This is a genomic window from Paenibacillus sp. FSL H8-0260 (assembly GCF_045040625.1).
Lineage (GTDB): Bacteria > Bacillota > Bacilli > Paenibacillales > Paenibacillaceae > Paenibacillus_AQ > Paenibacillus_AQ odorifer.
The window spans coordinates 5074330-5305015 of sequence record NZ_CP150298.1 but is presented as its reverse complement, the minus strand read 5'-3'; the positions used below and the strand labels follow the sequence as shown (position 1 = coordinate 5305015).

Here is a 230686-nt window from a genome sequence, read left to right as displayed (position 1 = left end):
CCGCGCGGAGGGCCAAGAGGTGCTGGCCGCCGCTGCCGAGCAGGAGGCGGCGCATGCCGCTGCGGCCGCAGCTGCCGCGCAGGCCGCGCTTGCGGCGGAAGAGCCGGCCCTCCGGCAGGGGGCCGACACCTACCGCCGCGCGCTCGAGCTCGAGTCCGAGCTCGGCGCCCTGCGGCGCGAACTCGCGGCTCTGCACGAGCGCCGCGAAGAGGCCTCCCGCAAGCTGACGCAGCTGCGGGAGGGCATGGCCCGGGAGCGTGAGCTTTTGGCCAAGGGCCAAAAGCGCCAGCAAGAGCTGCAGCAGAGCTTGCAGCCGCTCGGTGTCCGCTCCCAGGAGCGGCAGTCTCTGCAAGAAGCGATGCAGAGACTGCAAGGGCTGCACTCCGCCGAATCCCAGTGGGATTCGGCGGAGAAGGAGCGCCGCGAGCGTGCCACTACACTCGCGGCTGCGCAGGCGCGCCTCGCGGAGGCCGAGGGCCGTCGCGGGCAGCAGGAAGCTTCTCGCGGGCAGCTGATCCGCGAGGCGGCGCTGCATCAAGAGAAGCTGCTGGCGACAGAAGAAGCTGCGTGCACCGCAGCAGAAAGTCTGGAGCAACATATCAGTTCTTTGGAAGCAGCCCTCAAGGGGCATGAGTTGCACAGACTCTCGCTTGGATTGGCTAAAGAATTGGAAGCAGGACAACCTTGCCCTGTATGTGGCAGCGAAAACCACCCGGCCCCTGCTGTATTGCAGGATAACGTAGAGCAACAGGAACTGGAGTTAAAACTTCAACAGGCGCGTGTGTTGTCCAGACGTGCTTTGGAAGCACGCCATATGTTCCGTGGTCTGCGGGAGCAGGACCTGGTTTGGCTGGAGCAGGTGTTTGGTGATGGAGCTTTTGATACGGTAAATCATCCTGCAGCGGCAGGCTCAGAAGTCAGCACTACTGAGGTTTCCTCTACCGATATGTCCATTCCAGATGAAAAGGCTTTGGCAGAACTTGATGCTGCATTTTTAGCATTAAAAAGCCAGTCTGGAGAACTGCGCCGTTCAGCGATACAGTGGCAGCAATCGATGCAGGAAGTTCAGCAGCTATGCCTCAAAGAAGCAGCGGGTGCCGAAGGTGAGCGAAGCTGGGTAGAAGGCCTAACCGCCAAAGCCGAGGAACTGAGTGGCCAACTAACCGCTTTGCGGCAGAACTGGGTACAGCAGTTCCCTGATTTGGCACCGGAAGAGGTAGAAAAAGCTTATCGTGAGCTGTTAGCCAAGGATGCTCAAGCTGAGGAAATTAGATCCCGACTGGAAATCAGTGTCAAGTTTCTGGATGAGAAAAGCGCTTCGGTGCAGAATCTTCAGGAGACCATCACCGGACTCGATAAAGAGCTTACTCAGTGGAATACACAGATGGAAGGCAAAGAAGAATTGCAGCGTGAAAAAGAACGGCGTCTTTTAGAGTGGACTAATGGCCGCGCTGCTGCCCCTCTTCTAGCAGAGTGTGAGCGTCGTCTGCAGGAATTGTTAGCAGCTGTGGAGACCAGCCAACGATTACATCTCACGGCAGCGGAAAAAGCGCAGCATGAGATCAAGGAGGCAGCGATTACCCGCCAGGCTGCAGAATCTGCTCGAGAGCATTATGTGACTTCAAGCCATCTGTGGGAGCAAAGCTTAACCTCTTCACCTTTTAGTTCCGCCGCTGAGGTTGAAGGAGCAGCTCTCGCACCTGAAGAGCGGGAAATTTCTTCTTCTCGGGTACATGCCCATCGTGCGGAAGAAGCTGAAGTCTCATTGCAGCTGCGCAATATTGAAGAGAAGCTTGACGGAGCCAGCTTAAGTGATGAGGAGTGGCAAGTTAGCCAGGAGAGCTTAAGCGTGTGTAAGTCAGAGGATGAAATGTCGCTGCAAGCAAGAGCGCGCGCAGAGCGAGATCTGGAGGATCTGCGGCATCGGCATATTCGCTGGATGGAGCTCGAAGCCCAGCGGCTAGAACATGCTTCTCTACAGGATCATTTGTCCAAATTGCAGACGGTTTTACGTGGAAATGCTTTTGTTGAGTATATTGCGGAGGAACAATTGATGCAGGTATGCCAGTCTGCTTCCCAGCGGCTTCGTTTCCTGAGCAAACAGCGTTATGCGCTGGAGGTTGATTCGGGTGGTGGCTTTGTAATCCGTGATGATGGAAACGGTGGTGTAAGAAGACCGGTCTCCACGCTTTCCGGCGGAGAGACGTTCTTAACTTCCTTGTCACTTGCACTTGCACTTTCGGCACAGATTCAGCTGCGGGGACAGTATCCATTGCAATTTTTCTTTTTGGACGAAGGCTTTGGTACGCTGGATCCGGAATTGCTCGATACGGTAATTACCTCACTGGAAAGACTGCATAACGACCAACTGTCTGTCGGCATTATCAGCCATGTTCCAGAGCTTCGGGCACGACTGCCACGCAAGCTGGTAGTAGTACCTGCTGAACAGGGTGGAGGGGGATCTCGGATCCTTTTGGAAAAAATGTGAAGATCTATAATGTGTGTGATTCTTATCACAGATACAGTATCAACGCGCTGTTATAATACAGCTAAGCCGACATTACTTTAGAAACACCTCGGCGGACGTATGGCAGGGAATGAACTCCTTTTCATACGTCCGCCGCCGAATCAGCTTTATAAGCTGTGAAGGGTGTTTCTCTTTTTTTTGTCTTTTTTAGGCCTAACGGTGTTGATATATTTATTTAATGGTTCATTCTGTAACAGATACAGTTTAGGGCAGATTATGCTGAGTTTGCTTGCTGCTTTCGTATTTGATGATTATCCTGTATGATTATCTTATGATGAAGTGGAATTTCACCAATTTTTAGGAGGCAAGCACTCTATGGAGACCGTGTTTAGCAAAATTATTGAGGGTACTATTCCTTCCAAAAAAGTATTTGAGAATGAACGTATTCTTGCATTTTACGACATCGAGCCGGCTGCACCGGTACATGTGTTGATCATTCCCAAGAAGTTCATTGCTTCAATGAATGATGTTACACCTGAGGATCTTCCGCTAATTGCTGAAATCCACAGTGTAGCCCAACAGATCGCCAAAGACCTTGAAATTGCTGAGTCTGGTTATCGTTTAATCAATAATTGCGGACCTGATAGTGGACAAGCTGTGCCTCATCTTCATTATCACCTGCTGGGTGGAGCCAAGCTGGGTGCGCTCACTGGAAACTCAGCTTCGCACGCATAGCATAATCATTTAATGTTGAAGAACTTGCCAGAAAAAAGAATAGCACGAAGGTTGACACGTTATTTCCGTTTGACCTATAATGGAGTTTGATAAACCGTGTTATGCTCTTGGACGGTATGGTCGGAGGGAGGGGAAACCTGTGTCTGAAACGAAAGTTCGCAAAAACGAGACAATTGATGCTGCACTTCGTCGCTTTAAACGTTCCATCGCAAAAGATGGTGTCTTGGCTGAGGTGAAGAAACGCAAACATTACGAAAAGCCGAGCGTTAAGAAAAAGCTGAAGTCTGAGGCTGCTCGTAAGAGAAAGTTTTAGGAGGATTACCCACGCATGAATCTTAGCGAGAGATTGAACGAAGATATGAAGCAAGCGATGAAGAGTAAGGACAAGTTCACGCTCTCCACGATTCGAATGGTTCGTTCTACAATAAAGTATCTTGAAATAGATCTGAAGAGAACATTGGACGACAACGAAGTGCTTGATATCCTTAGTCGTGAAATCAAACAGCGCAAAGATGCCCTCCAAGAATTTGAATCAGCGGGTCGCGACGAGCTTGCCGCGAGTACAAAAGCAGAAATCGAGATTATTATTAAATATCTTCCCGAGCAACTTTCCGAAGAAGAAATTAAAGTAATTGTACAGCAGACCATCCAGGAAACCGGTGCTTCTTCGAAGAGCGAAATGGGGAAGGTCATGAGCGCACTGATGCCTAAGGTCAAAGGTCGCGCTGATGGTAAACTCGTGAACCAGGCGGTTCTGCAATTTCTGCAATAATATAGCACTAGCACCCCTTGCAAAAGGGGTGCTTTTCTATGTTATGAAACGTAAATCCAATTTCAGCGTATTAAGGGTTATGAGTTCTGGGTCAAGCTAAAGAAGGGAGGTAAAATCATTGAGAAGATTACGGAAAATACTGTTAGCTAGCATTCCTGTGGTCCTGCTGTTACTCCTCCTGACACCCTTTGCAACGAATGTAAGCGCTGACGGGGCAGCCCCGAAAACACCGGGGGTTACGAACAGTGAGCTGAAAAAAGGTCCCGTGTTTATTATTCCGGTAGATCAAAAGATTGAACGGGGTTTGCAAAGCTTTTTGGAAAGAGGATTTGAAGAAGCCGCTAATTATGGAGCAGTCCTTATTCTACTAGAGGTCGATACACCTGGAGGGCTGGTGAAATCGGCAGAAGAGATTGGGACGATGGTAAGAGAGAGTGAAATACCAACAGCTGCCTATATTAAAGGTGATGCCGCTTCTGCAGGCAGTTACATAGCACTTAATGCAGGTGCAATAATCATGAAGCCGGGCAGTATGATCGGCTCCGCTTCCTTGGTAGACATGAATGGTCAAAAAGTCGATGATGCCAAAATGATATCCTACTGGAGATCTAAAATGATCGGCGCTGCTGCTCTGAATGATCGTGATCCAGACATTGCTGCTGGAATGGTGGATAGTAATTTGGTCGTGGATAAGCCAGAGCTTGGAGTGACTAAGACACAGGGAGAAATCATTGCCTTGTCTAGTGAAGAAGCTTTAAAAGCTGGTTACGCTGATCAAATTACAGATACCCCTGAAGAAGCAATTCAGTGGCTTGGATATACTACAGACGACATCTTTCGCGTAGAGCATACCGGTGCGGAAAAAATGTCGCAATTTCTGACCAATCCGATTATTATGACGATTCTGCTGTTCATTGGGATTACAGGCGTTGTCATTGAACTGATTGTTCCAGGCTTTGGTGCGCCAGGAATTATCGGGACGTTGGCTTTTGTGTTATATTTCTTCGGCAACTATGTTGCAGGATTCGCCGGAGCGGAAACTTGGCTCTTGTTTATCATTGGGCTTGTCATGCTTGTGCTGGAGCTCTTTGTGCCTAGCTTCGGAATATTGGGGCTCCTAGGCTCTGTCAGCCTTGTAGCGGGTGTTGTACGAGCTGCTTACAGCTATAAGCATGCACTGCTCAGTCTAGGTATCTCTTTCGTAGCTGCGACTATAGTTGTAGTAATTGTTGCGGTCATTTTTAAAGAACGAGGGATATGGAACAGATTTATTTTGAAGGAAAGCCTTACTAAAGATCAGGGATTTGTGCCTGTAGAAGAGAAGCTTAGCTTATTAGGCACTACAGGAACCAGTATTACTCCACTTCGTCCCTCAGGAACGGCTATGATAGGCGGCGAACGTGTGGATGTTGTTACAGAAGGTAGTTTTATTAGTGCTAATGCACCTGTCTCTGTTATTAAAGTAGAGGGCGGACGGATTGTTGTGAAAGAAATCAAGGAATAAGGTAAACACTGGAACCAATAATAGTTCTACAACAAATTTACGGAGGTTATATAGTATGGGTGAAGCATCTTTGATTCCTATTCTGTTCATCGCGGTAGTGGTGATTATTGTATTGAGCGTGTTTTTAAGTTTCTTCCCGGTTATGCTCTGGATTTCAGCATTAGCATCGGGCGTTAGAATCAGTATTATTACGCTGGTGGCGATGAGACTGCGTCGTGTAACCCCAAGTCGTATCGTTAACCCAATGATTAAAGCGACTAAGGCAGGTCTTGGACTGAACATTAATCAACTGGAGAGTCACTATCTCGCAGGTGGTAACGTAGACCGTGTTGTTAATGCGCTTATTGCAGCACAACGTGCAGATATTCCTTTGGAATTTACTCGCGCAGCAGCCATTGATCTTGCAGGACGTGATGTGCTGCAGGCTGTGCAAATGAGCGTTAACCCTCGTGTAATTGAGACACCGGTTGTTGCGGCTGTTGCTAAGAACGGGATTGAAGTTAAGGTAAAAGCGCGCGTAACTGTTCGCGCCAATATCGACCGCCTCGTGGGTGGTGCGGGTGAAGAAACGATTATTGCCCGTGTTGGTGAAGGGATTGTAACGACAGTAGGTTCGAGTGATTCCCATAAAGATGTCCTTGAGAACCCGGATTTGATTTCGCGGACGGTATTGTCCAAAGGGCTTGACTCAGGTACTGCTTTTGAGATCCTCTCCATTGATATTGCGGATATCGATGTAGGCAAGAACATCGGTGCTTATCTACAAACCGAGCAAGCAGAAGCAGATAAACGCATTGCCCAAGCCAAAGCGGAAGAACGCAGAGCGATGGCTGTCGCTCACGAGCAAGAGATGAAGGCGCGCGTAGTAGAGATGAAGGCGCTTGTTGTGGAAGCTGAATCTCAGGTGCCTATGGCAATGGCTGAGGCGCTCAGAAATGGCCAAATCGGCGTGATGGATTATATGAATATCAAAAACATCGAGGCAGATACCCAAATGCGGGGCTCTCTCGGCAAAATGAATGATCAGGACGACAATAACCGTCCTAACAATAATAAATAAAAGGGGATGTGAATCTCCATGAGCTGGATCTATATTATTGCGGTTATTATATTCGCGATCGTGTCCAATGTGAATAAAGCAACTAAAAACAAGCCCAAAGGAGCTCCTCGCGGGGGAATGCCCACTTTTGGGGGCGGAGAGGATTCTCCGCTCCGCCGGGTAAAACGCCCGGATATCGATGGAGGGCGCCAAGCGGAGTCTGGCAGTGGATTTCCTGCTCCTGTTAGCACCTCTTCCCGGCAGTCGAGGTCAGAGGATAACCGGGAGTATGATGCCTCTCCTGCCTTTCCGGAACCCGCGTATATACCAACTCCAGATTATTCTACTGGAGAAGGAATGTCTTTGGAGCATGCCGATGACGGAGTTGAATTACGCACACAAAGAATGCAAGAAGAGGTGCGGCGCCTTCAATCTGCTTTTGACGGGATAGCGGGTGCAGATACCAAAAGATCAAATAAGACTAAAAACACAAACTCACCCTCTGCGGCAGACCAGACACATGGAACAGGGAGTCGTGACGACCTGCGCAATGGTGTAGTCTGGGCAGAGATTCTGGGACCACCGCGTTCTCGTCAGCCGCATTCCACCCGAAGATAATATTTACGGATCATAGTAACAATAAAGCCTCGGTTTCCTATCTTTACGATAGGTTGCCGGGGCTTTTTTTTTGCTTTTTTCACACTGGAAGGGTCCTCCTTTGTTACTTCTTCTCATAAAAAAAAGCGTTGCCGCATAAGGTGTACAGAAGGCAGGAAGGGGGAACGTCTACTTATGACCCGTATTGGCCGCAGGCTGCGGGGATGGACAAACGGGGTACTGGATCTACCACAGGACTTATTACAGGAAATGCCCCGGATCACCCTGATCGGCAATAAGGAACTGCATATTGAGAATCATCGCGGCGTGCTGCATTTTTCCTCTGGTCAGCTTAAGCTCGCGTTAGCTAAAGGATCGCTTGAAATCACGGGCGAGGGACTTGTCATCCGAAATATTCTAGGCCAGGAATTGGCTGTAGAAGGCGTTATCGGGGAGATCAGATATAACGAAAGCGAGGAGAGATCATGAAGGAGCCACCTCTGTCATCACTGCGGGGGTTCGTTACACTGCATGTGACGGGACCTCAGGTGGAGCGATTTATTAATTTCATTTCTGAAGCAGGAATCATGATTTGGGATGTGAGGCCCGCTGAGGGCGGCGCTTCCCTTAAGCTGCTTCTGGATGATTTTTATGTCCTCCGGCCGATTTTAAAAAAGACAGGCTGTCGTATGCACGTTACCGGTAGAAGCGGACTTCCATTTCTTATGGCGCGGCTGTGGAAAAGGAAATTTTTTGGCATAGGTATTTTGATGTTTGGAATTACACTTTTTATGTTATCTACGATGGTATGGAGTATTAGAGTCGAAGGGAATGAAAAAATTGCTTCTGAGGATATATTGGCTGCCGCTCGCCAGGAGGGTGTGTATCCTTTTCAGTGGATATGGCGTCTGGAGGAGCCGGACAAGCTCTCTAAGGGGCTGCTGGCCCATTTACCGGGTGTTTCTTGGATAGGGCTGCAACGGACGGGGACGAGCATCAAAATTCAGGTTGTAGAGGCTAAACAGCCCGATATCAAACCTTTGCTTAGCCAACGGCATTTAATTAGCCGAACAGATGCGGTGGTAACAGAAATATATGCGGAGCAGGGCAGACCGGTAGTAGCGCGTAATTCGCGTGTGAAAAAAGGGGATATCCTGATTTCCGGTGCTCTTGGAGACGAAGAAAATGTAGAGTATGTGGTAGCCAAGGGTGAGGTTAAGGGGTTGGTTTGGCATGAGTACAATATCGAGGTTCCGCTTGAAACAACCAATAGCACCTACACTGGGGAGCGTAAGGATCGCACCTATCTCGTGTTGGGGAAATGGGCTATTCAGCTGTGGGGTTATGGCAAATCCTCCTTTGAGAATTCAAAGACGCTCACAGAGCATGATCCGCTGTCTTGGCGCTCTATTGAGCTGCCGCTGGGCCTGATGACTGAGAAAGAAATGGAGATCAATGAAACAAAGGATACGATAACTCCAGAAGCTGGAGTAGCGAGGGGAATTGAGCGGGCGAAGAATGATATTTTAGCTCGATATGGTGTTGATAGCGTCATCAAAAGTCAAAAAGTTTTGCATGAGAAGAAAGAGAATGGTAAAGTTTATATGAAAGTGATCTTTGAAGTAGAAGAAAAAATTTCCGAAGAACTGCCAATAGTAAACAATTGAGGAGAATGAGGCTACTTGTCAGAACAGACTGCAAGCATTCGTATATCTTTGCAAAATGCGGGAGAAGCGCAATCGCTGTTTGGCCCGCAGGATGGATTCTTAAAAATCATCGAGAGTGAAATTCCCGCCATTATTGATTCGCGTGAAGCAGAGCTAACGATTCGTGGAGCTGAGCGGGAAGTAGACATGCTGGGGCAATTGTTTAATGTGCTACTGTCCCTCATTCGGAGCGGTTACATACTTACTGAACGTGATGTGCAGTACGCTGTGGAACTGGCGAAAGATTTTCGTGCTGATCAATTGCTCGATTTGTTCAAAGGAGAAATTACTACAACTTTTCGCGGAAAGCCTATCCGTGTCAAAACGGTCGGCCAGAAGCATTATGTGACAACGATCAAGAAGCGTGATATTGTATTCGGAATCGGTCCTGCAGGAACGGGGAAGACCTACTTGGCAGTGGTGCTTGCAGTTACGGCACTGAAAGAAGGTTCGGTTAAGCGTATTCTTCTTACGCGTCCCGCAGTAGAAGCAGGAGAGAGTCTAGGATTCCTTCCAGGGGATTTGCAAGAAAAGGTAGATCCATATCTGCGTCCGCTTTATGATGCATTATACGACGTTATGGGGCCCGATCAGGTGGCTAAGGCACTTGAACGGGGATTGATTGAGATTGCTCCGCTGGCTTATATGCGCGGACGTACATTGGATGATTCATTTATCATCTTGGATGAAGCGCAGAATACAACACCTGAGCAAATGAAAATGTTCCTGACTCGACTCGGCTTCGGGTCCAAAATGGTGATTACAGGTGACGTTACCCAGATTGACCTGCCCCGCGGCAAGAAATCCGGTTTGATTGAAGCCAAAGCGATTTTATCCGGCATAGAAGAACTTGGCTTTGTCTACTTCGCGGAACAGGATGTAGTACGGCATTCCCTGGTGCAGAAAATTATCGTTGCCTATGACCGCTCTGCCGAAAACCTCCAATAAAGGGGATTGTCTTCATGGCTTCAAAGCAACCATCTAAATTAAGCGGATTTGTATATACGAACAACGGATGGAAGTATAGCGCAGTGACACGCTATGCTCTTTTCCTGTTACTCGGACTAGTGTTCTACTTCAGCTTGTCGCCAGAATTGCTACCTAAGAAATATGATATTAAAGAGAATACTTACAGTGCAAAGGAAATAACGGCACCGAAACAAATTAAGGACACCAAAGCTACGTTAAAAGCGGCTGAGGAAGCAGCCGAAAGCGTATCTCCCAAGTACAAAATTATCCCGATGAGGGCAGACAACCTAGTGACCTCGCTGCTGGACCGGATAGATCGCCTCAATCAGGATGATCTGATCTCGCAAAGCGATAAGACGGGGATTTATCGTGATGAAATCCCGCAGAGAGCCAGCGATTTCATCTTGAATTTCGTAGCTTCCAATCGGGGCAGCGCTACATATTCAGATCACCTCTTGGATGAAATGCAATCTGTCATCAAAGAGCAGACCTATGTCATTCCGGAAGAGACTTACATTAAGATTCCGCGCCTGACCTCTCAGGACATTATCGAGATGAAGCCTGTCGCCCGAGATATTGTAACTAGGCTGATGAATGATCAGATTACGGATGCGCAGACCGCTCGCGCCAAGGTAGCGGAACAGGTCAGTATTAGTTCTCTAAGCCAGCGTACAGCGCGTGAGGTTGTTCAGGAGCTTGTGCGTCTTGTGATCACAAGTAACAAGTTCTACGATGAGGATGCTACCAAGGAAGCGAAGGTACAAGCCCGGGAGAACACACCTGATGTATTCATCGAGCAAGGGGACACGCTTGTTGCTAAGGGGCAGCTAATTACTCCAGAGCTCTACACTCTTTTGGATGAGAATGGACTACTAAGCAATGAGGTGAATTACTGGCCACAGTTAGGCCTATTGATTCTCTCTGCGATGCTCTCCGTCGGTTTGCTTGCGTTCATTCGTTATTCAGGCGGCACCTCAGGCTTTAAGTACAACAATTCTCAGCTATTGATGCTGGTGCTTGTATTTGTTATAACTATTATCTCTATGCGGCTGGCCGCTGTTTTGCAGACCGATGTCCGATCTTATATCGGATTCCTGGCACCGGTGGCGATTGGCGCAATGTTAATTGCAATGCTTCTGGACATGCCTTTGGCCTATTTCTGCTCCATTCTATTCAGTGTACTGGCGAGTGTTATTTTGAATGTGCAGCAGAACTCAATCTTTGATTTTAACTTTGGTTTCTTTGCTATCGTGGTTTCGTACGTGGCTATCTTTGCGACTCACCGTGCGGGTCAACGCTCCACGCTCCTTAAAGGCGGGATTATGGTATCGCTTTTTGGCTGTCTGACAGTCTTTATGCAGATACTGTTAGGTGGAGGAGCATGGAAAGAGGTAGGTACCTTGTATTCGGTTGGTTTTGCTTTTGCAGGGGGACTATTAACGGCTGTACTTGTGATTGGGCTAATGCCTTTTTTCGAGGCAACCTTTGGTATTCTATCGGCATTGAAGCTGGTAGAATTGTCTAATCCAAACCACCCGCTGCTGCGCAAACTGCTTACCGAAACGCCGGGAACCTATCACCATAGTGTAATGGTAGGTAACCTGTCAGAAGCTGCCGCGGAAGCGATTGGAGCAGATGGCTTATTATGCCGGGTTGGATCGTATTATCATGATATTGGTAAAACAAAACGTCCGTTTTATTTTATCGAGAATCAAAATAATATGGAAAATCCACATGACTCTATTGAACCGAAGCTTAGTAAATCTATCATCGTTGCCCACGCCCGTGACGGGGTGGAAATGCAACGAGAATATAAGCTGCCAAAACCAATCCGTGACATTGCGGAGCAGCATCATGGAACAACGTTCCTGCATTATTTTTACCATAAGGCACTGAAGCTGGCGGAAGAAAAAGGTGTCGATCCTGATTTTACCGAGGAAGATTTCCGTTACCCTGGACCGAAAGCCCAGTCGAAGGAAGCGGCTGTAGTGGGAATTGCAGACAGTGTCGAGGCTGCAGTGAGATCATTGCGTAAGCCAACTGTTCTGCAGGTGGAAACGATGATTGAGAAGATTATTAAAAGTCGACTGGATGATCATCAGTTTGACGAATGTGATCTGACGATTAAAGAATTGGATATTATTGCACGGACTCTGAAGGAGACGGTTATGGGAATTTTCCATTCACGGATCGAATATCCAGAAGATGTGCGTAAGCCGAAAAAAGAGGAAGGGGCACCTAACCCATGAGTTTGGAGATCGTTTGGGATAACGAGCAGGAAGAATACGAGATAAAGGACGATCTCATTACGCTGCTGGAGAGTATTTTGCAAAAAGCAGGTGAAGCGGAAGGGATCGATCGTGGCGAGGTAGCTCTTACTTTTGTCGATAATGTTCGTATACATGAGTTGAATTTGGAATACCGGGGAATTGACCGTCCGACGGATGTGCTTTCTTTTGCCATGAATGAAAGCGGAGAGGACGAGCTGGACATTATATACGAGGTAGAGGAAGGCGAGGCGCTGGAAGAAGTTCCAGACGTACTTGGGGATATAATCATTTCCGTAACTCGTGCGCAGGAGCAGGCGCTGGAATATGGCCATTCACTGGAACGAGAGCTTGGTTTTCTTTTCGTTCACGGATTTCTGCATTTGTTAGGATATGATCATCAGGATGAAGCTTCAGAAGCAGAGATGATGTCCAAGCAAGAAAAAGTACTATCTCAGGTTGGGTTGACGCGCTAATGGTGAAGAACACGGCGGTAGGGCACAAGAAGTTCTGGCACTCTTTTCGGTTTGCATCGCAAGGCTTAGTGTCGGCATTCAAATCCGAGCTTAACATGAAGGTGCATTGCTGTTTAGCGGTGGTTGTGCTAATAGCCGCTGCCGTGTTCAGACTTCCGCTGGCCAGTTGGATGTTGCTGCTGTTCTCGATCACGCTTGTCCTAACTGCCGAATTGCTCAATACGGCGATTGAAGCGACGGTTGATCTGATCTCGCCAGAGATTCATCCACTGGCTAAGAGAGCAAAAGATACCGCCGCAGGAGCTGTGCTTCTTACGGCGGTGTTTGCTGTCTTAGTCGGGATCTATGTTTTTTATCACCCTGTGATGGACTGGATTAGCGGACTTATGTCATAATCAGAATATAAAATCAATTCAGGGGAGAGGCGGACCCGCGTATTGCGATTCCGCCTCTTTCGTTACTGAATAATTTGAAGTGAGTTATGTACCCGAATATATCTCATGAAGTACACTGATAAAATTTAGCGCACGCTGAGAAAATAACGATAAACGAAACTAATTAGATGTTTACGAAATGAGTTTTGTGCGAAGTAAAATCAATGAAGTCAATACTCACAAAACTTTAGGAGGACAATATATGGATTCTACTCTTCTTATGCAAGAGGCGATTAAAGCACGATCAAAAGCTTACATTCCATATTCCCGATTCGGAGTGGGAGCTGCCCTTCTTGATCAGGATGGTCATATTCACCACGGCTGTAATGTGGAAAATGCAGCTTTTGGCCCAACCAACTGTGCGGAACGGACAGCATTATTTCGTGCGATTGCGGACGGTCACGCTATTGGTTCTTTTAAAGCAATTGCCGTAGTAGCTGACTCGGACGGCCCCGTTTCACCTTGCGGTGTGTGCCGGCAAGTAATGATTGAGTTGTGTTCGCCGGATATGAAGGTTATTCTTGGGAACATGAAGGGTGATATCGTTGAGACTACGGTGGGAGAATTGCTTCCAGGCGCTTTTGGTCCCGTAGATCTGAAGCAAGGACAAGCTCCAGAATAAAATGAGGTTTTGATTTAATGCCTGTGCCTGTTTAAGGGCAAATCAGGCATAGTTAGACGAAGGTTGCTACTTTAATTGCACAATGTACAGTTAAATTGCTACTCTTTCGCGACAAAAATGAATTTAGTTGCAGATAGTACAATTAAATTTATGATAAAGCCCATATTTGGCTCTTAAGACAGGATTTAATTGCACAAAATACAACTAAAACACCAAAAACATAAACTCAACCTAAAATTAGTTGTACAAAGTACAATTAAAAGTGTTCTATCTACCAAGTTAGGCTAAACTGGTGCAAACTATTTGTTTTTAGAGTAACATTACGAGGTAAGCGCCACGGCAAAAGCCGCCAGCGATTCTTTGCACATCGTAACTTGAACCCTGACTGTAAGCTGCATCTCAGTAATCTTTATCTATGGTGAGCTTAATGCGAACCGTGTTAATAAGTGACAGTGTAGTGTGTCCCCAACAGGGCACAAAAGCGCTCCTGCACGACCGTCCCTCTAATCCCGCCGAACGTTGCAGGTGCGCCTATTTCCGGGTGTCCAGAGGACCGGGACCCTTGGAGTCCCCTTGGGTAAGGGGGATTTAGGGGCAGCGAAAAAGCTTTTTTAAAAAATTGAATGATTGAAAAAGATTGAACTAGAAGGTAAGTATGGAAGGAAGATAATATGAAATTCAAATCAGGCTTTGTCGCAATTATCGGCAGACCAAACGTAGGTAAATCAACACTCATGAACCAGGTCATTGGCCAGAAGATTGCTATTATGTCGGATAAGCCACAAACAACCAGAAACAAAATCCATGGTGTTTACACAACAAACACTTCACAAATCGTATTCCTGGATACACCGGGGATTCATAAAAGACAGTCCAAGCTAGGCGACTACATGAACCAGACTGCAATGAGTACACTGGGTGAAGTAGAAGCAGTGTTATTCCTTGTGGATGCGTCAGAGGGCTTGGGCGGTGGAGACCGTTACATTGCCGAGCAATTAAATGGTCTGAAGACACCGGTGATTCTAGTGCTCAACAAGATCGATAAAATAGAGCCGGAAGCTCTGCTCCCGCTTATGGCTCAATATAACAAGCTGCATGATTTTGCCGAAATTATTCCGATTTCTGCGAAGATGGGCAGCAATGTTAACACGCTGTTAGAGCAGGTTGCCAAGTACTTGCCGGAAGGCCCTCAGTATTATCCGGAAGATCAAATCACGGATCACCCCGAGCAATTTGTCTGCGCGGAATTAATCCGGGAGAAAATTCTGCATTTGACTCGTGAAGAAGTGCCGCACTCTATTGCTGTAGCCATCGAAGATATGAAGGTTGAGCCTAATGGAGTGGTGCATGTTTCAGCTGTTATTTTTGTTGAGCGTGATTCGCAAAAGGGAATTATTATCGGCAAGCAAGGGGCAATGCTGAAAGAGGTCGGCAGACGGGCTCGGACAGATATTGAGAACCTGCTGGGTTCGAAGATTTTTCTGGAGCTATGGGTAAAAGTGAAAAAAGATTGGCGCAATCAGGACCGCGTTCTGCGGGATTTGGGCTTCCATAAAGACCTTTAAGTTAATTCCGTTATTCCTCGTTTGGTAGGAATTGCAAGGATAGAACCTGCTCCATCGCACCATCCTAATTCTTGATAAGAGACATCGTCTTTCCCAAGAAAGGATGAATACGAATGCGAAACTTTTCGTGGAAGTATTTTGCAATGACAGGAGACGTCGATGCTTACCTGCTGTATAAGGAAGCTGGCCATCCGCTTGAAGATAGTGGATTACAGCTAGTGGAGGAAGAGAAGGCCTGTGATGAAGAAGCGCAATAAGGACTGGTTGCTTGCCGAATGGTTGGGGGAAGAGGCATGCTACACAGGGTGGAAGGGATCGTCATCCGCAGCATGGACTACGGCGAGGGGAACGCAATTATTACGCTTTGCACCGAGAACGCGGGAAAAGTAGGGGTTCTGGTGCGTGGCGCAAAGAAGGTCAAAAGCCGCCATGCTGCATTGATCCAACTGTTCACCGTTGGGGAATTTGTTTTTTTTAGAAATAATGGAGGACTTGGGACACTGAATTCTGGCGAAATTACGAAGTCGCACCATCCGCTGCGTGAGGATTTGATCAAAGCTGCTTATGCGTCTTATGCGTGTGAACTGCTTGATCGTGTTCTGCATGATGAGGAAACGGGAAGCTTCTGGTTTCGCCAGCTTACGGCCTGTCTTAATGCACTTGAAGAGGACAAGGAACCCGGCGTTATCATAAATGTCTTTGAAATGAAAATCTTACAGGCAGCCGGTTATGGTCCTGAATTCGATTCTTGTGTAATTTGTGGTGCCGAGAAGCCGGATGATCAACTGCTGGTCAGCCCTCGCCTTGGTGGAGCACTGTGCCGCAGTTGTAAACATAATGACCCTCCAGCCATGGAGGTCTCTGCTCGTGCGTTGAAGCTGCTGCGATTATTCGCCAGACTTGACCTGACTAGACTAGGCAATGTGGATGTAAAGGAAAGCAGCCGGGATGAGCTGAAAAAAATTATGCGGGCCTTTATGGATGTGCAACTCGGATTAAAGCTGAAGTCACAAAGTTTCCTAGACCAGCTCGACAAGTACAAGATTTGACGAAAGCTGATTTTTCCGTTACTATAGGATCAGTTTATTATATGATCGTCGTTATGCTCCAATTGGGGAGAGGCGTGCATTGATCGGGAAAGTAGTGGACTGTATTGTCGTTATTCAGCGAGCTGGGGGCAGTGGAAGCCTAGCGGGACAACGTTCATGAACATGGCACCCGGGAGTACGAATGCGGCGAATGAAAGTGGATTTCGTTCTTGTCTTGGCAGTAAACTTGCTCATACAAGGTATGAAATCAAGTAGGGTGGAACCGCGGGAGAATAAGTTAAGCTCTCGTCCCTATGTCTGTTAATCAGGCATGGGGGCGGGGGCTTTTTGTTGCTGTCAGGAGCTAAAAGTGCCGCCTCCATGGTAGAAAGTTTTAGGCAAGCTGTTGTAAAAAACTTGTAAAGCGAAGGAGACGGTATTATGAACTTCCAGCAGATGATTTTGACACTGCAGCAGTTCTGGGCTGAACAGAACTGTATCATCGTACAGCCGTATGACACAGAAAAAGGCGCCGGCACGATGAACCCTATGACTTTTTTACGCTCGCTAGGTCCTGAGCCTTGGAGAGTGGCTTACGTAGAGCCTTCACGTCGTCCCTCCGATGGTCGTTATGGAGAGAACCCGAACCGTCTGTATCAGCATCACCAATTCCAAGTAATCATCAAACCCTCACCAGATAACATTCAAGAGATCTATTTGGATAGCTTGAAAGCACTCGGTATTGATCCGCTCTTGCATGACATCCGTTTTGTAGAGGATAACTGGGAGAATCCGTCACTGGGCTGTGCGGGTCTGGGATGGGAAGTATGGCTGGACGGTATGGAGATCACTCAATTTACTTACTTCCAGCAGGTAGGTGGCATCGAAGCTAACCCTGTTGCTGTAGAAATCACTTACGGTATGGAGCGCTTAGCCTCTTACATTCAGGATAAAGAAAATGTGTTTGATCTTGAATGGGTAAGCGGTATGACTTATGGTGATGTTTTTCATCAGCCGGAGTTCGAGCATTCTACCTACACTTTTGAAGTATCGGATGTAAAAATGTTATTCTCGCTGTTCAACATGTATGAAGAGGAAGCACGTAGAGCGATGGAGAAACATCTTGTGTTTCCAGCCTACGATTATGTGTTGAAATGCTCACATAGCTTTAATCTACTCGATGCGCGTGGGGCAATTAGTGTAACTGAACGGACTGGATTTATTACCCGAGTGCGTAATCTTGCCCGCTCCGTAGCGGCAACATATCTTGAGGAACGCGAGAAGCTTGGCTTCCCGCTGCTGAAGAAAGAAGGTGCTGACCGTGTCTAAAGATATCCTGTTTGAGATCGGTCTGGAGGAAATCCCTGCACGTTTTATCCGTGCTGCGATGGAACAGCTGCAAGATAGAATGTCCAAGTGGTTGGATTCTGCACGTATAAACCATGCTGGAGTTACTGCATATGCTACGCCACGTCGTCTCGCTGTATTTGTTAAGGACGCGGCTGAGAAGCAAGAGGATATTAGCGAAGAGGTCAAAGGACCTTCACGCAAAATCGCGCTGGATGCTAACGGCGACTGGAGTAAAGCTGCGCTAGGATTTGCCCGCAGTCAAGGTGTATCTCCAGAGCAATTTACATTTAAAGAACTAGCTGGCGTGGAATATATTTATGCCACAAAAAATAGTGCGGGTGTAGAGACTGCTTCTTTGCTCACAGAAGGACTTCTGGGTATTGTAAATGCAATGACTTTCCCGAAGAACATGCGCTGGGGAGCTTACGATTTTAAATTCGTTCGTCCGATTCGCTGGATGGTTGCTCTTTTTGGTAAAGAGATCATTGATTTGGAAATTACGGATGTAAAAGCGGGTAATGTGAGCCGTGGACATCGTTTTCTCGGTACAGAGACTGTAATCTCGGAGCCTGCACAATATGTGGAGAGCATGCGTGCGCAGCATGTACTTGTGGATGTGAAGGAACGGGAAACGCTTATCCTGGATCAAATCAACAAATTGGCTGAAGAGAAAAGCTGGACGATTGCAATTAAAGAAGATCTTTTGGAAGAAGTACTGTTCTTGGTAGAAACACCAACCGTGCTCTTTGGAACCTTTGATCCATCTTTCTTAGAGATTCCTCAGGATGTGCTGATTACCTCGATGCGTGAGCATCAGCGTTATTTCCCTGTTTTTGATGCAGCTGGCAAGCTACTGCCATTCTTTGTAACTGTACGTAACGGGAATGCAGAATCCTTGGATGTTATCGCTAAGGGAAATGAAAAAGTGCTTCGTGCTCGTCTATCAGATGCCAAATTCTTCTATCAAGAAGATCAAAAGATGAAGATTGACGATGCGTTAGCCAAGCTTGAGAACATTGTTTACCATGAAGATTTGGGCAGCGTAGGGGATAAGGTGCGCCGTATTCGCCAAATCTCTGATCGTCTGGCTGTGAAGCTTGGACTATCAGCTTCTGCTGTGTCCGAAGTAAGTCGCACTGCGGATATTTGTAAATTCGACCTTGTAACACAAATGGTTTATGAATTTCCTGAGCTGCAAGGAACAATGGGTGAAGATTATGCACGTAAAGCAGGCGAGCCTGAAACTGTGGCAAAAGCGATCTTCGAGCATTATCAGCCACGATTTGCAGGAGATGCTGTACCTTCAACAGAAGCAGGTTCAGTTGTCAGCATAGCGGACAAAATCGATACGATTGTTGGCTGCTTCTCCATCGGCATCATTCCGACAGGATCTCAAGATCCATATGCCCTGCGCCGTCAGGCTGCAGGTATTGTCCAAATTGTGCTTGAGCATAAATTGCCAATTACGCTGCGCGAAATTTTTGAAGCGGCGATTGAAATTCATGAAAATTCAGGAAATACGAAACATTCTGGAGATGAACTACGTATAAACCTGTACGAGTTCTTCGGTCTGCGTGTAAAACGTCTTTTATCTGACAATGTACGCTATGATGTTGTGGACGCTGTTACAGCGGCTGGTTTTGACGACGTGGTAGATGTTGTGGGCAGAAGCCGTGCTCTTATGGCTGCTGTGTCCGACCAAGCAGATTTCAAGATTACCGTAGATTCGCTTACTCGTGTCAGTAATTTGGCAAGTAAAGCAACCAGTGAAGTGATTGATCCTGCTTTACTTAAAGAAGATGCTGAATTGCAGCTTTTCAATACATGGCAGGAGCTTCACACACCTTACCTTGAAGCTATGGCGGCAAAAAATGCTGAAGAAGCACTTCGGATTCTTTCGGGTCTAAAAGACGCCGTTACAACATTTTTTGATTCCGTTATGGTTATGGCGGAGGACGAGCAAGTGCGTGCTAACCGTTTGGCTCTGCTTGCTGGTATTGATGCTGACTCCAAGTCGTTCGCTGATTTCGCGAAGCTTGTCTGGTAATTTTAATCAAGAAAATTTGAATCTTATGGTATAGAATGTTGGTTTGGGGTATAAATATACGGAACGGTGCCAATGCGTCATTTGACATCCGTTCCGTATTTATGCTTAGAAAGAAGGATTTCTTGCGGAGAGGGCGTATATATATTACACGGGAAATTGGTGATGATCATGGAGAAGTCCCAGTCTAGAACGATAGTGGTGGATGGGGATGCTTGTCCGGTCAAAAAAGAGATCGCTGAGGTAGGTCGCACCTTTGGTGTTCCGGTACTTATGGTATCTTCTTATGACCATGCACTGAAAGCTGAAGAGGGTGTAACGGTTGTGCAGGTGGATCGAGGAGATCAGAGTGCCGATCTATATATTGCCAATCATATTACTGCAGGAGATGTGGTATTGACTCAAGATTATGGTCTTGCGGCACTTGCACTAGGTAAACGATGCAGTGTGCTTTCATTTCGTGGTCAGGAATACGACAATTTCAAGATGGATTTTATGTTGGAGGGAAGACATGCCAGGGCCGTTGAACGAAGACGGGGACATTATTCCAAGGGGCCAAAACCCATAACGGCAGAAGAAAAAACTTATTTTCAACATAAACTGACAAAACTTTTAATACTTTTGCAGGAGAATGTGGAGCAATAGCGAATTATATTTATTTGTTAAGAGATGAAGGTGGTTGAAGTGGCTAGCGGACACGGCAATATTCCGGAAGAGGTTATCGAAAGCGTGCTTGCGCGTCATGATATAGTCGATACAGTCGGTAAGGTTGTTCATTTGTCCAAGCAGGGGAAATATTTATGGGGCCTCTGCCCGTTCCATTCGGAGAAAACCCCTTCCTTTACTGTTACCCCCGACCGGGGAGTATTTCATTGCTTTGGCTGCGGTATGGGTGGAAATGCCATCAAATTTAGGATGGAAATCGAAGGATTAACCTTCCCCGAAGCTGTCAGAATAATGGCTGAAGAAAGTGATATTCCCGTTCCAGAAGGTAAGGGAGGTATGATGTCTCCCCCTGATCCGGAACGCGACCGGTTGATTCAAGCTTATGAATGGTCGGCAAAGTTCTATCATTACTTGCTGAAGAACACGGAACACGGCAAAGCCGCTATGGACTATTTAAGAGGCCGGAACTTCAGTGATAAAATGATTGACCAGTTTCAGATCGGATACGCTCCGGACCGCTGGGATACTTTGTTGCAGTTTTTGGAAAAACGAAATTTTGACCTTGCGGAAATGGAGAAAGGCGGACTTCTGTCAGCCCGCGGTGAGGGCAAAGGCTATTTGGATCGTTTCCGTGGCCGGATTATCTTTCCGATTGCCAACCGTACAGGCAAGGTAATCGCATTCGCCGGAAGAATACTTGGAGAGGGTCAACCTAAGTATTTAAATTCTCCGGAGAGTAGATTGTTTAACAAAAGCCGGATATTGTACAATTTGCACCAGTCCAAAGCATCCATTCGCAAAACTCGACAAATCGTCCTGTTTGAAGGATATGGAGATGTCATCTCATCCTGGGAAGCGGGTGTGCATAACGGCGTAGCAACGATGGGAACGTCCTTGACGGAGGGTCATGTGGCACTGATGAAAAGCCTGGCTGATGAAATTATACTGTCTTACGACGGTGACCGGGCGGGACAAGCAGCAGCCATGAAAGCCATTCCGATGCTTGAAGGCAGCGGCCTGCGTGTAAAGATCGCCTTACTGCCAAGCGGGGTGGATCCGGATGAATTTATCTCCAAGCATGGAGGAGAAAGATTTAAAGATCAGGTTATTGATTCAGCAGTTTCATCCATAAAATTTAAGCTTATATATCTGAAAAAAAACCATATACTCCTAGAGGAAGATGGCAAAATCGCCTATGTCAAGGAGGCCTTAGAAGTTATTGCTTCACTGCATTCCTCAACAGAGCGAGAGGTTTATCTGAAGGAAATCGCTGCTGAACTCGAACTTTCCTATGATAGTTTGAAGCAGGATTGTAATTTACTTAGGGCATCGATGCAAAAAAACATCCCTGAAGGGGATAATAACGACAAAAGGTGGAATAATGGTAGGCATAAAAAAGGGCAGGTGCAGACACCGACCTTACTACCCGCTTATCATGTCGCGGAACGGCGTCTATTGTCCTTTATGATTCAGGACCCGGAAGCCGCCACGTATGTGGGCGAACGCCTCGGAGAAGATTTCAACATCGTTGATCATGCGGCAATTGCTGCTTATCTATATGCCTATTACGCGCAAGGCAAACCACCCGGCATTAGCCGGTTTCTATCATCACTTCAGGATGATCGTCTGGAGAAAACTGCGACATCAATATCCATGATGGATACCCCTCCGGACTGGAATATGCAGGTTCTAGATGATTGTATTCGTGAAGTGCGGAAATACCCACTGCAACGCAAAATGGAACAGAAGCGTGAAGAGATGATTCAGGCTGAAAAGTCAGGTGACTTTTTGCGTGCGGCACAAATAGCAAGTGAGATTATAGCCCTAGAGAGACAATGACATGTTGACAGGATGTACCTAGGGAGGAGGGAGTCGAATTATGGCGAACGATCAGCATACTGAATTGGAAGCAGAATTTACTTTGGATCAGGTTAAGGATCAGCTCATTGAGCAAGGTAAGAAAAGATCATCATTAAATTACAAAGATATTATGGAGAAATTATCGCCGTTTGATCAAGACCCCGAGCAAATGGAGGAGTTCTACGAGCAACTCAGTGATTTGGGAATTGAGGTTGTAAACGAGAACGATGAAGAGGTTAACAGCCTCCGACCAAGTGAGGATAATGAGGATAAAGACAGCGATGATTTCAGCTTTGATGACGATCTGTCGCTGCCACCAGGGATCAAGATTAATGACCCTGTCCGTATGTATCTAAAAGAAATCGGACGCGTTCCTTTGTTGTCGGCTGACGATGAAGTTGAGCTTGCTATGCGGATTAAGAATGGCGATGAAGAAGCTAAACGCCGGCTTGCAGAAGCGAACCTGCGTCTCGTAGTAAGTATCGCGAAACGTTATGTCGGACGCGGTATGCTGTTCCTGGATCTGATTCAGGAAGGTAATATGGGTCTGATCAAAGCAGTAGAGAAATTTGACCATAACAAGGGATTCAAATTTAGTACGTATGCGACTTGGTGGATTCGCCAGGCCATCACTCGTGCGATTGCGGATCAGGCGCGTACCATTCGTATTCCTGTACACATGGTGGAAACGATCAACAAGCTGATTCGGGTTTCTCGCCAATTGCTGCAAGAACTGGGACGCGAACCTTCCCCAGAGGAAATTGCGGCTGAGATGGAACTGACGGTGGAGAAAGTTAGAGAGATCATGAAGATTGCCCAAGAACCTGTATCCTTGGAAACACCAATTGGTGAAGAAGATGACTCTCATCTAGGAGACTTCATTGAGGATCAGGAAGCATTGGCTCCTGCGGATGCAGCGGCTTATGAACTCCTGAAGGAACAGCTGGAGGATGTGCTGGACACGCTCACGGAGCGTGAAGAGAATGTACTTCGCCTGCGTTTTGGCCTTGATGATGGACGGACAAGAACGCTTGAAGAAGTCGGCAAGGTGTTTGGTGTTACCCGGGAACGGATCCGCCAGATTGAAGCCAAGGCATTGCGCAAACTTCGTCACCCTAGCCGCAGTAAACGGCTTAAGGATTTCCTTGAATAGTATTTCATGAACTGGACCTTCTGCTGCTCAGTGGCAGGAGGTTCTTTTATTTGAATTTACGCTGGTAAAAAATGTGTTGACCTTGTGTATCTGGAAAGAAGGATGAGCCAGTGAATTTGGAAAAACGCGACATCATTATAAAAGAGATTCAGTATTGGAGAAAAAGCCGGTTGCTGCCAGAGCAGTATTGCGATTTCTTAACCAATCTGTATGACGATGAGGATGCGAATAAGGATAACAATCCAATTTCGCTGAGAAATTTACAGCAGGGAAGCATCAAAATTTGGCTGTTTTCTTTTGGAATTATTTCCTTGATTTTCTTGATTAGTCTTTATTTTAGCGTTTTTCCCTGGCCTTTGCAACTTGCAACCGCACTATCTGTATTAATTATTTGTTATGGATACTCCGCCGTTTATAAGGACCGGAACAATGTTATCAGTCTTATCCTAGCGGGGCTGGGCAGTGTTTTAACGCTTGGTTTTGGGCTATGGCTGATTGATTTGCATGATCTGGATCCTCAGCTCTGGAGGCCTATTCTAATTGGGTGCTGCGGCTTGTTATGGTGTATTTTGGGATTTTTACTCCGGATAGGTTTGTTGCAGTACTGTGGTTTTGCTTTTTGGGCATTACTGTATGCAGGGTTCTTCGGTGGAAGAAGCCCGGAGGCCTCTATATTTGAACTGGAGTTCCTATGGCTGCCATTGTGTGTGCTGATGGTATGGTTAAGCTGGCTTTTGCATCATAAGGTAAGAGGTGTTGCCAGTGTTTATTTTGCAGTGGGAGTATCGCTTTGGATCATGCCAGAGCTTGACGCTCTTTTATTAAGACAGGATTATCCGCAGTGGATTTCATTGATGCTGATCCTAAAGATTGCAGCAGGGTTAGCTTTGTTGTTTGGGTTTCGAAAAAAATGGATAACGTGGGTGGCAACATGAACAATGTGAAATTATCAGATCGGCTTCAGCAATTGCTGGAGCAAATTCCGCAAGGAAGCAGATTAGCAGATATCGGTTCCGATCATGCCTTGCTTCCTGTGGCCGCTGTCGAAAGCGGTAAGGCTGTGTTTGCAATTGCAGGTGAAGTAAACCCGGGTCCCTTTGATGCTGCTTGTAAGGGCGTTGCAGAGGCTGGACTAGGGAAGGTGATCTCGGTGCGCCGTGGAGATGGCCTTGAGGTTCTGGAACCTGGTGAAGTCAATTGTATCACGATTGCTGGTATGGGAGGCGCATTAATTGCCGCGATTCTGGACCGGGGTCAAAGCCAGGGGAAGCTAAAAGAGGTTACAACCCTTTTGCTTCAACCGAATGTAGGCGAGGATATTTTGCGCCGCTGGTTATTAAATAATAAATGGGTACTCGTAGCTGAGAGAATATTGGAAGAAGACGGGAAGCTATATGAAGTATTGACGGCTGTACCAGAAAATACGGAAGCTGGAATTACAAATGAAAGTGTATATCGTGAATTAACCTTGGGGGATTCCGCTAAAGTCCTTGGGCAAGAGGCCTTGCTTCAAATGGGACCATGGCTGCTTCAAGCACCAAATGCTGTGTTTTTTGCTAAGTGGCAGGGTGAGATTCAGAAATTGGAAGGCATTTTAACATCGTTGTCACGTTCAGAACTCGAATCTGCTGAGCATAAACGGAAACAGATTCAAGGTCAGATCAGGGAAATTACGGAGGTGCTACAATGTTTGCCAAGGGACAAACAGTAATTCAGTATATGGAGCAACTGGCTCCTAAGCATTTAGCTGAGGATTGGGACAAAATTGGCCTTCAACTGGGCACGCTGCAAAAAGAAATCACTAATGTATTAGTTGCTTTAGATGTGAATGATGAGGTAGTTGAAGAAGCGATTCGTCTAGGCTGCAATTTGATTATTGCGCATCATGCGATTATTTTCCGTCCATTGCAAGGAATCCAGACAGACACACCGGCGGGCAAAATGTATGAAAAATTAATTAAGAATGACATTGCGGTGTACATCAGCCACACCAATCTGGATGTCACCGAAGGTGGAATGAATGATTGGATGGCTGAAGCTCTTGGCATAGAAAACGGAGTACCCATCAAAGACATTCACTCCGAGCAATTATCAAAGCTGGTAGTATTTGTGCCGAAGGATCATCATCAGAAGGTTCTGGATGCTATCCTGAATGCTGGAGCAGGGGCAATTGGCAACTATAGTCATTGCAGCTTCAATATCGAGGGATACGGTACTTTTATTCCAGGAGAAGGCACGGATCCTTATATCGGGGAAAAAGGTAAGATGGAACGTGCCGAGGAAATTCGTATTGAGACGATCGTCCCGCACTCCATCCGCAATAAAGTGGTGCAGGCTATGCTTAAGGCCCATCCTTATGAAGAGGTTGCCTATGATTTGTACTCAATGGATCTTAAAGGCCGCAGCTTAGGACTTGGGCGGGTAGGAAAGCTCAAAGAGCCTACAACCCTTGGACAATTCGTGGAGACGGTAAAAAAAGGCCTGAAGGTAGACCATGTACGGGTTGTTGGTGATTTGGACCGTCCGATTCGTAAAGCTGCCGTTCTCGGCGGCTCGGGTGGAAAGTATTATAACAGTGCTATTTTCCGCGGTGCGGATGTCCTGGTTACTGGGGATCTGGATTATCATACAGTTCAGGATGCTGCGCTCGCCGGAATCACTCTGATTGATCCGGGACATAATGCGGAGAAGATCATGAAAGAGAAAGTAGCGGAGTGGATGGCTGGAAAATTGGCCGAGCATAAGTATGATACAGCTGTGCATGCTTCGCAGGTGAATACGGAGCCATTTAAGTTCCTATAAAATTGCCATTTAATAATGCTTGTGCCAGACATGTGATGTCTGTATAATATATAATGTTGTTCGGAAAGTTTGACAGACAATCGCCGGTGACGTGAAGACGTCACGGGAGGAAAGTCCGGGCTCCATAAGGCAGGATGCTGGATAACGTCCAGTCGGCGCGAGCTGAAGGATAGTGCCACAGAAATGGACCGCCGATGGCTGCCTTAGGGCGGCACAGGCAAGGATGGAACCGAGGTGTAAGAGACCCCGAGGAACGCTGGTGACTTCGTTCCTGGTAAACCCCATCTGGAGCAAGACCTAATGAGACGCAGCTGAATAAGCAGCCTTAGCCTGAGGCGCGTCTAGGTTGGTCGCTGGAGCTGTGCAGTAATGTATGGCCTAGATAGATGATTGTCGCTTATGGTGGGAGGGTAGTTCCCGATCGAACCACGACGAGCACAGAACCCGGCTTACGGCAAACTTTCCTAACTGCAACGTTATAATAACAACACCATACAAACGGCGACGTATCCCGGTAACCCGGCTTACGCCGCCTTTTTTGTTGCAAACAAATGCGGATACGGCAAATATATAAAGCGGTGAATGCGATAACATGCAGGGATTTGGAACGTGATATGCAGAAATTAGACTTTTTAGAAGAATTGCTAGCGGCTGATGAGCTGACGGCTGATGGGCTGATGGCTGGTGGTTGATGAATAGATGGCTGGTGGTTGATGAATAGATGGCTGGTGGTTGATGAATAGATGGCTGGTGGTTGATGAATAGATGGCTGGTGGTTGATGAATAGATGGCTGGTGGTTGATGAGCAGATGGCTGGTGGTTGATGAATAGATGGCTGGTGGTTGATGGTTGATGGTTGATGGTTGATGGTTGATGGTTGATGGTTGATGGTTGATGGTTTGATGGTTTGATGAGCTGATATGCTAACGGACCGAGATGCAGCTATTTGTGTATTTTATGCCTTTTTGGAGGAGTTTCGGACTGGAGAGCCGTTATTCGGCATAAATAGGGTGGATATCGGGCGTTTTGGATCGAATAGTGACTATGGGGTCCGATAGCAAACCAAATGAGCGGAATTGATGCAAATAAGAGCGCTGGGGTCCGATACAAACCTCCAGAACTCCAGAACTCCAGAACTCCAGAACTCCAGAACTCCAGAACTCCAGAACTCCATGGTTACTTTGACGCCAGAATTAGACTAGTAGCTAGCAAAATGTAACAATGCGGAGCTTGGCTAATCTTCTGCGGAAAGATTGGTATCAGAAGCATCATATCAATAAGAACCTCTGGCTGTACTTCGCTGTGAAATCGGAGTTAGTTGAGTGGCAGATGAGTTGAGTAACTAGAGGATGTTTGGTGATGCGGAAAGCGAAATGTGGGAAATGGGACATTTGACGTGCAAATTTGCTGAATGCGAAATGAGATGTGTAGAAATGCGAATGTGGAAATACGAAATAAGCTGTACAGAGGCGCTGAATAATGGCAATTCGAAATGTGAAGAGCAAAAATTGCTGAATGTGAAATGTGAAATGTGAAATTACGAAATGAGCTATGTAGTGCCACAAAAGTAGAAATACGAAAATGAGATGTGCAGAAATGCGTAAATGTAACATTCTGCAAATGCGCAAAAGTGAAAGCTCAGAAATCTGCTCACAAAAAACGGCTTCCCCGTCCAATAAAGGATGGAGAAGCCGTTTTATTTTGCCATCGTAGGTATTGATTACGAGCAGTTGTTTACGACCGAACGATGTTTTGATTTTGCTGCCATTGTACCAATGCTTTCTCTAGACGCTGGACAGCAACAGGAACTTGCTCTGGTGGCGTGTGTGTGAAGTTAAGGCGCATTTTGTTTTTGTGAGGCTCCGCTGAATAGAATACCTCTCCGGGTACAAACGCTACTCCGTTTTCCACTGCCAGCGGGAGTAATTCCTTAGTGTTAATCTCTTCGGAAAGGGTAAGCCATAGGAACATGCCACCTCTTGGCTCGAGGAAATGTGCTCCTTTCCAGTTATGTGATCTGAGTTCCGCGGACAGGAGCTTCATACGCGAATGATACTCTCTTGAGATGAGGCGGATATGCTGCTCAATATCAAAATGCAACAGCAGTTCATCTAAAGCACGCTGGTCGATGGTGCTGGAATGCAGATCGGCTGCTTGCTTTGCCTTGGCGATGGTCTTGATTAGTTCGGAATCGCCGATAATCCAGCCGGTGCGTAGGGCAGGGGCGACGATCTTGGAGAAGGTCCCTGTGTAGACTACACAATGATCCCCGCCGAAGCTTCTATCGATGGAGGCTAATGAGGGTGGATATAGAGTTTTATCTTCATCAAAGGTTATTTCTCCATAGGGATTGTCCTCTAAAATAAGAACACCGTAACGGCGGCAGATTTCAACCACCTTCCCGCGGCGTTCTTTACTCCAGGTTGCTCCAGACGGATTGTTGAAGGTCGGAACTGCGTATAGCAGTTTTGGCCGATGTATCCGAATCTGCTCTTCTAACTGATCCGGCAGAATGCCATGTTCATCATTTGGTATCGAATGAATAGCAGCCCGGTAAGAACCGAGCACTTGTAGTGCTGCCAGATAGGTGGGCGCTTCCACAAAAACTGCATCGCCGGGATCCAGCAATATTTTGCATAACAGATCTATAGCTTGCTGTGAGCCTGTAGTCAATACCATCTCAGAGGCTGTAACCGGGATGCCTTGCCGGGTAAGCCTTTCAGCGATTTTGTCACGTAGTGGAGTAAAACCCTCGGTAAGCCCATATTGAAGCGCTGAGGTGTCGCTGGAGAGCACACGATTATAGGCATCACGTACGGCCTCCAAGGGAAACAAATCCTCCCCAGGCAGCCCGCCTGCAAGTGAAATAATGTCATTGCCTTGTGTAACTTTTAGAATCTCCCGAACTGCTGATGATCCTAGATGATTGGCTGCCGTTGAGTATTTGATATCCATAAATTAGTTCTCCACCTTTCGATTTGATGCTATCATAATAGGAGTGCTGTATAACAGTAAAGCGTTGAATATAACAGTGGAGGTGAAGGGTTCATGCATATCGATTTGAATCGCAGCGGCAGCAAAACTCTGCCCCATCAAATTAATGAAACCCTCAGTCAGCGGATCTCATCAGGACTGCTTCAGCAAGGTGTCCGGCTGCCCTCCGTTAGAAGTCTAGCTATAACCTTGAACGTGAGTCAGGTTACAGTAAGCAAGGCTTACGATATGCTTGAGAAACGAGGACTTATTTACTGCAGACAGGGTAAAGGGTGCTTTGTAGCCGATCCAACCCATAATAGACGTCAAGAAGAGGGTTGCTGGCAGGATTTATATGATGATTATTTGCCGCGGGCTCAGCTTTGGCGGAATTTTGATGTTTCAGAAGTGAAATATCCCTTTCATTTAGCCGCCATCCACAGTGAGCTGCTGCCACTTCAAGATATTGGTGACACCTATGCATCCTTGGTCAAAGAGCAACCGGAGCTTATGGCAACCTACGGGAATTTTCAGGGAGATCTTGAGCTGCGGAATGTCATGAGAGAACATTTGAAATCGCGTGGGATTTCACTCACTTCTTCCGATTTGATGATAACCAGCGGGACCCAGCAAGGCATTGATCTGGTGGCTCGTACATTTGTTGGTCCTGGAGATACAGTCTATCTTGAGGCGCCTAGCTATACTGGTGCTATTGATGTTTTTGCGGGACGAGGTGCAGAGATGATTTTTGTGCCTACGGATAGTGAAGGGATGCGAGTGGATGTTCTTACAAAAATGTGTGATCAAAGACCTCCAAAGCTAATTTATACCATCCCTACTTTTCAAAATCCAAGCGGTGCAACTATGAGCATCACAAGAAGACAACGACTGCTGGAATTAGCGCGCAGCTACCGTTGCCTCATTGTTGAGGATGACCCATTTAGTGATTTATATTTCCATGCACCACCACCTAGGGCGATTAAATCAATGGATCCCGATGGACATGTAGTCTATATGAAAAGCTTTAGCAAAGTACTTGCACCTGGTTGCCGAATCGCCTGTGTGGCTGCAGAAGGAAATATTCTGTCCCGGCTGATCGCCGCTAAATCTGCGAGTGATCTAGGAAGTCCCTTGCTGACACAGAAGGCCGTATTACCCTTCATCGCTGAAAAATACGACGCCTACGCAGCACAGCTACGAATTACACTCCGTGGTCGTATGGAAAAGGCGGCGAAGCTTCTGAAGCTGTACGCGCCGCCTGGAGTGAACTATATTCTACCAGAGGGAGGACTTAATCTCTGGCTGGAGCTGCCCCCTTCTCCTGATATTGCAAGCCTGCATGACTTGGCGGAGCAGGAGAGCATTTCTTTTTTACCCGGTGATGTCTGTTATTCTGCGGAAACGCCTTCCCGCCACATCCGTCTTTGCTATTCGCAAATGAAGGAATCGGAAATGGAGGAAGGGTTACAGCGGTTTCTGCGCTTACTTGGCCGGTTTTTGCAATGACACGGTTATGGGGTGTTATTTGTTCTTTGTTTTAATTGATTCATTTGCTGGCGTACATGTTGAGGAAAAAGCTGCAATGGAACTTGATTGCCGCTTGCCGCTTGTAGCGTTTTATAAATATCGACCTGACCCCAGCCAAAGTATTTATCATGGCCGGAAGTTCCCAGATCAACAGCGTTTTTGGTCATAAGGTCCATAACTTCCTTATTCGTCAGATTAGGATTCAGTGAACGTACCAGACCCGCCAGCGCAGCGACATGGGGACTGGCCATCGACGTGCCGGATAAAGCGGCATACTGGCTGTCCGGATAGGTGCTTGCGATGCTTTCTCCAGGTGCAGCGACATCAATATAATCGCCGTAGTTGGAGAAGGAGGCTTTTTCCCCTGAAGCATTTGTAGCAGCCACTGCAATCACTTCGGGATAAGCTGCAGGGTATCCAGGCCGTTCTGTATTATCATTGCCTGCTGCAGACACAAGCACGATGTCCCGGTCATAGGCGTATTTAATCGCATCATGGAGGAACTGCGAGTCGGCATAATTCCCTAAACTTAAGTTAATAACCTTTGCACCATTGTCAGCTGCCCATATGATACCTTCTGCTACGGAATAAGTCGTTCCGGCACCTGAGTTATCTAGCGCTTTTACAGGGAGGATCTTATTGTACCAGCTGATGCCAGCTACACCTTCCCCGTTGTTAACAAGTGCGCCAATGATTCCAGATACATGTGTACCGTGACCTACATCATCCTCGGGTGTGGAACCATTGGTAATGGCATTATAGCCAGTCAAAAGCTTACCTTGTAAATCAGGATGATTAATCTGTACTCCCGTATCGACTACGGCGACAACCACTTCTTTGCTGCCTTTGGAAAGATTCCACCCTAGCTCAGTTTCAATCGCCGGGAGGTTCCATTGGTAAGTGGAGAATAACATGTCGTTAGGCGTTACAGTTCCTTCAGCGTTTTTAGTGATGGTATCATTGGTTAAATACATATAGTGAGGTTCCGTATACTCGGGATGCCATTTGTTGGTGAAATAGGATTTCAGCTGATAATAGGTCATCTTCTCAGAGCGAAAGATATAGGCATATCCCAGCTTGCGTGGCTGCTTGCAGTGGATATCGGCGGTTATCGTCTGGAGCTGTCCCTGAGTCGGAGCAGTTCCCTTAAAACGGACTACAATTTCATTCTCATAAAAATGGCTGGCATTTTCATTATCATGGCCGGTCTTGACTGTAATGTCCTTTAAGTTATCGGTATGGACTGATTCCACATGGTATTTGCCTTCCTTAGGATACGGAATGAGACGCAGGTTCTTCAGCTGATGGTCTGCCACACGCCCAAGCACCTTTTGGTTAATAAGAGCAATAATCCCTACATTTTTCTGTTTGTTCCGCTGAGCGATAAAGTAATATTTTTCTTTACCGATTGTAAACGTTGGAGATTCATAGGATTGATGACCGTGGATTGCTGATTTTGCCGTATTGAGATATTTTAGAAGCTGTTTGTTCTCCTGTTCGGTTCCTTTTGGAAAAGACGACTTAAAGGTCTCAGTCTTTTGTGTGCGGAAATCGATCCACATCAGCATGGAGATAAACCCGTGGTCTTGCTGCAATCGTTTCGCATACACTGATTTATCATGAATCGAAGACATCCCGTCTGTTTCAGACAGGAGTTTAGTTAAGTGTCTACTGACATCGACTCTATTCAGATGATCTGTCGCCTCCACATCCTGGCTTAAGGAGGTTTTCTTTAATGTTTTTTCCTGAGAGGGATTTGGAGGTGAATGCAAAGCTGAAGTTGGAGCCGGATTCTGAACAGCGACTTTTGCGACATCTCTGGTCGTCCCATTAGTGGCAGGGCGCAGGGCAAAGGTAAGTAACCCAACTGTAAAAGCTGCTGTAACCAAACCTGCAACTGTTAGATTTTTTCGTGACATGATTTCCGCTCCTCTATGCAATGTAATGTCTATAGGTTTAGAAGAGAGCGTATCTTTTATGCATCTTAGAAAAGGATACCTTCCTAACGTTTTTTATGATAATATCAGAGAGAATAAGTATCTCGAATTGTCTTCTTGATTTTGTAAGAGATACCTCATTAATTGTCCAGAAGGTTAGACTTCTCTGTGTTCACATCCTGATATTGCAAGAATAAAGAGATACGTCTTTAGGGCGGTTTCTTTCAGAGGATTAACTTTATTGACTACAAGAGCAGGGAATAATAAGGAGGAGCAACCGCTATGTCAGCAGCCAATGTGCAGAAATTATGTGAATCGACGAGAGATAAACTTAAAGTGGTAATCGACAAAATGGAAGTATTTCTAAATGAGCATGCATTGCCTCAGCTTGTAGTTGAGGGAGATGAGGAAACCGTACAATTTTACCAAGGTTTTCTGTCCGATCTTCGTCACCTATTAGTGTTCTCGGAAATGTCATATGAGAAATTAGGCGTTGCGCTGCGTCGTGCGACATTCGATGAATCTTTTGCACAGAAAGCGCTTTATAATGTATATCACTATGGTGTGAACAACTTCTTTTATCCGAAAAATGAAAGTTATTCTGAAGATGGCCGTTACGCTTATACAGGTCAGGATGCAATCCGTTTCCGCAAAAAGCCAGTACGTCCCGCACGTGATATCATCCTAGAAATCACCAAAACGTATGAAGATCTTCGCGATGATCTCATTTATTATGAGAACGACTATTTGACCGAGAAACGTATGCAAAATCAGGTTTAACTTCTAAATAGTGATCTAAAGGGATCAGCACTTTGTCATTTTTGTAATGACGATGAGCGGGTCCTTTTTTGCGTGGATTAAAAGCCTGTCTCGATACATCAACTGGAAACCACTCTGTCGAATAGCGGGTAAATGGAGCGGACATAATGAAGCCGAGGTGATAATTATGTCGAGTGAAAAACCATTAGTAAAATGTAGCGTGAGCAATTGTCATTATTGGGGCGAGCATAATTTATGCCGGGCTGAAGAAATTGTCATCGAGATCGATAAGCACGTAGGCAATGGTTATAAGGAAGAATATGCTGAAGAAATGACAAATGAAGGTCACCGCGATCATGCCAGTACATCATCTGCAACATGCTGTCTGACGTTTAAGCCGAACGCTTAGGAGGCCGCCAGAATGGACACAGAAAAGGATAATGAATCAAGCTCATCACGGGAACAATCCGGTCCGAGAAAAGTCATTCTTCGTCCGCGGAGAGTGGACTATCCTCGTCGGGACAGAGAGCATCGCGAAGAATACGCTGCTGAGGTAAATCCGGTTCCAATGCAGGTTCGGGATGCCCCGCGGAGAGTGGAAGAGCGAAAGGACAATGAAGCGGATTATAGTGGAAGCCGGGTAATGGGGTATGTTGGACTGGGGATGGGGATCGCCTCATTGTTCATCTGGTCCTTTATTCTCGGACCCATCGCTGCCGTAGTTGGTTATTATTCCTATGTCAAAGAGCAAAAAACGCTTGGGGCCTGGGCAATGGGCTTAGGGATTGTTGCGACACTAAGTTACTTTGTGATGATTCCCTTTGCGCGCTAAAAAGAACTGAATGGCTTTGATCTAAACAGGCTTTTAGACCTAAATATCAGGGTCTGAAGTCTGTTTTTTCATTCCAACATATAGCAATAATCTCAGATAAAATGTAAGATTAAGCCGTAATTCATCGAAATTTCAACGCGAAACCTTATATATGATTCGAGTAGGACAAAAAAGGAGTGCGCCAGCATGCAGATCAATCCCGCTGTAACCGACGGGTTAGGGCAGCTTAAATGGATCAACCTTAAGGCTACAACCGAAAAAACTAGCTCCGCGAATGGAAATGAACGGTCAACGGGAGTTTCAGCTTCTGGATTTGCGACAATGCTTCAGGCAATGTCAACGAGTAGTGAAAGTTCAAGCTATTTGACTTCTCTCCCGGATGCAACTTCAGTCAGCAGCTTGTTATGGCAGCAGATAGGTGGGACAACAGAAACCTTCAATAACATAATTTCCGGGGAAATAACGGGTTCCACACCTACGAGCTATGATGATCTCATCCAGAAGGCGAGTGCTAAATATGGCGTGCCGATTGATCTGATCAAAGCAGTGATTGATACTGAATCTTCGTTTAATCCTAATGTGGTCTCTTCGGCAGGGGCTAAAGGTTTAATGCAGCTTATGGATGGCACCGCGAGCGGCTTAGGGGTTACTGATTCATTCGATCCGGAGCAAAACATTGATGGCGGCGTACGTTATTTATCTTATCAACTGAAACGCTTTGGCGGAGAAGAAAAGATGGCACTTGCAGCGTACAACGCAGGGCCGGGACGGGTAACAGATCTGGGAGTAACCAATGATCAGGAATTATTGGAGAAACTTAGCCTGCTTCCAAAAGAGACACAATCTTATATCTTTAAAATAGAACGCGCTCGCGCTCAATACGCGGTATAATAAAAAGGATCAAACGGGAAACACCGTTTGATCCTTTTTCGATAATAAGTTCACTCAACGAAGTAAAGGAGACATTTGACATATGCTTTACTGGGATTATGCCGCCGCTACACCGCCCTATGAAGAAGTGGTGCAGACGATGGAACAAATTATGAAGCTGCATTATGCGAACCCTTCCTCTTTGCACCGTGCGGGCAGTGAAGCGGGTAAGCTGATCAGACGGTCGCGTGAAGTATGCGCTGCTGCTTTATCTGTACAACCGCAGGAGATTCTATTTACTTCTGGTGCAACGGAAAGCAATAATTTGGCGATAAAAGGCGCTGCTCTGCAATATCAGACTAGAGGTCGCCATTTGGTAACTACAGAAATAGAGCATCCCTCTGTATATGAGAGTTTCCTGCAATTGCAGCGAATGGGCTGGGAGGTTACTTTTGTAGCACCCGATAGCACTGGCGTTGTTGATCCTGATCGCGTAGCTGCTGCTGTCCGGCGCGACACAGTGCTTGTTAGTGTGATGCATGTCAATAACGAGATTGGAACGATACAACCGCTTAAAGAGATGGGGAAGCTGATTAAAGCTGTGAATCCGCGAACCTTATTTCATGTAGATGGTGTTCAGGGATATGGTAAGCTTGCAGTTGATTTAAAAGATTGGCAGGTGGATCTTTATAGCCTGTCTCCTCATAAGCTTCGAGGCCCACGTGGAGTGGGATTACTGTATATCAAAGAGGGAATTAAGCTATTCCCATTGCTTACAGGGGGCTCTCATGAAGAAGGACAACGCGCTGGAACTGAAAATGTACCTGCGATTGTCGCATCCTCCAAAGCTATCCGCATGAGTGGTGAGCAGCGCGAAACCTTCGTTGCCCAGTTGGTTCCACTCCGAGATCGATTATTACGCTTCTTGCGCACCGTTCCTGAATTTGTTATAAACAGCAGACAGGATGGAGCTCCCCATATTGTGCATTTCTCTTACCCTGGCATGAAGGGAGAGGTATTTGCCCGCAAGCTAGAGGAACTGGGGATGGCTGTCTCCACCCGTTCGGCCTGCTCCTCACGACTGGCTGAGCCTAGTCGTGTATTATTATCTATGGGTAAAGATGTCTCCAGTGCTTCAGGTGGGATTCGTATTAGCCTTGGCGACAGTCATACAGATGAGGATGTCGCTGCGCTTGAGCAAGCATTAACCACTGCGGTACAAGCTTTAAAGATTGCTGAAGGAGGAATGAAGTAACAAATGAGCATGATGAATAAGGAATCTGCAGAAGGCAGAGCCCATAGTATAGAATACGCTGATATGCTGCTCCTGCGTTTTGGAGAGTTTACTTTAAAGGGCAAAAATCGTACCCGATTTGAAAAAACCGTACTGCGTCATGTGAAGGAATTGATTAAGCCTTATCCAAACGTAGTTCTGAGCAAGGAATTCGGAAGAATTTACGTGGAATTGAACGGGGAATCTGCGATTGAATTGGTACAAGCACTGAAGAATGTATTTGGCATTGCTTCAGTTAGTCCAGTGAAGGTTTCTAAGTCAGAGCTTGAGGATATTGTAGCGGTCAGCCGTCAATTTTTGGAGATAATCGCGCCTGCTCAGGGCACCAGATTTAAGGTTAATGCTCGGCGGGTATGGAAAGAGTTCCCTTACGGCTCCATTGAGATGAATAAACTGATCGCGACACCACTATTGCAAGGATATCCTGGCCTCACCGTAGACGTTAAATCGCCTGAATTAGAGCTGAGGGTCGAAATTCGTCAGGGACATACTTATATTTTCTGTGAAAATATTGCCGGTGTAGGTGGATTTCCATTAGGCACTAACGGAAAAGCGATGTTATTGCTGTCCGGTGGCATTGATAGTCCCGTAGCAGGCTGGTCATCCATGCGGCGCGGACTTGAAGTGGAGTGCGTGCACTTCTACAGTTATCCTTATACAAGCGAGCTTGCTAGACAAAAAGTTGTGGATCTTGCGCGGGTATTGTCACGTTATGCGGGTGTAATCAAGCTGCATCTGGTACCCTTTACTGAAGTGCAGACTTCCTTTACCGGCATCGGCCAGGATAATCTGATTATTACACTGATGCGGCGGGCAATGCTGAGAATTACTACCCAGCTTGCTGAGCGGGAAGGTGCATTGGCGATTGTAACCGGGGATAGTCTGGGACAAGTCGCTAGCCAGACCTTGCCAAGCATGAACGTGATTGGCCGGGCGACAACCCTCCCCCTTCTGCGTCCGCTGGTAATGATGGACAAAAGTGATATCGTGGACCTGTCGAAGAACATCGGTACCTATGATTTGTCTATCCTTCCTTATGAGGATTGCTGTACTTTATTTGTTCCAAAATCACCTACAACAAATCCGAATTTACGGATTGTGGATAAGATAGAGGCTACGCTTCCGGGATATTCTGAACTTCTGGAAGCGGCGATTGAAGCCACAGAGACCGTGTTAATCACTCCCTATGGAGATGAGAAGCCTAGTGATGTTGTAAGTGTCGAGGCTGGTTTACAGGAAGAATGGTTCTAAAGTAATAAACCAAAAAACTGCCTTGAAGCGTAATGAAATCTACGTTCTGAGGCAGTTTTTTTGTGGTTTAGACGATTGTGCCCTCCTGAGGCTCTTCTGGTTTTGATTGGCGTTTCCAATGTCCCGCTGCCAAGATACCTATAATGATCACGATTATAAACAGATATTTGAGCAGCGGATGATGATCAAAAAATGGCACAAGCTGATGTTCATCCGTAATCATACTTGAAGCAGTAAAACCTAAGACAGCAGAACCAATATAAATGATCCATGGATATTTGTTGATTAATTTAATAAAAAGGGTACTTCCCCACACAACGATGGGAACACTGATCAGCAGTCCTATGATAACCAGTGAGATATTATGCTTGGCAGCTCCGGCAATGGCGATCACATTATCAAGGCCCATGGCAGCATCAGCTAAAATGATTGTCCCTACAGCGGACCACAAGCTTTGACCTGCCTTGATATCTGTTGATGTGTTCTCACTGGTTAACAGCTTATAGGCAATCAGAATGAGTAAAATCCCTCCGGCAAGCAGTAACCAGGGGATTTTCAAGAGCCATACGACCAGAATCGTTGCGAAGATCCGCAACACTACAGCACCTGCTGTTCCAAATACGATAGCCTTCTTTTGCGTGTCTGACGGTAAATTACGCGCCGCAAGACCGATCACAATGGCATTATCTCCCGCCAAAATAAGATCTAGAAAAATAATGTTGAGCAGCGATAATATAAACTCCCAAATGGATGTATTCAAAGCGAAGTCACTCCCAAGTTTGTTAGATTGAGCTTCAAAATATGCTTAGTTTTGTATACGCAAAAAAAGGAGCCAACATGCGTTCACGCTCAAAAAAAGTTGGACAGGAAGCATAGCTTGTCATTTCCGAACATACAAGTAGTTACATGTGACTCGGGGAGGTAAGTGCGAATGGATTCATTATTGCTCCTTGGTGAAATATTGATGATTAATCTGGTGCTGAGCGGAGATAATGCAATGGTTATCGCAATGGCCAGCAAGGATCTTTCGGCGAAGCACCGAAAGACTGCAGTATGGTGGGGCTCAGCAGGCGCAGTTGTTCTGCGGTGTTTGCTTACTTTTGTTGCGGTATTGCTATTAAAAATCCCTTATATTCAGGCTGGAGGGGGAATGCTGCTGCTATGGATAGCGTTCAAGCTGCTTTTGGAGGAAGAGGAGGATCTCAGAGTAAGGGAATCATCCTCAGTCTGGAAAGCAATCCGGACGATTCTTGTAGCAGACTTCATTATGAGCCTGGATAATGTACTAGCCATTGCAGGAGTAGCTAAAGGAGATTTGGCTTTAATTGTCATCGGGATTGCCCTTAGCATTCCGATAGTAGTGTGGGGAAGCGGCATTATTGTAGGCTGGCTGCACCGGTTTCCAGTGCTCGTATTTATCGGTGCTTATATATTGGCGTTTACAGCAGGGGATATGTTGCTTCAGGATGCAAAATTAGGGACGATGCTCTCCTTTTTGTTCCCTTCCTCACATTCCTATTTGCCCATTGCCTTAGGAATATTAGTTGTCGTTACGGGAGCAATAAAACGCAGAAAAACATCTGCAGGTTAATAAATTGCAATAAAAGGCAATACTAAACGGACATCTCCATAAATTGGAATTGTCCGTTTTTTTTGCGTGATCAGAAGCGCTTATCGACACTGATTAATCACAGGGAGTGATGGCATTTTGCGTATGTTTCGGATAATATATGAGTAAGAATCCTGTCGCTTTCAGGCTATAAGGTGACGAGGAAATGAGGTAGACGTGAAATTGAAGGGATGGGTGAAGGATGTCTTCAAAGAAAGATATACAGCTAGGAATTTTTATTGTTGCTGCTGGCATCGTGATTTTATTAGGTAAGCTGGGCGTCTTCGGATTTTTGGGGCGCGCGCTTTGGCCTCTAGTGATTTTAATTCCAGGAATAGTACTACACATGTTATTTTTCAGCCGTCGTGCTTCGGCCTCGGTATTGGTTCCTGCCGGGATATTAACGGTGTATGGTTTGTTGTTTGGCCTCTGCAATATTTGGGGATGGGGGCTTATGAGAAACTTATGGCCTGTGCTGTTGCTTGGTCTTGCCGTGGGCTTGTATGAATACTCCATCTATGAACCTAGACGGACGGGTGGCCTGTCAGCAATTGCTGTAACATTAGGCTTACTAAGCCTTGCGCTTTGTATTTTCAGCCTTATGGGCACCGGCGCGATCTACCTGATCGGGATTGTATTAATAGCTGTAGGAATTTGGCTGATTACCGGTCGAGGCAGAGCACGTGGCCGGAATAGATGGTATCGAAGCTAATTGCTGTAGGATCTTGTGAAAAAAACGGAAATTGGTAACTGTTTTTTCATAAAAAGACTTGCTTTTCATGGTACTTTCACTATAATATTAATGTTATGTTGAAGCGTCGGCTTTCTGCCTGGCGCTTCTTTTGTGAGACTGCCGTGACATGCTATGAATTTTAACAGTTTTAATTTGATAAATGAGAGGATTTGGATACAAATCATGCATTCAAGAAAAGATATTCGCAACATTGCGATCATTGCCCACGTTGACCATGGCAAAACAACACTCGTCGATCAGCTCCTTCAACAATCGGGGATCTTCAGCGCCCATGAGCACTTGCAAGAACGTGCTATGGACTCTAATGATATCGAACGGGAACGTGGAATTACAATCCTAGCTAAAAATACAGCAATTACTTATAAAGAGTTTTTGATCAACATTGTGGATACACCTGGACATGCTGACTTTGGTGGCGAAGTAGAACGGATCATGAAAATGGTTGACGGTGTATTGCTGGTTGTTGATGCTTATGAAGGCTGCATGCCGCAAACGAAATTCGTCCTGCGTAAAGCATTGGAACAAAAACTTACACCGATCGTTGTCGTGAACAAGATTGACCGTCCAGCTGCTCGTCCTAAGGAAGTTATTGATGAAGTGCTCGATTTGTTCATCGAACTTGAAGCAAATGACGAACAATTGGAATTCCCTGTTGTTTATGCATCTGCTCTTAATGGTACATCAAGCATGGTTCCTGAGAAACAAGATGAAACGATGCTTTCGCTCTACGAAACCATTGTTGAACATATTCCAGCTCCAACCGAAAGTGTTGAAGAACCGCTTCAATTCCTCGTAACGTTGATGGATTATAACGAATACTTGGGTCGTATTGCGATTGGACGTGTTAACCGCGGTGTGATCAAACAAGGTCAATCTGTAACAGTTATTATGCGTGATGGTAAGAGCAAAACTGCACGTATCGAGAAATTGTTCGGCTTCCAAGGTTTGAAACGTATTGAAACAGAGCAAGCGGGCGCAGGGGATATCGTTGCTATTGCAGGAATCAAGGACATCAACATTGGTGAGACCATTGCTGATCCTGCAAACCCTGAAGCACTTCCGGTTCTGAAGATTGACGAGCCAACCATGCAAATGACATTCCTAGTGAATAACAGTCCTTTTGCTGGTAAAGAAGGTAAATGGGTAACTTCCCGTAAACTACGTGAGCGTCTATTTAAAGAACTTGAAACAGACGTGAGTTTGCGTGTGGAAGAAACTGATAGTCCTGATGCATTTATCGTTTCTGGACGCGGTGAGCTTCACCTTGGTATTCTGATCGAGAATATGCGTCGTGAAGGTTATGAAATGCAAGTTTCTAAACCACAAGTAATCATTAAAGAAATCGACGGTGTCAAAATGGAGCCGCTTGAGCGTCTAATGATTGATATTCCAGAAGAGAGCATGGGCTCTGTTATGGAGAGTCTGGGTACTCGTAAAGCCGAAATGGTCAATATGATTAACAACGGTACGGGTCAAGTACGTCTGGAGTTCCTGATTCCTGCACGTGGATTGATTGGTTACAACACTTACTTCTTGACTTTGACACGCGGTTACGGCGTTATGAACCATGCTTTTGACAGCTACGCTCCACTGGTTGCTGGTCAAGTTGGCGGACGTCATCAAGGTGTGCTTGTAGCAAGTGAGACTGGATCAACAACTCAATACGGAATCGTGGGTGTTGAGGATCGTGGTATTCTCTTCTTGGATGCAGGTACAGAAATTTATGAAGGTATGATCGTAGGCGAGCATACCCGTGATAACGATATTATCGTTAACATCTGTAAGGAAAAAGCACTTACCAACATGCGTACCTCAGGCAAAGATGATACTGTAAAAATGAAGACACCACGCACCTTCTCTTTGGAAGGCGCACTTGAATATTTGAACGATGATGAATATTGTGAAATTACACCTAAATCCATTCGTTTGCGTAAAAAGATTCTGAACAAAGGCGAACGCGAACGTGTAGAGAAACAACGTAAAACAGCACAAGCCAACGCGTAAACACATGCTTATGAATAAGACCGCCGGATTATTGCATCCGGCGGCTTTTTTTAATATAAGAAACAAAAAATTCCCCTACTGATGATATAATGTAAACGTATCTTAAATTTGGGAGGAGTGCGGTTATCTATGCAGGTGTGGTTCGCTGAGCATCCAATCGTCGCTTATATTGTTATCTTTATATTGCTTACTTTTGTTTATAATCAAGTCTTTCGTGTGAATCAAAAGTTATCGATTGGCAAGGAAATCATGCTCTACATAATGATGGCGGTTGGCTCTGGCATGCTCCTCATTTTCCAACATGATAAGCTTCCGATTATCCAGTGTCTGTTGGTTGCTGTCGGATTAATGCTGATGGTACGGATACGTTATATAGTAGAAGCTCGACAGAAGAGAAAGGCTGCGGCAGCAGCGAAGAGATCGTAATCGCAACTTTTGTACCTTAAGGATCGTCTAATTAATGTAGCAATTCTAATTCTAAATGAAATGAAAAGGACTTTATTCTATTATGAGTACAAGAAACAGCGGTTTACCTCCAAGAGCAAACGGGCAACAACCTACTAATAGAAAACAGCCTGTGAAGGGTGCTTCTAAGAAAAAAACGAAAAAGAAAGTGAAAAAGAGAGGTTTTTTTGGCAGATTAGTTAGAGTATTGTTAACTTTGCTAATTATTGCGATCCTCGGCGTGTTGGGTTATGGCGGTTATCTGTATTGGAAGCTTGAGCATGGCGTATTTAATGCAGGGGTTGAGGGTACGGTTGCTCCAGGGCATTCCGCTTCAGAAAAACCACTGACAATGCTTATACTGGGAACGGATAACAGACCTAAACACGAGTCTTATTTGACTGACGTGATCATGGTTGCAGCACTTAATCCTAAGACTAAATCAGCGACTATTGTTTCGCTTCCTCGTGATACCTATGTGGAGCTAAGCGGCTATAAGAAGACGAAAATTAATGAATTTTATGCTCGCTTCAAGGGTAAGGAGAAATCCTCTGGTCTACTGGCTGAAGATGAGATGAAGACGATGATGGGTAAGTATTTGGATATTGATGTAGATTATACAACGATTCTTGATTTTCAGGGCTTCCGTGATGTAGTGGACGAGCTTGGGGGAGTCGAAGTAAATATTAGTGAAAATATGTGTTATACAGACACTGTGGATGGCACGAATATCAATCTGAAAAAGGGTCCGGCAGAGCTGGATGGAAAAAATGCACTGGACTATGTGCGGTATCGTAAATCCAATTGCAAGCCTAAGACCAACGCATCAGATGATTTTGATCGCAACAAACGCCAGAACGAAGTTCTGAACAGTCTGGTGGATCAGATGCAATCGCTTGGTGGCGTATTAAAAATCGGCAAGGTGCTTGATGCAGTGGACAGTAACATGAAGACAGATATCGAAAATTCGCAAATCAAAGATATGATTGCGACGTATTGGAAGATTTCCAAAGAGAATATCGAATTCAAGCCGGTTACTGGAACGTGGCGAAGTCCATATGTATATATTAATGATGAGGAGTTTGAGGCCGCTAAGAAAAGCTTGCAGGATCGAATTGCAGGAATTTCCACGGGAGCTGATTCGACAGCTGCTGAGACGCCTTGAGGACCTTAATATCTTCCATAGCTAAAATTGAATGCAAGTTTCAGCCTGTGCTATAATATAATAAATCGAATGAATTAACGTCGCATAGGGGGCCAGTACTTATGTCCGAAGCCGTTGCTCAGCTGAATGAAACTTTGCTATCGATGCTGCAATCGGAAACCTTTGTTCTTCTAAACACAGTTGATGCGGAGACAGGCGGTCCTACATCCACAGCTATTTCGTGGCTTTATGCTGTTAGTCCTAGTACTGTGCGTTTGGCTATTGATCATCGTTCAAGACTTGTGAATAATATGAAGGTTAATCCATTAATAACTATAACTGTGTTTGGTGAAGGAACTGTCTATGCCATTAACGGTAGTGCTGCTGTAAGGCAGGACCCGCTAGAAGATGTTCCTTTTAAGATGTGCTGTTTTGATGTTGAAATTCAAGCGGTCCGCAACGCGCTTTTTTACGGCGCGCAGCTGGACTCCGCCCCAAGATATGCGAAAGTTTATGATGGACGTGCCGCTGAGAAGTTGGACGGACAAGTATTTGCTGCCATGAAAAAAGCCTAGTGAAAATATCACTGGGCTTTTTTTGAACTCAAAGAACATCTTTTGTTCTTAACCTCTACTGTGCATTTTTTTGCGGCTTGGTATCCTCTGGCAGCTGTGGCATGATTCGTCCGATAATATCGGCCAGCTCGGATGAGAATCCGGATATCGGATGTCCCTTGGAGATATGGCGGCTCATTTCCGCTAATCTGCTGGAGAGATCCATATCCGCAGTGACAAGCGCCCGTACACTTCTTGGGTCTTTGCGGATGGCTTCCGCTACAGAATATTTGATGCTTCCTACACGTGAACGGCCCAGAGAACCTTCTACATCAAGACCAACAATGGCAACTTTGTTCATGACTACACAGTGTGCGCCATTTACACCGGGAACTCTTTTGGCCAACTGTTCAAAATGATCCTTAAGTGCAATTTCACTTTCTCCATTAACATTGACGGCTTGACCAGCTTTTGAGGTGGCTTTAGGATTAGTCGCACCATCATTGGACAATTGCCGAACCTCATGGTTCCCCGTACCCTTTACAGCATTCGCAGATTGTTTATTCTGAGGAGAGGGTGATGTCTTTTTATTAGCGATACCGCAGCTTGTCAGTAGCAGCAGTACCAGCAACAGACATATTGATTTTCTCATATGTGATTACTCCTTTCAGCCAAAGAATCGTTTCTGTACCATATCTTTTCCCTTGGCGGAAAGAGTTATGTATGATCAATCAAACCAGGCGCTGTGGAGGGGATAATATGAACAAGATATTTGTGCTAGATACCAACGTGCTTTTGCACGACCCCAATTCAATTTTCTCTTTCAAGGAGCATGAGGTGGTTATTCCGGCTGTTGTGCTGGAAGAAATCGACTCCAAGAAGCGCAATGCTGACGAAATCGGTCGGAATGCCCGTACGGTATCCCGATTGCTTGATGGACTCCGGGAACTAGGTCATTTGCATAGTGGTGTGGAACTGGAGCATGGAGGCAAGCTGAAGGTAGAACTTAACCATCGCAGTTTTGTGAAGGTACAGGAAATGTTTGGTGAGGTGTCTAACGACAATCGGATTTTGGCTGTTGCTCTCAATTATTTGAATGAAGAGAATGAGAAGCCCGATCCGCGTCCCGTTGTGCTTGTGAGCAAGGATGTACTGGTTCGTATTAAAGCGGATGTACTTGGAATTACGCCAGAGGATTATTTGTCAGATCGTACTGGAGACTTAAATGAACTATACACTGGTTACCAATCTCTGCAGGTTCATCCCGCATTGATTGATGAATATTACAGTCACCGCTCTCTGACGGTAAAACAGCTTGCGTTGTCGTATCCGTTGTACCCTCATGAATTTGTGATTCTCAAGGATGAGATTGGCACTGGCAAATCAGCTCTTCTCAAAGTGAATAGTGATGCCACACGTCTGGAGCCACTCTATCTGGGCAATGATTCGGTTTGGGGGATTAGCGCCCGTAATGCTCAACAACGAATGGCACTGGAGCTGCTGCTAAATGATGAAATCCCACTCGTAACGATCACGGGTAAGGCTGGGACAGGGAAGACGTTATTGGCGCTTGCAGCCGGACTATTCAAAGTGGAGGATGAACATAAATACAAAAAATTGCTTATCGCCCGTCCGGTCGTTCCTATGGGTAAAGACATTGGGTATTTGCCCGGTGAGAAGGATGAGAAGCTTAGACCCTGGATGCAGCCTATTTATGATAATCTGGAATTCCTGTTCGATACCAAAAAAGCTGGCGATATCGATAAAATCTTAATGGGGTTAGGAAGTATACAGGTAGAAGCCTTAACCTATATTCGCGGCCGTTCAATCCCATCGCAGTTCATTATTATTGATGAGGCGCAGAACCTTTCCCGCCATGAGGTGAAGACCATTGTCTCCAGAGCGGGAGAAGGAAGTAAAGTCATTCTAATGGGCGATCCAGAGCAAATCGATCATCCATATCTGGATGCTGCGAGCAACGGACTGAGCTATATCGTCGAGAAGTTTAAACAGCAAGGGATTAGCGGGCATATTACTTTGGAAAAAGGTGAGCGTTCCCGCTTGGCACAATTGGCCGCGGATCTACTCTAACGGTTCATCAATCCTATTTTCAGCCGGGAGAAGCAAACACTCCCGGCTTTTTCCTGCCCGCCCGGAAACGGCAGAGGAATTTAAAGTTGGTTGTGGTGATTAGAGCCATGGAAAGAAAGTTTGGAACTGTAGAAGCGAAGCGTTCGCCTTTATCCTCGGATTTTAACCGCATGATGCGGTAATTAAATCAGGAAATCTGAGGATAACAGCGATCGGAAGTCCAAAGCTTTCTTGTAATGGCGGTCAGATCACCTTCCTATTTTTAATGCCTCTGGCGTTTCACCCATATAATAGAAAGAGAACGGTTTCACAAACTAAAGACAAGCACCGGAGGGTTTGGTAAAATAGGGGAGACCAATCAAAAGGGAAGGTGGGAAATCGTGCTGAAACGCAAAAATTATTGGCTGCTTTTTGCAATTTTACTACTATCGCTGACAAGCCTGTCGCCCAGTATGGAATTGAGTACCAGTAACGATCCACGTCCTATGAAAAGACCACAAAGCCAGTCGACCCATCCCTCTTCCGGAGATGAGGGAACTATAGATAGCTTACACATAAGAGTATCGTTAAATAGCGAAGAATTTAGTGAACTGGAGCTCCTTAGCAACCGTTATACCTTAGAAAGTGGAGTAAAGGTTATTTTAAGCAATGTGGATATGGAGGATGCCGATGAGGTATTGAAGCATGATTTAACGATCGGGGATAGCCCGGATATAGTCATGGCAGATGGACGAAGCATTCTGGACTGGGCCACACGTGGATATTTATTGCCGATGGATGTGTATCAGAGCGTTCCGGGGAGTGCACCGTTAACACAGTTGATCCCCTGGATGCAGTGGAATGGATATAATTGGGGAGTCCCGTTAGATATAGATCCTTACGTGCTTGTTTATTCCCCACAACGGCTGGCGGAGCTGGGTTTTAATGCATTACCCAAAAGCCTCGAAGAGTGGAATATCCTGCTTCAGAATGTGCTAAAAGAGCAAGGGAAATATTTACTTGCGATGGATACCCGCAATCCTTATGGATTGTCAGCGGTAATGGAGAGCATGAATAGCAGCTTGTTAGCAGATAACCAAAATGTGTTGAATTGGATTCAGAATGCCCGCAGTTATTTTTATCTCACCAGCCGCTACAATAAAGATGTCTGGGATATGCTCCAAGGAGGTAGTGTCGCCGTTGCTTCATTACCGTTATCCGAGTGGCAGAAGCATGGAAATTCATCCCTTGCTGCTGTACCGGCCCTGACTGCTAATAATGGGGGTGGGTTTGAATCCTGTTACAGTCGATCTTTTGCCCTTCCAGCTCAATCTCAAAGTCCAAAGGAAGCTGTGAATTGGCTGACCTTTATCACCTCTGAGGATGCTCAGCTGGATTGGTTGGAGAATACGGGTAGCTTGCCGGCGCTTGATGTTCTTTATCGTTCGGAGCATGCTTTTAAATACAAGCTTCCTTTCGATGTTGAGCTATTGCTGACAGAAGAAACCGCCCCGGAGGATGAGTCACAGGGCGGATGGAGTAAGGTTGTTGAAGCTGTATCGTTACTATTAACGGGGCAGATAGATGCGGAAGGCTACAAAGAATTTCTAAAAGAAGGCCTAAAATGAAATGGAAAGCTTAACATGCAAGACGCCCTCTTGGCTATCTACTGCCGTGGCACGAAGGAAAGATACTATTTTGCCTGGATAAAAGCCTAAGTCAAATTCTTCTTCCAACGTTTTTCTTGTTGTGTCAGGCAATTCAAGACCGTTAAATACAATATGATCGACTTGGAATATAAGGCCGTTGATCGGTTCTTCCTGAATGGTATAGTGACCGGTCAGTGAAAGGGCTAGCGCTCCGCTTTTTCCAGTGGCAGTAATCGATCCGTCATTGAAATGAAAGGCGAAGTCTTTAAACAGCGAATTCTGCGATTGCAAAAATTCATTCAGATCCTCTTCCTTCAGGTTTAGCTCATAAGTCATTCCTTTTCGAGTCAGTACACCCTCTCGATTCTGAACAAACTGTGGTAGGTTATTCATTGCGGAGGATAACGCCTTGAAATAAGTTTTTACCTCGTGCAGGCCGATATTCTCCCAATATAATGTGAATTCTTTAAGTAGAGTACTCATATTTTCAGGATCGCTGCTATTTTTAATCCCACCCTCAATATCCTTGTTGAGCGCGTTTACCCGAACTTGCTGTTCCTCCAGAGCCGTACGCAATCGGGCGAGCTCTTCCGAGTTTCGCTTCGCAGTCTGAAGGGTATCCTTCAAATCCTTATATTGTTCTTCATATTGTGAGAGAATATCGCGGTCATTTCCAATAATAATCTCATAATAATCGAACAGAGCCAGGAATCTGCTGATACTTTTTGCTGAAAAAAACGCGGCCAGAAGATTATCTCTATCCCCCATATAATAAGAACGCACAACTGCACCTGCCCGTTCCTGTTGGTCCGCAATGGCTGTTTTTTTCTGGGTAGCTTGTCTGTTCAGGCTTTCTACCTTTTGTTCAAGCGCTTTTTGTTCGGCTGTAATCTTGATGATTTCACGTTCAATTTCTGCAGAAGACAAGGTCTGTTCAAGTAGTTTACGGGTTTCTTCATTATCTGGTATAGCAGAGTTGAAAAAATCACCGCTAGGATCGGCAGACAAGTACTTCACAGGTTGTAACGGAAACAAAGTACAGCAGAAGAAAATTAGTATGGTTGCAATCATGCGGCTTTGTAAATTGCGGGAGCGCACCACACCACCACCTTTTTTTTGAAATGATATATGTATGTACTAATAATATGTTTAACCCTTCTAAAATAGCATACAAACAAAAAAACGGAAGTGATCCTTATAAGATAAGGACCTCATCCGCTCCAAAAGAGTACTGCAATTTATAGTGGAAGACCCATTTGAAAGATCGTCCAATAACTAAATCCGGTGAAAGTCAGAATCATGTATGCCCAGAAGAGAAGAACATAAGTTTTTTCAGTAAATTTCATATAGCCAAGTATTACGAAAAATGCAGTTTGTAAAAAGAAAAGCAAGGCCATTTCTGTTAGACCTCCGGCGAAAGCCATCAATCCAATAGCTAATGTGAAAAAACCTAATACCCGAAACATGCGGTCCAAGAGAGAGTCCCCCTTCCAGTATGTATCTCACGAATATTCCTTCGATTTATTATACCCTCAACATAATTATGTGTAAACGAATTCATTGAAAAAAATGCACTAATCTTCAAAAAATGTGATTTTTATAATTGACCTGAGTGATTAGTGCTTTAAAAAAGAGAATTTATAGTTTTATGCGTATGATGTACGCAGATAATGGAAATACAAATTAGTATCAAATAGATTCTATGAACTCTATGAGAAGCATAGAAATGGAGTAAGCAGCTTTTATCCCTATTCACTACCCGGCAGAACTGCCGGTTATGGAGATGGTTATTTCATGACGTTGTTAGGAGGTTTGGCTTTATGACAGCCGTTAGACAGGACGCTTGGAGTGCAGAAGATGATCTAATATTGGCAGAAGTAACTTTGCGACACATTCGGGAGGGCAGCACACAGCTTGCCGCTTTTGAAGAGGTGGGTGAAAAAATCGGCAGAACTTCGGCCGCTTGCGGATTCCGCTGGAACAGTTGTGTTCGGAAAAGTTATGAAGGTGCAATCGGTATTGCTAAAGGGCAACGTCAAAAGCGTAGCTACCTGAAAAAGCAGCCGTCAGTAAGAGGAGCGCAAGTAGCTGGTCTCATTCTGGGTGATGTCGATGAGGAATTTGGGCGCGGTGAGGGATTAAGTGAAAACACATTATCCATTGATGCGGTCATTCGTTTCTTAAGACAATGGAAGGGTACGATCCAGGAAGCAGGACGTCAGCTGAAAATGCTGGAAAGAGACCTGCGCGAGAAGGAAGATGAATTAACAGAATTACGATCTGAGAATGAACGGTTGTCTAAAGAGGTTAATCTTGCTCAAAGCGACTACCGGGTAGTCAACGATGATTACAAAGCTTTAATTCAGATTATGGATCGTGCTCGCAGGCTTGCTTTCTTAAATGAAGAAGAAGAAGAAATGAAGACTCGTTTCAAAATGGATGGTAACGGAAATTTAGAACGCATTGAATAAACGATAGGTTAACTAACAATCCCGCAAGTGGTCTGCTTTTTAAGCACCACTTGCGGGGTTTTTGGTATACTTAGAAAAATTGTGCTTAAGATCAGCAGGAGGGTTATATGAAAATTGATATAATTGGTGCAGGTTCACTCGGGCTGCTGCTGGCAGGGAGACTGATCCAAGCCGGGAATGATGTGAGGCTATGGTGCCGAGGGATAGAACAATGCCAACGATTAGGGCGTGATGGCTTAACGGTTACCTACGAGGATGAACGCGAGCCGATAACAATTTCGGAAGATCAGTTTGTATCCGCGCCAATAGGGGAGTTCGCAGGTGCTTATCTAGAAGAGCCGAGTGATTGGATCGTGGTGACGGTTAAACAGAATACTCTACATAATGATTTTCCTGAATTTCTATCCCTACTTAAGGAAGAGCAAGTACATATGATTTGTTTTCAGAATGGAACAGGACATATGGAGATGTTAGGAGGCTTGTTGCCAAACGCCAATTTATATGTAGCTGTGACTACGGAGGCTGCGAAGCGCAAATCATTAACTGAGGTCATTCATGCAGGAGCAGGGGAGGTGTGGATAGGAAAATGGAGCTTAGGGGATGGACAAGCTCATAGCATACATAATGATTTAACAGCGAATAATTTAATAGAAGTTCTCATAATGGCAGGATTCGCAGCCTTTTTGTCGAATGAAGTGGATACCATGATTTACCGGAAGCTCTTGATCAATGCCGTTATTAATCCACTCACGGCGATTTGGCGTATTCCAAATGGGGAGCTGCTGTCTTCAGAGCAACGCCTCCAATTAATGAAGGAAGTTTTTGAAGAAGTAACAATGGTGTATGATTTCTGTGAAATTACTTATGATAAGGATGCTTGGGATAACATCCTTCAGGTGTGCCGGTTAACGTCTGGCAATATTTCATCTATGCTGGCAGATGTACTTGCTTCAAGAACCACAGAAATTCGTTGGATCAATGGAAGTCTTGTAGAAATGGCAGAACGATCTGGAGTGTCGGCACCATTAAATCGCTGGCTCTGCCAATTAGTAGAAGGTATTGGGGTATGATCTCTGGGGAGAGGTGAAGCTATGGGACTGCTGATGGATTCGGTTATTACTTTAAGCGTTATTCCGATTGTGCCGTTTTTGATTGTTTTTTTCATTGGAAAAGGCTTAAAAAAAGATAAAAAGAAAACTTTTATGCTCGCAATGGACGTGACCACATTTTTTTTATTATTGTCGGTCTCCGCATTGTTTAACAACATCTTTAATTCCGGTTTTGGGTTTTACCTTATACTAATTATTGTATTAATATCCGCTGGACTGATTGGCGGAGCTCAAAATCGGATGAAAGGAAAGGTAGATGGAAAGCGGTTATTTCGGGCAGTTTGGAGACTTTCGTTCTTTTTTATGAGCGTAGGATATTTATTATTTATGTTTGTTGGGCTAATTACCTACATATCACAAGCGATGTAACGTTCCACTGCTTCGGTGAAGCGTCAACGTCACAAAAGTTTAAAGTTTTAAAAAAAAAATATTTTCTGAAAACATTGCACTAGATTTTTTTGACCACTGGTTGTATAATCATAAACCATATACCACATTCTATTTAGGGGGAACTGCTAGATGAAGAAGAGTAAAAGTCTATTGCTAATGATTGCATTAGTACTTGTTATCGGCACAGTGCTTGCTGGCTGCGGCGGAAACAATGCAAACAGCGGCAATAAAGGTAACAATGCTAACACTGGTAACACGGCAACTGGTAATGCAGCTACAGAAGAAAAATTGGCTGCTGACCAAACATTGAGAATTAACCTTAGTTCTGAGCCTCCAACATTTGACCCAGGATTGGCTCAAGATAGCCAAGCTCACACTGTCCTGACAACAATGTACGAAGGTCTGACTCGCATGAATGCTGAATCTGGTCAAGCTGAACCAGGTGTTGCTGAAAGCTGGGAAGTTTCCGCTGACGGTCTGGTATATACTTTCAAACTCCGTGATTCACAATGGAGTAATGGCGATCCTGTAACAACAGAAGACTTCGTTCGCGCTTGGAAACGCGTGCTCGATCCTGCTGCTGCATCCGCTGCACCTTACGCTTATCAATTGTACTACATCAAAAATGCTCAAAAGTTCTACAACAAGGAAATTACCGATTTCAGTCAAGTAGGTGTCAAAGCGGTTGATGAGAAAACTCTTGAAGTTACTCTTGAAGCCCCAACTCCTTACTTCCTTGGATTGCTTTCCTTCTACACTTATTACCCTGTACACAAATCCATTGAGAGTAATCCTAAATGGGCAACAAGCAAAGATACTATGATCGTTAACGGTGCTTTCACTCTTACTGAGTGGACTACAGGTCAAACACTTGTTGTAACTAAAAACGATAAATATTGGGATAAAGATTCCATTAAACTTAACAAAATCGACTTCTCCCTTGTAAACAGCGGTGCAACTGAGCTGCTCAGCTACAAGAACGGTGAATACGATCGTGCCGGTGGACCAACTGGTGAAATTCCATCAGAACAAATTCCAATCGTGCAAAAAGAACTTCCTAACGAATTCAGCCGTAAAGGTATTGCTTCCGTATACTACTACGAATTCAATATCACTGAAAAACCTTTCACAAACGCTAAAATCCGTAAGGCTCTTGCAATGTCCATTAACCGTCAAGCTTTGATTGACAATGTAGTACAAGGTGGACAATTCCCAGCCTACGGTTATGTACCTCCTGGTATCGCTGGTGCTGATGGTGAATACCGTACAGCAGTTAAAGATAGCTACTTCACTGAAGATCTAGAACAAGCTAAAACATTGCTTGCTGAAGGTCTGAAAGAAGAAGGTATGGATAAACTGCCTACATTCTCCCTGACTTACAACACAAGTGAAGGTCACAAGAAAATCGCTTTGGCGATTGCTGATATGTGGAAAAACAATCTTGGTATCGACGTACAAACCGTTAACCAAGAGTGGGCTGTATTTATTGAAAACCGTCAAAACCTGAACTACCAAGTTGCTCGTGCTGGTTGGACTGCGGATTACAATGATCCAATGACTTTCCTTGATATGTGGGTAACAGGTGGCGGTAACAATGATACTGGTTACGCTAACCCTGAGTATGACAAATTGATCAGCGAAGCTAAAACAAGCACTGACTTGGCAGTACGTCAAGAAAAGTTTGCTGCAGCTGAGAAATTGCTCATTGAGCAAGATATGGTTCTGATTCCTTTGTACTACTACACTAACAACTCCCTGACTAAAGAGTACCTTAAAGGTGTTACTCTTGACTTTAGTGGTGCAATTGACTTGACTCGCGGATACTTGCTTGAGCACTAAGATATTGCTTTAGTAATTACAACAGAATAGTTAGTTGACTGAAGTTGCAGAATACTTCGGGATATATATGTGGAATTCCATATATATCCCTTTTTTTTGTATTCCTGTCTATTTGTTAATTAATGTTATTAATAACATATATAGAAAATAGACAAAAATCCGTTTTTTTCATAAAATCATTATTATGTGTATCAAAAATTGTCGGAGGAGGTGTGATGGGGATGGTTCGTTATGTCGCAAATAAGTTTTTCTATATGTTGGTTTCTCTATTTGTATTGATTTCAGCTACCTTTTTCTTGATGAAAGCTATTCCGGGGGATCCGTTTACTTCTGAAAAGAAGGTACCGCCAGAAATTAAAGCACGTCTGATGGAACAATATGGTCTGGACAAGCCGCTCTCTCATCAGTATTTTAAGTATTTAGGTGATATTATCCAAGGTGACCTAGGTGTCTCAATGAAACGCCTAAATCAAGATGTATCACATTTGATCAGTCAAACCTTTTCAGCGTCGCTGAAGCTGGGACTCGTCGCAATCGTTGTGGCGGTTATTGTCGGAGTATTTCTCGGCATGTTGGCGGCACTCTATCACAGAAAGTTTATTGACAGCGCAGCTATGGTGCTGGCAGTTCTGGGGATTGCGGTTCCGAGCTTTGTAGTCGCGTCATTACTGCAGTATGTATTTGCTTTCAAACTGGGTTGGGTACCGGTTTCAGGTTTTAAAGGGCCAATCTATTATTTCTTACCCGTGGCCGCGCTCTCGGCACAGCCGATCGCCTTTATCGCCCGCTTGACCCGTTCAAGTATGCTTGAAGTTTTGAATGCGGATTATATCAAAACGGCTAAAGCAAAGGGATTGAGCTGGATGGCTATTCTGAGCCGCCATGTACTTCGTAACGGAATTCTACCTGTTGTTACTTATATGGGTCCAATGACAGCTAACATCGTAACTGGTTCGGTTGTTATCGAGCAGATCTTTGGTGTTGGGGGTATTGGTAAACAGTTCGTGGAAGCGATTGGTGTCCGTGACTATACCGTTATTATGGGGATAACCATTTTCTATGGTGTATTACTCATGGTTGCCCGCTTTATTACGGATATTGCTTATGTATTAATTGACCCACGTATGAAATTAAGTGGAGGAAAGGAGGGCTAAATAGTGGCTACTGAAAATAACTTGCTAAATCTAAAACCGGAAGATTTTCAAAAAGTCGGTGTAGATGAAAAAGAAGCCGAAGTTATCCAGCGTGAGAGTCTCTCTGCTTGGAAAGACTCTTGGCAACGGTTGCGTCAAAATAAAATGGCGATGACTGCGCTCGGTATCCTGGGTTTGATTGTACTTGCAGCGATTTTTGCACCTTTTATCTCGAAATATAACTATTATTCTAATGATTTGATGAGCACCAATAAGCCCCCTTCCTCCGATCACTGGTTTGGAACGGATGATCTTGGTCGTGATATCTTTGTGCGTACTTGGTACGGTGCACGGATTTCCTTGATCGTTGGTCTTGCTGCGGCAGCCATCGACTTGTTCATCGGTGTTATCTACGGAGGCATTATGGGCTTCTTCGGCGGCCGTGTAGATAATATTATGAATAAATTCTCTGAAATTTTGTATTCTATTCCTTATTTGCTGGTTGTAATCTTGCTCTTGGTCGTTCTTGAGCCAAGTCTTGGAACAATCATCCTAGCTCTAACCATTACAGGCTGGATTACGATGTCGTGGATTGTGCGTGGAGAAATTATGCAGCTCAAGAATCGTGAATTCGTATTGGCGTCCCGTTCCATGGGTGCTGGTTCTGCGAGACTGTTGTTCAAGCACCTTCTGCCGAATGCGGTTGGTCCGATTATCGTAACCATTACACTGTCTGTACCAAATGCTATCTTTGCTGAGGCCTTCCTAAGCTTCTTGGGTCTTGGTGTACAAGCTCCTGTTGCTTCACTTGGATCGATGATCAATGACTCACTCACCGGCTGGTTGTACTATCCATGGCGCTTCTTGTTCCCTGCGATCCTAATCAGCTTAACAATGCTTTCTTTCAACATTTTCGGTGATGGTCTTCGTGACGCGCTTGATCCTAAGCTGAAGAAATAGGAGGAATATGGATGGAACCTATTTTACAAGTCAAAGATTTGCATATTTCCTTTTTTGTTAAGGGCGGAGAAGTACAAGCTGTCCGTGGTATGAATTTTGAAATTGGCAAAGGCGAAACGGTTGCCATCGTCGGCGAGTCCGGCAGCGGTAAGAGTGTAACTGCTCAATCGATTATGCGTTTGATCCCTTCCCCACCTTCTAAAGTGAAAAAGGGAGAGATTATTTTTCAAGGACAGAATCTGCTAGACAAAAGCATGAAAGAAATGGAATCTATTCGCGGTAAAGATATTGGCATGATTTTTCAAGACCCGATGACTTCTCTGAACCCAACCATCAAAGTGGGCAAACAGATCACTGAAGTTTTGATTAAACATCAGAAAATGTCAGCGGCCGAAGCGAAAAAGCAAGGTATGGAGATGTTGAAATTAGTAGGCATTAAAAATGCGGAGGCTCGCTTTAACCAATATCCCCACGAATTCTCAGGCGGTATGCGCCAGCGTGTAATGATCGCAATCGCGTTAGCTTGCCGTCCGGCTTTGCTGATAGCAGATGAGCCTACAACAGCTCTAGATGTAACCATTCAGGCGCAGATCATGGAAGTTATGAGAGAGATGCAGCAAAAACTAGGTACCTCCATTATTCTGATTACACATGATCTGGGCGTAGTTGCTGGCATGTGTGATCGGGTGATTGTAATGTATGCAGGTGAGGTTGTGGAGACCGGAACAAGATGGGAAATCTTTAAAAATCCACAACATCCATACACCAAAGGTCTGCTGCGCTCAATGCCGCGTCTGGACCAAAAGAAAGGCGAGCCGCTTATTCCGATCATCGGCACACCGCCAGATCTGATCAAGCCGCCGATCGGCTGTCCGTTCACTGCTCGTTGTAATGAAGCGATGCATGTGTGCGAACAAATCGATCCCGGCGCCACAGAATTCAGCGAAACGCATATGGCGCGTTGCTGGAATCTGCATTCGATGGCCAAGGAGGTGCAGTACTCTTGAGTAAGAACCTAATAGAGGTAGAAGGTCTTAAGAAATATTTTAATGTAGGTAAAGGTAAGGTTCTTAAGGCTGTTGATAATATTAACTTCACGATCCGTGAGGGCGAGACACTTGGGATGGTAGGTGAGTCCGGTTGTGGTAAGACTACTGCTGGACGTACGATTCTTCGCTTGTATGAGCCAACTGCTGGAAGTGTGAAATATAATGGTACAGACATTTATAAATTGCCTGGAAATCAAATGAAGGCTATGCGCCGTGACATGCAAATGATTTTCCAAGATCCGTACGCATCGCTTAACCCGCGGTTTACGGTTTCTGATATCATCGGCGAGGCACTGGACATTCACGGAATGGCTGGCAGCCGTGCAGAACGTAAGAAACGGATTGAAGAACTGCTGGATATGGTTGGTCTTAACCATGACCATGCAACCCGTTATCCGCATGAATTCTCCGGTGGACAACGTCAACGTATCGGGATTGCCCGTTCGTTAGCGGTTAATCCTAAGTTCATCGTTTGTGATGAGCCGATTTCCGCACTTGACGTATCCATTCAAGCTCAGGTCGTTAACTTGCTTAAAGAATTGCAAGATCGTCTTGGATTGACTTATCTTTTCATCGCGCATGATCTGTCCATGGTTAAACATATCAGTGATCGCGTAGCAGTTATGTACTTGGGTAAAATGGTTGAGTTGGCGGAAAGTGAAGAGCTGTATGCAAATCCTATCCACCCTTATACTAAATCCCTATTGTCGGCTATTCCAGTTCCGGACCCGGAAATTGAAGTCAACAAAAAACGTATTCACTTGCATGATGAGCTTGGCAGCCCTATTTATTCTGCTAACGATAAGACCAATGACAGTGACTTTGAATTAGTAGAAGTATCTAAAGGCCACTTTGTCAGCAAAAAATTCGCATAATTTATACTTAGGTTTTCAAAGGCGGGAGCATTATGCTCTCGCCTCTTGTATGTATTTAGGATATTATTTAATGAATTTATAGTATAATTGAACAGTTGGCTGTACCTGTGTTGCTGATATCAAGACATGTTTTACTTTGACGCGGCTCCTGACTTTGGATACAATCATAGAGAGTTTTTACGAACTTGGATTTACATATAACTGCTTAGTAGAACTGGAGGCACTAGCAAATGAATATTGTAACGGAACCGCTCAAGGGTGGATCTGCACTCTCGCGCGACTATATAGATCATTTTGAAAAGGTTAGTCATTTGTACGGTGGGGATTTCCGCAATAAAGAAAGTAGAAGTAGAAGGGCGGAGTGGCTAGACGGCAGAGAAAGCCTTCGTGCCGACCGGACTCAGATTGCTGAGTGTCTGCGTCAATATAATGAAAAGCATAACTCGCATGATGCGGTGATGGCTTCGCTGGCGCTCTTAGAGCAGCCGGGGACATTAGTGGTGACAGGTGGGCAGCAAAGCGGACTATTTACTGGACCCCTGTTAGTGGTATATAAAGCTGCAACTACTATTATGGCGGCAAAAGAAGCAGCTGAACAACTCGGCCGACCTGTAGTTCCTTTATTCTGGATTGCAGGTGAAGATCATGACTGGGATGAAGTGAATCATACGTATGTACTGAATCGTACGCAGGAGATTACTAAGATTAAGATAGAAAAGTCAGAAGAGAAACGCTCCTCAGTAAGTGATATTCGTGTAGAAGAGGAAAGCTGGCAGCAGGTAGTGGAACAGTTAGACGGTCTGCTTCAGGAAAGCGACTTTAAGCCGCAAATTATGGAATTCATTCGCACTTCTTCTTTTAGAGCAGATAGTATGACAGATGCATTTGCCAAGCTGATGGGTTCATTATTTGGTAAATTTGGTCTAATTCTGCTTGATTCTGCTGATCCCAACTTACGTAAGTTAGAACAGCCATTTTTCACTTCGCTAATTATGCAGAATGATGCACTGGAAACAGCGTATATGAATTCTGCTTCTGATATTGTGGGCGCCGGATATGAGCTTCAGGCTGATGTTACAGCTGGCAATGCCAACCTCTTTTATATTCATGAAGGTACACGGCTTCTGCTTCACAAGAAGGACGGAATCTTTACGGATCGCAAGGGTCAGGTATCCTTTTCCCGTGATGAATTACTTGAGGAGGTGCAGGCACATCCGGAACGCTTTAGCAATAATGTGCTGACACGTCCACTTATGCAGGATTATGTGTTGCCTGTTCTGGCAACGGTGCTGGGTCAAGGTGAGATTGCTTACTGGGCCATTCCGCGTCGTGCGTTTGAGACCATTGGGGGAGAAATGCCGTTAATTATCCCTAGAATGTCTTTTACTGTCGTAGAAGGTACGCTGCACAAGCATATGGATAAATATCAACTTAGCTTTGAGGATGTAAGACAAGGACTGGATCATAAAAGACATGAATGGCTGGCCGCACAGGATGAGCTGGGGATTGAACGTCGTTTTGAAGAAACCAAGACCTCATTCGCCGCCATGTACGAACCGCTGATTGAGCAGCTTGGAACGGTTCAGGCCGGTCTGCTTAAGCTGGGGAATAACAATAAAGAGAAGATTCTAGATCAAATTACTTTTTTACAGGCGAAAGCCCAAGATGCAATGGCAAAACAGAACGAAGCTGCAATCCGGCAATGGGAGCGAATCGAGCTGTCGTTAATGCCACTGGGTAAACTGCAGGAAAGAGTTTACAATATCATGTATTACTTGAACCGGTACGGGCTTGCTTGGCTGGATGAGTTAATGACGGTTGAACCGGATTACAGTGGAACACATCGCATCATTTATATGTAATGGAAGTATCGCTTCATAAAACTAAGCTTTTGCTTACGAAGTGAGTTTTGTACGAAGCAGATAACTGGAGTAATTTCCCACAAAACTTATAGGAGGTTTCATAATGAGTTCATCTAAACAAAATAGTATCGTGGCTGATATGTCACTCGCACCGGAAGGGCATTTGAAAATCGACTGGGTTCGCCAGCATATGCCGGTACTGAACCGTATTCGTGAGCAGTTTGAAGCAGAACAGCCATTTAAAGGTCTGAAAGTATCGATCACATTGCATTTGGAAGCTAAAACCGCTTATTTGGCGAAGGTTGTCAAAGCTGGTGGTGCAGATGTAACCATTACAGGTTCGAATCCACTATCTACACAGGATGATGTATGTGCAGCGCTTGTGGAGGATGGAATCACAGTATTTGCTAAATACAATCCGTCTCCTGAAGAATTTAAAGCCCTTAATATCAAAGCACTGGAGAGCAAACCGGACTTGATTATTGATGACGGTGGGGATTTTGCTACATTGCTGCATTCGGAGCGTCCTGATCTGATGGAGAATATTCGCGGGGGGGCTGAAGAAACAACTACCGGGATTATTCGTTTAAAAGCTCTGCAAAAGCAAGGCGTATTGAAGTTCCCAATGGTCGCGGTTAATGATGCCTACTGCAAATATTTGTTTGATAACCGTTATGGCACCGGCCAATCGGCATGGGATGGAATTATTCGCACAACCAACCTTATCGTAGCGGGCAAAACAGTAGTTGTTGTCGGTTACGGCTGGTGTGGTAAAGGTGTTGCCATGCGCGCCAAAGGACTTGGAGCAAAAGTGGTTGTCACAGAAGTTGATGCGATTAAAGCCGTTGAAGCACATATGGACGGTTTTGAAGTAATGCCAATGCTGGAAGCAGCTAAGGTTGGTGATTTCTTCGTTACAGTAACTGGTAACCGTTATGTAATTCGCGGTGAACATTATGATGTGATGAAGGATGGAGCAATCATGTGCAACGCGGGCCATTTCGACGTTGAAGTGAATAAGCCTGAGCTGTCGGAAAGATCCGTATCCCAACGTACCGTTCGCAAAAATATCGAAGAGTACCAGCTTCGTGACGGACGTAAATTATATCTGCTTGCTGAAGGCAGACTTGTAAATCTGGGTGCTGCTGATGGTCACCCTGCTGAAATTATGGATACAACCTTTGCACTCCAGGCACTGTCGCTGAAATATGTAAATGATAATTATAAGAGCATTGGCGTAAAAGTTGAAAATGTTCCTTATGAGCTGGATGAGCAAGTAGCACGTTATAAGCTGGAAAGTCTGGGCATTAACATCGATAGCCTCACTCCGGCACAAGTCGATTATTTGGACAGCTGGAATTTGAACGATTAATAACTGAACGCATAACAATAAAGTGTATTAACCAGTGTACCTTGAACTGAAGCAACTTTTTTAACAAAGCCATGCAACGGACAAGATTCCGATTGTATGGCTTTTTTCTGTGGAAAAATGTTTTTCGGGAAACGAGCTATCTGATTTAGGAAAAATTTCCTTGGCCAGAAAAAGGTTTTTGATTTTTAATGGCGAATCTATTATGCTTAAGTGGTGAAAAGTGGGGTAAAGTGGGGATTCGGGGATTAGGGGTGGGAAAAAGGATGTTCATGGGAGAGTATCAACACAGCATTGACGACAAAGGCCGAATCATTATTCCGGCTAAACTCCGTGAATTGCTCGGAACCTCCTTCGTGACGACCCGCGGCCTAGACTCCTGCCTGTTTGTTTATCCCATGGAAGAATGGGCAATCATGGAACAAAAGCTTAAAAGCCTTTCGCTGATGAAATCAGATGCCCGCGCATTTAGCCGCTTTTTTTTCTCAGGTGCAACTGAATGTGTTTGGGATAAGCAGGGAAGGGTAAATCTGCCGGCCAATTTACGGCAGTATGCCAAACTGGACAAAGACTGTGTCATTCTGGGCGTTTCGAACCGGGTGGAAATCTGGAACAAAGAGCTTTGGGAACAGTACTTCGAACAGTCCGAGGAATCGTTCAACGAAATCGCTGAGAAATTGGTGGATTTCAATTTTGATCTATAAAACACAATAACGAATACTGTCCTGGAGGGATGCAGCTTGTTTCACCACATCACGGTGCTTAAGGAAGAAGCGACAGAAGGGCTGCACATCAAAAAAGACGGAATCTATGTAGATTGCACTCTCGGTGGAGCGGGTCACAGCTCACTTATCGCTTCCAAGCTTAGCGGCGAAGGCCGTTTAATCTGTTTGGATCAAGATGATTGGGCTTTGGAGAACGCCAAAGAAAGATTAGCGGAATACGGAGACAAGGTTGTGACTATTAAGACTAACTTCCGTGATCTGGAGAGTGTACTTAAGGATGTGCCCTTTGTGCCACAAACAGATGGTATTCCCCAAGTAGATGGATTGCTCTTTGATCTTGGCGTATCCTCTCCCCAGTTTGACGAAGGGGAACGAGGCTTTAGTTACAATCATGATGCTCCGCTGGACATGCGCATGGATCAGTCAGCACTTTTGACGGCTGCTGAAATTGTGAATACATGGTCCGAGCAGGAGATTGCCCGTGTTCTTTTCCAATATGGAGAAGAGAAATTCTCGCGGAGAATCGCTAGAAAAATTGTAGACAGAAGAGAAGAAGCTCCTATTGAGACAACAGGAGAATTAGCAGAACTGATCAAGGAAGGTATCCCGGCAGCTGCTCGAAGAACAGGAGGGCATCCCGCTAAACGTAGCTTTCAAGGATTAAGGATTGCTGTGAATGACGAATTGGGTGCTTTTGAAGAAGGGCTACATAGTGCAGTACGTTGCCTTGCACCAGGAGGCAGAGTATCCGTCATCACCTTTCATTCGCTCGAAGACCGAATTTGCAAGCAAATTTTTAGCAGCTATTTAAGCAGATGTACATGCCCGCCTGACTTTCCGTTTTGCGTATGCGGCGCGAAAGGCACGCTTAAGTTAATCAATCGTAAACCGCTTGTGCCTTCTGAAGAAGAGCTTGAGCTTAATACCCGAGCCCGCTCAGCTAAGCTGCGCATTGCAGAAAAATTGTAATTGACGATAAAGGAGAGTCAGAGATGGCCTATACCCGCGGCAATTTAGCAGTTCAGCCCAAAAGAAAAGAAGAGGTAAACCCCCTTTACCGCGAGAAGACAAAAGTAGTTACCAGACGAAGAGTACTTCCGCTGCAAGAGAAACTTTTGTATATGCTGACGCTAGGAGTATGCGTTCTGGTGGCGATCACCCTGATTTCACGTTACGTCCAAATTTATGATTTGAACTTGCAGGCTCAGAAATTAGATCAGGATATTGCAACAGCCAAGAAGCAGATTTCTACGTATCAGATGGAAAAGCAGAATCTAGAGCAGAAAGTCGCCCAAAAAGCACGGGATCTTGGTTATGTGTCCCCGGATGAGAATGCAACAATCTATATTCCGGCAAGCTCGGCAACGACTCCAGGTGATAATTAGTGAGCGATTGGCAAGATCGCAATAAAAAAAGTTGTGAGGTTCGCTTATGCTGAAAAGAATAAAACTTCGCACGCTGTTTATAGGAGGGTGTATTACCCTCTTTTTTCTTGTTTTGATCGTTAGAGTGTTCTGGATTCAAGTTATGCAAGGTGAGGAATGGCAGGAAAAGGCCGCCACACTTTGGGCGCATACCTCAACTATCAAAGCGGAGCGAGGTACGATTTCTGACCGTAACGGGAGTGTGCTCGCTAGCGATGTCCCTGCTTATACCGTGGTGGTGAATCCTGAAGTGATTCAACAACAAGGCATCGGGGAAGAGGTCATCACAGGATTACACGAATTGCTCGGCAAACCAGAGGATGAGCTGCGTAAGCTGGTTGAAGCCAAGGACGAAAAGACGGGTGCTTACCTCAAGAACCGGGAAATTCGTAATGAAGGCTGGAAGATTGATCAGGAGCTTGCCGATAAGGTGAAAGAATTTTATGTAGCCCTAGGTAAAGAACATAAAATTCAAGAGACCGGTATTGGGCTTGTTAGAGAGCAGAAACGATATTATCCAAAAGATGAATTAGCTGCACATATCTTAGGTTATACAGATAGGGACGGCAATGCTATCATGGGACTGGAAAAATACTTTGATACGGAGCTTAAGGGTGCCGATGGCAAGCTGCTTTATCAAAGTGACGGTCAAGGGGTGAAATTGCCGGATTCACAAGATACCTATAAGCCAGTAGTAAATGGAAGTAATTTCAAGCTTACAATCGATAGTACGATCCAGCATTATATAGAAGAGGCCATGCAAAAGGCGTATGCGCAATATAAGCCAAAAAGTATGAGTGTCATTGCTGCTGATCCGAACACGATGGAGATTTTGGGATTAGCCAATATGCCTACCTATAATCCAAATGAATTTTGGAAGACCGGGGCCGATGGGGCGGGATTTTATAATCATGCTATTAAATCTAAATACGAGCCTGGTTCCACTTTCAAAATTGTAACGCTTGCCGCCGCAGTAGAAGAAAAGCTTTTTGATCCTGTTGCGACATTTTTGTCCGGGTCCATCCGGATAAAGGGATATAGTAAGGCACTGCATGATATTAATCATGCTGGATGGGGGCAAATCAGTTTTCTTGAAGGTGTGAAACGTTCTAGTAACGTTCTATTCGTTAAGCTATATGAAATGCTCGGACAGGACAAGCTATTACAGTATATCAATGATTTTGGCTTCAATGAGAAAACGGGAATCGATCTGCCAGGAGAAGTAAGCGGGGTCGTTAACCCTAACCTTGGACGTCCTATAGAAATTGCGACACTCGCATATGGACACGGTAAAGTGCTAGTAACCCCACTTCAACAGCTAGTTGCCGTATCTGCTATCGCTAATGGGGGGAAGTTGATGACTCCGTATGTAGTTAAGGAGGTTACAAACCCTAACACTGGTGAGACAAAGGTTACTCAGCCTAGTGTAGTGCGTCAGGTGATTGATGAGGAAAGCGCCAAGAAAACGGGTGAATATTTGGAGCAGGTTGTTGCTGACCAAGTAAAAGGAACAGGCCGCAACGCTTATATTGACGGCTATCGCGTGGCAGGTAAGACAGGAACGGCTATCAAGGTTGAAGGTAAGGATTATGTGAAATCCAAAGTACTTGTCTCCTTTATTGGTTATGCTCCTGTTGATGATCCAAAGATCGCTGTTATTGTCATTATTGACGAACCGAACGTTGAGGTTGGCGGCGGTAAGGCAGCTGCTCCAGTATTTAAAGAGATTGTATCCCAGTCTCTGCAATACATGGGAGTACCTAAGCTGGCGTCTGAGGCTAGTGATAGCAGCAGCAAAAAGCCGGCTAAGACTGAAACAGTCGCACTTCGGACTACACCAGATCTAACAGACAAGACGATGAAGGAAGCAAGAGAAGCGCTTTTGGATCAAGGCTTCGATTATGTAGTGGTCGGTGAAGGATCTACTGTAGAGAGTCAATATCCTGAGGCAGGTACGAAGCTTGCTACAGGGCAACGGATCTATTTATTAAGTCCGCAGGGGGCTCAGCCTACCATTCCAGATCTAAAAGGGGAATCCCTGCGTGATGCACTTGAAATTCTAACTCTACTAAAAGTAGAGATTGCGGTAGACGGTGAAGGTTACGTCTCAGAACAGATTGTAGGCACGCAAAATGGCAAGACCTTGGTCACTTTGAAAATGAAGCCTTTAAATGATTATGGCGAAGATATTCCCGTGGCCCCGCCTGCTGATGAGGGGACAGATTCCGAGAGCGGAACATAGCTTGTTCTAACCCCTGTTTGTCCCGAATAGTCATGAAGATAAGAGCTCATGTCTATTGTTGAAAGTGGGGGAGAACGGAATGAAGGTTTCCAAAGTCGTAACACGGCGGAGAATGCTGTGGACATTGCTGGGACTGGCAGTGTTATTCGGTTCGCTGGTCGTGCGTCTTGCGTATGTGCAATTATCTCAAGGGGAGGAATTGACTGCGAAGGTAGAAGATTCCTTGCGCCGCAATATTCCTTTTACCGCTAAACGTGGTGAAATTATGGATCGTGAAGGTGTGCCGCTCGTTTCTAATATCACCACACCTACAGTGTATGCAGTACCGGTGCAGGTAAAAGAGAAGCAAAAGACAGCACAGCAATTAGCTCCACTGCTTGGGATGACTGAGGAGAAGCTGATGACATTGCTGTCCAAAAAAGAAATGTCGGTGAAACTTCAGCCCGGCGGCCGCAAAATTACGATGGATCTTGCCGCGAGCATCCGTGATTTGCAGCTGCCGGGCATCGTTGTCGCTGAGGATAGCAAAAGGTATTACCCTTACGGCGATTTAGCCGCGCATATTCTAGGCTTCACAGGTATAGATAACCAGGGTATTACAGGAGTAGAGAGTATATATGACAATCTGCTCAAAGGTATAGCCGGCAATATTTCTTATTTGTCTGATGCGGGCGGAAGACTTATGCCTGGCTCATCTGAGAAATATTCTGCCCCTCAAGACGGACTTAATCTGGAGCTGACGATTGATAAACAGATCCAGTCCATTATGGAACGTGAGCTTGATCAGGCTATGGTAAAATATCAGGCGCAGGGTGCTTGGGCTATAGCTATGAATCCGAAGAATGGTGAGATACTAGCCATGGCTAGCAGACCGGGGTATGAACCAGCATCATACAAGGAATATGATGCGCAGATTTACAACCGGAATCTGCCTATCTGGATGACCTATGAACCTGGTTCAACATTCAAAATCATCACTCTGGCTGCTGCGCTGCAGGAAGGTAAAGTAGATCTTCAGAACGATCATTTCTATGATCCGGGGTTTATCGAGGTGGCGGGCGCAAAACTGCGCTGCTGGAAAAAGGGCGGTCATGGTAGTCAAACCTTTCTACAGGTAGTTGAGAACTCCTGTAACCCTGGGTTTGTCGCCTTAGGGCAACGGCTGGGAAAAGAATCACTTTTCAAATATATTCGTGATTTTGGTTTTGGCAGCAAAACGGGAATTGATCTGAATGGGGAAGCTAATGGTATTCTGTTCAAGCTTAATCAAGTAGGTCCGGTAGAGCTTTCGACTACAGCCTTTGGTCAAGGGGTTTCGGTTACGCCTATTCAGCAGATTGCTGCGGTATCCGCGGCTATCAACGGCGGTAATCTCTATAAACCGCATGTAACAAAAGCATGGGTTAACCCGGTTACTGGAGAGACTGTATCAGAGGTGAAGCCAGAGCTTGTGCGGCAGGTCATTTCGGAGGAAACATCCAAGAAGGTGCGGGCAGCACTTGAGAGCGTGGTTGCCAAAGGCACAGGACGGCCGGCTTTTATTGACGGCTATCGTGTAGGTGGCAAGACGGGTACTGCACAGAAGGTTGTAAATGGACGTTATTCTCCAACAGAGCACATTGTTTCTTTTATTGGCTTTGCGCCGGCGGATGATCCTCAGATCGTTGTGTACACTGCCGTGGATAATCCGAAAGGGATTCAATTTGGGGGTGTGGTTGCAGCTCCAATCGTGCAAAATATTTTGGAAGACTCGCTGCACTATATGAAGATTCCGGAGCGCAGTGATCAGCTTCCCAAAACTTATAAGTATGGCGAAACTCCGATAGTGACCGTACCTGATCTTACCGGAGCAACGGTGCAGGATATCTATGAGGATTTAAATATGAATTTTAATCTTGCACGTTCAGGCACAGGAAATACGGTCATCAATCAAGCTCCTAAGGCTGGGGCCAGAGTAGAACAGGGCTCAACCATCAGGATTTATATGGGAGCATCTAGTGAATAATGATTAAGGTATAAGGTTTCAGCTCGTATCCGAAAATGTAGAGTGAGGGATTACTATGAAAGTTAACGAATTATCTGCTTGTCTTGCTACTTCGCAACTATACGGGGATGGAGATGTGGAGATTACTGATCTTCAGACGGATTCCCGCCGTGTAGGCCCGGGAGATCTATTCATCTGTTTGCCTGGGCACACCGTGGACGGGCACAAATATGCGCCGCAAGCAGTAGCCTCCGGAGCGGCGGCTATTGTATGTGAGCACAAGCTGGAGCTTGATATCCCGCAGATTGTTGTGGATGACTGCCGGTTTGCGATGTCTGTCATGTCGAATGCTTTCTTTGGCTCACCTAGCAGCCGGATGAGAATGATCGGAGTGACGGGCACAAACGGCAAAACAACAACGACTTATCTCATTGAGCGGATTATGCAGGATCAGAATATGAAGACAGGTCTGATTGGAACGATTCAAATGCGCTATGACGGCAAAAGCTACCCTATGTCAGGCACAACTCCAGAATCGCTAGATCTGCAGCGTTCCCTTCATGATATGGCTTCCAAAGGTGTGGAATGTTGTGTAATGGAAGTATCCTCTCACGCACTTCAGCAAGGACGTGTGAAGGGTGCGGACTTCCGTACGGCAATTTTTACGAACTTAACCCAAGATCATCTGGATTATCATCATACAATGGAGGAGTATCGGGCGGTTAAAGGGCTCTTTTTCTCCAGATTGGGAAATGTGATCTCTCCGTGGAAGGAAGAACGCAAATATGCGGTGTTGAACGCGGATGATGAAGCCAGTCAATATTTTGCAGCCCAAACTGCGGCGGAAGTGATTACATATGGCATTGATAACAACGCTAATGTCCGAGCTTCGCAAATATCGATCACAGCAAAAGGAACTTTTTTCCATGTAGATACGTTTAAGGGGAAGACGGACATTTCGCTCCGTATGGTTGGTAAGTTCAATGTCTACAATGCACTCGCGGCGATTACAGCTGCTTTATTGGAAGATGTCTCTCTGGCTGATATCAAGACTAGTCTTGAGGCAATCGATGGTGTAGCTGGACGGGTGGAGTCAGTGGACGAAGGTCAGGAATTTGCTGTTATCGTTGACTACGCACATACACCAGACGGGCTAGAGAATGTATTAAAAACGGTCTGCGAATTTGCTACCGGCAAAGTGCTTACAGTATTTGGCTGTGGCGGTGACAGAGACCGGACGAAACGTCCATTAATGGGGAAGATCGCTGCACGATATAGCGACATGGTATTCGTAACTTCTGACAACCCCCGGACGGAGGACCCTCAACTAATCTTGAAGGATATAGAAGCAGGACTAGTAGAGGATGGAGTCACCTCTGACCGGTATCATATGATTGTTGATCGCCGAGAAGCTATCGGGAAGGCTATTGAAATGGCAAGCCCTGGCGATGTAGTATTGATTGCGGGGAAAGGTCATGAGACCTATCAACTGATTGGCGGAGTGGTTCATGATTTCGATGACCGCATCGTCGCTAAAGAAGTTATAAGGGGCCGAAACTATTGATTACAAGAACGCTTGAAAATATTGCTGCCATGTGCGCAGGGGAACCTGCTGCTGTCGAAGCTATGAATACAACCCTTACGGGAGTTGTTACCGACTCCCGTAAGATCACACCCGGCTGCCTGTTTGTGCCTCTATCTGGAGACAAATTCGATGGTCACCACTATGCTGCCGCAGCACTGGCTGCTGGTGCGGGTGCAACCTTGTGGCAACGCGATAAAGGACCGGTACCTGAAGGTGGCGGAGTTATTATTGTTGAAGATACACTAGAGGCTCTTCAGAAGTTGTCCGCTGCTTATCTGAAGGAAGTGGCTCCACAGGTTGTCGCTGTTACGGGCAGTAACGGGAAAACAACAACAAAAGATATCATTATGTCTCTGCTTGAAGTGCAGTTCAAAGTGCATAAGACAGCAGGGAATTTCAATAATCATATCGGTCTTCCGCTTACTATTTTATCCATGGCTGAGGATACAGAGATCGCTGTACTTGAAATGGGGATGAGCTCGCGGGGAGAAATTGCTCTGCTGGCTTCTTTGGCTGAACCAGACGTAGCGGTAATTACTAATGTAGGCGAGTCGCATTTACTGCAGCTGGGGTCACGTAAAGAAATAGCCCGCGCCAAGCTGGAGATTGCTGAAGGGCTGAAGCCGGGGGGATTGCTGATTTATAATGGTGACGAACCGCTGCTGACTGAGGTAATGCAAGAGTCCACTTTTAAGGCTCCAGAAGGGATGAGAACCTTCCGATTTGGTCTAAATGAGGATAATGATGATTATCCAACAGGGATGATGTCCCATACTGGAGGCATGACGTTCACGTCAAGCCGTCATAAGGAACATGCTTTTACATTACCGCTGCCAGGTCAGCATAACGTTGTTAACGCTCTGGCTGCACTAGCGGTTGCTCGTCATTTTGGGGTTACGGAGCAGAATATGAAGGAGGGTCTCAGCAGGCTCAAGTTGACGGGCATGCGGATTGAAGTGATTCGGACTTCCTCCGGACTTACGCTTTTAAACGATGCTTATAATGCCAGCCCTTCTTCTATGAAGGCGGCTATAGATGTCCTGCAATCTATGAAATGCAGTGGCAATAAAATCGCTGTGCTCGGGGACATGCTGGAACTTGGGCCGGAGGAAGTAGAATTTCATCAAGAAATAGGCTACTACCTTGACCCTTCATTAACTGATTTTGTATGTACTTACGGACCATTATCCGTTCATATTGCCAAAGCAGCAGAAGAGAAATTCGGCAAAGAGTGCGTAAAAGCTTTTACAGATAAAGCGGAACTAACCGCTGTCCTTCTAGAGAAATGCAGTGCTAAGGATATTGTTCTATTTAAAGGATCAAGAGGAATGAAGCTCGAGGAAGTGCTTCAGAGCCTAAATAAAGATATTCAACAGACCTAAATCATTGGAGGGGGTGTACCCATGGATTATCAACTATTGTTATTGACTATTGCTGTTTCCTTTATCCTTGCGGTCATTGCCGCTCCGCTCTTCATTCCGCTTCTGCGCAGGATGAAATTCGGACAGCAGGTGCGAGATGACGGACCGCAAACCCATTTGAAGAAAGCGGGAACGCCGACTATGGGCGGTATCGTGATTATCGTAGCTTTTACCTTGTCTTATCTGAAATTTTCTGTGGTGAATACAGATTTTTACGTACTGCTCGTAGCTACGCTTGGTTTTGGATTGATCGGGTTTTTGGATGACTATATCAAAATTGTATTTAAGCGTTCCTTAGGGCTCACAGCACGTCAAAAGTTATTTGGACAGCTGCTGGTTGGTGCTCTGATGTGCGGTCTTCTGATTTATGCCGGACACAGTACAAGTATCAGCGTACCAGGTACTGATTTCAGCTTTGATTGGGGTGGCTGGTTCTATTATCCATTCATCATTATTATGATGATGGCAGTGACGAATGCCGTTAACTTTACAGATGGAGTCGATGGACTGTTGTCCGGGGTTAGTGCCATTGCTTTGGCCGCATACGCGGTGGTGGCAATGCAGGCTACGTCTATTGCGGCAGGTGTATGTGCTGCGGCCATGATTGGTGCTGTACTTGGCTTTCTTGTGTTTAATGCCCACCCTGCTAAAGTATTTATGGGGGATACGGGTTCGTTTGGTATTGGTGGCGCGATAGGTGCTATTGCTATTGTCACGAAGAGTGAGCTGCTGTTTCTCATCATTGGCGGTGTTTTTGTAATTGAAATGTTGTCCGTTGTGATTCAAGTCGTTTCATTTAAAACCCGTGGCAAACGTGTATTCAGAATGAGCCCGATTCACCATCATTTTGAGCTTGGTGGCTGGTCGGAGTGGCGTGTGGTAATTTCGTTCTGGGCGGTTAGCTTGGTGTTGGCTGCTGTGGGACTATTTATTAGCAAGGGGTTGTAGAGAATGAAACATCCAGATAAGTATCGTGGTGAAGAAGTTGTGGTTCTTGGGCTTGCTAAAAGCGGTGTCCAGGTGGCTAAAGTGCTGCATGAACGCGGCGCTGTAGTTACGGTGAATGATAAAAAGGAAAGAGATCAAAGTCCCGAAGCTTCCGAATTGGAATCTTTGGGAATTTGTGTTATATGCGGTGGGCATCCGGAAGGTCTTATTCATGAAGGTGTAAGTCTGGTAATCAAGAATCCAGGCATTCCTTATTCTGCGCCCCCTGTACAAAAGGCAATTGAGCTTGGAATTGAAGTGGTCACAGAGGTAGAGGTGGCATATCGACTTTGTGCAGCGCCGATGATCGGGATCACGGGTTCCAATGGTAAGACGACAACGACGACCTGGGTAGGCCATATGCTGGAAGCTGCGGGAATGAACCCTATAATTGCGGGCAACATTGGTACGCCTCTCTGTCAGGCTGCACAAGAGGCTACCGAGGATAACTGGATGGTAGTTGAGCTTAGCAGCTTTCAACTTAAAGGTACGGAGACCTTCCGCCCTAAGATAGGCTGTCTGCTGAATATTGCAGAGACCCATCTGGATTATCATGGAAGCATGAAAGATTATGTGGATTCCAAAACCAAGCTGTTCGCTAATCAATTAGCTACGGATACAGCAGTGCTGAACTGGGATGATCCTGTCTGCCGGGAACTTGTACCCTATATGAAGGCTTCGATTCTTCCATTCTCCTTGTTTGAGGAGCTGCCTCATGGAGTATTTGTTAGCCCGTCCTACATTACGGGGCAAGATGATGAGCTGAAGCGCCACATTATCTATCGCGAATCTGCGGACAAGGAAACGATAATCGCGGATGTGGATTCCATCGCCCTTCCGGGTCGCTTTAATGTGGGGAATGCGCTGGCTGCCTGTGGAATTGCTATTGCCGCTGGAGCGGACCCCTCTCTATTAAGCGAAGTGCTTTCTTCTTTTCGCGGTGTGGAGCACCGCCTGGAGTATGTAGCTGATAAGGCTGGAGCCGCTTATTATAACAATTCCAAAGCAACGAACTCCAAAGCGACAATTACGGCTTTGACATCGTTTCAGCGGCCGGTGGTATTGATCGCTGGCGGATTAGACCGTGGCTCCGATTATATGGAGCTGCTGCCTGTCCTGAGCGGACGCGTCAAAGCTTTGGTGGCGTTAGGACAAACCAAGGACAAGCTAATAAATGTAGCACAGCTGGCAGGATTAAAGCAGATTATCTCCGTCGATAATGGGGAGAGCGCCGCCGCCGTGCTGCAAGCAGCTGTGCGGGAAGCTTCCGCTCTGGCGGAAGAAGGAGATATCGTTCTCCTGTCTCCTGCATGTGCTAGTTGGGATATGTTTACATCCTATGAAGAGCGCGGGTGTATTTTTAAAGAGGCGGTGCATAACCTTTAAGTAGGGGGGTGGATAAGCCCCTACTACGGATGCAAGAGGTGTGCTCCTGATGAACAAAACTCGTCATGCTCCCGATATTTGGTTGCTGATTCCCATTCTTTCTCTGCTGGTGATCGGCATGGTGATGGTATACAGCGCCGGATCTGTTTTAGGCTTCCGCAATTATGGAGATTCGTTTTACTTTGTAAAGAGGCAGCTTTTGTTTGCAGGACTGGGACTTGTTGCAATGTTTGTTACAGCGAATACAGACTACAAAGTGTTAAAAAAGCTGGCTAAGCCGGCACTGATTGTCTGCTTTATCCTGCTCGTTATGGTGCTTATTCCCGGCATTGGTGTAGTTCGCGGGGGAGCGCGCAGCTGGCTCGGAATCAGCTCCTTCGGGATTCAGCCCTCCGAGTTCATGAAGATGGGGATGATTCTATTTCTGGCGAATTGGCTGGGAAAAGAAGAGTATGATATCACCTCCTTCACTCGTGGCTTACTTCCACCGTTAGCGCTTATCGGGTCAGCTTTTGCACTGATTATGCTCCAGCCGGATCTGGGTACAGGTACCGTTATGTTTGGCGCAGCCTTGATGATGGTCTTTACAGCTGGGGCAAGAATGAAACATCTACTCTCACTAGGAGTAGCTGGGGTGGCTGGTTTTGTTGCTTTGGTTGCCGCAGCACCTTACCGGTTGCAGCGGATCACCGCTTTTCTTGATCCTTGGTCCGATCCCCTCGGTGCAGGCTACCAGATTATTCAGTCGCTATACGCGATTGGGCCTGGAGGGCTCGGGGGTCTCGGACTTGGAATGAGCCGGCAGAAGTACAGTTATGTACCTGAGCCGCAGACCGATTTTATTTTTTCTATATTGGCCGAGGAACTGGGGTTTATCGGTGGTTTGGCAGTGTTGATCCTGTTTCTTATTCTAATCTGGCGCGGAATGAAGGTGGCGATGAGTCTGCCTGACCGTTTTGGGAGCTATTTGGCCGTTGGCATCGTCTGTATGGTGGCTGTGCAAGTCATTATTAATATTGGTGTGGTCATTGGTCTGATGCCTGTAACAGGCATTACGCTTCCTCTGATTAGCTATGGAGGTTCTTCGCTTACACTGATGTTAACCTCCCTGGGCATTCTATTGAACTTATCCCGTTATGCGAGGTGAAAGACATGCGTATCGTATTAAGCGGCGGAGGCACGGGTGGTCATATCTATCCCGCAGTCGCTGTTGCTAGACAACTGGAATCAGAAGATAGTGAATCTACCTTCCTGTATATTGGTGGAACGCGTGGCTTAGAGAGCAAGCTTGTTCCCCAAGAGAATATCCCTTTCAAATCTATCGACATCACTGGCTTTCGGCGCAAGCTGTCCATGGACAACGTCAAGACGGTGATGCGTTTTTTAAAGGGCGTTAAGGCTTCCAAAGAAATGTTAAGAGAGTTTAAGCCTGATGTTGTAATTGGTACAGGCGGTTATGTATGTGGTCCAGTCGTTTACGCTGCATCCCGGCTGGGCATCCCAACCTTGATCCATGAGCAAAATGCTATCCCTGGTTTAACAAATCGTTTTCTAAGTCGTTACGCGAGTACAGTGGCCGTAAGCTTTGAAGGGACAGAATCTGCTTTTCCGGGGAGCAAGCACGTAATCTACACAGGTAATCCTCGGGCAACGACGGTTACTACGGCTAGTCCACAACGGGGGTTTGCTTCGCTGGGCATTCCGGATAACAGCACGGTTGTTTTGGTTGTTGGCGGCAGTCAAGGGGCTAAGGCTATTAATAAAGCCATGATTGAAATGGCCCCATTTGTGGGTAAGGGTAATGGTGTTCATTATGTTTACGTTACAGGTGAGCCTTATTTTGAGGATACCCGTGCTGAATTGCGTCAGAAGCTGGGTAGCACACCGAACTGGCTGCATGTCCTACCTTATGTTCACAATATGCCGGAGGTCTTGGCTTGTACCTCCTTAATCGTAAATCGGGCGGGGGCATCCTTTCTCGCTGAGATTACAGCGCTGGGTATTCCTTCTGTACTTATCCCTTCTCCTAATGTTACGAACAATCACCAAGAGGCGAATGCAAGACAGCTGGAACGCGAAGGGGCCGCTGTGGTGCTGCTTGAGAAGGATTTGAATGGTAAGGCGCTTTATGAAGCTGTGCAAGCAATCATTGGAACTGAAGCTGTACGCCAAAAAATGTCCGAGGCTTCCAAACGACTGGGCAAAAGGGATTCTGCTGCCATTGTCACTAACGAACTCCGAAGACTAGCCGGTAAACAGTCTTAAGCCATTAACCTTTGAGAGGTTTTTCCTTATTGGCAGCTCTCTGTCACACACTTGGAGGAACGAACATAGGATAATCCTATAATCGTGACAATCACCCAGGACACTTCCTAACCTGAAAGGTAGTGCAGGATAATCTTGTACATTTCATATGACCTTGTATCGGAAGTGTTTGTGGTGGGTGAGCGGTAATCTCGGAGGTGATACATTGGACAAATTGGTGATTGAGGGTGGAAGTCCCCTGTCAGGCACCATTCGTATCCATGGAGCAAAAAATGCGGCGCTGCCGATTCTAGCGGCAAGCCTGCTGGCCGAAGGAGTTCACTCACTGCATAATGTGCCGAAGCTGCTGGACATCGAGACTATGCTAGACATCTTGGATCGGCTGGGCTGCAGGTGCGTGCATCAAGAGGATACGGTGACGATAGATACGTCAGCCGTGGGGACATCTCATGTACCTGAGGATTTGATGCGGCAGATGAGATCTTCCATTTTTTTAATGGGACCGCTGTTATCCAGATTTGGTGAGGTAACGATCTATCAGCCTGGTGGCTGTGCGATCGGGGAGCGTAAAATCGATCTTCATTTGCAGGGTCTTAAAGCACTGGGGGCGGAGATCGAGGAAAGCAACGGACGAATATCCTGTCGGGGCTCAAAGCTTGTAGGGAGTGATATTCATCTCGACTATCCAAGTGTTGGAGCCACGGAGAATATTATGATGGCTGCCGCCAAGGCAGAGGGGACAACGACGATATCGGGAGCAGCAAGAGAGCCGGAAATACAGGATCTACAGCAATTTTTGAATAGTATGGGTGCTCAGATTATCGGTGCAGGCACGGATACCATTACGATCCAGGGTGTCAAAAACTTATATCCCTGTACGTACGAGGTAATCCCAGACCGGATAGTGGCTGGAACTGTAATGATTGCTGCGGCAGCTACACGTGGGAATGTGACCTTGACACATACGAACGCCGGGCATCTGACTTCGCTTATTCATGTGCTTAAGCGGGCTGGTGTTCAAATCACAGTATGCAATGATATAATTAATGTCAGCTGCATGGGGCGTCCGCGTGCGGTTGAGAGAATTGTAACCTCTCCTTATCCTTCTTTCCCGACGGATCTGCAATCTCAGGTCATGGTGCTGCTGTCGCTCGCCGATGGTTTCAGTGTGATCAAGGAGACGGTGTTTGAGGGACGGTTCAAACATGTGGAAGAAATGGCCCGGATGGGTGCTGACATTTCTATCGATTTGAATCGTGCGTTTATTCGCGGCGTTCAGAGATTGTATGGTGCTACTGTGGAAGCTACTGATTTGCGGGCGGGTGCAGCTCTGGTCATTGCCGGGCTTGCTGCACAAGGGACTACGGTCGTTGAGCAAGCGCATCACATTGACCGTGGTTATGATGGAATAGAGAAGCTGTTTCAGAAGCTTGGCGCGCGTATAAGCCGTAAGGTGCCTGTAACGGATCCACTTGATTTGGCCAATTAAAGCTCCCTGTCTCCTTCCAGATCTCTCAGAGAAGGAGACAGGGCCTTATTACGGAGAATATGAGAATGACTACAACCCGATTACCTCTTCTTAAAGAGGACAAGCCTAAGAAAAAAATGAGCCGTAAGATTACGGCGATCCTGCTGCTGCTGTTCACTGCGCTTCTTGCTGTGATTTTTTTTAGATCGTCTATTAGCCATATTACAGTGATAGATTTTCAAGGTAGTAAGTATTCTACTAGTGAAGAGCTACTCTCACAAAGTGGAATTAAAATAGGTGGGCAATTCTTTGCTGTATCAACGAAAGATGTGGAAGAATCTCTGCTGAAGCTTAAGACGATTAAAGACGTCAGCGTGCAGAAGGATTTCCCCGGGGTGATCACAGTGAAGATTGAGGAATTTCCAGCGGTAGCCTATGAACTGGAACAGGGAGGCCTCTTAAAGGCGATTCTGTCCAGTGGAGCTGCAGTGCCTGTTAATGAGACTGGAATTGCTGTTGAGAAACCTATATTAACGAACTGGGACCCGGAAGATCCGAATAAGGCTAAGCTTTGTCAAGCATTAGCAAGCATTCCTAATGAATTGACAAGTGATATCTCTGAGATTGTTCCCTCACCGACTTTGTCTTTTCCAGACCGGATCAAGCTCTATACTAGATCCCGTTTTGAGGTGATTACAGCCATCTCTTTGCTAAAGAGCAAGGTGTCCTATTTGAATCAGATTATAGAGACTGAACAGCCTGGACTCATTAAAATGCTAGAAGCCGATTCATATGTTCCTTTTCAGGTTGAAAGCGATGAAGAAGATGTTGCGCAAGAGTAGTGTGGAGGTAAATAGTCCCTACTAATAGAGTTAAAAAAATGCTACAATCGGAGTTACGGGCAAGAAGCTATATCCCTCTTTTTTCTTCGATTTTTTTGAGATATAGTACTATATTTGGTTGAGATGACCAATTAGGCCGATATTTCTTGTGATAATTGCTATTTTTACAATAACATATGAGTAACTATTCACATTTGGGGATGTTGGAATATTATTCCGTTCAAAAAATTTGTAGAAAAAAGAGGGAAAGGATTAGGTATGTTGAATATGTACAGAGAAGTTTCCCGGGACCGGGATAAGGTAATGCAATTAATTATGATTATAACAGGAGGTGCCATAGGACTTGAGCAACAATGACATCATTGTTAGTTTGGACATCGGTACATCCAAAGTTCGGGCAATAATTGGGGAAGTTACCAATGGAACCTTTAATATTATTGGCGTTGGATCTGCCGATTCGGAAGGAATACGTAAAGGCGCGATTGTAGATATCGACCAAACTGTGCAATCGATCAAAAGTGCTATAGATCATGCAGAGCAGATGGTGGGTATTCAAATATCAGAGGTTTATGTAGGCATTTCCGGTAATCATATTGGCCTGCAATCCAGCCACGGCGTTGTGGCCGTTCAGAATGAGGATCGTGAAATCGGCGATGATGATATCGATCGCGTAATTAAAGCTGCGGAAGTCATTGCTATGCCTCCGGAGCGTGAAGTGATTGATGTTGTTCCCAAACAATTTATCGTCGATGGTCTTGAAGGAATTCAAGACCCGCGCGGAATGATTGGTGTTCGTCTGGAAGTTGAGGCAACAATCATTACGGGTGCTAAGACGCCAATACATAATCTACTACGCTGTGTTGAGAAATCAGGGCTGAAGGTAAAGGATCTTGTGCTGATGTCTCTTGGAGCTGGTGGATTGGCGCTGTCCAAGGACGAGAAATCGATGGGATCTGTTCTGGTTGATATCGGTGCGGGCTCAACAACAATAGCCATATACGAAGAGGGTTCTCTTAGTGCAACCTCCACGATTCCGATCGGAGGAGAATTCGTAACCAATGATATTGCCTACGGACTTCGGACACTTACTGATCAAGCGGAGAAGGTAAAACTTAAATATGGTTGTGCTTGGATTGACGATGCAGCCTCAGACGTTGTCTTCAAGGTATTGCGCATTGGCAGTAACGTGGAGAAGGAATTTAACCAAGAGGATCTGGCGGCCATTATCGAGCCAAGGGTGCAAGAAATATTCCACCTGATTCGTCAAGAAGTTAAACGGCTTGGTTACAGTGAACTGCCTGGAGGTTATATACTAACAGGTGGTACTGTCTCGATGCCGGGTGTATTGAAGGCTGCTCAGACTGAGCTGGCTGCATCTGTACGCATCGCCGTGCCGGATTATATCGGTGTACGGGACCCTGGGTTTACCGGCGGTGTCGGTATTCTGCATAATGTTGTCCGTAGTTTCCGTGGAAGAAACAGTGGTGGAAGCAGCAACAAAAAGACGGTCAACCGGAGCAAGCAGAACGCCACTCCGAGTCAGGAAACTGTTCAGAAGCCCGGATTTGTGGAGCGTCTAAAAAATATGTTTAGCGAGTTTATATAAGTGTAAGTCCAGATATACTTGGACCGGCCATCCAAGCACATTGAGGGGGAGATGGAACAATATGTTAGAATTTGATTTTGAAATGGAGAGCTTGGCGCAAATAAAAGTCATCGGCGTGGGCGGCGGAGGTAGTAATGCTGTCAACCGGATGATTGAAAACGGCGTTCAGGGTGTAGAATTTATTACGGTTAATACAGACGCCCAAGCGTTGCATATGGCCAAATCGGAGCACAAGCTGCAGATTGGGGACAAGCTGACCCGCGGTTTGGGTGCAGGCGCCAACCCTGAAGTCGGTAAGAAAGCAGCGGAGGAATCCCGTGATCTGATTTCGAATACCCTTAAAGGTGCAGATATGGTATTTGTTACTGCAGGAATGGGTGGCGGTACAGGTACAGGTGCGGCGCCAGTTATAGCTGAAATTGCTAGAGAGTGTGGAGCCCTGACTGTGGGTGTAGTGACTCGCCCGTTCACATTTGAAGGAAGAAAACGTTATAACCAGGCAATGCTGGGAATCGAAGCTTTGAAAGAAAAAGTCGACACGCTAATCGTCATTCCAAATGACCGTTTGCTTGAAATTGTTGATAAGAAAACACCGATGTTGGAAGCTTTCCGTGAAGCAGATAATGTTCTCCGGCAGGCTGTTCAAGGTATCTCTGACCTAATTAAGGTTCCTGGTCTGATTAACCTTGACTTTGCGGATGTAAAGACGATCATGACAGAGCGCGGTTCAGCGCTTATGGGTATTGGTATTGCAAATGGTGAGAATCGTGCGTCTGAAGCAGCACGTAAAGCCATCATGAGCCCACTCTTGGAAACGTCTATTGAAGGCGCCCGCGGCGTAATCATGAACATTACGGGAGGATCTAACCTCTCTCTATACGAAGTCAATGAAGCGGCTGAGATTGTTACATCCGCCTCTGATCCTGAAGTGAATATGATCTTTGGTGCGATAATTGATGAAGGCCTGAAGGATGATATCAAAGTAACAGTAATTGCTACTGGCTTTGAACATAAACCATCGCCTGAAGCTCCAGGACGCCGTCCGGTCTCGACGAATAACGAGCCAGCGGCAGCACCGGATAAGAACGCTGCTAATCTGCGTCCGTTCGGGAATCAGAACACGTCAGATCAGTTAGATATTCCGACGTTCCTGCGTAACCGTAATCGTGGCAACAATGACTAATTAAATATTTTTATTAAGAGATATGAAGCACCGTATTCCCCAGCTAATAGAGCTAGGGCAATGCGGTGCTTTTTTTTATGTGAAATGCTGTTCAGTAGGAATAAAACCCTCCCGCGCTATAACTCGACAAAAAAACCTTAAGAATGCCCCCCAAGTTTAGACAGACTTTGAATGCGAGACTTTTTATACTAATCATATCGTCCAAAAAAACAGAGCCTGATCTATTTTGGCTACAGGATAGATTCCGCCATAGTAAGCAGGTGAATGCACTGGTTGTTTATATTGACTTGATATTCGCCGCCAATCTAGTGATCGACGGAATTCTTTTGTGGCTGACAGGCTGGATGGTCAAGCTGAGGATATCATGGTGGCGCTTAGTCCTCTCAGCTCTGGTTGGTGCGCTGTATGTGGTGATGATGTTTGTGCCGGAGTTGTCTTTCATGTATACCTTCCTCATTAAGTTTGGCTTGTCGGTGGTTATGCTATGGATTGCCTTTGGTTTTGGGAGTCTGCAAAGCTACCTTCGCACTATGGGAGCTTTTTATATTATCAATTTCGCAGCGGCTGGTGGGATTGTAGGTATTCACTATTTGCTGCAGAGCTCCGGTGATATTTGGAATGGTATTATGTTCACTGCTTCAGGAGGGCATGCTTACCGCCTAAAGATTGGCTTTTGGTTTGTAATTGCAGTATTTCCCCTGGTGTTAATCTGTTTCAAGGCAGTGCACTCCTCACGAATCAGAAGGGAGCAGCTTGAAACCTATATCGGTGAGGTGGTAGTAGAAATTGATGGAGTGACTGTTTCCTGTCCCGGCCTGCTAGACACAGGTAACCGGCTTTGTGATCCTTTGACCCGCATACCGGTGATGGTTATGGAATCTTCGCTTTGGGAGGGACATCTGCCTGAAACATGGAAAGGTAGACTCACTCAGGACGGAGCGGACAAACTTTTACTAGAAACGGACGGGCAGTCGTTTGCTTGGCAGGACAGGATGCGACTGGTGCCTTACAGGGGAGTTAACCGGGGGGCATCATTTATGCTCGCACTGAAGCCTGATCAGGTGACGATAAAGCTTGGTGAAGATATCTTTTATTGTAAAAGAGTCTTGATTGGGCTGGATGGTGGGACATTGTCGGGGGATGGAGCCTATCGGGCTGTAATACATCCTGATTTGACTCAAAAAGAGAGCGCTACTGTTGCAGCACTGCCTTCCTAATCTTTAAAGCTAGCTGAACCAAACTTCTGATGGCTGAAAGCGGGATTTGAAAGCTTCACACGCGAACCGTGCACTTCTTGGAGGAGGAACAAATAATGGTCAAATGGAAAATTGCTCTGCAGCTGCAATATTACCGCATGCTGTTTCTACTAGGGCTGAAGAGTCAGGAAATCTATTATATTGGCGGGAGTGAGGCACTTCCTCCACCGCTGACACGGGAAGAAGAAGAATATCTGCTTCAGCGGCTGTCTAGCGGCGATGCAGCTGTTCGTGCGATGTTGATTGAGCGCAATCTTCGCTTGGTAGTATATATCGCTCGTAAATTTGAGAATACCGGCATCAATATCGAGGATCTGGTTTCGATTGGCGCTATTGGCTTAATTAAGGCTGTGAATACTTTTGATCCTGAGAAAAAAATAAAACTGGCTACTTATGCATCCCGCTGCATAGAGAATGAAATCTTAATGTATCTGCGGCGGAACAGCAAGACACGGAGTGAGGTTTCTTTTGATGAGCCGCTTAATATTGATTGGGATGGCAATGAATTATTGCTTTCTGACGTATTAGGAACGGAAAATGATACCATCTATCGGAACATAGAAGAACAGGTTGATCGCAAGCTGCTGCAAAAGGCACTGGAAAAGCTGAGTGACCGGGAAAGACTTATTATGGAGCTGAGATTTGGCCTGCGCGGAGGCGAAGAAAAGACACAAAAAGATGTGGCTGATCTGCTTGGCATCTCCCAATCTTATATTTCGCGGCTGGAGAAAAGAATTATCAAGCGGCTGCGCAAGGAGTTTAACAAGATGGTGTAAGGTGAAATTAGCAAGGAATAAAATGGCGAGCCCGGGAGATAATGTACAGTAATGTTTCTCCTTGGGAGGTAAATCATCATGACCCGTAATAAAGTCGAGATTTGCGGTGTGGATACTGCTAAGCTGCCTGTTCTAACGAATGTGGAAATGCGGCAACTGTTCACTTCGCTGCAGCAGCAGGGCGAGCGATCCGCCAGAGAGAAATTGGTAAACGGTAATCTTAGACTTGTTCTAAGCGTTATCCAGAGGTTCAATAATAGGGGAGAATTTGTTGACGATTTGTTCCAGGTGGGTTGCATCGGTCTGATGAAAGCCATCGATAATTTCGATTTATCACAAAACGTTAAATTCTCCACATATGCAGTTCCGATGATTATCGGTGAGATTCGGCGTTACCTGCGTGATAACAACCCGATTCGGGTATCACGTTCTCTCAGAGATATCGCCTACAAGGCGCTCCAGGTACGTGATAGTCTGACCAATCAGAACTCACGGGAACCGACGATATTCGAAATATCAGAAGCGCTGGGTGTGCCGAAGGAAGATGTTGTTTTTGCTCTTGATGCCATTCAGGATCCAGTGTCCTTATTCGAGCCGATCTATCATGACGGCGGCGATCCTATTTATGTAATGGACCAGATTAGCGACGATAAGAATAAGGATGTGTCGTGGATCGAAGAAATTGCATTACGTGAAGCGATGCGTAAGTTAGGACAAAGGGAGAAACGAATTTTATCCATGCGGTTTTTCGAAGGGAAAACACAGATGGAGGTCGCAGATGAGATTGGCATTTCACAGGCACAGGTCTCACGTCTGGAGAAATCTGCGATTCAGCAAATGCAAAAACACGTGAAATCTTAGAGCAGTAGCCATGAGGAGATATTCCAGAATCCGGGTTAAGGATTTTGGGTTGTCTCCTCTTTTTAATGCATGTTGACAAGCTTCCGGATCATATATTGGACTATAGGTCGGATTGTACAGGGGTGGTGAGATGAACGAGGATTATCAAGGGTCTGCCAAAAAAATGAAAATCTCAGATTTTCAGACGAAGGATGTTATCAACATTGTAGATGGCAAGCGGCTGGGGCAGATTAGTGATCTGGAGCTTGATTTGCGCCGTGGTGTCATTGATGCCATCGTTATACCCGGATACACTCGGTTTATGGGATTGTTCGGAGGCGGGACAGATCTGATTATTCCATGGCGGAATATAGTTAAGATCGGGTCCGATGTAGTACTCGTGAAGATTGAAGAGTCGCGGATGTCTCCGGGACAGGAAGAGCGTGAAACGATGTATCTGGAACGGGGAGATCGCAGCGAACGGCGCACTTATTAATTAGGTGCGTTTTTTGTTTTTTTATTTAAGAATTTAGGCGATCAGGCTTAACCGTCACTTTGTACGGGTATTTACATGTGGTACACTAAGGCGGAGGTGAGGAAATGGAACCGTTTGTGCAGGGGAAAGAAATGCTTATGCTGCTCCATCTGGAGCCTTGGCGAGTGGAGCATAACGAAATTACAGCGGGGTTTACTGGTAGACAGGGAGGGGCTAGCAAGGCGCCCTATGACAGCCTGAATTGTGCGTTTCACGTTGGGGATGCTCCTGAAGATGTCCTGAGCAATCGGAGAGCGCTTGCCGAAGCTCTTGATTTCAAGCCGGAAGCATGGACCTGTGGAGAACAAACTCATGGGGCAGAGATAGCTGTAGTAAGGGAAGTAGACCGTGGGCGGGGACAACAGGACAGAGCATCGGCATTTCAAGCTACGGATGGTCTGCTGACGGATGTGCCTGGGGTTTTGTTGACTTCTTTTTATGCGGATTGTGTGCCCCTTTATTTTTATGATCCCGTGCGTAGAGTCGTCGGTCTTGCGCATGCAGGCTGGAAAGGAACGGTGGCTCAGATTGCCGCAGCTATGGTGAGTAAGCTGCAAACGGTATACGGCAGCCATCCACATGATATTGTGGCAGCGATCGGTCCATCCATTGGCGACTGCTGTTATGAGGTGGATGATTATGTGATGGAGCATGTTGGGCAGCTGGAGGGCAGCTTGAATGAGGGGATAGAAACTTTCGATGCTGTGGAGCTTTACAGAGCCTCAGAGACTGATCAGAGTAAATACTTGCTAAACTTGAAAGAAATGAATCGACGCATTATGATAAAAGCAGGAATATTGCCGACTCATATCGAATGTACAACATGGTGTACAAGCTGTAATCGTGATTTGTTTTTTTCTTATCGCAAAGAAAACGGTATTACAGGCAGAATGACGAGCTGGATCGGAATAAAGGAGAGTTGAAAGTTGTCTTTAACACTGCAGGAGAGAATTGCTGAGGTAGAGGAACGTGTAGCACGTGCCTGCGCGGCAAGCGGCCGGGATCGTAATGACGTCAAGGTAATTGCAGTGACGAAATATGTTTCTCTGGAAATGGTATCCTCCGTATTGGAGGCAGGCCTAGAGCATGTTGCTGAGAGTCGCTGGCAGGATGCTGAGCACAAATGGAAGGTTTTAGGGGACAAAGGGACATGGCATTTTATCGGGCATTTGCAAACCAATAAGGTTAAAGACGTTATTGGCAAATTTCAATATATACACTCTTTGGACCGGATGTCTCTGGCGCAAGAATTACACAAAAAGGCGCTTGCCGCTGATCAGGAAGTGAATGTGTTTCTTCAAGTGAATATCTCTGGCGAAGATACGAAGTTTGGTCAGTCACCTGAGGCAGTACCTGGATTTTTACGTGAAATCGCTAGTTTGGACCGCGTTAAGGTAATTGGACTTATGACGATGGCACCTTTAGAAGGTGATCCAGAGCTTACCCGTCCTGTATTTCGCGGACTTCGTGAGCTGCGCGATGAGCTTAATCAACTTGCTTTGACACCTGAGCCGATTACGGAGCTGTCCATGGGAATGTCGAATGATTTTGAAGTGGCGATACAGGAAGGAGCCACCTGGGTACGCCTGGGTACGGTGTTAGTAGGCCATTAGGAGGGATCGTGATGAGCGTTATGAACCGATTTATGAGTTTTTTGGGCTTGCAGGAGGAAGAGGAAGTTGTGGAGCGGGAGCAAATCCACGAAGAAGATGAGTATGAGCCGGCCCCTGTAGAAACCCGCAAAAATCAGAGGGGCAACGTTGTCAGTATCCATTCGCAAAAAAATGTCAAGGTTGTATTATATGAACCACGTTCATATGATGAGGCACAGGAGATTGCTGATCATCTCCGTTCGCATCGGACGGTAGTAATTAACCTGCAGCGTGTTCGCAATGATCAAGCAATGCGAATTATTGATTTTCTCAGCGGAACTGTTTATGCCCTTGGGGGAGGAATCTCTAAAATTGGGGGCAATATATTTATGTGCACTCCAGATACTGTTGAAATTCAAGGCTCCATTACAGAAATCCTAGGTGACGATCAAGACTATAACAGAATGAGGTGAATGGGCTTTGCTTCAAATTGATTACATTATCGATATTTTGTTTAACATTTATTTTTACATGATTATTTTCTATGTGCTAATGTCCTGGTTACCCAACGTTCGTGATAACTTCATTGGTGAACTGCTAAGCAAACTCGTAGAGCCGTATTTAACACCTTTCAGACGGTTTATTCCACCGCTCTTCGGTACACTTGATATCTCTCCAATTATTGCATTACTTGTCTTGGAATTTGCGGCAGGCGGACTTAAATCTATCCTGCATTTGATTTTTTAGGCAATTGTGATGAAGAACGAAGTTTACGGGCATTTTCATCCCGATGAACGTCAATTTGTGGACAAGGCCTTCGAATGGGTTACCAACGCTGGAGAATATCATGAGACTAAATTAACTGAATTTCTCGATCCCCGCCAAGGTTTTATTCTGCAAACTTTAGTTAACCGCCATCCTGATGTGATTGTTAAATGGGAAGGTGGACATGCTGAGGCAGAGCGGAAGCGAGCGCTTGTCGCTCCTGATTATCGTGACCTGGATCAGGAAGACATGGAGCTGAAGGTGCTTGCAATAACCTCAGGGGAGCAGAAGTTTCTGGCTCTGGAGCATGGGGACTACATGGGTTCTATTCTGGGGCTGGGCGTTAAACGAGGCAAAATCGGTGATATTCATGTTCTGGACGATGGTTGTCATGTTGTAGTCGCTGCTGATATTGCAGATTATTTAGCTATGAATTTAACTGGAGTGCACCGGATACAGGTAAGTACGGAAGTATTACCCCTTTCCGCCTTGCGTAATAGTGAGGTTAAGCTGGAATTGATGGATTTGACTGTAGCATCCCTGCGATTGGATGGCATTGCCGCAGATGTAACACGGCTTAGCCGAAGCAAAATTCTTGCTCCCATCAAGGCTGGACGTGTTCGAGTAAACTGGAAAGTGGAGGAAGACCCATCCTGTGGTCTTAAGGATGGTGACATGGTATCTATTCAAGGCTTTGGTCGCTTCAAGGTTCTAGAGGTCGGCAGTTTGACGAAAAAGGGCCGATACCGTGTTCAGATTGGTAAATTTGTGTGAATCCCTTGCAGGAATACGGCCTTACTTGTCGAAATTGATTATTTCGAGGGAATCAAACATTTTTTAAGCTGGACGCCGATACTTTTAAGAAGAGGCGGACCATGAATGGCAGGCGGAACACAGGAACACCTTCTGCCTTTACTTGAAGTACAGTCTTTCTTCTTTGTCTGCCGCTTAGTTGCGATTTAGAGATAAAGAAGGTCCGAAATTTCTAGGAGGTGCACAGCATGCCATTAACACCGCTCGATATACATAACAAGGAGTTTTCTCGGAGACTTCGCGGTTATGATGAGGACGAGGTCAACGAATTTCTGGATCAAGTGATCAAGGATTACGAAAGTGTCATCCGTGAGAACAAGGAACTGCAGAATCAGCTTTTGTCTATTCAAGAGCGTCTGGATCATTTTGTGAATATTGAAGAAAGTTTATCGAAGACGATCTTAGTCGCTCAGGAAGCGGCGGATGATGTGAAGAACAACTCCAAGAAGGAATCCCAGCTCATTATCAAGGAAGCGGAGAAAAACGCCGATCGGATTATTAACGAAGCGTTATCCAAATCCCGTAAGGTTGCTATTGAGACTGAAGAATTGCGCAAGCAAGCTTCGATCTATCGCACTCGTTTCCGGACATTAGTGGAAGCTCAGCTGGAGCTGTTATCACAGGATGACTGGAATGCCTTAGAGAGTCGTGAGGCGAGCGAGAATGTAGCTTTCAAGGATGATGTTCTTCATCGCATCTAAAGGTTTCAGACGATAATTGGCTAAATAGAGGGAGCTATTCCCTCTATTTTTATTTTCCGATAAAATAGACCATAATAAAGTGAACTCCATGCGCAAGTACGCTCATAATAGCTAGATTGGGCGAATGGTTGTTGACATTTAGATTCAAAAAGTCTATAAATAGAACATATCTGTATAATGTTTATATGTATTCGATGACGGGACAAGTACGACAAGGTAACGTTCTCCAGAGAGTCGGCGATTGCTGCGAGCCGATTGTTCGAACCCTGCCGGAAGATCTTCCCCTAGAAGTTAAGCTGAAGCGTTGATCGTGCGTAAGCCTAACCGTCTGCCGGACGTTACACCGGACCTGTGCACAAGATTTACGCGCAGGACTGAGATTGTGCTGAATACACTCCCCTTAAGGATGTGCTCATGCGCAGAATTAGGGTGGTATCGCGAGCGTCGTCTCGCCCCTTTGGGGGTGGGATGACGCTTATTTTGTTGTTCCGGGGCGGCCATCCCCCTAAATCCCCCTTTCTAAGGGGGACCCCAAGGGCTGCTGCCCTCTGGACACCCGCAAAGTAAAGCCTCGTGCAAACTAGGTACGTGGTGGAAACGAACGGATTCATGTGGCTGAAGGAGCGGCCCTTCTTAGGCTCCCCTGGCGGGTTCGCCTGCGGGGCCTTTACGGCAAGAGCGGTGCGCGACCAGCTGCGCAAGGTCGCGTATGGCGCCCCGGGCGATTGCTGCCCTGCGGGATCGCGGCTCGGGAGCCAGGGCAAGAGCGGTGAGCGACCAGCTGCGCAAGGTCGCGTATGGCGCCCCGAGCGATTGCTGCCCTGCGGGATCGCGGCTCGGGTGCCCGGGCAAGAGCGGTGAGCGACCAGCTGCGCAAGGTCGCGTATGGCGCCCCGAGCGATTGCTGCCCTGCGGGATCGCGGCTCGGGAGCCAGGGCAAGAGCGGTGAGCGACCAGCTGCGCAAGGTCGCGTATGGCGCCCCGAGCGATTGCTGCCCTGCGGGATCGCGGCTCGGGTGCCCGGGCAAGAGCGGTGGGCGACCAGCTGGGCAAGGATCGCCCAAAGATCGAAAAGAGCTTTATAGACTAATCCATGAAAGGATTGACCATCACATGCAAAAAGTAGATGTCAGAGAAAAGGCGCGGGCAAGAGATGTCCGCATATTAAAGAAATGGAGCGACGAAAATACGTTCCGCAAGTCCATGGAGAACCGTGAGGGACGTCCAAATTATGTATTCTATGAAGGTCCGCCTACAGCAAACGGTGCGCCGCATATCGGACACGTGCTGGGACGGGTAATCAAGGATTTCATCGGTCGTTACCAGACGATGAAAGGTTACCGCGTGGTACGTAAAGCGGGCTGGGATACACACGGTCTGCCAGTAGAACTAGGCGTACAAAAGAAGCTTGGCATCTCCGGCAAACAAGAGATCGAGGAATATGGCGTAGAAAAATTCATCCAGGAATGTAAAGACAGCGTCTTCGGTTATGAGAAGCAATGGCGTGAATTTACAGAAGCAATCGGATACTGGACGGATTTAGATAATCCTTACGTAACCTTGGATAACACCTATATCGAAAGTGTATGGAACATCTTGGCTACAGTGCATGAGAACGGGTTGCTTTACCGCGGACACCGTGTTAGCCCGTATTGCCCGAGCTGCCAGACTACACTAAGCTCACATGAAGTTGCTCAAGGCTACAAAACCGTTAAGGATCTCAGTGCGACCGCGAAGTTCAAGCTGGATGACAGCGGAGACTACGTATTGGCTTGGACGACAACACCTTGGACCTTGCCAGCCCATATGGCGCTAGCTATGAACCCGGACATGGATTATGTACGTGTGCAACAAGAAGATGGTGTGTACATCGTTGCTAAAAACTTGGTCGAAGAAGTAATGAAAGGTGAGCACACAGTCCTTTCTACACATAAAGGTTCCGAGTTTATCGGTAAAACTTACGCACCTCCATTCGGATATATTAAGGCAGAGAAAAGCAATGTTATCGTAGGCGCTTCTTTCGTTACAGATTCCAGTGGTACAGGGATCGTACACATGGCACCAGCACATGGTGAAGATGACTACAAGACTTGCCGTGAGAATGGCATCAGCTTCGTAAATGTGGTTGATAATTCCGGTAAGTATACAGATGTAGTCTCTGATTTTGCGGGACGTTTTGTTAAGGATTGCGATCTGGATATCATTAAGGTTTTGTCTGAAAAAGGATTGCTTTACGGTAAAGAGAAATACGAGCACAGCTATCCGTTCTGCTGGCGTTGTGATACACCACTTTTGTATTACGCAACAGACAGCTGGTTCATCAACACTACAGCGATCAAAGATCAGCTGATTGCTAACAACAACAGTGTGGCTTGGTACCCTGAGCATGTACGTGAAGGTCGTTTCGGGAAGTTCTTGGATGAACTGGTTGACTGGAATATCAGCCGTAACCGTTATTGGGGTACACCCCTCAATGTCTGGGTATGTCAAGAGACGGGCAAAGAGTTTGCACCACACAGCATTGAAGAGCTAAGAGCGATGGCGATTGGTGAGGTTCCTGAAGATATCGAACTGCATAAACCTTTCGTGGATAAGATCAAGCTGCGCAGTCCGTTTAGCGAAGGTGCAGAGATGGTTCGTACATCGGAAGTGATCGACGTATGGTTCGATAGTGGCTCGATGCCTTTTGCACAAAGCCATTATCCGTTTGAGAACGAGGATAAGCTGGATGATCAGTACCCGGCAGATATGATCTGTGAAGGGATCGACCAGACCCGTGGATGGTTCTACAGCTTGCTTGCAGTATCCACCTTGTTCAAGGGTAAAGCTCCATATAAAGCAGTTATTGCTCACGGTCATATCCTCGATGAGAATGGTCAAAAAATGTCTAAATCCAAAGGCAATGTTATTGATCCTTGGGAAATCATGAACGATTACGGCACGGATGCTTTCCGTTGGGCTATTTTGTCCGACAGTGCACCGTGGAATAATAAACGTTTCTCGCGTGGTCTTGTAGGTGAGACGAAATCTAAAGTAGTGGATACGCTGGTAAATACACATGCCTTCTTGACGCTGTATGCGGGCATTGATGGTTACGATCCAGCCGATCATCCTTTTAAAGTATCAAAACATAAGCTGGACCGCTGGATTCTGTCCCGTCTGAACAGCTTGATTCTTTTGGTGGATAAAGGGCTTGCGGTAAATGACTTCGTGAATACGTCTAGAGCTATTGAGAACTTTGTGGATGAGCTGAGTAACTGGTATATCCGTCGTTCCCGTGACCGTTTCTGGGGGAGTGGCCTAGGTGAAGATAAACTGGATGCTTACCGTACGTTGACTCATGTGCTTTTGGCGACAGCAACTTTGATGGCTCCATTTACGCCGATGTTGTCCGAAGATATCTTCACGAACCTTGGCGGCGGAGAAAGTGTGCATTTGGCAGACTACCCGGTTGCTGACGAGAACTTGATCGATAAAGAGCTGGAAGAGGATATGGAAAGTGCAAGACAGATCGTTGAGTTGGCGCGTAACGTACGTAACGAAACAGGCATTAAGAATCGTCAACCGCTGTCCGAGCTGATCGTTTCGATGAACCGTGACTTCCATTTGGCTGAGTATGAAGAGATCATCAAAGATGAGATCAACATCAAGAACATCGTGCTGGAGAACAGTGACAGCGGATTTGTTGATTTCACACTCAAGCTGAATCTTAAGGTAGCCGGTAAAAAATACGGTAAAAATGTAGGCTTCCTGCAAGGCTTCCTGAAAAGCCTCGACAGTGATTCTACCCGCAAAGCGGTACAGGACGGTAAAATTGCAATTGCGACACCTGAAGGTGAAGAGCTTGTAATCACTTCTGAAGAGCTGCTTGTTGAAAAACAAGCCAAAGCAGGTTTCGCCGCAGCTTCCGGATATGGAGTTACGGTTGCGCTCAATACCGAAATCACGCCTGAGCTTGAACAAGAAGGCTGGGTTCGTGAGATCATTCGTGCGGTTCAAGATTACCGTAAACGTCTGGATCTGCCGATCGAGAAACGGATCGCACTCACTTTGAAGTTAGATGATGAGCTAAAAGCAGCTGTTACAGCATTTGACAATGTATTGCGAGACAATGTTCTTGTGACTACGGTTGATTTTGATGGAGAACATGCTTTTGAGACGGTAGAAGTCGGTGATAAATCCATCGGTATCCATATCGAAGCATAATACTGCATTACCTGTCCCAAAACAGCATATACTAGCGGCATAAGTGTAAACGGAGATCTTCCGTTTATGCGGGAAATATAGTCTTTATATTTCGGCGCAAAACTAACGAGTCCCGAGCTTAAGGAGATGAATTCTCTTTGGCCGGGCTCGTTTACTTTGTAGCGAAGGAAAGACATATGAGAGGAGCCGTAGCTGTGGAGGGAAATAAGAGGAGAATCTCCATTAAGACATCCGGCAATAAGAATAACCCAGACAAGGAAAGGGAGAATAAGGCTTTTCCTGAAGTTAATCCAGAGTATCTAACAGCAGATCCGCGTAATCCCGAGGATATTCCGCTGGAAGAAAAAATGAATACGATGTACCGTTTGACCTTTGAGTGGGCTCATATTTTGGAAAAATCCCGAATTTATCAATATACGGATCTGCTATATTCACCTTGGCGGTTGATTTGGAGAAATATTTTATTTGGAGCAGCTCGGGGAGTTGGGATTGCACTGGGTTTTACTTTTTTTGCGGCAACGATTATTTATATCCTTCAGGGACTAGGGGCGCTCAATCTACCGATCATTGGTGATTATATTGCGGATATTGTGCGGATCGTACAGCGTCAGCTAGAATTCAAATAGTCATCGAAACGTTAAGATTAAAAACAGCGAACCATTCCTCAAAACTGGAACAGTACGCTGTTTAAATATTTTTGTGTAGGGGACATCTGTGTTTAGTCTTCGTCGAGAGGATCTAGGCTATGGGTTGCCTCGTCACTGTCCAAATAACGCTGGTAGCTCCGTCCCGGCACTACAATTAGATTGTTGCCCGTGATATCAGTGGCGATAAAGTTCTCCCAAGGCTCTACGCAGCCTTCCAGCTCATCGGCTTCAATCTCCATATCATTATAAGAATCAATATTGTTGCCCTCCGCCATGGCGGGAGAATTCGAGGTACCCCAGCTTTCAACAATCTGCCAGGCATCCTCACCGTCAAAACCGTTTTGATCGTCGCGTTCATCCAGACTGGTTCGTCCAAAAGGTGGAGATAACAGCTCCTCTTCCACTGGACGAGTGAAAGGTGCGTTTTGCCGCGGGTTGTGCTCTTTACAATAAAGTGTGGAAGGGATGGCAGATAAACGTTCAAAAGGGATCGGCTCACCACTAGCCTTGCATATCCCATAGGTGCCATTATCCATAGCGGATAAAGCAGCTTCAATATCGTCCAGCTCATGCTCGTCCCGCTCTAACAGTGAAATGTCCATGGAGCGATTATACAAATCGGTGGCTGCATCTCCTGGATGGTTGTCATTCTCGGAAAGTTCACCGGAGCCATCCCGCATGGATTCATCTAAGCCGTAATGTTCATTATTCTGAAGCCTGTGCTGAATCGTATCCCGATCTTTTTCCAATCGTGCGCGTAGCTCTGAGAGCTGCTGTACTGTCAGGTGCGTCATAATGAGAAAGCTCCTTTCTGTACCTTTTATAAGAATCATTCTGACTTGCCGGATAACACCGGATGGTTCTTCTGTTAGGTTGACCGGAGAGCAGGGATTTTAGCGCTGGAAAATAGTCCCCAAGATTGAACTTAGCGGATGTCCCGCAATAGACGATTCTTTAAGGGCTGTGCTACAATATACAAGTCTTTAAACAGTATTCGTACCGCATTTAGCGGGAAAAATAAGAACGGAGTGACAACTTCTGTGGTGTACTATTTGATTGCTCTTATTGTATTTTTGGTGGATCAAGGGACAAAGTATCTTATTGCTACACGTCTGGAGATCGGAGAACAGATTTCTGTTATCGGAGATTTTTTCCTGATTACCTCTCATCGCAATCGCGGGGCTGCTTTTGGGATTCTCGAAGGTCAGCAATGGTTCTTCTTTCTAGTTACGGTTGTAGTGGTTAGTGGTATCGTTTGGTATTTGAACAAGACTAGACACTCGCGGAAGCTGTTATCTGTTGCCCTAGGGCTTGTACTGGGTGGAGCTATCGGTAACTTCCTGGACCGGATTATCAATGGTGAGGTTGTTGATTTCCTTCTGTTCAATTTTGGGAGCTATAGCTTCCCGATTTTTAACGTGGCGGATTCTTGTATTGTCATTGGGGTTGGATTGATTCTTTTGGATTCTTTTCGTGACCTTAAGAACGGCGAAGAAATTACGGAAATAAAAGAAGTAAAAGAAGCAAAGGAAGTAAGAGAAGGGAATGAATGATTTGAATAAAGACGTCAATCACCAAGCGGCATCTACGAGCGAAGAAGAGAGGGACGTCACGGAATGGACCGTTTCGGCAGAGAACGCGCGGGAGCGAATCGATAAATATATTACGGAATCATGGGAAGAAGAAATTTCCCGTTCTCAGGTGCAGCTGTGGATCAGCGGCGGTAACGTTACGGTTAATGGCAAGCCAGTGAAAGCCAACTATAAGTTATCGGAAGGCGACGTGGTTAGCGTTGTTGTCCCTGAAGCAGAAGTAACCGATTTGATCGCGGAGAACATTCCTCTTGAAGTTGTATATGAAGACAGTGATGTCATTGTGATTAATAAACCCCGGGGCATGGTTGTGCACCCAGCTGCGGGACATCCGTCAGGCACCTTAGTAAATGCGCTGATGTATCACTGTAAGGATCTGTCCGGCATTAACGGTGAGATTCGTCCAGGTATTGTCCATCGGATCGATAAGGATACCTCTGGTCTTATCATGGTGGCTAAGAATGATGCCAGTCATGCCTCACTTGCCGCACAGCTTAAAGAGCATAGTGTTACGCGCCGATATATTGCAGTCGTACACGGCAACTTGTCGCATGATAAGGGCACTGTTGATGCACCGATTGGCAGAGATCCACATGATCGCAAGCTATATACAGTAACCGAAAAGAACAGCAAGAAATCCGTGACCCATTTTACAGTAATGGAACGCTTCGGAGATTGTACACTGCTGGAGCTGCAGCTGGAGACTGGCCGCACGCATCAAATCAGGGTACATATGAAGTTCATTGGCCATCCACTTGTAGGTGATCCGATATATGGACGCAGCAAGGGCACTACGATGAATGGACAAGCGTTGCATGCGGCGGTGCTTGGATTTGTTCATCCTACCACAGGTGAATATAAAGAATTCAGCAGACCTATTCCAGAGGATATGGAAGAAGTGCTGTTCACACTACGCAGCAGATAAGTACAAATGAAGTGATAATTAGTCTATGGTATTGAACACTACTTTACGGCATATTTAAAAACATAAGGATAAAGAAAGGGTAATGCCTTATTCTTTATCCTTATTTTTATAATGAAACGGATATCCGGAACATACGCCATCCAAGGGACGGCGAAGCCGTTTCTTTTAAAAGTAGAATAGATATTCAGGAGATGAGATGACAGTATGAGTATTGAACAATACCAAGATAGCTTCATTCAGACTAATTTTGCAGACCGCATCGGCGGTGCCAATTATGGCAAAGACACTTCGATTTATAAATTCGAGAAAATCAAACGTGCTAAAGCATCCGCAAAACAGGATTTTCCTAACATTGAACTAATTGATATGGGCGTAGGCGAGCCGGATGAGATGGCTGATGCGGGTATCGTAGCTAAGCTTGCTGAAGAAGCAGCGAAGGAAGAAAACCGCGGATATGCGGACAATGGAATTGCCGAATTCAAGACTGCTGCTGCTGAATATTTGCGGGAAGTTTTCCGGGTGGAAGGAATTGATCCAGACACGGAGGTAGTTCACTCCATCGGTTCGAAGCCTGCGCTGGCTATGTTGCCATCTTGTTTCATCAATCCAGGTGATATCACGATTATGACCGTGCCGGGTTATCCAGTCTTGGGTACACATACTAAATATTTGGGTGGACAAGTATTTACAGTGGAGCTGAAGAAGGAGAACAAATTCCTTCCAGATCTGAATGAAATTCCGGAAGACATTGCTCGTAAAGCTAAGCTTCTTTATCTAAACTATCCAAACAATCCAACGGGCGCTAGTGCCACTCCTGAGTTTTTTGCTGAGGTCGTTGCATGGGCGAAAAAATACGATGTAGTGGTTATCCATGACGCACCTTATGCTGCCTTGACCTATGACGGTTTGAAGCCACTTAGCTTCCTCTCCGTTCCAGGTGCAAAGGATGTGGGTGTAGAGCTGCATTCTCTTTCTAAGTCTTACAATATGACGGGCTGGAGAATTGGTTTTGTGGCTGGTAATCCGCTAGTGGTTAAAGCCTTCAGCGATGTGAAGGATAACAACGATTCCGGCCAATTTATCGCGATTCAAAAAGCAGCGGCTTATGGTCTTGCTCATCCGGAGATTACTGAAGCGATTGCAGATAAATACTCCCGTCGTCACAACCTGCTGGTTGATGCACTGAACAGCCTCGGCTTTAAAGCTGAGAAGCCAAAAGGCTCTTTCTTCCTGTATGTCGCTGCACCTAAGGGAATCAAAGACGGCCGTCGCTTTGAATCCGGTGAAGATTTCTCCCAATTCCTCATTCGTGAGAAGCTGATCTCCACTGTGCCTTGGGATGATGCAGGTCCGTTTGTTCGTTTCTCCGTTACCTTTATTGCTAAAGGTGAAGAGGAAGAGAGACGTGTCATCTCTGAAATTCAAAGACGTCTTAGCGATGTGGAATTTGAGTTTTAAGCATTGTTATTGAATTTAATGAGGCTGTCCCAAAAGTAGTAAATTCTACTTTGGGGCAGCTTCTTTTTTATGGAATAGGAAATGTTGTAGATGTTACTGTGCCCTATGACTATATGCCACGTGTTGTGTTCTGTGTTTGTGAGAAGTAAAGAGTGGGTTTTAAACTAATTAGGGAAAAACTCCCTGAAATTAGCCGATATTCGCTCTAAATGTACGAAATCAGGGAAAAACTCCCTAATAATTAGGTGGTTTTCTATATTAATCACTGAATCGGCCAACAATTAGGGAAGGTATCCCTAATAACAAGTCTGATGAACAGAAATCACTGAATTTCAGGGAGAAATTCCTTAATTCTATATAAGTACCTCACCGATTGCATCATTTTCAGCATTACTAGGTGCACCTTTTGAATCATTTGGAGATTAAGTAGTGCTAAGAACATAAACGGGGCTGTCCAAAAAGCGATGAAATGGCTATTTGGGACCAGCCTCGTTTATTATGCAGATATACTGACTACCGCTTCCCCCTTGTTGTTAATAGAAGTAAGGAAGAGAAGTGCAAAAGTTTAGGCAGAGAAAGTTGACATGAGGGGGTTGTTCTGTCATAATTCTTGTTAAATGAATAGCGCCTTTAATTCAGTCCTGTGAGGCTGGCAAGGTAACGTGAATCGAGGTTCGCGACTCTTAGAAAGGTATCCGTGTGTAAATACGGAACTGTCTTTTTATGCGCGCGGCCGTCATCTTCCTCATCTGCGGATTTCACTCCTTGCCTGTTATAGGCAAGGAGTTTTTTGATTTCCGGGAACTTGAATAGGCGAATAAGCTGGAGGGTGACAAGATTATGGTTACTGAGAAAAATGTCATTATGGATGAAACGGCGATCCGCCGGGCCTTATCGCGTATTGCTCATGAGATTTTGGAGAAGAACAAAGGTATCGAGAATTGTCTGCTGGTCGGCATTCGGACACGAGGTGTGTATCTGGCACAACGTATCGCTGAGCGCATCAAGGAGATTGAAGGCGTAGAGATTCCATACGGTGAGCTGGATATCACACATTACCGGGATGACCGTGAAGTGGAAGGCAGTGAAGCAGTAGTGAAGAGCAACGTCGTTATTACTTCAGGAAGTGCTGGCATCCATGATCAGAAAGTCATTTTGTTCGATGATGTACTTTACACCGGACGCACCATCCGCGCGGCGATGGACGCTTTGATGGATTGCGGACGCCCACGAATGATTCAACTGGCAGTACTGGCTGACCGCGGACACCGCGAGCTGCCGATCCGGCCGGACTACATCGGTAAGAATGTACCTACCTCAAAGCACGAGCAGATTGAAGTGGCGCTGAAGGAATACGACGGCAAAGATGAGGTCTACATTATTTCAAACCGGGAGGAACGATAACATCATGACACTTACCAAGGTAAAGGAACGTAGTCTGCTGGGAATCAAAGAGCTTGACCGGTCGGAAATTATCCAACTGCTTGACAGAACAGCATTTTGGGACAATCAAAGTGAAAAGCTAACGCCCATCTTGAACTCCCATTTTATTTCTAACATGTTTTTTGAGAACAGCACACGCACACGCTTCTCTTTCGAGATGGCAGAGAAACGACTAGGTGCGCAAGTACTTAATTTTACGGCTGCAGCTTCTAGTGTAGAAAAAGGGGAGTCGATCTACGATACAGTGCGCACACTGGAATCGATGGGGATCGATGCCGGAGTTGTGCGTTTGAAGCCTGCAGGTGTGCTGCAGCAGTTAGCTGAGAAGGTGACTATACCGCTTATCAATGCGGGCGACGGCAACAATGAACATCCTACGCAGGCGCTGCTTGATTTATACACCATGACCAAAACCTTTGGGGAACTAAAGGGCCTGACAGTCTCCATCATTGGGGACATTATGCATAGCCGCGTAGCGCGCTCTAATCTCTGGGGGCTTACGAAAATGGGAGCCAAGGTGCAGTTCTGCGCACCGGATAATATGAAGGCTCCTGAGCTTATGGAGTATGCGCCTTACGTAACTATGGAAGAAGCTCTTAAAGCGGATGTTGTAATGATGCTTCGAGTACAGCTTGAGCGCCATACTTCCGGCATTAAGCTGTCTGCTGAAGATTACCGTAGCCACTATGGTCTAACAGAAGAGCGGGCAGCTAAGCTGGCCAAAGACACAATCATTATGCATCCAGCTCCGGTTAACCGGAATCTAGAGATTGATGATGCAGTAGTTGAGTGCAGTCAATCGCGGATTTTCCCGCAAATGTCTAATGGCGTACCGGTCCGGATGGCGGTTCTCGAAAGAGCTTTACTATAAGCTTACAGAATGCTAACGTATAGAGACTAATAAATATACACAAAGATGAATTTTTATTATATAATAACGAGAGGGCCCGCAGCTGTGATCTGAGGGTAAAGGTAGAATCATGACAGTGATTATTAGAAACGCCAGCGTATTGAATAAGGAAGGCTTGCTTGAGCGCAAACACATCGAACTTCAGGAGGGTGTGATCTCGGCTATAATCGACGGAAATGAAGCTATCGGAGAAGCCACGGAGATTATTGATGCTGAAGGTAAGCTGCTCATTCCGGGACTCATTGATATGCATGTGCACTTGCGTGAACCGGGATTTGAACACAAGGAAACAGTGGAAACCGGAAGTCGCTCAGCTGCTAAAGGCGGATTTACAACCATTGCATGTATGCCAAATACTCGTCCGGTGACAGATAGCCCGGAGATCGTGCAATTTGTGAAAGACAAGGCGCGTGAAGCAGGACTAGTTAAAGTGCTTCCTTATGCAGCCATTACGAAAAATGAGCTTGGACGTGAGTTGACGGATTTTGCGGCGCTCAAAGAAGCTGGAGCTATTGGTTATACAGACGATGGTGTGGGCGTACAAAGTGCTCAAATGATGAAAGATGCAATGAACATCGCAGCATCGCTCGATATGCCAGTCATTGCCCACTGCGAAGATAATTCGCTGGTTGAAGGCTGCTGTGTAGCTGAAGGTGAGTTCGCTAAGAAGCATGGCCTCAAAGGAATTCCGAATGAGTCAGAAGCGATCCATGTTGGACGCGATATTTTGCTGGCAGAAGCGACAGGCGTTCATTACCATGTATGCCATGTCAGTACTGAACAGTCGGTGCGGCTGATTCGCCAAGCAAAAGAGATCGGCATTAAAGTAACTGCTGAGGTATGTCCGCATCACTTGCTTCTTGCTGAAGACGATATTCCAGGCCTGGATGCCAATTGGAAAATGAACCCGCCGCTGCGCTCCCGCCGCGATGTTGAGGCGTGTATCGAAGGGTTGCTTGATGGCACACTAGATATGATTGTTACAGATCATGCGCCACATAGTGAAGAAGAGAAGGCGAAAGGAATGCAGCTGGCACCTTTTGGTATCGTTGGATTCGAGACAGCTTTCCCACTCTTATACACATCATTTGTAGAAACAGGAAAATGGGATTTATCCTTACTAGTACAAAGAATGACTGCTGATCCTGCACGGGTATTCAGATTGAACACCGGGGTTATGGAGATCGGAGCTCCTGCAGATTTGACACTGATCGATCTGGAGCAGGAAAAAGAAGTAGATCCAAGTTCCTTCGCAAGCAAAGGACGTAACACTCCTTTTGGCGGCTGGAAGCTTAAGGGTTGGCCAGTAAAAACTTGGGTGGACGGCAAAGCCGTATGGACTGAGAAAAACTAGCGGACTGGTGAGGCGAAATTGCTGATCTTTACAGATCAGCAATTTGAGCGCGTACACTCCGGAAGGCATGCAAGGCATACGTATTAGACTACAGAACATGAAGGAGTGGAAGGGAATGCAGGCGAGATTGCTGCTTCAAGACGGAACTTTATTTACAGGTACCGCATTTGGCGCTGAAGGTGAAAAGACAGGCGAGGTTGTTTTTAACACAGGAATTACAGGATATCAAGAGGTGCTGTCTGACCCTTCATATTGCGGACAAATCGTTACCATGACGTACCCATTGATCGGGAACTACGGGATTACGCGGGATGATTTCGAATCTGTTCGACCTTTCGTACACGGTTTTGTAGTGCGTCGTCATGAAGAAGTTCCAAGTAACTGGCGCGCAGAATACAGTGTGGACGACCTGCTGAAAGAATATGATATTCCTGGAATCAGCGAGATTGATACCCGGATGTTGACGCGGATTATTCGCCACTACGGAACAATGAAGGCGATCCTGACTACCTCTAACAAACGTGTAGAGGAATTGATGGAAATGATGGGCGACACTTCAATTGAAGAATTGCGCAATCAGGTAGCTCGCACATCTACTCCAAGCATGTACAATAGTCCAGGAACCAAAGAGCGCATCGTCTTGGTAGATTACGGCGCGAAGGCTGGCATCTTGCGCGAGTTGAACAATCGCGGTTGTGATGTTGTAGTTGTACCTCATGACGTAACCGCTGATGAGATTCGTCGCCTCAATCCAGATGGTATCCAGCTGTCCAACGGCCCTGGGGACCCGAAAGACGTCCCACACGCAGTGAAGACGATCTCGGAATTGCTTGGTGAATACCCAATCTTCGGCATCTGCTTAGGTCACCAGCTGTTTGCACTGGCTTGTGGCGCGGATACAGAGAAGCTGAAATTCGGGCACCGTGGCGGTAACCATCCGGTTAAAGAATTGGAGAGCGGACGTTGCTTCATTACTTCTCAGAACCATGGCTACACAGTGAATGAAGATTCTGTGAAGAGCACGGATCTAGAAGTTACTCACATTAATAATAATGATAAGACCGTTGAAGGACTTAAACATACCCGTTACCCTGCATTTTCAGTACAGTACCATCCAGAAGCAGCACCGGGACCTCATGACAGCAGCTATTTATTCGATCGTTTCTTACAGATGATCGCTGATCATAAAGCTAACACACCTGTAAGCTCGCGCCAGGCGCAGCTTGCGGCAAACGCCAGAATCACGGCGCCAAAACCTACAGTAAAACAGCTTGAAGCCGTGAAAGGAGCTCTATAACATGCCTAAGAATGAAAAGCTTAAAAAAATATTAGTAATTGGTTCTGGACCGATTGTTATCGGGCAAGCCGCAGAATTTGACTACGCCGGAACTCAGGCCTGTCAGGCCCTGAAAGAAGAAGGCGTGGAAGTTGTGCTGATCAACAGTAACCCAGCGACTATCATGACTGACACCAATATGGCTGATAAAGTTTATATCGAGCCGATTACCCTTGAATTCGTAACTGGCATCATCCGCCAGGAGCGCCCGGATGGCTTGTTGCCAACTTTGGGAGGACAGACAGGTCTTAATATGGCTGTAGAATTGGCTCGTGCAGGAGTACTAGAACAAGAGAATGTTAAGCTTCTAGGTACCCAGCTTGAATCCATTGAAAAAGCAGAGGATCGCGATTTGTTCCGCGATTTGATGCGCGAATTGGAACAGCCTGTACCAGAGAGCACTATTATTACCACAGTAGATGAAGCGATGAAATTCGCTGAGGAAATTGGTTTCCCGCTGATTGTACGCCCAGCCTATACGCTTGGCGGCACCGGCGGCGGGATCTGCGACAACGAAGAAGAGCTGCTTGAGACTGTCAAAGCAGGTATTCGTTATAGTCCAATTGGACAATGTTTGGTGGAGAAAAGTATTGCCGGCATGAAGGAAGTTGAATACGAGGTTATGCGTGATGCGAATGACAACTGTATCGTTGTCTGCAACATGGAGAACTTTGACCCGGTAGGTGTGCATACGGGTGATAGTATCGTTGTGGCACCTAGCCAAACGTTATCCGATCGTGAATATCAAATGCTGCGCAGCGCTTCACTCAAAATCATTCGTGCGCTGAATATCGAGGGTGGCTGCAACGTGCAGTTCGCACTGGATCCGCAAAGCTATCAATATTATGTAATCGAAGTAAATCCACGTGTCAGCCGCTCTTCGGCTTTGGCTTCGAAAGCAACCGGTTATCCGATTGCCAAAATGGCTGCCAAAATCGCGCTTGGTTACACACTCGATGAAATCGTCAATCCAGTTACTGGACAGACCTATGCTTGCTTCGAGCCTACACTTGACTATATCGTAAGCAAAATCCCACGCTGGCCGTTCGACAAATTCATTCATGCGAACCGTAAGCTGGGCACACAAATGAAAGCAACTGGAGAAGTTATGGCCATCGGTCGTACCTTTGAAGAGTCCATTCATAAAGCAATTCGTTCCCTGGAAATCGGTGTACACCGTTTCCGTCTGCCGGGCGCTGAGGATCTGGAAGAAAGCGTCCTGCGTGAACGTCTGGCAAAACCTGATGATGAGCGGTTGTTCTTGATCGCTGAAGCTTTCCGCCGCGGATTTGGCTTGCAAGAGATTCAAGACATTACTAACGTAGACTGGTGGTTCCTGTCCAAAATCGAGGGACTGATCAACTTTGAAGAGGTCATCCGTGGGGATGAAAGCTTATCAGAAGAAACCTTGTATCAAGCTAAACGCAGAGGTTTTACAGACCGTGCGATTGCTGAGATACGTGCAGAAGGACAAGCGAACGGTAAATACACCAAAGAAGCTGATGTACGCGCGCTTCGTTTAGAGCGAGGATTAACGCCTGTATTCAAAATGGTAGATACCTGTGCAGCTGAGTTCGAAGCTTCTACACCTTACTACTACTCTACTTATGAGACTGAAAATGAGGTCATTCATTCCGATAAACAAAAGGTTATCGTGCTTGGATCGGGTCCAATCCGGATCGGCCAAGGGATTGAGTTCGATTACTCCACTGTGCATGCAGTGTGGGCGATTCAGAAGGCAGGTTATGAAGCGGTTATTATCAATAATAACCCTGAAACTGTATCTACCGACTTTAATACTTCGGACCGGTTGTATTTTGAACCCTTGTTCTTTGAAGATGTAATGAACGTAATTGCGCAAGAGAATCCGATTGGGGTTATCGTACAGTTCGGAGGCCAAACAGCCATTAACCTTGCTGCACCATTAAGTGCGGCTGGCGTTAAGATTCTCGGAACTAGCCTAGACAGTATTGACGAAGCTGAAGACCGGAAGAAATTCGAAGCTTTGTTGGCTCGTCTGGATATTGCCCAACCAAAAGGGAAGACGGTTATCAACGTAGATCAAGCAGTAGAAACTGCACAATCGCTTGGATATCCGGTGCTGGTACGTCCTTCCTATGTACTAGGTGGACGCGCAATGGAAATTGTATATAATGATGCGGAATTGCTTAGCTACATGGTAGAAGCGGTTAAGGTGAATCCGGAGCATCCGGTATTGATTGACCGTTACATGTTAGGTAAAGAGGTTGAGGTAGACGCAATTTGTGACGGTGAGACGGTAGTTATTCCAGGGATCATGGAGCATGTTGAGCGTGCAGGTGTTCACTCCGGTGACTCCATCGCTGTATATCCTCCGCAATATCTGGATGAAGGTCTGAAAGCAAAAATTGCTGAGATCACAATCAAGATTGCTAAGGAACTGAAAACGATTGGTCTGGTCAACATCCAGTTCGTTATCTATCAGAATGAAGTGTACGTAATTGAAGTAAATCCACGTTCATCGCGTACGGTTCCATTCTTGAGTAAAGTAACTGGAATTCCAATGGCGCATCTGGCAACCAAAATCATTCTCGGTGGCAAGCTGAAAGATGACGGTTATACAGAAGGTCTATGGCCGGAAAGTGATTATGTATCGGTTAAAGTGCCGGTATTCTCTTTTGCCAAGCTGCGTAGAGTAGAACCAACGCTCGGACCTGAAATGAAATCGACGGGTGAAGTTATGGGCCGCGATAAATTGTATGCAAAAGCTTTGTATAAAGGTCTAATCGGGGCAGGAATGAAAATTCCAGCAACCGGCGCTATCATCGTTACAGTGGCAGATAAAGATAAAGCAGAAGCTGTAGAGCTTATGAAAGGCTTCCACTCGCTGGGTTACAAGATCATTGCTACCGGAGGCACCGCTCAAGCGCTTGAAGAAGCAGGTCTCAACGTAATGAACGTGAACAAGCTGGATGAAGGTGCGCCGAACATTCTCGATTTGATTCGTGGTGGGCAAGCCAACTTCGTCTTTAATACACTGACTAAAGGGAAAACACCAGAGCGTGATGGATTCCGTATCCGTCGTGAAGCGGTTGAGAATGGCGTCGTATGTATGACATCACTCGATACAGTAACGGCACTGCTCAGAATGCTGCAGACGATCAACTTCTCGTCACAGTCCATGCCTGCTTTTGTCGGTCAATTAAACTAATCTCATAAAGATGTATAGGGCGGTTTGCGTTTACGCAGACCGTTCCGCTATGCCTAGGGGCTAATAAATGAAGAGTGTGGATTTAAGTCTGCACTGGATGGGAGAACGGTTATGGGACAGGGAGATGCAAAGTGGAATGAAATGGCGAATCGCTTGATGATCGCCTTGGATTACCCTGATGTTGCAGGGGCAAGAACCTTGATTGACAAGCTGGAAGGGATTCCTTGTTATATGAAAGTGGGAATGCAGCTTTTTTATGCAGCCGGACCGGAATTCATTAATGAACTGAAATCTCGGGGGTATTCTGTATTTGCAGATGTCAAAATGCATGATATTCCTAACACGGTAAAAGGCGGGGCAGAAAGCCTTACGAACCTCGGTGTGGATATGTTTAACGTACATGCCGCAGGAGGCTCAGCGATGATGGCTGCAGCCCGGGAAGGCGCTGCTTCAGTAGTTAATGCGAATGCTGCGCTTAAAATGCCTTTGATTATTGCAGTTACACAGCTGACCAGCACGAGCCAAGAAGTGATGAATAACGAAATTGGAATCGCAGGAGACGTAGCAGATACTGTGGTCAGATACGCTAAGCTGGCAGCCGCTGCAGGTCTGGATGGGGTAGTGGCTTCACCGCAAGAGTCTTCAGCGATCGCAGAGGCTTGTGGGCCCGCATTTTGTACAGTTACACCTGGTATCCGGCCAGCAGGTGCATCCCTAGGTGACCAGTCCCGGGTGATGACGCCGGGCAAAGCGATTCAGCAAGGCAGCCACTTTCTGGTGGTGGGCCGTCCTGTTACAACTGCGGCTGATCCACGTCAAGCAGCACTAAATATTATTGAGGAGATGACCCTAGCATGAGTACATTAAATAGAAGTGAACAAGTAGCAAGTTATCTGCTTACGATAGGAGCAGTGGCACTGCGTCCGCAGGAGCCTTTTACCTGGACCTCTGGTATTAAATCCCCGATCTATTGCGATAACCGTCTGACCATGGCTTACCCAGAGGTACGTAACTATATTGCTGATGCCTTCGCTGAGCTTATTAAAAGCCAGTATCCAGACGCAGAGGTGATCGCAGGTACAGCAACCGCAGGCATTCCTCACGCAGCTTGGGTAGCTGATAAACTTAATCTGCCAATGGCTTATATCCGCGATAAAGCTAAAGGTCACGGCAAGCAGAACCAGATCGAAGGACTGATTAAGCCGGGGCAAAAGGTAGTCGTTATCGAAGACCTGATCTCCACTGGCGGAAGCTCCATCAAAGCAGCTCAAGCTGTGCAAGAAGCAGGCGCAGAAGCGTTGGCTGTATTGGCAATCTTCAGCTACGAGCTGGACCGTGCGGTGGAGGCTTTTGCCGCAGCTGAAATGCCATTACAAAGCTTATCCAACTATAGCACATTGATTGATGTGGCTCTTACACAAGGCAAGATCGCAGCTACAGATGTGGAACTGCTGAAATCTTGGAGAAAAGATCCTTCCGCATTTGGCGTTTAAACTAAATATTTGATTATAGTTTGGACGGGCCTCTCACTTTTTGGTGGGAGGTTTTTCTTTTTAACTACATTGAGTGTAATAAAAAGGAAAGCTTAAAGCGCACTCTGCTGTATAGGTGCATGAAGTATGCTGCTATTTATTGCAAAAAGATGCAATTATCCACCCGCGGCAGGTGTAAACTCTGACACTCGGGATTCTGACACTCTGCTACTCTGCTGCTATGTGTTATCGCTCTCCGCTCTGACACTCTGTTACTCTGTTACTCTGCTGCTATGCGCTGTCGCTCTCCGTTCTGACACTCTGTTACTTTGCTACTCTGCTACTCTGCTGCTATGCGTTATCGCTCTCCGCTCTGACACTCTGTTACTCTGCTGCTATGTGTTATCGCTCTCCGCTCTGAACGTTCTGACACTCTGGAATACTATACTCTGCCCCTGTGATTCCATCGCGCTGTCGTCTCAAACACCGAATAGTTGCAGTTTGTGCACTTAAACTAACCTTCCTTAGAGGTTCTGGCGATATAGTTGCACTTTGTGCAATTATATCGCCAGAAATCCGCAGAAAGTACTTAATAACGTTTTTTAACTGCACATAGTGCAATTAAAGGGAGAAGCACAACACACTCATCTTTAATAGTTGCACAAAGTGCAGTTATCCTGCGTAGAAGGGGGCGATTTGTGCCGGTCACATGAAATGTAGCAGGTTAGTCAGTAGGTTAGTTAGTATGGAAGGAAAATGCTGTATTGGTAAAAGGAAAAGTAGAGTGGAGAGTGGGGTTTTGCTGTTTTTATTTACATTTGAATTTACATTTACATTCTCATTCTCATTCTGACATTTGGCTGACCTGCGTTCTGTCGCTCTGGTATATTGCGCTCTGACACTCGGGATTCTGTTACTATGCTACTCCGCTACTCCGCTGCTATGCGCTGCCGCTCTATGCTCTGGCTCTGAACGCTCTGAACGCTCTGAACGCTCTGAACGCTCTGAACGCTCTGAAACTCTGCTAATCTGCTACTCTGCTGCTATGCGCTGTCGCTCTATGCTCTCCGCTCTGAACGCTCTGACACTCTGGAATACTATACTCTGCCCCCGTGATTCCATCGCAATGTCGTCTCAAACGCCGAATAGTTGCAGTTTGTGCACTTAAACTAACCTTCCTTAGAGGATCTGGCGATATAGTTGCACTTTGTGCAATTAAATCAGCCAGAAATCCGCTGAAAGCACCTAATAACGTTTTTTAACTGCACATAGTGCAATTAAAAGGAGAAGCACAACACACTCAGCTGTAATAGTTGCACAAAGTGCAATTATCCTGTCGCAGAAGGGCATTTCAGTATCCTCAGGAAACTCGCGGAACGTTTTTTATAGAAATAATATGAAGAAATCGTAGTTCAACTTTAAACAACCTGTAACTTCCCCTCCTGAATAAAGCTATATACTGTTACTAGAATTATGGGTAATTATTCATAAGGTGGATGGATTGAGTATTTTATGGGAGGGTTCAAGAATGAATCATATAAATAATAATAGAAGGCTATGGCGGCGCTGGTTAAGCTTTGGAATATGTGCAGCACTCCTATTGCCTTTAATTTCTGAAAGCAGGCACACAGCTTGGGCGGAGGCTTCTAAGCCATCTGCAGAACAGCGTGTGTTACGTATTGGCAGCCTCTGGTCTGGAGAGGACGATTCTTCTTTTCGTCAGCAGTTTACAGATATGTATGAATTGCAGCATCCTGAAATCAAACTTGAGATTATTCCAGCCATTAATATGAATGAGCTTCGTTTTGACAGCACGTATCCAGAGGTTAACCCAGATAATATGGAGAATATCCGAGCGATTATGGGCGGTGCACAGCCGGTTGATGTAATCGTCGGTGATAGTACATTGGTGAAGAGTTTGGTGGAACATAATCTGGTGCAATCGCTGGAGCCGCTTATCGCACGGGATCAATATGATTTAAGCAATATGGCGCCTACGATGCTAAGTGGAGTTCGTGAGCTGGGTGGAGGAAGTCTTTACGCGTTAGCGCCGACCTTTATGTCGAGTGCGTTATATTTTAACAAAGGTATTTTTGATGCTGCAGGTGCAGGTTATCCGACAGATGGAATGACTTGGGATGAAGTGTTCGCGCTGGCTGAAAAGGTGACCAAGAAATCGACAAATAAAGATAAGCGTATATATGGCTTTTCGATGAACCGTTATATGAGCGATCCTTTCTGGGATATGCAGACCTATGTCTCACCGCTTGAGCTTGCTATGTATGACAACAAGGGACATAAGATGGAGGTAAATCAAACACAGTGGAGTCAAGCTTGGACGACCTACAGCCAATTGGTGAAAAAGCAAATTACACCTGGGTTAAACGGTATGGATTTTATAGAAACAGAACGGAGCTCCTATAGTCCTGTCCAAGGGGATCTCTTCCTTACCGGAAAAGCTGCAATGGTAATTGGAGAATACGATTATCTTAATGAGCTTGCAGGTGTGAGCCGCAATGCAGCAAAGATTAAAAATTATAATCCTGTCGATTGGGGTTTCGTTACCGTACCTACTTTTAAGGAGAAACCAGGAGTGGCTGTAGGTACTTGGGTAGGTAATATGATGGCTATCAACACTATGGCTGCTAATAAGGAAGATGCTTGGGATTTGATCAAGTTCGTCAACAGTAATGATGTAGCCAAAATAAAAGCCCATACGCGCGGAGAACTAACTTCCCGTAAGGATTACATTACTACGAAGGTTCCTTCAGTAAATCTGGAGTCCTTCTATACGCTCAAACCGTTACCTGCCAATGATCCTATGATGAACATTCTACAGACACAGAAGCCTGGAATTAGCCGTATTAACGATGTTGGGCGCCAACTGTTCACTGAAGTTTATCAGGGCAAGAGAACGGTCGAGAGTGCCCTAAAAGCTTGGGAGAAGCAAGGGAATACCATGCTGGGTACGCTCGAAAAAGATCCCACATATTATTTTGACTCCATAGGGGATTGAGTTTTGGAATATGTAGCAGCCACCGGATTTCCGGTGGCTTATTTTGTGGAATTTGGGCATGATAAGTTCAGAGCAGCGTAAGATTAATTTGCGAAAAGGAGAAGAGGGCATCATGAATTGGATATACTTCGCGAAACTGTTCAGAACGAGATTTCAAGCAGGCTGTTTGGCAAAAAGACTGGAGCAAGATGGCTGGATTTATGGCTATCATGACCCAAGTTTTGTGGAGATTTATCGATCCCGCAAAGGAAGATATGGGGTTAGATTTTTGCCTTGAGAACTTTTACAAATTCATCCTTGACGTAGACCCATTTTGTACTGTATATTATTTATTGTCGCTGTTTGAATATTATTTATGACGCGGGGTGGAGCAGCCCGGTAGCTCGTCGGGCTCATAACCCGAAGGTCGCAGGTTCAAATCCTGCCCCCGCAACCAATTTTATTACAACAGCAATTGTACATTCGGATATTTTTAGATCCGGGCCCTTAGCTCAGTTGGTTAGAGCGGTCGGCTCATAACCGATTGGTCGGGGGTTCGAGTCCCTCAGGGCCCACTTATCAAAAACCCTTACTTTGTAAGGGTTTTTTGCTGTCTGTAGGTTCCCTTGTAAGTAGAAGTGGAAGAGTTGGAAAAGCGACAAAATAGAGAATGATCACATTTTGGTCACGGCGTTGTTAGATCCACTGGTTTTATCATAGATCATCTGGAAAACGGTAAAAAGTATGTATTCTGTGGAACTGCCCTACTCTTGTAGAGGAAAGGGGGACAGTCAAGACATATAGACTATTAAGTAGAAGACCATACGCCGTAGATTTTTGATGGAATTAAAAGCATGTCCAATACGCTGAAATTGATGATTTCTTTGAACAGGTTAATGCTGAATTTTGATAAGAAGCAATAAAGGATGCCGCATGTTCGCTCGGCATCCTTTATTGAAGATGGGTATACTAACTTAACAGCCTTTTAATTTATCATCAGAAGTTGATTAATAGCTTATTGATTATCCCCAAACCAGATGTTCTCAGTACCGGTCCGCGTGTCTGTCCATACGCTCACTAGACGGCCTGTTTGGGGGACGATGGCATTACCGATGTAGTCCCCAATTAGGGGGATGCCGGTGACGTCAAAGGAAGTTGTTGTTATCCGGGTGTTTGTATACGTCATACCGCCATCTCTAGAGGTTGCTAGATAAACATCAAGGTTGAGGGGGTTGACTCGATTAGTGTAATAGGTAACGAATATTGCACCATCCGCAGGGGATACGGTGATGGCTGGGAAAAAGTTTTGGGAGCCCACCGGACTACCTGTAATGGATATTGGTGCCCCCCAATCCACACCAAAATTGGTGGAAGTGGCAAGAAAAATATCGGAATAACCTTCTCGAAAATCTTGCCATACAGCATAGACATTACCTCGCGTCGTCGGTGCATTAGAAATATCTGCTGCGAGGGAAGGGTATGTCAGACATCTAAATGTATATCCCGGCAATGGATCTGGTGGGACTACAACGCTGGCGACCATGGTTTCAGGAGTAAAAATGACCCCACCGTCTGAGGATGTGCGAATTTTAAGATCAGTATTACCGGGAGGCTGATTGATCCATCCCACGATAACAATCCCATTTAATGTAATTGCTATACCGGGGAATTCTTCGAATTCTTCGACCGAAGACAGCAGGGAGGGACTGGAATAGGTACTACCGTTATCTAGGGAACGATTGAAGAATATCGTATTTCCCGGTATGAATTGTGTGTTGTAATCATGCGTATAACCAGTATATACATTTCCAAAAAAGGGACTTGATCCAGCTTTGTCGGTGACAACGACCACCTGATCATCATTTACAAACTGCCCAAACCCTTGATTCACGATGACTGGAGGTCCGAATGAAGAGGCATTGTCGGCAGATGTATAGGAAACGATCGACCCGCTGAGACCGTCTGAATCGAAGGCGTGGGCTAATACTACGAAAGTGGTCGGGAAAATATAATCAATATGTGGTGCTTCGATGCCTGCAAATCCTGTCGGTAACGGCAATAACGTTGTTGTCCAAGTGGCACCTGCGTCAATAGATTTGTATAAACCTATATTAGGAGGGCCTAATCGAAGATCTACAGCTACGGCAACCATAACTGAAGGATTAAGCCAATTTACCGCGATGGTGGGCTCAAACTGAACGCTTGCGCTCGGCGAAATTTGAATATTAGCCATGCTAAGCTCCTTTCGTCAGAGAGTTTTCGGTACTTATGGGTTCAGCTGAGCTATGAAAGTAAGTTCGGATTGCAGCACTCTTTGATGGGGAATGACGTTTCCTGACGAATCCGTTCCGAACACCGTGATAATCGTGTCTGCCGGTGCGTTTCCAGTTACTAGAAATTGGACTTCATAAGCTGAATTGCCTGCGATATTAAAACCGAGAAACTGGCTGGTGTTAGCATTAACATTTAATGAGTTGGAGTAGACTAAACCTTTACTAACCAAGGTATTCCATACGTAAACGTGATAGACTACGTTAGATGAAAAACTAAGGTTGTCATTATCGATATTAATGAGCACGTTGGATGCTGGGGTAGTCCCTGTGTTCGTAATGATGCCTGTTGTTGTTGCCATGAGCTTCACCTCTTTATTAGTTTGCTATATATATATGAATTGAGATTCATTGTGTTTGGACAAGGGAATCAGAAAAATCGCGGAAATGAATACTGAGAGGTCTAATTAGGTGGGGAAATACAAATAAATTTTCAGAAATCTGAAGATAACTTGATTATAAGTTGAACAGCAATTGAGGATTTTTACGACTTCTCTGCCACTGCAGCTCTTGTAAGGCGTATGCAGGTAACTATTCACTATCAGCAGGAGAATTTTAAATAGAAGGTCTGACATTTATTTTAAATAAATGTTATAATTATAATATCAGTGTGTAGAGATATTGGTCTTTTTTATTGGACCAAAAATATATGTCTCATGATACGTCTGCCATCTGAAATATTATTCACGGAGATGACAAACATGCATGGAGACACAAGACTGCCCAGAAACGGAAAAGAAGGTATACTATTTTTACTCATTATTTCAATCATTTCAGTTAACACTATCGCCCCTATTATTGTGGGGTTGGAACGCGGCTTCAGTAAGGAAGTGTATATAGATACACTAAAGGTTATTCCGTTTATGTGGATGATCGTAGTTTTATCCGTAAGATTAGTTGCAGGACCGATTGTTGGAAAAGTGATGCCGAAATTCATGGGACAAACCGATGGATTTAATGCAAGGATTCTGTTGAATACTTTATTGAATGTCACAGTGTTATCTATTTTACTATCAATTATCGGCACATGGGTTGGGACGAAACAAATAAGCCTGGATCCACTTAAAAACTTTCTTCACATCTGGCCGAGAAACTTTGGAATAGCATTTTGGATTGAACTGTTGGTTGCGCAGCCGATCGCAAGATTTGCAATGAAAACATTACACGCAAGACAGGATCGTAAAACGGAAAGTGTAAATGCGTAACTAGCTAGAGTGTAGTAGACTAATAAGAAATTCAAGGAGCGTCCATGGTGGGCGTTCCTTTTTTGTAGCAATTGGAAGTATCGAGAGAGACCCTGTGTTCCTTTGAAATTTGATTCGATAACAATTACGTGAACGATGCTTCTCCTGTCGGACACAGCTGACCCTTAAAGCGTTTTTTTTCCAAATTTGCAATTCTAACGGACTCCATAGTCACTATTGGCATAAAAAGTACCGCATGTGAGCCTCTTTCTAGGCATTAGCGTCCATGGAGTCCGAAACCATGCTCTTAAGGCTGAAAATCAGCAAATAGCGACATCTGGGTCCGATAGCTCGAGGTGGAGGAGGTTAGTTCGTTAATTCGTTAGCTCGTTAGTGCCGTGCTCTTCATAGATTTAGTTGCAGAAATTACAATGAGAAGCAGCTTTTAAAGGAACAATCAGTAGTCTCACCTCTACAACCAGCATATCTAGTATGCGGGCTCGTAAACCATACAGTAAAGCACAAAACGGCACTGCTCCAAACCATGAAATGGTTTTGAAGCAGCGCCGTTTTTGTTAACAGCCAGCTAAATTGTCCAATGGAGAGCAGGGCGACCGAAACGTTGTCCCTAATTGCCTCCGATCGCTGGCCCAACCGCAGTCCCGATCGCAGTCCCGATCGCAGTCCCGATCGCAGTCCCGATCGCAGTCCTGATTGCAGTCCCGATCGCAGTTCTGATTGCAGTCCCGATCGCAGTCCCGATCGCAGTCCCGATCGCAGTCCTGATTGCAGTCCTGATTGCAGTCCCGATCGCAGTTCCACCAGCAATCCTAAAGTTTCATGCTGTTCCACAGCTGCTGGAATGCCCCGGATTCGACCTCGAAGAATACCGGTGCTTGACCGTAGCGAACAAGTCCTTGACCGAACAGCGTCAGCTCTACTCGGGCGTTGTCTTCCAGCTGCAAATAGATGATCTTACGGTCTTCGCTGTCGTAGATGCCTTGCTCGATCAGCGGCTCTGCTGCCAGCGGTTTGGCAGCTTGGAGGGCTGTCAGGAAGCCATCAAGCGCCTCGCCATTGGCGATTGGCGCCTGCTGCTGGAGGCCGTTGTTCCAGCTGTTGAAGCTTTCCCATTGAGCAGAAGTAACTCGGCCTTCAAGATTCAGCTTGCCGAACAGGTCGGCGCCGCTGTTTATGGTGATGCCGTTCGTGTGCTCATACAGTTCGGCGAATACCTTACCGTTGATTTCCGAATAGGACATAATTAGGAAGCTGGAGTCATAGCCCTTCACGGAATAGAGATCCGTTTCGCCGATGTTCGAGGCTAACTCAATATATTCGTCGTTAATGCTCCATTCGTTGATGCCGCCTGTAGTGCGTCCCAACTTGTCACCGCGCAGAGCAGCAGCATCGTAAGCGTCAATGCGAGTCGCTGACTGTGTATAAATATTATTTTTATACACGACCAAGGCGATCATATCTGCCTTCACGCCAGACTCCTTATCTGGCAGTTTCAGCTTGGGAATGACAATGCTGCCGGATGTAGCTGTGCCTGAATTGCCAGCAATGCTTGCTCCCGGAGTTACCTGGGCAACCTGCCCTGGGGAGCTCTGACTGTTCAACTGCTGCCATATACTAGGCCCAGCCAGACCGATTCCTGCGGCGAGCACGACACTTGCCGCGATATAAACGGTTTTGCGCGGACGCTTCCGCTCCTGCCGCTGCTCTATTTTATTGAACAATTCTTTTTTCATCTCTTCACCTGGTTTCATCGAATCCACCGCTTTCTTATATGTTGTTCGAAACTGATCTTCCTTCACTGTGGTTCCGCTCCTTCCAGCTCCAGTTTTAACAGTTGCCGTCCCCGCTGAAGTCTCATCTTCACGGCAGACTGACTAATCTGCAGAATCTTGCTGATCTCCTGGATGGGATAGTCCTCGTAATAATAAAGATGGATTACGGTTTTATACTTCATGGGCATCGCCATAACTAACTGCAGCAGAGCCCAATCCTCGGGGCTGTCTGCCGCAATTGGCTCAGCGCTCTCCAGCTTAACCTCACGCTTGCGCCAGCCTCTGCCCAGTAGTGTTTTACAATGGTTGGTGATCACCCGGATCAGCCATGCCTTCTGATGTTCGGCATCTTTGAACTCCGGCGCTTTTTCTATTAGCTTGATGAAGGTATCCTGAGTGGCTTCTTCGGCATCTTGCCGGCTGCCTAGATGGACCAATGCGATCCGGAACAGCATATCTGCGTAGATTTCGTAACTCTTCATCACATGATTTCCCGGCCGGGTCATGGATCGCTGCATGATACTGTGCCCCCCCTTTACCTATAACACCATTTAGGACGGCATTAGGTCACATTTTGTTCCTGAGAAAATTCCTTTGTGTTTGAGCGTAAAGAATACCTATTCATAAATTATCTCCACAGGCTTACGGACTCAGAAGTCGTTATTTGTATATTTATAGGCTTTTGAGCAGGTTCGCGGACTCCAGTGACGCTATTCCTTAAAAAGGAGGTCTTATATGGTGTTTTTCATGCCAATAAAGGCTATGGGGTCCGCTACACTTTGAAATGGAGGGTTATACCGCGCATAAGATCAACTGTGTCCGATAGCTGCTAAGAACCACGCCAATGTTATCTGTAGTCAGTGGACCTAATGTCTAAAAAGGGGCTTCGTTACAAGTTTCAAGTTGCTTATCCATACTCTCTTTAGTCAAGTGCATCGGCACATGTCCTGGACCCTCTACCATCACCTGTCTACGCAAACGATGTTTACCTATTTAGAGCAGGGAAGATTAAAAAACGCGTTTGCCCAAGCAGCCAAGTGCTGACTGCTGGACAAACGCGTCTTTTTTATAGGGCAACTCCTTCACGGGAGATTCTCCTCGATATGTTTATATGTATAGCTAGGATCATTACCTTTAACAGGAGCCCTGCTGTATTGAAAGATCCTTCCATTTTCTTTTCGATAAAAGTATCTTGCGTAGGGTTCGTCTGCAAAAATCACCGTGGTACTTACGAGGGGAGCTTTGGCAATCTGGGTGTATACTTTATCAAAATCTTCTTTCTTATAATTTCTCGTCTCTACTAGATAATGAATGACTTCTCTGTTCATATGATTTTGGAAGTAGTGGAAGGATAAGGATGTTATTCCATAGATTAAAAGGATTAGAACGATGAAGATTAGTTTTGTTTTTTTCTTCATTAATTCCCTCCATATAAATAATTTGTATATAGTATAAGATAATATACTGAGACTGGTATGTCATTCATAGATATATGACGCAGGAGGAAGAGAAAATACTGGAGCTGGAGCAGCAAATTAAGATGCTGGAGGACCAGGCAAGTCCGAGGCTGCCGGAGGTGAAAATCTTATAGTTTTAAAATATGGGGTTTTGTCGGTGTATTTGTTATTCTAATTCTTATTGGTGTGATACAGTTTGTATCTGCATAACAGATTATACAAAAAGGCAGCAAATACTGATAGTAATCCAGGCGTAAGCGAAAGAAGAATTGCCGGGATATACTATATTTGCTGCCTTTTAACTTATGAAGAATAATGATTCTCTTTTAGTCCTCTTTGGGTTCTTGCAATAAAATGGAGAAGGTCCCCGTTTCGTGATCCACCTCAATCGTCTCAATGCCCACGAAATCCGGGATTTCGGGGTGTACTGCATCTACATTATAATCCGGATGAGTCAGTAATAATTCAATTACTTTAATGGCTTCCATGTCGTTCCCCCTCACGAGAAATTCCACCATAAATGAATATGCAGAGCACTATTGCAACTAAGCTTATTATCTCCGTGATCCGTTGCGAATATGTGTCAGTCGTTCTTCGTTTCTTCCCATCACGGCCAATAATTGCCCTTGGAACACACGTCTTTGGATCTGATCAATCCGCTGTAAGGCCAGCTCGGCAGGAACTTGAAATTCTGCTGCGAGATAGGAGATGGCATCCTCCCGTTGCTCAGGCAATGTCATGCGGGAGATCATGGAGTAAGGCATCGCCGCATACAAGATAAAACGCTCGGATTCATCCTCCTGTGCCCGCGTGAAATGCTCTGGCATCAAGGTCTGATTATCACTGCCATGGCGAAGGAGGTGACACAGTTCATGAAGAAACTCTAGCCGTTGAAGATTGGCTGGAAGGCGGTTGTCGATAAACAGGCTGTACATCCCTGCAGACGCTTCAATGCTCTTGCTTCTCACATCCAAATAATAAACCCAGATATTAAGCCGCTCTGCAATATACGATATTGAAATTTGTGAAGGCTGATGAAGATTTAATCGCTTGTATAAATCCTCTGTCCATTTCTCAAGCACAGTCATTTGATAATATGATTTCATGTTCTCCAACTTATTCACCTCGTTTAAAATCACTAATAAATCACTAATGGGATCGTATGTTCGCATAAATGTGCAAAAGAAAAGCCCGAAGGGCTATGTAGAGTAAAAAAATGCTAAGGATACACAGGAACATTCGTTCTCATGTATCCTTAGCATAAAGCAATTACACACTAATATCAAGTGTTTTTCCCAAATTAGGAGCAACGCTTTTGCCCAGCATTTCCACCATGGTTTGGCTCTGGGTTTCAGCCTGATTCTTGGCAATATTCATGACCTGTATCCCAACATTTTGAGCTAAGGATGCTTGGCTCATTGCCATTGATAATGCAGCTATATCCATATTGCACCTCCTTTGTGTATATCCTGTTTATCGACTGTCTACCTTCAATTCATTAGGTGATTGGCATTTGTTTGCCAATTCGCCCAAACGGCTTATCTCCTTTTTACATATCTTGTGCTGTAGTCATTAATCATTAGGAGGAATTGAAAATGGGAATGGAACATGGTTGTGGTTGTAACGTAGGTCCGGTAGTAAGTCCAGCATCAGTAGGTCCGGTGTGTAGTCCTTGGACTTCAACAGGAGCAATTCTGGTACTTTTCATCTTGCTGGTTATCATCACTAAAGCTTGCTTATTCTAAGTTAGCTGATGTGCAGTGTAGCCCCATCTGGCGAATGCCAGGTGGGGCTATTCTATTGCCTGGGGCTGGTCAGACAGACCGTTATTTAAACATAAATTCTACCCGGGTTCCGTCTGCATAATCCTCCAGCTGATTGCCAACCCAGCTTCCTGCCCCGCGGTTATCGCTTGGCGTTATGTATTCAATGTCGGCACCAACGCCGCCTTCCTTACACATAGCCATTGGCCATTCATCCCGGTCATACCCCTTTTTAGTGGGAATCCCTTTTAAGGACTCTTTACGGTTCTCTTCAGCCTGCTCTCGGTTAATCGTACATGTGGCGGATTCACCCTTCGCAATGGCATCCTGAATATGTTTGGCGGTCTCAGGATAGCGGTCTGATGGGAAGGTTAGCTGAACAACACTCGAATCGGATGGAGACGAGGGGTCTGTAGGCTCTCCGTTTTGTTCAAACCAGTAACTAGCCAAAGCAAGTAATGCAACAATGATGAGACTGGAGGTCCATTTTTTCACTTTCAAATCTGCTCCTCCTTTTTTGGCACTTAAAATAGTATATCTTATATCATAATTCAGTGCGATTTAATATAATTAGGTAAAATAAAGGAGGACGGAACTGGATATGGAGTACATAATTACCATTGAGGATCAGACGCTTATTACGGCTGCCGAAGATATAATTACCAGGCGTTATGAATGGGGACGGCACCATGTGGGTGCAGCGCTTCGTACTAAAACAGGAGAGATTTTTACAGCGGTACATGTGGAAGCCAGCATGGGGAGGATTACAGTCTGTGCAGAAGCGATGGTGATTGGCAAAGCGATATCCGAAGGTTATAAGGAATTTGATACGATTGTTGCGGTAAGGCATTCTGACCCAGACAGCGAGGAAAAAGAGATTAAAGTAGTCTCTCCCTGCGGCATGTGCCGAGAGTTAATTGCGGATTATGGAATAGACTGCAAGATAATTGTATCGGAGGATGACCGATTAGCTAAATATGAAATCACTGAGCTATTGCCTTTAAGGTACACGAGATAAGAAAAAAAGTAATGAGGAGCCGCGGAGCTCCTTTTTTTGTTGAGCCGTGAATTTATTCAGCAGTTCCTTATATCGTCCCAACTTATTTTACAACTTCATGTCCATTCGCTGAGTTCATGTCATTATTGTCCCCATACTATAACTTAAAAAGATTTAAAAGGATGGTGAGAATAGATGGAGCAGCGGATTATTCGTCAGATGGTTGATTCAGCATCAAGGTTCGTGGGCGATGTGCAGTGGCAGATGGCTTTTCGCAGATTACAAATGGCTCCGGCGGATTCGGGGCTGTCGTCCTCGGCTCAGCTATTGCTGAATACCCTCTATTACTTGCAGGGAAAGGGTGTGATAAGCGGCCAACATGATTATTTGGAAAGTGCAGACGAGCTCATGGAGAAGCTTAAAAATACCAGCGGGGCATATGCTGCGCTGCATGGCTACGAGCTGGGAGCAATCAATAATCAGTCACAGGCTCTAATTGACAATCAACGGAATTGGGTCGTCAGCAGTGCGATACGCTGGTCTAGGGCCGACGGGATTGTAACGATGTGTTATCACGCTGCATTACCGGGGACAGCGCCAACTTGGGGGAATGTAAATACGAGCCTAAGCAATGCTGATTTTGATAAATATATAACCCCAGGTACCACCCAGTATAATGCTCTGTTAGCTGATCTGGATAAGATAGCCCTGTCGCTGAAAAAGCTTAATGACGCAGGGGTTCCTGTACTTTGGCGGCCGTATCATGAAATGAATGGTGGATGGTTTTGGTGGGGGCAAAAGAGCAATTACGCTGCATTGTGGAGCCTTATGTTCGATCGTTTTACCAATTATCATAAGCTGCATAATTTATTGTGGGTTTGGAGTCCAAACGCAAAAAATCAGTGGTGTGATGAGCCGGCAGAATACTATCCGGGCAGTGATAAGGTAGATGTGCTGGCGCTCGACATTTATGACGCGGATTTCAAGATTAGTCATTATGATAATTTATGGGATCTGGGTCGTGGCAAGCTGATTGCGATTGGTGAGAATGGAGAGCTTCCGTCTGCTGAACTGTTGTCCAAAACACAGCCCAAATGGTCTTATCAGCTGACCTGGGGGAAACTCCTCTATGAGAAGAATACCGACGCTGTGATAAAAGCTTTTATGAACGACAAAATGGTATTCACACGAGAGGAGTATGCTGCTGAGGCCGCCGCTTTCGCTGCTATCGGGGATAGTGTGCTGGAGAGTGGACTCTGTGGCCAATATTACAATAACATGACGCTTAGCGGCACGCCTGCACTGTTGCGAACGGATGCCAATATTAACTTTTCATGGAGACAAGGTTCACCTGATCCTGCCATTCGTGTAGATGCATTCTCTGTGCGGTGGAGTGGGAAGCTGACGGCTGCTTTTAGCGAGGTGTATACCATTTATTCCTACTCTGATGATGGGATACGGGTATGGATTGATGGCGGGCTAGTCATTGATAGTTGGGTGAATCAGAGCGGCCAGGAACGAAAAGGGAGTATAAACCTGATTGCAGGTAAGCCGTATGAAATAAAGGTGGAGTATTATGAGAATGCGGGCGACGCCCGGGTTGTTTTGCAGTGGGAGAGTCCGAGCCAGATCAAGGGGGTTATCCCAGCGGGGGCATTTTATCTTCCTTAAAAAAGAGTACTTCAAGTGTGCAAGCGCAAGCAAAAAGCCCCGGTTTTCCGGGGCCTTTTTACGTATGAACGTCTTAAATTTGCTCGCGGTAGCTAATGTTGTTGGCGATCTTCTCGTCACGAACGGCTTTGCGCAGAACATCTTTGACGGTTTGGGCATCATGGATTTTTCGAAAAAGAAGCTGAGGCGCTGAGGCATCATCAGAAAATACAGTTAATGATCCAATGCCAAGCATCCGGTCCATGATAGACTGTTTTACGGATAAATCGCGTACGCGCAGCAATTCGATTTCTTCAACATTTTTACCGATAAGTCCGGTCTTTACCATAATACGCTGACTTGTAATGGTATATGAAGTTGTGTTAAGTCCTACGATTCCTTTGAGTCGATCCGAGATGCCGGCAGGTTTGCCTTTCCAGAGCACGACTTCTTGAATGACATGATTATCTACTGCTGGTCGATGAGCGGTTACTGGAGCGGTACCGTCAAGGCTGGTTCCACATTCTCCACAAAATTTAGCGCCCTGCTTGTATTCCGCTCCACAGGTGGTGCAATAAGGCATAAATACTCTCCTTTCCTGATCACAATTAAAATAATTATAACATAACAGTCATTTTACATATATTTCATTTGCGCTTTACACAAACCGACATTATCCTGTTAAGTGGAGGGATAAATAATGAAAAAAGCTTTACTAATAGGAATGCTGATGATGACTGTCATCCTTAGCGCCTGCAGCAATAATTCAACTTCATCGGCACCTGCCACGGAGGAAGAAGTGCAGGAGACCGTGCAAAACTTCTACAATGAAATGTCTAAACTTGAAGAGTCAGGAAAAACTTCTTTAGCGGAGTTCAACGAAGCCATTGCGGGTTATTCAGCAGGAGAACTCACGGACAAGCAGTTGGAGAAGAAAATTAAGCAATTCCAGAGTACCGCAACAGATTTATCGAATCAAGCCGAGAAAGTAAAAATTTCCTCCAGCTTGCCTGAAGACATTCGTAAGTTGCTCGAAGAGTCTAAAGTTGCCTTTGAAAGTGCTTATTCTTTAAAAGAAGAGGCCTCTCAAGGTGCTGATTCCGCAAACGTTACGGCTGAGCAATTTAATGAATTGAATCAGAACGCTGATGTAGCGATGTTATTCGGTATTTCCAAGCTTAACGAGGCAAGAGAAGCAACAGGACTTATAGACTCCGAAGGTCAGGCTACCTCAGAGTCTGGGGACGTTGTTCAAGAATAAATCAAATCAGGCGCTGCGCAGTTTATCTGTCAGCGTTTTTTTGCTGCGAATTTTATCTTGAATAGATATACATTAATATACATCTTTTGAATAAAGAGTAACCCTTAAAAAGGTATCTTTTTCCTGATTATTGATTAATATGCGAAGATGCGGATATAATACAAACATACGTTCGTGTTTAGAGGAATAGATATATAATTAAGGAGGGGTTACCATGGGCAAAAAGCTGGAGAAAAACGGGCTGTGGGAAAGCAGCCGCATGATGCTGCCGGAGCATAAGATACGAATTATAAGAGATGAACGGGAAACGCTGCGCCGCATCAAGCCTATTCTGGATGAGCAGAAGCTGGAGGAGATTGAATGTACACTGGCTTTGTCGTTGCGGAGTCATGTACGAGTGACAGTTGTTCTTTTTGACCCTTTTGAAAATACGATGTTAAGTGGTTTTGTGACTTCCATTCACACCCACTCGCGTGAGTTTAAGCTGCAGTGGGCGGAGGAATGGAAGTGGATCGATGTGGATGATATTGTCGAGGTCTACATCGTTTAATGCTGAGAACCGTTGCCTTCGCTTTTCTCATAAGCGATTAAGGTAACGGTAGGATTACCGGTCAGATGTGCAATGGAAGCTTCAGCATTCCGAATAATTTCCAGTGCTTCTTCCTGTTCACTAAGGGCTGCAACTTTATAGCTATCGCTATGAATATCCATATGTCTCCCACCTTTCGTTAAATATTTTGTCCTTTTTTGTGGAAATCATCCTAAGGGGGACAGGGGTACAGGCAAATAGGGCAAAGGCATCATTGAATATACCAAAGGGGTGATTCTATGCTGACTTTGGAGCAATTGAGGGAAAAATCCGCGGCGCGTCTGGTCGGGCTTCATCCTGTCTTGGCGGCAGGTGCGAATGTTTTGATTCAGCAAAGCCATGCGAGAGGAGTCCCTATCGTTATTACTCAGGGTCTACGGACCATTGGTGAGCAAAATGCTTTGTATGCGCAGGGTAGAAGCAAACCAGGACCGATAGTTACCAACGCTAAAGGCGGTACCAGCTATCATAATTATGGTCTTGCGTTTGATTTTGCGCTTTTGCTGCCGAATGGCACTAGCCTTTCTTGGGATATCAATCGTGATGGTGATAAGGATAAGACAGCAGATTGGCAAGAGGTTGTACAGGAGGCTAAGCGGCTTGGTTTAGAATGGGGCGGGGACTGGACCTCTTTTAAAGATTATTCACATCTGCAAATGACTTTCGGTTTAACTATAGATCAACTTCGGGCAGGTAAACGTCCAACGACGGACCAAGCCAAAGAGGCTTTAAAAAAGATTACCGGAGGGGATGATCAGGTGAACAAAGACGTTACAGTGACCATTAACCTAAACGGCCGCAAGCTTACCGATGGCGTTCTCGATACCGGAACAACCTATGTACCCATACGTGCGCTGGCTGAGGCGCTTGGAGCAAAGGTTACTTATGATGCTGTGACTAAGACAGTTAATGTAGTAAAAGAGTAAAACCACCATGCATAGACAGTGCCGTCCAAGGGGAAATTATCAGTGATAACTAACCTTAAAGGGAGGCATAACACTGTGAACAAGCTGATAACAAGCCTTGCATGCGGTACTGTATTATCAATGAGTCTAATGGGAGCTAGCTATGCATCAAATGCCGTGGGATCAGCAGCATTGGGCGGTATCCCAGCCGCGAATACCGGGATGGATGGGACTGCGGAACACACTCGGATGATGAACACGGAAGGCAATTTAATGAACGGCACCACTGGAACGCTGAATCAGCATGAGAGCATTATGAAAGATAAGATCCGCATCGATGATAATTACAGACCTAACAACTACAACACCAATAACTACAATGACACCCGAAATAACTACAGAACCAACAGCACTGTCAACCCGGCAACCAACACCACACAGACCGGCAAATACCGTGCAACTAGTACAACAACGAATGCTGCAACTAACAAAGGATCTAATTGGGGCTGGCTCGGTCTGCTTGGACTTTTGGGTCTTGCCGGAATGAGAAGCAGAAGTGACGAGCGTAGATAATCCGCGTTTATAATAACCCGTATCGGTTCTGGCTGAACGGGTTATTTTTATTGTGAATAAATTTTTTCGAAAAAGGATTGCGCGTTATCGATATTCATGATATTATATTTCTTGTCGCGTTATATGTGAACAACGTATGAAGCTTCAACACATAATATGCCGGGGTGGCGGAACAGGCAGACGCACAGGACTTAAAATCCTGCGGTACGTGAGTACCGTACGGGTTCGACCCCCGTCCTCGGCATCATAGTGAAAACCTTGAGAAATCAAGGTTTTTTTTGTTTTTCTTGAGTAAAACTTCCGTCAAAAGCTAAAGGTTCTGTGTGTCTTGGAATCACATCCGAGCTCACAGAATCAGGTTGATAACACTCCTTTTCAGTGCTTGTCTAATCGCAAGCTTTGGAGAGGAGTTTTTTTAATATGGAAGATTTCATGAACCGCCGTATATCAAACGGTACGCACAGTGGTATGAGAGATCCGAGCCTTTTGATTACTGTCGAATAACATCTTAATTTGTTGTATTATTGATTAATCTAGTTTTCAAGAACCAAGGAGGGTTAAAGTTTGCTTACACTGAGAAGAGCCGACCCGGGTCAAAGTAAAAAGCTCAGTCTTACATCGCTGCTTACGGGCTTGGTTACGCTGGTGGTTCTACTAACCTCAAGCATTCTTCTGATTGGCTCTTACGAGTCCAAAAAACAATCATTGATGGAGACTACACTCCATCTGAATTACTACAACGCTGACCGAATGACCAAAACAATGGATTCCTTATTTCAGTCCATGCGCAGCAGTTTGGAATACAGTGCTGACATACTCTCCGATGACGAAACCTCAACGCCGAAGCAAGTGGATGATAATTTGGAACTGATGCGCAATAGTAGCAATTACTTCAATTCTATCGCCGTGCTCGATGCCGACGGGCTGATCCGCAATGTAGTACCGGCTAGTTTGGGGTCAGCAGGAAACCATATTACTTCTAAGGTCGGTTTGGAAGCTCTGGCGTTAAAAAAACCTTACATATCCTCCCCCTACATGACCCAAACCACAAAGAGACTAATCGTTTTTATGAGTCAGCCGATTTTTAGCAAGAATGGTACATATCGCGGTATTTTGAGCGGCACATTTTATCTGCAGGAGAACAATATTTTGTCTATGATTTTTGGCGACAATAACGTGGACGATTCTGGCTCCTATTATTATATTGTGGATTCAAGTGGGCATCTGTTGTACCACCCGGATAAGCAGCTCATTGGGGAGGATGTCAGCAATAACAAGGTTGCGCAGAAACTCATGAATGGGGAGAGTGGGGAACAGCAAGTGCGTAACACCCGTGACGTTGAAATGCTTGCCGGATACTCCAGCGTTCCAGCCAACGGATGGGGAATTGTGGTCGTTTCGCCGATTAGTGTCATCCATCATCAACTGATGGGGCACCTTCGGACCATTCTCTGGTATTCGTTGTTTCCGTTCATTATCCTCCTGATGGGCGTCATTCTCGTAGCACGCAAGCTGGCCCGGCCTTTTGTGTACCTGGCAAATCTGGTGAGCAGAATGGGCAAGGAGAAGATTGAATTGCCAGAAGCGAAGCCGCAATGGAGCCGAGAGGCAGATCTGCTGACCAAGGCTGTGTTGCTTGCCATGACGGATATTCAGAAGCAGACGGATCAACTGACCCAAGAGGCTACGACGGATGCTCTGACCGGTTTAATGAACCGGAGATCGTTAGAGTATACGATGAGTCAGTGGATTGACTCAGGACAACCGTTTTCGCTCATTGTACTGGATGTAGACAAATTCAAACTCGTGAACGACACTTACGGTCATCTCATCGGCGACGAAGTGCTGAAACATGTAGCCAAAGTTATAGTTACCTCGGTTCGTCCAGACGATGTTTGCTACCGCTACGGCGGTGAAGAGTTCATCATCTTGCTAGCCCACACAAGACCTGAGGAAGCTTTCATCATAGCTGAAAGAGTCCGGCGGGCAATGGAACAAAGCAGGGGGCCAATCGAGACACAGGTTACAATCTCTCTAGGAATCGCCCATTATCCTTTTCATACATTGGAGCGGGAGGGGCTGCTGGAGAAGGCGGATCAGGCGTTATACTTGGCCAAGAGCAGGGGAAGAAACCAGACGAGGGTCGCTGATGTTTGAAACAATGGCTACGCAGACCTGCCATGTGTGGGCTGACCGAATGCTGCACATCAGCACGGGTGGCCCAAGTCAGCGGGCAGCAAAGGACGAAAGTGTAACCTTCCAAGCTGAACAAGGAAAATGTTATTCGCTATTATGAATGTTCGGAGCGGAAACAGTATTTCATCTTTGATGAAATACTGTTTTTTTGTGTGAATGTTATTTATGTTCAACACGTTGCAATAATTCCTTTAAAGCCTTCATCTGCCGGCCTTGAAGTTCTCCCTCTACAATCGAATTCCGTATAGATTCTACATCCTGAGCCTTCACTTTACCCCCATGATGGAAACGATTGAATGCTTGATAATCTAGCGGCAGCATATCTTGTTCCATTTTGAGATGTATTTTTGCTGTCATGCGTGGCCCCATCACAAAACTCATAATCTTACCGATTAGACCATGCTTGGGCAGGGATGCTATTTCACCCTGAGCACGGCAAGCGAGCTGCCAAAGATCTTTATTTGCAATAACGGCTGAGAATTTAGGCCAACCTACGATATCACAAGCAGCGTATACAGGAAAACCTATACTAGAGTAAATATTGAACATCGCCGGACTTACTTGACCACAGCGTGAGACCCCAGAGTTATTGTACAGTGCGCTAAATTGTTTGGCAGCTGATTTATTATTGTTCTCGACCTGGAAACCGACCTTGTTCGCCGGATGTTTGTAACAGACAATGGCTTGGTTAATGAGTTTGGGGTCTGTTGGTGCATGCACAGGCAAATCAGCCTTGGATTGATGACTTAACGTACCCAGTATTCCTCTTAACAGCTGGTCTTCCGGAATTCTCATGTACTGAATGTAATGTTCACGAATCCCGCTTCCAAACGCACTCATAATCACCGTAGTTTTAGAATTACGAACGACATCTCCCAATTTGGATAACGTAGCTACGCCTTCTGGTGAACGGCTCACATTTCCGTCCAATGTAATAATAATAAATTGATACTGCTGAGGTTCTATTTCTTCTATATCTTCTATGACATTAAAGTTGCTAAAATCTTTCAATGTAGCATCGTCATAGCAATATAGTTTCTGAGGAGGAGCGAAGTCTGCTTTTCGTCCTTTTCGTACAAGAAAGGTAACATCGGTGCCTGATAAGTGTAGATGGTAACCTACAGAGAAACCTACTGCTCCTGCACCTACTATAAGAATGTTTGTTTTATCTGAAGTGATTGTCATTGTTAGTTCATCTCCTTGTATTATATAAAAATAGATTTTGGCTTATTAATTCCTCATTAAGTGGACATGTGTTGATTTAATGTCGTGTTGTCAGTATAATCTATACGTCTGAACAATCACAATAATCAATACCTTTGTAAATGTTATGAAGTAAACAGATTACATCTATGATGTTGAAAGGATAGAACAGGAGGAGCATATGGTTGGAACCAAGAATAACAGAAGAACTAAATATACGATTAATCTCATTAAAGAGAGCTTCCTGGTTTTATTAGAAACTAAAAAGTTACCTCAAATAACGGTCACTGAAATATGTAACTACGCTGATATCAACCGTGGCACCTTTTATTTGCACTACAAAGATCCTTTTGAATTATTTGAAGTGATGCAGAATGAATTTAATAAAGAATTGGTGGAAGCATTACAAGAAGGAGGCAGTCCTTGCACATCTGAAGAATCCATGGTCAAACTGTTAAACATTATTCAAGATAAGAAAACCATGTATCAGCTTCTAATTTCAGAGAGTGGAAAAAGTGAATTTTTAACACGAGTTTTACTTGAACAAAATTGGAACGAACCCTTTCTAAGGGACTATTCTTTCACTTACAAGGTTTATGGATCTATTGGAGTTATTAATCAGTGGCTCGAGTCCAATGGTGGAGAAAGTCCGCAAACCATTGCCAATATAATTTATTCTTTGGGTCATCAGAACAAATAGTTTGAAAAATACACACTAAGAGTGGCATTTTAGGAAGCTATATAATAATTACTGCAATAATGTACTATTTATCAACAACTTTAAGCTGTAATATTATCGTTACATTATCGGACCAGCACAATTCCTGTACAAAAAAATGAGTATACGTAGAGGGGAATTATGTGATCTATAGGAGCGTGTTACTATTTCAAAATTCGTCGAAATTGGTTACCCAATTTATGAAGGAATGCCTATTTTTCCAGGATTACCAGAAGTGAAATTAGATCCTAGAGAGCGCTTGATTAAAGGAGATGAATGGAACGGAAGTGTGTTAAGCATTTATCTTCATGCTGGTACCCATGTCGATGCACCATGGCATCATTTGAATAACGGTAAGGGGATAGATGCTGTTCCTATAGAAGACTTCATCTACAGAAACCCACTATTAATTGACTGCCCGCTTGGCCTAAACGGCTTTATCACAATCGATATGCTTGAGGAATATGAAGAACTTAATGAAGCGGATATTCTAATCTTCAACACGAGCTATTGGAAACACAGAGATACGGATTTCGAAAAATACGCCAATAATTTTCCTGCTGTCTCTCCGGAAGCTGCCGAATACATCCGGACGAAGCTCCCAAACTGCAAAGCAGTAGCTATTGATACCTTGAGCATTGAAAATTTGGCAGAAGCAAAAAGAAACGGCTATTTTGTCCATCATGCCTTTTTAGATCATGAGAAATATAAAGAGCCGACAATGCTCATTTATGAAGATATTAACCCAGCTCCATTAGTTGGCAAAAAACTCATTTCTGCCTTCGCAGCACCACTTCGTATTAAAGACCATGATGCTTCTATCATTAATGTAATCGTTGAAATAGAAGATTAAAGGCTATTCAGTAGTAGTTGTTTCGCCTGTGATTATATCTGCAATATCATCTCGGACTGTTCCTGTACCGTAGGGGTTCTATCCCCGTCATTACCATCCTCGATTAGAAGATCGCATGACTCTCATGAAATATTGAGGTCATGCGATTTTTTATTTTAAAAATCAGAGCATTACAGATCGTCGCTGCCGAAGATAATTTGGAGTTTTATTCTGAATAAATTAATAGTTGACAGCATTTTTGAAAGCGGTTATATTTATCTCGTAAACAATACGTTATATAACGTTATATCAAAGGAGAGAATCAAATGAATACAAATCAGGTTGTTCAAAGTATCCGTGAAAAAGTGGCAGAGGGGATTTCAGAGGTATATTTTGTAGCTTGTGGGGGTTCACTGGTTGATATGTATCCCGCGAAATATTTTCTGGATAGTGAAGCGAAGAAACTGGTAGCGGGGCTCTATACGGCGAATGAGTTTGTTCATGTATTGCCTAAACGTCTGGGCACACAATCGGTAGTAATCGTTTGTTCCCACGGCGGAAATACACCGGAATCGGTAGCTGCGGCGCAAGTAGCCAAACAGCATGGAGCGCACACCATTGGCCTAACCCATAACAAGGAAGCTGCGCTGCTGAATTACTCTGATTTTTCTTTCTTGTATGCATGGGGAGATGACAGCAATGTCAAAAACAACCCGATGGCTATCATTCTGGATCTCGCTACTCAATTGTTAGATGTGGCTGAAGGGTATGCGCATATTGAAGCTTTTCAAAAAGGATTGGAAGCCATCGACGGCATTATTAACCAGGGTAAAAAGCAGGTCGCTCCACGTGCCCGTGTGTTTGCCGACAAATACCGTAATGAGGAGCTTTATTATATCTTGACGAGTGGAGCTTCGTACGGACATGCTTATGGATTTGCAATTTGTTCTTTGATGGAAATGCAGTGGCTGCATGCTGCGGCGATTCACTCCGGTGAATTCTTCCATGGTCCTTTTGAAGTGACGGATAAAGAAACCCCATTCATCCTAATGATTAATGAAGGGCGCACCCGTGAGCTGGATGAACGGGCACGGACTTTCCTGAATCAGTATGCAGAGAAAGTCGAAGTGATTGATGCTAAAGAGCTGGGAATTGGTACAATTGCTGATGAAGTTGTGGAATTCTTTAATCCGGTATTATTCTACAGTATCATTTGTGTCTATCGCGAGGCTCTTGCCGAGGTGAGAAATCATCCGCTAGAAACCCGCCGTTATATGGGGAAAGTAGCCTACTAATCGGGAGGATAAAACCATGAAAGTGCTAGGTATTGGCGATAATGTGGTAGACAAGTATGTTCATCAGCGTACGATGTATCCCGGCGGCAATGCGCTCAACTTTAGTGTTTTCGCCAAAGGTGAAGGAGCTGACGCGGCTTTCCTCGGTGTTTTCGGCGATGATGACGAGGCACGTCTTGTGGAAAATACGCTGCAGCAGCTGGAAATCGATATCTCACATTGCAGACATCATAGCGGAGAGAACGGATGTGCACGGGTAACCTTAGAGAATGGGGAACGGGTATTTCTGGGCAGCAACGAAGGCGGGGTTACCAGACTGAATCCAATAGCGTTGAGTGAAGCTGACAGAGAATATATCCGCGGGTTTGATATCATCCATACAGGGCTTTATAGTCACACCGGACATTTGCTGGCGGAGCTGAATGAACTGGGGATTCCCCTCTCTTTTGATTTCTCCGATGACTTCGAGGATGTGCAGGTAGAACGGTATATTGGCAATGCGGATTTTGCTTTCTTTTCCTGCAGCCATATGACGGATGAAGAGACGCAGAATTTTATTGAGACTAAACGCAGAAGAGAAGGCCAAGTATTGGTGGCAACACGCGGGGGAGACAGATCCATTGCCTATGATGGAACAAGCTTTTATTATCAGACCCCGGAGCTTATTGAGGCTGTTGATACGATGGGAGCAGGCGACTCTTATATTACTGCCTTTTTAATGAGTATGATTAAGGATGGTGATATTCAAGCTGCTATGCGGGAAGGCTCCAGATTAGCGGCCAAGAGCTGTATGGTGGAAGGTTCCTTTGGATTCGGGGCTTCTTATTAACAACGGATGCGTACTTATCTTTGCTTGTGAAAAAGAGGATCGTTTGTTACTCTAACAATAGAGTAATATAACGTTATATAACAAGTGAGGGTAAATCATGTTAAATTCAGAGCAGGCAGAGCCATTATATATTCAATTGAAAAAAGCGGTCCAATCTGCCATTGCGAACGGTACCTTTAATTCAGGAGATAAAATTCCTACTGAAATTGAGCTTAGTGAAACCTATAATGTCAGCCGAATTACTGTTAGGAAAGCTATAGAGGAATTGGTGAATGAGGGATTTCTGACGAAACGCCAGGGCAAGGGCACTTTTGTCAATGCACAAAAGATCGGCCGCAAAATTGAGCATATCATCAGTTTTACGGCGGCCTGCAAAGCCAATGGAGTTTCATCGCACAGCGTCGTTACAGAGAGAATTAAGCTTAAAGCCGATCAGGAAACCGCGGAGCGGCTGCAAATACAGCAGGGGGAACCGGTGTTATATATTCAACGTAAAAGATATGCCGGGGAGAGACCTCTAATGCTGGAAAATAACTATTATTCGTATGACCGTTTTTCTTTCTTAATGGATGAACAGCTTGAAGGATCGGTATATGAGCTGCTGCGGAACCGCTATCATATTGATCCCAATCAGCCAGGCGAATCAATATTGCAAATCACCTTGGCTGATGAACAGCAAGCGAAGTTACTGGAGATTCCCATTGGTGACCCTTTATTCTATATGAACACTATTATTTATGATCAGGACAGTCAGCCGGTTCATGTAGGCAAGCAGTACATTATCGGTGACCGTTATCAATTTACTTTATAATTCATTCTTCTTCTTGCGGTAAGCGGGAAGCAGAAGCTTCGATATAACGTTATAAGTCGTATTATTAATCGGCAGAAAGGCGTTGAAATCATGGAAGCAGTTAAACATGGTTTTGCAGATCGGGTACTATTGTCTAATGCAGTATTTACAGGAATAGAAGATGGCGTTTCACCAGCATTTATTGCCCTGCAAGGGGAGCGCATCGTCGCGGTTGGTCACCCGGCAGAAGCAGAGGAATGGATAGGACCGGCAACATTTGTTCATCATCTGAAGGATGCGTTCATTATGCCTGGTGTACATGATAACCATGTCTTTTTTACCGGTTACATGTCCATGCACCGTGGAGTGGATCTGACGAATGTCGCTACAATCCAAGAGGCTTTAGAGTTGCTAAAACAAGAGGCAGAAAAAACACCCTTAAAGCAAAATGTATACGCTTACGGGTGGAGTGAAGAGTGTTGGGGCGAGCTTCCGGGGCAAAGCTTATTAGACGAAGCTTTTACTGAAAGGGCTGTAATAGCCATTAATTTGACGAAAAGCTATTGTTGGATGAACAAGCTTGCTCAGGATAAGTATCAGTTTCTCCCTAACCAATGCAGCGCGGAATCACGCGCCCGTCTCCTTCATGACATGATGCAGGATCAGGAATTAGTCAGACAAGAGTTTTTGGACTTTGCCCGGATGCTTGCTAAGCGGGGTGTCACTTCGATAAAAGATATAGGTTTTGACAGGCATAGCGGTTTGCTGCCGGTCCTTGAAGAGCTGGAAGCAGCGGGAGAGCTGCCGTTGCGGGTCCATTTTGCGCTTGAACCTGTATTGCAGCCGATTGATATTTCCACGGGTTTGCAGTACAAAGGGCGTTATCAAGGAGAATTTCTTCGGTTTCAGGGATATAAGCTGATGTTGGATGGTGTGGTAGCTGATCATACGGGAGATATGCTGGTGCCTTATGCGGATATGCCAGGTGTTACAAACTTGCAGTCAGTTGATTACGAAGGGTTAGAAGAGGCATTTCGGGCAGCAGACAGCCATGGAATGAAATGTTGTCTAACAGCTGAGGGGGATGCGGCAATTCGTAAGGCAGTAGACATGATCGAAGATTGCAATCGTAACCGGGGAGCACAGCGGATTAGGCATTCAATCAGCGATTTGGAATATCCACATCCCGATGACATTCAGAGGATGGGGGAGAATGGGATTTTTGCCGAGGTATATGCCCAGATTTTGCTCTTGAATCCTTCTTATGAGGATGCTTATATGGCTGCTGTGGCCGGAAAAGAAAATGAAAGCCGGTTTTATAATTACAAGTCCATGCTTGAGGCCAATGTTCCGATTACGATAGGTACAGATTTGCCGCTTTTCCTCACCAGTGTTCCTGATTCGCTCTATGCGGCTTCTTTTCGGCTGTTCCCTGATGGATCCCCTCCGGGAGGCTGGAATTTCGAGCAGGGGATGCCGGCATCAGAAGTCTTAAAGGCCTGGACGATTAACGGGGCCAGACATTGCGGTATGGAAAGTACAGGAACCTTGGAAGTTGGAAAAGCTGCTGACATCGCTGTATTTGACCGTAATCTTCTGGATACAGCTGCAACCGAGATTAGAGATGCACGTGTGATTTTGACAATTACTTCCGGTCAAATCACCTATGATGCTGCCAGGAACGAGGGGTAGAAATGGAAACGGTTAAACGTAAAATAAAATGGTCCCTTCCTCATAGTTATACATTGATTTTTCTGATTATCGTGGCTATTGCCGGATTAACCTGGATTGTCCCGAGCGGCCAATTTGACCGCCAGGAAGTGCTGGTGGATGGTTCCTCCAGAACAGCCATCATCCCGGGAACCTATCATACCGTTCCTAAAATCAGTGAGCAAGGGGATTTGCGACAAGGATTCGCTCAAATTGCCAGTGCGCCGTTGGAGGGAATCATCAATGCTGCTGATGTCGTCGCCTTCGTCCTGATTGTAGGGGGAGCTTTTGGAATTATTCTGCAGACGGGGGCGATTGACCGGGCACTGATGGCTTTAGCCGGAAGACTCAAAAGTAAAGGGATATTACTGATTCCGATAGCCATGGTGATTTTTAGCCTGGGGGGTTCCACCTTTGGGATGAGTGAAGAAATCATTCCGCTTTACGCTATTTTTATACCGTTAATGTTTGCCTTGGGCTTTGACTCCATGACGGCGATTCTAATTTTATTTCTCGGAACACAGATCGGCTATGTCGGATCAACCGTTAATCCTTTCTCTGTATTGATTGCGCAAGGCGTAGCAGGGGTGCAGGGAAATCCACAGCTATGGCTGAGATTTATTGAATGGGTTGTTTTTACTGCGATATCGATTGGTTTTACGATGTGGTATGCGCAACGGGTGAAGAAGAATCCGGAGAAATCAGCGGTATTCCAAAATGATATTCTAAACCGCCAACACTTCATCAAGGAGAATGATGGGATAGAAGTAAGTTTCTCCAATCGGGATAAATTAATTATTGGCGGCTTCATCTTTACCTTGGGGCTTATTGTCTGGGGAATACTGAGCAAAGGCTGGTATATGACTGAGATCGGAGCGCTTTTCTTTGCACTTGGTATTTTTTCGGGGATTGTCACCCGGATGAGTCAAAAGGAAATTGCCGAGAATTTTGTTAAAGGTTGCGGGGAATTTATCTACGCTGCTGTGATCATCGGTTTAGCCCGGGGGATCCTCGTCGTTGCAGAGAACGGGATGATTATCGATACCATTTTGAATGGCCTAGCTACTATGCTTAAGGGTTTACCGAATTACTTGTTCACCACCATCATGCTGGTCGTGCATAATATTATTACGTTCTTGGTTCCTTCGTCATCAGGAGAGGCGGCCTTGACGATGCCAGTGCTTGCACCATTAGGCGATCTTGTGGGTGTTAACCGCGAAGCGGTAGTAACCGCATACCAATTTGGAAATGGACTAACGAATCTCATTTCGCCAACAGGCGGTGTGCTGCTGGCAGGTTTGGCCATCGCCCGGATCAATTTTGGACAATGGTTAAAGGTAATACTCAAGCTGTTTCCGATTCTTTGGCTGGTGGCGGCAATCTTTGCCGCAGTTTCCTCAGCTGTGGGCATGTAGTGGATAACATATTGCAAAGCCATGCGGGATTTCCCGCAGAAGATAATCAAAATCCCAAGGTCATACTGACCTTGGGATTTTTGATTAGTAAAAGATACTTCTGGTTCCAACCTACATATTGATCCTATTCCCCTCACATCACACTCTCCTCTTTGTTGTATATTTCCTCCTGATTTGTGGCCACAAATAATGTATGCTAAGAATTTAATCCGTTATTTTCCTATCCGTCAGTTTCTGCCGTTCCAAACAGCAGAATACAAACTGTTCAGAAGATAACGCTTCCACGTATGATGTATTCATAACCAGCTGAGTGCTTCATCCGATACTAGTATCACAAATGAGGGAATTTAAGGTGAGAGAATATACGATTGTTAATATTTTATATACCCGCAAGAGTCCTGTGCGCATGAGTGAGCTGATTGCCGAAGTGGGGTTGTCCGAACGGACTCTCCGTGACGTGATCCGTGCACTCGACAAAACAGGAGAGGCGAATGGTTTCGGTATCCGTATGATCCGCGGCCAGGGTTATCTACTGGAGATTGGCGATGAAGCCAAATTCAGTAGCTACCAGGAAAAAGGAATGCTGCAGCTGGATCAGGTGGATCTCGATAATAAGCAATCACGCCAGCAGTATTTACTATTCTATCTCTTACAGAACGATAGCTATCAGTCTATGGATAACATGGCGGAAGAAATCGGCGTTAGCCGTTCTACTATTATTTCCGATCTGAAGGAAGTAGAGCAGCGACTTGCCGCTTTCCGGCTTAGCTTGAAACGTCGGGCTCATTATGGCATGAAAATCGAGGGGGAAGAGCAAGACTTCCGTAAAGCCTTTTCTTACTTTATCTTGCAATCGGGTCATACGCTGCAGCATACGGAGGATTTTCATGCTTTTAGTCAGGACTTCGATGCTGAGCAGCTTAAGGGATTTCTACTGCAAATCCTCAAGGAAAAAGAACTGAAGATCTCGGATGTGTTTCTGGATAATATCTTGACCCATCTGTTCATTCTTCTTTACAGAGTTTCCAAGCACAATTTCATTGTGGCTGGACAAGCCTTGCAGGGAACACCTGAGCCGCTGTATCAGGATATTGCCGGGAGTATTGCAGATTTCATCTCCTCTCAATACCAGATTAAGCTTCCGGCGGATGAGATTGATTATTTGGCGCTGCACATTTCTGGCAAGACCATTATGGAACGGATGTCGGAAGAGACCAAATCGCATCTGCGGGAGGGAATCACGGCTATTCTGGAGCGCTTGGACCGCGAGTTCCTTACTGGATTCACTCAAGATCAAGAGCTGCGCGAAGCACTGCTATTGCATATGTTCCCGCTGCTGAACCGGTTGTATTACAATCTTCAGCTCGGCAACCCATTGGTGGAGGATGTTTACAGCCAGTATGCAAATGTGTTCGTCATTTCCTTCCGCTTCGCTGAGATTGTAGAGGAGCAGTACGGGTTTCGGATGTCGCGCGATGAGGCAGGGTATGTCGCGTTGCATTTTGCCACCCATCTGGAACGGATGCAGCAGCGCAATCTGGAGAAGTTCAAGCGGATTGCCGTGATCTGCTCGACGGGAGGGGGCAGTGCCCAGTTAATCCGGCTGAAGCTGGAAGCGGTATTCCCCAAAGCGTCGGTGATCACAGCCTCCATCACGGAGGTGGAGGAGATCAGCAGCAAGCCTGTGGATCTGATCCTCTCTACTGTGCCGCTGGCAACAGAGATTAAGGAAAAACCGGTGATCCATATCAAACAGCTGCTGGATGATCAAGAGATTCAGCGGATCAAAGAAATATTGTCTTTGCAGATTAATCGCACAGAACCGTCCTACAAGCTGATGGATTTCAAGGATTTGTTCCGCAGGGAGCTGTTTCATCTGTCTGGTTCGGACGAAGATTACATGGAGCTGTTAAAGCAGCGCTGCCGGGAGATCGTGGGCAATCATTATGCAGCTGACGATTTTCCCGAACAAGTGCTGCTCAGAGAGCAGAAATTCACCACCATTTACAATAATGGGGTGGCCGGCCCTCATCCGATGCGGATGAGCGCGATCCGCGACTGTATCAGTGTAACCGTGTTGAAGAAACCGCTGATCTATGAGGGTAAGCCGGTCCAATTGATTTTTCTGATCAATCTGGGTCCGGGGCAGTTATTCCTGCACAAAGAGATCAGCAAGCTGCTACTGGTTCTAATGGAGAAGGAAGACAGCCGTAACCGGCTGCTAAACACGAATAGTTATGAGCAATTTATGAATGAGATAGAGAACCTACTATAAAAAAATGACGATACGGAGTGGAGAACCCATGGATTATGAACAAACGATTATGCAGATTATTGCCAGCAGCGGAGAGGCAAGAAGCCTTAGCCTAAAAGCGGTAAGAACCGCGCGCGCCGGAAACCTGGAAGAAGCGGGCGAGATGATTAAGAACGCCAAGACCAGCCTGACCAAAGCACATAAAGTGCAAACGGGGCTGATCCAGGCTGAAGGCCGGGGTGAAAAGACAGAAATTACGCTGCTGATGATTCACGCGCAGGATCATTTGATGAATGCCCTGACGGTTAGAGAACTGGCTGTGGAACTGATCGAAGAAATCAAAGAACGCAAAGCGCTCGAACTAGAATTGAAAGGATCGGTGAACTAAGATGAAAAAAATATTGCTCGCCTGTGCAGGCGGATTCTCGACAAGTATGCTGGTGGAACGGATGAAAGAATCGGCACGGACACAAGGGGTTGAAGTGGTTATTGATGCGGTGGCGGAGAGTGACATCGCCGATCAAAAGCCTTTTGACATCATTATGCTTGGACCACAAATGGGACATGCCGAAGGCGATCTGGCCGCAGAATATCCGAACATTCCAGTAACTACGATCGATATGATGGACTATGGCATGATGGATGGGGACAAGGTGCTGGCTACAGCACTTGAACTGATGGAGAAGGGGGCTTAAGTCATGGCAGGCGGCGCAGAATGGAGAGCCAAGATCCAGAAAGTCAGCACGAAAATCCAAAAAAACACCTATATCAGCGCTATTTCCAACGGTCTGATGGCCTTGATGCCAATTTTGATTCTGGGCGCTATTTTTTCCCTGATTAATGCACTCAAGCTTGATCCTTATCAGAATTTCCTGGAAAGCACTGGACTCAAAACTTATACTTCGATTCCGGCAACTGTAACCACCGATTTGATCGCACTCTACGCGGTGTTCTCCATCGCTTACAATTTCGCTACCCAACATAAGCAGCAAGGCTTTTCGGCAGGGATTTTGGCGCTGATGAGTTTCTTGCTAGTTACACCAAAAGGACTGCTGGATGATGGCGTGACCAAAGCATTTGGTTACTCCTGGTTGGGTGCCAAAGGATTGTTCGTGGCAATCATCCTGGCACTGCTGGTAGGTAAGATCTATACCTTTGTATTGGAAAAGAAATTCTATATCAAAATGCCGAAGGGTGTTCCGCCCACGGTTGAGAAATCTTTTGCCGCGCTTACGCCTGGTTTTATCGTAGCGGTTCTGATGCTGGTGCTGACGGCGATTTTCGCCGCAACGAAATATGGCAATATGCACGAGTTTGTCTTCTCGATCATCCAGCTGCCACTGACTAGTCTGGGGGGTACCTGGTGGGCGATGCTGATCTGCATCTTCGTAATTCACCTGCTGTGGTTCTTTGGAGTTCACGGCACCTTGGTAGTCTATTCCGTTGTCGGCCCGATTTGGGTGGCTTTGGGACTTGAGAATCTGGACGCTTACCAAAGAGGTGTGGAAGGTACGCATATCATTGGTTCGCCGTTCTTCCCGGTTTATGTACTGATCGGTGGTGCAGGGGCAACGTTAGGTCTCATTATTGCGATGCTGTTTGCCAAATCTACACGTTATAAGACACTTGGTAAACTGGCAATTATCCCAAGTCTGATCGGTGTCAATGAGCCGGTGATTTTCGGGATGCCATTGGTGCTGAATGTTCGGTTTATGATTCCATTTATCCTGACTCCGCTGGTGAGTAGTGGTCTGGCGATTCTTCTGACGACGCTGGGTATCCTTCCTGTGCTGCATGGGATTCAGGTACCGCTGGGCATTCCGGTGCTGGTCAATGGCTGGATGAACGGGGGCTGGCGCGTAAGTGCGTTCCAGCTGGTTATGATTGGCGCAAGCTTCATGATCTACTATCCATTCTTCAAAAAAGCCGATGCCGAAGCGCTGGAGCAAGAGCAGCAGGCTGAAGCTAAAGCGGCAGCAACCGCTGCCACCCATTAATAAAAGGAGGCTCAACCGATGACTTATCCATTTCCGGAAAACTTCCTGTGGGGCGGTGCGGTAGCCGCCAATCAGGTCGAAGGCGCGTATAATGAGGGCGGCAAGGGTTTGTCCACTGCTGACGTAGTCAAATATTGTCCTCCTAAGGAACGGCAGAGCCTGGAACAGCTATTGTCCATGTCCGGTCCACAGCTAGAAGAGGCCGTACAGGATGATAATCTGGGGAATTACCCCAAACGCAGAGGGATTGATTTCTACCACCGCTACAAAGAAGATATCGCCTTGTTCGCTGAGATGGGTTTTAAGGTATTCCGTATGTCCATCTCCTGGCCTCGTATTTATCCGAATGGCGATGAGCAGGTACCTAACGAGGCAGGACTGCGTTTCTACGACGATGTTTTTGATGAGTTGCGCAAATATAATATCGAGCCGCTGGTCACCATTTCCCATTATGAAATGCCGGTGCACCTAGTCACCAAATACAACGGCTGGGAATCCAGAGAACTGGTGGAGCTGTTCGTCCGTTATGCGGAGACTGTGTTCACCCGTTACCGGGATAAGGTGAAGTATTGGCTGACTTTCAACGAAATCAACTGTACACTCAAAGCGCCGTTTCTGGGCGCAGGGATTATTTTGGATGGCAAGTCAAATGAGAAGCAGATTGCTTTTCAGGCTTTGCATCACCAGTTCGTAGCCAGTGCGCTTGCGATTAAGCGGGGCCGGGAGATCAATCCGCAGTTCCAGATCGGCTGCATGCTGGCCCGCAAGCTGCTCTACCCATATTCCTGTCATCCCGGTGATGTGCTGAAAGCACAAGCTGAGAACCAAATGGCAATGTTCTGCTCCGATGTTCAGGTTAGAGGCTATTATCCTTCTTATATCCGCCGGCATTTGGAGCAGCATGGAGTGACAATAACCATGTTGCCGGGAGACGAAGCTTTGCTGCGGGACAATCTTGTGGATTTTCTTTCCTTTAGTTATTACATGTCCTCAGTAGTCAGTGTAGATGAGAGTATCACGGCCACCACGGAAGGTAACCTGTCCACAGGGCTGAAGAATCCCTTCCTGAAAACTTCCGATTGGGGCTGGCAGATCGATCCAAAGGGGCTGCGGTTTGTGCTCAAGGAGATGCATGACCGCTACCAGCTTCCTTTGTTCGTAGTAGAGAATGGTCTGGGTGCTGCAGATGTGCTCGAACTGGATGGCACGATCCGTGATCCCTACCGGATAGAGTATCTGGCACAGCATATTGAGCAGATGGCGGAAGCCATTGCCGATGGCGTGGAGCTGATGGGCTACACCAGCTGGGGCTGTATTGATCTGATCTCGGCTTCCACCTCAGAGATGCGCAAGCGGTACGGCTTCATTTATGTTGATCAGGATGATGCAGGCAATGGAACGCTGCTGCGTCTGCGTAAGGACAGCTTTTACTGGTACAAAAAGGTCATAACCTCTAACGGTGCAGATTTAAGCTATTAGTGCGGGGTTATAGTTCTTGTCCATTTTTTACGAAAACCTTGAGAAATCAAGGTTTTTTTGTTTTTTTAATAGGGAATAGAGATCGTGTGTGCTTCTTCTTATAACGAAGTTTTATCCGGGAAGGCATTACAGACAAGGCGATCTCGATTGCCCAAACGTACATGTACTTTCGTACATTACCAACATGTAGGTTAAATCTTTATAATAGAGGAGAAGGAGGGTCAGCCAAGTGAAAGAAAGAAAAGCCGGACTATTGTTCATCGATGAATTGTTTGCGTCCAGATTGCCGCTTTTGATTTGGGTATCCATTGTATATATTGGAACTATGTTGCTGCAGTTTCTTAAGGACCCTCAAATATTATCCAGTTCTATATTTACAGGCTTATTCACGGTCCATATTTTGCTGCACTGGAACTCCTATCGAATCACTAATAAGCAATTTTGGTTTTATTTTTCGGCACAAGCAATTTTAATTTATCTTTGTGCGATTTTGATGCCGCAGGGGTACCAAGCAGTGTTGATGGGATTGCTTCCGGTCCTGATTGCCCAAAGCCTTGGTTTTTCATTTCGGATAAAAAGAATCGTCTTCGTTGCCCTTATTAGTATAATTTTGTTTTTTGATTCATCGCTTACTGTGGGCGATACCGATGAATTGATCGTATTTATGCCATTATTTGTTCTGATGCTTGTGATCGTTTTAGCGTATACATTATTGTTTTTTCAACAGGTTCGCGAGCGTCTCAGAATTCAGAATTTTTTGCATGATCTAAAAGAGGCCCATAAAAAGGTAGAGGAGCTGACACTGGCTAATGAACGCCAACGAATGGCTCGGGATCTGCATGATACGTTGGCGCAGGGAGTGGCTGGATTAATTATGCAGCTCGAAGCCGCGGATGCCCATATGACCAAGGGTAACACAGAGCGTTCTCAAGAAATTGTCAGACAGTCTATGAAGCAGGCTCGCACAACCTTAGCCGAAGCTCGTAGAGCAATTGACAATTTGCGGGCGAAATCAGCTTCAGAGATTGATTTTAGGGAAGCGGTCGATTATGAAACACAGCATTTCGGTGAAGCTACAGGTATCGTTGTAACCATGGATTTTAAGCTTACCAGACGGTTGTCTAGAGTAATGATGGAACATAGTTTACACATTATAAAAGAAGGTCTGACCAATATCGCCCGTCATGCCCGGGCTGACAAGGTGTGGATTACCCTGTCCGATCAAAATGAGCGGCTTTTTATAGAAATCAGAGACAATGGTTTGGGATTTAACACAGACGCCATCGGCAAGGATGCCGGACACTACGGTTTACTCGGGATTCAGGAGCGGGTAAGGCTGATTGGAGGAGAATTGAAGGTGCGCAGCAGTTCAGCTGGAACAAGCATTCAGGTTGAGACATCATTTAGTGAGGGAGACCCTACATGACGCAAGTGAAAATTCTGATCGTAGATGATCATTTTGTTGTTCGGGAAGGCTTGAAGCTGATCCTGGAGACGGATGAACAGTTTCAAATTGTTGGAGAAGCGGTAAACGGGCAGGAAGCTATAACCCTTATAGATGAAGTGCGACCGGATGTGATCCTGATGGATTTGAATATGCCGGTCATGAGCGGACTGGAAGCCATGAAGGTATTGAGGGAGAAGAACAACTCCGTTCCAGTTATTATTTTGACGACTTACAACGAAGATGAATTAATGATTAATGGACTGGCCTTGGGTGCGAGAGGTTACTTATTAAAGGATACGAACCGGGAAAATTTGTTCAGGAATATTGAATCGGCGATAAGAGGAGAAACCTTGCTCTCAGCAGAAATCATGGAGAGAGTGATTTCTGCTCGCGAGCAGCAGAAGGCTTCGGCTCCGATTCATAAAGAAGTATCCTTGTTATCCGATAAAGAAACTCAAATTCTGCAAAGTGTAGCGCAGGGCTTCAAAAGTAAAGAAATCGCCTTTGATTTGGGAATCTCAGAACGTACTGTAAAAGCTCATCTGACGAATGTTTACAACAAGCTAGGGGTAGATTCGCGATCGCAGGCAGTGGCGGCCGCTTTGGAACGGGGGATTTTACATATGTAATTTTGAACATGCGAAAGAAATCTTTCGCATGTTTTTTTTGCGGACTAATGGGCTGCCCGAAAGGGCAGTGCGTGTCCGCCCCTTTGGACGATGTTAGCAAGACTTCTCTTCTATAAGATAAAGGCATAGAGAAAAACATTAGTATAGAGGAGACGATACTGAAATGGCCAAATTATTGTACCGGCTTGGGTTCTGGTCGGCGAGCAACCGCGTTAAAGTCATTCTAGGAAGCATTGCCATCCTGCTGATCTCGGCAATCGTAGCTCTTTCGATGGGGCCTAAGCTTCATGAGGGAACTACTATCCCTGGACTGGAGTCCATAAAAACGATGGAACAGATGTATCAGGAATTTCCCTCCATTGTGGATAACAGCGGCAAAATTCAGTTGGTGATGAAATCACTAACGGATGAAACCTTATCCTCAGACACAACTAAGCAATTAATTGGTGCACAGTTAGAGGAAGTGGCTAAGGATCCGGCGGTCACAGCAGTAGTAAGTCCTTATGACAATCATTCGGTAAGTGCAGATGGCAAAATTGGCTATGCCACCATCTCATACAATACTCCAGGTAGTGATGTTACAGAAACATCAAAGGAACGTGTGCTTGATGTGGCAGGTATTTTGCGTGATGCCGGCTTACAAGCTGAATTAACTGGCTCTGGTTATGTGAAAATGGAGATCGGCGGCGTTACAGAAGGGATAGGGGTGCTCATTGCGCTTCTTGTTCTCACCGTTGCTTTTGGATCTGTTCTGACGGGGATCTTACCGATTCTTACGGCAGTCATTGGTCTTGGTACCGGCGTGATGTTGATCATCATCGGCTCGAATTTCTTCGACACCCCTTCTTTTGCTCTATCTCTGGCCAGCATGATTGGTTTGGCAGTGGGGATCGATTACGCGTTGTTTATTATCTCAAGATATCGGCAACAGCTTGCCGAAGGTTATGAAAGAAAAGAAGCAATTGCGATTGCGAACGGCACGGCAGGGAGTGCGGTTGTCTTTGCAGGCATAACGGTTATTATCGGTCTTGCGGGAATGTCGGTGATTGGTATTCCTTTTCTTACCGCAATGGGTTTAGCCGCTGCGCTTTGCATTTTCGTGGCTGTTCTCATCGCTATTTTTATGGTTCCTGCTATCCTCGAAGCGATGGGAGGCTTGATCAAAGCCAAATCGAAAAAAAGTTCCAAAGGTTCAACCCGCAACAAAAAGAACGAGACTCGAGGTAATTTATGGGGGGGGGTTGTTACCGGGCGCCCATGGTTGGCTGTGATCCTTGGTGTAGCATTGCTGGGCACTATTGCAATACCTTTCTTCAACATGGAGACAGGCACCATGGATGATGCGCAAAAATCGCCGGAATTAACTGAGCGGCGGGCATACGATCTGATGACAGAGGCATACGGTGTGGGGTATCATAGTCCGCTCGTTATCCTAGCCGAAACTGATGGTGGACAAGATGCTGCAGCCAATCTGTCTGGGGCGCTGGAACAACTTAGAACCTATCCTAACATTGGTACGATTGCTCCTGCTGTTCCTGGTCCTTCCGGAAAGATTTCTTTGATTCATGTGATTCCGGCTACCGGTCCTGCAGATAATAAAACGGTAGATCTGGTTAAACAAATTCGCAGTCAAGCAGCAGAAATCGAGAGTCAAAATCATGTGAAACTGAAAGTAACCGGGAGCACAGCCGTAAATATCGATATCTCTCAGAAGCTGAACGAGGCGCTGCCTGAATTCTGTATCATCATCGTCGGCTTGGCTTTTGTTCTTCTAGTGATGGTATTCCGGTCCATCCTGGTTCCCATCAAAGCGGTCCTGGGATTTATTCTTTCTTTGGGGGCTACATTAGGTTTCATTACCTTCGTCATACAGGATGGACATTTGCAAAATGTGTTCCATTTTAATGGGCAAGCTCCCATACTCAATTTTCTCCCAATCATGGTCGTCGGCATTTTGTTCGGACTTGCCATGGACTACGAAGTTTTCCTCGTCAGTAGAATGCGGGAAGAATTTAAGAAAAGTGGGGATGCCAAAAAGTCCGTTCTGGCCGGTATTCATCACAGCGGCGGGGTAGTTACAGCTGCAGGACTGATCATGATCTCTGTTTTCACGGGATTCATGCTGGCAGAAGATCCGAACATCAGGGTGATGAGCTTTGCACTTCTCTTTGGGGTTTTGTTCGATGCTTTTGTTGTCCGGATGCTCATCGTTCCCGGTGTAATGACTTTGCTGGGAAAATCAGCGTGGTATTTGCCGAAGTGGCTCGATCGCTTGCTTCCTAACCTGGATGTAGAAGGTGAGGAAGTGATGAAGGCGGTTGAGAAAAAACAATTAAGACTAGTGAGGGATCCTAAAACCAACCTCTCTACTGAACTCCTAAAATAAGTGGATAGTGAGGTGTTGCTCGATGACTCACCTTTCCGTGGTCGTACCTATTTTTAATGAAGAGGAAAATATATACGATCTTTACTTAAGTATTACTGAAGCATTAAGAGGGAGAATTGAGCATTACGAAATCGTACTGGTGAATGATGGAAGTAGGGATCGTAGTGCCGTGCTGTTAAATGAAATCGCACAGATGGATCAAGCGGTAAAGGTCATTCATTTTGAAAAAAACTACGGGCAAACGGCAGCCATTTGGGCGGGGATAAAAAATTCCCAGGGCGAACTGATCGCCCTTATGGATGCAGCGCTACAGACAGATCCACGGAACATCTTTAGATTAATGCCTTTCATCAAGAAAAGAGATTTTGTAAATGGAAAATGGGCAGATCATAAAGATACGTGGTTTAAGAAAGTTTCTTCAGGTTTCGCGAAAAAAATCCGTAATTGGATTATTGGAGGTTCAATTTATGATATAGGCTGTCCTATGAAGCTCTTCAAAAGGGAGGTAGCTGACAGTTTCTATTTATATAATGGAATGCACCGCTTTTTGCCCACGGTGGCTAAGATGAACGGCTTTTCAGTTATTGAAGTTACGGTAACCCATCAAGCGAGGAAACACGGAAACTCTAAATATGGGGAAATCAATCGTGGCGGTATGGGTTTCATGGATGCCATATTGATTGGCTGGCTCAAAAAGAGAGTCATTCTGTATCGGATTAAGAGATAATTGGATTTAGAAAACGTTATGTAAATTTAACAAGAGACATCACGGAGAATTCCATACGATGTCTCTTTGTTTGTTTTAAGGCAGTAAGCCGTCTTATGGCTGACTATTTCTTTAAATATTCCGAGAAATTCTCCTGAAAATCCAGTGAATGAATATCTTCCCGGAGATGGTGGTGGATTAGCGGGCCGATTTTGGCGGTTTCTTTTTGCACCATAAGCTCAAGAATGGATTGGTGTTCGTTCCAGATTTCTTCCAGCTTGTCGGTCTTAAGCATGTGCAGTCTGCGGTACCTGAGATAATGCACATTCGACTGCTGGATCAGAGTCCACAGATACTCACGTCCAGCAAGCCTGTACAAGGCCCGGTGAAACTCGTCGTCTAAATTAAGGAAAGAATCTACAGCATTCTCCTGCCCGATGACCTCTTTCTGTTTCTTAAGAATTTCTTTAAGCTCGTGCACTCCTGGTAGTAAAAGCTGTGCAGAAAGATCCTTGAGGATCTCCTTTTCCAGTGTGCAACGCAAGTATGTGATTTGTTCAACAGATTCAAGATCAATAAAGGAGACAATATTACCTTTTTTCGGATAGATATCGGTATAAGATTCCAGTGCAAGCTGTTTGAGAACATCACGCAACGGCGTACGTGAAATCTGAAACCGCTCAGACAAGGCTGTTTCACTCAGAATGGTGCCTGGCTTTAACGCCAGCGTGAGGATTTCTTGCTTCAGTGTGTTTAGAATTTCAGCTTTAATTGACATTTCTGTTCCTGCTTTCAATTGTTAATGACAGATACAGTACTAGTATACATGATAAGTTCGTTCATTAAAATCATTGGGATGAAAATAGGGTGGATATTCCTTGATTTCAGGATAAAATTCCTGATCAAATTGTGATTGACAAAGAATTGTTCTTATTCTATGATCAAGTAAATCTTGTATACAAGATAGTTGAAAACGAATTCACAGGAGGGTTTATCAATGAACATGACGTGGAGATGGTATGGCGAGGGCAATGACAATATCACGCTGGATCATATTCGGCAGATTCCGGGTGTTATGGGGATTGTCTGGTCTTTGCATGAGAAAGTAGCCGGAGAAGTGTGGGAAATGGAACGGATCCAAGAAGTGGCGGACCAAATCACCAGCAAGGGTTTCAGCACGGCTGTAGTAGAAAGCGTCAACGTTCATGATGATATCAAAATCGGCTTGCCGACCCGTGATAAATATATCGATATTTATATCGACACCATTCGTAAACTCGCCAAGGTTGGCGTTAAGGTGATCTGCTATAATTTTATGCCTGTTTTCGATTGGACCCGCACAGAGCTGTATAAAGAGTTGCCTGATGGCTCGAATGCTCTCTTTTATGAAAAGGCTGCCATTACCGATAATCCGCGTGAGATGGTGGACCGGATTCTGAAGGGAGCTGGAAAGTTCACGATGCCGGGCTGGGAGCCGGAGCGGTTGGCAAAGCTGGATGAGCTGTTTGCGGCTTATGCGGATGTGACGGAAGATAAACTGTTCGACAACCTCCAGTATTTCCTGGAACGCATTATTCCAGTATGCGAGGAAGTGGACATCAAGATGGCTATCCATCCGGATGATCCGGCTTGGCCGATCTTTGGACTGCCGCGTATTATCCGCAATCGGGATATGATCCGCCGCTTCTTGGATTTAGTGGACAGCCCGTACAACGGTTTGACGTTCTGCACAGGGTCACTCGGCACGAATCCGGATAACGATCTGCCAGCGATGATCCGCGAGTTCCATGATCGTATTCATTTTGCCCATATCCGCAATGTGAAGGTATTTGAGAACGGTGATTTCATTGAGGTGTCGCACCGTGGGCGTGACGGAAGTGTTGATGTGGCCGAGGTGGTCAAAGCCTATCATGAGAACGGATACATTGGTTATGTACGTCCGGATCACGGGCGGCATCTGTGGGGGGAAGAGAAGAACTGCCGACCGGGTTATGGCTTGTATGATAGAGCTATGGGCATCATGTATTTGCTTGGTGTTTGGGATAGCTTGGATAATGTCAAGGAGGCAAAATAAATGCTGCATCTGACCAGAAGCAGTATCCAAGGGGAAAAAGCAGCTTGGAAAGCTGCTGGTGTGGAGCTTCCACAGTTCGACTATGAGCAGGTAGCAAACAATACACAGCTTAAACCGGAATGGATTCATTTCGGTGCAGGTAATATTTTCAGAGGATTCGTGGCAAATGCTCATCAGAAGCTGCTGGATAGCAGAAAGTCGGATACAGGTATTATTGCGGTGGAAACCTTTGATTTCGAAATGATTGATAAAGTCTACAAGCCCTACGACAATCTGACCCTTTTAGTACTGATGAATGCTCGTGGTGATTTCCACAAAAGAGTAGTCAGTAGTATTGTGGAGGGAATCGCAGCGGACAAAAACCGCGAAGCGGAGTACCGTCGATTGATCGAGGTGTTCGAGAATCCCAGCCTGCAAATGGCTAGTTTCACCATCACGGAGAAGGGTTACTCGTTGACGGATCCGTACGATAAATATTTTGGCATTGTGGAAAAGGATATTGAGAGCGGACCGGAGCATCCTGTTCATGTCATGAGCATTGTAGCTTCGCTTGCTTATCGAAGATATCTGAAAGGCCAATATCCGATGACCTTTGTCAGCATGGACAACTGCTCACACAATGGCGACAAGCTGAAGAACGGTGTTGTGTCCATCGCTAAGGAATGGGCCCAAAGAGGACTTGTTATAGAAGACTTCGTGCGTTATCTGGAAGATGAACGAGTAATAACCTTTCCATTGTCCATGATCGATAAAATCACACCACGTCCTTCGGAGAGTGTACAGGCAGCGCTTCTGGAACAGGGAATTGGTGATATGGATGTGATCATTACCTCCAAAAACACATATACCGCTCCTTTCGTAAATGCTGAGATCAGCGAATATCTTGTAGTGGAGGATAACTTTACGAACGGACGTCCACCACTAGAGGAAGCCGGAATTATTCTTACGGACCGGGAGACAGTCAACAAGGTGGAGACGATGAAAGTAACGACCTGCCTTAATCCGCTGCATACGGCGCTTGCTGTTTCCGGTTGTCTGCTTGGCTACACCTTGATCGCGGATGAGATGAAGGACGATACTTTGCGGAGGTTTGTGGAGATAATCGGTTACAAAGAAGGCCTGCCCGTCGTAGTGGACCCGGGGATTCTCAGTCCAAAGCAGTTTCTGGACGAAGTCCTTACGGAGCGTTTTGCCAATCCATTTATCCCCGATACTCCGCAGCGGATTGCTACAGATACTTCGCAGAAGGTGGGTATACGGTTCGGTGAAACTATTAAATCCTATATTCGACGGGAGGAGCTCGATCCAGCGCAGCTAACGGCGATTCCACTGGCTATCGCTGTGTGGTGTCGTTACTTACTTGGAGTGAATGATGCTGGAGAGGTCTTCACATTGAGTTCAGATCCGTTACTAGAAACACTGCAAGGTTACCTGCAGGGAGTTTCGCTTGGAGACCAAACCGCAAGTGTGCGCCCCATTCTTGAAGATGAGCGACTTTTTGGGGTTCCGTTGTACGAGATTGGTCTAGGTGATAAGATTGAGATTATGTTCCAGGAAATGATGGCAGGCCCAGGAGCGGTACGGAGAACATTAGAGCACTATTTAAAGTGAAGGCTAGGCAGTTAAGTAGATTTGAATTAATATAGAAGAAAATAAAGCGAAAAAAGTCCCGAGGCAATCAATCGGGGCTTTTTTTTGTATGATTTTAAAAAATCCAAACAAAGTGTGAAAAGAATCTTATGTAAAATGAGAAGGACGAAAGTTAAACTAAACACATGACGAATAACCGGTGTTCGTCAACTGAGCGACGAATTTTGAGGGGGTTCAACACCATGTTCAAAAGAAAAAAAAGCTGGGCACTTGTCATGGCTTCGGTCATGTTGGCTGGAGGCGTGTTAAGTGGTTGCGGAAGCAGTAACAATAACAACAACTCGTCGAATGCCAGTCCCCAGCCAAGCAGCTCGACTAGCGACAGTGGTACTGAAACGAAAGATTCCGGCAAGAAGACAACGCTTACGTTCTGGGCTGCGGCTACTACGCCGGACCGTGATGTATTCTGGCAAAAAGTTACGAAGGAGTTCATGGCTGAGCATCCGAATATTAAAATCGAATACTTGGGCGTGCCTGGAGATTTGAACGGTTATATACAAAAGCTGAATGTCGCTATTGCTGCTGGACAAGGGCCGGACCTGATCAATAACTTTACGTCCGACTTTATTGCACGCGATGTGCTTGAGCCAATCGATTCTTATTTCGATAGCTGGGAAGGAAAGGACAAGATCACAACGGGTTCGGTTACCTCAATGAGAGCAGCGGATCCGGTTGACAAGAAGTTATATGGATTGCCTTATGGCGTTCTGCCTTGGATGGAATGGATTCGTTCGGATTGGCTGAAGGAATCAAATCTACCGAATCCGGACACATGGGATCAATTCTTTGACAACGCACAGAAGTTGACTGACAAGTCCAAGGATCGTTACGGATACTCTATACGGGGTGGAGCCGGAAGTGCTACCTCGCTGGAATATCTTATGTACTCATACTCGGGAATTACGAACTATTTCACGCCAGAAGGCAAAGCCACGATCAACGATCCACTGAATGTAGAGTTTCTGGAGAAATACTTGAGCGGTTATAATGTCAATACACCTGAAGATGACTTGAACAAAGGTTGGACGGAATTGGCTGCTTCGTTCCAGTCCGGCAAGGTAGGTATGATTTTCCATAACCTTGGTTCCGCAAGCGCTCACAGTAAAGCATTCAATGACGATTTAACCAAGTTTACAGCTGTTCCATTCCCTATGGGTGCCAAAGGCTATCGCGTTCACCCCGGCGTTACACCATCGGTGATGATGATGACAAAGAACTCCGAGAATAAGGAAGCAGCATGGGAATTCATGACGTATTTCGTAACGCACAATGATAGTGAGTACGGAGAGCTCTATGGCGAAATTCCGACTTATCTTGATGCATTGGATGCTGATTGGATTGTAAACGTGCCTTACGTGAAGACGGGCGCAGACCTGATGAGCTCACCGGACACGAAGTTTACCGATAATCCCGTTTATCTGCCGGGCTATAACAAGGTTCAGACGAATATGGAGCCTATGATCCAGAAGGTAATGGCCAAAAAGATGAGTGCCAAAGAACTATTGGATGAATGGGCAAAGCAGCTTGAAAAAGAAAAAGCAAGTTTTGACTCTTCGAAATAAAACAGTTAATATCCCCGAACAATAAATAATCTCAGCAGGCGGGCTCTTGATGATACTTGGGCCGCCTGTCTTTTGAATGACAACTCCCTAATGATTAATGCCACTAATTGACAGCGTTTTCATCACCTGCAAATGAACAGGAGGTAAGTTATGAAAAGAATTAAGAGTGTCCTTATTGCATTATGCGCTTTATTGCTCATCCCGATCGTACCTGAAATCGCCTTTGCCGGAGAAACCAACACGGCTTATGCCGCTGCGAACATTAATGATTCCTTATCGGCTAATATTTACTCCCCGACGGATTTACGAATGGCACCTGCCTCTAATACGGATACAACCGTAGTGTTAGCATGGGAGAAACCTCTATTTTATTCCAACATTACTAAGTACAATATTTATGACAGTGATGGAACCCGGGTTGGTTCGACGGACAAAACTTACTATAAGTTTTTAGGATTAACTCCAGAGAGGACATATACCTACACGGTACGAGCCCAGGATACATCTGGCAACGAATCTTTAGATAGCAATACGGTCCAAATCACAACTAAAAAGACGGGCATCAGGTTTAATGTTAAGGATTATGGAGCATCCGGAGATGGCAACACATTGGATACCGTGGCAATTCAAACCGCGATTGACGCAGTTACTCCAGGAGACACTTTATACTTTCCACCCGGGAAGTATGTGACTGGCGGATTGTTCCTGCACAGCAATATGACTGTATTTGTAGATGCAGGGGCTCAAGTGATGCCTAGTTCACACAAGGCTGACTTCTTGCCGTTCGTAACGGCCAGACACAGTATTGAGGAACCCGAGGCTTATCAAAGTTTATTTAACGCCGGAGTTATGGATCATGACAAGTACGATGATTATAGTGTAACTGATATTACATTCCTTGGACCCGGAACAATTGGTGACGAGGAGAGCGGCTTGAAGCTGCGTGAGGAATACGATAACGACAAGGTTGAAGTTGGAACAACCTACGGTGGTGGACATCTGCTATCTTTTAATAACGCACACAATGTCTATATCGATGGATTGAAAATCCGCAATGGAATGATGTGGACCGTAGTACCTGTATACAGCAAAGACATCACCGCCTATAACCTCGATATTAACACCACGCAACATAATGGAGACGGCTTTAATCCGAATTCTTCCGAGAGCGTTTACATTTTGAATTCTACCTTTCAAACCGGGGACGACGGCAGTGCAATTAAATCCGGGATCAATCAAGAAGGCCGGGATATCGGCAGACCCTCCAGATTTATTTATTATCGCGGAGATACCTTTAGTGGTGGACACGGCGGGGTCGTTATCGGAAGCGAGATGTCTGGCGGAATAAGCGACATCTACGTGGAAGACTGCAATCTGATTCCCCTCGACGTCAAGTCGAACACTGTGGCACCGGGCTTTAAGATCAAAACAAGCACATCCCGGGGCGGCTACATTCGGAACATTCAAGTGAGGGATTCGCTTATCAACAAGATTGATCTGAATTCCAACTATGACAAGCTTCCTGTTCCTGATATTTACCCACCGGACATGAGTAATTTCCGGTTTACCAACCTGCGGAACAACGATATCTCTGGAACGGATAACATTATTTCGTTGACAGGGGCAGCCTCCACTTCAACAGCTGATAACGCTTTGAAGAATTTGCAGTTCATTAATTGTGCTTTTGCTAAAGCTCAATTAGCCTACACGGAGAATATCTTTTTCACCAATAGCAGCTTGCCCAAAGGAATTAGCGCTACGAACAGTGCGAATATCGTTCAGGATGGTGTGGTCGTAACTGATAAAGCCTTCCCGGTTCACGAGGATTTCACTGAATATAAAGCCGGGGATACGCCGGGCGGATATTGGAGTGCTTCGAGCTATGCCCCGGGTCTGATCACTATTGCGGCGGACGGAGATTTGAATCCGAACAGTATTTTCCTTAATGACCAGGATAGCGGTTATGTAAGTGTATCCCGTGGTTTTGGTTCGCAGACGGGAACCTTATCGGCAGAAGTGCATATGAAGTTCCCGGCCCCTCCCAACTTAACGAACGGTGTGCCGAACGGTACTTATGCGAACAAACCTACCTCGAATAATCGGGTATTTCAGCTGCTCGGATCGAATGGTAAAGTAGCCGTCTGGTTAAACACTGAGAATTCGGGAGCATTAAGTTATGTCATCAACGGAAAAACATCTCCTATCATCATTCCTGCGATCCCGCTTGATAAGTGGTTTACAGTCAAGACTGTGGTAGATTTTCCAAACAAGCTTGTGGATGTTTATTACAACGGAACGAAGGTGTTAAGCAAACAGCCATTCTATGATTCAACCCTGGCGATGGCGGATATTAGCACCTTCAAATCCATAGGGCCTAATAATAATACGACAGTGGCATCTCAAGTTTACTTGGATAATCTGTACATTAGTGCTTCTGAGGAAGCTACCAGCGGTTATGGAATCCAGCTAACACACTCAGGTTCGACGAATTCAATCTCCGATAAAGGAGGGCGTTTAACCTTTAGTGCCACCAAAACTACGGGAGAAACTTCGCAGGTTACATGGGCTGTCTATAATAGTGATCTGACCCCTACAGATGTGGCTACTATCGACGATAATGGAGTACTGACCGCTAATAGCAATGGTAAAGTCATCGTCGCAGCGACGATGAATGACGGAACAGCGATTATCGGATTGATGCCAATCACCATAACAGGACAAGAAACAGTTGTTGGCTATAAGTCCTTACAGGTAACGACCGCATTAGGCACGAAGCCTAATCTGCCGAATCAGATGCCGATTTTGAGAGAGGATGGAGCGGTAAGTTATGCTCCGGTAATCTGGGATTTAGTTCCGGCGTCTGAATATCAGCAGATAGGAGCATTCACTTTACAGGGTACAGTAACGGGATATTCAGCAAGAGCTGAAATTCAAGTGGAAGTGGTTTCGGCTGGCATGACCGGTTATCGGCCTGTCATCGCGACAACTGCGAAGGGCATCGCACCGAGTTTGCCAGATCACGTAACGGCGATCTTCAATGATCAAATGACCAAATCTCTGCCAGTGTCCTGGGAACCCATCTCTCCAGACTTGTATGCGGATACAAATATTGACGGGTTCAAGGTTATGGGTACGGTACAAGGGTCGGACCTACCGGTTACTGCGCATGTATATGTTCTGTCTGATATCGCTCCAGACGCGAAGGTTATCGTCGTTGCCGCAGATGGAAGCGGGGATTATAAAAGTATCCAAGCTGCTGTCGATGCAGTCCCGGACCAGAACCGCAATCGCATCATTATTTTTGTGAAAAACGGTTTGTATTATGAGAAAGTTCTTATTCCAGATACCAAGCCTTACATCTCTTTAATGGGTGAGAGCAAGGATGGAACGATTCTCACCTACGATGATAATCCGAAAAAAACGGCCCCGGATGGTACCTCGTTAGGTTTGGGCACTTATACGGATTATACGCTCATGATTAAAGGCCATGATTTCTATGCCAAGGATCTAACGGTCATTAATTCCTCGGGCTCCGGAGCAGGTCAATCCGTTGCCGTCGACGTATATGCGGATAAAGCTTTTTTCGAAAATTGCAACATCATCGGTTATCAGGATACACTGTTAACCCGCAATCTGACCGATAACGCGGATCCTAACAACTATGCCAATAATGCAACCATTCAATCCTATCGTTCCTACTTCAAGGATTGTTTCATCTCGGGTTCGGTAGACTTTATCTTTGGTCCGGGTATTGCTGTTTTTGATAACAGCGAGATTCATTCCAGATTGGCTGGGCATGTGACGGCAGCTTCCACTCCTGAGGGACAGGAGTATGGCTATGTATTCCTGAACAGCAAAGTGACCGGCGAAGCGTTGCTTTCGTCTATATCCGCTGTTGATTTGGGAAGACCATGGCGTCCATATGCGAAGACTGTATATCTGAACAGCTATATGGGAGATCACATTGCTCCAAGTGGCTGGAACAACTTCGGCAATTCAAAAAACGAAGCAACCGCATATTACGGTGAATATCAAAGCTTTGGTCCGGGAGCAAATCCGCAGGCTAGAATGAACTGGACCCATCAATTAACGGACACGGAAGCCGAAGCGTATACATTGCACAGTATTTTCAGCGCAACGAGTGCGATCAACGGGAGAGAGGATTGGGATCCTACCCAGCTCGCTTCCGACAATCCAATCGAATCGCTTCTGCCAGTTCATGTTGAGACACCAGTAGGTGTGGCTCCTATTTTGCCAACAGTTGTAGGCGCTGTTTATGCAGATGAAACAGTGAAGCAAGTGCCTGTCGTTTGGGAAGCTATCAACCCTGAGTTATATGCGGTAGAAGGGCGATTTACAGTTACGGGCGCTGTCTATGGCACGGAGTTAAAGGCCGAAGCCAAAGTTACTGTTCGATCGGGAAGTTTTTTAACCGGACCGGGCTCTGTGGAGAAGGGGCAGTCCTTTGAAGTCGTATATGGCATGTCTCGTGTTACAAGTGATGTATATGGCTTGGATTTGACGCTGAACTACGATCCTGAGCAAATTCAGTTCGTGGCAGCGGAATCCTTGCTGGATGGAATTCGTGTCATCGATTCCTTTGATAATGAGGGACAAACACGGATTCTCATGGCAAGCACAACCCCAGGGGTTGGCATGAGCGGCGATTTGCCGAGAATTCTTCAACTTCACTTCACTGCAAAAGATGTAACGGAAGCGACGGTTGCTTCATTAGAAGCGACCCGCATTATTATGAGCGATGGCGAAGGTAATGAATCTTCTGTGGAAGGCACTGCTTATCAGGTTAACATTACTGTGACTGATACAGGTTCGGGAGATGTCATTAGAACAGCACTCCAGTCTATCCTTCACGAAGCCGCCAGCACTTTGGCGTCGGCATCGATGGGTACACTTTGGGGGCAATATTCGCAGTCAGCTATTGCTATCTTTAAGGATGCCATTGCGAACGCAACCGTTGTCTTAAACGACAGCGATGCTACACAAGAGGAAGTGAATCTAGCGGCTCAAGATTTGTCTACTGCACTTCAAAAGCTCGCTACAGCGATGAATCTCGAGGCCAGCATGGATGATCTTCTTCTTCTGAGCTCCAAATATGGCATCACTTCAAGTGATAACGGTTGGAGTGAGGTAAGTAGGTATGATCTGAATAAAGACCAGCAGATCGACATCGTCGATCTGGCTGGAATGGCCCGTAAAATCACTTCAAATTAAGTTTGCTAAATCTGGAGGGCGCTGACTCAACGGCAGCGGCGCTCTCTCCTATCTTGCTATTGAAAGGGTGGATGAATCGAAATGGCTAAACTCAGAATCGCGATGCTTATGCTCCTTGTCTTTTTTCTAGCGAGACCTGTGGTAACGCAGGCTAGTAGTGAACCCAACTTCCAAACTGTGTTATCAAAAGAAAGTCCTACCCTCAACAGTACCTTTACTGTTGAGATTGCAGCGAACCTAATGACGGATTTGTACGCGTACGAGTTGAATCTGACCTATGATCGCTCAAAGCTGGAGTTCGTGAGTTACACAGCAGGCGAGGGCGGCTTCAACATTGACGCCCTATTGACGAATAACGGCGTGCGGCTAGCGCATACAGAGCTTGAAGAGAAATCTGGCAAGAACGGAGATCTGAAACTGGCCACAGTTACTTTCAAAGCGCTTGAGAGTGGCGATGTCAAAATCGTTCTATCCCGTGTGAAGTTAGTAGATTCGCAGCTGGCTGCGGTTAACTACACCCCTGATGCATCGGCGATCGCGCATATTGTTAGTATCGATGACAACAACGGAAACAACGGCAATAACGGTAACAATGGAAACAACAGCAACAATAGTAATAACGGAGCGGGAGGAAACGGCAGTTCGATCCAGCCTACAACTCCGAGTAATGTCAACGGTTCTACGATCAAACCGGTGATTCGTTATGACGCAGCTGCACAATCGGTTCAATCAACCGTGGATCTAGAATCACTGCAGAAAGCTCTTAACCAAACTACCGCCAACGACAAAGGAGTAAAAAAAGTAATCATTGAAGTCGAGTCGAAGCCCGGGGCAAAAGAGTACGTTCAGACGATTCCAACTTCGGCTATATCCAATGATGTCAAAAAGGCGGAAATTGAAATTGTAACACCACTGGCTAACCTCACTCTCCCTGATAATATGCTGCAAGCTGGGGTTACCTCCAATGAACAAATAAGTCTTCATATCACAAGTGTTGATCCTAAATCCTTGCAGCCGTTCGTGCAAAACCAAATCGGCAACCATCCCGTCATACAATTAACTTTAACGTCGGGTGGCAAGACCATAACCTGGGATAATCGCCAAGCTCCGGTCACAGTCAGCATCCCCTACGTTCCTACTGCACAAGAGCTGCTTAATCCAGAGCATATCGTTGTGTGGTATGTAGACAGTCAAGGGAAACTTACTTCGGTTCCTAGTGGTAGATATGATGCGAAGTCCGGTCGCGTCAGCTTTAAGACTACACATTTCAGCATGTATGCAATTGGTTATACGAATAAATCCTTTAAGGATCTTGAGTCTGTGGCTTGGGCTAAAAATCCGATCGAGGTTATGGCTTCCAAGGGAATTATTAGTGGTGTGTCCGATACAGAATTCCGCCCATCTCAAGCTGTTACTAGAGCCGACTTTTTGGTATTGCTCGTTAGGACGCTAGAACTGAGCGGAAAAGCTGGAGATACCTTCGCGGACGTCCCATCCCAAGCTTATTATTACGAGGCCGTTGGCATTGCTCGGGCACTTGGCATTGCGGAAGGCTCAGGAGACAACCTGTTCAAACCGCTTGAGCCAATCACCCGTGAGGACATGATGGTCCTAACCGCCAGAGCCTTGAAGGCGTCAGGTCAACAGGTTACAGGTGGAGATACATCCGTGCTTCAACCGTTCAGCGATGTTGCGAAGATTTCTTCCTATGCGTCTGAATCTGTCGCAAGTCTAGTGAAAGCGGGTTTGATTCACGGGAATGGCCGCCAAATCGAGCCTAAGTCTACGACGACACGAGCGGAAGCAGCTGTGTTAATGTACAACATATATAACCTCTGATAGTATTCGTGCACTTCTATTCTAAGGAGGAAGAAGATATGAACAGGACCGCACCCTGGGGGCAAGAAGACACCATAAGCCGAAAAGTAACGGCTATAGCCATAATCGTGGCGATGATAATGAGTCTTTTATATGGTTATTCTCCGCGAACCGCTGCGGCCGCTGCTGCCAGCTGGCAGGCGAATACCACTTATACGATCAACGATTGGGTCATCTATAATGATCTGGAATATCAGTGTATACAAGCACACACCTCGGAGGAAGGGCTGAAACCTTCAATTGCGGTGGCGTATTGGGCGAAGAATGGCAAGCCGATTCCGGGCAAGCTTGAAGCCGAGAACTGGGACAGCATGCAAGGGGTTCAGAACGAGGCAACCACGGATACTGGAGCCGGTTTAGATGTGGGCAATATTGAAGCCGGAGATTGGCTGGAATACAAGGTAAATGTGGCTTCCGCAGGAATCTACACCGTAGATTTTCGTCTTGCTACGAAGTATTCAGATAAGGAGCTTCAATTGCAAGATAGCAGAGGAACTGTTCTGGCAGCGGTTTATGTGCCAAATACGACCGGTTGGCAAAAATGGACGACCATAAGCGTGTCGGCAAATCTGAGTGCGGGTCCGCAAACCCTGCGCATCACGACGAATACCGGCAACTTCAATATTAACTGGCTGATGTTCACTGATGTATTATCAGCCTCGACCCCGACAGGAGTAACCGGCAAGGCTGGTGATACACAAGCGATGCTTAATTGGCCGGTGGTTACCAGAGCGATTTCGTATAATGTGAAGCGTAGCGAAACAACTGGCGGGCCCTACGAGCTGATTAAGAACATGGATTCCAACCGGTATGTAGATAGCAAATTGATGAACGATAAAACCTATTATTATGTCGTCAGTGCAGTAACCGATTCCGGTGAAAGCCCAAATTCCAAGGAAGTAGCCATCACGCCAATTCTGCTACCTGACATACCAGCTGCTCCGACAGGGTTGACGGGAATAGCAAGGGACAGCCAAGTGACCCTGAAATGGGAGTCTGTCGAAGGTACGGAGCAATACCATTTGCTCAGAAGGGATGACGGAGGGGCTAAGTATTCGGTCATCGCGTCGGATTTGACGGAAACCCAATATAACGACGCCGGATTGACTGACGGAACGGTATATGAATACACCGTTCAAGCTCAAAATGCGGGTGGCTTAAGCGAAAATTCGGTCTCCGCTAAGATTTCTCCAGTTGCCCCTTTAGCGAAACCAACTGGATTGATTGCTGTTCCTGGTGATGCCCGCGTGGATATAACATGGAACCCTGTGCCGGGAGCCTCCTCGTATTCAGTGAAGCGAAGTGTAATATCGGGGAGAACGTATTCGGTCGTGGCTAGCAACCTGACCGCTCCGGAATTTACTGATAGCACCGTACACAACGGAACGAATTATTATTATGTTGTATCTGCCTTAAGTGCTCAGACGGAAAGTATGAATTCCGATCAAGCACGCGTATCTCCGGTTCATTTCCAGCAGGGGGTACCTTCTTCGCCGAATGAAGTAACAGCACAAGCGGGAGTTAGCAAGGTTAACTTGCAGTGGACCGAGGTTGCTGAGGCTGATTCATACCTCGTTAAACGGGCGGCTTCGTTGGCGGGACCCTTTACAACGATCGCTAGCGTAACCCAAACAAACTATCTGGACAACAGCATAACAAACGGTGTGACCTATTATTATGTTGTATCTGCTGTTAATGCGAGGGGCTCGGGAGCAGATAGCCTGATCCAAATCGCCACTCCAGCTAAAGTAATTGTAGTTGCGAAGGATGGAACGGGAGATTATACGACCGTTACGGATGCTCTGAATTCGATTCCAACTGGGAATTCGACCCGGCGGGTGATCTATATCCAAGACGGTATCTATCATGAAAAGGTAGCCGTTCCGAATTCTAAGCCATTAGTTAGTTTAGTTGGTGAAAGCAGAGACGGAACGATTTTGACCTATGACGATTATGCTAATTCCGGAATAGGTACTGGAAACAGCCACACGTTGTTAGTTTCTGCCAGCGACTTTACGGCAGAAAATATGACGATTCGCAATACTTCGTTTGAGAGGGGAAATGTAGGTCCCGCAGTCGCACTTAACGTAACGGGCGACAGAGCAATTTTTACGAACGTTTATCTGGCAGGGTTCCAAGATACCTTGTATGCAAACGGCGGGCGACAGTACTTTAACCGATGCATAATTGAAGGGGACGTCGACTGGATCTTTGGGAATGCTGCGGCTTATTTCTACGATTCGGAGATTAAGTTCGTTGGTGGCTTTGGCGGTCATATGACGGCAGCCTCTACGGATGAGAAAGCTGAGTTTGGCTATGTTTTCATGAACTCGCGATTGACCCGCGGTACTTCTTCTTTGAAGGAATCGGTGACTCATGATCCTTGGAGACCGGAATGGGATATCGGCACTAAGCTGGCTGCTACTAACGGTTCGCTAGATCTGGGTAGACCTTGGAGAGCTAACGCCAACGTGAAGTACATTAATACCTGGATGGATGCGCATATCAAAGCAGTAGGTTGGGATAATTGGGGAAATCCTTCTAACGAATCGACGGCGCGGTATGGTGAATACAACTCTTCGGGACCAGGTGCCAATGCGAAGGGCCGCTATCGCTGGTCGAGCCAATTGACATCTGACGAAGCCAATCAATACACCGTTCAGAATGTGCTGAAAGGAGCGGATGGGTGGGATCCTACGCTGTTCGGCACGCTTCCTGGGCATGAACAGAATGAACAGCAGCCTGCTTCTCCAACCGGACTGAGTGTGACTTTCCCGAGCGGTGTTGATGCGACATTAGGCGATTCTCCCGTAGCTCTGTCGTGGAACACGGTTGAAGGAGCAAGTTCTTATCGTGTCTATCGCGGAAGCGAAGCGGGTGGTCCTTACTTGCCGATTGCATCCGATCTGATTCCGTCATCCACTTCCCCGCTGGCAACGATCCAAGGTGAGGATTGGACAGCGATGTACGGTGTCAAAACTCAGAATACGAGTGATGAAGGCGGAGGTCTAAATGTCAGTTATATCGATCCGGGAGATTGGATGAATTACGCGATACAGGTTCCTGCGGGTGGATTCTACACCTTGGATCTGCGCGTCTCTGCTCCGGACAGCGGTAAACAGCTTCAATTAAAGAGTGGGAATGGCAGCGTGCTGAGCACCGTAGATATTCCGCAAACCGGTGATTGGCAGAGCTGGACAACGGTCAGTGTGAATGTCAATCTTCCCGCTGGGAATCAAACTTTACGCCTTTATTCCGTAACGGGGAGCTACAACTTGAATTGGCTCCGCTTGACGGAGGGAGTGAAAGATAAGGTTCAATATTCGGATATGGTTGTGAACACAGGAGCTCCTTTTTATTATGTAGTAACTGCTGTGAATGCCAATGGAGAGAGCGTCTATTCAACTGAAGTATCTTTGTCTTCAGCTCCGGTGAAATTTGATCGTAATCATGTGAATCAAGCGGATCTGTCTGTATCCGTTAAACGTTCGGGAGACACAATGACGGGAATTATGCTCGGAACCCATGCACTGAATAAGGGGACCGATTACACTGCCAATGGAAGTATTTATACTCTTCGTGATGTCTTCTTGTCTCAGTTGCCGATTGGAAAAAATACACTAACTTTCACTTTCGCTTCCGGTACTAAAATTCTGTTAGCCATAGAAGTTGTGAATTCCACCATGCTGCCGGGACAGACCCTATCGAACATACCGACACTGGAGCTTTATAGCCTTGAGGGGGTAGCTCCATTTTTGCCAAGCATCGTTCCCGTTCAATTTACGGATGGATCGGAGAAAGCATTGGCTGTCGTGTGGAGTTCAATCGATCCAGCTAAGTATGCATCTGTGGGGAACTTCACTGTGCAGGGAACTGTAACGGGCACCGATGTAAAGGCGACTGCGAAGGTTAGCGTCAAATCCGCGGATTCCGTGGGGGTTGTAACGGGCGGGGATGACTTGCAAACGTATCAAAAAGATCTGCCATTCGATATGCCAGCGATTACGCTTCCAACATTTCCAAACGTAGATTTTAATATTGAAGATTATGGCGCTGTTGGAGATGGTATAACCAAAAATACGGCGGCATTCGCAAAGGCAATTGAGGCGGCTACACTGGCAGGTGGAGGGCGTGTCGTCGTACCTGCTGGTGTATGGCTGACAGGAAGTATCCAAATGGCAAGTAATATTGATCTGCATGTAGAGGCTGGTGCACTCATTCAATTTAGTCCCGACTATGATGACTTCAATTTGGTGAATGCAAAATATCAACCGATGCTGGCGGCATCGGGGCTCAGCAACATCGCGATCACAGGAAAAGGTGTTATCGATGGCAATGGGCAATATTGGCGTTATGTGAAGAAGGGCAAGGTCACAACCACGCAGTGGAATTATCTGTTGTCCTTGGGCGGAGTGTTGACCGATAACGGCAGTGTTTGGTATCCGTCTCAACAAGCTGTTGGGGTATATCGTCCTATCATGGTCGACATCTATAATAGCAGCAATGTGTTAGTCGATGGACCTACCTTTATGAATTCACCACAATTTGCGACTAGCTTTACGAAGATTCGGAATCTGGTGATCCGTAATTCAACGGTCAATAACGACGCTTGGTACCAGAACGGAGACGGTCTTGATGTCACTTCTTCTCAGAATGTTGTTTTATATCACAACACGGTGAATGCCGGAGATGATGGAATCGGGATGAAGGCCAGCTATGACCCGAGTCCGACAAACGCTTTGTCCGAAGTCGTAATTGCCGACAACATTGTTTTTCGTGGCCATGGCGGATTGTCTATCGGAAGTAACACATCCGGAGGCATTCATAACCTTGCGGTTCGCAACAATCAATATATCGGAACGGATAATGGGATCAATATTAAAAGCTTTGTTGGTGGTGGTGGTCCTATTGAGAATATCTATATCGATGGTCTCCATATGCAGAATATTGGTTATACGGCATTATCCATTAATGATTTCTATACGGGGCACAGCGAAGCAGTGGATAATGCACAGCTGGGAGTCGATAACCGGGTTCCAGAGGTTAAAAATATCCACATTCGTAACGTTACGGTGGACGGAGCTTCGGAAGCAGTGTCCATCGATGCACTGGCCAATGTGCCTCTGCGTAATGTGGAGTTGACCAATGTAAAAATGTCGACTCAAACTGGATTCGTGTCCAGTAATACGACTGATATTCAATTCAATCATGTTCAGATCGTTCCGGCGAACGGAACCCTCTATACCATGAACAATGCAGCCGATATTTTATTGAATGACGTTCTTTGTCCGCCTGGCACAAGCACCTTTATCCATTTGAAGGGATTCGCTAGTAATATCCTATTGCAGGATACGGATTTTTCGCAGGCGGGGATACCGTTTCACTTGGATTCAGGCATAAGTCCTTCAGTTATTACGGTCTCTAATCCGGGTTCCATTCAGATTCCTAAAGCACCCGCAAACGTAAGTGCAACTACGGGTAGGGCCGAAATCTTGCTACGCTGGGATGAGGTTGCCGGAGCTGATTATTATGCAGTGAAGCGAAGCGTAAATAGCTCAGAGGGGTATGTAACCATTGCCTCCAATGTCACGGACAGCACTTATTTGGACAATGCCGATCTTACTGCTGGTAATTATTATTATGTGATTACGGCAGTTAATGTTGGAGGTGAGAGCGATAACTCTAACGAGGTCAGCGCGATTGTAAATGCTCCCTCCTTAAGTCTTCCCTATGCTACGGTTATGGGAGAAGGAACAACGTTTGCCGGCCAACAATTTGGTTTGGTTTATGGCTTAAATAATGATTACGTTACAGAAAGTGTCAGCACTGTTGTTTATGGTCAAGAGTTGACGTTTGAATATGACCCGGACCTAATTCTTTACGATTCGGTAGAATGCTTAGCGGATGAATGGGGAGTGGAATCCGTCGATAAGGATGAGGTGAATGGAAAAATCACAATCAAGCTCGCAAGCACTGGAGCTGGTATCCTTCCAAGCGGAGACATGCTCAAAATGCTCTGGCATTCATCAAACCTGAACTATGCCGGCGATACGACGGCCTATCTTCATTTGCACCCCGTTTTGATTGCCGATGGGAGCGAAACGGTATCAAAGCTATCTAATACGATCTATGGCATGAAGATCATGATAGACAAAACGGTCCTGGCCAGCAGGGTTGATGTAGCGAAGAGCCTTACGGCAGATCAATACAATCCATCCACTTGGTTAATCTTGCAAACCTATCTAACCTCTGCGAAAGTGATTCTTGCTGGATCGCAAGCTACACAGAATCAGGTGAATGCAGCTGCCTCGAACTTGCAGTTGGCTATGGATGGGTTAGACGGCGCCTCGGACAAATCGGCTCTGGCATTAAAGATTGCTATAGCACAAGCAACATCCGATTACGCCACTATTGGCAGTAAATGGGGGCAATATACGAAGACGGTAGTGAATGAGCTTAATAATGCAATCGGTAAAGCTATGCAGGTCGTGAATAATCCGAACGTAACTAAGGTTTCTGTGGAGCAGGCAATCATTGATCTGGATGCGGCGCTGGCAACTTTCTTGAGCTCGGCCAATCCAGCAAGTATCGGTGATTTGGCTATTCTGTCCGCTCATTACGGTATAAGCTCCGCACATACGGATTGGATCCGATATCAGATTTATGATCTGAATAAAGATGGTCTTTTGGATATTGTGGATCTTGCGGCGTTAGCCCAGCTTATTCTACATCCATAAAGTAGCCACAGACGAGTCCCAATCAGGGGCTCGTCTTCTTTTTTTGAGAAATTGAATAAAAACAAACAAGGTTTGATAAAAAACAAACCCATCTCTTCGAGCTAGGAGTTATTATAAGAGGAGAATCCGAAACGAATTCATTTGGGGGAAATACATGTTCTCGTATCTTTCTAGAAGCCCAATCAAAATTAAGCTGCTTATTTATTTTTTGCCTATTCTTGTGTCATCCGTTGCGCTTACCGGTTTTTTTTCCTATTTCACTGCCGTTAAGCAGCTCGAACAAAACGCTTATTATTTGCTAAGCGATACGACCGAGCAAACGGGCTTTTTTCTTAACGACAAGCTTTATACGATCTTCGAACAGCTAGTGTCAATCGAGAACAATTCGGCTTTTCAATATATTTTATTAGATAATGGACAAGACGAAGGAGAACATCGCTACGATGATATCATCGATCTTCATAAACAGTTCGAGGAAGCCTACCGGAATCATTTGCAAGTCATCGATTCAATTTTTGTCACGTTTAATAATGGCCGGACCTTCAACATACAGAAGGACTTTATTCCCCGGCATGTCGGTGTGAATCTTAATGAATGGCTGGCCCGATATAACCAAAAGGATGCAGAAAGCAGTTATTACTGGTTGAATACGCATGAGGATCAAGTGTTTACTACTGTCACGAAACGTAATGTTGTAAGCGTATTTAAAATTATCGGAAATCTTGATTCCGAGGTCAGTGGCATGGCTCTGATTAATATGAAGGAATCCTATCTGCTCGACATTTTACAGAATGTCAATATTAGTCCCAATGGCTCGCTGGCTCTGATCAGTCCAGATGGGGTGATGTATTCCAAGCCGTTATCCAAAGAGTACGCTATCGGCGATGAGATCGTGAACGATATCCGTAATAACGCAAATCACCAGGGAGATTTAAGGGCGGCCAGCAAGTCGGACCAACGTATGATGATTCACTTTACAACGTTATCGCTGAACGGGTGGAAGCTCGCCGCCATCGTTCCTGAAAGCGATATCTTAGCCAAGGCAAGCCAGATTAAATCGATAACGCTTACAATCGTAGCTGTTATTCTCGTAGTTTTTATTATCATGGCAACCTATTTTGCGAGCAGCCTGACGAATCCCATCCGTTATTTGTCCAAACAAGTGAAGAGTTTTAGACAAGGGAACCTAAATGTTAACTTTCAGCTGAAAGAGCAAAATGAAATTGGTGTATTAGCCAGTGGATTGGAGAATTTGGTCGATTCGGTTCGCCAATTGCTGGAGCAAGTTAAGGATGAACAGGAACAGAAGCGGCAAATGGAGTTATTAGCATTGCAGTCGCAAATTCAACCACATTTTCTATACAACACTCTCGGATCTATCAAACATATGATTGATTTGGGTGAGAAGGAAAAGGCATCGACAATGGTTAGTGCGCTGGCCCACTTTTTTCGGATCGGCATTAGCAGAGGGCGGGAGGTCATAACGCTTAGAGAAGAGATTGAGCATGTTCAAAGCTACTTGCAAATTCAAAATATCCGTTACCAGAAAGATTTTGAATTTGAGATTCAAGTTGAAGAGAGCATTATGCATCTTCCTATCATGAAACTGACCTTGCAGCCTATTGTCGAGAACGCCATCTATCATGGCATCAAAAACAAGAAGGGAAAAGGGATCATCAGAATAACAGGAAGGCCAAGCGGGGATGCAGCAATAATTGAAGTCTTCGACGATGGTGCAGGGATGGATGTAGAGAAGGTACAGGAGATGAATACTTCTATTCAAGCGCAGAATGTTCAAGAGGCTCCAGTGACATTCGGGCTGCGTAATGTTCACCGACGGCTGGCGCTGCAATTCGGCTACGGGTTCGGGATTCGGCTGGATAGTGAAGAGGGGGTTTATACCATAGTGACTGTAAGGATTCCATATACGAAAAATGAGGTGACGAATCGTGCATAAGCTGGTCATTGCAGACGATGATGAATGGATTAGGGAAGGGCTTCGCAGGAATATTCATTGGGATCAGGGAAACATTCAGGTGGCAGGAGTTGCAGTGGACGGGAAGGAAGCTTGGGAACTTATCCAAAGGGAGAAGCCGGATCTACTGCTCTCGGATATTCGCATGCCTTTTATGGATGGACTGAAGCTTGCCGCCCAAGTGAAGGAGAATGGCTTAGATTTGAAGATTGTCTTCTTAACGGGGTATGATGATTTTTCTTATGCTAAGGAGGCGCTACAGCTTCAAGCGTTTGATTACATATTAAAGTATGAAGATAACGATAAAATCCTGCGGACAATCATGAATGCGTCTGACGCACTGGAGGAAGAGCGGAGAAAACGTGAGAAGGATATAAAAAGCCATGGTCTTATCGTGAACCAATTTTTTAGCGAGTTGATCTCTGGGTCGGGGAATGAGGAAGCGATTGATAGGGAGGCGAAGCTGCTCGATTTAACGTTTTGCGGCTCGGTGTTCGTGATGGCTGTTCTGAGCTTGGATGGTGTCGGAAGGTTTCTTAAACCCAATAAACCCGTCGATCTGGAGCTATTATTGTTCACTCTCAAAAACCTTTGCAATGAGGTGCTAGAATCTGCAATTTGCGACGGGGTTCAGGTGTATGCGATTCAATATAACCACCGGATCAATCTGTTGTTCAACTACCGAAACGAGGGTGCGGAGAAGCTGAAGCAGGATACCGAGCTTATTGCCCGCCGCTTAACAGTGATGATTGAGCAATATCTCAAAGTTCACGCCAAGATCGGTATAGGCAGTATTGGTGAAGGGTTTAAACATATTGGCGTCTCCTACGAGGAAGCATTGATTGCGACACAGATGAAGGATGTCCGGATGGATCAATCGATTATTTTCTATGATCAGGTCAAATATTCAAGCAATTCGCATCAAGCTATTCTTCGCACAATTATGGATTATATCGCAAATCATTATCAGAATGAGAATCTGGACTTAAAAGAAGTAGCGGAGACGGTCCACATTACACCATCGTACGTCAGTACTTTGTTTAAAAAGTATACGGATGTTAATTTTTGTGAGTATATTGTCCAAGTGCGAATAGATAAAGCTACTGAACTGCTTGTGCATACCGATTTAAAGGTATATGAGGTTGCTGAGAAAATTGGGTATGTGAATACCCAGTATTTTAGTGTTTTGTTCAAGCGGCATACAGGGTTTACCCCGATGGAGTATAGACAGCAGCATAGCTCGTAATAGTTGGAAAGCGTTCACAAACAGCCTTATTCCAGTCAATGATTGGGATGAGGTTGTTTTTTTGCTGCTATTTTTTATTTTCAAAAAAACAAACAAACTTTGCAAGATATATTATTTAGCTAGCTTCATGCATAGCCTATTATTCTTATTGAGGTGATTATTTCATGAAGGTGAAACAACAATTAGCAACAGGACAAGTGACGGGAACGTCCAAGAGAAAAAACAAGATGATCGGCAGCGACAGGATATTTCCTTACGTTCTGATCATCCCGACTGTCGTTCTCATGGCGGTCATTATGTTCTACCCTATTTTACAAGTCTTCCAACTAAGCTTTCAGAACTATGACTTGACTCGGCCGATGGATGACGGTTTTGCCGGGTGGAGTAACTTTAAGCAGATTTTATTCCATGACGATCTGTTCCCAAGCTCTCTATGGATAACCATCAAGTGGGTGGTTATTGAAGTCGTTCTTCAGCTCGTGTTCGGCTTAGGTGTGGCCCTGCTGCTTAATCAGGCCTTCCGGTTTAGAGGCGTTATACGTTCGCTCGTGCTTATTCCTTGGGCGGTATCAGGCGTTCTTACGACAATGCTGTGGTCGCTCATGTACAACCAGCATATCGGAGTCATTAACGATCTTTTGAAGAGGTTAGGGATTATTCACGAGAATATCGCTTGGCTGTCGAACACCCATACCGTATTCGGTTCGGTTGTACTGGCCGAGTTGTGGAGAGGGATTCCGTTCTTCGCAGTCGCGCTGCTTGCTTCCTTGCAGTCTATTCCGAAAGAAGTCTACGAGTCCTGCGAAGTCGACGGTTGCGGAAAGGCAAGAAAGTTATTTTCCATTACCCTGCCTTATCTTAAGGAAAGTATTATTTTCACTACGATGCTAAGAGCCATCTGGGAGTTCAACTCTATCGATATGATCTTCACGATGACAAACGGCGGTCCAATGAATATGACAACCACTCTCCCGATTTATATGTTCCAGACGGCAATTTTGAACGGGAATTATGGCTATAGTTCGGCTATGGGGGTCCTTTCCTTCGCTGTTCTAATGATTTTTGTGGTCGTCTATATGAAATTAAGCAGAGGTGGCCAAAATGAGTAAGCTTAAACGTTTTTTAACCACTTTGTGTTTGTTCTATATTCCTATGACTGTTACGTTGTTGTTTGTCCTGCTGCCTTTTCTTTGGGACATCTCAACTTCCCTTAAGCATGAGAATGATATTATCAGCTCCACGATTCGTTACCTTCCGCATCCAATTACGTTTGATAATTTCATAAAGGTGTGGAGTGTCAACAATTTTTCGAGATTTTTTGTAAACAGTCTTTTCATCTGTACGGTGTCGGTGATCTTTATTACATTGCTGTCGATTTTTAACGGCTATGCTTTGAGCAGATTTAAATTTGTTGGAAAAAATGCTTTTATGCTTATGATGCTGGGCACTCAGATGCTTCCGGTAATCTTATTCGTCATCCCGCTGTTCCTGATTTTTAAGAGCATGGGGATTATGAATACGCCTTTTGCGATCATATTGTTCTATATCGTTTCACAGGTTGCGTTCAACTCGCTGTTGATGCAAGGGTTTGTATCTGGTATTCCGAAGGAGATTGACGAAGCGGCTATGGTCGACGGAGCAGGAAGATTCCGGGTCTTGTTCACGATCATTACGCCAGTGATTCTGCCGGGGATCGTAGCGACTGCGCTGTTCGCCTTTATCGGCTGCTGGAATGAGTTCTTGGTTGCTTTCTCATTCCTGACAGATGCGTCCAAATTTACGATCCCAATCGGACTGAAGTATTTGATCGGCCAGTACAGTGTAGAGTATGGATCGCTCGCGGCAGGCAGCATTATTGGATTGATACCGCCTATTGTGCTCTTTATGTTTATTCAGCGTTATCTGATTCAAGGTCTGACAGGCGGTTCGGTCAAAGGATAAAAAGGAAAAGGACATGGGGAGGATTACTACATGAATCTTGGAGAATACGCAGAGCCTTGGGTTTCAGATCAGGGAGACGGAACTTATATCAATCCAATCCTGCATGCGGACTATTCGGACCCGGACGTAATTCGCGTCGGTGATGACTTTTATATGACCGCTTCTAGCTTCGGGCACATTCCCGGATTGCCGATCCTGCATTCGAAGGACTTAGTCAATTGGGCAATCATCAATCATGCTGTGCTGGAGATGAACTTGGAGGGGTATGACCGTCCGCAGCATGGCAATGGCATTTGGGCACCTAGCCTAAGATTCCATGGCGGGAAGTTCTGGGTCTTCTATGGCGATCCAGATGTCGGCATCATGATGACTTCGGCGGTGGACCCTGCCGGAGAATGGACGCCACTGCATCTGGTTCAGGCAGGCAAAGGCTTAATTGATGCTTGTCCCTTCTGGGACGAGGACGGACAGGCGTATTTGATTCATGCCTATGCGAAGAGCCGCAGCGGCATTAAGCACAAGCTGCGGCTGTGCCGAATGTCCGCTGACGGTAAAGGGCTGCTGGACGAAGGCCGGATTATCTATGATGGAACCGAAAATCATCCGACTCTGGAAGGACCAAAGTTATACCAGCGCAACGGATATTATTATATCCTTGCTCCGGCAGGGGGCGTGGCAACCGGATGGCAGACAGTGTTCCGTTCCCGAAACATCTGGGGCCCTTACGAGGACCGAATCGTTCTGCAACAAGGGCAGACCTCAGTAAACGGCCCGCATCAAGGCGGACTAGTGGAGCTGGATTCGGGCGAATCGTGGTTTATCCATTTCCAGGATAAAGGACCTTATGGCCGGGTCGTTCATTTGCAGCCGGTCAGTTGGGTAGATGACTGGCCTTTGATGGGAGAGCTTCAAGCAAGCGATGGAGCTGGAGTGCCAGTGATACGTTACCGAAAGCCTGAGGTCGGGAAGGCATACGCAGTGTCAGTGCCTGCAACTTCTGACGATTTCGAGTCTTCAACGCTTGGATTGCAGTGGCAGTGGCAGTCTAACCCCAAATCGTCTTGGTATAGTCTCGAGGCAAGAGAGAGCTATCTTCGGTTAAATGCTGAACATAAACCCGTAGACAACAAAGGGCTATACCATAGTCCGCAGCTCTTGCTGCAGAAATTCCCAGCACTTTCGTTTACAGCAGCCTGCAAGGTTGACCCTTCGGGCTTGGGAATAGGGGAGTCCGGAGGTTTGATGATTTTTGGTTATCGTTATTGTTGCTTGGTGGTACGAAGATTAGAGGATCAAGAACTGAAGGGGACGCTAGCCCTATCGCTTATGCAAGGAGATGATACGGGAGAGACAGAAATGTGGTCATATCCTTTGATAGACACGGATAGTCTCTTCTTGCGGGTCGAGGTATTAGAGGATGCGACTTGCCATTTCGGCTACAGCTTGGAGGGTACAGACTTCACTTCCGTACCTGTAGAGTCATTTCAAGCTATAGAAGGACATTGGGTGGGAGCTAAGACAGGTCTATTTGCCGTAGGTTCCGGCAATGGAGGATATCTTGATATCGATTGGTTCCGAATCACCAAGTAAGTGAATAACCAAGTAACCGAATAACCCCAAAACAAAGGAGAAGCTTATGCTGAATGTTTCGAAGCGAAATGAGCCTCTGGTAAAACATATTTACACTGCTGATCCGTCGGCTCATGTTTTTGAGGATAAACTATATATTTATGTGTCTCACGATCTTGAAATCAGCGTTCCCAACAACTTAGATGGAGATCATTATGCTATGGAGGATTACCATGTTCTAACTATGGATGATAGGTCAGCAGAATTCGTAGACGATGGTGAAATACTCCATATGAAGGATGTCCCGTGGGTATCCAAGCAAATGTGGGCTCCAGACGCTGGCTTCCGAAACGGCAAATATTATCTTTATTTTCCGGCGCGGGATCTCAGCGGGGTGTTTCGGATTGGTGTGGCGACAGCGGATTCACCGGCGGGACCTTTTACGCCGGAGGCGGATTACATGGAGGAAAGCTTCAGCATTGATCCGGCCGTATTCAACGACGATGACGACGAGGTTTATCTGATCTTAGGAGGGCTTCGCGGGGGGCAGCTGGAGAAGTGGAGTACGGATACCTACATGCCTGATGGCACAGGGCCGGCTCCACACGAACCTGCATTGGGACCTCGCGTGGCAAAGCTAAGCAAGGATATGTTGTCCTTTCAGGACAAATTAATGGAAATCTCCATCATTGATACTGAAGGACGTCCTATTCTGGCAGGCGATGAAGAACGAAGATTTTTTGAAGGTCCTTGGATGCATAAATACGAGGGGAAATACTACCTCAGTTATTCTACAGGGAACACACATAAAATCGTCTACGCCATTGGAGACAATCCGCTGGGACCATTTACGTTTCAAGGCACACTTCTGACCCCGGTGATCGGATGGACAACGCATCATTCCATCGTGAACTTTCGGGACAAATGGTACCTATTTTATCATGATAGTTCTTTGTCGGACGGTGTGAGCCATAAGCGCTGTGTGAAGGTTACTGAATTAAAGTATAATGCGGACGGAACGCTGCGAATGATCGATCCAAATTTAGTATAGATAGAATTGCATGGCAACAAGGAATGGTTTTGTAGGATTCCCCTCTGGTAGGCAGTGGAAACAGACCTCATGGTAGATGAGTCTAATCACAGTCAATCGGAGGGGATCTTTTTATATCATAATTGGATGCGCTTTCATTAAAGGGGGTGATCATTCAGGTAGGGTCGTTTCACTAAAATAAGTAGGAGGGATCGGATCAAATGATTAAAAAAGTGCTACGTAGTTTAATGCTGGGAAGTTTATTGGTGACTTTAACTTGTTCTAATCTAGCAGGCAAAGCAGAGGCGGCAGCGGTAAATACAATTCCTAACGCGTCTAAGGTTGAGCAGGGTTATGACAGCAGTTTTTTATCAGTTCCTGGTTTTGCATCATTAGGTGTAAAAGATAGAAGCAGTTATGCAGGTACCTCATATTATCGAACGGTCAGCAGTGGCCGAGAGTTTTTACAAGCAATTTTGGATGCAGGCAGTGGTGCTGTAAAAGTTATTGAAGTTACAGATAATCTAAACTTAGGGTGGACTGAATTAGCACTAAATTCTACTGAAATTTCAAAATATAGCTTTGTTACAAAATATCCTGATCCATCAAACGGATTCACGAACCCACTCTTAATAACCTCCGGTGTATCCAAATTAAGCATAGCCAATATTGATGGATTAACGATTTTTTCAGCTTCAGGTAAAACTATTAAACACGCAGAATTAAAATTGCAGAGCTCAGTGAATGATATTGTCATTAGAAATCTCAATTTTGATGAAATGTGGCAATGGGATGATACAGGTGAGCACAAAGAGGTAGGCTGGACTTTTATCAAGGTAAATGGCGCAAACAATGTATGGGTAGACCACTGTAAGTTTTCGATAGCCGCGGATGGAATGATTGATATGGAAAATGGTTCAACGAATGTAACTTATTCTTGGAACGAATTTGGTCTAGCGGCAGCTCAAAATCCAGCGACTAGTAGCTCTATTTATAAGTCAATTGAATATATGGAGCAAAAATATGCAACAGGATCACTGAACTCCTCCACCAGCCTTTACTATAAAATTCGTAACGAAGGGGCTACCAAAAATCAAATTATGGCTTATGCCGCCTATCACTCCAAAGTTCATTTGGTAGGATCGGGTGACAAGGATTATACGAATTATGTGGGTTCTAACGGTGTGGAAATTAAAGATGGAAATCAAAGACTTCGCTTAACTTTAGCATACAATCGTTATACAAATGTTGGGTCGCGTCTGCCAATGATTCGTCAAGGAGTCGGGCATCTATTTAATAATTCTTTTGATAACTCTACACATCAGAATGTACTCGACAGCGTTACTGCAATCTCCAAATATGGCCATGATAAATTATCGCGTGGAATGAACGCCAGAAATGGAGCTTCTATAGCGGGGGACACCAATGTCTATAATGCTTTTAATGAACCGCTGATTGGTGCGGAGCTTCAAGGGGATGATACTGCTAATATGAATGCACCTTTTGACGTATTGTTTAAGGATGCGATGAACCATAGTTTAATTGTAAATTCTACAGTAACAACTAGTAGCGGAACAACCTATACAGGCAGCAGCTGGGATAATAATGGTGTTAATGCCTTTACTAACGGAATGAATTGGAATAACAAAGCAACCATTGGCCAGTGGGCTTGGTCATCATCAATAGTCGGAATTGAAAATATGAGTAAATCAAACCCGCCATCTACACCTTTTACATTCACTTATGGGTATAACGAGCAATTGCCTTATGCTTATAAAACAGTTCCTCTATCTGGCGTTGTCTCCACAGTAAATCAATATGCCGGGGTCTCAAAAGTTTCTTGGAACACTGCGGAGTGGTTAAAAACAAATTATTATGATGCCTATTCGACGATCGAAGCAGAACGTTATACCAGCATGTCTGGTGTGAAAAATGAAGCGAGTTCCGAAGGCGGTCAGAATGTCGGCTATATAGAGAATGGCGATTATATCGCGTTTAATAATGTTAACTTTGGAAGCGTCGGACCCACAAGTTTCGAAGCAAGAGTAGCGAGCGGTACATCGGGAGGAACTATCGAAATTAGACTGGACAGCTCAACTGGAACTCTGGTTGGAACTTGTCCGGTAGCGGGAACAGGCGGCTGGCAGACCTGGGTGACTAAAACATGTGCAATCAGCGGCGCCACCGGCACGCATAATGTATATCTAAAATTTACCGGTTCTAGCGGATATTTATTGAATCTTAATGGGTTCAGGTTTATTAAGTGATTTTATTAAGCGAGGTTCTGAGGGGGAGTGAAAAAACTTTATGCTGGGGCGGGCAGATAGACCTCGGCTGGAGCAGAAGCGGCGAAAAGGGAGCGGGAGTTGTACCGTAGAATATGGCGAATCGAGCGGAAGTGGTGAAAAGAGAGGCGAAAATGTCTTAGAATGAGGTGGATGGAGTGGAAGTGGCGAAAAGAGAGGCATAAATGCCTTAGAATGTGGCGGATGGAGCAAAACGCGGGGAAATGAACGGTATAAATCCCGCAGAATGCAGCTGATCGGGCGGATGCGGGGAAATGAACGGTATAAATCCCGCAGAATGCAACTGATCGGGCGGATGCGGGGAAATGAACGGTATAAATCCCGCAGAATGTAGCGGATCGAGCGGATGTGGCAGAATGAACGGTATAAATCCCGCAGAATGCAGCGGATCGGGCGGATGCGGGGAAATGAACGGTATAAATCCCGCAGAATGTAGCGGATCGAGCGGATGTGGTGAAAAGAGAGGCAAAAATGCCTTAGAATGAGGCGGATCGAGCAAAACGCGGGGAAATGAACGGTATAAATCCCGTAGAATGCAGTCGATCGGGCGGATGCGGGGAAATGAACGGTATAAATCCCGCAGAATGCAGCTGATCGGGCGAATATGGAGAAATGAGCGGGATAAATCCCGTAGAATGTGGCGGATCGAGCAAAACGCGGAGAAATGAGCGGTATAAATCCCGCAGAATGTGGCGGATCGGGCGGATGCGGGGAAATGAACGGTATAAATCCCGCAGAATGCAGCTGATCGAGCGAATGTGGCGAAATGAACGGGATAAATCCCGCAGAATGTACCGGATCGAGCGGATGTGGCGAAATAAACGGGATAAATCCCGTAGAATGTAGCGGATCGGGCGGATGTGGCAAAATGAACGGTATAAATCCCGTAGAATGCAGTCGATCGGGCGGATGCGGGGAAATGAACGGTATAAATCCCGCAGAATGCAGCTGATCGGGCGGAAGTGGCGAAAAGAGAGGCAAAAATGCCTTAGAATGTGGCGGATCGAGCAAAACGCGGAGAAATGAGCGGTATAAATCCCGTAGAATGCAGTCGATCGGGCGGATGCGGGGAAATGAACGGTATAAATCCCGTAGAATGCAGTCGATCGGGCGGATGCGGGGAAATGAACGGTATAAATCCCGCAGAATGCAGCTGATCGGGCGGATGCGGGGGAAATGAACGGTATAAGTCCCGTAGAATGTGGCGGATCGGGCGGATGCGGGGGAAATGAACGGTATAAGTCCCGCAGAATGTAGCGGATCGGGCGGATGTGGCAAAATGAACGGGATAAATCCCGCAGAATGCAGCTGATCGGGCGAATATGGAGAAATGAGCGGGATAAATCCCGCAGAATGCAGCGGATCGGGCGGATGCGGGGAAATGAGCGGTATAAATCCCGCAGAATGCAGCTGATCGGGCGGATGCGGAGAAATGAGCGGGATAAATCCCGCAGAATGCAACTGATCGGGCGGATGTGGCGAAATGAGCGGGATAAATCCCGTAGAAAGTGGCGGATCGAGCGGAAGTGGCGAAAAAAGAGGCATAAATGCCCTAGAATGTTGCGGATGGAGCGGATGTCACCAGATGGGGCGAATTTGGCGAAATGAATGGGATAAGGATAAATCCCCAGAATGCATCGGATCGAGCGGAGCGGACTGAACCGGGACCAATACACCCTAAAGGAGTGATTCCCCCATTAACCGGAGAACCGCTCCTTTTTAATAATCAACTTTATATTCCAATCAACGACGACCTCCGTGATGCTTAACTGTGTATTTTACTGAACTCGATTCGCGAGCTGAAGGACCTGGTAAACTCTTTTTCGATTATTGTTTTCATGATGTTGTGATGCACTTTGAGTTGTGATTGATCGGCGTGGTCTCTAAGGAGTTCAAAGAGCGCTGCTGATTTTTTGAAGCCTGTATCATCGTCTAGCTTGATGCTTAATAACAAGATTTCTAGAATAGTGTTGATTGTATCGTACATATTCTCTTGTTTATAGTAATACATCGCCAGCAAATAAATGTAATCCTCATGGTATCTGATATTTACAATAGTCTCATGTTCTCCTATGTCATCAACATTGATTTTGAATTCCTTCAGAATCCAATCAACGGAATAATCATGTATTATCGAAGATTCTAAGATTGTAATGAGTCCCGGCAATAATTCTTCATCATCACTTTTTCTAATAAACTCAACGTATTTATGTAGCACTCCCATTTTGCCTTCCAGCAGATCGATAACGTATGAATTGGCTTTTGCAATATTGCGGTAATATTCGACTTCATAAATACCCTCTTCATCTAAACCTATTATCCAGCCCAGGTCAGCATACTTCTGAATACATAGTTTTGCCTCGTCATACTTACCGGACTTTTGTAGTGCTATACCTTTTGCGCATGAGCTATATCCAAAATAATAGGGGATACTCCGCTTCAGTTTAGTACCTCTTATGAGGTTACTATTGTTTTCATATATGATGGAAATTTGTTCGTGAAGCTTATCTGCAATTTCAATCATGGCATCCCAATTCTCAAATGAAAATGATGCCTTAAGCATCTGAATCAAGGAATCCACATTCAACCCTTCCAAATCCAACTTCAATCCTATCTCCCTTTCTAGAGCATATCATGCATCGATTAAGATAATTGTATTTCATTTCTAAATTATTCATTTATTTTACATTAAATCATGTGATTTCCATCACGTTACATAAGATCAAAAGGGTCTTTATTAATAATTTTCAAAATACTGTGAAGTCAAAAGCATATGCCCGTTTCGTTGGACTTGATTTCAAGGAAAGAGATGCGATCTTCAGTGATAACTATTTCGACCTGTCAGCTGGCATTTCAAGAATCGTTACGGTTGCCAAAAAAGATCTCGACAAACCAGCTACGGCTGAGGAACTGCGTGCCCAGCTTACTGTACGTTCCGTCTTTGATATTTAAGCAAAAGGTTATTTTCCTACTATATCTTAGGCTACCAATCTCCAAATGACAGTTTGATGATATATATTCTAGTGGTTTAGATCCTGTGTATAGATAGATCAATATTTTACTATAATAGGTATAGATATTAAGATTGTATACCCTTCCATTTCACTCTAAAATAGACTTCGAAGAAGCATTAACTACAAACAATAAACGTTCTATTGAGCTACCTTAAGGAGAGTGCAAACATATTATGGGTATTTATTATGACGACAACCGCAAGGTGTTTCATTTACAGTCAGAGAAATCCAGCTATATTATTGAAATGATCAAAGGTGTTATTCCAGCGCATGTCTACTGGGGCCCACAATTGGCAGGGAGAGAATTTCAACACCCGTTGAATTTGGTGGAACGTTGCTCTTTTAGTCCAACTTATTTGCAGGAGGATAAAAATATCTCCCTCGACACCTTGCCAAGCGAATTCCCTTCCTATGGAAACGGGGATTTCCGCGAACCGGCACTGGAGGTTCACCTAGTAGATGGCACGACCGTAACGGATTTCCGTTATAAGAGCTACACCATTAATAAAGGAAAACCTGCACTCAAAGGTCTGCCTGCTACTTATGTTGAAAGTGATGAAGAAGCAGAGACCTTGGAAATTATACTGCAAGATGATAAAACAGGATTGATCGCTGCCTTGAGCTATACCGTATTTAACGATCAGGATGTTATAACACGTTCCGTGCGGATTGAGAATCTGGGTAAGGACAATCTGGTTTTGAAAAGAGTATTAAGCGCGAATGTTGACTTCCATGATTCTGACTATGACATGCTGCAATTATCCGGTACTTGGACTAGAGAACGCCATATTCACAAAAGACCCCTCGTTCCTGGCATCCAACGGATTGACAGCAAACGCGGCTCCAGTAGCCATCAGCAGAATCCTTTTATGGCCTTGCTTGCAAAAGATGCGACAGAGGACCATGGCGAAGTTTATGGATTCAGCCTTGTGTATAGCGGGAGTTTCCTCGCCCAAGCAGAAGTGGATCAATACGGAATATCCAGAGTTGGGATCGGTATTCAACCTTTCAATTTTCAGTGGCTGCTTGAACCGGGCGAATCCTTTCAGGCTCCAGAAGCCGTATTGGTAAGATCCAGTGAAGGGCTTGGCGGATTATCGAGAACCTATCACCGTCTGTATCGGACCCGGTTATGCAGAGGTGAATTCCGCGATAGCAAGCGTCCTATTCTGATTAACAACTGGGAAGCGACTTATTTTAATTTTAACGCGGATAAAATCAAAGAAATTGCTAAAGCAGGCAAAGAGCTAGGCCTGGAGCTGTTCGTGCTGGATGACGGCTGGTTCGGCAAACGTGATAACGACGACAGCTCCCTGGGAGATTGGGTAGAGGATCGTCGCAAGCTGCCTGAAGGTCTTGGAAAGCTAGGCGAAGATATCACGGCAATGGGCATGGAATTCGGATTATGGTTCGAGCCAGAAATGGTATCGCCTGAAAGTGATCTTTACCGTGAACATCCAGACTGGTGTCTCCATGTACCTGGGCATAAAAGTTCATTAGCCCGCCAGCAGCTAGTGCTGGATTTATCCCGTAAGGATGTATGTGATTATATCGTCGAGTCAGTTAGCTCGGTATTATCATCCGCTCCGATTACTTATGTGAAATGGGATATGAACCGGAATATGACGGAGATTGGATCAGCGCTTCTTCCAGCCGAACGTCAACGTGAAACGGCACACCGTTATATCCTTGGACTTTATGATGTGCTGGAACGTATCGTTTCCCGTTTCCCTCATATTTTGTTCGAAAGCTGCTCCGGCGGTGGCGGACGATTTGACCCGGGAATGCTGTATTATATGCCACAGACCTGGACTAGCGATGATACGGATGCAATGGAAAGATTGAAGATCCAATACGGAACAAGTATGGTGTATCCTGCGAGTTCAATGGGTGCCCATGTGTCGGCTGTTCCTAACCATCAGGTACATCGTATTACACCTTTGGAGACACGTGGTCATGTCGCGATGTCGGGTAATTTCGGCTACGAGCTGGATTTGACCAAGCTTACTGAAGCTGAGCGCGAGGATATCCGCAAGCAGGTTTCGGAGTACAAGGAACTGAGAATGCTGATTCAGTACGGTGATTTCTATCGACTGCTTAGTCCTTTTGAAGGAAACGAGACGGCATGGATGTTTGTTTCCGCTGATAAAAAAGAAGCCTTCGCCACCTACTTCCAAGTTCTGGCCGGGCCTAATCCACCGTTGCGCAGATTGCGTCTGAAAGGACTCGACCCTGCGAAATCGTATAAGCTTGAGTTTAACGGCGGAGTATACAGAGGGGATGAACTGATGCACTTCGGACTCACGCTTCCACAGCTCGAGGGCGATTTCAGAAGCCTACTTTTCGTGCTTAGAGAAGTTTAATCAAAAAAGGAGGGGGTCCCAAAAGCCATTGGCTGCTGGGCACCTTCCTTTTTTCTCCTTTTTTGAGTTCTTTTGTGACTAGCTGCGCGCCCGAAGCTGTTATTGGATGGGGTGTTTAGCAAGATGCTTTGCTAGCCAAGTGCTGCCGTACGCGAATTAGTGCGCCTTGCAAGTAGCTTGACGCCACTGGAGTTGAGTGTTTATAACTCGAAGTCGGCGGGCTCAAATTGGCACCATGCAAGTTGCTTCCCCAGCCAACACGGTGCTATCGGACTCAAATGCCGCTAACCGCAGTCTTTTCACACATTTGGAGTTTTATCGGACCGCATAGTCGCTATTGGCTCGAAAAGTACCTAATATGCACCTCTTTCGAAGGAATAGCTGCACTGGAGTCTGAAACTGTGCTCAAAAGGCGGAAAATTGGCAAATAGCGTCATTGGGGTCCGAAAGCGGCGGTAGAGGGGTGACACGGTGCTTTCGTATGCGAATTAAGGTGTTTAGCAGGATGTTTACCTAGGCGGGGGCTGCTGGACGCGAATTAGTACGCCTTGCAAGTTGCTTACCCATCCAACACAGTGCTATAGGACTCAAATGCCGCTAATCGCAGTCTTTTCACACATTTAGAGTTTTATCGGACTGTATAGTCGCTATTGGCTCGAAAAGTACCTAATATGCACCTCTTTCGAAGGAATAGCTGCACTGGAGTCCGAAACTGTGCTCAAAAGGCGGAAAATTGGCAAATAGCGTCATTGGGGTCCGAAAGCGGCGGGGGATGGTTATCACTCGGTGCTGCTGTACGCGAATTAGGGTGTTTAGCAAGTTGCTTCCTTAGCCGTGGGCTGCTGGACGCGAATTAGTACGACATGCAAGTTGCTCACCCATCCAACACAGTGCTATCGGACTCAAATGCCGCTAATCGCAGTCTTTTCACACATTTGGAGTTTTATCGGACCGTATAGTCGCTATTGGCTCGAAAAGTACCTAATATGCACCTCTTTCGAAGGAATAGCTGCACTGGAGTCCGAAACTGTGCTCAAAAGGCGGAAAATTGGCAAATAGCGTCATTGGGGTCCGAAAGCGGCGGGGGATGGTTATCACTCGGTGCTGCTGTACGCGAATTAGGGTGTTTAGCAAGTTGCTTCCTTAGCCGTGGGCTGCTGGACGCGAATTAGTACGCCTTGCAAGTTGCTTACCCATCCAACACAGTGCTATAGGACTCAAATGCCGCTAACCGCAGTCTTTTCACACATTTAGAGTTTTATCGGACCGCATAGTCGCTATTGACTCTAAAAGTACCAAATATGCACCTCTTTCGAAGGAATAGCTGCACTGGAGTCCGAAACTGTGCTCAAAAGGCGAAAAATTGGCAAATAGTGCCATTGGGGTCCGAAAGCGGGGGAGGGTGGTTGTGAGTTGGCACCACCAGATCTGAATGGTTACTACTTGCATCCACCGGCCCCGAATTAGCACCCCACGCATGCCACGCCTGCCACGCCTGTCACGCCTGTCACGCCTGCCACGTCTGCCACACCTGCCACTCAGCTCTATCGAAGCCGAATAGATATGCCTAGCAACATCAATTTTCAAAAAACACATGTTTGGACAGGAACTCTAGGTCCTGCTCGCGGTAAGTGGAGGGGCTAACTCCAAAGTAGGAACGAAAGACTTTGCCGAAATAGCTGGCATTGTCAAATCCGGTGTCCACAGCGATCTGGTAGATCGTCTGATCTGTTGTTTTCAGCATAGATGCTGCCAGCTCGATCCGTCTCCTTCTTAAATACTCAAAAGGCGAGAGATTGATGTTTTTTTGAAATAGCCTGCAAAGATGATGTTTAGAAATTCCAACATGTGCGGCGACATCGTCTAAGCTAAGGTTATTATTGTGCAGATCATTTTTCATGAATTGTATAGCGGCATGGAGTTTGTCATTTTTTATATAGGTGGTTAACAAACTCGGTTTCTTGAGGTATTTCTCCATGGACAATATCCACTGAAAGGCTTTCCCCGTTAGAAAATGCAAATCTCTTTCTTCATCAACCTGGATGTCCTTGAACATACTCCACAATAAATCCATCGGAACCGATTCCTGAGGGAGTTCTATAATGGGACCGCCATGTGCGATCAGCTGGTTCCAGAGTGAAATAGCTAGAGGTCCTCGTACATTCAGCCAAATGAATTCCCAGGGCTCTGTACCTTCTTCCGGATAATAATATCTGTGTATACTGGGGACAGTCACTAGGAAAGCTTTGCCCTTCGTTAATGGGTGAACAACCCCGTCTATTTCAATTCTACCCTCTCCAGATAAGGTGTACTGAAAAATAACACAACTTCTCTCCGTCCGGTTCTGGCCGTTGAATGAATATGCCGGAGTCTCGGCTTGTTCCCAGCCAATAGAATCAAACAGAAGCATAGAAGCTTGTTCTTCCGAGCGAATGGTGTAGGAGGAGCGCAACATTAGCAGGTTTCCTTTCCGTGGTTCGTTACTTCATTCAAAGTGTAAACTTTTTTGTTGATCTGTTCAATTTTTGTTTCATTTAATCTGCTGTCTTCGATATTGATAAGGCGTAATGCCATACTGATCTTTGAATAGCTTAATGAAATATTGTGGCTTTTTGTAGCCGACTAGATGTGAAATATCGAGCACATGTAAGTTGGAATCGATTAATAACTTGGAGGCCTTTTCCAAGCGTTTAGAAGAAATGTAGCTCGATAAATTTTCACCCGTCTCCTGCTTATAAAATTTGGACAGGTAAACAGGATGTAGGTGAACAATTTTCCCTAAGTCCTCCAGGCTCAAGCAATCACTAATATGATTGGAGATATAGGCTTGAATGGTATGAACAATGTTTTGATTGGAAAATTTAGCGCTTCTATCTAATTGGGTGAGGCTCTGCAAGATGGATTGAAGAGCCGTATTTGGCTCTGATAATTGATTGAAAATCCAGTCTGCGACCTCAGCTGATTGGATTTTATCGGTTGTGGAATACAGCAAATTAATGAATTCGAGCAGGTAGAGGAGCTTTTGTTTTTTGACAGTGAGCTTGGCAAAGTTTTTTAAAATGTTTTTTCTGGTTTGTTCCCATTCTCCAAGCTCTAATTTAGGGAGAGCACTAGAGGCACTCAGCATAGTAAAGTCACTGGCCCCAATATTTTCATTAAAAAAGAAATGATAAAAAATATGCCGAACAGCATGCTTTTGAGAAAATTCAAACGGCTCGGAAAAAGAAATGGAATCGACGCTGCTTGCCACAGTTTCGGTATTGGATTCTGGAATAATTCCAGTAATGGCTGATGGAGTGATCCAAATAAAGTCCCGTCCACCATTATGATCTTTTAACATCATTTCATCTTTCCCTCTAGCCCCTGAGACGTGAAAAAAGCAAAAGTGCTCATTCCGTAAAGCAGTATCGAGTGTGCTGTGATCATAACGTAGTGGGGAAGGTCCGCTAATAACAGAAAGCAAGTAACCTAGCCCATCTATCTTTTTCTCTGCCACTGGGGTTTTTGGGGGTTTCTCAGCGATATTCTTAATAACTTGACGCATGGCTTTTTCCATATCCTCTTTATCTACCGGCTTGAGTAAATAATCCAAAGCGCCCAGACGGATGGCTTGCTGTGCATAATCAAATTGAGAATAACCGGAAAGGAAAATTACCTTGGTATTGAGCTTTTTCTCATGAACATGATGCAGTAAATCAATGCCGGATACCTCGGGCATACGAATATCTGTAATAAGGATATCTATATGATTCTGATTCAATAGCTCCTTGGCTTCAATCGAATTTGTTGTCGTCTCAATATGCTCAATTCCAAATTTGCTCCAATCCAGCAGGTGTTTTAAATATTCAACGATGTAATGCCCGTCATCAACTATCAATAATCGCATATTGTCCTCCTTCATCCAGCGAGAAATCTATGAATGCCAGCACGGATAAACCACCCCAGTCATTGATGAAGAACCGCAGTCCGCTTAATTCACCATACGCATTTTTGAGGCGATGATGAATGTTCCAAAGACCAATTCCTCTTGATCCTTCAGGGGGGGATTCATTCTCAAGTCTGGCCATTAGCTGGTGTATTTCCTCATTAGATAGCCCCTTACCGTCATCGGCTACAATAATTAACGCTCCAGTATCAAGTTCTTTTACATCTATAGTAACGCGATAAGCCCCTTGCTGTTCTTCAATCCCATGCTGGATTGCGTTCTCGACCATAGGCTGGATAATCAGTGGCATAATCAGATGCTCTCCCAGTTCAGGAGGCAGGTTGATTTCATAATTTATTTTTTTGGAAAGTGACATGATGGATAAAAAATGATCGGCAAGCTGCAATTCAGAAGCCAACGTAACATTATCTGAATTCATTTTTGTTAAATAACGATAGTACTCTGCTAAATGCTTGCTCATCTGCATTACGGCTTCCGGTGAAGTTTTTGCCACAGCCATAATGAAAAACAGATTATTGTAAAGAAAATGTGGATTGATCTGAGCCTGTAGCTGTTTCACTTCGGCGTTTCTGCGCAGCTCGGTTTCTATTTTTAATGAAGCGAATAAGGCCTGTATTTTGGCGACCATGTGGTTAAAGCTTTTAAATAGACTATAAAATTGATTGTCCGGGTTCTCACTAATTCTGGTGCTGTAATTCCCTTGTTCCACTTGGTAGAATTTCTTGTCGAGCAGATATACATTGCGATAATAGTTTCGATAGAACATAAAAATCACGATAAGGCCAATGATCAAGATCATTAAGATGCTGACAAAAAACACCTGTTTATTCCGGTTAAGCGGATTCAAAAAATCACTCATTCGCGTATAGGTAACAAGATACGTATCAATCGGCTCAATATACTTTGATAAAACATAATAATCATCATCGTTGATATGATAGTCAAACTTTAAAATTTCATGTGCATTGGGTGTTATCGTCTCCTTGGCTTTTTCCTCGATTCGAATATCCACCGCTTTATTGCTAATCATTAAACTCTTGTTCACAAGTAAAAAGGCATTGGAGCTCTCGCCGCCACTCACTGCTTTTTCTAAAAGACTTGTTAAATACTCCTTTTTCAGCTTAACGCCCACGATGTACTGAATATTGGCAGGATTCTTAGGTTCATGAATATAAGGGTAGATTGAAAAATAATACAAATTGTTATTAACAATCTGCCATCCTCGCTGCGTGACCTTCTGAAAGGGCTGTTTGGCAAGCGAATCATGACCCGTAAAAATAAAAGTGCCGTCCGATTTCCAGTAGATACCGATAGATTCAATCGCCTGACTGGAGAGAAGTGGTGCTGATATGCGGTCATAGATATCGTTTTTTTTCATCTGGGCATCGTAATTGTTCATCTCTTGTATTTTGCTTTGATAGAAACGTACGGAGGTGTCGGCTGTATATTGGATGCCATACAAACTTGCCTCAGAGATGATGCCATCCAGAATGCTTTCCGTATAGGCTAGCTGATTTTTGGAGGAGTTAACCAAGCTCTCTTGAATGGTTTTGGAACCTAGGGAGTTCATTACGAAAAACAAACTTAAGGTAAGTAAAAGGAAAAAAACGAAAAAATATATAAATCGTTTCATATTTACTTTTTTAATCATAAGCATTACTCCTGTCGCTAGGACTCGTGTGAATTCATCATAAGCTATATATTCCAAAAGAAAAAGAGAAGAGCTCTCGCAAAATGAAAGCGTTTATAAAGATGTTTAGCGAGTGGTTATGATATTTAATTTGAGACATTTTCGAATGAAAGCGCTTTTGTTAACATTAAACCAGAAAGAAATTAGCAGCCAAGAATGTAAAAGGGGGTAAGCACAATAGCACAGATAATGAATACCCAGCTCAAATGGAGTGAGAAAGCCAACGTTAAAAAAAGCAGAAAGAATCCTTGGAAAAAGGAAATCAAAAAAAATTGGCCATTGTATGTTTTATGTATCCCAGCTTTGGTATTCGTTCTAATTTTTGCCTACGGTCCTATGGTCGGATTAGTGATGGCCTTTCAGGATTACAAGCCCTGGCTTGGAATTACAGGTTCAACTTGGATTGGTTGGGATAACTTCGCAAGAATCTTCCAATATAAAGAGGCAACACAATCCATTATCAACACCCTCATTATTGCTGTAATCAAAATTATAGTCGGAATTATTGTTCCTATCTTTATGGCGATTCTGCTAAGCGAGATTAGAAACATGGGGATTAAAAAGAGTATTCAAACCTTGGTCTATTTACCGCATTTCCTCTCTTGGGTAACCGTTGCCGGAATCATGATTGATATCTTAGGTCTGGATGGGGGCATAAATCATTTTCTTACGAATTTCCTCGGACTGAAACCAATTTTCTTTTTGGGCGATCCTACGCTGTTCAGACCGACGATCATCATCAGTGATTTATGGAAAAACTTCGGATTTGGCATGATTGTCTACTTAGCGGTGATTACAGGGATCGACCCTTCTTATTATGAGGCAGCTGAGATCGACGGCGCTTCACGCCGCCAACAAATACGCCATGTTACCTTACCGAGTATGATGCCGATGATCATCGTAATTGCAACGTTAAGCCTTGGAAATATCCTGGATGCAGGATTTGACCAAATCTTTAACTTATACAATCCACTCGTATATAGTACGGGAGATATCATCGATACTTATGTTTACCGGTCATCGTTATTGAATGGCCAATACGGTTTTGGTACCGCTGTTGGATTGTTTAAATCCGGCATCAGCTTCATATTAATCGTAATTTCCTATCGAATTGCTTACAAGGTAGCTAACTATAAAATATTTTAAGCCGAAGTTGTTAAGCTTACAAAACTGTTAGGAGGAATGGGAGTGTATTATAAATCCAAGGGATATAGGATATTTTCGATTTTCAATCATATCCTCCTGATTCTAGTAGCCTTATCGTGTTTATTGCCTATGCTTCATTTACTAGCACAATCATTTAGTAGTAAGACGGCGGTAAATGGGAATTTGGTATCCTTTTGGCCGGTGGACTTTAATATCGAAGCCTATGTGAAAACTTTTAAAAACACGAATTTTACAGGCTCCATGAGAATCTCAGTGGTCCGGACGGTACTGGGGACGTTAATCAGTATGTTTATTATTACAACGGCGGGGTATGCCTTGTCCAAAGATTTCCGTGGGCGTAATGCTTTAATGTGGATTTTTATATTCACGATGTTGTTTTCCGGTGGATTGATTCCTTCTTATATATTGGTTACGAAACTTGGGCTCAAGGACACGATCTGGTCGCTCGTGCTTCCCGGTGCCTTCGGAGCTTATAATTTGATTCTGATTATGAATTTCTTTAAAACAATCCCTAAGGCGCTTGAAGAGGCGGCATTTATCGATGGGGCTTCGTTCTTCGTCATTTTCCGGAAAATCTATCTTCCGCTTTCCCTTCCCGGTCTTGCAACCGTTGGATTGTTTATCATGGTGGGGAGCTGGAATGCATGGTTTGATGGGATTTTGTATATGTCGAATACAACGGACTATCCGTTAGCTTCATTCTTACAGACTGTAGTGGTGCAAGGATCAGCGCAGAGTATGGCACTTAGTCAATCAGAAGCAGCCGCGTTGTCAGAACAGAGTATCAAAGCTGCGCAAATTTTTATTAGCACACTGCCCATTATCCTTGTGTACCCTTTTCTACAGAAGTATTTTGTCAAAGGCATCGTTCTGGGTGCTGTAAAAGAATAACGTGACCAACATATAAAACTTTAATTCAAAGGAGCTTATTGATGAAAAAAACAGGGGCCTTAATAACGACTACTGTATTGATGGCAGGATTGCTATCGGGCTGCGGCTCAAACGGTAAAGAATCTACTGCGGCAGAAGCGGTTCTCAAAGACGGCAAATACGATCCTCCTATTACTATCAACATCGCCAAGCAACAAGATGAGAATGCAGGTAAATATATCAACGGGGAGAGCTTAAATGATAATGTGTTGACCCGCTGGGGTGTCGAGAATCTAGGGATTAACATCCAAACTACTCTTTTGGGCGGTGATGCCTCCCAATATAATACGAAACTTCGTTTAGCGCTCACTGGTTCCGAGAAGCTTCCGGATGTTTTGCCAGTGTATGATACCTCATTAGAAAATGATCTGATTCAATCTGGACTTGTAAAAGATATTGCGGAGGACATTAACAAATATATGCCTGAGCGTCTGAAAGAAATATATAAACAATATCCAACAACGTTCAACCCGGTTATCCAGGACGGCAAGGTTTATGGGATGGCGATCTCGCCCAATCTCACTGAAGGTGAGATCATGCTTATCCGTCAAGATTGGTTAGATAAATTAAATTTAAAAGCGCCAACAAATATAGATGAATTTGAACAGGTAATCGCTGCTTTTACGAATGATGATCCGGACGGTAACGGAAAAAATGATACTTATGGATTTGATTTCTCGGGAAAAGATTCTTACAACACGGGCTGGGTAAGCGACTCTGTAATGATTTTTAGTGCTTATACAGGGAAGAGTCTCCCCGGCCAATGGTATAACGACAATGGTAAACTTACTTACGGTTCCGTCGCTGATGGGACAAAGGATGCGTTAGCTAAACTTCGCGATTGGTACTCCAAAGGGTATTTAAATAAGGAGCTGGCTACACAGGGTGCATGGGATGCACTGGCGGATTTCACTGAAGGTAAAGCAGGGATTATTATTGGCCGTCCTTGGCTGTACGGCAGTGTTAAAGATGTGGAAACTAACGTAAAAGGGGCTAAAATCAAAGCTTACCCAACAATTAATGGTGTAAGTGGGGATCGAACCTACCAATCCGGTCAACAGAACGATGGTGTCTTTATGTTTAATAAAGACTTTAACAATATGGAAGCTTTCTTCTTGTATTATGACAAGCTTTACGATGCAGCATTTGGTACCGGAGATTTCAAATATGGTTATGCTCAGGGATATGATTATGACATCGTTGGCGATGAAGTGGTATTCGATTCCAAAAAATTCAATACGCCTTTGGATGCCGCTCAAGGTGTAGGGAAAATGGCTTTTACCAAAAATACACCAAGTGTGGATGGCCCAGGTAAATCTTTTTATGATCTTTCCAAAGGTGCACAAGCTGAGAATGGGGTCTTGATCAGATCGGCATCAAATGATGAAACAGCCAAAGAGGGATATGTGATTTCCTATGAGAATAGAGAGTCACTGCTTCCAAATGCATTTAACGGTCCACCTACCAAGACCATGCAGACAACCTGGGAGCAACTGAATACGATGGAAAAGGAAACCTTCACCAAAATTATTTACAGTAAAGAGCCGCTAACTGCGTACGATGACTTCGTGAAGCAATGGCATGACAAAGGCGGTACGAAAATTTCCGAAGAAATCAACGAATGGTATAACAATGCTAGCAAGGTGGATGTGATGTCTCAGATGGGATTGAAATAAGTTCGCAAGAACAGCAGGTTCAGTTAAGGTCATCCTTGGCCGGACCTGCTTTTTTGTCTAAAAATCTGATCCTCTGGAGGTTAATCATGGACGAAAATGCGAGTACAGTCACCCTACTAAATAGCGCTCCACTTCTGGATATGAGCGGAAATCCTGTACATGCACATGGTGGACATATGCTCTATACGGATGGATATTATTACTGGTTTGGTGAGAACCGGATGGATCGGCGGAGAGTGAGCTGCTACCGATCTGTGGATCTAGTGAATTGGGAATGGCGCAATGATGTGCTCACACTCGATTCACCGGTACAGCCGATTTATCATCGCACCACATTAGAGCTTGAACCCTTGGACAGGGAGGGGCGCCCAACGGGTGCGGTAATTGAGCGCCCAAAAGTACTCTACAACAAACTTACAGGGAGATTTGTTATGTGGATGCATTGGGAAAATGGACGCGACTACTCTGATGCGCGCTGCGCGATCGCTGATTGCGGGACGGTAGATGGGGATTATGTTTACCGGGGCAGCTTTAATCCGATAGGTAACATGTCTCGGGACTGCACCTTGTTCCAGGATGACGATGGGACGGCATATTTTATCTCCGCGGCAAGGGAAAATGCTGATCTTATTATGTATCGTCTGTCACCTGATTACCTCAGCATAGAAGAACAGTTCAAGACCTTGTGGCCCGGACAAGCACGTGAAGCACCTGCATTAATGAAACGTCAGGGTGTATACTTCCTCATCTCGTCCGCCTGTACGGGCTGGTTGCCTAACCAAGGAACCTATGCCTGGTCTGAGGAATTATTTGGTCGTTGGTCACCCTTGCTGCCTTTGGGCGACATCACTACATACGACAGCCAGCCTGCTTTTATAGTTCCTATTGTAGGAACAGACAATGACCAGTGCTCTTACTTGTATGTTGGGGATCGCTGGGACCCTGCGGATTATTATGCCTCTTCCTATGTATTTCTGCCGCTCAGCTTTCCTTCTGACCGGGAAATGAAGCTTGACTGGGCAGAGCGAACGGTGGTTGACCTTAGGAAGGGAATCGTAGCTGTGGAATGCGGCTCTGGTAGTGGTCTGTTCAGATTGAAAAGCTTAGGAATGGGGCTTTATCTGGCGGCGGGAAATCAATCCATTGAACATGAGGAGACCCTGAACGTCGAAGTCCGGACGCTTTCGTATGAAGATCAGCAGCAGAGATGGACGGTTGAATACGGGGAGAGGGGTAGGGCGAGAATTCGAAACAGTGAAAAGGCCTTATCTATTGGCCCGTTGAATTCCTTGCTGCTGGAGCCTATTCGTGACAACGAAGATCAGTTTATATGGTTGCTTACAGAGACAGAAGCAGGTTCACTGACTATTGGGAGCAATGACGGAAGAGTTCTTACCGTAGCAGGAGAACAGCGTGGGGGCTGGGGTTGTGTGTTTCTTGAATCCACACGCTGCCATGATCCCCGTCTAGGTGCAGACCCGCAGCTTTTTCAACTGATTTCAGTAAGGTAAACAGTTTAGAGAAAAGAGGTATACCGATGAGTTTATCTGTCTCCTTCCCTATGGAATGGTTTAAAAGTGACCCCCATACACAACTTACTGCGACTTCCTCTGAGGCGTTTCAGTTCATCACTACACCAGAAGGTGGTGGATTTGAGCTTCAGCCAGGGCAGCTGGAATCCGCCGCTTGGTGCGATTATGGTTTCGTTAATGCAAAGGTTTACCATGAAAGCCATGACGTTCTGGTGCTGTTATTCAGTTTTTATGATCGGGATCATCGCGTCATTACTTATCATGTAGGAATTTTACCCGGTGTGCGCACGGAAATTTGTTTACCCTTGATTCATTTAAATGGTGAGAAGCTGTTCCTTCCCCGTTATCCGGGTGTGATGCAGACAGTACTGAGGGGAGATGCAGGCATCGATCGCAAGCATATCACCCGATTCTCTATCGCTACTCTCCCTTCAACAACAAGTAGAGCTGTGCAAATTAGTGACTTGGCTCTAAGTCTAACTGAGCCCGTCTTTGAGTATGAACAGCAACCATATATAGATGATCTGGGCCAATTAAAGGGAAGGGATTGGCCAGGGAAAACGGTTGATGCAGAAGCGTTGACGGATTGGCTGCGCACAGAGCGGCAACTTGCGGCACAAGCTGATCACAATGGAGGTGACCTCAGCAGGTACGGAGGTTGGAAGGCGCTGAGATTCGCGGCAACTGGATATTTCCGCACGGAGTTTGACGGCAGCCGCTGGTGGTTCGTTGATCCAGAGGGTTATGCCCTGTTCAGTACGGGGATGGACTGTGTGGGTCCAGCTTGTTCTATGCATGTAACTGGCATGGAACACTTGATACCCTCATTGCCGGAGCGGGAAGGACTCTATCAAGAAGCTTGGTCACAGGATGGCGAGGAATTCAGCTTCGAGATTGCTAATCTGATCACTGCTTTTGGGGCGGAGTGGCGCTCTAACTGGGTGGCTATGACGGATTTTCGCTTACAACAATGGGGATTCAACACCATCGGTAACTGGTCTAATGATAGATTTATCAACGAATCCCAGCTTCCGTATGTTTATCCTCTAGTGGACTTTCCTATGACGGAGCAGACTATTTTCCGGGATTTCCCGGATGTGTTTAGCCCGGAGTATGAGCGGAATGCCGGGAGCTTTGCGGAGCAGCTTCTTCCATTAAGGGAAGAGCAGAGAATGGTCGGTTATTTCATGCGTAATGAGCCGCATTGGGCATTCGTGGATGGGTTGAATTTGACCGGGCAGATGCTGAAATCTCCGGTCCGTTATGCCAGTAAGAAGGAATTCATTCGCTGGCTTGCAGAAAAGTACAAAACAGTGGAACGATTAAACATGGCGTGGGATAGCGTTTTTGAAGAATTCGAGGATTTATACGATGTATTGAATGTGAATGTAACCGGGGATAATCTCACTTCTGCCCGAGAAGTGGATTATAACCAGTTTAACCGGATCATGATTCGACGGTATGTAGAAGTGCCGGCCCGTCTTTGCAAGCAGACTGATCCGAATCATCTGAATTTGGGAATGCGTTATGCCTGGGTTGGCAGTGATGAGGTGCTGGAGGGCTGCGAATGGTTTGATGTATTCTCTATGAACTGCTATCAGTTCAGTCCTGACAAGGAACAGATCGCCCAGATCAGCGGACGACTGAACAAACCAGTCATGATTGGGGAATATCATTTTGGTGCGGCTGAAGGCGGCATGTTGGCTTATGGGATCCGTGCGGTGGCAACCCAGAAGGAGCGCGGTGAGGCTTACCGTTATTATGTGGAGCAGGGGGCAGCCATCCCGCAGCTCATCGGAGTCCATTATTTTCAATGGAATGATCAGCCTGTGCTCGGACGTTATGACGGAGAAAACTATCAAATCGGTGTAGTGGATGTCTGCAACCGTCCATATGAACCTTTCGTGCAAGCAGCGAGAAAGGCCCATGACCAGATGTATCAGGTGCGGACGGGTATGACAGCGCCCTATAATATTGTGCCAATGGAGATTCCGAAAACGGGATTCTGATTGCAAATCTTTACAACAAAAAGGCCCCCAGCCAATGGGGGGGCCTTTTTTGTCCTCTCCTCTGCAATGTAGCCTCTTTACAAGCCAAGGCCGGAGGAGGGGAGTGAATCATCACGGGAATAGCGCTTGCGGTATTCGCCCGGAGTTATTCCAGCACAACGTTTGAACATACGGATGAAGGAATTTACGTTCTGATAACCGACCTGAAGCGCGATATCCTGAATCCGCAGTTCCAGATTCATTAGCAGCTCTTTGGCCCGCTCAATCCGCAGATTGTTCAGATATTCACTGAAGTTGATGTTTGTTTTCTCTTTAAAAATGCTGGACAGGTAACCTGGAGTTAAATTTAACTTGTCTGCTACTAGGTTGAGGTTGATGTCCTCGCCGTAATGTTTGTCTAAGTAATCCAGCACAAAGCTGATAATGGGGTCGCGCGACTCCGAGCGGCTACTGATGACCACGAGCACAGGACGAACCAGATCACGCAGCCATTCCTTGTATTGATCCATTGAGTGGAAAGCGTTAAATGGCTCTAGTGGGGGTGGTAAGAGACGCTCCGCTTGGGGCAGATTCAGCCTCGTCACCGTTTTGCTCGTCTGTTCCGCTGCTCCCAAGGCAAATGCCCGAAAATCCGCCGCCGCCGCGTCCTTGTGCTGCAGCTGCTCCAGCTGACGATCCAACCAAGCGAATACAGCCTCCTCATTGGCAGACTGCAGCAGATTGTGCAGCTCCTCTCCGTGTGTCACCTTTAAATGAAAGGATTTGGCGGATGAGGCTCTAGGTTCTACGATAATTTGTGTTTCCCCGTTCAATCTACGCTCATTTAACAACATCGATAGATTATTGTAGGCATCGGTAAATGAGGTTTCGCCTGAATATACCGGACTTACAGCAATAGTCAGATATAAGGATGTCTCCGAATCCAGCAGCTCCTTAAGGGTATCAAGAGCCTGCAGAAAACTGCTCTGCGGTCCGGGATTGAACAGGAGCAGCATGAGCTGATCATGTTCCGGCTGGAGTGCGACGCTTTCGCTTTCACCACCAGTGATCAAGTTTTGAACCAGCTTCCATAACATCAGTGTGTGTTTCTCCAATTCGTCCGGTAAGGTTTTGAAGCTGACCTTGAACAGAATGGAGGCATAGGGCTGTTCGGATTGCCTTACATCTTCAAGCTCCGCGAGGCTTTTACTCAGCGGGATATTTTTCACTTTATGAGTATAGGCATATTGGCGCACCAGTGAGTTCTTATGATCAAGATCGGTCTGGATGAAGCGGTTACTCTCCAAAATGGAGCTCAGGCGGTCGCCGATAATGGCGAATTCCTTCACACTGCTCAATTTTTCAGGCCGGCTGCCTGCCTTACGGTCCAAGGCGGCAATCAGGCGCTGGAGCGGTTGGTTAAGCCGATGGCTGAAGATTAGGGATGAGAGAACACTGATCAGTACTGCGGCAGAGAGTAATACAGCCAGCAATAGCTGCATCCCCCGCATTTCCGCAGCAATAGCCGCCACCTGGGTCACTCGGATATAGGTGAATCCAGTCTGTTTACCTTTTTCATAGAAGTAATATTGGTCTCCGACCCGCTCATGGGCATTGCCACTTTCCGGAAGCTGGCTTGTTTGCAGTTTACCCTCTGATGTAGAGAACAATAGATTCTTCTGCGCATCCAGGATATAGAACGGGGTATTGCCGGCATCTCCGTAAGCGGCCTGCATCAGCTGCGGATTCAGCATGACAATGCCGTACACTTCCTCATAAGGAATCGCTTTGACCAGCACTGGCATTAACCTTCCGAGCGTACGGGTGGAATGTATGGTTTTCTCGGTAAAGGTTACGGCGGGCATGACTTTTAAAAATTGATTGTCCATCGTTTGCCGGCTCCAGTACTCCGGAGGGTATTCTGCACTGAAGTAGTATTTACCGAACATATCTGCGGCGCTGCTTAGGCCCTCCCTCTCCAGTACATAATTTTCCTTTTTAAAATAAAGAATGAAATTTTCGATATGCAGAAAAGGATTAGCATACAGCGTTGAGAGATCCGATATCACTTCTGCCGGGATATCATATCGTCGGTTCTCTTTGAGGTGGCTTAGAATGCCCAGATTGGCAGTCCATGAATCGGATTGGGTGAGGGCAAGAATCATGTTCTGAGTCAACCGGAAATGATTTTCGTAGCCTTCGACCGTTTGTGCGAGGCCTAGCTCATTTTGCCGGATCATCTCCTTATAGATTTTGCCGCTTAAATAAAGATGGGAGAACAGATTAAATGATGCCAAAATCAAGATGACACTGAGGAAGCTTAGCATCAGCTTAACGAACAGGGCATTCAGCGCAAATTTGCCTGTAACGGATCCCTTCATATGTATCCCCCTTTGGATGCACCCGTAAATGAATTGGATTAATTCTATCATAGCGGCAAAAAGCTAACACCAACAATATGCAATTTTGCTGATTTGTACGCTATTCTATGGAAATCCGCAGTTAAGGCGAAATGTTATATAACATGTAGATAGCGCTTTCCAAAGAAATGCAGCTATAATTCGGAGACAAATCCCAGGAAAAAGGGGGAAGTAATCTGACATCTATATGATTTATGATCATTTTAAGAAGAGGAGACATGCATATGGCTCAAGCTAGCGTAGTGCAGGGCAAAATGCGAAAGAAAGTGCACCGGCGACCCCAACGACCTCAACGCCACAAAGCGGGAATCCTTCGAACTTGGAATAAAAACAAGGCGCTCTGGCTGCTGTTCCTGCCGTGCCTGTTGTATTATTTGATCTTCCGCTATGCACCGATGTTTGGATTAGTTATCACTTTCAAGGATTACAATCTTTTTAAAGGGATTTGGGCCAGTGATTGGGTGGGACTCAAATATTACAGGATGTTTATAGAGAATCCCGATTTTTGGCCGCTGATGAAAAACACTTTTCTGCTTGGTTTATATAAGCTGTTTTTCGGCTTCCCGGCACCCATTCTACTGGCGATTCTGCTTAATGAGGTGCGCAAGGCTGCTTTCAAACGAGTTGTGCAGACCGTCAGCTATCTTCCACATTTTATCTCAAATGTCATTGTAGCCAGTATGGTGATCATGTTTTTATCCCCAACCGGAGGGCTGATTAATAATCTGCTTGGTGCCATAGGGATTGGACCGATCAATTTCATGAATGAACCTGGATTGTTCCGCGGTATTTATGTCCTGTCGGAGATCTGGCAGCATATCGGCTGGGAGACTATTATCTACTTGGCCGCGTTGACCGCTATCGACCCGCAGCTGTATGAAGCTGCTGATATGGACGGAGCCAGCCGCATGCGTAAAATATGGCATGTCACCTTGCCCGGCATTTCACCCGCCATCGTGATCACCTTGATTCTTAATATCGGTAAAGTGCTCGAGATTGGCTTCGAGAAGGTGTTCCTGATGCAGAATCCGGCGATCTACGACACAGCGGATATTATCAGTACTTATGTCTATAGGGTGGGTATGGTGCAGGGGAACTTCAGCTATGGCGCTTCTATTGATCTTTTTATGGGCGTGATTAGCTTGATCTTCATCTATACAGCAAATTACATCAGCCGCCGTGTAAGCGAGACAAGTTTATGGTAGAAAAGAGGTGTGGTGATGAGATCACCCCGTTTATCCTGGTTTAATGTCGTGAGCACTTTTATCCTTCTCGTGGTTGTGGTGGTCACGCTTTATCCGTTCCTGCATATGCTCGCTGTCTCTCTCAGTAGTGATGTGCATGTCATGAAGAATACCGTTTCTTTTTGGCCTAAGGGATTTAACCTGAATATGTATAAGCTTGTACTCGGAGATTCGCAAATCTGGGTGGCTTACAAAAATACACTCATTTACACCGTGCTTGGCACCCTTATCTCGCTGGTAGTCACCTCCACGGGTGCCTATGCACTCTCACGCAGTGATATGGCGCTGCGCAAGAGCTTCACCCTGTTGATTGTGGTGACGATGTTTTTCAGCGGAGGAATGATTCCCACGTTCCTCGTGGTTCGCTCCCTGGATATGGTCGATACCGTATGGGGCATGGTGCTGCCGGGTGCGGTTAGCACTTGGAATCTGATTCTGATGCGGACCTTTTTCTCCGGCATTCCTAAAGAGCTGGAGGAGTCAGGCCGCATCGACGGACTGAATGATATCGGCATATTTATCCGTATTATTGTTCCGCTTTCCAAAGCTTCCTTCGCCACCATAGCGCTCTTTTACGCGGTTGGCATGTGGAATAACTTTATTTACCCGCTGCTCTACCTGCGCTCACCGGATTTGTTCCCGCTGCAAGTACTGCTGCGCAATCTGGTGCTGGCTGGCAGTGCTAGCTCAGGGGATGTTACTAGCATTGGAGGTGACAACATGGTGATAGAAGAATCGCTGAAGTACGCGACGATTATGGTCTCGACGCTTCCGATTCTGATTGTGTATCCATTTGTGCAGAAGTACTTCGTTAAGGGGGCCATGATTGGCGCGGTTAAAGGCTGAGGCGGGTGGAACCGTCACAAATTCAGAATAAGGGAGAGATCGTAATGAATAAATGGAAATCTGTACTGCTGCCACTGATGATTGCAGCAACCGTAGTAACTGGCTGCAGCGGAGGGGGCAATGACACCTCGCCGCAGAGTAATACTCAGGGCAGCAGTACCGCTTCACCTGCTGATTCGCCCAAAACGGAAAAAACCTTCACTGCGCTCTTAGACAACAATGCTACGTTCCCTTATTCGAAAAGCTGGCCTATTTGGAGCTGGCTGAAGGAGAAAACCGGTGTCACACTCGAGGTACAGACCCCTTCCGGAAAGCTTGAAGAGAGCTTGAACCTGGCGATTGCCTCGAAGGCAATGCCGGATCTGATGTATATGCCTAACCGCAAAGAATCGAATAAATTCGGGCAACAGGGTGCGTTGGTGGATTTGATGGAGTATATGGACAAAATGCCGAATCTGACCGCCTGGGTAAAGCAGTATCCACAGGAAGCGAAGGCTGCACTGTCTGCTGATGGCAAAATGTATATGTTCCCGAATCAGGGCTTTGGCGAGACGAACCGCATGATCTGGTTATACCGTAAAGACATTTTTGACAAAGAAGGAATCCAGGCACCAGCCACATATGAGGAGCTGCATACAGCTCTAAAAACCTTGAAGGCGAAATATCCGGACAGCTATCCGCTTTCGATCCGCTACGGACAAATTCCCGATGAAATGAATGCCAACATGACTGTGAATTACGGGACGGGTGAAGGGGCTTATTATGATTTTGATAAAAAAGAGTGGCTTTTTGGGCCCACGGAAGATAGTTACAAGGAAATGGTTGGCATGTGGAAAATATTTTATGACGAAGGGCTGATTCCGCCCGACTTTCTATCTCTGCAAACTAAGCAATGGCAGGACATGGTGTCCACGGGCAAATCGTTTGTGACCATTGATTACATCAGCCGGATCGATTTTTTTAACAATGCGATGCAGCAGGAGAATCCGGAGTTCAACATGCAGTTCATGGCTCCTCCAGCGGGCATTGCCGGCGGCAAGCAACTGAACCCGTATTTTCATTATATGGAAGGTGGCCTAACCGTGGCTTCAACCTCGAAGAACATCGATGATGTGATGAGTTATATGGACTTTTTCTATTCCGAAGAGGGACGTACGCTCAGCAGCTGGGGCGTGGAGGGTGAGACATATGTGAAGGAAGGCGACACGATCAAGTTCAAACCAGAGTACAACGATGTGATCGAAATGCGGAAACAGACAGGACTTCAGACTAGCGGAACGTACACCTGGATCGACTTTGGTGCACATCTGTCGTTGTTCTCAGACAATTTGAAGTATGCCTTTGAAGAAGCGACGAAATATGATCCGTCCATGATGCAGCCACGGCCTGCATTTACGGAGAAAGAGAATGAAATTATTGCGATTACCGGCCAGGCGATCCAAAAACACCGCGATGAAAGCTTTGCCAAGTTTGTTACCGGCTCCCGAAAGCTGGCCGACTGGGACAAATATGTGGAGGAGATGAACAATCTCGGCGTGGATAAGCTGCTGGCTACTTATAAGGAAGCTTACGACCGTGTTCAGAACATTCAGTTAAACGGGAATTAATCTGTCTTGTGCCAAGGACAATAGTTGCCCGGAAAGGATGAGCGGGATGAATGACATCATTAAGCCTTTAGAGACACACAGAGTAGAGCAGATGTCCGTTCATGTTTACGAAGATCGTAACCTGATGGGCGCTGCGGCGGCATCGCAGGTCGCGCAGAAAATTAGAGCTTTGCTTCAAGATTCTGCGCGTCAGGTCCGAATTGTGTTTGCTGCCGCACCTTCGCAAAATGAACTGTACGAGGGGCTGGTTCGGGAGCAGGGGATGGATTGGTCCCGGGTCAATGCTTTTCATATGGATGAATACATCGGCCTTGCGGCTTCGGCTCCCCAGCGGTTCGGCCGTTTTTTGACAGATCGTCTATACAGTCGGGTTAACCCTGGCCGGGTAGAACTGCTGGATGGTCTCGCCGCTGATGTGGTGCAGGAATGCCACAGATATTCGGCTTTGTTGAGCGAGGCGCCTATTGATATCGTTTGCCTCGGGATCGGGGAAAACGGGCATATCGCGTTTAATGATCCGCCAATCGCTAATTTTACCGACCCGCAGCTGGTCAAAGCGGTCGAACTGGAGGAAGCCTGCCGCCGCCAGCAGGTGAATGACGGTTGCTTTACCTCGCTGGACGAGGTGCCAACCCATGCGCTGACGCTTACGGTACCAGCCTTGCTGGCTGGCCGTCACCTGTACGGAATTGTACCGGGAGTGTCCAAACGCAAGGCTTTACAGGCGGCGCTCCATGATTCGATCAGCACGGCATGTCCAGCTACTATTCTGCGCACCCATCCGGAGATCACGATGTTCACGGATCGGGCTGCCTTCGGCCTATGAACGCGCCAATTAAGGGAAAGCACTATAAAACTGGGCTGCCGGTTGAGGTAAGTGTTGAGCAGGGGCGAATCACTTCGGTCACCGAACTTGCGGAGAGTCCAGCCAGGGCCGATTGGCCCTGGCTGGCACCCGGGTTGGTGGATCTGCAAGTGAACGGGGGCTGGGGGCTGGATCTCAACACGCTGCCTTTACAGCCTGCAACGGTATTGGAACTGTCCCGACTTCTGATAGGAAACGGGGTAACCAGCTATTGTCCAACTCTGATTACTAATGGCAAAGAAGCGCTGGCTCAAGCGGTCTCCGCCATTGCAGAAGCCGCTTCGCTGTATCCGGAAGATGCTGGGGGGATTGTAGGAATTCATCTGGAAGGTCCTTTTCTGTCACCAGAAGAGGGTCCGCGCGGCGCCCATCCAAGGGAACATATTGGCCCGCCGGATTGGGATATGTTATGCCGCTGGCAAGAAGCGGCTGAAGGGCTTATCCGTATCCTCACCGTCTCCCCGGAATGGCCAAACGCCGCTGCATTTATCGCCCGGTGCAGTGAATCAGGCATCCTTGTTTCCTTAGGGCATACAGCAGCTTCCCCCGAGCAGATTAGGGAGGCGGTTGCCGCAGGAGCGGTGATGTCTACGCATCTCGGCAATGGCACACATCTGACGCTGCCCCGTCATCCCAACTATTTGTGGGAGCAGCTGGCGGCGGATGAACTATACGGCTGTATGATTGCAGATGGCCAACATTTACCACCCGCTCTGTTGAAAGTAATCCTACGTATGAAGCGCAGCCGCACCATCTTGGTCAGCGATGCTGTATCACTGAGCGGAATGCCGCCGGGAACTTATCACCTGCACATTGGTGGAGAGGTTGTATTAACAGCAGAAGGGCGGCTGCATCTGGCTGGCAATCAGCAGCTGCTTGCAGGTTCCGCCATGATGCTTCCAGATCAGGTGGCCTATCTTGCGGAGGCTGGATTAGCCCGGCTGGATGAAGCCTGGGATTGTGCTTCTGCTCATCCGGCTACTTTGCTGGGGCTGGAGCAGGCGGCAGGGCTTAGGGCTGGAGCACCTGCCGATCTCGTGAGCTTCTGCTATGACGACAGGACACTTACCGTGCTGGAATGCTGGAAAAAGGGTCATAGCAAGGCTTGCAGTAATTAATTACAGCAAAGATTAGGAGGAGAACGATGCAGAGCTTGATACCGCAACCGAAGCAGATCCAAGTGAAAGAGGGAGAAGCTTTTCAGTTCAGCGAAGATGTAAGCCTGAGCCTTTACATGGAGCAGTATGATCCGAGACTGGTGGTCCATTGCCGCCGGGCGTTTCCAGAGCTGGATTGTACACATGTTATCTCGGGAAAAGGATATTCACTTATTCTTCAGAGTCTCTTGCAGTCAGAAACGAAAGGAGCACAGCCAGATGAAGTGGATCTGAAATTGCTTAACGGCCGGGCGGAAGGGTACAGGCTGGAGGTGTCGGAGCGCCGGGTGGTAATCCGTGCACTGGATGCGCCGGGTCTGTTTTACGGGCTACAAACGTTACTACAACTGCGTAAGTCAGTAGGGGAAGTTCCTGCTGTGTCTATCACGGACTGGCCTGACACTACCTTGCGGGCGATGAACTTTGATCTTCGCCAGACATTTTCCAAGCCAGAGCTGCTGCTATCGTATTTGGCGGATTTTGCCCGGTATAAAACGAATGCGGTTCTGATTGAATACGAAGATAAATTCCCGTTCCAGAAGTACCCGGAATTCGTGCATCCTCAGCATTCGTTAAGCCTCACACAGCTAGAGGAACTGAAACGCACAGCCCAAGAATATTTTATTGAGATCATTCCGCTGCAGCAGAGTTTCGGGCATCTGGAGTATGTACTCCGCCACGACGCTTGGCGGCACTTGCGCGAAACGGAGTTATCCCTCGGGGAGATCTGTCCAGCGCATCCGGAATCCTTCGAGCTGATTACCGATCTGTTACAGGAGATGATGGATGCTCATCCGGATTCCCGTTATATTCACCTCGGCTGCGACGAGGTGTACAGCTTATGTGAATGCGAACGCTGTAAAACGTTGTTCGGAGGGGTACGGGAGCGGGCGTTTATCGCTTTTTTGAACACTTTGATTGAATTTACAGCCAGCCGTGGTAAAAAAGTGATTTTCTGGCATGACATGCTGGACAAATGCCCGCCGGAGGAACTGGCAAAGCTGGATAAGCGGAGTGCAGCGATGATCTGGATATACAACGGACGTAATATTGAAGCTGAGGTTTCTTCTCTTGCGGATAAATTCAGGTCACTAGGCATCGAGGTTATGGGAGCACCGGCGGTTCGCAGCTTTGACTGGGCTGAACATCAGAATTATCCGGTACTATTGAACCGGACGGATAATCTGCTCCAATGGGCGGAGACAGCGGATAAGCTGGACCTCGGGTGCATCGTCGCCACGAACTGGACGGGGCCGTTCAGCCTTGGTGTTCCTTATGGGATCTTTGAGACGACCTGGTATCCGATGCTGCTGCACGCCGATTTGGCCTGGAACCGCAAAGCGGACTCAGCAACATTTATCGATCGATTCATGGAGCAGTTCCATGGCATCGATCCTAGAACAGGTCACGCACAGCTCGGGAATTATCAGCTGGAAGATTATTATGATGTTATCTGGAAGCTGTTGGACAAGGTGAAGGATCATAAGGATGAAGCAGAGCTGATTGCCATTATGCATGATTTTGAAGCGGCGACGGACCGTTCGCGGGCGATCCACAAATATATCTACCGCTGGGAGCTTTATCCGGGAGACGAAGCGGAAAGGCACTCGCTACTGAATAATTACATGCGAAATCGCCGCGGACGTGAGAACGTTTTGCCTCGCATGAAAGCGGCTTTGGAGCGTTACCAGCCATCCGATATGGCGGAGCATTTTGTGAAATCCCGCTTCTATCTTCACGATTATCTGGAGCGGACATTATACCGTGAGCTGGGGTTTGCTCAGGCTGAATAAGAGTTTTGAAAAGATCGTAGGGCTATCGTGTGAGCGGGTAGCAGTGCGGTCTTTTTTTAATTTATAGCTGGATGAAGCTACATATTACAGCATATTCAGGAACAAAATCCCAGTTCGCTGCGTCTAACTTATAAAGATCTAGCAAACTACATTGGAGGAGAATGAATATGAGAGCTACACCCATAAACCGGACTATAAGGAAGGTTACACTTACCGCATTATGTATTTTGCTTGTATTGCTGAGTGGCAGGGTAATGGCGGAGCCGTCTCCGGAACAAAAGACAACCGCGGTATTCACAGCGGAGATGCAGAGCGCCTTGGAAGGGGCGCAGAATGTGCTGCTGACGATACAGCCATTCCCGGACGAAGCAGCCGTAGGGTTCTTCAAGAATGGGCGTAGTCTGCCCAAGGGATATCTGGAGCAGACTGCCGATAAGATTCTGGAACAGCGGGGCAAGTTCACCAAGGTGGCAGAGCTAACTCGAACAGCGCTGGCTTACAGTGCTGCGGGGGGCAACGTCAACAACATCGCTGGTATTGATCTTTATCCATTCCTGATGAATCATGCCGGAATTGATTCGGAAGGGGCAGCAGCGGTAGCAACCGCCTATATTACCTCGAAGAACTCCATTTCAAATTCATTGGAGCGGACAAACCGTTACCCCGATTTGCTGTTTTATCAGCTGCTTGATATGCAGCTAGCGGATGGCAGCTGGCCGCTGGCCGGGCAGAAGCAAGGAGATCTGGTAGCTACTGCCTGGGTACTGACGGCACTTGCTTCGGAAGTGAGTTCAGAACAAACTGCGCAGCCGATTGAGAAGGCTTTGTTGTGGCTTAAGAGCAAGCAGCAGCTAGACGGAGGATTCGATGATAAAACTGCGACGACAGCGCAGGTGATTGTTGCTTTATCCTCGCAGGGGGTCGATGCAGCAGATTTCACCAAGGAAGGCGGAGCCTCGCTGCTGGACCATTTGCTGGCGCGGAAGCATCCGGGTGGCGGCTTTACACAGACAGCAGGCGGAGGAAACGATAGTCCCGCAACTGTGCAAGCCTATCTTGCCCTGACTTCCTATAAGCTGTTGTCCAAGCAGGCTGGCATGCTGTATAGCGGACTGCATCATGCTGGAGTTGACCGGGCAACGATTCAGGTCGAAGGACCCGGTGGCACCGTTGCCGGGGGGCATATTGTTGGCGGAGATGCTGTGAAGGCAGCGGCAGCTTTTTTACAGGCGAAGGGTCTGGCGTATAAGCTGAATGCGGATGCAGCTAAACCGGCCTTCACAGCTATCGAGGGGATTCAGAACGGGCGATACAATGGACGCGGAGAATGGAAGATTGCTGTATTCAGCGGGGGCAGTGCATGGATGTATCCTGAGAATAGCCCGTACAGACTGACGATAGGCAATGGGGATCAGCTGCTTGTTTACTACGCGGACGATACAGAACTGCTTGACCGGATGGAAGTGAAATGGAAAGATAAAAACGGCCAGGAAATGGGTGGATACGCAAGCGCCAATATGCCGTTTTCCCTCCATATCACCAAGTCAAACGGTCAGCTGGGCGGTCTTCCGGCTTTCGGCGCTACTGTGACACTTCAAGGAAAAAGCGTAGTGGCTGACAGCACGGGAAAGGTGTCATTTGCCGGCATGAAGCCCGGTGTCTATCCTGTGCAAGTCACCAAATACCGTAAAGATGCCGCTCCAGCACTTTCCAAACGGACGTTTGCGCTGCATGTCTCTTCCCCGGAATTGGCCAGCTTTACGGATGCCAATAAAGTCGCAGCTTGGGCACGTTTGGATATCGCAACAGCGCTCAGCAGCGGATATATTCAGGGCGTAAGTGCCAGCGGAAATGTGCTGGCTCCTAAGCAGAAGCTGACCCGGGCTGAATTTCTGACCCTGCTGCTGCGGCTATTGCATGAGTTCCCCGATGCCAAGGCCACTTCTAGCTTTAAGGATGTTCCGGCGGACAAATGGTACAGCCGTACCATCGCCAAGGCTGAGGAGCTGGGCATTATCAGCTCTCCAACCGGTAAGTTCGAGCCGGACCGCGGTATTACGCGGGAAGAAGCGGCGGTTATGGTAACCAAAGCCGCCCGGTTGTCTACGTACGGCAGCCCGGACCGTGTGAAGTTTGCCGATACTTCCAGTTTGTCAGAGGCGAGCCGCCAGGCGATTCAGGCCGTGAATGAACATGAAGTAATGACCGGCAGCGGGGGCCGCTTCGATCCAAAGCAGATTCTGGTGCGTGAGCAGGCAGCGGCAATTTTAGTCAGACTGCAGAAATTAATCCCGGAAGCCTTCTATTAATGGAATAAACGTCCAGGGATATGATAAGCTTCAGATAGAGTTATCACATCCAGTGCAGAGGAGGCAAATCTATGAGCCGCTTGATCACAGGCAATATATATTATGGATTTCAGGTCGTTAATGAGGAATTTATCCGGGAGATCGATTCCGCCGTATTCACGATGGAACATCTGAAGAGCGGCGCCAGGCTGCTTTTCGTGCAGAATCAGGATGACAACAAGGTATTCAGCGTAAGCTTCAGGACCCCGCCTGAAGATAGTACAGGGGTCTTTCATATTTTGGAGCATTCCGTATTGTGTGGTTCGGAGAAATATCCGGTGAAGGAACCTTTTGTAGAATTGCTAAAGGGTTCGATGCAGACATTCCTGAACGCATTTACGTTTGGGGATAAGACGATGTATCCGGTGGCGAGCCGGAATGAGCAGGATTTCTCCAATCTGATGGAGGTCTACCTGGATAGTGTTTTTCAGCCGAATATTTATAAGCAAAAGGAGATTTTTGAGCAAGAGGGCTGGCATTACGAGCTTCAGCAAACAGAAGCTGAGCTGATCTATAAAGGCGTGGTTTACAACGAGATGAAGGGTTCCTATTCCTCGCCGTTTACGGTACTGATGGACAGGATCAAAAAGTCGTTGTATCCAGACACGATTTACCGTCATTCTTCAGGTGGAGATCCGCAGGAGATTCCTGCGCTTACGTATGAGCAATTCCTTGAGGCGCACAGCAATTATTATCATCCGTCCAACAGTTATTTTTATCTGTACGGAGACGTCTCTATTGAAGAGAAGCTGCAATTTATAGACCAGGAATACCTTAGCCGTTATGAAAAAAACAGCTTTGATACCTCCATTCCCCTACAACAGCCTACCGGAATGACGGAGCTGGTAGCGGATTATCCGATTCTGGAAGCAGAAACGGCCGACGACAAAACTTATTTGAGTCTGAATTATGTAATTGGAACCTCTACGGATCGGGAACTGAATCTGGCTTTTGATATTTTGAAAAGCATGCTGATGGACAGCAATGCAGCTCCGCTTAAGCAAGCCCTGCTGGAAAGCGGTCTGGGCAAAGATGCCTTTGCTTTTTATTCCGACAGTATGGTTCAGCCGCTGCTTGGCATTACTCTGACACATTCGAACGCTTCCGCCAAAGATGCCTTCGTGGAGCTGGTGAAGACCACATTAAGCAGCTTGGTTAAGAACGGGCTGGATGAGAAGCTGGTGCTGGCGGCGGTCAACAGCAAAGAATTTGAGCTGCGGGAAGCGGACTTTAGCCGATATCCAAAGGGACTTACTTACAATATCGAAGTGATGAAGTCCTGGCTCTATGACGGTCAGCCGTCTACTCATATGCTTTATGAAGAGGTATTCACTACCATTCGGGAAAAGATAACGGATCGTTATTTTGAGAAGCTGATTGAGGTCTACTTACTGAACAGTGATCATTGCAGTCTGGTGGTGCTGAACCCGTCCAAGACGATTGCAGCCGACAAGGAAGCGAGCACCCAGCGTCAATTAAGTGAATACAAATCATCACAGCAACCAGACCAGCTGGAGCAGCTTGTGCAGAGTACACAGCATCTTCTGGCGCGGCAAGGTCGTGCAGATGCAGCCGAGGATTTGCAGAAGCTGCCGAGTTTATCTCTACAGGACATTAACCGCAGTGCTGAACCTCAGGTGCCATCCCATGAATATAACCTTGAGGGTCTAAAGCTGATCCACCATGACGTATCTACTCAAAAGATTGCGTACTGCAAGTTTTATTGGGATACGAGTGTTGTGGCTCCTGAGCAAATTCCTTATCTTGTGCTGCTGGCAGAGGTATTGGGCCAAATGGAGACAGCTTCTTACAGCATTGAAGAGCTCACTAGTGAAATTGGGATCAAAACCGGAGGCATTCATTTCAAAAATGAGATCTTTGGCGCTGCAAAAGATACTGGGGCCAGTTATCAGCCTAAATTCACTGCGCAGGTTAAGGTGATGGCGGGGCATATTGGCGAATCGCTGGATCTGCTGCGTGAGATGCTCTATACCAGCGCGCTCGATAACCTGACGAAGCTACAGGAAATCGTCCGGCGGGAAGCCTCACAGATGGAATCAGTCCTGAATCAAAAAGGTAATGAAATCGCGGCCAGCCGCCTGATGTCTTATTTTTCGGACATGGGAGCGTATCAGGAGCAACAGGGTGGCGTGGCCTATTACCGCTTTATCCGTGAGCTTGCCGAGAAGATCGATCAGCAGGGAGCAGAGGTGGCAAACACGCTGAAGGATATCTGTACGGTTTTATTCAATAAACAGAATTTGATCATCAGCGTGACGGGTACCCCTGATTTGTATGGAGAATTCGCCGCTAATGTAGCGAAGCTGGATATTCAGGATCAGCCAGTGGTGAATAAACCTAAGATTACGGCGCAGGGGCATGCGGATAATGAAGGTTTTATGTCTTCCAGCCAGGTGCAATATGTGGTTAAAGGCTACGACTTCAACAAGCTAGGATTTACGTATTCCGGCAAAATGCAGGTGCTCAAAAAAATCATGAGCCTCACCTATCTGTGGAATGCCGTGCGCGTGAAGGGCGGAGCTTATGGCGGCAGCCTGATGCTGCGCAGAGATGGGATATTGATGTTCACTTCCTACCGTGATCCCAATTTGCAGGAGACGCTGGAGGTTTATGATCAGGCGTACCGATTCACCGAAGGATATGAAGCGGATGCCGACGAGATGACCAAAGCAATTATCGGCACCCTGTCCATGTTGGACCAGCCGCTGAGCCCAAGCGCTCAGGGACGGCGGGCGGACCGGCATTATTTTGAACAGGTGACCGGGGCCGAGCTGCAGCAGGAACGGGATGAAATCTTGTCGACCACACCGGAAGACATCAGACAGTATGCCGATTTGCTTAAGGCTGTGACGGAACAAAATTATTTCACAGTTGTCGGCAATGAATCCAAACTGAAATCAACAAAAGTCTTATTTGGAAACCTAGAAGAACTTGTGATGTAATTCTCTCTATAAACTCCTCTTCAGTACCTGTCTACTCGACAAGTGCTGGAGAGGAGTTTTTTGTATTTAGTTAGAACCTTGACAGTTAGAGTTCTATCTATTATGATAATGATGTTACTTAGAGTTCTAACTAATCCGCAAGAGGAGGAAATAACAATGAACAAACCCGTGGTAGACACACCATTTTCTAATTTAATACGAGAGATTGGGATGAAAATAAAAGGTACAGCTGACACCAGGTTAAATGAGTTAGGTCTGAACTCACAACAAGGCCGCATGATCGGCTATATTTTTGAGAATCAAGCAGAAGGGGTTATTCAGAAGGATTTAGCGGAGGTCTTTAACAGGAAGGGGGCGAGCATTACCAGTATGCTTCAGGGGTTGGAGAAGAAAGGGTATATCCAGCGTGTCACTCCTGAAAATGATGAACGTCAAAAGAGTATTTTTGTATTGGAAAAAGGTGCTCTTTTAGTGGAAGAGTTCAATGAGATTTTCTCTGAGGTAGAAGCAAGCATTACTAAGGCGCTTAGTCCGGAAGAAACTGCAACCCTAAAGTCGTTACTTCAAAAAGTTAGTTCAAGTTTATAAACGTTCGGAGGTTCACTTATGACAAATGAGTTCTCAAATCAATATTATTTAGAGTCGGCGCCCATGAAAAAAGCGATCGCTCATTTATCGATTCCCATGATGATTGGGATGTCTGTGGGTACTATTTATAATGTAATCAATGCTTACTTCATCGGCTTATTACACAATACCAGTATGCTGACCGCAATCACGCTGGGCCTGCCTATTTTTACCGTTTTAATGGCTTTTGGAAATGTGCTGGGGGTAGGCGGAGGAACATTTATAACTCGCTTGGCGGGGCAAAAAGAGACGGAAAAAGGGAAAAAGGTTGCCGGATATACTTTTTACGGGAGTATTGTAGTGGGGCTTCTTATCGCGCTCATTGCTTGGTTAGCTATAAATCCGATCACGCGAATGCTTGGTGCAGATGCTGCTACCTTAGACTTTACGAAGTCTTATGTGCTCACTCTTTTTGCAGGCGGATTTGCTGTTGTGCTTAATTTTGCTTTGGAACAACTGGTCCGTTCGGAAGGTGCCTCGAAGGAATCGATGTATGGTATTTTTATCAGTACGGCTTTAAGTTTGATTTTTGATCCTTTATTTATTCTCGTGCTGAATTGGCATGTTGCCGGAGCTGCTTTGGCTATGGTTTTAGCAAATTTGGGCTCTGCCATTTATTATATTTACTTTTTGGAAACGAAAAGTGAGCATTTAAGAGGATTTTTGAAGCATTTCAAGATATCTGTACGAGATCAGCTTGAGGTTTATAAAATAGGTACAGCCGAGCTATTGCAAGCCAGTTTTTTAATTGTCAGCACGCTTTTGTTAAATAACTATTCCATTCAATATGGGGAGAGTGTGGTCGCCGGATTTGGTGTGGCTTTAAGAATTGTGCAGATTCCAGAATTTTTATCGATGGGTTTATTTTTGGGATTGATTCCGCTATTTGCTTTTAACTTTGCTAGTAAAAATACGGAGAGACTTAAATCCAGCATCAAATACGCTTTTGCATATATAGGCAGCATTGCAGTTGTTTTTGTAAGTCTAGTATATGTGTTTAGAGGAACGATTCTTCATTGGTTCTCAGGCGATCCTTCTGTGTTAAGCATGGGAACTTATATTTTGGCAGCGATGCTGATCTCCGCTTTATTTAATGGATTTACCGGATTATTTATGAGCATTTTTCAAGCAACAGGGCAAGGCACACCCACTACTATTATGGCGATAAGCCAAGGTGTATTATTTATACCGATGATTATCGTATTGCATTCTATTTTTGGCCTGCATGGTGTGATTTGGTCGATGACTGTGACTGAGGTAATAACGAGTGTGATGGGTGTGGTTTTGTTTATGATTTTTCGGAAAAAGCTGAATAGTGCGGGCGTTGATGGAAAAGGTGTTGTAGAGGTTACGCCGGTATAACGCGATTGCTTTATGTAAAACTCAATATGGATTTTGTTTACTGCGGGAGCTTGGCTCGCGCTTTTTTTGCGTTGTGCAAAAGAATTCATAACTAAAGGATCGGTAAAATTCGTTCCAAAATGAACAATTCTAGTTCTTATGAAGACTGCTTACTTTTTCTACAATTATGGATAAGTAAAGGAGGAGAACTATGATACGCAAAAAAAGGTTTCATCTTAATATGGACACACGCGAAGCGATGGCGGGATATCTATTCGTTGCTCCGCTTATGCTTGGGCTGATCATCTTGACGTTGATCCCGGTGCTGGGCTCACTGCTGTTAAGCTTCACGGACTGGAACTTTGTGGCTGGGTTAGGGGGGATTAAGTTCGCGGGCGTGGATAATTTCATCAGGCTGTTTCATGATGATGCTTTTATGAAAAGCTTGCTGAACAATTTGCTCTTTATTATCACAGTACCGGTTACGATCATCGTTGCCCTGCTGCTGGCTATCCTGATTGATAAACAGGTTTTTCTGAAGGATTTGTTTAAAGTGATTTATTTCCTTCCGTACATTTCCAGTGTAGTTGCCATCGCTATGGTTTGGCAGGTTATGTTTCACCCTTCACTGGGACCCGTCAATCAATTCCTGATGTCACTGGGGTGGAACAACCCACCCAAATGGTTAGCGGATATCCATTATGCTCTGCCGTCGCTGATGTTGATTCAAGTCTGGATTCAGCTCGGTTACAACATTATTATTTTTATTGCAGGTTTACAGAGTATTCCAAAGGATCTTTATGAAGCGGCTGATATTGATGGTGCCAACGTCTGGCGCAAATTCCGCAACATCACGGTTCCCTGCATTTCGCCAACTACCTTTTTCCTGCTGGTAACAGGGGTTATCGGCTCATTTAAAATCTTTGATCTGATACAAGTATTGACCCAGGGTGGACCGGCTAACTCCACGACCGTTATCGTCTACGAGTTATATGATACAGCCTTCAATCAGCTGAAGACGGGTTACGCCTCTAGCATGGCACTCGTTCTGTTCCTTATTTGCCTGATCATTACAGCCTTGCAGATGTTGGCGCAAAAAAAATGGGTCAACTATTAAAGGCGGAAAGGAGAAATTACAGTGAAAAAAGAGCTTTTATCCAGAACCTTCTGGACCATCGCCATGGGACTGCTAGGTATCGCATTTCTTTTACCGTTCCTATGGATGTTATCCACTTCCTTTAAGCTGGAGAAAGATGTATTTAACTTTCCGATTCAATGGTTGCCACAGCAGTGGAACCTCATTGAAAATTATAAACAGGTGTGGTCGGGTGACTTTGCTCGCTATTATGGAAATTCCATTTATATTACGCTGGCTACGACTATAATTAATGTGCTGATATGCGCACTTGCTGCTTATGGGTTCTCCAAGCTACGTTTTCCGGGCAGGGATGCGATGTTTATAGTTGTATTGGCACTTTATATGGTTCCTCCGCAGGCATCGTTGGTTCCACAGTTTCTACTGTTTAACTGGCTGAATTTGATTGACACACATTTGGGATTAATCCTGATTAACAGCTTTAGTATTATTGGAGCGTTTATGCTCAAGCAATTTTTTATGGGGGTAAACAACGAGTATCTTGAATCGGCGCGGATGGATGGAGCAGGGCATTTTCGCTCTTTTCTACAGATTGCCTTTCCGCTGATCCGTCCCGCTGTAGCTACTTATGCTATTTTGCGCTTTATTTGGACCTGGAACGACTATCAATATCCACTCATTTTTTTGAAATCCAAGGAGCTGTTCACGATTCAGCTGGGGATCCGGTTGTTCGGGGACCAATACGGGGATGTCTATTCACTCATGATGGCTGGTGCGGTATCTGCAATCCTGCCGTTGCTGATCATTTTTGCACTCGGACAGAAGCAGGTTATTGAGGGAATTGCCCTCGGAGGTGTGAAAGGATAATAAAAGTCAAAATAGTTTCTCTTCGGTAGAATATGAGAACTTTCCTCGTCAATCCTGCATGTTAGGATATTCTTGTAAGCAGTTACATAGTCACTGGTTGTTAAGCAAGTGATGCCCAACACATTTATAGGAGGGTCTAAATGAAAAAGAAATTATTATCTGCATTCATCATCACATCGATGGCGTTATCATTGGCCGCTTGCGGCGGAAATGCGAAAACCAATAATGCAGGAGCGACTAATGCACCCGATGCTGGTGGAAATTCAAAGCCTGCAGCAGAGAAGGTTACCCTGAAGCTGAGCACCTGGCAGACAGAAGCCAAAGCGAAATGGAGCACGATTATCGCGGAGTTTGAGAAGACGCATCCCGATATTCATGTGGAAGTAGATTTGCTGAACGAAAAAGGTGATTCGGTTGCCTCTATGCAGAAGCTGGATTTGATGGCGGCTGCGAGCGATCCGCTGGATATTGTCGAACTGCCTTATACCAACTATTCACAGCGTGCAGATATCGGTTTGTTGGAACCGATGGATGACTATATTCAGAAGGAAGGTTATAAACTCGCAGATGAATATCTGGTGGACACTACGGTCAATGGCAAAATCTATGCATTACCGTCTTCCATGCAGCGCTGGTTCGTGCTCCTTAACAAAGAAATGTTAGATGAGGCGGGCCTTCCGGTTCCGACCGACTGGACATGGGCGGATTTCGAAGAGTATGCCAAGAAATTGACCAAGGGTGAGGGCGCAACGAAACGTTTTGGCGCGTATCTGCATAATTGGCCGGATTATTTCCAGCTCCAGCTGATGAGCAAGTCTACGGATAATACTTTTCTAAAAGCTGATGGAACCTCCAATGCACTTGACCCGCAATTTAAGGCTAATCTGCAGATGATGAAGAAAATGATGTACGAAGATAAGAGTGCCACTCCTTATGAGGATATTATTTCGCAAAAACTAGCCTACCGGAATCAGTATTTTAACGGTTTAGCAGCGATGCTTCCGATGGGCGACTGGATGGTTGCGGAATCGGGTGGAACGGATGCCATTCCGGCAACCTTTGTTACCGCGTTTGCGCCGATCCCCCGTCTTGACAGTGAGAGCAAACATTACTCACCCGTACAGCCGACCTACATGGGAATAGCCGCTAAATCCAAGCATAAGGAGGCTGCCTATACCTTTGTGCGCTGGTATACCTCAGAAGGACTGGAAATCGGTGGACGCGTTTTCTCTGGCTGGGCCAAATCGGATACGAATAAATTAGTGGATACAATTGTGAGTGGTTCTAAGGATTCCTCTAAGATTGATGTCGATTCTCTGAAATATACGATGGAGAACTCGACACCTGGTGCAACGCAGGTTCCGGCTAAATATGCGGATGAAGCTAAGAACAACGTTATTCCAGAAGCGGAGATGTATCTCCTAGGCCAACAGGATCTGGATGTCACAGTTGCCAATATCGATAAAAAAATAACGGAAGTTGTTCAGAACAATAGCGGAAAGTAAGCGGAGGCTGATTGTACGCTTTTCAAAGGGGGCTTATAATGTGGGGGCAGGAAAGCATTTCTGCCTCCTGCTCCAAATTCAAACAGATGTGGGGCCTGTAATCCGTGTTTAGAAAGCATCAATCCCTCCGTAAGAAACTTGTCTGGTCATCGCTGATCTGCGTGCTGATCCCGCTTGTCTGCATTTACATGGTTACAGATTATTTGACCCGGGATCTCATTCTGGAGAAAGCGGTTGGTAGCGCAAGAGAATCTTTAAATGCAGCCAGCGCCAATATGAATGCCATATTTGAACAGACACTGGAACAGTCCAACTTTGTGCTCCAGAACAGCGAGATCAGGCAGATGATGTCTGCCGATTCAGAGTCGCTCCGTGCACCAAAGCAAATCATTCAGTATAACCGTATGTCGCGGATGCTGGATGATATGTTTGTTTTAACAGAATATTTGAAGGTAACGTTAATCGGAAAAAATGGTTTGATTTATACCAGCTATCCTTACAGTGACTTTAACCCGAAAAATTTCTACAACAAAAATTGGACATCGTTGCTGAAACAAATTCAACCCATTTCGACTTATTGGAGAGCGGAGCACGATACGTACTACAATTATTCTGATAAAGGCTCAGCTGATTGGGTAACCATTGCGAGGCCGATTCAATCGACCTCCAGCAGTACCATCGGATATTTAATTATTAATATCAATGAGCGTAAGCTCCGTCCTTATCTAAATAACGATAATGATAAAGAGATGATGCTATTGGATGACAAGGGAACTGTAGTTTCCCATGCTGACAAGGCCCGAATCGGAGAGACGATGACGTGGTTGAAAATGGATGGCGAGCTTGACACTGTGGAAATCGACGGAGAGAAGTTTTTATATGTTGATCAGGAGCTGAGCAGTAACAAATGGCGGATGGTCAGCATTATTCCGCTGAAGGCAGCCTTGTCGAAAAATAAGCAGATTTTATTTATCAGCCTGGCGGTGCAGATTCTTTTCTTTACCTTGTTTTCCGTTCTCTTAACCGTTCTAATCTCAAAGCTGACTCAGCCAATCGTAAAATTAAGCGCTTTTGTAAAGCGAATAGGTCGTGGTCAGTTGGATGAACGTTCGTTCATTCGAGGGAATAATGAGGCAGCACAGCTCGCCCGCACTATTGACCAGATGCTGGATCGGATCGAGTCTATGATTGAACAAATCACTTATGAACAGACGGGAAAAAGAAAAGCCGAACTAGAGATGCTGCAAGCGCAGATCAATCCACATTTTATGTTTAATCTGCTGAATTCGATTCGCTTAAATATCCTGATGCAAGGCGATCGGGAGAATGCTGAGTTGATTGGTTCGCTGTCGTCTTTGCTCCGGATGACCTTTAACAGAGACAATGAGTTTATCCCGCTTCGTGAGGAGACAGATACGATATCGCATTATGTCACTTTAATGAATTTCCGCCATGCCAATCAGGTCAGGCTGGAAATGAATTTAGCGGACGGTAGCGCTGAAGCACTGGTGCCTCGATTTATGATTCAACCCATGATCGAGAATGCCATCATCCATGGCTTCGAGCAGTTTGGTGGCGAGATTTTTATTGAAGCTCGTATTGTTGCAACTACGGGAAGCTTGGTTATCACCATTAAGGATAATGGGATCGGGATGTCGCCGGAAACTTTAACAAGACTTCGTGAAACCGCATACAGCAGCGAACAAATTACAGAGGAGGACAGAAAAGGGTTCTCCGGCATAGGTTTACGCAATGTGGCCCAACGCCTCAGTATGATTTATGGCGCTTCTTTTAAGCTGAATATTCAAAGTGAACCTGATGTGGGCACAGAGATTTGTCTGGAGTTTCCTCTGGATTACGGAAAGGTGGGTGTGGAGAATGCTGACGGCAATATTGGTGGATGATGACTATCCGGTTATCCGTTATTTGTCGCAGGCCGTACCTTGGAGTGAGCTCGGTATTGAACTCATCGGATGTTATTATAGCGGTCTCGAGGCTTGGGAAAAAGCACAGCAGAGTCCACCAGATCTTATTATTACCGATATTGGCATGCCCAAGATGAACGGGCTGGAGATGCTGGAGCTATTCAGAGCTGTGCAGCCCGAAATCCGTGCGATTATTCTCTCCTGCCACAACGAATTCAAATACGCCCAGCAAGCGCTGAAATTAAACGTAGGAGAATATATTTTAAAAGAATCACTGGATATTGAGCAGTTACAGCAAGCGATTAGAACCCTTGTGGCGGAAGTGGGACTGAATAGGCAGCAGCATACAGAGATGCTGGTTTATAAGCAAAAGCAGTCTCAAAATCGCGCCGCGCTGAAGGAAAAGTTTCTAAAAGATACCTTGTATCAATCCTGGGATAAGGGGGCTTGGATCGAGCAGGCCCGATCAAACGGAATTATGATCCATGCCAAAAACTATATCCCGCTGGTTATTGTAATTGATCGTCCAGAGGAAGCTTCAAGGGTGCGCCGGATGAGTGAATATACGATTTCTTTTGCGGTTGAGAATATTATGCAGGAAGTGCTTGAGGCTGATCACAGTCTGTTCATTTCGAGATACAGCCATAAGGAGATTGTCATTCTCTTTTGCAGCGACCAGCCTTCCAAAGATCACCAGGCTATCTATCACTCTATTCAAAATGCAGCCTCAGCGGTTCAAAAATATCTTAAACTGTCTGTCTCTTGCTTATTTGGCGCTGAGGCGCGCAGTCCTGAGGAAATTCGCGGAACATTGCAGCGGATGCTGAGGGAGAAAATACAGCGCTTTTATCTCCCTGCGGCGGGAATCCACCGTTTTGAAGAAGTCTGCTTTTCCGGAGAAGATATTTATGCTGAATATGGAACATTGTACGCTGTTATCAATGATGATATTGCCTTGAACAGGAACACGGAGCTTCGCGTTCATGTAAAGGAATGGAGGGAATGGGTGGCCTCGCAAAAATTCCATCCGAATGAAGTCAAGGAATGTGTGCTTCGCTTGCTGATGGACTTGCAGATGAAGACGAAACAGCTTCTGCAATCTCCATTGCCTATAACCGAAGAAAAGCTTTTTAGCGTGGTTGGTGACATTGAAACTCTGGAGCATTTGGAACAATGGCTGGTGCAGTACTTGGAGGAATTAGCGCGGAAAATAAGTATGTTCTCCATCAAGTCTAAACGGAGTGAGGTCATCAAAGCCCAGCAGTTCGTGATTAGTCATGTGACGGAGAAAATAACGCTGGAGGACATGGCAGGCCGCCTTAACTTAAATGCCAGTTATTTCAGCCGCTTATTCAAACGGGAAACAAACCAGAACTTCATTGAATATGTAAATATGCTAAAGCTTCAGAAGGCAAAGGAGCTGCTTAACCAATCTGAAAAGACAGTGGAAGAGATCTCCGAGTATCTGGGATATGCCAACAAAAGTTATTTCATCAAGCTGTTTAAACGGGAAATGGGCATGAGGCCTAGTGAATATGCCACTTGGCATTGAGTGTGGACAGGAGGAAACATTGCTGTGGGAATAAAGGGCACTAAAAATGAATTACAGATGTTCCTAAATGAACTATATACTCCACTGGAGCGCAGATTTACCTCTGGTTGTGCAGGAATTAATATGGGCGCTACAGGATCGATTTACAATGAAGCTACAGCGCTTATGGAAGCTTTCGCCCGTCCTCTATGGGGCCTTGTTCCCCATGCCAGCGGTGGAGGGGAAAGTGCACTCTGGCCGATGTTTCTGGAAGGGATCATCAACGGAACAGACCCGGAGCATGAAGAATATTGGGGGCAATTTACTACCAAAGATCAGCGTATGGTAGAGCAGGCCGTGTTGGGACTGGGGCTTGCTCTTGCACCACATAAAATGTGGGAGCCGCTGAGCGACACGCAGAAAATGAATGTATATAACTGGCTAAATCAGATTAATCATGTGGATCGTTCCAATCCGAATAACTGGCTGATGTTCACGGTTCTTGTGAATGTGGGCTTCAAGAAAGTCGGATTACCTTATGATCAGAGCATAATGGATGATTATCTAGAGCAGATCGATAATTACTATCTTGGTGACGGTTGGTATTCCGATGGATTGACGGATCAGAGGGACTATTATATTGCTTTTGCTATGCATTATTATACGCTGATATACGCTAAGCTGATGGCGGATGATGATCCTCAGAGAGCTGCTGTTTATCGGGAAAGATCAGTACGATTTGCCGAGGATTTCATTTATTGGTTCGCTGAGGACGGAAGCGCACTTCCTTTTGGTCGTAGCCTGACCTATCGTTTTGCACAGGTTTCATTCTGGAGTGCGCTGGTGTATGCAGATATGGTTCCTTTTTCATATGGCGTTCTTAAAGGAATCATTATGCGCCATTTTCGTTGGTGGTTTGAACAACCTATTATGGGATTAGACGGACTGCTTAGCATCGGATATGCTTATCCGAATCTAGTTATGACAGAGAACTACAACGCCCCCGGATCTCCGTATTGGGCCTTTAAAGCTATGCTTATTCTTGCCTTGCCAGATGATCATCCTTTTTGGCAGGCGGAGGAAGAGCCGTTGCCTATTTTGAAAGAGGTACGGGCTCTCCAAGAGGCGCGAATGCTTGTGAGTCGTCCGGAAGGAAACAGGCAGGTTATTGCCTATACCTCTGGCCAGATGGCTAACTTTGATATGGCCCATAGTGCAGCCAAATATTCTAAATTTGCATATTCCACTCTGTTTGGTTTTAGTGTCCCGAAAGCGGGTTACGGGTTGGTTCAAGGCGCTTACGATTCTACACTCGCACTATGCGAATGTGATGAACACTATCGGGTACGCAGATTCTGCGAGACCTGGGAAATCGGGGACAGCTATGTATATTCCCGCTGGCATCCCTGGAGTGATGTACATGTGGAGACATGGATTATTCCGGCAGGTCTATGGCATGTTCGTGTTCACAGCATTCATACTGCCCGGCGGCTGGATGTAGCGGAGGGTGGATTTGCCATTGGCCAGTCAGCTGGCTTCTCGCACAGTGAACGGGAAATCATTAAGGTATCGAACACTGCTGTTTCGGTGCAGCTGCCCTTGGGAATCAGTGCCATACATAGGCTAAGCGGCTTTGATCGGGGAGAGTGCGTATATCCCGAGCCAAATACCAATCTGCTGAAGCCGCGGACACTTCTTCCGAGCTTGTGCTCCAGACTGGAACCGGGAGATCAAGTATTGATATCTGCTGTCTTCGGAGCGACGAATACTCCGGAGAACCAGGCAAGTCTTGCTTCACCGCCGCTTATTCAATGGCACTCGGACGGAAGGGTTGCTGTATACGAACCTAGTAACGATACACTTTTGCATACTGTTGATTTAAGGGAAGGGAGAAACAAAGATGTGGAATAAGGCTATTGAGGATGCGATTCACAAAGTTGGGAGCAATATGGCTAACCATCCGGGCAAACTGCCTCATATCGCTGAGGGGCAACAGTACGAATGGGGAGACAACGACGACTGGATAGAGGGTTTCTATGTTGGGATGATGTGGCTTGCTTATGAATATAGTAAGGATTCATGCTATAAGGAGGCGGCAGCCTCTTGGTTAGGGGACTTCAAGCATCGTCTGGATCAGCACATCGCCCTGGACCATCATGACATTGGTTTCTTGTATACACTGACCGCAGTAGCGGAGTGGAAAATAACGGGCAGCGAAGCGGCGCGAGCTGTCGGTCTGCAAGCTGCGGACACGCTGTGCAAGCGCTGGCGTGAACCAGCAGGGATTCTTCAGGCCTGGGGACTGGAGAGTGACCCGGAGAATGCGGGACGTATCATTATTGACTGCTTGATGAATTTACCTCTATTATTCTGGGCAGCTGAGGAAACAGGAGATAAGCGCTATTATGAAATAGCGCTCGAACATGCGTTTAAGAGCCGGAAATTTCTTGTGCGTGGGGATGCCTCCTCTTACCATACTTTTTATTTTGATCCGGCTACCGGAAATGCAATTCGTGGAGGAACACATCAAGGTTATGAGGACGGATCGACCTGGACACGTGGTCAAGCTTGGGGAATATACGGTTTTGCTCTGGCGTATCGCTATACGCAGAATGAGGATTTTCTTAAGACTTCTAAGAGCCTAGCGGATTATTTTATCAGCCATCTACCGGAGGATAGTGTGGCTTATTGGGATTTCGATGTGCCAGTGGGAGCGGAGACCCCTCGCGACAGCTCGGCTTCGGCGATTGCGGCAGCCGGTCTTTTGGAACTGCTCGATCACCTAGGCGTAGACGATCCGGACCGGGCCATTTATGAAGTTGCTTTACACCGTAGCATGAAATCTCTAGTGGAACATTATGCGACATCTGGAAATCCGGAAGCAGAGGGACTTCTAAAGCATGGTTCTTATCATGTGAGAGGTGGACGTGTGCCTGATGGTCATATGATTTGGGGAGATTATTATTATATGGAAGCGCTGATCCGCTTGCAGACCGGCATCCGAGGCTATTGGTAGTGGGATGTTAGGGTGGGGCAAGGTTTAGCCTATAGAACAAGGAAACTGCTAAGACTAATCTCTTAGCGGTTTTTTTTGTGTGGACTATTATACAAGAGTTTTAAAACGTAGTTATTTACTTGGAATAGTATGAATAAAATCATATCACCACGCGTAAGGTTTAATGTAAGATTTTGATAATTATTAGAAATTAAGAAAAGGGGATCGGGTTACTCAGATATGAATTTAGACTGGGAGTTTATCTACGAGAGTTTGCCGCTTTATGGTGAGGCGATGTGGCTGACAGTGAAGCTAGCGTTGTTAGCTATTGTATTCTCACTCCTTATTGGATTACTGTTCAGTATCGTCTTGTACTATAAGGTCAAAATCGTCAGTGATGTTATTAAGATCTACATTGAGCTTTCACGGAACACCCCTTTACTTGTGCAGCTCTTTTTTCTTTACTATGGCTTACCTAAGATCGGAATTCACTTTAGTGAAATGACCTGTGCGATTGTAGGCATGACATTTTTGGGCGGGAGCTATATGACGGAGGCTTTTCGAAGTGGGTTCGAGGCAGTTAGCCAATCGCAGATTGAATCAGGTCAGAGCATTGGACTGTCTAAGCTGCAGCTGGTCAGATATGTTATTTTTCCCCAAGCTTTTGCGATAAGTATTCCTTCTTTAGGGGCAAATGCGATCTTTCTGCTGAAGGAGACCTCTATTGTAGGTGCCATTGCTTTAATGGATTTGATGAATGTGGCAAAAGACTTGATCGGCATGCATTACAAAACAGCGGAGTCTCTGCTCCTTCTGGTACTCGCCTATTTGGTGTTAGTCCTGCCCTTATCGCTTTTATTGACTTGGGTGGAAAGGAAGGTGAGATATGCAGAATTCGGGGATTGAGGTGCTTTTTGAAGGTTCTAATTTCGAACGATTATTAGGGGGCTTACTTGTAACGATTGAAATTTCATTTCTCTCTATTGGAATCGGTACGTTATTAGGGATCGTTATGGGATTGCTCCGGACGCTGGGATCGAGGCCATTAAGGTTTATATTACGTCTTTATTTGGAGACCTTTAGAATTATTCCGATTCTAGTGTGGCTGTATGTAGTACATTTCAGTTTCTCTCCATTACTTCATATCGATATCAGCGGGGAGGCTACCTCTATATTGGTGTTCAGCTTATGGGGAGCTGCGGAAATTGGCGATCTTGTTCGTGGAGCTTTGCAATCTATGCCAAAACATCAGGTGGAATCTGCCAGGGCGCTAGGTCTGAGCAGCAGTCAACTTTATCGGCATATTTTGATCCCGCAGGCTGTACGCAGAATGCTGCCGGGAATGATTAATCTTGCCACACGAATGATCAAGACAACATCACTGGTGGTGCTGATTGGAGTGATTGAGGTGGTAAAGATCGGGCAGCAGATCATTGAACTCGGCGTGATAAAAGCGCCCACCGCTTCATTCTGGGTATACGGCTTTATCTTTATATTATATTTTTCTGTATGTTTTCCGTTATCCAGACTTTCGAAAAAAGTTGAAAGCAGATGGCAAAATTAAGGCTTAGGAAGGAACGGTTGTAATGGCAGATTCCGGAGAACTCCTGCTGGAGGTTACACAATTACACAAATATTTTGGAGAGCGAAAGGTTCTGGACGGCATTGAATTGCAGGTCGAAAAAGGAGAAGTAATCGTTATTCTCGGTCCCTCTGGCTGTGGAAAAAGTACGTTCCTGCGTTGTCTTAACGGTTTGGAACCGGTTCAGGAAGGCGCGATACAATATCGTGGGCAGAACCTCGCGGGGGCTGCTGTAGATTGGCGTGAAGTTAGGCAGCATATCGGAATGGTCTTTCAAAATTATGAGTTATTCCCGCATATGACGGTTATGGATAACATTCTTCTAGGCCCTCTGAAAGTACAAAAGAGAGAGCTTAAAGAAGCAACGCAGCAAGCGGAACAGCTCTTAGAGCGGGTTGGGCTGCTTGAGCGTAAACTGGACTATCCACGCCAGCTTTCCGGTGGACAAAAGCAGAGAATAGCTATAGTAAGAGCTTTATGTATGAATCCGGAGATTATGTTATTTGATGAAGTGACAGCATCCTTGGATCCGGAAATGGTTCGGGAAGTGCTTGATGTCATCTTAGGGCTTGCTCAGCAAGGAATGACGATGATCATCGTGACTCATGAAATGGGGTTTGCCAAATCGGTTGGGGATCGGATCGTGTTTATGGATCAAGGCAAGATATGTGAGATCGCTGCCCCGCAACAATTTTTTACCCACCCTGCGACAGAACGTGCCCAGCATTTTCTGGATATATTTCAGTACGAAAAATTATAGAAATAGGAGAGGAAGAGAAATGAAGAAAAGTTTGAAATGGCTAACGATGCTGGTAGGTGTAAGTATATTATTGATGGGATTGGCTGCTTGCGGAAATAGTTCGGATAACAACGGAAACTCAGCATCTTCTAAATTCACTTCTATTGAACAGCTAAAGAAGAAAGGGAAGATTAAGATCGGCGTATTTGCAGACAAACCACCTTTTGGTTATGTGGACGCTGAGGGTAAAAACCAAGGGTTTGATGTGTATATTGCCAAACGCTTTGCCAAGGATCTGCTAGGGGATGAATCGAAGGTTGAATTTGTGTTAGTTGATGCTGCCAGCCGCGTGGCATATCTTGAATCGGGTAAGGTTGATATCATTATGGCTAACTTTACGGTCACCGAGGAAAGAAAAGAAAAAGTGGATTTTGCTAATCCGTACATGAAATTGTCCTTTGGGATCGTATCCCCAGACAGTGCTCCAATCACTTCCATTGATCAATTAAAAGGGAACAAGCAAAAGCTCATTGTAGCTAAAGGTACGACAGCGGAAACCTATTTTACCAAAGAATATCCGGATATTGAATTGCTCAAATTCGATCAGTACACCGAGATTTTTGCAGCGCTTAAAGATGGTCGGGGGGCGGCAATCGCTAACGATAATACAGAACTCATTGCTTGGGCTAAATCAAATCCTGGATTTACGGTCAGCATTCCTGCTTTCGGGGGTCAGGATACAATAGCTCCAGCAGTGGCAAAGGGGAATAAGGAATTGCTGGACTGGATTAATACAGAACTTGATACCCTTGGTAAAGAACAATTTATCCATGAAGCCTACAAAGAAACCTTAAATGAAATTTACGGTGAAGGATATACTGATGAGCTTGTCGTTGAAGGCGGGAAAATCCAGTAACGGATTGGGAATAACATTGCGGGGGCATCTGAGAAGATGCCTTTTCTACAGATAGACTATTGCAATTTCTATAATGCCGAGTATAATACTGGGTATACACAGAATAAGGAGTCGGTGAAAATGTCTGTCGATGATTATCTGGATCTTTTAAACTACGCCAAAGCAATTAACGATGGACAGTGGCAAGCTGACATCATAGATCGTTTGAATAAGCTGAGTAAGAATTCTCATGCTGAGACAACAGAACAAAGTGTGAAAGAGCTGTGGATTCAATTCGACGATGTAAATGCAATATTAATGGATTTATTTAATAAGCTGAGGGAAAGTGCGGATCCAGTAGAGCAGTACCGGTGGAAAGAGAAAGTCTGGGAGTTAAAGCAGGAACGGATTAATCTATCGAAGAAGATTCAGAGTAGATATATCAGGATATAATTTAAGCTCACATTGTAATAATAAATAGAAAATAAAAAAAGGCATGCAGTTAGTCTGCTCTGCCAAACTTACGATGGTCTATAGGCTACTTAGACATTTGCATTCCTTCGCGCATCATTGTCATACACATAGTCATCATTTCATCGCAGTCCTGCATTTTTTTCATCATCATATCCATGTTCATATCCATCATGCCCATTTCAGACATTTTTTCCATGCCCATCTTCATACAGTTCATCTTAGACATCATATCATCCATACACATGTTCATCATCATTTCCATACACATCTTGTCCATTTTTAATTCCTCCCTTCTTTTAAATTACCTTTCTTCCATAAAATACTATACAATTTAAGAACAATCAACGCTAGATTTGATATTTTACTAACTTATTTTTCTTATTTGTCGTAATTATGTATATCCTTACCATACGGATGTTATTAATCAGAATACTTAATTGCGGATGGTGACTATTGGCTAGATTGCCTCAGGTCAGCGTTTTTTTGCGTTCTACACAGTGAGGAATTAACGAGCCGGATCATCACTCTGGGATAAACGAGAAGACACTGCCATAGGTCCCCGTAAATACGGGCTGACCAAATTTTTGTGTCCATTCCTTGAGTAGCTTATATGAGACCTTTTTGCTCGTAATTACATAATCGGGCTGATCGTAATTAACGATCTCGGGAAGGTATTCAGAGAATCCGTGCATCGAGCGTTCAAAAGCAGTCCAACCCAATACGCCAAGAGAATCTTTTGTCACGAAGGGATCTTGTCTGCCATCACATAACACATCTCCCCCTCGAAACATGACATAGCCGGATGAACCGTAGTGGGCGAGAACTTTGGGACGTGTACCTTCAGATGTATGCTGCAGAATATAGTCCATTTCATCTATAGGATATTTTTTGGCGTCAATAACTGGTGGTACAAGGAATAGATAAGCAATGTTTAGCAGCAGACCAACTGCCAGTAACCCGCGTAATGTACTTTGTCGGACTAGAATACCTGTTTTGGTGAACTCAGGAAGCGCATCAAAAAATACAGCCGCAAAATAGGGGATGAACAGCCACATAAACAGGTTTTGCTTGAAGTTTGATACACCGAGGTATAGAATCCCAAGCATAAGAAAAAAACGGAACGGTTTACGCTGGAGTGCAAAAGGAAGTGTGCAGGCAAAGAACAAAAGCAATAGTAAGATGGGCAAGTTCTCCAAGCTATTGAACCGAATGGGTTGCCATTCATTGATCAGCAGGTTAAAGTTTTTCTTCGTAACTGTCAAAATAAACAAGAGACTTTTTACGCCGCCTGGATTTAGAATGCCAACGAACCAGACGAGACTGAAGACTATGATTTTACGCCCATTCAGCGTTTTTTGGATCAAGGATTCAAGCAGAGCCATCCCTGTAAATACAGCAATTACAAGCCATACTCCTGCATGAAAATTGGCAATGGCAATAGAAAGAGCAATCATCGCAGCGGCATATTTCTTTTGAGAACTCATTTGATATTCACGTAAATATACGAAAAACCAGACAATCATAAACGAAGAGATCATCTGTGGACGGCCTTTGAAATAATTATAATAAATCCAGCAAGAAATTAGCAGCACAAAAGGGAGCAGGAGAACATGGTCTTCTTGAAGTCCCAGTTCTTTGCGTGAAACCTTACCCAGCCGAAGCAATCCGAGCACTAAAAAGAACAAGCATACAGCGGTCAAAATATACACACCCGGCCATCCAAAAGCTGCATAAAGCGGGGCAACGAGCAGCTGGAATCCGAATTCATGAGGGACGTAGGGCAGCTTATCTCCGTAAAAAGTATGTATGGCATGATGTAGAACTTGTCCGTGCCCGATCATATATTGTCCTAGCTCTATATGCCAGAAGGTATCGGGATCATTGTAAGAAAATTTAGGGAACATCAGCAAGATAGCGGCTATAACGAATATGCCATACAAAAATTTGTGTATATTGAATTTCATCATTATTTTGTTTTCCCCCCGTTTTTTGTTCAATTATAACGAGACTTTCTTAAGGAATAGTAAAATTTATGAAGCGGAGTGAACACTCATGCATCAACTATTTACGTGGATATCTGAATCCGCGCTTCACCTTGTTAATTCTATGGGTATTTGGGGCATATGGTTAGGGATGATTCTAGAGAGTGCCTGTATCCCCATTCCCAGTGAAGTGATTATGCTCAGCGGTGGGTGGCTGATTGCGCAAGGCTCGCTTACTTTTATGGAAGTTGCTGTTGCTGGGATATTCGGAAACCTACTGGGTTCCATCATTGCCTATTATATTGGTAAGGCTGGTGGACGCCGGTTATTAGAGAAATACGGAAAATATATTCTCTTGAATGAGCATCATTTGGAGCAGTCGGAGCGTTGGTTCGAGCGTTATGGCGAGAGTACCGTATTTTTTACTCGTATGTTGCCCTTTATTCGTACTTTTATCTCTCTGCCCGCAGGGATTGCTGGAATGAAAGCTTGGAGATTCATAACATTTACAGCACTCGGCTGTATCCCGTGGAACTTAGCTTTGATCTATCTGGGATACCGCTTAGGTGACAACTGGGGTATCGTGGAGCAATTTATTCGCCCAATCAGTTATACCATTTGCGGAATCGTGGTGCTTCTTGTGTTGAGGTGGTTAGTACGGAGATTTCGTAACCAGACTTAATGCCAGCTCTTCGGGTGTTTTCTGGTGTTTTCTGCTCGGTGAGCCTCCGCAGCTTAATATGGATAAATAAAGGTCAGGAACGTCGAGGCTAGAATTAACTGTTATATGTTGAATGCATTCTATATTCAAGGATAATCTACTTCTGTCTGGGAGGTTTGAAATGAAGGTCAAACGAATCGTCGCCAATATAAACACGAAGGATATCGCGGCAGCTAAATGCTTCTACGAGGATGTGCTCGGTCTTGATTTAATGATGGATCATGGTTGGATTAGAACTTATGGTTTAGACGAGGAGATGAGCATTCAGATTAGTTTTGCCTCACAGGGTGGCTCAGAAACGCCTACGCCTGATCTATCAATTGAAGTCGATGATGTCGATGCTACATTTGAAAGCATGAAGAAAGCTGGATTTCCGATAGAATATGGGCTTGTTGATGAGCCTTGGGGCGTTCGGCGATTCTATGTCCGCGACCCGTTTGGCAAACTTATCAACATCCTTGAGCATAGACATTAGAAGAGTGGTCATGGCGTGCAGAAATCTTGATTGTTAAACTATCGAATAGCGATAGCTAAATGATGACATAAGGCAGCCGGTCAGTGGATCGGCTGTCTTTATTCAACTAACGGGCAGGATAGTTGAACATAATCATGCATAACCGTATTATAAGTAAGTATAAATTCATTGGTGAGGGAAGCGTCATATAAAAATTCAATGTTCTTGGTGATTCTCATATTGAATGATTTTCAGCATTCACTGTGAATTTAATGATTAAATGCAGAGATAAATCATATCGAAAGGATAACTTATGAGGAATTTTATTATCTTCGGAGCAAGTAAAGGATTAGGTGAGGCATTCTTCAAAGGATTGCCAGAAAAAGGTGATCGTGTTTGGGTGGTTTCTAGAACTTATCCTAACAATTTAAATCTTGAAGATGGTGTACAGAAATATTGGATTGAGGCTGATTTAGCGAAATCTGATGCAAGCAAGCTGATTGCGAATACAGTAAATGACGTTACAATAGACGTATTAATATATAATGTAGGGATATGGGAGAGCAAAGGCTTCAGGGATGACTATGATTTTGAAAAAGATGACCCAGCTGAAATCGTCAACATCATTAATGTAAATGTTACTTCAGCTATTACCTGCATACAGAAGCTTTTACCGAATCTAAAAAAGTCAGATAACGCAAAAATTTTCTTAATTGGTTCTACGGCAGGTCTTGAACATAATGATTTTACGCAAGTTTCATTTGTAGCTTCTAAGTTCGGTTTGCGTGGTATTGGAAATTCTATAAGGGAGCATGTAAAAAAGTATGGGATCGGTGTGACTTGTATAAATCCTGGTGAAATTGCAACCCAAATTCCATTGGAAGATGGAATTGAGAAAGTCTTGTCTGCGTATGGCGGTACACAGATTCCTCTTCAAGATATTGTTTCTTTAGTTAAATGCTTAATGAACCTTTCCAAAGCCTCTTGTGTAAAAGAAATAAATATTCCAGCAATGTTGGATACAAATGCGTAGTCGACTCCATTGAGAATGATAGTGCGAAAAAGCGAGGTTCTAAGAAACCACTCCATAGTAAAGGAGTGGTTTTCGCTTTATACATGAATATGTAAAGTTTGGTCAAACTCTAATTTATGCTTAGATATACTACGGTGAGCCGTATCATAAATAACGGTTGAGCTAACGGGATACGATAGTTGAATAATACATTACATTGATAAGCAAGTGCTTCGGTATCCTGCTCTTTTTATGAAGCTAATAGGCAGGCTAGCGTAAACAAAATGATCAAAAGTATTAACCATACGTAGTTAATTACATTTCGGGATTAGCACAATGATTTTCGGCAGCTTCGTTTGGTTAACGGGGGTAGTTTAAGTAAATGTAAATATTTACTTGCGAACTAATGTTCGGTACAATAAACTTGATTCCATTACAAAAAGGAGATGTTGGATATGTATAAACACATTAAAGATTTTGCCGCAACTTGGCAGAATGAAACGGAAGCAACAATGCGGACACTAGAGATGCTGACGGACGAGTCTCTTGGCCAACAGATAACAAGCGATCATAGAACGCTTGGACGTGTTGCATGGCACCTTGTACAGACGTTGCACGAAATGCCATCTCGGACGGGACTGTCTTTCGAAGGACCGGGCGAAGATATGCCGGTGCCAGCTTCGGCAGCAGACATCGCGTCAGTCTATAAGAGGACCTCACAAGCGCTCCTTGATGCTATACAGTCCAGTTGGAAAGATGAGAATCTGCTTATCATGAGCGATATGTATGGTGATCAATGGCCAAACGGCTTAATGCTGGAAATTCTCGTAAAGCATGAGATTCATCATCGTGGTCAGATGACAGTACTGATGCGTCAGGCAGGCCTTCGTGTGCCGGATCTTTACGGCCCGACAAAAGAGCAGTGGGCCGAGTATGGAGCGCTACCTCCAGTAATTTAGAGTAAGATTATATCCGCTTTGGCCGTTTGGCTATAGTGGGATTTATAAGTATTTTATCATGGGATTAAAAGTGGTGGCTTGAATCATAGACAAGAGGATACCATCGGACTGAAACTGTTGATTCTATTGAACTAACGGGAAACAATAGCTTAATCTAAAACGAAGGTAGCTGGTCTATATGAACGGCTACCTTCGTTGCGCTAAAGGACACATTTTCCCTTAATCTATATAGAATTGAAGATGAGATAGCAGGAAATCTTGCAACAGCTAGGGAATACCAAATTATGGATTTATAAATGTATATGAAAGGTTGATCTTAGTTTATGAATGACCGTAATCTCATCTTCGTAGCAAAAGCGAAAATGATGCTTGTATACCCTTTGCTGCTTGCCCTGATCGTTATACTTGTGGTCAGTAGCCTTACTGCCTGCGATAATTCCACCGCAGGCAAGACAGCAAGCAAGTCTGCGCAGCCGACCAAGGATGTACCTGTGGTAGCGCAAGCATCGGGCAGCATTTATCTGTACGGTGAAGCACACGGCGTAGCCAAGATATTTGACAAGGAATATAAATTGTGGTCTCAATACTACCATAACGAGGGCATGAGGCACTTATTCGTCGAGCTGCCCTATTTTACCGCCGAATACTTGAATCTATGGATGCAGTCGGACAATGATGATATTTTAGAGGAGATTTATGATGATTGGGAACGGACACGTAGTCACAACCCTGATGTCAAAGAGTTCTACAAAAAAATAAAGAGCGAGTGTCCGGAGACGATTTTCCACGGCACAGACATCGGGCATCAATATGAAACTACCGGGAGCCGCTATTTATCTTATCTTGTGGCAAACGATCTGGGAGAATCGGAGAAGTATACTTTAACAATGGAAGCGATCCGGCAAGGCCGTGTTTTTTACAGCAAAGAAGACGGCGTATATCGGGAAGACACGATGACGGAAAACTTTATTCGCGAATTTGAGAAGTTGGGCAATGAGAGCGTTATGGGCATTTACGGCTCAGCGCATACCGGGCTTGATGAAATGGACTATAAGACCCAATCCATCCCTTGTATGGGCAATCAATTACAGGAGCATTATGGCGATAACATTTATTCTGAGAACCTAAGTTGGATTGCTAAAGATATTGAGCCATCCAGAGTAGATTACATCTCCTTACAGGGCAAGGAATATGCAGCATCTTATTTTGGTAAGCAGGATTTGAACGGGTTCAAGGATTACGCCTATCGAGAATTTTGGCGATTGGAGGACGCCTATGAAGATATCAAAGACCTTCCACTGGTGGACAATTATCTTCCTTACGATAACTATCTGATGCCGATAGAAGTAGGCCAGGTCTTTGTGGTCAACAGCACCAAAACAGACGGTTCAGTGCAAAGAGATTACTATCTGTCTAGCGGCCAAGTTGTGGAGGGTGTGAACTCAACACAACAATTCACAGCAGAGTGACGATCAGTAATATGATGATTATCTCAAGTACAACACGCTCGCTCATGCATCGGGCGTTCATAAAAGCTAATTGGGAAAATTGTCACGTGCCGAAAATGAGTGCTCGGTTGATATAAGAGTGGCTCCAAAATTCACAGCTTCAACCAAAGCGGTGAACCGTAAGTAGGGGGAAGCTTTTTACTGATTGCATTACGCTAACGGGAGACGCTAGCTCAAATACGATTAGGCAGCCGTTAGTCAAAGCGATCAGCTGCCTTCATTCAACTACCAGGAAGTTTTGTACAAGAGAAAATGATGAAGTGGAATAAACACGTTCAGTACTGATGGATGAAAAAGGTGAATATATGGATTCAAATGAACTAAAACCTTTAATGAACAACACAAAATGGGAAGAAATAAGACAAGCAATGCTCAACTATGCCTTTCCAACCAAATGGAGGATTAAAGACATTGATACTGGCTATATCAGCCTTTGGGATGGAGATTGGTATTACCATTTTTCAGATGGTGGTTACAAATTTATTGAGTGGTTAGAAATTCATGCTGAAGATGACTCGATAAATGCTGATTTAATTCAAATCTTGAAAAAAATACATGTTCCAGGTGAAGTAACTACCGACTCCATCATAATTTATGGATATAACAAAACTAATGAATTCATTGATTA

General features: G+C 45.6%; 192 protein-coding genes, 3 tRNA genes, 1 other RNA gene, 1 pseudogene and 1 other annotated feature (2 of these 198 running past the window's edge). Of the genes and pseudogenes, 169 read left to right on the top strand and 28 right to left on the bottom strand.

What is annotated here, in order from left to right; genetic code table 11:
• The 26 genes from MHI51_RS23670 to rnpB all read left to right on the top strand — a co-directional run.
• Positions 1 to 2488: the 3' portion of an AAA family ATPase gene (locus MHI51_RS23670; protein WP_405173298.1), read on the top strand. The gene continues 929 nt to the left of window position 1, outside the view; the window shows 2488 of its 3417 coding nt (coding positions 930–3417); the start codon falls outside the window, past its left edge; it ends in the stop codon at positions 2486 to 2488.
• Between the two features lie 354 nt (positions 2489 to 2842).
• Positions 2843 to 3202: a histidine triad nucleotide-binding protein gene (locus MHI51_RS23665; RefSeq protein ID WP_076218332.1), complete on the top strand. Its 360-nt coding sequence runs from the start codon at positions 2843 to 2845 to the stop codon at positions 3200 to 3202.
• 139 nt (positions 3203 to 3341) lie between these two features.
• Positions 3342 to 3515 (top strand): 30S ribosomal protein S21, encoded by a 174-nt coding sequence (gene rpsU, locus MHI51_RS23660; protein WP_036657994.1) that lies wholly within the window; start codon positions 3342 to 3344, stop codon positions 3513 to 3515.
• Positions 3516 to 3530: 15 nt separating this feature from the next.
• Positions 3531 to 3974: a GatB/YqeY domain-containing protein gene (locus MHI51_RS23655; RefSeq protein WP_036683862.1), complete on the top strand. Its 444-nt coding sequence runs from the start codon at positions 3531 to 3533 to the stop codon at positions 3972 to 3974.
• 118 nt (positions 3975 to 4092) lie between these two features.
• Entirely contained in the window at positions 4093 to 5478 is a 1386-nt protein-coding gene (locus tag MHI51_RS23650) for a nodulation protein NfeD (RefSeq protein ID WP_076218333.1), read from the top strand.
• A gap of 55 nt (positions 5479 to 5533) precedes the next feature.
• Positions 5534 to 6538, top strand: coding sequence for a flotillin-like protein FloA (floA, locus tag MHI51_RS23645; RefSeq protein WP_036683849.1), 1005 nt, complete (start codon positions 5534 to 5536; stop codon positions 6536 to 6538).
• 18 nt (positions 6539 to 6556) lie between these two features.
• A complete protein-coding gene (locus tag MHI51_RS23640; RefSeq protein ID WP_076128994.1) occupies positions 6557 to 7135 on the top strand; it encodes a hypothetical protein in 579 nt (192 codons plus the stop codon).
• 174 nt (positions 7136 to 7309) lie between these two features.
• Positions 7310 to 7603 carry a sporulation protein YqfC gene (yqfC, locus tag MHI51_RS23635; RefSeq protein WP_036683844.1) on the top strand — a complete coding sequence of 98 codons (294 nt, stop codon included), beginning with the start codon at positions 7310 to 7312 and terminating at the stop codon, positions 7601 to 7603.
• The gene (gene yqfD / locus MHI51_RS23630; RefSeq protein ID WP_076128997.1) at positions 7600 to 8781 is read left to right on the top strand and encodes a sporulation protein YqfD; all 1182 of its coding nucleotides are present in this window, start codon (positions 7600 to 7602) and stop codon (positions 8779 to 8781) included. The genes yqfC and yqfD overlap by 4 nt, the downstream gene beginning before the upstream one ends.
• Before the next feature lie 15 nt (positions 8782 to 8796).
• Positions 8797 to 9768, top strand: a complete 972-nt coding sequence (locus tag MHI51_RS23625) for a PhoH family protein (RefSeq protein ID WP_405173297.1) — start codon at positions 8797 to 8799, stop codon at positions 9766 to 9768.
• Between the two features lie 14 nt (positions 9769 to 9782).
• Positions 9783 to 12038 (top strand): HD family phosphohydrolase, encoded by a 2256-nt coding sequence (locus MHI51_RS23620; RefSeq protein WP_076128999.1) that lies wholly within the window; start codon positions 9783 to 9785, stop codon positions 12036 to 12038.
• Positions 12035 to 12532: an rRNA maturation RNase YbeY gene (gene ybeY / locus MHI51_RS23615; RefSeq protein ID WP_341003595.1), complete on the top strand. Its 498-nt coding sequence runs from the start codon at positions 12035 to 12037 to the stop codon at positions 12530 to 12532. Before MHI51_RS23620 ends, ybeY begins: the two co-directional genes overlap by 4 nt.
• Entirely contained in the window at positions 12532 to 12927 is a 396-nt protein-coding gene (locus MHI51_RS23610) for a diacylglycerol kinase family protein (protein ID WP_076129003.1), read from the top strand. Before ybeY ends, MHI51_RS23610 begins: the two co-directional genes overlap by 1 nt.
• Before the next feature lie 241 nt (positions 12928 to 13168).
• Positions 13169 to 13588: a cytidine deaminase gene (locus MHI51_RS23605; protein WP_076221046.1), complete on the top strand. Its 420-nt coding sequence runs from the start codon at positions 13169 to 13171 to the stop codon at positions 13586 to 13588.
• A 671-nt stretch (positions 13589 to 14259) separates the two neighbouring features.
• A complete protein-coding gene (gene era / locus MHI51_RS23600; RefSeq protein ID WP_036683823.1) occupies positions 14260 to 15153 on the top strand; it encodes a GTPase Era in 894 nt (297 codons plus the stop codon).
• A 113-nt stretch (positions 15154 to 15266) separates the two neighbouring features.
• Positions 15267 to 15410 (top strand): YqzL family protein, encoded by a 144-nt coding sequence (locus tag MHI51_RS23595; protein WP_076098533.1) that lies wholly within the window; start codon positions 15267 to 15269, stop codon positions 15408 to 15410.
• 36 nt (positions 15411 to 15446) lie between these two features.
• The gene (recO, locus tag MHI51_RS23590; RefSeq protein WP_036683821.1) at positions 15447 to 16202 is read left to right on the top strand and encodes a DNA repair protein RecO; all 756 of its coding nucleotides are present in this window, start codon (positions 15447 to 15449) and stop codon (positions 16200 to 16202) included.
• Between the two features lie 420 nt (positions 16203 to 16622).
• Complete coding sequence (gene glyQ, locus MHI51_RS23585; protein ID WP_036683820.1) at positions 16623 to 17510, top strand: glycine--tRNA ligase subunit alpha; 888 nt, start codon at positions 16623 to 16625, stop codon at positions 17508 to 17510.
• The gene (gene glyS / locus MHI51_RS23580; protein WP_076276747.1) at positions 17503 to 19578 is read left to right on the top strand and encodes a glycine--tRNA ligase subunit beta; all 2076 of its coding nucleotides are present in this window, start codon (positions 17503 to 17505) and stop codon (positions 19576 to 19578) included. The genes glyQ and glyS overlap by 8 nt, the downstream gene beginning before the upstream one ends.
• A 162-nt stretch (positions 19579 to 19740) precedes the next feature.
• A complete protein-coding gene (locus MHI51_RS23575; RefSeq protein WP_076103766.1) occupies positions 19741 to 20220 on the top strand; it encodes a DUF188 domain-containing protein in 480 nt (159 codons plus the stop codon).
• A 39-nt stretch (positions 20221 to 20259) separates the two neighbouring features.
• Entirely contained in the window at positions 20260 to 22080 is a 1821-nt protein-coding gene (gene dnaG, locus MHI51_RS23570; protein WP_036683805.1) for a DNA primase, read from the top strand.
• A 40-nt stretch (positions 22081 to 22120) separates the two neighbouring features.
• A complete protein-coding gene (gene rpoD / locus MHI51_RS23565) occupies positions 22121 to 23254 on the top strand; it encodes an RNA polymerase sigma factor RpoD (protein WP_036683799.1) in 1134 nt (377 codons plus the stop codon).
• Between the two features lie 110 nt (positions 23255 to 23364).
• On the top strand, positions 23365 to 24189 hold the full coding sequence (locus MHI51_RS23560; RefSeq protein WP_036683797.1) for a hypothetical protein: 825 nt from the start codon (positions 23365 to 23367) through the stop codon (positions 24187 to 24189).
• Between the two features lie 5 nt (positions 24190 to 24194).
• Positions 24195 to 24965, top strand: coding sequence for a class I SAM-dependent methyltransferase (locus MHI51_RS23555; RefSeq protein ID WP_076192145.1), 771 nt, complete (start codon positions 24195 to 24197; stop codon positions 24963 to 24965).
• Positions 24941 to 26056 carry a Nif3-like dinuclear metal center hexameric protein gene (locus MHI51_RS23550; RefSeq protein ID WP_076098536.1) on the top strand — a complete coding sequence of 372 codons (1116 nt, stop codon included), beginning with the start codon at positions 24941 to 24943 and terminating at the stop codon, positions 26054 to 26056. The genes MHI51_RS23555 and MHI51_RS23550 overlap by 25 nt, the downstream gene beginning before the upstream one ends.
• A gap of 64 nt (positions 26057 to 26120) precedes the next feature.
• Positions 26121 to 26523, top strand: an RNA gene (gene rnpB / locus MHI51_RS23545) — RNase P RNA component class A.
• A 1267-nt stretch (positions 26524 to 27790) separates the two neighbouring features.
• On the opposite strand, the gene MHI51_RS23540 is transcribed toward rnpB, so the two are convergent.
• Positions 27791 to 29011, bottom strand: coding sequence for a PLP-dependent aminotransferase family protein (locus MHI51_RS23540; protein ID WP_248549390.1), 1221 nt, complete (start codon positions 29009 to 29011; stop codon positions 27791 to 27793).
• A gap of 93 nt (positions 29012 to 29104) precedes the next feature.
• On the opposite strand from MHI51_RS23540, the gene MHI51_RS23535 reads away from it, so the two are divergent.
• A complete protein-coding gene (locus MHI51_RS23535; protein ID WP_076276749.1) occupies positions 29105 to 30535 on the top strand; it encodes a PLP-dependent aminotransferase family protein in 1431 nt (476 codons plus the stop codon).
• Positions 30536 to 30540: 5 nt separating this feature from the next.
• Here the strand turns inward: MHI51_RS23535 and MHI51_RS23530 are convergent, their stop codons facing one another.
• Entirely contained in the window at positions 30541 to 32475 is a 1935-nt protein-coding gene (locus MHI51_RS23530) for a S8 family peptidase (protein WP_341003591.1), read from the bottom strand.
• 300 nt (positions 32476 to 32775) lie between these two features.
• Between MHI51_RS23530 and MHI51_RS23525 the strand changes: the two genes are divergently transcribed.
• The 6 genes from MHI51_RS23525 to thiI all read left to right on the top strand — a co-directional run bounded on the left by MHI51_RS23525 (position 32776) and on the right by thiI (position 37499).
• Positions 32776 to 33273 (top strand): YpuI family protein, encoded by a 498-nt coding sequence (locus MHI51_RS23525; protein ID WP_036683764.1) that lies wholly within the window; start codon positions 32776 to 32778, stop codon positions 33271 to 33273.
• A 166-nt stretch (positions 33274 to 33439) separates the two neighbouring features.
• The gene (locus MHI51_RS23520; RefSeq protein WP_036683762.1) at positions 33440 to 33661 is read left to right on the top strand and encodes a DUF1540 domain-containing protein; all 222 of its coding nucleotides are present in this window, start codon (positions 33440 to 33442) and stop codon (positions 33659 to 33661) included.
• A gap of 12 nt (positions 33662 to 33673) precedes the next feature.
• Entirely contained in the window at positions 33674 to 34084 is a 411-nt protein-coding gene (locus MHI51_RS23515) for a hypothetical protein (RefSeq protein WP_076217851.1), read from the top strand.
• Between the two features lie 186 nt (positions 34085 to 34270).
• Positions 34271 to 34975 carry a lytic transglycosylase domain-containing protein gene (locus MHI51_RS23510; protein WP_076217852.1) on the top strand — a complete coding sequence of 235 codons (705 nt, stop codon included), beginning with the start codon at positions 34271 to 34273 and terminating at the stop codon, positions 34973 to 34975.
• An 82-nt stretch (positions 34976 to 35057) separates the two neighbouring features.
• Positions 35058 to 36209 carry a cysteine desulfurase family protein gene (locus tag MHI51_RS23505; RefSeq protein WP_076217853.1) on the top strand — a complete coding sequence of 384 codons (1152 nt, stop codon included), beginning with the start codon at positions 35058 to 35060 and terminating at the stop codon, positions 36207 to 36209.
• A 3-nt stretch (positions 36210 to 36212) separates the two neighbouring features.
• Complete coding sequence (thiI, locus tag MHI51_RS23500) at positions 36213 to 37499, top strand: tRNA uracil 4-sulfurtransferase ThiI (protein ID WP_081387486.1); 1287 nt, start codon at positions 36213 to 36215, stop codon at positions 37497 to 37499.
• Positions 37500 to 37566: 67 nt separating this feature from the next.
• On the opposite strand, the gene MHI51_RS23495 is transcribed toward thiI, so the two are convergent.
• Entirely contained in the window at positions 37567 to 38259 is a 693-nt protein-coding gene (locus MHI51_RS23495) for a TerC family protein (RefSeq protein WP_076276751.1), read from the bottom strand.
• A gap of 171 nt (positions 38260 to 38430) precedes the next feature.
• Between MHI51_RS23495 and MHI51_RS23490 the strand changes: the two genes are divergently transcribed.
• The 6 genes from MHI51_RS23490 (at position 38431) to MHI51_RS23465 (ending at position 44029) form a co-directional block, all read left to right on the top strand.
• Positions 38431 to 39090 carry a TerC family protein gene (locus MHI51_RS23490; RefSeq protein ID WP_076136549.1) on the top strand — a complete coding sequence of 220 codons (660 nt, stop codon included), beginning with the start codon at positions 38431 to 38433 and terminating at the stop codon, positions 39088 to 39090.
• Positions 39091 to 39310: 220 nt separating this feature from the next.
• Positions 39311 to 39820 carry a hypothetical protein gene (locus MHI51_RS23485; RefSeq protein ID WP_076129027.1) on the top strand — a complete coding sequence of 170 codons (510 nt, stop codon included), beginning with the start codon at positions 39311 to 39313 and terminating at the stop codon, positions 39818 to 39820.
• 204 nt (positions 39821 to 40024) lie between these two features.
• Positions 40025 to 41866 (top strand): translational GTPase TypA, encoded by a 1842-nt coding sequence (gene typA / locus MHI51_RS23480; RefSeq protein ID WP_076129029.1) that lies wholly within the window; start codon positions 40025 to 40027, stop codon positions 41864 to 41866.
• A 129-nt stretch (positions 41867 to 41995) separates the two neighbouring features.
• On the top strand, positions 41996 to 42292 hold the full coding sequence (locus MHI51_RS23475; RefSeq protein WP_076179286.1) for a YlaH-like family protein: 297 nt from the start codon (positions 41996 to 41998) through the stop codon (positions 42290 to 42292).
• An 82-nt stretch (positions 42293 to 42374) separates the two neighbouring features.
• Positions 42375 to 43475: an LCP family protein gene (locus MHI51_RS23470; protein ID WP_076129031.1), complete on the top strand. Its 1101-nt coding sequence runs from the start codon at positions 42375 to 42377 to the stop codon at positions 43473 to 43475.
• A gap of 101 nt (positions 43476 to 43576) precedes the next feature.
• The gene (locus tag MHI51_RS23465) at positions 43577 to 44029 is read left to right on the top strand and encodes a pyridoxamine 5'-phosphate oxidase family protein (protein WP_076129033.1); all 453 of its coding nucleotides are present in this window, start codon (positions 43577 to 43579) and stop codon (positions 44027 to 44029) included.
• Positions 44030 to 44084: 55 nt separating this feature from the next.
• Here the strand turns inward: MHI51_RS23465 and MHI51_RS23460 are convergent, their stop codons facing one another.
• Entirely contained in the window at positions 44085 to 44660 is a 576-nt protein-coding gene (locus tag MHI51_RS23460) for a YhcN/YlaJ family sporulation lipoprotein (RefSeq protein ID WP_076129034.1), read from the bottom strand.
• 107 nt (positions 44661 to 44767) lie between these two features.
• Between MHI51_RS23460 and MHI51_RS23455 the strand changes: the two genes are divergently transcribed.
• Together MHI51_RS23455 and MHI51_RS23450 are read left to right on the top strand one after the other, a co-directional pair.
• Positions 44768 to 46099, top strand: coding sequence for a PhoH family protein (locus MHI51_RS23455; RefSeq protein WP_036683710.1), 1332 nt, complete (start codon positions 44768 to 44770; stop codon positions 46097 to 46099).
• A gap of 380 nt (positions 46100 to 46479) precedes the next feature.
• Positions 46480 to 47706: an extracellular solute-binding protein gene (locus MHI51_RS23450; protein WP_076217857.1), complete on the top strand. Its 1227-nt coding sequence runs from the start codon at positions 46480 to 46482 to the stop codon at positions 47704 to 47706.
• On the opposite strand, the gene MHI51_RS23445 is transcribed toward MHI51_RS23450, so the two are convergent.
• Entirely contained in the window at positions 47698 to 48825 is a 1128-nt protein-coding gene (locus MHI51_RS23445; protein ID WP_256718988.1) for a hypothetical protein, read from the bottom strand. The genes MHI51_RS23450 and MHI51_RS23445 overlap by 9 nt on opposite strands.
• A gap of 140 nt (positions 48826 to 48965) precedes the next feature.
• Entirely contained in the window at positions 48966 to 49202 is a 237-nt protein-coding gene (locus MHI51_RS23440; protein WP_036683705.1) for a DUF2626 family protein, read from the bottom strand.
• A gap of 345 nt (positions 49203 to 49547) precedes the next feature.
• Between MHI51_RS23440 and MHI51_RS23435 the strand changes: the two genes are divergently transcribed.
• The 37 genes from MHI51_RS23435 (at position 49548) to MHI51_RS23255 (ending at position 92012) form a co-directional block, all read left to right on the top strand.
• Positions 49548 to 50198, top strand: a complete 651-nt coding sequence (locus tag MHI51_RS23435; RefSeq protein ID WP_036683702.1) for an RsfA family transcriptional regulator — start codon at positions 49548 to 49550, stop codon at positions 50196 to 50198.
• A gap of 107 nt (positions 50199 to 50305) precedes the next feature.
• Positions 50306 to 51268 carry a ketopantoate reductase family protein gene (locus tag MHI51_RS23430; RefSeq protein ID WP_076276752.1) on the top strand — a complete coding sequence of 321 codons (963 nt, stop codon included), beginning with the start codon at positions 50306 to 50308 and terminating at the stop codon, positions 51266 to 51268.
• A 21-nt stretch (positions 51269 to 51289) separates the two neighbouring features.
• Positions 51290 to 51676, top strand: a complete 387-nt coding sequence (locus MHI51_RS23425) for a DUF3397 domain-containing protein (protein ID WP_036683696.1) — start codon at positions 51290 to 51292, stop codon at positions 51674 to 51676.
• A 150-nt stretch (positions 51677 to 51826) separates the two neighbouring features.
• Positions 51827 to 53536, top strand: coding sequence for a peptide ABC transporter substrate-binding protein (locus MHI51_RS23420; protein ID WP_076129042.1), 1710 nt, complete (start codon positions 51827 to 51829; stop codon positions 53534 to 53536).
• A 221-nt stretch (positions 53537 to 53757) separates the two neighbouring features.
• Positions 53758 to 54690, top strand: a complete 933-nt coding sequence (locus MHI51_RS23415) for an ABC transporter permease (protein WP_036683691.1) — start codon at positions 53758 to 53760, stop codon at positions 54688 to 54690.
• Between the two features lie 3 nt (positions 54691 to 54693).
• Positions 54694 to 55629 (top strand): ABC transporter permease, encoded by a 936-nt coding sequence (locus MHI51_RS23410; protein WP_036683689.1) that lies wholly within the window; start codon positions 54694 to 54696, stop codon positions 55627 to 55629.
• Between the two features lie 11 nt (positions 55630 to 55640).
• On the top strand, positions 55641 to 56636 hold the full coding sequence (locus tag MHI51_RS23405; RefSeq protein ID WP_036683686.1) for an ABC transporter ATP-binding protein: 996 nt from the start codon (positions 55641 to 55643) through the stop codon (positions 56634 to 56636).
• Positions 56633 to 57553, top strand: coding sequence for an ABC transporter ATP-binding protein (locus tag MHI51_RS23400; protein ID WP_036683682.1), 921 nt, complete (start codon positions 56633 to 56635; stop codon positions 57551 to 57553). The genes MHI51_RS23405 and MHI51_RS23400 overlap by 4 nt, the downstream gene beginning before the upstream one ends.
• A gap of 230 nt (positions 57554 to 57783) precedes the next feature.
• A complete protein-coding gene (bshC, locus tag MHI51_RS23395) occupies positions 57784 to 59415 on the top strand; it encodes a bacillithiol biosynthesis cysteine-adding enzyme BshC (protein WP_076129044.1) in 1632 nt (543 codons plus the stop codon).
• A gap of 100 nt (positions 59416 to 59515) precedes the next feature.
• Positions 59516 to 60787: an adenosylhomocysteinase gene (locus tag MHI51_RS23390; protein WP_170914265.1), complete on the top strand. Its 1272-nt coding sequence runs from the start codon at positions 59516 to 59518 to the stop codon at positions 60785 to 60787.
• A 263-nt stretch (positions 60788 to 61050) separates the two neighbouring features.
• On the top strand, positions 61051 to 61488 hold the full coding sequence (mraZ, locus tag MHI51_RS23385) for a division/cell wall cluster transcriptional repressor MraZ (RefSeq protein ID WP_036683674.1): 438 nt from the start codon (positions 61051 to 61053) through the stop codon (positions 61486 to 61488).
• A 36-nt stretch (positions 61489 to 61524) separates the two neighbouring features.
• On the top strand, positions 61525 to 62478 hold the full coding sequence (gene rsmH / locus MHI51_RS23380) for a 16S rRNA (cytosine(1402)-N(4))-methyltransferase RsmH (RefSeq protein WP_076217858.1): 954 nt from the start codon (positions 61525 to 61527) through the stop codon (positions 62476 to 62478).
• A gap of 23 nt (positions 62479 to 62501) precedes the next feature.
• Positions 62502 to 62894, top strand: coding sequence for a septum formation initiator family protein (locus tag MHI51_RS23375; protein ID WP_036683668.1), 393 nt, complete (start codon positions 62502 to 62504; stop codon positions 62892 to 62894).
• Positions 62895 to 62940: 46 nt separating this feature from the next.
• Positions 62941 to 65175, top strand: coding sequence for a penicillin-binding transpeptidase domain-containing protein (locus MHI51_RS23370; protein WP_076217859.1), 2235 nt, complete (start codon positions 62941 to 62943; stop codon positions 65173 to 65175).
• Between the two features lie 79 nt (positions 65176 to 65254).
• Complete coding sequence (locus MHI51_RS23365; RefSeq protein ID WP_076136530.1) at positions 65255 to 67180, top strand: stage V sporulation protein D; 1926 nt, start codon at positions 65255 to 65257, stop codon at positions 67178 to 67180.
• A 55-nt stretch (positions 67181 to 67235) separates the two neighbouring features.
• Positions 67236 to 68723, top strand: coding sequence for a UDP-N-acetylmuramoyl-L-alanyl-D-glutamate--2,6-diaminopimelate ligase (locus tag MHI51_RS23360; protein ID WP_038572864.1), 1488 nt, complete (start codon positions 67236 to 67238; stop codon positions 68721 to 68723).
• Positions 68720 to 70126 (top strand): UDP-N-acetylmuramoyl-tripeptide--D-alanyl-D-alanine ligase, encoded by a 1407-nt coding sequence (gene murF / locus MHI51_RS23355; protein ID WP_342410055.1) that lies wholly within the window; start codon positions 68720 to 68722, stop codon positions 70124 to 70126. The genes MHI51_RS23360 and murF overlap by 4 nt, the downstream gene beginning before the upstream one ends.
• A 21-nt stretch (positions 70127 to 70147) precedes the next feature.
• Positions 70148 to 71113 carry a phospho-N-acetylmuramoyl-pentapeptide-transferase gene (gene mraY / locus MHI51_RS23350; RefSeq protein ID WP_036683653.1) on the top strand — a complete coding sequence of 322 codons (966 nt, stop codon included), beginning with the start codon at positions 70148 to 70150 and terminating at the stop codon, positions 71111 to 71113.
• Between the two features lie 3 nt (positions 71114 to 71116).
• Positions 71117 to 72538, top strand: coding sequence for a UDP-N-acetylmuramoyl-L-alanine--D-glutamate ligase (gene murD / locus MHI51_RS23345; protein ID WP_076276754.1), 1422 nt, complete (start codon positions 71117 to 71119; stop codon positions 72536 to 72538).
• Positions 72539 to 72587: 49 nt separating this feature from the next.
• Positions 72588 to 73685: a stage V sporulation protein E gene (gene spoVE / locus MHI51_RS23340; RefSeq protein ID WP_036683647.1), complete on the top strand. Its 1098-nt coding sequence runs from the start codon at positions 72588 to 72590 to the stop codon at positions 73683 to 73685.
• A 5-nt stretch (positions 73686 to 73690) separates the two neighbouring features.
• Positions 73691 to 74803 (top strand): undecaprenyldiphospho-muramoylpentapeptide beta-N-acetylglucosaminyltransferase, encoded by a 1113-nt coding sequence (murG, locus tag MHI51_RS23335; RefSeq protein ID WP_076136524.1) that lies wholly within the window; start codon positions 73691 to 73693, stop codon positions 74801 to 74803.
• Positions 74804 to 75008: 205 nt separating this feature from the next.
• Complete coding sequence (gene murA, locus MHI51_RS23330; protein WP_036683642.1) at positions 75009 to 76292, top strand: UDP-N-acetylglucosamine 1-carboxyvinyltransferase; 1284 nt, start codon at positions 75009 to 75011, stop codon at positions 76290 to 76292.
• A 65-nt stretch (positions 76293 to 76357) separates the two neighbouring features.
• A complete protein-coding gene (locus MHI51_RS23325) occupies positions 76358 to 77113 on the top strand; it encodes a cell division protein FtsQ/DivIB (protein WP_076276756.1) in 756 nt (251 codons plus the stop codon).
• 343 nt (positions 77114 to 77456) lie between these two features.
• The gene (ftsA, locus tag MHI51_RS23320) at positions 77457 to 78719 is read left to right on the top strand and encodes a cell division protein FtsA (protein ID WP_076136520.1); all 1263 of its coding nucleotides are present in this window, start codon (positions 77457 to 77459) and stop codon (positions 78717 to 78719) included.
• A gap of 61 nt (positions 78720 to 78780) precedes the next feature.
• Complete coding sequence (ftsZ, locus tag MHI51_RS23315; protein WP_076129065.1) at positions 78781 to 79902, top strand: cell division protein FtsZ; 1122 nt, start codon at positions 78781 to 78783, stop codon at positions 79900 to 79902.
• A gap of 269 nt (positions 79903 to 80171) precedes the next feature.
• Positions 80172 to 81119, top strand: coding sequence for a sigma-E processing peptidase SpoIIGA (gene spoIIGA / locus MHI51_RS23310; RefSeq protein ID WP_076129086.1), 948 nt, complete (start codon positions 80172 to 80174; stop codon positions 81117 to 81119).
• A 92-nt stretch (positions 81120 to 81211) separates the two neighbouring features.
• A complete protein-coding gene (gene sigE / locus MHI51_RS23305) occupies positions 81212 to 81934 on the top strand; it encodes an RNA polymerase sporulation sigma factor SigE (protein ID WP_036683937.1) in 723 nt (240 codons plus the stop codon).
• Between the two features lie 78 nt (positions 81935 to 82012).
• Entirely contained in the window at positions 82013 to 82795 is a 783-nt protein-coding gene (gene sigG, locus MHI51_RS23300) for an RNA polymerase sporulation sigma factor SigG (protein ID WP_036683631.1), read from the top strand.
• 130 nt (positions 82796 to 82925) lie between these two features.
• The gene (locus MHI51_RS23295; protein WP_036683628.1) at positions 82926 to 83270 is read left to right on the top strand and encodes a YlmC/YmxH family sporulation protein; all 345 of its coding nucleotides are present in this window, start codon (positions 82926 to 82928) and stop codon (positions 83268 to 83270) included.
• A 104-nt stretch (positions 83271 to 83374) separates the two neighbouring features.
• Positions 83375 to 84232 carry a peptidoglycan editing factor PgeF gene (gene pgeF / locus MHI51_RS23290; protein WP_076276757.1) on the top strand — a complete coding sequence of 286 codons (858 nt, stop codon included), beginning with the start codon at positions 83375 to 83377 and terminating at the stop codon, positions 84230 to 84232.
• 3 nt (positions 84233 to 84235) lie between these two features.
• Positions 84236 to 84922 carry a YggS family pyridoxal phosphate-dependent enzyme gene (locus MHI51_RS23285; protein ID WP_405173296.1) on the top strand — a complete coding sequence of 229 codons (687 nt, stop codon included), beginning with the start codon at positions 84236 to 84238 and terminating at the stop codon, positions 84920 to 84922.
• Positions 84923 to 84933: 11 nt separating this feature from the next.
• On the top strand, positions 84934 to 85374 hold the full coding sequence (locus MHI51_RS23280) for a cell division protein SepF (RefSeq protein WP_036683619.1): 441 nt from the start codon (positions 84934 to 84936) through the stop codon (positions 85372 to 85374).
• Between the two features lie 7 nt (positions 85375 to 85381).
• A complete protein-coding gene (locus MHI51_RS23275; protein ID WP_036683616.1) occupies positions 85382 to 85648 on the top strand; it encodes a YggT family protein in 267 nt (88 codons plus the stop codon).
• Between the two features lie 9 nt (positions 85649 to 85657).
• A complete protein-coding gene (locus MHI51_RS23270; RefSeq protein WP_036683613.1) occupies positions 85658 to 86440 on the top strand; it encodes an RNA-binding protein in 783 nt (260 codons plus the stop codon).
• Positions 86441 to 86667: 227 nt separating this feature from the next.
• Positions 86668 to 87180 carry a DivIVA domain-containing protein gene (locus MHI51_RS23265; RefSeq protein ID WP_051491297.1) on the top strand — a complete coding sequence of 171 codons (513 nt, stop codon included), beginning with the start codon at positions 86668 to 86670 and terminating at the stop codon, positions 87178 to 87180.
• Positions 87181 to 87365: 185 nt separating this feature from the next.
• Positions 87366 to 87640 (top strand) — a binding site (T-box leader).
• Positions 87641 to 88293: 653 nt separating this feature from the next.
• Positions 88294 to 91386 carry an isoleucine--tRNA ligase gene (ileS, locus tag MHI51_RS23260; RefSeq protein WP_076185244.1) on the top strand — a complete coding sequence of 1031 codons (3093 nt, stop codon included), beginning with the start codon at positions 88294 to 88296 and terminating at the stop codon, positions 91384 to 91386.
• A 335-nt stretch (positions 91387 to 91721) separates the two neighbouring features.
• Complete coding sequence (locus tag MHI51_RS23255; protein WP_282579970.1) at positions 91722 to 92012, top strand: DUF5665 domain-containing protein; 291 nt, start codon at positions 91722 to 91724, stop codon at positions 92010 to 92012.
• A 92-nt stretch (positions 92013 to 92104) separates the two neighbouring features.
• On the opposite strand, the gene MHI51_RS23250 is transcribed toward MHI51_RS23255, so the two are convergent.
• The gene (locus tag MHI51_RS23250) at positions 92105 to 92827 is read right to left on the bottom strand and encodes a TraR/DksA C4-type zinc finger protein (RefSeq protein ID WP_076098553.1); all 723 of its coding nucleotides are present in this window, start codon (positions 92825 to 92827) and stop codon (positions 92105 to 92107) included.
• Positions 92828 to 93073: 246 nt separating this feature from the next.
• Between MHI51_RS23250 and lspA the strand changes: the two genes are divergently transcribed.
• The 14 genes from lspA (at position 93074) to MHI51_RS23180 (ending at position 109283) form a co-directional block, all read left to right on the top strand.
• Positions 93074 to 93586, top strand: coding sequence for a signal peptidase II (gene lspA, locus MHI51_RS23245; protein ID WP_036683603.1), 513 nt, complete (start codon positions 93074 to 93076; stop codon positions 93584 to 93586).
• The gene (locus MHI51_RS23240; RefSeq protein ID WP_076192046.1) at positions 93579 to 94550 is read left to right on the top strand and encodes an RluA family pseudouridine synthase; all 972 of its coding nucleotides are present in this window, start codon (positions 93579 to 93581) and stop codon (positions 94548 to 94550) included. The genes lspA and MHI51_RS23240 overlap by 8 nt, the downstream gene beginning before the upstream one ends.
• A 204-nt stretch (positions 94551 to 94754) precedes the next feature.
• A complete protein-coding gene (locus MHI51_RS23235) occupies positions 94755 to 96008 on the top strand; it encodes an LL-diaminopimelate aminotransferase (RefSeq protein ID WP_076098555.1) in 1254 nt (417 codons plus the stop codon).
• An 840-nt stretch (positions 96009 to 96848) separates the two neighbouring features.
• Complete coding sequence (pyrR, locus tag MHI51_RS23230) at positions 96849 to 97412, top strand: bifunctional pyr operon transcriptional regulator/uracil phosphoribosyltransferase PyrR (RefSeq protein WP_036683379.1); 564 nt, start codon at positions 96849 to 96851, stop codon at positions 97410 to 97412.
• A gap of 4 nt (positions 97413 to 97416) precedes the next feature.
• On the top strand, positions 97417 to 98322 hold the full coding sequence (locus MHI51_RS23225) for an aspartate carbamoyltransferase catalytic subunit (RefSeq protein WP_076219141.1): 906 nt from the start codon (positions 97417 to 97419) through the stop codon (positions 98320 to 98322).
• 109 nt (positions 98323 to 98431) lie between these two features.
• Complete coding sequence (locus tag MHI51_RS23220) at positions 98432 to 99715, top strand: dihydroorotase (protein ID WP_076276759.1); 1284 nt, start codon at positions 98432 to 98434, stop codon at positions 99713 to 99715.
• 115 nt (positions 99716 to 99830) lie between these two features.
• The gene (gene carA / locus MHI51_RS23215) at positions 99831 to 101012 is read left to right on the top strand and encodes a glutamine-hydrolyzing carbamoyl-phosphate synthase small subunit (protein WP_051491286.1); all 1182 of its coding nucleotides are present in this window, start codon (positions 99831 to 99833) and stop codon (positions 101010 to 101012) included.
• A 1-nt stretch (position 101013) separates the two neighbouring features.
• Positions 101014 to 104241: a carbamoyl-phosphate synthase large subunit gene (carB, locus tag MHI51_RS23210; RefSeq protein WP_076185242.1), complete on the top strand. Its 3228-nt coding sequence runs from the start codon at positions 101014 to 101016 to the stop codon at positions 104239 to 104241.
• A 111-nt stretch (positions 104242 to 104352) separates the two neighbouring features.
• Positions 104353 to 105099 carry an orotidine-5'-phosphate decarboxylase gene (gene pyrF / locus MHI51_RS23205; protein WP_076146022.1) on the top strand — a complete coding sequence of 249 codons (747 nt, stop codon included), beginning with the start codon at positions 104353 to 104355 and terminating at the stop codon, positions 105097 to 105099.
• Entirely contained in the window at positions 105096 to 105734 is a 639-nt protein-coding gene (pyrE, locus tag MHI51_RS23200) for an orotate phosphoribosyltransferase (RefSeq protein ID WP_076279282.1), read from the top strand. The genes pyrF and pyrE overlap by 4 nt, the downstream gene beginning before the upstream one ends.
• Positions 105735 to 107241: 1507 nt before the next feature.
• On the top strand, positions 107242 to 108729 hold the full coding sequence (locus MHI51_RS23195) for an ABC transporter substrate-binding protein (RefSeq protein ID WP_076219144.1): 1488 nt from the start codon (positions 107242 to 107244) through the stop codon (positions 108727 to 108729).
• Positions 108730 to 108841: 112 nt separating this feature from the next.
• Positions 108842 to 109006, top strand: a complete 165-nt coding sequence (locus MHI51_RS23190) for a hypothetical protein (protein ID WP_167347621.1) — start codon at positions 108842 to 108844, stop codon at positions 109004 to 109006.
• Positions 109007 to 109088: 82 nt separating this feature from the next.
• Positions 109089 to 109165: transfer RNA gene (locus MHI51_RS23185), tRNA-Met, on the top strand.
• Between the two features lie 44 nt (positions 109166 to 109209).
• Positions 109210 to 109283: transfer RNA gene (locus tag MHI51_RS23180), tRNA-Ile, on the top strand.
• A 440-nt stretch (positions 109284 to 109723) separates the two neighbouring features.
• Here MHI51_RS23180 and MHI51_RS23175 read toward each other — a convergent pair.
• Both MHI51_RS23175 and MHI51_RS23170 read right to left on the bottom strand, forming a co-directional pair.
• On the bottom strand, positions 109724 to 110941 hold the full coding sequence (locus MHI51_RS23175; RefSeq protein WP_076128840.1) for a sialidase family protein: 1218 nt from the start codon (positions 110939 to 110941) through the stop codon (positions 109724 to 109726).
• A gap of 33 nt (positions 110942 to 110974) precedes the next feature.
• Complete coding sequence (locus tag MHI51_RS23170) at positions 110975 to 111340, bottom strand: hypothetical protein (RefSeq protein ID WP_076128842.1); 366 nt, start codon at positions 111338 to 111340, stop codon at positions 110975 to 110977.
• Between the two features lie 399 nt (positions 111341 to 111739).
• Here MHI51_RS23170 and MHI51_RS23165 point away from each other — a divergent pair, with 399 nt between their 5' ends.
• The gene (locus MHI51_RS23165; protein ID WP_076128844.1) at positions 111740 to 112243 is read left to right on the top strand and encodes a hypothetical protein; all 504 of its coding nucleotides are present in this window, start codon (positions 111740 to 111742) and stop codon (positions 112241 to 112243) included.
• Positions 112244 to 113052: 809 nt separating this feature from the next.
• On the opposite strand, the gene MHI51_RS23160 is transcribed toward MHI51_RS23165, so the two are convergent.
• The 7 genes and pseudogenes from MHI51_RS23160 to MHI51_RS23130 form a co-directional block, all read right to left on the bottom strand.
• The gene (locus tag MHI51_RS23160; RefSeq protein WP_342410053.1) at positions 113053 to 114042 is read right to left on the bottom strand and encodes a hypothetical protein; all 990 of its coding nucleotides are present in this window, start codon (positions 114040 to 114042) and stop codon (positions 113053 to 113055) included.
• Positions 114039 to 114533 carry an RNA polymerase sigma factor gene (locus tag MHI51_RS23155; RefSeq protein ID WP_076220021.1) on the bottom strand — a complete coding sequence of 165 codons (495 nt, stop codon included), beginning with the start codon at positions 114531 to 114533 and terminating at the stop codon, positions 114039 to 114041. Before MHI51_RS23155 ends, MHI51_RS23160 begins: the two co-directional genes overlap by 4 nt.
• 358 nt (positions 114534 to 114891) lie before the next feature.
• A pseudogene (locus tag MHI51_RS23150) lies at positions 114892 to 114984 on the bottom strand (phosphomethylpyrimidine synthase ThiC); the annotation flags it as partial.
• Between the two features lie 113 nt (positions 114985 to 115097).
• Entirely contained in the window at positions 115098 to 115433 is a 336-nt protein-coding gene (locus MHI51_RS23145) for a DUF3139 domain-containing protein (RefSeq protein WP_076220020.1), read from the bottom strand.
• 365 nt (positions 115434 to 115798) lie between these two features.
• Positions 115799 to 115960, bottom strand: a complete 162-nt coding sequence (locus MHI51_RS23140) for a hypothetical protein (protein ID WP_155288176.1) — start codon at positions 115958 to 115960, stop codon at positions 115799 to 115801.
• 66 nt (positions 115961 to 116026) lie between these two features.
• Positions 116027 to 116578 (bottom strand): ImmA/IrrE family metallo-endopeptidase, encoded by a 552-nt coding sequence (locus MHI51_RS23135; protein WP_076220024.1) that lies wholly within the window; start codon positions 116576 to 116578, stop codon positions 116027 to 116029.
• Positions 116579 to 116741: 163 nt separating this feature from the next.
• Complete coding sequence (locus MHI51_RS23130) at positions 116742 to 116918, bottom strand: YjfB family protein (RefSeq protein WP_076098563.1); 177 nt, start codon at positions 116916 to 116918, stop codon at positions 116742 to 116744.
• A 149-nt stretch (positions 116919 to 117067) separates the two neighbouring features.
• Here MHI51_RS23130 and MHI51_RS23125 point away from each other — a divergent pair, with 149 nt between their 5' ends.
• Positions 117068 to 117217 (top strand): hypothetical protein, encoded by a 150-nt coding sequence (locus MHI51_RS23125; RefSeq protein ID WP_155288175.1) that lies wholly within the window; start codon positions 117068 to 117070, stop codon positions 117215 to 117217.
• An 81-nt stretch (positions 117218 to 117298) separates the two neighbouring features.
• Here the strand turns inward: MHI51_RS23125 and MHI51_RS23120 are convergent, their stop codons facing one another.
• Positions 117299 to 117730 carry a NucA/NucB deoxyribonuclease domain-containing protein gene (locus tag MHI51_RS23120; RefSeq protein WP_076220023.1) on the bottom strand — a complete coding sequence of 144 codons (432 nt, stop codon included), beginning with the start codon at positions 117728 to 117730 and terminating at the stop codon, positions 117299 to 117301.
• A gap of 106 nt (positions 117731 to 117836) precedes the next feature.
• Between MHI51_RS23120 and MHI51_RS23115 the strand changes: the two genes are divergently transcribed.
• Entirely contained in the window at positions 117837 to 118253 is a 417-nt protein-coding gene (locus MHI51_RS23115; RefSeq protein WP_038572821.1) for a cytidine deaminase, read from the top strand.
• Between the two features lie 174 nt (positions 118254 to 118427).
• Positions 118428 to 119903 (top strand): glycosyl hydrolase, encoded by a 1476-nt coding sequence (locus MHI51_RS23110; protein WP_076220019.1) that lies wholly within the window; start codon positions 118428 to 118430, stop codon positions 119901 to 119903.
• A gap of 73 nt (positions 119904 to 119976) precedes the next feature.
• On the opposite strand, the gene MHI51_RS23105 is transcribed toward MHI51_RS23110, so the two are convergent.
• Positions 119977 to 120465 (bottom strand): PH domain-containing protein, encoded by a 489-nt coding sequence (locus MHI51_RS23105; protein ID WP_076128858.1) that lies wholly within the window; start codon positions 120463 to 120465, stop codon positions 119977 to 119979.
• Positions 120466 to 120582: 117 nt separating this feature from the next.
• On the opposite strand from MHI51_RS23105, the gene MHI51_RS23100 reads away from it, so the two are divergent.
• Positions 120583 to 121143 (top strand): hypothetical protein, encoded by a 561-nt coding sequence (locus tag MHI51_RS23100; protein WP_076128860.1) that lies wholly within the window; start codon positions 120583 to 120585, stop codon positions 121141 to 121143.
• 214 nt (positions 121144 to 121357) lie between these two features.
• The gene (locus tag MHI51_RS23095) at positions 121358 to 121693 is read left to right on the top strand and encodes a YolD-like family protein (protein ID WP_076128863.1); all 336 of its coding nucleotides are present in this window, start codon (positions 121358 to 121360) and stop codon (positions 121691 to 121693) included.
• Here MHI51_RS23095 and MHI51_RS23090 read toward each other — a convergent pair.
• A complete protein-coding gene (locus MHI51_RS23090; protein WP_169744799.1) occupies positions 121690 to 121854 on the bottom strand; it encodes a hypothetical protein in 165 nt (54 codons plus the stop codon). The two genes, MHI51_RS23095 and MHI51_RS23090, sit on opposite strands and share 4 nt — an antisense overlap.
• Positions 121855 to 121971: 117 nt before the next feature.
• Here MHI51_RS23090 and MHI51_RS23085 point away from each other — a divergent pair, with 117 nt between their 5' ends.
• From MHI51_RS23085 to MHI51_RS23065, 5 genes are all read left to right on the top strand, one after another.
• Positions 121972 to 122658 carry a M15 family metallopeptidase gene (locus MHI51_RS23085; RefSeq protein WP_405173295.1) on the top strand — a complete coding sequence of 229 codons (687 nt, stop codon included), beginning with the start codon at positions 121972 to 121974 and terminating at the stop codon, positions 122656 to 122658.
• 75 nt (positions 122659 to 122733) lie between these two features.
• Entirely contained in the window at positions 122734 to 123210 is a 477-nt protein-coding gene (locus MHI51_RS23080) for a WGxxGxxG-CTERM domain-containing protein (protein ID WP_076136668.1), read from the top strand.
• 158 nt (positions 123211 to 123368) lie between these two features.
• A tRNA-Leu gene (locus MHI51_RS23075) sits at positions 123369 to 123454 on the top strand.
• Between the two features lie 320 nt (positions 123455 to 123774).
• Positions 123775 to 125367 (top strand): sensor domain-containing diguanylate cyclase, encoded by a 1593-nt coding sequence (locus MHI51_RS23070; RefSeq protein ID WP_342410051.1) that lies wholly within the window; start codon positions 123775 to 123777, stop codon positions 125365 to 125367.
• Positions 125360 to 125506: a hypothetical protein gene (locus MHI51_RS23065; protein ID WP_179087010.1), complete on the top strand. Its 147-nt coding sequence runs from the start codon at positions 125360 to 125362 to the stop codon at positions 125504 to 125506. Before MHI51_RS23070 ends, MHI51_RS23065 begins: the two co-directional genes overlap by 8 nt.
• A gap of 59 nt (positions 125507 to 125565) precedes the next feature.
• Here the strand turns inward: MHI51_RS23065 and MHI51_RS23060 are convergent, their stop codons facing one another.
• Entirely contained in the window at positions 125566 to 126591 is a 1026-nt protein-coding gene (locus MHI51_RS23060) for a ketopantoate reductase family protein (RefSeq protein ID WP_076276780.1), read from the bottom strand.
• A gap of 199 nt (positions 126592 to 126790) precedes the next feature.
• Between MHI51_RS23060 and MHI51_RS23055 the strand changes: the two genes are divergently transcribed.
• The 16 genes from MHI51_RS23055 (at position 126791) to MHI51_RS22980 (ending at position 145117) form a co-directional block, all read left to right on the top strand.
• Entirely contained in the window at positions 126791 to 127309 is a 519-nt protein-coding gene (locus MHI51_RS23055) for a TetR/AcrR family transcriptional regulator (protein WP_076128868.1), read from the top strand.
• Between the two features lie 184 nt (positions 127310 to 127493).
• Positions 127494 to 128180 carry a cyclase family protein gene (locus MHI51_RS23050; RefSeq protein ID WP_342410921.1) on the top strand — a complete coding sequence of 229 codons (687 nt, stop codon included), beginning with the start codon at positions 127494 to 127496 and terminating at the stop codon, positions 128178 to 128180.
• Between the two features lie 305 nt (positions 128181 to 128485).
• A complete protein-coding gene (locus MHI51_RS23045; protein ID WP_342410050.1) occupies positions 128486 to 129454 on the top strand; it encodes an SIS domain-containing protein in 969 nt (322 codons plus the stop codon).
• Between the two features lie 16 nt (positions 129455 to 129470).
• Entirely contained in the window at positions 129471 to 130283 is an 813-nt protein-coding gene (locus tag MHI51_RS23040) for a fructoselysine 6-kinase (protein ID WP_076276782.1), read from the top strand.
• A 97-nt stretch (positions 130284 to 130380) separates the two neighbouring features.
• On the top strand, positions 130381 to 131094 hold the full coding sequence (locus MHI51_RS23035) for a GntR family transcriptional regulator (protein ID WP_342410049.1): 714 nt from the start codon (positions 130381 to 130383) through the stop codon (positions 131092 to 131094).
• A 90-nt stretch (positions 131095 to 131184) separates the two neighbouring features.
• Positions 131185 to 132765, top strand: a complete 1581-nt coding sequence (locus MHI51_RS23030) for an amidohydrolase (protein WP_076276784.1) — start codon at positions 131185 to 131187, stop codon at positions 132763 to 132765.
• A 2-nt stretch (positions 132766 to 132767) separates the two neighbouring features.
• Positions 132768 to 134198, top strand: a complete 1431-nt coding sequence (locus MHI51_RS23025; protein ID WP_076276785.1) for a YfcC family protein — start codon at positions 132768 to 132770, stop codon at positions 134196 to 134198.
• A 352-nt stretch (positions 134199 to 134550) separates the two neighbouring features.
• Entirely contained in the window at positions 134551 to 136473 is a 1923-nt protein-coding gene (locus MHI51_RS23020; RefSeq protein WP_405173294.1) for a BglG family transcription antiterminator, read from the top strand.
• Between the two features lie 28 nt (positions 136474 to 136501).
• Complete coding sequence (locus MHI51_RS23015) at positions 136502 to 136840, top strand: PTS lactose/cellobiose transporter subunit IIA (protein ID WP_038572728.1); 339 nt, start codon at positions 136502 to 136504, stop codon at positions 136838 to 136840.
• Between the two features lies 1 nt (position 136841).
• Entirely contained in the window at positions 136842 to 137147 is a 306-nt protein-coding gene (locus MHI51_RS23010; RefSeq protein ID WP_036683292.1) for a PTS sugar transporter subunit IIB, read from the top strand.
• A 3-nt stretch (positions 137148 to 137150) separates the two neighbouring features.
• Positions 137151 to 138449: a PTS sugar transporter subunit IIC gene (locus tag MHI51_RS23005; protein ID WP_076128887.1), complete on the top strand. Its 1299-nt coding sequence runs from the start codon at positions 137151 to 137153 to the stop codon at positions 138447 to 138449.
• Between the two features lie 18 nt (positions 138450 to 138467).
• Positions 138468 to 139928, top strand: coding sequence for a glycoside hydrolase family 1 protein (locus tag MHI51_RS23000; RefSeq protein WP_076218829.1), 1461 nt, complete (start codon positions 138468 to 138470; stop codon positions 139926 to 139928).
• Positions 139929 to 140157: 229 nt separating this feature from the next.
• Complete coding sequence (locus MHI51_RS22995; protein WP_076218828.1) at positions 140158 to 141354, top strand: sensor histidine kinase; 1197 nt, start codon at positions 140158 to 140160, stop codon at positions 141352 to 141354.
• Positions 141351 to 142004 carry a response regulator transcription factor gene (locus tag MHI51_RS22990; RefSeq protein WP_076218827.1) on the top strand — a complete coding sequence of 218 codons (654 nt, stop codon included), beginning with the start codon at positions 141351 to 141353 and terminating at the stop codon, positions 142002 to 142004. Before MHI51_RS22995 ends, MHI51_RS22990 begins: the two co-directional genes overlap by 4 nt.
• 163 nt (positions 142005 to 142167) lie before the next feature.
• Complete coding sequence (locus MHI51_RS22985; RefSeq protein ID WP_405173293.1) at positions 142168 to 144390, top strand: MMPL family transporter; 2223 nt, start codon at positions 142168 to 142170, stop codon at positions 144388 to 144390.
• A gap of 22 nt (positions 144391 to 144412) precedes the next feature.
• The gene (locus MHI51_RS22980) at positions 144413 to 145117 is read left to right on the top strand and encodes a glycosyltransferase family 2 protein (protein ID WP_076220313.1); all 705 of its coding nucleotides are present in this window, start codon (positions 144413 to 144415) and stop codon (positions 145115 to 145117) included.
• Positions 145118 to 145220: 103 nt separating this feature from the next.
• Here MHI51_RS22980 and MHI51_RS22975 read toward each other — a convergent pair whose 3' ends face one another.
• Positions 145221 to 145874 carry a GntR family transcriptional regulator gene (locus MHI51_RS22975; protein ID WP_076128891.1) on the bottom strand — a complete coding sequence of 218 codons (654 nt, stop codon included), beginning with the start codon at positions 145872 to 145874 and terminating at the stop codon, positions 145221 to 145223.
• Positions 145875 to 146093: 219 nt separating this feature from the next.
• Here MHI51_RS22975 and uxuA point away from each other — a divergent pair, with 219 nt between their 5' ends.
• The 15 genes from uxuA (at position 146094) to MHI51_RS22900 (ending at position 175904) form a co-directional block, all read left to right on the top strand.
• On the top strand, positions 146094 to 147170 hold the full coding sequence (gene uxuA / locus MHI51_RS22970; protein WP_076128893.1) for a mannonate dehydratase: 1077 nt from the start codon (positions 146094 to 146096) through the stop codon (positions 147168 to 147170).
• The gene (locus MHI51_RS22965; protein ID WP_076276788.1) at positions 147171 to 148781 is read left to right on the top strand and encodes a mannitol dehydrogenase family protein; all 1611 of its coding nucleotides are present in this window, start codon (positions 147171 to 147173) and stop codon (positions 148779 to 148781) included.
• Positions 148782 to 149002: 221 nt separating this feature from the next.
• Positions 149003 to 150382 (top strand): sugar ABC transporter substrate-binding protein, encoded by a 1380-nt coding sequence (locus MHI51_RS22960; protein ID WP_076128897.1) that lies wholly within the window; start codon positions 149003 to 149005, stop codon positions 150380 to 150382.
• Between the two features lie 150 nt (positions 150383 to 150532).
• Positions 150533 to 155614, top strand: a complete 5082-nt coding sequence (locus MHI51_RS22955; RefSeq protein WP_341003478.1) for a pectinesterase family protein — start codon at positions 150533 to 150535, stop codon at positions 155612 to 155614.
• A gap of 81 nt (positions 155615 to 155695) precedes the next feature.
• Positions 155696 to 157453 (top strand): S-layer homology domain-containing protein, encoded by a 1758-nt coding sequence (locus tag MHI51_RS22950; RefSeq protein ID WP_405173292.1) that lies wholly within the window; start codon positions 155696 to 155698, stop codon positions 157451 to 157453.
• Between the two features lie 38 nt (positions 157454 to 157491).
• Positions 157492 to 164229, top strand: coding sequence for a pectinesterase family protein (locus MHI51_RS22945; RefSeq protein ID WP_405173291.1), 6738 nt, complete (start codon positions 157492 to 157494; stop codon positions 164227 to 164229).
• Between the two features lie 154 nt (positions 164230 to 164383).
• Entirely contained in the window at positions 164384 to 166186 is a 1803-nt protein-coding gene (locus MHI51_RS22940) for a sensor histidine kinase (protein WP_076219245.1), read from the top strand.
• Complete coding sequence (locus tag MHI51_RS22935; RefSeq protein ID WP_076219246.1) at positions 166179 to 167450, top strand: response regulator; 1272 nt, start codon at positions 166179 to 166181, stop codon at positions 167448 to 167450. Before MHI51_RS22940 ends, MHI51_RS22935 begins: the two co-directional genes overlap by 8 nt.
• Before the next feature lie 164 nt (positions 167451 to 167614).
• Complete coding sequence (locus MHI51_RS22930; RefSeq protein WP_076128908.1) at positions 167615 to 168559, top strand: carbohydrate ABC transporter permease; 945 nt, start codon at positions 167615 to 167617, stop codon at positions 168557 to 168559.
• Positions 168552 to 169391, top strand: a complete 840-nt coding sequence (locus tag MHI51_RS22925; protein ID WP_076128910.1) for a carbohydrate ABC transporter permease — start codon at positions 168552 to 168554, stop codon at positions 169389 to 169391. Before MHI51_RS22930 ends, MHI51_RS22925 begins: the two co-directional genes overlap by 8 nt.
• A gap of 30 nt (positions 169392 to 169421) precedes the next feature.
• Positions 169422 to 170981, top strand: coding sequence for a glycoside hydrolase 43 family protein (locus MHI51_RS22920; RefSeq protein ID WP_076219247.1), 1560 nt, complete (start codon positions 169422 to 169424; stop codon positions 170979 to 170981).
• Positions 170982 to 171027: 46 nt separating this feature from the next.
• Complete coding sequence (locus MHI51_RS22915) at positions 171028 to 172011, top strand: glycoside hydrolase family 43 protein (RefSeq protein WP_076219248.1); 984 nt, start codon at positions 171028 to 171030, stop codon at positions 172009 to 172011.
• Between the two features lie 200 nt (positions 172012 to 172211).
• Positions 172212 to 174257, top strand: coding sequence for a carbohydrate-binding protein (locus MHI51_RS22910; protein ID WP_076219249.1), 2046 nt, complete (start codon positions 172212 to 172214; stop codon positions 174255 to 174257).
• A gap of 651 nt (positions 174258 to 174908) precedes the next feature.
• Positions 174909 to 175142, top strand: a complete 234-nt coding sequence (locus MHI51_RS22905; protein ID WP_144024941.1) for a hypothetical protein — start codon at positions 174909 to 174911, stop codon at positions 175140 to 175142.
• Positions 175143 to 175565: 423 nt separating this feature from the next.
• Positions 175566 to 175904 carry a hypothetical protein gene (locus tag MHI51_RS22900; protein WP_076221192.1) on the top strand — a complete coding sequence of 113 codons (339 nt, stop codon included), beginning with the start codon at positions 175566 to 175568 and terminating at the stop codon, positions 175902 to 175904.
• Between the two features lie 157 nt (positions 175905 to 176061).
• On the opposite strand, the gene MHI51_RS22895 is transcribed toward MHI51_RS22900, so the two are convergent.
• Positions 176062 to 176904, bottom strand: coding sequence for a hypothetical protein (locus tag MHI51_RS22895; protein ID WP_076278197.1), 843 nt, complete (start codon positions 176902 to 176904; stop codon positions 176062 to 176064).
• Positions 176905 to 176993: 89 nt separating this feature from the next.
• Between MHI51_RS22895 and MHI51_RS22890 the strand changes: the two genes are divergently transcribed.
• Both MHI51_RS22890 and MHI51_RS22885 read left to right on the top strand, forming a co-directional pair.
• A complete protein-coding gene (locus MHI51_RS22890) occupies positions 176994 to 177248 on the top strand; it encodes a glycoside hydrolase family 2 protein (protein WP_256719114.1) in 255 nt (84 codons plus the stop codon).
• Between the two features lie 235 nt (positions 177249 to 177483).
• Positions 177484 to 179673, top strand: a complete 2190-nt coding sequence (locus MHI51_RS22885; RefSeq protein WP_405173290.1) for an alpha-galactosidase — start codon at positions 177484 to 177486, stop codon at positions 179671 to 179673.
• Positions 179674 to 181249: 1576 nt separating this feature from the next.
• On the opposite strand, the gene MHI51_RS22880 is transcribed toward MHI51_RS22885, so the two are convergent.
• The 3 genes from MHI51_RS22880 to MHI51_RS22870 form a co-directional block, all read right to left on the bottom strand.
• Positions 181250 to 182128: an AraC family transcriptional regulator gene (locus MHI51_RS22880; protein WP_076130289.1), complete on the bottom strand. Its 879-nt coding sequence runs from the start codon at positions 182126 to 182128 to the stop codon at positions 181250 to 181252.
• 75 nt (positions 182129 to 182203) lie between these two features.
• On the bottom strand, positions 182204 to 183559 hold the full coding sequence (locus MHI51_RS22875; RefSeq protein ID WP_341003471.1) for a response regulator: 1356 nt from the start codon (positions 183557 to 183559) through the stop codon (positions 182204 to 182206).
• Positions 183540 to 185270 (bottom strand): sensor histidine kinase, encoded by a 1731-nt coding sequence (locus MHI51_RS22870; protein WP_076302658.1) that lies wholly within the window; start codon positions 185268 to 185270, stop codon positions 183540 to 183542. The genes MHI51_RS22875 and MHI51_RS22870 overlap by 20 nt, the downstream gene beginning before the upstream one ends.
• Before the next feature lie 228 nt (positions 185271 to 185498).
• Here MHI51_RS22870 and MHI51_RS22865 point away from each other — a divergent pair, with 228 nt between their 5' ends.
• From MHI51_RS22865 to MHI51_RS22845, 5 genes are all read left to right on the top strand, one after another.
• Positions 185499 to 186455, top strand: coding sequence for a sugar ABC transporter permease (locus MHI51_RS22865; protein ID WP_081382600.1), 957 nt, complete (start codon positions 185499 to 185501; stop codon positions 186453 to 186455).
• A gap of 42 nt (positions 186456 to 186497) precedes the next feature.
• Entirely contained in the window at positions 186498 to 187367 is an 870-nt protein-coding gene (locus MHI51_RS22860; RefSeq protein ID WP_081383383.1) for a carbohydrate ABC transporter permease, read from the top strand.
• 41 nt (positions 187368 to 187408) lie between these two features.
• Entirely contained in the window at positions 187409 to 189082 is a 1674-nt protein-coding gene (locus MHI51_RS22855) for a hypothetical protein (protein ID WP_405173289.1), read from the top strand.
• 86 nt (positions 189083 to 189168) lie between these two features.
• Positions 189169 to 190593 (top strand): family 43 glycosylhydrolase, encoded by a 1425-nt coding sequence (locus MHI51_RS22850; protein ID WP_076219543.1) that lies wholly within the window; start codon positions 189169 to 189171, stop codon positions 190591 to 190593.
• 26 nt (positions 190594 to 190619) lie between these two features.
• The gene (locus MHI51_RS22845; protein WP_076219542.1) at positions 190620 to 192623 is read left to right on the top strand and encodes a beta-galactosidase; all 2004 of its coding nucleotides are present in this window, start codon (positions 190620 to 190622) and stop codon (positions 192621 to 192623) included.
• A 77-nt stretch (positions 192624 to 192700) separates the two neighbouring features.
• Here MHI51_RS22845 and MHI51_RS22840 read toward each other — a convergent pair whose 3' ends face one another.
• A complete protein-coding gene (locus tag MHI51_RS22840) occupies positions 192701 to 194983 on the bottom strand; it encodes a helix-turn-helix domain-containing protein (protein ID WP_405173288.1) in 2283 nt (760 codons plus the stop codon).
• Between the two features lie 263 nt (positions 194984 to 195246).
• Between MHI51_RS22840 and MHI51_RS22835 the strand changes: the two genes are divergently transcribed.
• The 22 genes from MHI51_RS22835 to MHI51_RS22730 all read left to right on the top strand — a co-directional run bounded on the left by MHI51_RS22835 (position 195247) and on the right by MHI51_RS22730 (position 223401).
• On the top strand, positions 195247 to 196227 hold the full coding sequence (locus MHI51_RS22835) for an ABC transporter permease (protein WP_405173287.1): 981 nt from the start codon (positions 195247 to 195249) through the stop codon (positions 196225 to 196227).
• Positions 196228 to 196242: 15 nt separating this feature from the next.
• Entirely contained in the window at positions 196243 to 197112 is an 870-nt protein-coding gene (locus MHI51_RS22830) for a carbohydrate ABC transporter permease (protein ID WP_076147925.1), read from the top strand.
• A 44-nt stretch (positions 197113 to 197156) separates the two neighbouring features.
• A complete protein-coding gene (locus MHI51_RS22825) occupies positions 197157 to 198719 on the top strand; it encodes an extracellular solute-binding protein (RefSeq protein ID WP_405173286.1) in 1563 nt (520 codons plus the stop codon).
• Positions 198720 to 198765: 46 nt separating this feature from the next.
• On the top strand, positions 198766 to 199545 hold the full coding sequence (locus MHI51_RS22820) for a glucosamine-6-phosphate deaminase (protein WP_076277421.1): 780 nt from the start codon (positions 198766 to 198768) through the stop codon (positions 199543 to 199545).
• A complete protein-coding gene (locus MHI51_RS22815; protein ID WP_405173285.1) occupies positions 199542 to 200702 on the top strand; it encodes an N-acetylglucosamine-6-phosphate deacetylase in 1161 nt (386 codons plus the stop codon). The genes MHI51_RS22820 and MHI51_RS22815 overlap by 4 nt, the downstream gene beginning before the upstream one ends.
• 26 nt (positions 200703 to 200728) lie before the next feature.
• Positions 200729 to 202534: a DUF4838 domain-containing protein gene (locus MHI51_RS22810; RefSeq protein ID WP_342410034.1), complete on the top strand. Its 1806-nt coding sequence runs from the start codon at positions 200729 to 200731 to the stop codon at positions 202532 to 202534.
• Positions 202535 to 202701: 167 nt separating this feature from the next.
• Positions 202702 to 204843 carry an S-layer homology domain-containing protein gene (locus tag MHI51_RS22805; protein ID WP_076277418.1) on the top strand — a complete coding sequence of 714 codons (2142 nt, stop codon included), beginning with the start codon at positions 202702 to 202704 and terminating at the stop codon, positions 204841 to 204843.
• 71 nt (positions 204844 to 204914) lie between these two features.
• Positions 204915 to 207845 carry an insulinase family protein gene (locus MHI51_RS22800; RefSeq protein WP_405173284.1) on the top strand — a complete coding sequence of 977 codons (2931 nt, stop codon included), beginning with the start codon at positions 204915 to 204917 and terminating at the stop codon, positions 207843 to 207845.
• Positions 207846 to 208001: 156 nt separating this feature from the next.
• Positions 208002 to 208433, top strand: coding sequence for a MarR family winged helix-turn-helix transcriptional regulator (locus MHI51_RS22795; RefSeq protein ID WP_038572665.1), 432 nt, complete (start codon positions 208002 to 208004; stop codon positions 208431 to 208433).
• An 18-nt stretch (positions 208434 to 208451) separates the two neighbouring features.
• Positions 208452 to 209834: an MATE family efflux transporter gene (locus MHI51_RS22790; protein WP_076218432.1), complete on the top strand. Its 1383-nt coding sequence runs from the start codon at positions 208452 to 208454 to the stop codon at positions 209832 to 209834.
• A 190-nt stretch (positions 209835 to 210024) separates the two neighbouring features.
• Positions 210025 to 210930, top strand: a complete 906-nt coding sequence (locus MHI51_RS22785) for a carbohydrate ABC transporter permease (RefSeq protein ID WP_036683142.1) — start codon at positions 210025 to 210027, stop codon at positions 210928 to 210930.
• Positions 210931 to 210993: 63 nt separating this feature from the next.
• Positions 210994 to 211776 (top strand): carbohydrate ABC transporter permease, encoded by a 783-nt coding sequence (locus tag MHI51_RS22780; protein WP_052097522.1) that lies wholly within the window; start codon positions 210994 to 210996, stop codon positions 211774 to 211776.
• 140 nt (positions 211777 to 211916) lie between these two features.
• Positions 211917 to 213281, top strand: coding sequence for an ABC transporter substrate-binding protein (locus MHI51_RS22775; protein WP_076130274.1), 1365 nt, complete (start codon positions 211917 to 211919; stop codon positions 213279 to 213281).
• Positions 213282 to 213385: 104 nt separating this feature from the next.
• Positions 213386 to 215185 carry a sensor histidine kinase gene (locus MHI51_RS22770; protein WP_076186923.1) on the top strand — a complete coding sequence of 600 codons (1800 nt, stop codon included), beginning with the start codon at positions 213386 to 213388 and terminating at the stop codon, positions 215183 to 215185.
• Entirely contained in the window at positions 215160 to 216758 is a 1599-nt protein-coding gene (locus tag MHI51_RS22765) for a helix-turn-helix domain-containing protein (protein ID WP_076218434.1), read from the top strand. The genes MHI51_RS22770 and MHI51_RS22765 overlap by 26 nt, the downstream gene beginning before the upstream one ends.
• 24 nt (positions 216759 to 216782) lie before the next feature.
• Positions 216783 to 218648, top strand: a complete 1866-nt coding sequence (locus tag MHI51_RS22760) for a DUF2264 domain-containing protein (RefSeq protein WP_405173283.1) — start codon at positions 216783 to 216785, stop codon at positions 218646 to 218648.
• The gene (locus MHI51_RS22755; RefSeq protein ID WP_405173282.1) at positions 218638 to 219753 is read left to right on the top strand and encodes a glycoside hydrolase family 88 protein; all 1116 of its coding nucleotides are present in this window, start codon (positions 218638 to 218640) and stop codon (positions 219751 to 219753) included. Before MHI51_RS22760 ends, MHI51_RS22755 begins: the two co-directional genes overlap by 11 nt.
• Before the next feature lie 219 nt (positions 219754 to 219972).
• Entirely contained in the window at positions 219973 to 220638 is a 666-nt protein-coding gene (locus tag MHI51_RS22750) for an amino acid ABC transporter permease (RefSeq protein ID WP_076186917.1), read from the top strand.
• A complete protein-coding gene (locus tag MHI51_RS22745; protein ID WP_076130269.1) occupies positions 220619 to 221296 on the top strand; it encodes an amino acid ABC transporter permease in 678 nt (225 codons plus the stop codon). The genes MHI51_RS22750 and MHI51_RS22745 overlap by 20 nt, the downstream gene beginning before the upstream one ends.
• A 22-nt stretch (positions 221297 to 221318) precedes the next feature.
• A complete protein-coding gene (locus MHI51_RS22740; RefSeq protein ID WP_076134604.1) occupies positions 221319 to 222074 on the top strand; it encodes an amino acid ABC transporter ATP-binding protein in 756 nt (251 codons plus the stop codon).
• Between the two features lie 19 nt (positions 222075 to 222093).
• Positions 222094 to 222969 carry a cysteine ABC transporter substrate-binding protein gene (locus MHI51_RS22735; RefSeq protein WP_248548363.1) on the top strand — a complete coding sequence of 292 codons (876 nt, stop codon included), beginning with the start codon at positions 222094 to 222096 and terminating at the stop codon, positions 222967 to 222969.
• 120 nt (positions 222970 to 223089) lie between these two features.
• Positions 223090 to 223401, top strand: coding sequence for a hypothetical protein (locus tag MHI51_RS22730; RefSeq protein WP_405173281.1), 312 nt, complete (start codon positions 223090 to 223092; stop codon positions 223399 to 223401).
• Positions 223402 to 223486: 85 nt separating this feature from the next.
• Here MHI51_RS22730 and MHI51_RS22725 read toward each other — a convergent pair whose 3' ends face one another.
• Together MHI51_RS22725 and MHI51_RS22720 are read right to left on the bottom strand one after the other, a co-directional pair.
• Positions 223487 to 223699, bottom strand: coding sequence for a hypothetical protein (locus MHI51_RS22725; RefSeq protein WP_038572647.1), 213 nt, complete (start codon positions 223697 to 223699; stop codon positions 223487 to 223489).
• A gap of 244 nt (positions 223700 to 223943) precedes the next feature.
• Positions 223944 to 225389 carry a hypothetical protein gene (locus MHI51_RS22720; protein ID WP_076218438.1) on the bottom strand — a complete coding sequence of 482 codons (1446 nt, stop codon included), beginning with the start codon at positions 225387 to 225389 and terminating at the stop codon, positions 223944 to 223946.
• Positions 225390 to 225474: 85 nt separating this feature from the next.
• On the opposite strand from MHI51_RS22720, the gene MHI51_RS22715 reads away from it, so the two are divergent.
• The 6 genes from MHI51_RS22715 to MHI51_RS22690 all read left to right on the top strand — a co-directional run.
• On the top strand, positions 225475 to 226086 hold the full coding sequence (locus MHI51_RS22715; protein ID WP_036683119.1) for a DedA family protein: 612 nt from the start codon (positions 225475 to 225477) through the stop codon (positions 226084 to 226086).
• Positions 226087 to 226246: 160 nt separating this feature from the next.
• A complete protein-coding gene (locus MHI51_RS22710) occupies positions 226247 to 226600 on the top strand; it encodes a VOC family protein (protein WP_076130263.1) in 354 nt (117 codons plus the stop codon).
• A 292-nt stretch (positions 226601 to 226892) separates the two neighbouring features.
• Positions 226893 to 227612, top strand: a complete 720-nt coding sequence (locus MHI51_RS22705) for an SDR family oxidoreductase (protein ID WP_076130262.1) — start codon at positions 226893 to 226895, stop codon at positions 227610 to 227612.
• Positions 227613 to 228046: 434 nt separating this feature from the next.
• Positions 228047 to 228550, top strand: coding sequence for a DinB family protein (locus MHI51_RS22700; protein ID WP_076218439.1), 504 nt, complete (start codon positions 228047 to 228049; stop codon positions 228548 to 228550).
• 323 nt (positions 228551 to 228873) lie between these two features.
• Positions 228874 to 230019 carry a hypothetical protein gene (locus MHI51_RS22695; RefSeq protein ID WP_139332058.1) on the top strand — a complete coding sequence of 382 codons (1146 nt, stop codon included), beginning with the start codon at positions 228874 to 228876 and terminating at the stop codon, positions 230017 to 230019.
• Between the two features lie 344 nt (positions 230020 to 230363).
• Positions 230364 to 230686 carry the 5' portion of a DUF6678 family protein gene (locus MHI51_RS22690; RefSeq protein ID WP_218640442.1) on the top strand. Its footprint extends 7 nt past the window's final position, so the window shows 323 of its 330 coding nt (coding positions 1–323); it begins with the start codon at positions 230364 to 230366; its stop codon lies beyond the right edge, outside the window.

What these genes read in the sequence shown, in the direction of transcription:
- mraY (WP_036683653.1), top strand. Translation starts at nt 70,148, where the DNA reads ATGGATTATCAACTATTGTTATTGACTATTGCTGTTTCCTTTATCCTT.
- MHI51_RS23030 (WP_076276784.1), top strand. Translation starts at nt 131,185, where the DNA reads ATGGAAGCAGTTAAACATGGTTTTGCAGATCGGGTACTATTGTCTAAT.
- MHI51_RS23100 (WP_076128860.1), top strand. Translation starts at nt 120,583, where the DNA reads ATGAAAAAAGCTTTACTAATAGGAATGCTGATGATGACTGTCATCCTT.
- MHI51_RS22945 (WP_405173291.1), top strand. Translation starts at nt 157,492, where the DNA reads ATGAACAGGACCGCACCCTGGGGGCAAGAAGACACCATAAGCCGAAAA.
- ybeY (WP_341003595.1), top strand. Translation starts at nt 12,035, where the DNA reads ATGAGTTTGGAGATCGTTTGGGATAACGAGCAGGAAGAATACGAGATA.
- MHI51_RS22730 (WP_405173281.1), top strand. Translation starts at nt 223,090, where the DNA reads ATGTCTGTCGATGATTATCTGGATCTTTTAAACTACGCCAAAGCAATT.
- MHI51_RS23360 (WP_038572864.1), top strand. Translation starts at nt 67,236, where the DNA reads ATGAAAGTTAACGAATTATCTGCTTGTCTTGCTACTTCGCAACTATAC.
- MHI51_RS23190 (WP_167347621.1), top strand. Translation starts at nt 108,842, where the DNA reads ATGAATTGGATATACTTCGCGAAACTGTTCAGAACGAGATTTCAAGCA.
- MHI51_RS23105 (WP_076128858.1), bottom strand. Translation starts at nt 120,465, where the DNA reads ATGCCTTATTGCACCACCTGTGGAGCGGAATACAAGCAGGGCGCTAAA.
- pyrF (WP_076146022.1), top strand. Translation starts at nt 104,353, where the DNA reads ATGGGACAGGGAGATGCAAAGTGGAATGAAATGGCGAATCGCTTGATG.
- MHI51_RS23540 (WP_248549390.1), bottom strand. Translation starts at nt 29,011, where the DNA reads ATGGATATCAAATACTCAACGGCAGCCAATCATCTAGGATCATCAGCA.
- MHI51_RS23145 (WP_076220020.1), bottom strand. Translation starts at nt 115,433, where the DNA reads ATGAAGAAAAAAACAAAACTAATCTTCATCGTTCTAATCCTTTTAATC.
- sigG (WP_036683631.1), top strand. Translation starts at nt 82,013, where the DNA reads ATGACCCGTAATAAAGTCGAGATTTGCGGTGTGGATACTGCTAAGCTG.
- MHI51_RS23055 (WP_076128868.1), top strand. Translation starts at nt 126,791, where the DNA reads ATGGTTGGAACCAAGAATAACAGAAGAACTAAATATACGATTAATCTC.
- MHI51_RS23655 (WP_036683862.1), top strand. Translation starts at nt 3,531, where the DNA reads ATGAATCTTAGCGAGAGATTGAACGAAGATATGAAGCAAGCGATGAAG.
- uxuA (WP_076128893.1), top strand. Translation starts at nt 146,094, where the DNA reads ATGAACATGACGTGGAGATGGTATGGCGAGGGCAATGACAATATCACG.
- MHI51_RS22910 (WP_076219249.1), top strand. Translation starts at nt 172,212, where the DNA reads ATGATTAAAAAAGTGCTACGTAGTTTAATGCTGGGAAGTTTATTGGTG.
- MHI51_RS23170 (WP_076128842.1), bottom strand. Translation starts at nt 111,340, where the DNA reads ATGGCAACAACAACAGGCATCATTACGAACACAGGGACTACCCCAGCA.
- MHI51_RS22960 (WP_076128897.1), top strand. Translation starts at nt 149,003, where the DNA reads ATGTTCAAAAGAAAAAAAAGCTGGGCACTTGTCATGGCTTCGGTCATG.
- MHI51_RS23155 (WP_076220021.1), bottom strand. Translation starts at nt 114,533, where the DNA reads ATGCAGCGATCCATGACCCGGCCGGGAAATCATGTGATGAAGAGTTAC.
- MHI51_RS22950 (WP_405173292.1), top strand. Translation starts at nt 155,696, where the DNA reads ATGGCTAAACTCAGAATCGCGATGCTTATGCTCCTTGTCTTTTTTCTA.
- MHI51_RS23490 (WP_076136549.1), top strand. Translation starts at nt 38,431, where the DNA reads ATGGATTCATTATTGCTCCTTGGTGAAATATTGATGATTAATCTGGTG.
- MHI51_RS23025 (WP_076276785.1), top strand. Translation starts at nt 132,768, where the DNA reads ATGGAAACGGTTAAACGTAAAATAAAATGGTCCCTTCCTCATAGTTAT.
- MHI51_RS23240 (WP_076192046.1), top strand. Translation starts at nt 93,579, where the DNA reads ATGAATGATTTGAATAAAGACGTCAATCACCAAGCGGCATCTACGAGC.
- MHI51_RS22715 (WP_036683119.1), top strand. Translation starts at nt 225,475, where the DNA reads ATGCATCAACTATTTACGTGGATATCTGAATCCGCGCTTCACCTTGTT.
- MHI51_RS23125 (WP_155288175.1), top strand. Translation starts at nt 117,068, where the DNA reads ATGGGAATGGAACATGGTTGTGGTTGTAACGTAGGTCCGGTAGTAAGT.
- MHI51_RS23470 (WP_076129031.1), top strand. Translation starts at nt 42,375, where the DNA reads ATGAGTACAAGAAACAGCGGTTTACCTCCAAGAGCAAACGGGCAACAA.
- MHI51_RS22775 (WP_076130274.1), top strand. Translation starts at nt 211,917, where the DNA reads ATGAAAAAGAAATTATTATCTGCATTCATCATCACATCGATGGCGTTA.
- MHI51_RS23475 (WP_076179286.1), top strand. Translation starts at nt 41,996, where the DNA reads ATGCAGGTGTGGTTCGCTGAGCATCCAATCGTCGCTTATATTGTTATC.
- MHI51_RS22810 (WP_342410034.1), top strand. Translation starts at nt 200,729, where the DNA reads ATGCAGAGCTTGATACCGCAACCGAAGCAGATCCAAGTGAAAGAGGGA.
- MHI51_RS22735 (WP_248548363.1), top strand. Translation starts at nt 222,094, where the DNA reads ATGAAGAAAAGTTTGAAATGGCTAACGATGCTGGTAGGTGTAAGTATA.
- rpoD (WP_036683799.1), top strand. Translation starts at nt 22,121, where the DNA reads ATGGCGAACGATCAGCATACTGAATTGGAAGCAGAATTTACTTTGGAT.
- MHI51_RS22830 (WP_076147925.1), top strand. Translation starts at nt 196,243, where the DNA reads ATGAGATCACCCCGTTTATCCTGGTTTAATGTCGTGAGCACTTTTATC.
- MHI51_RS22870 (WP_076302658.1), bottom strand. Translation starts at nt 185,270, where the DNA reads ATGATTAAAAAAGTAAATATGAAACGATTTATATATTTTTTCGTTTTT.
- MHI51_RS22915 (WP_076219248.1), top strand. Translation starts at nt 171,028, where the DNA reads ATGCTGAATGTTTCGAAGCGAAATGAGCCTCTGGTAAAACATATTTAC.
- MHI51_RS22855 (WP_405173289.1), top strand. Translation starts at nt 187,409, where the DNA reads ATGAAAAAAACAGGGGCCTTAATAACGACTACTGTATTGATGGCAGGA.
- MHI51_RS22720 (WP_076218438.1), bottom strand. Translation starts at nt 225,389, where the DNA reads ATGATGAAATTCAATATACACAAATTTTTGTATGGCATATTCGTTATA.
- MHI51_RS22790 (WP_076218432.1), top strand. Translation starts at nt 208,452, where the DNA reads ATGACAAATGAGTTCTCAAATCAATATTATTTAGAGTCGGCGCCCATG.
- MHI51_RS23365 (WP_076136530.1), top strand. Translation starts at nt 65,255, where the DNA reads ATGAAGGTTTCCAAAGTCGTAACACGGCGGAGAATGCTGTGGACATTG.
- MHI51_RS22885 (WP_405173290.1), top strand. Translation starts at nt 177,484, where the DNA reads ATGGGTATTTATTATGACGACAACCGCAAGGTGTTTCATTTACAGTCA.
- pyrE (WP_076279282.1), top strand. Translation starts at nt 105,096, where the DNA reads ATGAGTACATTAAATAGAAGTGAACAAGTAGCAAGTTATCTGCTTACG.
- MHI51_RS23280 (WP_036683619.1), top strand. Translation starts at nt 84,934, where the DNA reads ATGAGCGTTATGAACCGATTTATGAGTTTTTTGGGCTTGCAGGAGGAA.
- MHI51_RS23415 (WP_036683691.1), top strand. Translation starts at nt 53,758, where the DNA reads ATGGTTCGTTATGTCGCAAATAAGTTTTTCTATATGTTGGTTTCTCTA.
- MHI51_RS22805 (WP_076277418.1), top strand. Translation starts at nt 202,702, where the DNA reads ATGAGAGCTACACCCATAAACCGGACTATAAGGAAGGTTACACTTACC.
- ileS (WP_076185244.1), top strand. Translation starts at nt 88,294, where the DNA reads ATGCAAAAAGTAGATGTCAGAGAAAAGGCGCGGGCAAGAGATGTCCGC.
- MHI51_RS22845 (WP_076219542.1), top strand. Translation starts at nt 190,620, where the DNA reads ATGAGTTTATCTGTCTCCTTCCCTATGGAATGGTTTAAAAGTGACCCC.
- MHI51_RS23505 (WP_076217853.1), top strand. Translation starts at nt 35,058, where the DNA reads ATGCTTTACTGGGATTATGCCGCCGCTACACCGCCCTATGAAGAAGTG.
- MHI51_RS23435 (WP_036683702.1), top strand. Translation starts at nt 49,548, where the DNA reads ATGACAGCCGTTAGACAGGACGCTTGGAGTGCAGAAGATGATCTAATA.
- MHI51_RS23460 (WP_076129034.1), bottom strand. Translation starts at nt 44,660, where the DNA reads ATGAGAAAATCAATATGTCTGTTGCTGGTACTGCTGCTACTGACAAGC.
- MHI51_RS22930 (WP_076128908.1), top strand. Translation starts at nt 167,615, where the DNA reads ATGAAGGTGAAACAACAATTAGCAACAGGACAAGTGACGGGAACGTCC.
- MHI51_RS23325 (WP_076276756.1), top strand. Translation starts at nt 76,358, where the DNA reads ATGACTACAACCCGATTACCTCTTCTTAAAGAGGACAAGCCTAAGAAA.
- MHI51_RS22820 (WP_076277421.1), top strand. Translation starts at nt 198,766, where the DNA reads ATGAATGACATCATTAAGCCTTTAGAGACACACAGAGTAGAGCAGATG.
- MHI51_RS23370 (WP_076217859.1), top strand. Translation starts at nt 62,941, where the DNA reads ATGCTGAAAAGAATAAAACTTCGCACGCTGTTTATAGGAGGGTGTATT.
- murD (WP_076276754.1), top strand. Translation starts at nt 71,117, where the DNA reads ATGAAACATCCAGATAAGTATCGTGGTGAAGAAGTTGTGGTTCTTGGG.
- MHI51_RS23610 (WP_076129003.1), top strand. Translation starts at nt 12,532, where the DNA reads ATGGTGAAGAACACGGCGGTAGGGCACAAGAAGTTCTGGCACTCTTTT.
- carA (WP_051491286.1), top strand. Translation starts at nt 99,831, where the DNA reads ATGCAGGCGAGATTGCTGCTTCAAGACGGAACTTTATTTACAGGTACC.
- MHI51_RS23090 (WP_169744799.1), bottom strand. Translation starts at nt 121,854, where the DNA reads ATGGATATTCATAGCGATAGCTATAAAGTTGCAGCCCTTAGTGAACAG.
- MHI51_RS23010 (WP_036683292.1), top strand. Translation starts at nt 136,842, where the DNA reads ATGAAAAAAATATTGCTCGCCTGTGCAGGCGGATTCTCGACAAGTATG.
- MHI51_RS22900 (WP_076221192.1), top strand. Translation starts at nt 175,566, where the DNA reads ATGTGGCAAAATGAACGGGATAAATCCCGCAGAATGCAGCTGATCGGG.
- MHI51_RS23250 (WP_076098553.1), bottom strand. Translation starts at nt 92,827, where the DNA reads ATGACGCACCTGACAGTACAGCAGCTCTCAGAGCTACGCGCACGATTG.
- pyrR (WP_036683379.1), top strand. Translation starts at nt 96,849, where the DNA reads ATGGTTACTGAGAAAAATGTCATTATGGATGAAACGGCGATCCGCCGG.
- MHI51_RS22725 (WP_038572647.1), bottom strand. Translation starts at nt 223,699, where the DNA reads ATGGACAAGATGTGTATGGAAATGATGATGAACATGTGTATGGATGAT.
- MHI51_RS22815 (WP_405173285.1), top strand. Translation starts at nt 199,542, where the DNA reads ATGAACGCGCCAATTAAGGGAAAGCACTATAAAACTGGGCTGCCGGTT.
- MHI51_RS23420 (WP_076129042.1), top strand. Translation starts at nt 51,827, where the DNA reads ATGAAGAAGAGTAAAAGTCTATTGCTAATGATTGCATTAGTACTTGTT.
- MHI51_RS23015 (WP_038572728.1), top strand. Translation starts at nt 136,502, where the DNA reads ATGGATTATGAACAAACGATTATGCAGATTATTGCCAGCAGCGGAGAG.
- yqfD (WP_076128997.1), top strand. Translation starts at nt 7,600, where the DNA reads ATGAAGGAGCCACCTCTGTCATCACTGCGGGGGTTCGTTACACTGCAT.
- MHI51_RS23455 (WP_036683710.1), top strand. Translation starts at nt 44,768, where the DNA reads ATGAACAAGATATTTGTGCTAGATACCAACGTGCTTTTGCACGACCCC.
- carB (WP_076185242.1), top strand. Translation starts at nt 101,014, where the DNA reads ATGCCTAAGAATGAAAAGCTTAAAAAAATATTAGTAATTGGTTCTGGA.
- MHI51_RS22840 (WP_405173288.1), bottom strand. Translation starts at nt 194,983, where the DNA reads ATGAAGGGATCCGTTACAGGCAAATTTGCGCTGAATGCCCTGTTCGTT.
- typA (WP_076129029.1), top strand. Translation starts at nt 40,025, where the DNA reads ATGCATTCAAGAAAAGATATTCGCAACATTGCGATCATTGCCCACGTT.
- MHI51_RS23095 (WP_076128863.1), top strand. Translation starts at nt 121,358, where the DNA reads ATGGGCAAAAAGCTGGAGAAAAACGGGCTGTGGGAAAGCAGCCGCATG.
- MHI51_RS23115 (WP_038572821.1), top strand. Translation starts at nt 117,837, where the DNA reads ATGGAGTACATAATTACCATTGAGGATCAGACGCTTATTACGGCTGCC.
- MHI51_RS22905 (WP_144024941.1), top strand. Translation starts at nt 174,909, where the DNA reads ATGAGCGGGATAAATCCCGTAGAATGTGGCGGATCGAGCAAAACGCGG.
- MHI51_RS23235 (WP_076098555.1), top strand. Translation starts at nt 94,755, where the DNA reads ATGAGTATTGAACAATACCAAGATAGCTTCATTCAGACTAATTTTGCA.
- MHI51_RS23465 (WP_076129033.1), top strand. Translation starts at nt 43,577, where the DNA reads ATGTCCGAAGCCGTTGCTCAGCTGAATGAAACTTTGCTATCGATGCTG.
- thiI (WP_081387486.1), top strand. Translation starts at nt 36,213, where the DNA reads ATGAGCATGATGAATAAGGAATCTGCAGAAGGCAGAGCCCATAGTATA.
- MHI51_RS23640 (WP_076128994.1), top strand. Translation starts at nt 6,557, where the DNA reads ATGAGCTGGATCTATATTATTGCGGTTATTATATTCGCGATCGTGTCC.
- MHI51_RS23060 (WP_076276780.1), bottom strand. Translation starts at nt 126,591, where the DNA reads ATGACAATCACTTCAGATAAAACAAACATTCTTATAGTAGGTGCAGGA.
- MHI51_RS23425 (WP_036683696.1), top strand. Translation starts at nt 51,290, where the DNA reads ATGGGACTGCTGATGGATTCGGTTATTACTTTAAGCGTTATTCCGATT.
- MHI51_RS23575 (WP_076103766.1), top strand. Translation starts at nt 19,741, where the DNA reads ATGATCATGGAGAAGTCCCAGTCTAGAACGATAGTGGTGGATGGGGAT.
- MHI51_RS23515 (WP_076217851.1), top strand. Translation starts at nt 33,674, where the DNA reads ATGGACACAGAAAAGGATAATGAATCAAGCTCATCACGGGAACAATCC.
- MHI51_RS22795 (WP_038572665.1), top strand. Translation starts at nt 208,002, where the DNA reads ATGAACAAACCCGTGGTAGACACACCATTTTCTAATTTAATACGAGAG.
- MHI51_RS23605 (WP_076221046.1), top strand. Translation starts at nt 13,169, where the DNA reads ATGGATTCTACTCTTCTTATGCAAGAGGCGATTAAAGCACGATCAAAA.
- MHI51_RS22740 (WP_076134604.1), top strand. Translation starts at nt 221,319, where the DNA reads ATGGCAGATTCCGGAGAACTCCTGCTGGAGGTTACACAATTACACAAA.
- MHI51_RS23135 (WP_076220024.1), bottom strand. Translation starts at nt 116,578, where the DNA reads ATGAAATCATATTATCAAATGACTGTGCTTGAGAAATGGACAGAGGAT.
- MHI51_RS23140 (WP_155288176.1), bottom strand. Translation starts at nt 115,960, where the DNA reads ATGGAAGCCATTAAAGTAATTGAATTATTACTGACTCATCCGGATTAT.
- yqfC (WP_036683844.1), top strand. Translation starts at nt 7,310, where the DNA reads ATGACCCGTATTGGCCGCAGGCTGCGGGGATGGACAAACGGGGTACTG.
- ftsZ (WP_076129065.1), top strand. Translation starts at nt 78,781, where the DNA reads ATGTTAGAATTTGATTTTGAAATGGAGAGCTTGGCGCAAATAAAAGTC.
- MHI51_RS23220 (WP_076276759.1), top strand. Translation starts at nt 98,432, where the DNA reads ATGACAGTGATTATTAGAAACGCCAGCGTATTGAATAAGGAAGGCTTG.
- MHI51_RS22700 (WP_076218439.1), top strand. Translation starts at nt 228,047, where the DNA reads ATGTATAAACACATTAAAGATTTTGCCGCAACTTGGCAGAATGAAACG.
- MHI51_RS23595 (WP_076098533.1), top strand. Translation starts at nt 15,267, where the DNA reads ATGCGAAACTTTTCGTGGAAGTATTTTGCAATGACAGGAGACGTCGAT.
- glyQ (WP_036683820.1), top strand. Translation starts at nt 16,623, where the DNA reads ATGAACTTCCAGCAGATGATTTTGACACTGCAGCAGTTCTGGGCTGAA.
- MHI51_RS22750 (WP_076186917.1), top strand. Translation starts at nt 219,973, where the DNA reads ATGAATTTAGACTGGGAGTTTATCTACGAGAGTTTGCCGCTTTATGGT.
- MHI51_RS22940 (WP_076219245.1), top strand. Translation starts at nt 164,384, where the DNA reads ATGTTCTCGTATCTTTCTAGAAGCCCAATCAAAATTAAGCTGCTTATT.
- recO (WP_036683821.1), top strand. Translation starts at nt 15,447, where the DNA reads ATGCTACACAGGGTGGAAGGGATCGTCATCCGCAGCATGGACTACGGC.
- MHI51_RS22780 (WP_052097522.1), top strand. Translation starts at nt 210,994, where the DNA reads ATGGGACTGCTAGGTATCGCATTTCTTTTACCGTTCCTATGGATGTTA.
- MHI51_RS22850 (WP_076219543.1), top strand. Translation starts at nt 189,169, where the DNA reads ATGGACGAAAATGCGAGTACAGTCACCCTACTAAATAGCGCTCCACTT.
- spoVE (WP_036683647.1), top strand. Translation starts at nt 72,588, where the DNA reads ATGAACAAAACTCGTCATGCTCCCGATATTTGGTTGCTGATTCCCATT.
- MHI51_RS22920 (WP_076219247.1), top strand. Translation starts at nt 169,422, where the DNA reads ATGAATCTTGGAGAATACGCAGAGCCTTGGGTTTCAGATCAGGGAGAC.
- MHI51_RS22745 (WP_076130269.1), top strand. Translation starts at nt 220,619, where the DNA reads ATGCAGAATTCGGGGATTGAGGTGCTTTTTGAAGGTTCTAATTTCGAA.
- MHI51_RS22785 (WP_036683142.1), top strand. Translation starts at nt 210,025, where the DNA reads ATGATACGCAAAAAAAGGTTTCATCTTAATATGGACACACGCGAAGCG.
- MHI51_RS22865 (WP_081382600.1), top strand. Translation starts at nt 185,499, where the DNA reads ATGAATACCCAGCTCAAATGGAGTGAGAAAGCCAACGTTAAAAAAAGC.
- MHI51_RS23085 (WP_405173295.1), top strand. Translation starts at nt 121,972, where the DNA reads ATGCTGACTTTGGAGCAATTGAGGGAAAAATCCGCGGCGCGTCTGGTC.
- MHI51_RS22990 (WP_076218827.1), top strand. Translation starts at nt 141,351, where the DNA reads ATGACGCAAGTGAAAATTCTGATCGTAGATGATCATTTTGTTGTTCGG.
- MHI51_RS23430 (WP_076276752.1), top strand. Translation starts at nt 50,306, where the DNA reads ATGAAAATTGATATAATTGGTGCAGGTTCACTCGGGCTGCTGCTGGCA.
- mraZ (WP_036683674.1), top strand. Translation starts at nt 61,051, where the DNA reads ATGTTCATGGGAGAGTATCAACACAGCATTGACGACAAAGGCCGAATC.
- MHI51_RS22710 (WP_076130263.1), top strand. Translation starts at nt 226,247, where the DNA reads ATGAAGGTCAAACGAATCGTCGCCAATATAAACACGAAGGATATCGCG.
- MHI51_RS23375 (WP_036683668.1), top strand. Translation starts at nt 62,502, where the DNA reads ATGGCCTATACCCGCGGCAATTTAGCAGTTCAGCCCAAAAGAAAAGAA.
- MHI51_RS23535 (WP_076276749.1), top strand. Translation starts at nt 29,105, where the DNA reads ATGCATATCGATTTGAATCGCAGCGGCAGCAAAACTCTGCCCCATCAA.
- MHI51_RS23295 (WP_036683628.1), top strand. Translation starts at nt 82,926, where the DNA reads ATGAACGAGGATTATCAAGGGTCTGCCAAAAAAATGAAAATCTCAGAT.
- era (WP_036683823.1), top strand. Translation starts at nt 14,260, where the DNA reads ATGAAATTCAAATCAGGCTTTGTCGCAATTATCGGCAGACCAAACGTA.
- MHI51_RS23550 (WP_076098536.1), top strand. Translation starts at nt 24,941, where the DNA reads ATGTTTGCCAAGGGACAAACAGTAATTCAGTATATGGAGCAACTGGCT.
- MHI51_RS22705 (WP_076130262.1), top strand. Translation starts at nt 226,893, where the DNA reads ATGAGGAATTTTATTATCTTCGGAGCAAGTAAAGGATTAGGTGAGGCA.
- MHI51_RS22955 (WP_341003478.1), top strand. Translation starts at nt 150,533, where the DNA reads ATGAAAAGAATTAAGAGTGTCCTTATTGCATTATGCGCTTTATTGCTC.
- MHI51_RS23405 (WP_036683686.1), top strand. Translation starts at nt 55,641, where the DNA reads ATGGAACCTATTTTACAAGTCAAAGATTTGCATATTTCCTTTTTTGTT.
- MHI51_RS23225 (WP_076219141.1), top strand. Translation starts at nt 97,417, where the DNA reads ATGACACTTACCAAGGTAAAGGAACGTAGTCTGCTGGGAATCAAAGAG.
- MHI51_RS23110 (WP_076220019.1), top strand. Translation starts at nt 118,428, where the DNA reads ATGGAGCAGCGGATTATTCGTCAGATGGTTGATTCAGCATCAAGGTTC.
- MHI51_RS22765 (WP_076218434.1), top strand. Translation starts at nt 215,160, where the DNA reads ATGCTGACGGCAATATTGGTGGATGATGACTATCCGGTTATCCGTTAT.
- MHI51_RS23270 (WP_036683613.1), top strand. Translation starts at nt 85,658, where the DNA reads ATGAAGAACGAAGTTTACGGGCATTTTCATCCCGATGAACGTCAATTT.
- MHI51_RS23000 (WP_076218829.1), top strand. Translation starts at nt 138,468, where the DNA reads ATGACTTATCCATTTCCGGAAAACTTCCTGTGGGGCGGTGCGGTAGCC.
- MHI51_RS22835 (WP_405173287.1), top strand. Translation starts at nt 195,247, where the DNA reads ATGGCTCAAGCTAGCGTAGTGCAGGGCAAAATGCGAAAGAAAGTGCAC.
- MHI51_RS22755 (WP_405173282.1), top strand. Translation starts at nt 218,638, where the DNA reads ATGTGGAATAAGGCTATTGAGGATGCGATTCACAAAGTTGGGAGCAAT.
- MHI51_RS22985 (WP_405173293.1), top strand. Translation starts at nt 142,168, where the DNA reads ATGGCCAAATTATTGTACCGGCTTGGGTTCTGGTCGGCGAGCAACCGC.
- floA (WP_036683849.1), top strand. Translation starts at nt 5,534, where the DNA reads ATGGGTGAAGCATCTTTGATTCCTATTCTGTTCATCGCGGTAGTGGTG.
- MHI51_RS22695 (WP_139332058.1), top strand. Translation starts at nt 228,874, where the DNA reads ATGAATGACCGTAATCTCATCTTCGTAGCAAAAGCGAAAATGATGCTT.
- MHI51_RS23045 (WP_342410050.1), top strand. Translation starts at nt 128,486, where the DNA reads ATGAATACAAATCAGGTTGTTCAAAGTATCCGTGAAAAAGTGGCAGAG.
- MHI51_RS23485 (WP_076129027.1), top strand. Translation starts at nt 39,311, where the DNA reads ATGTCTTCAAAGAAAGATATACAGCTAGGAATTTTTATTGTTGCTGCT.
- MHI51_RS23040 (WP_076276782.1), top strand. Translation starts at nt 129,471, where the DNA reads ATGAAAGTGCTAGGTATTGGCGATAATGTGGTAGACAAGTATGTTCAT.
- MHI51_RS22925 (WP_076128910.1), top strand. Translation starts at nt 168,552, where the DNA reads ATGAGTAAGCTTAAACGTTTTTTAACCACTTTGTGTTTGTTCTATATT.
- MHI51_RS22875 (WP_341003471.1), bottom strand. Translation starts at nt 183,559, where the DNA reads ATGCGATTATTGATAGTTGATGACGGGCATTACATCGTTGAATATTTA.
- bshC (WP_076129044.1), top strand. Translation starts at nt 57,784, where the DNA reads ATGAATATTGTAACGGAACCGCTCAAGGGTGGATCTGCACTCTCGCGC.
- MHI51_RS23265 (WP_051491297.1), top strand. Translation starts at nt 86,668, where the DNA reads ATGCCATTAACACCGCTCGATATACATAACAAGGAGTTTTCTCGGAGA.
- MHI51_RS23665 (WP_076218332.1), top strand. Translation starts at nt 2,843, where the DNA reads ATGGAGACCGTGTTTAGCAAAATTATTGAGGGTACTATTCCTTCCAAA.
- MHI51_RS22975 (WP_076128891.1), bottom strand. Translation starts at nt 145,874, where the DNA reads ATGTCAATTAAAGCTGAAATTCTAAACACACTGAAGCAAGAAATCCTC.
- MHI51_RS22880 (WP_076130289.1), bottom strand. Translation starts at nt 182,128, where the DNA reads ATGTTGCGCTCCTCCTACACCATTCGCTCGGAAGAACAAGCTTCTATG.
- MHI51_RS23005 (WP_076128887.1), top strand. Translation starts at nt 137,151, where the DNA reads ATGGCAGGCGGCGCAGAATGGAGAGCCAAGATCCAGAAAGTCAGCACG.
- MHI51_RS23510 (WP_076217852.1), top strand. Translation starts at nt 34,271, where the DNA reads ATGCAGATCAATCCCGCTGTAACCGACGGGTTAGGGCAGCTTAAATGG.
- MHI51_RS23620 (WP_076128999.1), top strand. Translation starts at nt 9,783, where the DNA reads ATGGCTTCAAAGCAACCATCTAAATTAAGCGGATTTGTATATACGAAC.
- MHI51_RS23195 (WP_076219144.1), top strand. Translation starts at nt 107,242, where the DNA reads ATGAATCATATAAATAATAATAGAAGGCTATGGCGGCGCTGGTTAAGC.
- MHI51_RS23165 (WP_076128844.1), top strand. Translation starts at nt 111,740, where the DNA reads ATGCATGGAGACACAAGACTGCCCAGAAACGGAAAAGAAGGTATACTA.
- MHI51_RS23130 (WP_076098563.1), bottom strand. Translation starts at nt 116,918, where the DNA reads ATGGATATAGCTGCATTATCAATGGCAATGAGCCAAGCATCCTTAGCT.
- MHI51_RS22825 (WP_405173286.1), top strand. Translation starts at nt 197,157, where the DNA reads ATGAATAAATGGAAATCTGTACTGCTGCCACTGATGATTGCAGCAACC.
- MHI51_RS22800 (WP_405173284.1), top strand. Translation starts at nt 204,915, where the DNA reads ATGAGCCGCTTGATCACAGGCAATATATATTATGGATTTCAGGTCGTT.
- pgeF (WP_076276757.1), top strand. Translation starts at nt 83,375, where the DNA reads ATGGAACCGTTTGTGCAGGGGAAAGAAATGCTTATGCTGCTCCATCTG.
- murG (WP_076136524.1), top strand. Translation starts at nt 73,691, where the DNA reads ATGCGTATCGTATTAAGCGGCGGAGGCACGGGTGGTCATATCTATCCC.
- MHI51_RS22980 (WP_076220313.1), top strand. Translation starts at nt 144,413, where the DNA reads ATGACTCACCTTTCCGTGGTCGTACCTATTTTTAATGAAGAGGAAAAT.
- MHI51_RS23035 (WP_342410049.1), top strand. Translation starts at nt 130,381, where the DNA reads ATGTTAAATTCAGAGCAGGCAGAGCCATTATATATTCAATTGAAAAAA.
- MHI51_RS23520 (WP_036683762.1), top strand. Translation starts at nt 33,440, where the DNA reads ATGTCGAGTGAAAAACCATTAGTAAAATGTAGCGTGAGCAATTGTCAT.
- MHI51_RS23525 (WP_036683764.1), top strand. Translation starts at nt 32,776, where the DNA reads ATGTCAGCAGCCAATGTGCAGAAATTATGTGAATCGACGAGAGATAAA.
- MHI51_RS23175 (WP_076128840.1), bottom strand. Translation starts at nt 110,941, where the DNA reads ATGGCTAATATTCAAATTTCGCCGAGCGCAAGCGTTCAGTTTGAGCCC.
- MHI51_RS23530 (WP_341003591.1), bottom strand. Translation starts at nt 32,475, where the DNA reads ATGTCACGAAAAAATCTAACAGTTGCAGGTTTGGTTACAGCAGCTTTT.
- MHI51_RS22965 (WP_076276788.1), top strand. Translation starts at nt 147,171, where the DNA reads ATGCTGCATCTGACCAGAAGCAGTATCCAAGGGGAAAAAGCAGCTTGG.
- MHI51_RS23065 (WP_179087010.1), top strand. Translation starts at nt 125,360, where the DNA reads ATGTTTGAAACAATGGCTACGCAGACCTGCCATGTGTGGGCTGACCGA.